This is a genomic window from Spirosoma knui (genome assembly GCF_054780635.1).
This window is the reverse complement of the sequence record NZ_BAAGVY010000004.1, coordinates 1-230,686: the sequence shown is the minus strand read 5'-3', so window position 1 is coordinate 230,686 and position 230,686 is coordinate 1. Positions and strand designations below refer to the sequence as shown.

General features: G+C 50.3%; 193 protein-coding genes (1 of these 193 cut by a window edge). 103 read left to right on the top strand and 90 right to left on the bottom strand.

The genetic code is table 11. The features are described 5' to 3' along the window. A protein-coding gene (locus tag ACYVIY_RS11615; protein WP_460976516.1) for a DUF547 domain-containing protein crosses the window boundary here: on the bottom strand, positions 1-116 show its start. It extends 643 nt beyond the left edge of the window; 116 of the gene's 759 nt are visible here — the first part of the coding sequence; its start codon is at positions 114-116; its stop codon lies beyond the left edge, outside the window. Positions 117-237: 121 nt separating this feature from the next. Here ACYVIY_RS11615 and ACYVIY_RS11610 point away from each other — a divergent pair, with 121 nt between their 5' ends. The 4 genes from ACYVIY_RS11610 to ACYVIY_RS11595 all read left to right on the top strand — a co-directional run bounded on the left by ACYVIY_RS11610 (position 238) and on the right by ACYVIY_RS11595 (position 3,655). After that, complete coding sequence (locus tag ACYVIY_RS11610; RefSeq protein WP_460976515.1) at positions 238-1,344, top strand: BamA/TamA family outer membrane protein; 1,107 nt, start codon at positions 238-240, stop codon at positions 1,342-1,344. 157 nt (positions 1,345-1,501) lie between these two features. After that, positions 1,502-2,194: a TIGR04283 family arsenosugar biosynthesis glycosyltransferase gene (locus ACYVIY_RS11605; protein WP_460976514.1), complete on the top strand. Its 693-nt coding sequence runs from the start codon at positions 1,502-1,504 to the stop codon at positions 2,192-2,194. Next, the gene (locus ACYVIY_RS11600) at positions 2,191-2,742 is read left to right on the top strand and encodes an NAD-dependent epimerase/dehydratase family protein (protein WP_460976513.1); all 552 of its coding nucleotides are present in this window, start codon (positions 2,191-2,193) and stop codon (positions 2,740-2,742) included. The genes ACYVIY_RS11605 and ACYVIY_RS11600 overlap by 4 nt, the downstream gene beginning before the upstream one ends. Continuing rightward, positions 2,726-3,655, top strand: coding sequence for an SDR family oxidoreductase (locus ACYVIY_RS11595; protein WP_460976512.1), 930 nt, complete (start codon positions 2,726-2,728; stop codon positions 3,653-3,655). Before ACYVIY_RS11600 ends, ACYVIY_RS11595 begins: the two co-directional genes overlap by 17 nt. 25 nt (positions 3,656-3,680) lie before the next feature. Here ACYVIY_RS11595 and ACYVIY_RS11590 read toward each other — a convergent pair whose 3' ends face one another. Next, a complete protein-coding gene (locus ACYVIY_RS11590) occupies positions 3,681-4,589 on the bottom strand; it encodes a sterol desaturase family protein (RefSeq protein WP_460976511.1) in 909 nt (302 codons plus the stop codon). 10 nt (positions 4,590-4,599) lie between these two features. Continuing rightward, on the bottom strand, positions 4,600-5,106 hold the full coding sequence (locus ACYVIY_RS11585) for a rhodanese-like domain-containing protein (RefSeq protein ID WP_460976510.1): 507 nt from the start codon (positions 5,104-5,106) through the stop codon (positions 4,600-4,602). Positions 5,107-5,354: 248 nt separating this feature from the next. Between ACYVIY_RS11585 and ACYVIY_RS11580 the strand changes: the two genes are divergently transcribed. The 3 genes from ACYVIY_RS11580 (at position 5,355) to ACYVIY_RS11570 (ending at position 8,312) form a co-directional block, all read left to right on the top strand. After that, the gene (locus tag ACYVIY_RS11580) at positions 5,355-5,957 is read left to right on the top strand and encodes a TIGR04282 family arsenosugar biosynthesis glycosyltransferase (protein ID WP_460976509.1); all 603 of its coding nucleotides are present in this window, start codon (positions 5,355-5,357) and stop codon (positions 5,955-5,957) included. A 40-nt stretch (positions 5,958-5,997) separates the two neighbouring features. Continuing rightward, the gene (locus ACYVIY_RS11575; RefSeq protein ID WP_460976508.1) at positions 5,998-6,690 is read left to right on the top strand and encodes a glycosyltransferase family 2 protein; all 693 of its coding nucleotides are present in this window, start codon (positions 5,998-6,000) and stop codon (positions 6,688-6,690) included. A 260-nt stretch (positions 6,691-6,950) separates the two neighbouring features. After that, positions 6,951-8,312: a hypothetical protein gene (locus ACYVIY_RS11570; RefSeq protein WP_460976507.1), complete on the top strand. Its 1,362-nt coding sequence runs from the start codon at positions 6,951-6,953 to the stop codon at positions 8,310-8,312. A 326-nt stretch (positions 8,313-8,638) separates the two neighbouring features. Here the strand turns inward: ACYVIY_RS11570 and ACYVIY_RS11565 are convergent, their stop codons facing one another. The 5 genes from ACYVIY_RS11565 to ACYVIY_RS11545 form a co-directional block, all read right to left on the bottom strand. After that, positions 8,639-10,303, bottom strand: coding sequence for an FAD-dependent oxidoreductase (locus ACYVIY_RS11565; RefSeq protein WP_460976506.1), 1,665 nt, complete (start codon positions 10,301-10,303; stop codon positions 8,639-8,641). Positions 10,304-10,661: 358 nt separating this feature from the next. Beyond that, positions 10,662-12,131 (bottom strand): RagB/SusD family nutrient uptake outer membrane protein, encoded by a 1,470-nt coding sequence (locus ACYVIY_RS11560; RefSeq protein WP_460976505.1) that lies wholly within the window; start codon positions 12,129-12,131, stop codon positions 10,662-10,664. Positions 12,132-12,217: 86 nt separating this feature from the next. Beyond that, positions 12,218-15,697 (bottom strand): SusC/RagA family TonB-linked outer membrane protein, encoded by a 3,480-nt coding sequence (locus ACYVIY_RS11555; RefSeq protein WP_460976504.1) that lies wholly within the window; start codon positions 15,695-15,697, stop codon positions 12,218-12,220. Beyond that, complete coding sequence (locus ACYVIY_RS11550) at positions 15,694-16,716, bottom strand: FecR family protein (RefSeq protein ID WP_460976503.1); 1,023 nt, start codon at positions 16,714-16,716, stop codon at positions 15,694-15,696. Before ACYVIY_RS11550 ends, ACYVIY_RS11555 begins: the two co-directional genes overlap by 4 nt. A gap of 24 nt (positions 16,717-16,740) precedes the next feature. After that, complete coding sequence (locus tag ACYVIY_RS11545) at positions 16,741-17,403, bottom strand: RNA polymerase sigma-70 factor (RefSeq protein WP_460976502.1); 663 nt, start codon at positions 17,401-17,403, stop codon at positions 16,741-16,743. A 220-nt stretch (positions 17,404-17,623) separates the two neighbouring features. Between ACYVIY_RS11545 and ACYVIY_RS11540 the strand changes: the two genes are divergently transcribed. Beyond that, entirely contained in the window at positions 17,624-18,334 is a 711-nt protein-coding gene (locus ACYVIY_RS11540; RefSeq protein WP_460976501.1) for a hypothetical protein, read from the top strand. A gap of 22 nt (positions 18,335-18,356) precedes the next feature. Here ACYVIY_RS11540 and ACYVIY_RS11535 read toward each other — a convergent pair whose 3' ends face one another. From ACYVIY_RS11535 to ACYVIY_RS11495, 9 genes are all read right to left on the bottom strand, one after another. Next, positions 18,357-19,607, bottom strand: a complete 1,251-nt coding sequence (locus tag ACYVIY_RS11535; RefSeq protein ID WP_460976500.1) for a low temperature requirement protein A — start codon at positions 19,605-19,607, stop codon at positions 18,357-18,359. A gap of 137 nt (positions 19,608-19,744) precedes the next feature. Then, positions 19,745-20,788: an exosortase N gene (gene xrtN, locus ACYVIY_RS11530; protein ID WP_460976499.1), complete on the bottom strand. Its 1,044-nt coding sequence runs from the start codon at positions 20,786-20,788 to the stop codon at positions 19,745-19,747. Next, positions 20,775-23,429 carry an XrtN system VIT domain-containing protein gene (locus ACYVIY_RS11525; protein WP_460976498.1) on the bottom strand — a complete coding sequence of 885 codons (2,655 nt, stop codon included), beginning with the start codon at positions 23,427-23,429 and terminating at the stop codon, positions 20,775-20,777. Before ACYVIY_RS11525 ends, xrtN begins: the two co-directional genes overlap by 14 nt. A 115-nt stretch (positions 23,430-23,544) precedes the next feature. After that, positions 23,545-23,841: a winged helix-turn-helix domain-containing protein gene (locus ACYVIY_RS11520; RefSeq protein WP_460976497.1), complete on the bottom strand. Its 297-nt coding sequence runs from the start codon at positions 23,839-23,841 to the stop codon at positions 23,545-23,547. After that, positions 23,838-24,485, bottom strand: a complete 648-nt coding sequence (locus ACYVIY_RS11515; RefSeq protein ID WP_460976496.1) for a hypothetical protein — start codon at positions 24,483-24,485, stop codon at positions 23,838-23,840. The genes ACYVIY_RS11520 and ACYVIY_RS11515 overlap by 4 nt, the downstream gene beginning before the upstream one ends. Positions 24,486-24,531: 46 nt before the next feature. Beyond that, positions 24,532-24,906, bottom strand: a complete 375-nt coding sequence (locus tag ACYVIY_RS11510; protein ID WP_460976495.1) for a diacylglycerol kinase family protein — start codon at positions 24,904-24,906, stop codon at positions 24,532-24,534. After that, positions 24,899-26,368 carry a B12-binding domain-containing radical SAM protein gene (locus ACYVIY_RS11505; RefSeq protein ID WP_460976494.1) on the bottom strand — a complete coding sequence of 490 codons (1,470 nt, stop codon included), beginning with the start codon at positions 26,366-26,368 and terminating at the stop codon, positions 24,899-24,901. The genes ACYVIY_RS11510 and ACYVIY_RS11505 overlap by 8 nt, the downstream gene beginning before the upstream one ends. 75 nt (positions 26,369-26,443) lie before the next feature. Then, positions 26,444-27,160: a DUF1361 domain-containing protein gene (locus tag ACYVIY_RS11500; RefSeq protein WP_460976493.1), complete on the bottom strand. Its 717-nt coding sequence runs from the start codon at positions 27,158-27,160 to the stop codon at positions 26,444-26,446. Between the two features lie 114 nt (positions 27,161-27,274). Beyond that, positions 27,275-27,865, bottom strand: coding sequence for a hypothetical protein (locus tag ACYVIY_RS11495; protein WP_460976492.1), 591 nt, complete (start codon positions 27,863-27,865; stop codon positions 27,275-27,277). Between the two features lie 349 nt (positions 27,866-28,214). On the opposite strand from ACYVIY_RS11495, the gene mazG reads away from it, so the two are divergent. Both mazG and ACYVIY_RS11485 read left to right on the top strand, forming a co-directional pair. Then, a complete protein-coding gene (mazG, locus tag ACYVIY_RS11490) occupies positions 28,215-29,036 on the top strand; it encodes a nucleoside triphosphate pyrophosphohydrolase (RefSeq protein WP_460976491.1) in 822 nt (273 codons plus the stop codon). Positions 29,037-29,107: 71 nt separating this feature from the next. Further along, the gene (locus tag ACYVIY_RS11485; protein WP_460976490.1) at positions 29,108-29,839 is read left to right on the top strand and encodes a metallophosphoesterase family protein; all 732 of its coding nucleotides are present in this window, start codon (positions 29,108-29,110) and stop codon (positions 29,837-29,839) included. Between the two features lie 125 nt (positions 29,840-29,964). On the opposite strand, the gene guaB is transcribed toward ACYVIY_RS11485, so the two are convergent. After that, positions 29,965-31,437 (bottom strand): IMP dehydrogenase, encoded by a 1,473-nt coding sequence (gene guaB / locus ACYVIY_RS11480; RefSeq protein WP_460976489.1) that lies wholly within the window; start codon positions 31,435-31,437, stop codon positions 29,965-29,967. Between the two features lie 92 nt (positions 31,438-31,529). After that, positions 31,530-31,958, bottom strand: a complete 429-nt coding sequence (locus ACYVIY_RS11475) for a DUF2141 domain-containing protein (RefSeq protein WP_460976488.1) — start codon at positions 31,956-31,958, stop codon at positions 31,530-31,532. A gap of 40 nt (positions 31,959-31,998) precedes the next feature. On the opposite strand from ACYVIY_RS11475, the gene recJ reads away from it, so the two are divergent. Then, a complete protein-coding gene (gene recJ / locus ACYVIY_RS11470) occupies positions 31,999-33,744 on the top strand; it encodes a single-stranded-DNA-specific exonuclease RecJ (protein WP_460976487.1) in 1,746 nt (581 codons plus the stop codon). Between the two features lie 44 nt (positions 33,745-33,788). Continuing rightward, the gene (gene lptB, locus ACYVIY_RS11465) at positions 33,789-34,520 is read left to right on the top strand and encodes an LPS export ABC transporter ATP-binding protein (protein ID WP_460976486.1); all 732 of its coding nucleotides are present in this window, start codon (positions 33,789-33,791) and stop codon (positions 34,518-34,520) included. A 10-nt stretch (positions 34,521-34,530) separates the two neighbouring features. On the opposite strand, the gene ACYVIY_RS11460 is transcribed toward lptB, so the two are convergent. Continuing rightward, a complete protein-coding gene (locus ACYVIY_RS11460; protein ID WP_460976485.1) occupies positions 34,531-35,121 on the bottom strand; it encodes a hypothetical protein in 591 nt (196 codons plus the stop codon). A 33-nt stretch (positions 35,122-35,154) separates the two neighbouring features. Continuing rightward, positions 35,155-35,847, bottom strand: a complete 693-nt coding sequence (gene recO, locus ACYVIY_RS11455; RefSeq protein ID WP_460976484.1) for a DNA repair protein RecO — start codon at positions 35,845-35,847, stop codon at positions 35,155-35,157. Positions 35,848-35,939: 92 nt separating this feature from the next. On the opposite strand from recO, the gene ACYVIY_RS11450 reads away from it, so the two are divergent. Beyond that, entirely contained in the window at positions 35,940-36,776 is an 837-nt protein-coding gene (locus ACYVIY_RS11450) for a fumarylacetoacetate hydrolase family protein (RefSeq protein ID WP_460976483.1), read from the top strand. A gap of 73 nt (positions 36,777-36,849) precedes the next feature. On the opposite strand, the gene ACYVIY_RS11445 is transcribed toward ACYVIY_RS11450, so the two are convergent. Together ACYVIY_RS11445 and ACYVIY_RS11440 are read right to left on the bottom strand one after the other, a co-directional pair. Next, positions 36,850-37,977, bottom strand: coding sequence for a 5-(carboxyamino)imidazole ribonucleotide synthase (locus ACYVIY_RS11445; RefSeq protein ID WP_460976482.1), 1,128 nt, complete (start codon positions 37,975-37,977; stop codon positions 36,850-36,852). Positions 37,978-38,058: 81 nt separating this feature from the next. Further along, positions 38,059-38,760: a head GIN domain-containing protein gene (locus ACYVIY_RS11440; RefSeq protein WP_460976481.1), complete on the bottom strand. Its 702-nt coding sequence runs from the start codon at positions 38,758-38,760 to the stop codon at positions 38,059-38,061. Between the two features lie 217 nt (positions 38,761-38,977). On the opposite strand from ACYVIY_RS11440, the gene ACYVIY_RS11435 reads away from it, so the two are divergent. After that, positions 38,978-39,670 (top strand): ABC transporter ATP-binding protein, encoded by a 693-nt coding sequence (locus tag ACYVIY_RS11435; RefSeq protein ID WP_460976480.1) that lies wholly within the window; start codon positions 38,978-38,980, stop codon positions 39,668-39,670. Here the strand turns inward: ACYVIY_RS11435 and ACYVIY_RS11430 are convergent. Continuing rightward, entirely contained in the window at positions 39,667-40,473 is an 807-nt protein-coding gene (locus tag ACYVIY_RS11430) for an aminotransferase class IV (protein WP_460976479.1), read from the bottom strand. The genes ACYVIY_RS11435 and ACYVIY_RS11430 overlap by 4 nt on opposite strands. Before the next feature lie 81 nt (positions 40,474-40,554). Between ACYVIY_RS11430 and ACYVIY_RS11425 the strand changes: the two genes are divergently transcribed. The 4 genes from ACYVIY_RS11425 (at position 40,555) to ACYVIY_RS11410 (ending at position 45,922) form a co-directional block, all read left to right on the top strand. Then, positions 40,555-42,066 (top strand): TolC family protein, encoded by a 1,512-nt coding sequence (locus ACYVIY_RS11425; RefSeq protein ID WP_460976478.1) that lies wholly within the window; start codon positions 40,555-40,557, stop codon positions 42,064-42,066. Positions 42,067-42,162: 96 nt separating this feature from the next. Next, positions 42,163-43,578: an efflux RND transporter periplasmic adaptor subunit gene (locus tag ACYVIY_RS11420; RefSeq protein ID WP_460976476.1), complete on the top strand. Its 1,416-nt coding sequence runs from the start codon at positions 42,163-42,165 to the stop codon at positions 43,576-43,578. A 163-nt stretch (positions 43,579-43,741) separates the two neighbouring features. Beyond that, a complete protein-coding gene (locus tag ACYVIY_RS11415) occupies positions 43,742-44,767 on the top strand; it encodes a Gfo/Idh/MocA family protein (RefSeq protein WP_460976475.1) in 1,026 nt (341 codons plus the stop codon). 147 nt (positions 44,768-44,914) lie between these two features. After that, on the top strand, positions 44,915-45,922 hold the full coding sequence (locus ACYVIY_RS11410) for an NAD(P)H-dependent glycerol-3-phosphate dehydrogenase (protein WP_460976474.1): 1,008 nt from the start codon (positions 44,915-44,917) through the stop codon (positions 45,920-45,922). Positions 45,923-46,019: 97 nt separating this feature from the next. Here ACYVIY_RS11410 and ACYVIY_RS11405 read toward each other — a convergent pair whose 3' ends face one another. Then, a complete protein-coding gene (locus ACYVIY_RS11405) occupies positions 46,020-46,226 on the bottom strand; it encodes a hypothetical protein (RefSeq protein WP_460976473.1) in 207 nt (68 codons plus the stop codon). Between the two features lie 145 nt (positions 46,227-46,371). Between ACYVIY_RS11405 and ACYVIY_RS11400 the strand changes: the two genes are divergently transcribed. The 5 genes from ACYVIY_RS11400 (at position 46,372) to ACYVIY_RS11380 (ending at position 49,344) form a co-directional block, all read left to right on the top strand. Further along, on the top strand, positions 46,372-46,959 hold the full coding sequence (locus ACYVIY_RS11400; RefSeq protein WP_460976472.1) for an RNA polymerase sigma factor: 588 nt from the start codon (positions 46,372-46,374) through the stop codon (positions 46,957-46,959). A gap of 75 nt (positions 46,960-47,034) precedes the next feature. Next, positions 47,035-48,057 (top strand): S1C family serine protease, encoded by a 1,023-nt coding sequence (locus ACYVIY_RS11395; RefSeq protein ID WP_460976471.1) that lies wholly within the window; start codon positions 47,035-47,037, stop codon positions 48,055-48,057. An 86-nt stretch (positions 48,058-48,143) separates the two neighbouring features. Beyond that, on the top strand, positions 48,144-48,491 hold the full coding sequence (locus ACYVIY_RS11390) for a hypothetical protein (protein ID WP_460976470.1): 348 nt from the start codon (positions 48,144-48,146) through the stop codon (positions 48,489-48,491). Positions 48,492-48,607: 116 nt separating this feature from the next. Next, a complete protein-coding gene (locus ACYVIY_RS11385) occupies positions 48,608-48,853 on the top strand; it encodes a MoaD/ThiS family protein (RefSeq protein WP_460976469.1) in 246 nt (81 codons plus the stop codon). Between the two features lie 80 nt (positions 48,854-48,933). Continuing rightward, a complete protein-coding gene (locus ACYVIY_RS11380) occupies positions 48,934-49,344 on the top strand; it encodes a molybdenum cofactor biosynthesis protein MoaE (protein WP_460976468.1) in 411 nt (136 codons plus the stop codon). Between the two features lie 41 nt (positions 49,345-49,385). On the opposite strand, the gene ACYVIY_RS11375 is transcribed toward ACYVIY_RS11380, so the two are convergent. Next, positions 49,386-50,504 carry an endonuclease/exonuclease/phosphatase family protein gene (locus ACYVIY_RS11375; RefSeq protein ID WP_460976467.1) on the bottom strand — a complete coding sequence of 373 codons (1,119 nt, stop codon included), beginning with the start codon at positions 50,502-50,504 and terminating at the stop codon, positions 49,386-49,388. A 187-nt stretch (positions 50,505-50,691) separates the two neighbouring features. Between ACYVIY_RS11375 and ACYVIY_RS11370 the strand changes: the two genes are divergently transcribed. From ACYVIY_RS11370 to ACYVIY_RS11310, 13 genes are all read left to right on the top strand, one after another. Further along, positions 50,692-51,204, top strand: a complete 513-nt coding sequence (locus ACYVIY_RS11370) for a ribosome maturation factor RimP (RefSeq protein WP_460976466.1) — start codon at positions 50,692-50,694, stop codon at positions 51,202-51,204. Positions 51,205-51,289: 85 nt separating this feature from the next. Next, positions 51,290-52,534, top strand: coding sequence for a transcription termination factor NusA (gene nusA, locus ACYVIY_RS11365; protein ID WP_460976465.1), 1,245 nt, complete (start codon positions 51,290-51,292; stop codon positions 52,532-52,534). A 166-nt stretch (positions 52,535-52,700) separates the two neighbouring features. Beyond that, positions 52,701-56,093 carry a translation initiation factor IF-2 gene (infB, locus tag ACYVIY_RS11360; RefSeq protein ID WP_460976464.1) on the top strand — a complete coding sequence of 1,131 codons (3,393 nt, stop codon included), beginning with the start codon at positions 52,701-52,703 and terminating at the stop codon, positions 56,091-56,093. Between the two features lie 164 nt (positions 56,094-56,257). Beyond that, positions 56,258-56,611, top strand: coding sequence for an S-adenosylmethionine decarboxylase family protein (locus tag ACYVIY_RS11355; RefSeq protein WP_460976463.1), 354 nt, complete (start codon positions 56,258-56,260; stop codon positions 56,609-56,611). Then, the gene (locus tag ACYVIY_RS11350; protein ID WP_460976462.1) at positions 56,608-57,918 is read left to right on the top strand and encodes a DUF4178 domain-containing protein; all 1,311 of its coding nucleotides are present in this window, start codon (positions 56,608-56,610) and stop codon (positions 57,916-57,918) included. Before ACYVIY_RS11355 ends, ACYVIY_RS11350 begins: the two co-directional genes overlap by 4 nt. A gap of 2 nt (positions 57,919-57,920) precedes the next feature. After that, on the top strand, positions 57,921-58,115 hold the full coding sequence (locus ACYVIY_RS11345; protein ID WP_460976461.1) for a hypothetical protein: 195 nt from the start codon (positions 57,921-57,923) through the stop codon (positions 58,113-58,115). Between the two features lie 11 nt (positions 58,116-58,126). Further along, positions 58,127-58,333: a DUF350 domain-containing protein gene (locus tag ACYVIY_RS11340; protein WP_460976460.1), complete on the top strand. Its 207-nt coding sequence runs from the start codon at positions 58,127-58,129 to the stop codon at positions 58,331-58,333. After that, positions 58,326-59,873 (top strand): polyamine aminopropyltransferase, encoded by a 1,548-nt coding sequence (locus tag ACYVIY_RS11335; RefSeq protein WP_460976459.1) that lies wholly within the window; start codon positions 58,326-58,328, stop codon positions 59,871-59,873. Before ACYVIY_RS11340 ends, ACYVIY_RS11335 begins: the two co-directional genes overlap by 8 nt. Next, positions 59,863-61,509 (top strand): FAD-dependent oxidoreductase, encoded by a 1,647-nt coding sequence (locus ACYVIY_RS11330; protein WP_460976458.1) that lies wholly within the window; start codon positions 59,863-59,865, stop codon positions 61,507-61,509. Before ACYVIY_RS11335 ends, ACYVIY_RS11330 begins: the two co-directional genes overlap by 11 nt. A 1-nt stretch (position 61,510) precedes the next feature. Then, a complete protein-coding gene (locus ACYVIY_RS11325; RefSeq protein WP_460976457.1) occupies positions 61,511-62,560 on the top strand; it encodes a hypothetical protein in 1,050 nt (349 codons plus the stop codon). Continuing rightward, complete coding sequence (locus ACYVIY_RS11320) at positions 62,557-63,264, top strand: metallophosphoesterase (protein WP_460976456.1); 708 nt, start codon at positions 62,557-62,559, stop codon at positions 63,262-63,264. Before ACYVIY_RS11325 ends, ACYVIY_RS11320 begins: the two co-directional genes overlap by 4 nt. 152 nt (positions 63,265-63,416) lie before the next feature. Continuing rightward, entirely contained in the window at positions 63,417-65,492 is a 2,076-nt protein-coding gene (locus tag ACYVIY_RS11315) for a BatA domain-containing protein (RefSeq protein ID WP_460976455.1), read from the top strand. 111 nt (positions 65,493-65,603) lie between these two features. Beyond that, the gene (locus ACYVIY_RS11310) at positions 65,604-66,119 is read left to right on the top strand and encodes a PEGA domain-containing protein (protein ID WP_460976454.1); all 516 of its coding nucleotides are present in this window, start codon (positions 65,604-65,606) and stop codon (positions 66,117-66,119) included. Positions 66,120-66,137: 18 nt separating this feature from the next. On the opposite strand, the gene ACYVIY_RS11305 is transcribed toward ACYVIY_RS11310, so the two are convergent. The 3 genes from ACYVIY_RS11305 to fmt form a co-directional block, all read right to left on the bottom strand. Beyond that, a complete protein-coding gene (locus ACYVIY_RS11305) occupies positions 66,138-66,638 on the bottom strand; it encodes a dihydrofolate reductase (RefSeq protein WP_460976453.1) in 501 nt (166 codons plus the stop codon). A 41-nt stretch (positions 66,639-66,679) separates the two neighbouring features. After that, positions 66,680-67,681, bottom strand: coding sequence for a polysaccharide deacetylase family protein (locus ACYVIY_RS11300; RefSeq protein WP_460976452.1), 1,002 nt, complete (start codon positions 67,679-67,681; stop codon positions 66,680-66,682). Between the two features lie 67 nt (positions 67,682-67,748). Further along, positions 67,749-68,672 (bottom strand): methionyl-tRNA formyltransferase, encoded by a 924-nt coding sequence (gene fmt / locus ACYVIY_RS11295; RefSeq protein ID WP_460976451.1) that lies wholly within the window; start codon positions 68,670-68,672, stop codon positions 67,749-67,751. 306 nt (positions 68,673-68,978) lie between these two features. Between fmt and greA the strand changes: the two genes are divergently transcribed. Beyond that, positions 68,979-69,452, top strand: coding sequence for a transcription elongation factor GreA (gene greA, locus ACYVIY_RS11290; RefSeq protein WP_460976450.1), 474 nt, complete (start codon positions 68,979-68,981; stop codon positions 69,450-69,452). Positions 69,453-69,544: 92 nt separating this feature from the next. Continuing rightward, a complete protein-coding gene (locus ACYVIY_RS11285; RefSeq protein WP_460976449.1) occupies positions 69,545-69,934 on the top strand; it encodes an HIT family protein in 390 nt (129 codons plus the stop codon). Positions 69,935-70,041: 107 nt separating this feature from the next. Here the strand turns inward: ACYVIY_RS11285 and ACYVIY_RS11280 are convergent, their stop codons facing one another. Beyond that, on the bottom strand, positions 70,042-70,503 hold the full coding sequence (locus ACYVIY_RS11280; RefSeq protein ID WP_460976448.1) for a DUF1493 family protein: 462 nt from the start codon (positions 70,501-70,503) through the stop codon (positions 70,042-70,044). Positions 70,504-70,515: 12 nt separating this feature from the next. Next, a complete protein-coding gene (gene accC / locus ACYVIY_RS11275; protein ID WP_460976447.1) occupies positions 70,516-72,012 on the bottom strand; it encodes an acetyl-CoA carboxylase biotin carboxylase subunit in 1,497 nt (498 codons plus the stop codon). Positions 72,013-72,235: 223 nt separating this feature from the next. On the opposite strand from accC, the gene ACYVIY_RS11270 reads away from it, so the two are divergent. Together ACYVIY_RS11270 and ACYVIY_RS11265 are read left to right on the top strand one after the other, a co-directional pair. Continuing rightward, positions 72,236-73,540, top strand: coding sequence for an aminotransferase class I/II-fold pyridoxal phosphate-dependent enzyme (locus ACYVIY_RS11270; protein ID WP_460976446.1), 1,305 nt, complete (start codon positions 72,236-72,238; stop codon positions 73,538-73,540). 142 nt (positions 73,541-73,682) lie between these two features. Beyond that, positions 73,683-73,868 (top strand): histone H1, encoded by a 186-nt coding sequence (locus ACYVIY_RS11265; RefSeq protein ID WP_381527880.1) that lies wholly within the window; start codon positions 73,683-73,685, stop codon positions 73,866-73,868. A 183-nt stretch (positions 73,869-74,051) separates the two neighbouring features. On the opposite strand, the gene ACYVIY_RS11260 is transcribed toward ACYVIY_RS11265, so the two are convergent. Next, on the bottom strand, positions 74,052-74,459 hold the full coding sequence (locus ACYVIY_RS11260) for a MaoC family dehydratase (protein ID WP_460976445.1): 408 nt from the start codon (positions 74,457-74,459) through the stop codon (positions 74,052-74,054). Positions 74,460-74,580: 121 nt separating this feature from the next. Here ACYVIY_RS11260 and ACYVIY_RS11255 point away from each other — a divergent pair, with 121 nt between their 5' ends. Further along, a complete protein-coding gene (locus ACYVIY_RS11255; protein WP_460976444.1) occupies positions 74,581-75,804 on the top strand; it encodes an acyltransferase family protein in 1,224 nt (407 codons plus the stop codon). Between the two features lie 61 nt (positions 75,805-75,865). On the opposite strand, the gene ACYVIY_RS11250 is transcribed toward ACYVIY_RS11255, so the two are convergent. After that, positions 75,866-76,297 (bottom strand): YybH family protein, encoded by a 432-nt coding sequence (locus tag ACYVIY_RS11250; protein WP_460976443.1) that lies wholly within the window; start codon positions 76,295-76,297, stop codon positions 75,866-75,868. 123 nt (positions 76,298-76,420) lie between these two features. On the opposite strand from ACYVIY_RS11250, the gene fabG reads away from it, so the two are divergent. Both fabG and ACYVIY_RS11240 read left to right on the top strand, forming a co-directional pair. After that, complete coding sequence (fabG, locus tag ACYVIY_RS11245) at positions 76,421-77,158, top strand: 3-oxoacyl-ACP reductase FabG (RefSeq protein WP_460976442.1); 738 nt, start codon at positions 76,421-76,423, stop codon at positions 77,156-77,158. A 181-nt stretch (positions 77,159-77,339) separates the two neighbouring features. Continuing rightward, on the top strand, positions 77,340-78,218 hold the full coding sequence (locus ACYVIY_RS11240; protein WP_460976441.1) for a diacylglycerol/lipid kinase family protein: 879 nt from the start codon (positions 77,340-77,342) through the stop codon (positions 78,216-78,218). 4 nt (positions 78,219-78,222) lie between these two features. On the opposite strand, the gene ACYVIY_RS11235 is transcribed toward ACYVIY_RS11240, so the two are convergent. The 15 genes from ACYVIY_RS11235 to ACYVIY_RS11165 form a co-directional block, all read right to left on the bottom strand. Beyond that, on the bottom strand, positions 78,223-78,708 hold the full coding sequence (locus tag ACYVIY_RS11235) for a GNAT family N-acetyltransferase (RefSeq protein ID WP_460976440.1): 486 nt from the start codon (positions 78,706-78,708) through the stop codon (positions 78,223-78,225). Positions 78,709-78,792: 84 nt separating this feature from the next. After that, entirely contained in the window at positions 78,793-79,233 is a 441-nt protein-coding gene (locus ACYVIY_RS11230; protein WP_460976439.1) for a DUF5990 family protein, read from the bottom strand. A gap of 125 nt (positions 79,234-79,358) precedes the next feature. Beyond that, entirely contained in the window at positions 79,359-79,940 is a 582-nt protein-coding gene (locus tag ACYVIY_RS11225; RefSeq protein ID WP_460976438.1) for a YdeI/OmpD-associated family protein, read from the bottom strand. A gap of 1 nt (position 79,941) precedes the next feature. Next, the gene (locus ACYVIY_RS11220) at positions 79,942-80,334 is read right to left on the bottom strand and encodes a RidA family protein (protein WP_460976437.1); all 393 of its coding nucleotides are present in this window, start codon (positions 80,332-80,334) and stop codon (positions 79,942-79,944) included. A 71-nt stretch (positions 80,335-80,405) separates the two neighbouring features. After that, a complete protein-coding gene (locus ACYVIY_RS11215) occupies positions 80,406-80,876 on the bottom strand; it encodes a helix-turn-helix transcriptional regulator (protein WP_460976436.1) in 471 nt (156 codons plus the stop codon). A gap of 96 nt (positions 80,877-80,972) precedes the next feature. Next, positions 80,973-81,098 (bottom strand): HTH domain-containing protein, encoded by a 126-nt coding sequence (locus ACYVIY_RS11210; RefSeq protein WP_460976435.1) that lies wholly within the window; start codon positions 81,096-81,098, stop codon positions 80,973-80,975. Between the two features lie 901 nt (positions 81,099-81,999). Further along, the gene (locus ACYVIY_RS11205; protein WP_460976434.1) at positions 82,000-82,515 is read right to left on the bottom strand and encodes a putative immunity protein; all 516 of its coding nucleotides are present in this window, start codon (positions 82,513-82,515) and stop codon (positions 82,000-82,002) included. 269 nt (positions 82,516-82,784) lie between these two features. After that, positions 82,785-83,225 carry an SRPBCC family protein gene (locus tag ACYVIY_RS11200; protein ID WP_460976432.1) on the bottom strand — a complete coding sequence of 147 codons (441 nt, stop codon included), beginning with the start codon at positions 83,223-83,225 and terminating at the stop codon, positions 82,785-82,787. Positions 83,226-83,327: 102 nt separating this feature from the next. Further along, positions 83,328-83,687: a VOC family protein gene (locus tag ACYVIY_RS11195; protein WP_460976431.1), complete on the bottom strand. Its 360-nt coding sequence runs from the start codon at positions 83,685-83,687 to the stop codon at positions 83,328-83,330. An 18-nt stretch (positions 83,688-83,705) separates the two neighbouring features. After that, positions 83,706-85,145 (bottom strand): family 43 glycosylhydrolase, encoded by a 1,440-nt coding sequence (locus ACYVIY_RS11190; RefSeq protein ID WP_460976430.1) that lies wholly within the window; start codon positions 85,143-85,145, stop codon positions 83,706-83,708. Positions 85,146-85,244: 99 nt separating this feature from the next. Next, the gene (locus ACYVIY_RS11185) at positions 85,245-86,003 is read right to left on the bottom strand and encodes an acetylxylan esterase (RefSeq protein ID WP_460976429.1); all 759 of its coding nucleotides are present in this window, start codon (positions 86,001-86,003) and stop codon (positions 85,245-85,247) included. Between the two features lie 185 nt (positions 86,004-86,188). Beyond that, positions 86,189-87,886, bottom strand: coding sequence for a right-handed parallel beta-helix repeat-containing protein (locus tag ACYVIY_RS11180; protein WP_460976428.1), 1,698 nt, complete (start codon positions 87,884-87,886; stop codon positions 86,189-86,191). Between the two features lie 366 nt (positions 87,887-88,252). Beyond that, positions 88,253-88,792 carry an HD domain-containing protein gene (locus ACYVIY_RS11175; protein WP_460976427.1) on the bottom strand — a complete coding sequence of 180 codons (540 nt, stop codon included), beginning with the start codon at positions 88,790-88,792 and terminating at the stop codon, positions 88,253-88,255. A 497-nt stretch (positions 88,793-89,289) separates the two neighbouring features. Continuing rightward, on the bottom strand, positions 89,290-89,919 hold the full coding sequence (locus ACYVIY_RS11170) for a hypothetical protein (protein WP_460976426.1): 630 nt from the start codon (positions 89,917-89,919) through the stop codon (positions 89,290-89,292). Between the two features lie 215 nt (positions 89,920-90,134). Further along, the gene (locus ACYVIY_RS11165) at positions 90,135-90,989 is read right to left on the bottom strand and encodes a hypothetical protein (RefSeq protein ID WP_460976425.1); all 855 of its coding nucleotides are present in this window, start codon (positions 90,987-90,989) and stop codon (positions 90,135-90,137) included. A gap of 605 nt (positions 90,990-91,594) precedes the next feature. Here ACYVIY_RS11165 and ACYVIY_RS11160 point away from each other — a divergent pair. The 3 genes from ACYVIY_RS11160 to argC are packed head-to-tail and all read left to right on the top strand — an operon-like array spanning position 91,595 to position 95,027. After that, positions 91,595-92,806, top strand: coding sequence for an argininosuccinate synthase (locus ACYVIY_RS11160; protein WP_460976424.1), 1,212 nt, complete (start codon positions 91,595-91,597; stop codon positions 92,804-92,806). After that, complete coding sequence (locus tag ACYVIY_RS11155) at positions 92,790-94,046, top strand: glycosyltransferase family 4 protein (protein WP_460976423.1); 1,257 nt, start codon at positions 92,790-92,792, stop codon at positions 94,044-94,046. The genes ACYVIY_RS11160 and ACYVIY_RS11155 overlap by 17 nt, the downstream gene beginning before the upstream one ends. After that, complete coding sequence (argC, locus tag ACYVIY_RS11150; RefSeq protein WP_460976422.1) at positions 94,047-95,027, top strand: N-acetyl-gamma-glutamyl-phosphate reductase; 981 nt, start codon at positions 94,047-94,049, stop codon at positions 95,025-95,027. A 98-nt stretch (positions 95,028-95,125) separates the two neighbouring features. Here the strand turns inward: argC and ACYVIY_RS11145 are convergent, their stop codons facing one another. Then, positions 95,126-96,409 carry an MFS transporter gene (locus ACYVIY_RS11145; RefSeq protein WP_460976421.1) on the bottom strand — a complete coding sequence of 428 codons (1,284 nt, stop codon included), beginning with the start codon at positions 96,407-96,409 and terminating at the stop codon, positions 95,126-95,128. A 192-nt stretch (positions 96,410-96,601) separates the two neighbouring features. Here ACYVIY_RS11145 and ACYVIY_RS11140 point away from each other — a divergent pair, with 192 nt between their 5' ends. Continuing rightward, a complete protein-coding gene (locus ACYVIY_RS11140; protein ID WP_460976420.1) occupies positions 96,602-97,081 on the top strand; it encodes a hypothetical protein in 480 nt (159 codons plus the stop codon). Between the two features lie 62 nt (positions 97,082-97,143). On the opposite strand, the gene ACYVIY_RS11135 is transcribed toward ACYVIY_RS11140, so the two are convergent. The 5 genes from ACYVIY_RS11135 to ACYVIY_RS11115 form a co-directional block, all read right to left on the bottom strand. Then, positions 97,144-98,460, bottom strand: a complete 1,317-nt coding sequence (locus ACYVIY_RS11135; RefSeq protein ID WP_460976419.1) for a DUF4249 domain-containing protein — start codon at positions 98,458-98,460, stop codon at positions 97,144-97,146. Positions 98,461-98,600: 140 nt separating this feature from the next. Then, positions 98,601-99,872: a replication-associated recombination protein A gene (locus tag ACYVIY_RS11130; protein WP_460976418.1), complete on the bottom strand. Its 1,272-nt coding sequence runs from the start codon at positions 99,870-99,872 to the stop codon at positions 98,601-98,603. Positions 99,873-100,002: 130 nt separating this feature from the next. Next, positions 100,003-100,602 (bottom strand): RNA polymerase sigma factor, encoded by a 600-nt coding sequence (locus ACYVIY_RS11125; RefSeq protein WP_460976417.1) that lies wholly within the window; start codon positions 100,600-100,602, stop codon positions 100,003-100,005. Positions 100,603-100,701: 99 nt separating this feature from the next. Further along, positions 100,702-102,405: an adenine deaminase gene (gene ade / locus ACYVIY_RS11120; RefSeq protein ID WP_460976416.1), complete on the bottom strand. Its 1,704-nt coding sequence runs from the start codon at positions 102,403-102,405 to the stop codon at positions 100,702-100,704. Positions 102,406-102,408: 3 nt separating this feature from the next. Then, on the bottom strand, positions 102,409-103,614 hold the full coding sequence (locus tag ACYVIY_RS11115) for an acyltransferase family protein (RefSeq protein WP_460976415.1): 1,206 nt from the start codon (positions 103,612-103,614) through the stop codon (positions 102,409-102,411). 132 nt (positions 103,615-103,746) lie between these two features. Here ACYVIY_RS11115 and ACYVIY_RS11110 point away from each other — a divergent pair, with 132 nt between their 5' ends. Together ACYVIY_RS11110 and ACYVIY_RS11105 are read left to right on the top strand one after the other, a co-directional pair. Next, positions 103,747-105,426, top strand: coding sequence for a UxaA family hydrolase (locus tag ACYVIY_RS11110; RefSeq protein ID WP_460976414.1), 1,680 nt, complete (start codon positions 103,747-103,749; stop codon positions 105,424-105,426). Positions 105,427-105,507: 81 nt separating this feature from the next. Then, complete coding sequence (locus tag ACYVIY_RS11105) at positions 105,508-106,281, top strand: SDR family NAD(P)-dependent oxidoreductase (protein WP_460976413.1); 774 nt, start codon at positions 105,508-105,510, stop codon at positions 106,279-106,281. A 51-nt stretch (positions 106,282-106,332) separates the two neighbouring features. On the opposite strand, the gene ACYVIY_RS11100 is transcribed toward ACYVIY_RS11105, so the two are convergent. After that, positions 106,333-107,505 carry an FG-GAP repeat domain-containing protein gene (locus tag ACYVIY_RS11100; protein WP_460976412.1) on the bottom strand — a complete coding sequence of 391 codons (1,173 nt, stop codon included), beginning with the start codon at positions 107,503-107,505 and terminating at the stop codon, positions 106,333-106,335. 108 nt (positions 107,506-107,613) lie between these two features. Between ACYVIY_RS11100 and ACYVIY_RS11095 the strand changes: the two genes are divergently transcribed. The 4 genes from ACYVIY_RS11095 to ACYVIY_RS11080 all read left to right on the top strand — a co-directional run bounded on the left by ACYVIY_RS11095 (position 107,614) and on the right by ACYVIY_RS11080 (position 111,974). Beyond that, entirely contained in the window at positions 107,614-108,513 is a 900-nt protein-coding gene (locus ACYVIY_RS11095) for a helix-turn-helix transcriptional regulator (RefSeq protein ID WP_460976411.1), read from the top strand. A gap of 108 nt (positions 108,514-108,621) precedes the next feature. After that, positions 108,622-110,013 carry an alpha/beta fold hydrolase gene (locus ACYVIY_RS11090; protein WP_460976410.1) on the top strand — a complete coding sequence of 464 codons (1,392 nt, stop codon included), beginning with the start codon at positions 108,622-108,624 and terminating at the stop codon, positions 110,011-110,013. A 177-nt stretch (positions 110,014-110,190) separates the two neighbouring features. Further along, positions 110,191-111,045: a fumarylacetoacetate hydrolase family protein gene (locus ACYVIY_RS11085; protein ID WP_460976409.1), complete on the top strand. Its 855-nt coding sequence runs from the start codon at positions 110,191-110,193 to the stop codon at positions 111,043-111,045. 98 nt (positions 111,046-111,143) lie between these two features. After that, positions 111,144-111,974, top strand: coding sequence for an amidohydrolase family protein (locus ACYVIY_RS11080; protein ID WP_460976408.1), 831 nt, complete (start codon positions 111,144-111,146; stop codon positions 111,972-111,974). Positions 111,975-112,050: 76 nt separating this feature from the next. Here the strand turns inward: ACYVIY_RS11080 and ACYVIY_RS11075 are convergent, their stop codons facing one another. Next, a complete protein-coding gene (locus ACYVIY_RS11075) occupies positions 112,051-113,607 on the bottom strand; it encodes an FG-GAP repeat domain-containing protein (protein ID WP_460976407.1) in 1,557 nt (518 codons plus the stop codon). 169 nt (positions 113,608-113,776) lie between these two features. Here ACYVIY_RS11075 and ACYVIY_RS11070 point away from each other — a divergent pair, with 169 nt between their 5' ends. Further along, positions 113,777-115,249 carry a gluconokinase gene (locus ACYVIY_RS11070; RefSeq protein WP_460976406.1) on the top strand — a complete coding sequence of 491 codons (1,473 nt, stop codon included), beginning with the start codon at positions 113,777-113,779 and terminating at the stop codon, positions 115,247-115,249. 119 nt (positions 115,250-115,368) lie between these two features. On the opposite strand, the gene ACYVIY_RS11065 is transcribed toward ACYVIY_RS11070, so the two are convergent. From ACYVIY_RS11065 to aat, 3 genes are all read right to left on the bottom strand, one after another. Beyond that, a complete protein-coding gene (locus ACYVIY_RS11065) occupies positions 115,369-116,619 on the bottom strand; it encodes a glutamate-5-semialdehyde dehydrogenase (RefSeq protein ID WP_460976405.1) in 1,251 nt (416 codons plus the stop codon). A 2-nt stretch (positions 116,620-116,621) separates the two neighbouring features. Further along, positions 116,622-117,653, bottom strand: a complete 1,032-nt coding sequence (gene proB / locus ACYVIY_RS11060) for a glutamate 5-kinase (protein ID WP_460976404.1) — start codon at positions 117,651-117,653, stop codon at positions 116,622-116,624. An 86-nt stretch (positions 117,654-117,739) separates the two neighbouring features. Further along, positions 117,740-118,369: a leucyl/phenylalanyl-tRNA--protein transferase gene (gene aat / locus ACYVIY_RS11055; RefSeq protein WP_460976403.1), complete on the bottom strand. Its 630-nt coding sequence runs from the start codon at positions 118,367-118,369 to the stop codon at positions 117,740-117,742. 211 nt (positions 118,370-118,580) lie between these two features. On the opposite strand from aat, the gene ACYVIY_RS11050 reads away from it, so the two are divergent. The 5 genes from ACYVIY_RS11050 (at position 118,581) to ACYVIY_RS11030 (ending at position 126,002) form a co-directional block, all read left to right on the top strand. Further along, positions 118,581-120,605: a transglutaminase domain-containing protein gene (locus tag ACYVIY_RS11050; RefSeq protein ID WP_460976402.1), complete on the top strand. Its 2,025-nt coding sequence runs from the start codon at positions 118,581-118,583 to the stop codon at positions 120,603-120,605. An 18-nt stretch (positions 120,606-120,623) separates the two neighbouring features. After that, a complete protein-coding gene (locus ACYVIY_RS11045; protein ID WP_460976401.1) occupies positions 120,624-122,531 on the top strand; it encodes a DUF3857 domain-containing transglutaminase family protein in 1,908 nt (635 codons plus the stop codon). 55 nt (positions 122,532-122,586) lie between these two features. Beyond that, positions 122,587-123,204 carry a hypothetical protein gene (locus tag ACYVIY_RS11040; RefSeq protein ID WP_460976400.1) on the top strand — a complete coding sequence of 206 codons (618 nt, stop codon included), beginning with the start codon at positions 122,587-122,589 and terminating at the stop codon, positions 123,202-123,204. A 127-nt stretch (positions 123,205-123,331) separates the two neighbouring features. After that, positions 123,332-124,360 (top strand): DUF6807 domain-containing protein, encoded by a 1,029-nt coding sequence (locus ACYVIY_RS11035; RefSeq protein ID WP_460976399.1) that lies wholly within the window; start codon positions 123,332-123,334, stop codon positions 124,358-124,360. Positions 124,361-124,448: 88 nt separating this feature from the next. Next, positions 124,449-126,002, top strand: a complete 1,554-nt coding sequence (locus tag ACYVIY_RS11030) for a hypothetical protein (protein ID WP_460976398.1) — start codon at positions 124,449-124,451, stop codon at positions 126,000-126,002. Between the two features lie 72 nt (positions 126,003-126,074). Here ACYVIY_RS11030 and ACYVIY_RS11025 read toward each other — a convergent pair whose 3' ends face one another. Next, positions 126,075-126,470, bottom strand: a complete 396-nt coding sequence (locus tag ACYVIY_RS11025; protein WP_460976397.1) for a hypothetical protein — start codon at positions 126,468-126,470, stop codon at positions 126,075-126,077. A gap of 355 nt (positions 126,471-126,825) precedes the next feature. Between ACYVIY_RS11025 and ACYVIY_RS11020 the strand changes: the two genes are divergently transcribed. Then, entirely contained in the window at positions 126,826-127,518 is a 693-nt protein-coding gene (locus ACYVIY_RS11020) for a type 1 glutamine amidotransferase domain-containing protein (protein WP_460976396.1), read from the top strand. Positions 127,519-127,549: 31 nt separating this feature from the next. On the opposite strand, the gene rfbC is transcribed toward ACYVIY_RS11020, so the two are convergent. After that, the gene (rfbC, locus tag ACYVIY_RS11015) at positions 127,550-128,095 is read right to left on the bottom strand and encodes a dTDP-4-dehydrorhamnose 3,5-epimerase (RefSeq protein ID WP_460976395.1); all 546 of its coding nucleotides are present in this window, start codon (positions 128,093-128,095) and stop codon (positions 127,550-127,552) included. A 111-nt stretch (positions 128,096-128,206) separates the two neighbouring features. Here rfbC and pyrF point away from each other — a divergent pair, with 111 nt between their 5' ends. Further along, positions 128,207-129,034, top strand: a complete 828-nt coding sequence (gene pyrF, locus ACYVIY_RS11010; RefSeq protein WP_460976394.1) for an orotidine-5'-phosphate decarboxylase — start codon at positions 128,207-128,209, stop codon at positions 129,032-129,034. A 92-nt stretch (positions 129,035-129,126) separates the two neighbouring features. Next, positions 129,127-130,419 (top strand): DUF2851 family protein, encoded by a 1,293-nt coding sequence (locus ACYVIY_RS11005; protein ID WP_460976393.1) that lies wholly within the window; start codon positions 129,127-129,129, stop codon positions 130,417-130,419. Positions 130,420-130,477: 58 nt separating this feature from the next. On the opposite strand, the gene ACYVIY_RS11000 is transcribed toward ACYVIY_RS11005, so the two are convergent. The 6 genes from ACYVIY_RS11000 to ACYVIY_RS10975 all read right to left on the bottom strand — a co-directional run bounded on the left by ACYVIY_RS11000 (position 130,478) and on the right by ACYVIY_RS10975 (position 139,445). Continuing rightward, the gene (locus ACYVIY_RS11000) at positions 130,478-131,803 is read right to left on the bottom strand and encodes a Gfo/Idh/MocA family protein (protein WP_460976392.1); all 1,326 of its coding nucleotides are present in this window, start codon (positions 131,801-131,803) and stop codon (positions 130,478-130,480) included. An 86-nt stretch (positions 131,804-131,889) separates the two neighbouring features. Further along, positions 131,890-132,633, bottom strand: coding sequence for a 3-keto-disaccharide hydrolase (locus ACYVIY_RS10995; protein ID WP_460976391.1), 744 nt, complete (start codon positions 132,631-132,633; stop codon positions 131,890-131,892). Between the two features lie 51 nt (positions 132,634-132,684). Beyond that, positions 132,685-133,611 carry a sugar phosphate isomerase/epimerase family protein gene (locus ACYVIY_RS10990; RefSeq protein ID WP_460976390.1) on the bottom strand — a complete coding sequence of 309 codons (927 nt, stop codon included), beginning with the start codon at positions 133,609-133,611 and terminating at the stop codon, positions 132,685-132,687. Positions 133,612-133,773: 162 nt separating this feature from the next. Continuing rightward, the gene (locus ACYVIY_RS10985) at positions 133,774-135,471 is read right to left on the bottom strand and encodes a RagB/SusD family nutrient uptake outer membrane protein (protein ID WP_460976389.1); all 1,698 of its coding nucleotides are present in this window, start codon (positions 135,469-135,471) and stop codon (positions 133,774-133,776) included. A 43-nt stretch (positions 135,472-135,514) separates the two neighbouring features. Then, entirely contained in the window at positions 135,515-138,625 is a 3,111-nt protein-coding gene (locus ACYVIY_RS10980; RefSeq protein WP_460976388.1) for a SusC/RagA family TonB-linked outer membrane protein, read from the bottom strand. A 28-nt stretch (positions 138,626-138,653) separates the two neighbouring features. Beyond that, on the bottom strand, positions 138,654-139,445 hold the full coding sequence (locus ACYVIY_RS10975; protein ID WP_460976387.1) for a FecR family protein: 792 nt from the start codon (positions 139,443-139,445) through the stop codon (positions 138,654-138,656). Positions 139,446-140,014: 569 nt separating this feature from the next. Here ACYVIY_RS10975 and ACYVIY_RS10970 point away from each other — a divergent pair. Beyond that, the gene (locus tag ACYVIY_RS10970; RefSeq protein ID WP_460976386.1) at positions 140,015-140,755 is read left to right on the top strand and encodes a hypothetical protein; all 741 of its coding nucleotides are present in this window, start codon (positions 140,015-140,017) and stop codon (positions 140,753-140,755) included. A 74-nt stretch (positions 140,756-140,829) separates the two neighbouring features. Here ACYVIY_RS10970 and ACYVIY_RS10965 read toward each other — a convergent pair whose 3' ends face one another. Beyond that, on the bottom strand, positions 140,830-141,192 hold the full coding sequence (locus tag ACYVIY_RS10965) for a hypothetical protein (RefSeq protein WP_460976385.1): 363 nt from the start codon (positions 141,190-141,192) through the stop codon (positions 140,830-140,832). Between the two features lie 222 nt (positions 141,193-141,414). On the opposite strand from ACYVIY_RS10965, the gene ACYVIY_RS10960 reads away from it, so the two are divergent. Next, entirely contained in the window at positions 141,415-142,095 is a 681-nt protein-coding gene (locus tag ACYVIY_RS10960; RefSeq protein ID WP_460976384.1) for a DUF1963 domain-containing protein, read from the top strand. A gap of 38 nt (positions 142,096-142,133) precedes the next feature. Here the strand turns inward: ACYVIY_RS10960 and ACYVIY_RS10955 are convergent, their stop codons facing one another. Then, positions 142,134-142,346 (bottom strand): hypothetical protein, encoded by a 213-nt coding sequence (locus ACYVIY_RS10955; RefSeq protein WP_460976383.1) that lies wholly within the window; start codon positions 142,344-142,346, stop codon positions 142,134-142,136. Between the two features lie 351 nt (positions 142,347-142,697). Between ACYVIY_RS10955 and ACYVIY_RS10950 the strand changes: the two genes are divergently transcribed. Both ACYVIY_RS10950 and ACYVIY_RS10945 read left to right on the top strand, forming a co-directional pair. Beyond that, the gene (locus ACYVIY_RS10950) at positions 142,698-142,940 is read left to right on the top strand and encodes a TraR/DksA family transcriptional regulator (RefSeq protein ID WP_460976382.1); all 243 of its coding nucleotides are present in this window, start codon (positions 142,698-142,700) and stop codon (positions 142,938-142,940) included. Between the two features lie 161 nt (positions 142,941-143,101). Continuing rightward, complete coding sequence (locus ACYVIY_RS10945) at positions 143,102-143,464, top strand: hypothetical protein (protein ID WP_460976381.1); 363 nt, start codon at positions 143,102-143,104, stop codon at positions 143,462-143,464. 34 nt (positions 143,465-143,498) lie between these two features. Here the strand turns inward: ACYVIY_RS10945 and ACYVIY_RS10940 are convergent, their stop codons facing one another. Further along, a complete protein-coding gene (locus tag ACYVIY_RS10940; protein WP_460976380.1) occupies positions 143,499-144,020 on the bottom strand; it encodes a 2'-5' RNA ligase family protein in 522 nt (173 codons plus the stop codon). A gap of 243 nt (positions 144,021-144,263) precedes the next feature. On the opposite strand from ACYVIY_RS10940, the gene ACYVIY_RS10935 reads away from it, so the two are divergent. Then, a complete protein-coding gene (locus ACYVIY_RS10935) occupies positions 144,264-148,439 on the top strand; it encodes an NPCBM/NEW2 domain-containing protein (protein WP_460976379.1) in 4,176 nt (1,391 codons plus the stop codon). A gap of 112 nt (positions 148,440-148,551) precedes the next feature. Here the strand turns inward: ACYVIY_RS10935 and ACYVIY_RS10930 are convergent, their stop codons facing one another. Further along, complete coding sequence (locus ACYVIY_RS10930) at positions 148,552-148,980, bottom strand: OsmC family protein (RefSeq protein ID WP_460976378.1); 429 nt, start codon at positions 148,978-148,980, stop codon at positions 148,552-148,554. 173 nt (positions 148,981-149,153) lie between these two features. On the opposite strand from ACYVIY_RS10930, the gene ACYVIY_RS10925 reads away from it, so the two are divergent. The 3 genes from ACYVIY_RS10925 (at position 149,154) to ACYVIY_RS10915 (ending at position 152,213) form a co-directional block, all read left to right on the top strand. Then, positions 149,154-149,939 (top strand): hypothetical protein, encoded by a 786-nt coding sequence (locus ACYVIY_RS10925; RefSeq protein ID WP_460976377.1) that lies wholly within the window; start codon positions 149,154-149,156, stop codon positions 149,937-149,939. A 153-nt stretch (positions 149,940-150,092) separates the two neighbouring features. After that, positions 150,093-150,971: a lipoyl synthase gene (lipA, locus tag ACYVIY_RS10920; protein WP_460976376.1), complete on the top strand. Its 879-nt coding sequence runs from the start codon at positions 150,093-150,095 to the stop codon at positions 150,969-150,971. 87 nt (positions 150,972-151,058) lie between these two features. Continuing rightward, positions 151,059-152,213 (top strand): lycopene cyclase family protein, encoded by a 1,155-nt coding sequence (locus ACYVIY_RS10915; protein WP_460976375.1) that lies wholly within the window; start codon positions 151,059-151,061, stop codon positions 152,211-152,213. A 15-nt stretch (positions 152,214-152,228) separates the two neighbouring features. On the opposite strand, the gene ACYVIY_RS10910 is transcribed toward ACYVIY_RS10915, so the two are convergent. Beyond that, positions 152,229-153,179: a glycosyltransferase gene (locus ACYVIY_RS10910; RefSeq protein ID WP_460976374.1), complete on the bottom strand. Its 951-nt coding sequence runs from the start codon at positions 153,177-153,179 to the stop codon at positions 152,229-152,231. A gap of 191 nt (positions 153,180-153,370) precedes the next feature. Here ACYVIY_RS10910 and metK point away from each other — a divergent pair, with 191 nt between their 5' ends. Next, complete coding sequence (gene metK, locus ACYVIY_RS10905; protein ID WP_460976373.1) at positions 153,371-154,648, top strand: methionine adenosyltransferase; 1,278 nt, start codon at positions 153,371-153,373, stop codon at positions 154,646-154,648. Positions 154,649-154,717: 69 nt separating this feature from the next. On the opposite strand, the gene ACYVIY_RS10900 is transcribed toward metK, so the two are convergent. From ACYVIY_RS10900 to ACYVIY_RS10885, 4 genes are all read right to left on the bottom strand, one after another. Next, on the bottom strand, positions 154,718-155,092 hold the full coding sequence (locus tag ACYVIY_RS10900) for an HPF/RaiA family ribosome-associated protein (RefSeq protein ID WP_460976372.1): 375 nt from the start codon (positions 155,090-155,092) through the stop codon (positions 154,718-154,720). A gap of 208 nt (positions 155,093-155,300) precedes the next feature. Continuing rightward, positions 155,301-156,656 carry a cytochrome P450 gene (locus ACYVIY_RS10895; RefSeq protein WP_460976371.1) on the bottom strand — a complete coding sequence of 452 codons (1,356 nt, stop codon included), beginning with the start codon at positions 156,654-156,656 and terminating at the stop codon, positions 155,301-155,303. An 82-nt stretch (positions 156,657-156,738) separates the two neighbouring features. Then, positions 156,739-157,605 (bottom strand): SDR family oxidoreductase, encoded by an 867-nt coding sequence (locus ACYVIY_RS10890; protein WP_460976370.1) that lies wholly within the window; start codon positions 157,603-157,605, stop codon positions 156,739-156,741. 87 nt (positions 157,606-157,692) lie between these two features. Further along, positions 157,693-158,547, bottom strand: a complete 855-nt coding sequence (locus ACYVIY_RS10885) for an SDR family oxidoreductase (protein WP_460976369.1) — start codon at positions 158,545-158,547, stop codon at positions 157,693-157,695. Between the two features lie 133 nt (positions 158,548-158,680). On the opposite strand from ACYVIY_RS10885, the gene ACYVIY_RS10880 reads away from it, so the two are divergent. After that, positions 158,681-160,408, top strand: coding sequence for a GMC oxidoreductase (locus tag ACYVIY_RS10880; protein WP_460976368.1), 1,728 nt, complete (start codon positions 158,681-158,683; stop codon positions 160,406-160,408). A 1-nt stretch (position 160,409) separates the two neighbouring features. Beyond that, complete coding sequence (locus tag ACYVIY_RS10875) at positions 160,410-160,874, top strand: GreA/GreB family elongation factor (RefSeq protein ID WP_460976367.1); 465 nt, start codon at positions 160,410-160,412, stop codon at positions 160,872-160,874. A 90-nt stretch (positions 160,875-160,964) separates the two neighbouring features. On the opposite strand, the gene ACYVIY_RS10870 is transcribed toward ACYVIY_RS10875, so the two are convergent. Beyond that, positions 160,965-162,596 carry an amidohydrolase gene (locus ACYVIY_RS10870; protein WP_460976366.1) on the bottom strand — a complete coding sequence of 544 codons (1,632 nt, stop codon included), beginning with the start codon at positions 162,594-162,596 and terminating at the stop codon, positions 160,965-160,967. Positions 162,597-162,703: 107 nt separating this feature from the next. On the opposite strand from ACYVIY_RS10870, the gene ACYVIY_RS10865 reads away from it, so the two are divergent. From ACYVIY_RS10865 to ACYVIY_RS10855, 3 genes are all read left to right on the top strand, one after another. Further along, a complete protein-coding gene (locus tag ACYVIY_RS10865) occupies positions 162,704-164,092 on the top strand; it encodes a TolC family protein (RefSeq protein WP_460976365.1) in 1,389 nt (462 codons plus the stop codon). Between the two features lie 89 nt (positions 164,093-164,181). Further along, the gene (locus ACYVIY_RS10860; protein WP_460976364.1) at positions 164,182-164,391 is read left to right on the top strand and encodes a DUF2188 domain-containing protein; all 210 of its coding nucleotides are present in this window, start codon (positions 164,182-164,184) and stop codon (positions 164,389-164,391) included. Between the two features lie 58 nt (positions 164,392-164,449). Next, complete coding sequence (locus ACYVIY_RS10855) at positions 164,450-165,139, top strand: DUF421 domain-containing protein (RefSeq protein ID WP_460976363.1); 690 nt, start codon at positions 164,450-164,452, stop codon at positions 165,137-165,139. Here ACYVIY_RS10855 and ACYVIY_RS10850 read toward each other — a convergent pair. Beyond that, complete coding sequence (locus ACYVIY_RS10850) at positions 165,136-166,233, bottom strand: DNA topoisomerase IB (RefSeq protein WP_460976362.1); 1,098 nt, start codon at positions 166,231-166,233, stop codon at positions 165,136-165,138. The genes ACYVIY_RS10855 and ACYVIY_RS10850 overlap by 4 nt on opposite strands. A 78-nt stretch (positions 166,234-166,311) precedes the next feature. Continuing rightward, the gene (locus tag ACYVIY_RS10845; protein ID WP_460976361.1) at positions 166,312-166,887 is read right to left on the bottom strand and encodes a DUF6962 family protein; all 576 of its coding nucleotides are present in this window, start codon (positions 166,885-166,887) and stop codon (positions 166,312-166,314) included. 159 nt (positions 166,888-167,046) lie between these two features. Here ACYVIY_RS10845 and sucD point away from each other — a divergent pair, with 159 nt between their 5' ends. The 8 genes from sucD (at position 167,047) to ACYVIY_RS10805 (ending at position 176,328) form a co-directional block, all read left to right on the top strand. Further along, positions 167,047-167,922: a succinate--CoA ligase subunit alpha gene (sucD, locus tag ACYVIY_RS10840; RefSeq protein WP_460976360.1), complete on the top strand. Its 876-nt coding sequence runs from the start codon at positions 167,047-167,049 to the stop codon at positions 167,920-167,922. Positions 167,923-167,961: 39 nt separating this feature from the next. Then, positions 167,962-169,164, top strand: coding sequence for a DUF4271 domain-containing protein (locus ACYVIY_RS10835; protein WP_460976359.1), 1,203 nt, complete (start codon positions 167,962-167,964; stop codon positions 169,162-169,164). Positions 169,165-169,263: 99 nt separating this feature from the next. After that, positions 169,264-170,049: a uroporphyrinogen-III synthase gene (locus ACYVIY_RS10830; RefSeq protein WP_460976358.1), complete on the top strand. Its 786-nt coding sequence runs from the start codon at positions 169,264-169,266 to the stop codon at positions 170,047-170,049. A gap of 182 nt (positions 170,050-170,231) precedes the next feature. Further along, positions 170,232-171,206 carry a PorP/SprF family type IX secretion system membrane protein gene (locus ACYVIY_RS10825; RefSeq protein ID WP_460976357.1) on the top strand — a complete coding sequence of 325 codons (975 nt, stop codon included), beginning with the start codon at positions 170,232-170,234 and terminating at the stop codon, positions 171,204-171,206. 266 nt (positions 171,207-171,472) lie between these two features. Further along, positions 171,473-172,606, top strand: coding sequence for a T9SS ring complex lipoprotein PorK/GldK (gene porK, locus ACYVIY_RS10820; protein WP_460976356.1), 1,134 nt, complete (start codon positions 171,473-171,475; stop codon positions 172,604-172,606). 89 nt (positions 172,607-172,695) lie between these two features. Beyond that, on the top strand, positions 172,696-173,508 hold the full coding sequence (gene porL / locus ACYVIY_RS10815; RefSeq protein ID WP_460976355.1) for a type IX secretion system motor protein PorL/GldL: 813 nt from the start codon (positions 172,696-172,698) through the stop codon (positions 173,506-173,508). 113 nt (positions 173,509-173,621) lie between these two features. Further along, positions 173,622-175,214, top strand: a complete 1,593-nt coding sequence (gene porM, locus ACYVIY_RS10810; RefSeq protein WP_460976354.1) for a type IX secretion system motor protein PorM/GldM — start codon at positions 173,622-173,624, stop codon at positions 175,212-175,214. Positions 175,215-175,275: 61 nt separating this feature from the next. Further along, a complete protein-coding gene (locus tag ACYVIY_RS10805; RefSeq protein ID WP_460976353.1) occupies positions 175,276-176,328 on the top strand; it encodes a gliding motility protein GldN in 1,053 nt (350 codons plus the stop codon). Positions 176,329-176,403: 75 nt separating this feature from the next. Here the strand turns inward: ACYVIY_RS10805 and uvrC are convergent, their stop codons facing one another. From uvrC to porW, 4 genes are all read right to left on the bottom strand, one after another. Next, positions 176,404-178,212: an excinuclease ABC subunit UvrC gene (gene uvrC / locus ACYVIY_RS10800; RefSeq protein WP_460976352.1), complete on the bottom strand. Its 1,809-nt coding sequence runs from the start codon at positions 178,210-178,212 to the stop codon at positions 176,404-176,406. 20 nt (positions 178,213-178,232) lie between these two features. Then, positions 178,233-179,378: a glycerate kinase gene (locus ACYVIY_RS10795; RefSeq protein ID WP_460976351.1), complete on the bottom strand. Its 1,146-nt coding sequence runs from the start codon at positions 179,376-179,378 to the stop codon at positions 178,233-178,235. 50 nt (positions 179,379-179,428) lie between these two features. Next, positions 179,429-181,786 (bottom strand): penicillin-binding protein 1A, encoded by a 2,358-nt coding sequence (locus ACYVIY_RS10790; protein WP_460976350.1) that lies wholly within the window; start codon positions 181,784-181,786, stop codon positions 179,429-179,431. An 87-nt stretch (positions 181,787-181,873) separates the two neighbouring features. After that, positions 181,874-184,126: a type IX secretion system periplasmic lipoprotein PorW/SprE gene (gene porW, locus ACYVIY_RS10785; RefSeq protein ID WP_460976349.1), complete on the bottom strand. Its 2,253-nt coding sequence runs from the start codon at positions 184,124-184,126 to the stop codon at positions 181,874-181,876. A 116-nt stretch (positions 184,127-184,242) separates the two neighbouring features. Between porW and ACYVIY_RS10780 the strand changes: the two genes are divergently transcribed. The 6 genes from ACYVIY_RS10780 to atpH all read left to right on the top strand — a co-directional run bounded on the left by ACYVIY_RS10780 (position 184,243) and on the right by atpH (position 187,658). Then, positions 184,243-184,518, top strand: coding sequence for an AtpZ/AtpI family protein (locus ACYVIY_RS10780; RefSeq protein ID WP_460976348.1), 276 nt, complete (start codon positions 184,243-184,245; stop codon positions 184,516-184,518). 51 nt (positions 184,519-184,569) lie between these two features. Continuing rightward, positions 184,570-184,932 (top strand): hypothetical protein, encoded by a 363-nt coding sequence (locus ACYVIY_RS10775; RefSeq protein WP_460976347.1) that lies wholly within the window; start codon positions 184,570-184,572, stop codon positions 184,930-184,932. 18 nt (positions 184,933-184,950) lie between these two features. After that, positions 184,951-186,045 (top strand): F0F1 ATP synthase subunit A, encoded by a 1,095-nt coding sequence (atpB, locus tag ACYVIY_RS10770; protein ID WP_460976346.1) that lies wholly within the window; start codon positions 184,951-184,953, stop codon positions 186,043-186,045. Between the two features lie 124 nt (positions 186,046-186,169). After that, a complete protein-coding gene (gene atpE / locus ACYVIY_RS10765; protein ID WP_394355941.1) occupies positions 186,170-186,418 on the top strand; it encodes an ATP synthase F0 subunit C in 249 nt (82 codons plus the stop codon). A gap of 199 nt (positions 186,419-186,617) precedes the next feature. Continuing rightward, complete coding sequence (locus ACYVIY_RS10760; RefSeq protein WP_460976345.1) at positions 186,618-187,112, top strand: F0F1 ATP synthase subunit B; 495 nt, start codon at positions 186,618-186,620, stop codon at positions 187,110-187,112. A 6-nt stretch (positions 187,113-187,118) separates the two neighbouring features. Further along, the gene (atpH, locus tag ACYVIY_RS10755; RefSeq protein WP_460976344.1) at positions 187,119-187,658 is read left to right on the top strand and encodes an ATP synthase F1 subunit delta; all 540 of its coding nucleotides are present in this window, start codon (positions 187,119-187,121) and stop codon (positions 187,656-187,658) included. Positions 187,659-187,736: 78 nt separating this feature from the next. Here atpH and ACYVIY_RS10750 read toward each other — a convergent pair whose 3' ends face one another. Continuing rightward, the gene (locus ACYVIY_RS10750; RefSeq protein ID WP_460976343.1) at positions 187,737-188,651 is read right to left on the bottom strand and encodes a serine hydrolase; all 915 of its coding nucleotides are present in this window, start codon (positions 188,649-188,651) and stop codon (positions 187,737-187,739) included. Beyond that, complete coding sequence (locus ACYVIY_RS10745) at positions 188,651-189,109, bottom strand: GNAT family N-acetyltransferase (protein WP_460976342.1); 459 nt, start codon at positions 189,107-189,109, stop codon at positions 188,651-188,653. The genes ACYVIY_RS10750 and ACYVIY_RS10745 overlap by 1 nt, the downstream gene beginning before the upstream one ends. Positions 189,110-189,468: 359 nt before the next feature. On the opposite strand from ACYVIY_RS10745, the gene ACYVIY_RS10740 reads away from it, so the two are divergent. After that, positions 189,469-191,943, top strand: a complete 2,475-nt coding sequence (locus ACYVIY_RS10740) for a glutaminase family protein (RefSeq protein WP_460976341.1) — start codon at positions 189,469-189,471, stop codon at positions 191,941-191,943. Positions 191,944-192,040: 97 nt separating this feature from the next. Here the strand turns inward: ACYVIY_RS10740 and ACYVIY_RS10735 are convergent, their stop codons facing one another. From ACYVIY_RS10735 to ACYVIY_RS10720, 4 genes are all read right to left on the bottom strand, one after another. After that, positions 192,041-192,691, bottom strand: a complete 651-nt coding sequence (locus ACYVIY_RS10735) for an oxidoreductase (RefSeq protein WP_460976340.1) — start codon at positions 192,689-192,691, stop codon at positions 192,041-192,043. A 456-nt stretch (positions 192,692-193,147) separates the two neighbouring features. Next, positions 193,148-195,190, bottom strand: a complete 2,043-nt coding sequence (locus ACYVIY_RS10730) for a beta strand repeat-containing protein (RefSeq protein ID WP_460976339.1) — start codon at positions 195,188-195,190, stop codon at positions 193,148-193,150. 230 nt (positions 195,191-195,420) lie between these two features. Further along, the gene (locus ACYVIY_RS10725) at positions 195,421-199,380 is read right to left on the bottom strand and encodes an immunoglobulin domain-containing protein (protein ID WP_460976338.1); all 3,960 of its coding nucleotides are present in this window, start codon (positions 199,378-199,380) and stop codon (positions 195,421-195,423) included. Between the two features lie 599 nt (positions 199,381-199,979). After that, positions 199,980-203,792 (bottom strand): hypothetical protein, encoded by a 3,813-nt coding sequence (locus ACYVIY_RS10720; protein ID WP_460976337.1) that lies wholly within the window; start codon positions 203,790-203,792, stop codon positions 199,980-199,982. Positions 203,793-204,264: 472 nt separating this feature from the next. Here ACYVIY_RS10720 and ACYVIY_RS10715 point away from each other — a divergent pair, with 472 nt between their 5' ends. From ACYVIY_RS10715 to ACYVIY_RS10700, 4 genes are all read left to right on the top strand, one after another. Further along, on the top strand, positions 204,265-205,290 hold the full coding sequence (locus ACYVIY_RS10715) for an SMP-30/gluconolactonase/LRE family protein (RefSeq protein WP_460976336.1): 1,026 nt from the start codon (positions 204,265-204,267) through the stop codon (positions 205,288-205,290). Positions 205,291-205,433: 143 nt separating this feature from the next. Beyond that, positions 205,434-207,404 carry a penicillin-binding transpeptidase domain-containing protein gene (locus tag ACYVIY_RS10710; RefSeq protein ID WP_460976335.1) on the top strand — a complete coding sequence of 657 codons (1,971 nt, stop codon included), beginning with the start codon at positions 205,434-205,436 and terminating at the stop codon, positions 207,402-207,404. A gap of 76 nt (positions 207,405-207,480) precedes the next feature. Then, a complete protein-coding gene (rodA, locus tag ACYVIY_RS10705; RefSeq protein ID WP_460976334.1) occupies positions 207,481-208,761 on the top strand; it encodes a rod shape-determining protein RodA in 1,281 nt (426 codons plus the stop codon). Positions 208,762-209,039: 278 nt separating this feature from the next. After that, the gene (locus ACYVIY_RS10700) at positions 209,040-209,753 is read left to right on the top strand and encodes an outer membrane beta-barrel protein (RefSeq protein ID WP_460976333.1); all 714 of its coding nucleotides are present in this window, start codon (positions 209,040-209,042) and stop codon (positions 209,751-209,753) included. 74 nt (positions 209,754-209,827) lie between these two features. Here ACYVIY_RS10700 and ACYVIY_RS10695 read toward each other — a convergent pair whose 3' ends face one another. Then, positions 209,828-210,373 (bottom strand): hypothetical protein, encoded by a 546-nt coding sequence (locus tag ACYVIY_RS10695; protein WP_460976332.1) that lies wholly within the window; start codon positions 210,371-210,373, stop codon positions 209,828-209,830. Between the two features lie 243 nt (positions 210,374-210,616). Between ACYVIY_RS10695 and ACYVIY_RS10690 the strand changes: the two genes are divergently transcribed. The 8 genes from ACYVIY_RS10690 (at position 210,617) to ACYVIY_RS10655 (ending at position 230,028) form a co-directional block, all read left to right on the top strand. After that, positions 210,617-213,106: an outer membrane beta-barrel protein gene (locus ACYVIY_RS10690; protein WP_460976331.1), complete on the top strand. Its 2,490-nt coding sequence runs from the start codon at positions 210,617-210,619 to the stop codon at positions 213,104-213,106. Between the two features lie 482 nt (positions 213,107-213,588). Next, positions 213,589-217,731, top strand: a complete 4,143-nt coding sequence (locus tag ACYVIY_RS10685; protein WP_460976330.1) for a hybrid sensor histidine kinase/response regulator transcription factor — start codon at positions 213,589-213,591, stop codon at positions 217,729-217,731. A 171-nt stretch (positions 217,732-217,902) separates the two neighbouring features. Next, positions 217,903-218,490: an RNA polymerase sigma factor gene (locus ACYVIY_RS10680; protein WP_460976329.1), complete on the top strand. Its 588-nt coding sequence runs from the start codon at positions 217,903-217,905 to the stop codon at positions 218,488-218,490. Between the two features lie 83 nt (positions 218,491-218,573). Continuing rightward, on the top strand, positions 218,574-225,041 hold the full coding sequence (locus ACYVIY_RS10675; RefSeq protein ID WP_460976328.1) for a choice-of-anchor Q domain-containing protein: 6,468 nt from the start codon (positions 218,574-218,576) through the stop codon (positions 225,039-225,041). A 414-nt stretch (positions 225,042-225,455) separates the two neighbouring features. Beyond that, positions 225,456-225,626, top strand: a complete 171-nt coding sequence (locus ACYVIY_RS10670; protein ID WP_460976327.1) for a hypothetical protein — start codon at positions 225,456-225,458, stop codon at positions 225,624-225,626. 352 nt (positions 225,627-225,978) lie between these two features. Continuing rightward, the gene (locus tag ACYVIY_RS10665) at positions 225,979-227,487 is read left to right on the top strand and encodes an adenylate/guanylate cyclase domain-containing protein (RefSeq protein WP_460976326.1); all 1,509 of its coding nucleotides are present in this window, start codon (positions 225,979-225,981) and stop codon (positions 227,485-227,487) included. A 12-nt stretch (positions 227,488-227,499) separates the two neighbouring features. After that, positions 227,500-229,449, top strand: coding sequence for a cyclic nucleotide-binding domain-containing protein (locus ACYVIY_RS10660; protein WP_460976325.1), 1,950 nt, complete (start codon positions 227,500-227,502; stop codon positions 229,447-229,449). Between the two features lie 12 nt (positions 229,450-229,461). After that, positions 229,462-230,028 carry an HD domain-containing protein gene (locus ACYVIY_RS10655; RefSeq protein ID WP_460976324.1) on the top strand — a complete coding sequence of 189 codons (567 nt, stop codon included), beginning with the start codon at positions 229,462-229,464 and terminating at the stop codon, positions 230,026-230,028. Positions 230,029-230,686: the final 658 nt, after the last annotated feature.

Below are 230,686 nucleotides of genomic sequence, written 5' to 3'. Positions count from 1 at the left end.
TTCAGCAGGCGGTCAAAGGCACTATGGTCAACGGGGGCGCTACTGGCAAACGTTAACGTAGTTATGAGAAGCAGCAGGCTGAATATAGTCGTTCGGTGAATGGTTAACTTGCTCATTTCATTATAATGTGTTGGTGTGAAGATATACGCCGTAAGGGGTTGAAAGGTTTTAAACCGAACTAATCTCAAACTCTGTCAACCACTTTTTCGTATGGTATAGGAAGCAACTTAATTTCTAATGCTCCTCGTCTCACTGTTTTCGGCTTTACTCATTACCGCTCCGCCCGACAGTGTTCCGAAGGCATTCAGTCTGTTGCCACTTCCGCTCATCTACTACACCCCCGAAACCCGGCTGGCGTATGGTGTGGCCGCTACTGCTACGTTCCGTTTTCGTCGCGACATGGCCATTTTGCGTTCAGATACGTCCAGGCAGGCCAGAGCGACTGTCCGGCCATCGCAGGTTACCCTGGGCTTTGCCTACACGCAGAACAAGCAGATTCTGTTTTATCTGCCCTTTCAGGTCTTTTACGATCAGGACAACTACTACGTTAACGGTGAGGCCGGGTACTATCGCTACAGCTATTTTTTCTTTGGGGTTGGTCGGCAGGAGGTTTCCCGTGAGTTGTACGGCGTGAATTTTCCGCGCATCCGTATCAATGCGTTCCGACGCATAAGTCCGAATTTGAGCCGAGGGAAGCTATTCGCTGGTATTCGGTATCAGTACGAAGATTATCAGGTAACCAGCGTTGAGCCAGGTGGATTGCTGGCTTCGGGCAGGGTGCCGGGTGGTTTAGGGAGTCGATTATCCGGGGCTGGTCTGGGGGTGTTCTATGATTCGCGCAATGTCATTTTCTTTCCGGCCAAAGGTGTCGTAGCCGACATCGCCTATCTCAATCAGAATCAGGTATTAGGCAGCAACGTCCGCTTCGACCGCTATACCGCCGACGTATCATCCTATCATTCGTTGAGCAATCACGCAATCTTAGCAGTTAATTATTTCGTAAGTTTTACAACCGGTACGGCTCCCTTCAATGCCATGTCGTTGCTGGGAGGTACCAAACGAATGCGGGGCTATTACGAAGGTCGGTACCGCGACCAGAACGTAGCGTTGTTACAGACAGAAGTTCGGTTCGACCTGTATAAACGGCTGGGCGGGGTAGTTTTCGGGGCTGCTGGCATCCTGGGCGACGCGCAGTCGGTGCTGCGTCCCAGCGAACCCAAACTGGCATATGGAGCCGGGTTAAGGTTTACCATGAATCGTCGTGACCACCTTAACATCCGACTGGATTATGGGTTGGGACGACAGTCGAGTGGTTTGTACCTGACGATAGGAGAAGCCTTTTAGCATTAAAACCCCTAAATCCCCTAAAGGGGACTTTGGCCAAATGCGAGCTAATTCCCCTTTAGGGCCGGGGTTGCGGGCGACTTTAGGGGTCTTTTTAGCTTGGGGATGGTTGTCTGGTGCCGATAAATGTGGTATGTTGCTTACTTATGCATTGCCGATGACGTTCAGTATTATCATTCCTACGTTTAACGAAGCTGAATCAATTGGCCAATTGGTCGGGAAACTGCTGGCATTTGGTGGCACTTCGTTAGTGGACGTACTGGTCATTGATGCAGGAAGCCCTGACGGTACTGCCGATTTAGCGCAAAAGGCCGGTGCTACGGTTAGGCAATCGCCCAGACCGGGTCGGGCCGCTCAGATGAATTTTGGCGCTACGTTGGCGAAAGGTGATATACTCTATTTTGTCCATGCCGACGTCGGTATTCACCCCGATTTCATAACGGATATTGAGCAGGCGGTGAAGGCTGGTTACGATGCCGGTTGTTACCGGTTTCGCTTCGATTCTGATAAAGTTATGCTGCGATTCAACAGTTACGGAACCCGTTTCCCGGGGCTGATGAGTCGTGGGGGCGACCAGACTCTATTTATGACGCGTGCGCTATTTGACCGTTTAGGCGGCTTTGACGAGTACTACACGATCATGGAAGATTTTGATATGATTGTCAGGATTCGCCGTGTTACGCGGTTTTTCATCATTCCCAAAGATGTGATGGTATCGGCCCGGAAGTATGATACCAATAGTTGGCTACGGGTACAATTGGCCAATCTGACGGCCTTTTCGCTGTTTTTTATGAAGGTATCACCGAACCGGATTGCGCGTACCTATAAAGCGATGCTGCATTATCGATGATGAAACCAACGGTGCTATTAACCGGAGCGAGTGGTTTTTCGGGGGCTCACCCGACCCGCGAATTGTCAGCGCGTGAGTACCGGGTAAGGGCACTGATTCGGAATGGACGTAGCTGCTCAACGCTGGCCGACCTCTCCGTTGAGTATTATGCGGGGGATGTGTTGGATACGAAATCGCTGAAAAAGGCCGTTGTGGGCTGCGATGCCAGTATTCACACAACGGCTTTAGCGCAGGTGAACCCCGCTCGTCGTTCAGTTGTCCGGGCAGTCAATCCGGCCGGAACAGAAAATCTGATTGAGGTTGTCAAGCGTGGTAATATTCAGCGGTTCGTCTACATCAGAACGACCTGCCTATTTGGGTTTGGTACGAAGACCAGCTCGCTAATGGAATGTATCCTTTCGTCGGAAAACAATACGGATCCGATTATATTGATAGTAAACGAGCGGCTACAGAGCGAGGGCCAGACACCCGTTGGGGCCGCCATTGACGAAGCCGTAAACGGGCTCAAACGATATAACTATACTACTCAACGTGGTCAAACTCATTAAGTCAATCGATACAGCGGAATCTACCGAAGCAATATTATCCGGTTCACCTGGCGCCCTTTCGGAATTTCCCGGCAAACGAAAACGTAGTGCGAGCGCGATTGCAGGGCAGTTTGCCGGAAAAGTAGCAATCGTTACCGGTTCCGAATCGGGCATCGGCAAGGCTACGGCACGGGCGCTGGGAATAGCCGGAGCCAAAATAATTTTGAACGGGCGCACACAAGAGCGGTTGACGCAGACGGAGAACGAGTTGTTGTACGAAGGGCTGGACGTAGTGAGCTGCCTGGCCGATGTAACCTGCTTCGAAGACTGCGAACGCCTGGTGGCTACTGCCATTGATACGTTTGGCCAGCTGGATATTCTCATTACGAATGCCAGTATTTCCATGCGCGCTTATTTTGCGGATATGAAGCCCGACGTGTTTCGGCAGATACTAGATAGTAATGTATACGGAACGGTATTCCCCCTAAAAGCGGCCCTGCCTTATCTGACCCAAACTAAAGGCGTTGTTACGTTCATCTCATCAATTTCGGCGCTGAATGGTATGCCCAGCGGCTCGGCCTACTGTGCGGGCAAAGCGGCCATGGCAAATCTGGCCCATACGCTACGTCTCGAACTGGCCCACACGGGCATTCAGATAGGCGTGGTACATATTGGTTTTACGGAGAACGACCCCGACAAACGGGTGCTCGATGCTACCGGGCAACCGGTGCCCATTGCGCATCGGCCTCCCCGCTGGCAGAAAAGTCAGCGGGAAGTCGCTCAAATAATTCTGAACCATATTCGACGACGACGGCAGCGGACAGTGATTTCGGCACTGGGCAGGCTGATTGCACTCGTACATACGCATCTGCCCCGGCTAGGCGACTGGATTGTGCTGACCTCCATTCGGCGGTTCCGGCACTTTTATGAGTGACTAGGGAATCTCGACCCATTAACCATTAAGGATCTGCTTTCTGTATTTCGGGTTGTTTGCGGGCACGACTGCGCCACGGATAAGCCATTTGTCCGAAAAATGAATTGGGCACCTGGTTCGATCCGGGAAATCCCAGCCGAAGGGTACTCTTTTCGTAGGGAACATGAGCCGTACCGAATACGTAGTCCCAAAGGCTGAGTGTTATTCCGAAATTGATGCCTGCGCGGCTGTGCGCCGGTAAGTCTTCAACATGATGCCACAAATGCATCTGCGGACTGTTGAATACGTAGCGAAGCGGACCGATGGGCAGGTATATGTTGGCGTGGTTAAGGTGCCCAATTGCCAGCGTAAACAGGTGAACGATAAAAAATTCCTGCAGGCCAAAGCCAATCATCGCCAGTGGAATGTACTCCAGTGTCCGGTACACGATTGTTTCCATCCAGTGATACCGAAAATGGGCAGCATATCCCATCACTTCCGTCGAATGATGAACTTTATGAAACTGCCATAACCAGGGCGAATGATGCAGCAGTCGGTGAACGTTCCACTGAATGAAATCCCGAACCACAAATAAAAGAAGCAGTTGCGCCCAGCCGGGCAGCGACGCTACGTTGATGGCAACGATGTTCTTAATACCAAAAAGGCCCAGAAAATCACTGAACGCCTTTACTCCTACCTGCGAAATCGCATTGTAGGCAATCAGGGAAAACAGGAAATAGTTGAAAAACAGGTAGAACGTATCGAGCCAGAATCCTTCGCGAAAAATGGGCTGATTTTTTCGCCAGGGAAACAGCAGTTCCAGCACCCAGACCAGTAGTGAAATGCCGACCAGGGTATAAAAGTAATTCGGCCAGCCCGGTTGCGTAATTTCCCGAAACAGGTAGCTGGCATAATCACCATACCCCTGCAAAAAGGTCTGAAAATACTCCATCATGGTTTAAGGCTTATTTATAAACTTTCTGTCCCCGTTGCAGCCACTGGCCCCATAACGGACTATAGGCGTGAACCGAATCGGTATGGCCTTTGGCATTCACCACGGGAAAGCCCCGGTTGACCCACTCAAAAATGCCGCCGTACACGTTTTTAACCTGGGTGAAGCCCTGGTCGGCCAGTTTCTGGGTTATCTTCTGACTACGGTAACCAACCGAACAGTAGACCATAATCGGCTGATTTTTCGGTACGTTGTCGAGGGCGCTCAAGTCCAGTTTTTTATACCCAATCGGAATCGCGCCTTTCAGGTGACTGACTGCGAATTCACCGGGTTCACGGGCGTCGAGTATCAGCGCATTTGCCTGGTACTGATGCAGTTCGTCGGCAGTAACGGCTGGCACCGACTTATTGAGCATACCGTGAAGCAAATCATCGAATTTTTTGTCAGCTACGTATTGCGCCTTAACCGAACCGGCGGGCAGTGCCAGCAGCATGAACAGATGAAACCAGCGTTTTATCATAAATTATTCAACGGGTTAGGTTTAACCCCTAAATCCCCTGAAGGGGATTTAGGGGTTAAAAGACAGTTTCTGTACCATACCAATAACGTTTACTTCTTCCAATACATTCAACACAGGTAAAAGGTGATCGGCGAGGTATCACCCTCTTTAATTTAAGAAATCGGGTAGGGGCGACTTTAAGTATTGAAGACAGGAAGGCAACCGATTGCCCGTCTGTTTGGTTAACATTTCGTTAACTGCATTTATGTATGCCCGCTGAACACCTTATTGTTTTTGTGAAGAATCCGATTGCTGGTCAGGTTAAGACCCGTATCGCACGGACGGTTGGCGACGCGAAAGCCCTCGACGTTTATCTGCACCTCCTCCGTTACACACAGTACGTAGCAGGCGATTTTCCGGGTCGTTGTGCCGTGTATTACGGTGATTTTATCAATCCTGATGATGGCTGGAATGCCTTCGACAAATATCGTCAGTCGGGCGTCGATCTGGGCGAACGGATGAGTCAGGCGTTTGAGGAACAGTTTGCTGCCGGGGCCGGTAAAGTGGTTATCATTGGCAGCGACTGTTTCGACATAACTCCTAACCATATTCGTGATGCGTTTGCCGCACTCGATACCGTTGATGTGGTTATCGGCCCCGCTACCGACGGTGGCTATTATTTGCTCGGTATGAATCAGCTTCAGCCTTTTTTGTTTCAGGACATGCCCTGGAGCCAGCCCGAATTAGGGCAGTTGACGGAACTGGCTCTTTTGCAGCACGGGCTAGCCTACGCCCGGCTCGACGAACTAACCGACATCGACGAGTGGGCTGACTACGAAGCCTATCTGCAGAAAACCAATCTGTCATTGTAAGACGTAATCAACTGTTTTCTCCTTTACTGCCGCACTACGTTTGAACCAGCCTATCATTGTTGCTATCATTCCCGCCTTCAACGAGGAAAATTCAGTTGGGCAGGTTATCCGTGAAATACCTGCTGAACTGGTGCAGGAAATTATTGTCGTTAACAACAACTCCAACGACCAGACTGCCGTGCAGGCTTCCCGCGCTGGTGCTACGGTGCTGGACGAACGTATTCCGGGATACGGTCGGGCGTGTCTGCGGGGCATTGCCTACGCTAAACAACGCCAGCCTAAACCCGACATCGTTGTTTTTCTGGATGCCGACTACTCGGATTTTCCGGCTGAAATGCCCAGCGTTATTGCCCCGATTCTTGACCAGACCGCCGATCTGGTAATTGGGTCACGGGCATTGGGGAACCGGCAGCGTGGTTCCATGACTCCTCAGCAACTCTTCGGAAACTGGCTGGCTACCCGGTTGCTACGTTGGTTGTATGATGTCCAGTTCACCGATTTGGGCCCATTTCGGGCGGTTCGGTTTGATACGTTGCTGGCGCTGAACATGCAGGATAAAACGTATGGGTGGACCGTTGAAATGCAACTAAAAGCCGCCAAGATGCGGTTCAAAACAACCGAAGTACCCGTGAGTTATCGTAAACGGATTGGTCACTCAAAAATTTCGGGCACAATTAAAGGCACGGTACTGGCGGGTTATAAAATCCTGGCTACCATCTTTAAATATTGGTAGAAATGTCACTGCGAATACATTAGATTATTTTTTGTCATGCTGACGCAGGAAGCATCTTCGAGGCAATTCATTTATCTGTTTGCCCAAAATGCTTCCTGCGTCAGCATGACAAAAAATGCTACCAGAGAATACGCTAAACTAATTGTGCTTGTTTTACATAGTCTGCTAGCTATTGGATAGGGCCTGAAAGTTAGCTATACACTTGCCCATAGCTGGGCGTACTGAAACGAACGTAGCACAAAACGTGACCGTTCTAAGCTATGATAACACCGTTTCGGATTGGCTGGTTGTTTCTTTCGCTGACATTGTTCACCCTGATGGGGTATGGCCTTATCAGGCAGCAATTCAATCTGCTGATCCTGTTGTACGGTCTTGCCTTCTGGGGCTATGTTCGGATTACCCGACCGCTGTGGTCCATCGCACAACAACCAGTACGTTCGCCCATCGCACTACCCGAACCTGACCGATTTCTGTTTCTGGCCGCCGTTCTTTTCCGGGTTAGTCTGCTGGCTGTAATCCCTAACTTATCCGATGATTACGCTCGATTCGTTTGGGATGGACATCTGGTCGCCAACGGCTACAATCCGTATCTCTCCCTACCCAGCCAGATTATCCATACGCCTTTAGCAACAGCAGCCGGATTGACCGAATCCCTCTATACATCTTTAAATTCACCTGATTATTTCACGGTTTACCCGCCCGTCAATCAGGCATTATTTGGGCTCGCGGCCTGGCTGTTTCCACATAATCTGCTGGGTAACCTGATTGCGCTACGTTTCCCGATTCTGCTGGCAGAAGTTGGCATAGTAGTGTTGCTGCCGGTACTCCTGCGTCGATTTGGAAAAAACCCAAATCTGGCCCTGCTCTACGTTCTAAATCCACTGGTGATTCTGGAACTGACGGGTAACGTTCATTTTGAGGCCGTGATGATTTTCTTTGTACTATTGGCAGTCTGGCTATTCGTGCAGGAGCGAAGGTTGGCCTCCTCCATGGTACTAGCCCTGGGCATTGCCACCAAACTTTTGCCCCTCCTTTTTTTTCCCTTGCTGATCCGGTATATAGGCTGGAAGCGTGGCCTGGCTTACGGTTCATTGACACTGGTTCTTACAGCCGTTTTGTTCTTCCCATTCATCGACGCCGACCTGATTCGGAACTTGTTTTCAAGTTTACACCTGTATTTTCAGAAGTTTGAGTTTAATGCCGGTATCTACTATCTGATTCGGACAGTCGGCTACGTAGTCACCGGGAACAGCATCATTGTAGAGTCCGGCATCGTCTTGTCTATTCTCATCGTTATTGGTACGTTAATGATCGCCTTCGGAGATCATTCATTCCCGGCGTTGACGAGTGTGGCAACCAGAATGCTGCTGACCATGAGCCTGTACTGGTTGCTGGCTACTACGGTTCATCCCTGGTACTTAACCTCACTGGTAGCCATTACAGTATTTACCCCATTTCGGTATCCGTTAATCTGGTCGGGGCTTGCCATCCTATCATATGGTGCCTACCGAACGTTTCCTTATAATGAAAACCTGCAACTTGTGGGCTTGGAGTACGTGATCCTATTCCTTTACGGATTGTATGAATGGCGACAGGCGAAGAGAGCCATAGTGACTACATAACTCTTCGTTTTGTAAACGAATCGATTTGACGTGCATCTGCTTCTACACCATGCATACATGATTTTACTCTAAAGTATCGTCAAAATAATCCTTTACGCTTGTATACGCTACAGGGCAAACAGGTTCTTGACTTGTCAACAATTTGTAATAAGCAGAGAAACCCTTCAGAAAAAGCAACCTTTTCCTGAAGGGTTTCAGAGACGTGGTAGAGAAGCCCGTCTAATTATCTGCCTGGCAAGCTACCAATATCCTGGCTTCGTTTCAGTGCTCAAACCTAAAGGGTGACCGGGTTCTGTAGACGGGATAACAAAGCCTTCCTGAATAATTTACTCCAGTCGTTGGCCATCTTTTAATAAAACGTCCCGCAGCTTTTGGTAGGGCAGGCGCCGTGGGGACACTTTGTTATCCAGCGATAGGACAGCGGCTGTCGCGGCCGACTGACCCAGGATCATGAACACCGGTTCCATCCGGATTGATCCGAAGGCGATGTGCGAACTCGACACGCAAACCGGCACGAGCAGGTTATTGCATTCCTCTTCTTTGGGAAGAATCGATCCGTACGCGATTGAATACGGTCGGTCGGGGTGAACGCCGATGTCACCTTCGTTTTGCACAAATCCATCGGGTTTAACGTATCGCTGAGCCTGGTGAGCATCAAGCGTATACGAACCCATGCCGATGGGATTCGGAACGGTGGTTTTGCCGAGCGCGTCGGCTTCTTTCATCACGAACACACCCAGCATCCGCCGGGCTTCGCGGATGTACAGCTGGTGGGGCCAGCCGCCATTGTCGACGAATTCATCTTTGGGCAATCCCCACTGCTGCATCTGTTCCCGAACATCGGCCGGAACGCGTGGATCGTTCTGGAGGAAATACATCAATCCCTTTTGATAGAGTTCATGCTCTTTGATGATCTGGCGTCGGCGCTCATAGGTCGCTTCGGGGTAATCGTAGTTCTTACCAATGTAATCGGTGCTGAACGGGCCGTGATTATTCGTATCGGTTTTGCGGTTCGGAATCGGGTCGTACTTGTTGAATGTTTCGCGCCAGCCGGTATCAAACACTCTCCCTAACAATTCATACCGCGCCGGATCGTAACCTGCTGGCTTAGCAAACGGAATGCGGTTGTCGGGATGATTGCTCAGGCACATCCGGAAGCAATACGCCTGAATCTTATTGTCTCCAGCCCCGTATTCACCGGGAGGGTTCGGCGATACTTCGGGAAGCAGGCCACTCTTCGGGTCTCCCGCAACTTTATAAGGACTTACGTTCGATTTGAAATGGTGCCCGTGGTGAAATACATCGGTTTGCACGCCGTTCCACTTCTCGCCGTAAACGCTGTTTGCTTCGCGGCCAACGTGGTAACGAACCCCCGCAACGGCCATCAGATCGCCTTCGTACGTAGCGTCAATGAACATCTTACCTTCGTAGATATTTCCGCTCAGGGTACGGAAGGATTGAATGCTCCCCGATTTCTTCGTAACCCCTTTGGCCGAACGATCGAGCCATTCATCGCGGTAGACCTGAATCTTGTTTTCGCTGATAAAATCCTCGAAAACCTGCTCAGCGGCATGGGGTTCAAAAATCCACATTGTCCGGGCATTGCCATCAATCGCTGGTGTTCCCTGACCTTTGTTGCCGTACTCTTCCCTTTTTTGCCATTTCCAGCCTTCTGGCTTCTGGTAATGTTGGTAGAGACGCTGGTAGAACTGGCGCGAGAGGCCGCCGATTACTTCTTTATTTCCCGTATCGGTAAAGCCGAGTCCGCCCGCTGATAAGCCGCCCAGGTGTTTGTCGGGCGACACAATGATCACCGACTTGCCCATTTTCTTAACCTGAACGGCGGCTGTGACCGCGGCTGATGTGCCGCCGTAAATGATAACGTCGGCCCGACGGGTGACTGTCGGGCGAACGGTACTATGATCGGGGAGAGTGAAACTGGATAGGAGAAAAAAAGTAGTAAGGGTAGTCAGGAACGTATTCCGTTTCATATCGTAAAAAGGTTAATGCTGGCATTAGGGTTAGAATTGCATCCAGTGATTACGTCCATGCGCAAAACCGTTTATAGAACTGCACCAGCGTAGCGTCGGGCGATAAAAAGAAAAGGTGCTGTTCTGCAATAGCCGTCTCGTAGCGACGTAACAACTGGGCCTTGAAGCTATTTCTACGGCTGTTACGTCGCTACGAGACAGATATGGCTTAGATCCTTCTAGCAAATTATGCTGCCGACGTTACGCTGGTGTGAAAAGGACGGTCTTGCAGGCAAGGTAAACCCCCACGCTGACACAATTGCAATCTCTCTTGCATAAAGCGAAAGGAGGTATAAGTATAATTATCCTTTAGTCCGAATCAATACCCTGGATTTTGCGTCAACTGCGGATTCACATCACGCTCCGTCTGGGGAATCGGATACAGAATGTGAGTCGCTGGGACAACAATAGTTGGATTTTGCGCCTTCAGTGCGTCAACGAGCCGACCCGTGCGTGCCAGGTCATACCACCGGTGCCCTTCAAACGCAAGTTCTAGGCGACGTTCGAGCAACACCGCATCACGAAACTCTTCTTTTGTCAAGCCGCTTAGATCGGTTAGTCCGGCCCGTTTGCGAATCCGGTTGATGGCAGCATAGGCATCGGCCGTCGGGCCGTTCTGCTCGTTTAAGGCTTCGGCATACATCAGGAGAACATCCGCGTAACGTAGTATCGGGAAGTTGTTGTTTCCTTCTGCATTGGCCGTTGCGGATGGATCCAGATACTTGTAGACGTAACCGGGGAAGCTAACGCTGGCCGGAGCCGCGGGCGTACCCGTTGCTGAATAGAGTTTCAGCGTTACGTCCCGCCGTTTGTCGGCGGCTGAGTACGTTTTGTACAGATTTTCGGTTGGAGGATCATCGCCGAAGCCAGCTACCCCATTGACTCGGTCGAATGGGGGGCGCATATACCCTTGCATCCAGCTTCCTTCGTTAAAGCCACCACCCAGGGCCTGCATCTCGAAGATGGCTTCTTTGCCATTTTTGTTGGCAATCAGAAAAACTTCCGGATACGTAGCCCATACGTCATACGTTCCCGAGTCGATCACCTGCTTCGCCTTTGCAGCCGCATTAGCCCAATCCTGGCGGGTCAGGTAAACCTTCGCCAGAAATGCCGTTGCTGCGCCTTTGGTGGCGCGGCCAATGTCGGCACCGGTGTATTTCGCGGGTAATACATTCTCGGCTTCGGTGAAATCCTGAATAACCTGCTTGTACACGTCATCAACTGAGGCTCGGCTTACATTCAGGTTATTGAGCGACTTAGTTTCCTGAACAATCAGGGGCACTCCACCAAACAGCCGAACCAGGGTGAAGTAATAAAAGGCCCGCATGAATTTGGCTTCGGCAACGTAACGCGCTTTCAGGGTTTCGTCCATCGAAATGCCGGGAACCCGTTCTATAACTGCATTCGCCCGGTTGATGCCCTGGTAGGCCGTCGACCAGATCGACTGGAAGGTAGAGGTTGCTGGCGTGAACGTATGCTTATCGAGGTCATTTTTCGCCTGGTTCGCCGTCGACCGGCCGCCACCCCATTCCGAATCGTCGGTAGCCTGGTCCTGCAAAATCCACATGACCTGCGCATACATATTCGCGTTGTTCATGGGGTCGTAGACGCTACTGACGGCAGCCCGGGCGTCTTCGGCATTCTTGTAGAAGTTATCGGGCGTAAAGCTCGACGCTGGGATCTGGTCCAGCACCTCGCAGCCGGATACAATGAAGAGTGAAAAAGCGAACGAGACAAAGAGCGAAAGGCTTCGTCGAGTGCTTGTGGTTGCTATTGGTGGTAACTTCATGTCTATTATTCGTTAAGGATAATGGGAGAAAACAGTAGGAACTACTCGACAGAATGAATCGCTCTTTCTCTCATTCACTCTTTACATTAAAAGCCAACGTTAAGGCCAAACATCAGGGTTTTAGCGGCCGGATAGCTTGCGTAATCAAAACCCTGACTGCGGCTGTCCTGACCAAACCGGTTCACTTCCGGATCGTAGCCTGAGTAATTTGTCCAGGTCGCGAAGTTCTGAGCGGTCGCATACAGGCGTAACGACTGTATCTTAAGCGTTTTCAGGACCGGTGCGGGCAGGTTATACGCCAGCTGAATGTTTTTCAGCCGCAGGTAAGAGCCATCTTCGATTTGCCGGGTCGAAATCCGGTTCGCTGGACGAGTGGTCGATGCCCGTGGGATGTCGGTATTGGTGTTCGTGGGCGTCCAGCGATTCAGCATGTCGCGGTCCTGGTTATTGGTGCCGTTCAGGTACTCCAGCTCGAAGCGGTTGGCGTTTAGAATCTGATTCCCGGAAACGCCCTGGAAGAAAACCGTTAGCTCCAGTCCTTTGTAGGAGAACGTATTGTTGAAGCCGCCGATGAACTTTGGTTGCGCACGGCCAATAATGGTCCGGTCGTTATCGTCGATCTTCTTGTCGCCGTTCAGATCGAGGTATTTCCGGTCACCCGGTTTGCGGGCCTGTGCATCGACTAATGCCGCCAGTTCGTCGGTGGTCTGGTATAACCCGTTGGTTACGTAGCCGTAGAATGAACCTAAGGGCTCGCCTACCCGAATAATACCGGAGTTCACATTCTGAGCGATGTTAGCCACTTGTCCGGCAAAAATTTGCGGGGCACCACCGATGTCAAGCACTTTATTGCGATTCAGCGCAAAGTTGATGTCGGTATTCCATTTAAAAGCGCCGTCGATATTGCGGGAGGAGACACTCAGTTCCAAACCCTTGTTCTCAACCCGGCCCAGGTTCTTGATCGCGCTTGAATAACCGGATGTGCTCGGTACCGTTACGTTGAGGAGCAGGTCTTTTGTGCGCTTCACATACGCATCCGCCGTTACGGTAATTCGGTTGTTCAGCAAGCCGAGATCAATGCCAAAGTCGGCCTGGGCCGTTGTTTCCCACGATAGATCAGGATTGGCGATCTGGTTAGGACCTATGCCAGTTGCTACCGTATTGCCTAATACATAGTTCTGGGTGGCCAGCAACGAATACGCCGGATAGTTACCAATACCATCCTGGTTACCCGTCAAGCCGTAGGTGGCGCGAAGTTTTAAGTCGCTCACGGCCCGGACATCCTTCATAAAGCGTTCTTCCGATACCCGCCAGGCCAAAGCCGCCGATGGGAAGTAACCGTATTGCTTGTTAGCACCAAAGCGTGATGATCCATCCGCCCGGAACGAAGCGGTGACCAGGTATTTGTCTTTGTAACCATAATTGACGCGGGCCAGGTACGACTGTAACCCCCAGGTACCAATGCCCGACGAAGGCGTGAGCGGTACTGATCCCGCACCCAGATTACCTGTGTTCAGGTTGTCGTTGACGAAGTTTCTGGCTGCGGCCGTGCTGGTTTCCACTCGATAAGCTTGTTGGGTGAAGCCGAGCAGGGCGCCAATCGTATGAACCGTATTCACCGTCCGGTTGTAGGTCAGCAGATTTTCGTTCAACCAGGTTACCGCCTGGCTATTGAACAGCGAACCGGATCCACCCTGCGACAAGCCACTCGATACGCTCCGGGGTAAGTAACTGTCCTGTTTCTGCAAAATGGCATCTACGCCCAACAAAACCTTCAACGTCAGTCCATCGATGATCTGGTACTCGCCAAATACGTTGCCGAACGTCCGGAAGGCGGTGTTGCGGTTCTTGCTGTCGCGGGCCAGCGCCACCGGATTGTCGGCCGTGAAGTTCAGCGCCGGACTGGTCACCAGATACGTACCGTCAGCATTATAGATCGGGAGGATAGGCGGGAACTGGAGGGCGGCCATGGTCACCAGACCGGCACTACCCAGGTCGCCATCGGTGCGCGATTGGTTCGAGACCGTACGGTTCACCGTCAGGCTATTCCCGATTTTGATTTTATTGGTCAGTTTGCGATCCAGGTTTATCCGAAACGAATACCGGTCAAAATTCGAGTTGACAACAATACCGTCCTGCTTGAAATACCCCCCTCCAATGGCGTATTGCGTACGCTCGTCGCCACCCGATATGGATAGCTGATAGTTCTGAATAGGTGCCGACTGGAAAATCTCATTCTGCCAGTCGGTTCCTTCGCCGAAGGCGTTAACCTGTTCCTGCGTATACACCGGTGCCCGGCCTTCGTTCGTGTTGGCATCATTCACGAACTGAGCGTACTCACGTCCGTTCAGAACCGGATATTTCCGTCGTACCTGCTGTACACCGTAATACGTATCGAAGTTGATAGTTGACTTGCCCGCCTTACCTCGTTTGGTCGTAATGATGACAACGCCATTTGCCCCACGAGAGCCATAAATGGCCGTAGACGAAGCATCTTTCAGGACCGAGATCGACTCAATATCGCTTGGATTGAGAGTACTTAGTACGTTGAAGTTTGAACCGCTAGTGGCGTTATCATTCTTGAACGGAATGCCATCAATAACGTACAGCGGTTCGTTGTCACCTTGAATAGAGTTGCCACCGCGAATTCGGATGGTTGTGGTGCCGCCGGGAGCACCCGAATTTTGCGTGATCTGTACACCCGCTGCCCGTCCCTGGAGCGCCTGATCAAGCGAGGCAACGGCTACCTTCCGTATCTCTTCGACCGGAACGGTCGCTACTGCGCCGGTAAGGTCGCTCTTTTTCTGCGTACCATAACCAATCACTACGACTTCATTCAGCGAACGGGTATCGGCCGCGAGTTGCACATCAATGGTCGTCCGGTTCCCAATGGCAACTTCCTGACTAACGTAGCCGACAAAGCTAAACACCAATACCGCCCTGTTGTCAGGAGCACTCAGCTGGTAGCGTCCGTTGGCATCTGTAGTCGTGCCGCGCGTTGAGCCTTTCACCACCACACTCACGCCAGGAAGTTCTTCGCCATTCTCGGCCGTTACTCGTCCAACGATACGTACATCGGCCAGGGCAGATTCTACCGGTAAGGTAAGTGGGAGCCCAGTTATGGCCGTTGGGGTGGGAACGGGCGTTGCTGCCGACGTTGTGGTGATCGGTTCGGGCGAATTATTGATGGCCTTGATTGGAGTCTTGACCGGTAAAATCAAATAGGCACCTGACTTAAGTTTTTTGAACCGTAGTCCGTGCGGCTTCAGTAACGTATTCAGATTGGTCTCCAGCCGAGCGTTGTAATTAATCGTCTCTGTGAGTTTAGCACCAGTCTCGGCGATGGCTGATTCTTCAAACAAGATATCAGCGCTGTAGTGCTGTTTGAGTTCAAGCAAGGCTTGCCGAAGCGAAAGCTGCTGGGACGTACTGTGTTGGGTGAGTTTACTGGGTTGCCAGTTAACGGTACTGGTTTGTACGGACGCCAGCGTTTGAGCCGTGGTTAAATCGTAACCAGCTACCACGAGCCAGCTGACGGTTAAAGTAAAGGGTAGGAGTTTCCTCATTGGTTCGTTGGTTTATCGGCGTTTTGAAAAAAGACAAGAGTTTGATCGGCATTCGTTACGTGTATATCCAGCAGTTCGGCGAGGGCTTCGGCCAGTTCCTGCGATGAGCCCGCCCGAATTGTGCCGGTTAGCGTTCGATGCGCTAACTCAGGATCAGCACAGTGCACCGTTACGCCAAATACGTTATGCATCTGCTTAAACACTTCCGGTAAGGGCGTATTGTTAAAGACAAAATGGCGGTATCGCCAGCCTGCGAATGCCACCGTATCCGTCTGGTGGCGGAGTTTCAAAGCGCCCAGGCGGTCGAGGGAGACGTAATCGCCGGGTTTCATGATCAGGCTCTGCGGCTCCTGTTTAGCAGATGTATAGGCTAGTTTTACCTTCCCGCGCTTAAGCACAACCTCGGTGTTTGCTTTTCGATCACTTACCGAAAACTCGGTGCCCAAGACTTCAACATCGACGCCGGAGGGAAGCTTAACGATAAACGGCTGGTGGTTTGCCAGATGCCGGACGTTAAACACGGCTTCGCCCGAAAACTGTACCCGGCGCGATACCCAGCCATACCCCCAGCGTGGCACACGTAACGTCGACTGCCCATTCAGCGCAACCGTAGAGCCATCGGGAAGGCTAACGGTCCGCAATTGTTGTTTAGTGGTTACGACCGTGCGGTAATTCCAGACGTCCTGCGTGGCGTATAAACCAGCGAATAAACTGGTCAGGCTAACGATCGCTGCGGCCCATTGCCAACGCCATTTGCTGCCCAGCCGGGGCGCGGGCCGGTGAACGTGCAGGAACGGAGAAGCGGCCTGAGCCGGGTCCGCCATCCGTTGCTGGAGCCGTTCAAAAACGAGGTCTGAATTTGGCTTGTACTGTGGGTAGCTACGTTCCCACTCGTCCAGCCACTGGAAAAACTGCTCCCGGCCGTCAGGGTGAGCCAGCCACTCGCCAATGACTTTTTTCTGGAGCGACGTAGCCTGGCCGGCAAAATAGGTGTACACCAATTCTTTAGTTGGTTGCATGCGTATTCGAGTATCTTGTGGAGATTATCCTAGCGTAATCAGCAGTAGGACCGTTGAGATAAGCAGGTTACTTTGGCGCAGGGCCGTCCGAACGGACGTTAGCGCCCGGTGCAGGTGATTTTCGACTGTTTTTGGGGTCAGCCCAAGTTCATGAGCGATCTGCTTGTACGATTTGCCTTCGAATCGACTCATCAGAAACACCCGCTGCCGCTGGGGAGACAGTTGCTGAACGGCCCGCTCAAGGGTCTGATACAGTTCATCCTGTACTAAAAGATTGTCGGGCTGGCCTGATTCCGCATCCGGTTCGTCGAGGTTGGGCTCTTCAGTACCCCGACGACCTAATTCCCACCGAATGCAGTTGAACGCCCGGTTCCGAACGGCCTGGTAGAGATACGCCCGGTACGAGCTAGTTACACGTTCAAACTGCCGATTGGCGTAAAACGAATAAAACAGGTCTGCCACTAGATCTTCGGCCAGTTGGCGATTATATACGTAACGAACCGCGTGGCTGCAAAGCGGGGCAAAGTAAAGCTTAAACAACAGTTCGCAGCCGTGCCGCGGATCTTGCTCGAACGCTTTGCGCACAAAAAGCTCGTGGTCGATTTCAGTAGGTACCGACTGAGTAGACTCCGGATTCAGAGCGGGCTTATCGTCCGGCGCGGTAACGAAAAATGGATTAACAGACATCTGGGAAAGGGCTCACAGCTATATGACAAGTTTACCCAGCTAAATCCCCCAATGGTAAAGACAAATTTTTGCTGATATAATGCAAACTGTCTGTATATTCACAAAAGAGACGTATCAAATTCCTTTACCTTACCAAAACGCATCAGGGCAGGTTCACTAATTGACCCGCCTTACGTAATCAACATAGTCAAATTAACCTCTTAACCAACCATTCCCATTTATGAAAAAGATAGCCTTAACCTTGTCTTTAGCGCTGACGTTTTGTTTGCCCGCCTTGGCGCAAACTACCCCAACCGCCGACGAAGTAGTCGATAAATACATTGCCGCCATTGGTGGGAAAGATGCGCTGTTAAAAGTGCAGGATCTGACCACGAATATGTCGAGCGAAACCGAACGGGGTGCCATCATCATTACCCGGAAGCAAAAACTTCCCAACAAATTCTCGATGGTGATCAATGCCAATGGCATGGAGGTGATGAAGCAGACCGGTGATGGATCGAAGGTGGCTATGGGCGGTATGCAGGGCAGCCGTACCCTCGACGGCCCCGCTGCGCAGCAGATGACCCTGATGAATGTCATTTTCCCTGAGCTGCATTACGCCGAAAACGGTGTAAAGACTACGTTCGTCGGCCCCGAGAAAGTAGAGGGTAAGGATACGTATAAATTAAGCCACACGACCGCCGATGGAGCCACTACGTGGACGGATAACTTCGACGTAGCAACGGGCTTGAAAGTTCAGTCGGTGACGAGCGGCCGATCGCCACAGGGCCAGATGACCACTACGTCCTTGTATACCGATTACAAAGACGTAAACGGTATAAAGTTTCCTATGACGATCATTCAGCAATCGCCACGTGGACCGATGACCATGTCCGTCGACAATGTGAAAGTGAACAAAGGGATCAAGGATTCGGAGTTCAACGCCAACTGATAGGGCGTACTCACAGGGTTAGCTATACGCCCGTATCTGGTTTTACGTCGTCACCCTCAGTCTGCCCTTCTACGCGCTCGGTACTTGCCGGAGCCGCCGGGCCCAGATTGTCGCTGATAATCATGGCCATCACCAGGGCAGCCGTAATGATCATCAGATTAATTGGACGTAACGACGCAAACGCACCAACCGCGACCAGAACAAGGGCAATCCCAAAGCGGGTAACAATGCCGCGAATGAAGCTGGGATGAGGAGGCCCTGCTTTGAGGGTTGTCAGGCTAATCCCGGCTTCTGTCAACAAATAGGCGGCTACCGAACCCGTTAACAGCCATTGGGTCTGCTGGGGTAAATCGCCCTGGTTAGTGGCCCGCACCGCGTAGGTCAGCCCAATGCCGACCAGGGTTAACGCAATGGTCAGGGGTAAATGGAGGTAGAGCCACAGGGCGTAAAATCGGGCCGTACCGCCTTCGCTCACCTGCCGCACTGCATCGTCGTCGAGCCGGTCGAAATAAGCCCACCACAGACCAATGATGATAATACCACCCAGGATCGTGGCCGGAATCGTTGTTGCATTCAGTCCACTGGCCATCAGGCCCTGCGTTGCCCCGCTTACCGATTGGCCGAGCACAAGCAGCGTAAACAAACCGTACCGTTCGGGTAAATGCCGAACGTCGGGCGGAAACTCGCGGTGGAGCCGTCCGCCTGTCGAGGTTAAGGGCGTCCCTAGCTCAATGAGCAGGGCGAGGCCCCAAACCCCATATTTATACGGAAGTGGAACGAATACAGAGCCAATCCAGAGCAGCGCTGAAAGAATAAAACCAGTGCCCAGATGCTGAATATACGGGCGGGCCTGCGGTACGTAGTACCAGGCCCGCCCGTATTCGACCAGGAGCACAATCCGCACCACTGCGTACGTCAGTGCGTATACGGATGAACTTGCTTCGGCTCCTTTGGGAATCGACGCGGCCAGCACAATCAAACCGAGTAACTGAAGACTCCCCAGAAAGCGGTGCGTTATATCCTGCTCGTTGTCAAAACGGGTGGAGTAATGCGTCTCGCCGTTCCATAACCACCATACGGGTACGTATAACAAGACGAACTGGCCAAATTCTTTTGCGTCAAACGAGGTTTGTAATCGTTGTGCTAACTGCATGATAATGACTGTAAATACCAGGTCATTGAGCAGTTCAGCCCAGGTTGTGCGTCGTGTTCCTTCCTTTTCAAGCGAGCGTAATTGGGGTATGGCTGTTTTGGATGATGACTGGTCAGGCATGTAACGTTGAGTTTAGATTCGCCGATCCGAAATCAAATTGGTGAATGCATGTAATCCTTGAACTGGCAACGATTTGTATACCCTTTTTGCTTTTCCTATGCACTAAATTCGATTGATCGTAAGGCCATGTTTAGCTGTCAGTGACCGGGTAATGGAGTTGTTACATTCACCAAGGCAAAGCCTGAACTACCTCGTAACATTCGGCTGCGGACATCCAACTGACTGATTGTCGTGTATGAGCCATCGCTAAACCACCACATCGTTTGCAACGTTCGGCCGTGTTTGGTTAACTCTCCAACGTAAGCTGGGTGCCCGCCCCAGGTGGTTTCACGAATGTACCGAAGCTCGTACCCGCTACCCCGCCAACAAACGGCGGGGTTATGTTCCAGGCTGTACCAATCAGACAAGGGTTTTAGATAAATCAGGATTCCGGTCTTTGTTAACTGGACGAAGCCATTATCGAGTGATTTGCAGACATAGTCTGAATAGCCGAATCGCTCCTTCAACGCACAAGGTTCTGTTGGCACCTGGGTTGGTCGAGAGGTGTAGGCCATTAAGCCAAAACCAGCCAATAAACCGAGCAGCGACCACTTCATGGAGGCCCATGGACGTTCGACGGGCTTCTGATCACGACCTCTCCATCTTATCAGCAATAGAGATACTCCCCAAGTCGGTAGCCAGGTATACATCGCTACACAGAGTAAGCCGACTATATCATGCCCCAGCGTATCAGGAGGAATGCCGAAAGCAACGAGCAGGATGATGCGGAATAGATTGCAAACGATAGTGAAGCCAAACACGACGATGCCGTAGATGACTACCCAGAGAAAGGGGACTTGTTTGGCTGTCTGTTTCTCATACCAAATCAGTAAGAACATGGCAACCAGTAACGACACACCCGTCATTTGTAAACCCATACACGCCGGATCTACCGACATGGCTTGCCCATTGCGCACCAGTACGTTACCATCGACATCAACATCCAGGCCGGTTAACCGGAGTAAGCGTCCTGCCCAGGCGCTGAGTGTAAGCCGGATCGAAAAGGTGAACAGGGTAGACAGATAACGCAGAGCAGGTGACAGCAGTAGTAACAAGGCAAGCCGACCTGTCCATCGGCTCCGTTGGCCCGCAAACACAAGCAGGCCAACGGTTAAGCAGGTCGTTACATCAACCGATAGCATGAGACTTCCGCCAGTAAAGCCAGCCAATTAATAAAGCGACCATCGCCAAAAGGGCCCACTCGTGTGGTTCAGGTACAGCCCCTTCCGACTTAAGCGTGGCGTTATCCAAACCATTGGTGTCTTTCTTGATGCCGAAGCGGTTGTAGTCATTCTCCGTTTCCAAGACGACTAAGCTCGATAAAGGCGACACAATATGCGCTCGTTGGGCTTCTTCTATCAGATCAGCTGTTTGATAATTTGGAACGAAGTAGTTCCGCCCGATTCGTTGTAGCAAATGATTGTAGAAGAACAAACGAGCCAGATGATCTGGCGCACTTGATTGGCGAACAATCCCCGTTTTCTGTATCTCTTCGGCGGTGCGCACACGAACAGGTGATTCTTGGATTGTAACACCGGCCTCAGGCAAAGCCACGCGATCTGAGTCGTTTAGTTGGGTTGGAAACTGATGCTTAGTAAGCAAACCGGATAGCTCGTTGAGTGAACCCGATGACACGTTCAGAACGTGCAGCTCGGCTAAGGTTTTTAGGTAGGGCGACAAGTCGTTTCCTATGCAAAATGTGCGAATCGGCTGCTCTTGGCGAGCTGCACCATGCATTCGGTTGGCAAACGGGCTGTTCTTTAAATCGCTAAGCGTGGGCGATAAGGGCGTCCCTTTTGTGATTAGTAAAGCTGTGGCTGGGTTGGTGATTCGATAGGTCGGAAACAGGCTAAACTGCTGCGTACTGAACTGCTCATACAAGGCGTTTGCATTTTGTGAAGTCAGTTGCTTTAACCCATCGCTGAAAACCCAGACGCGGCTATTCGACTGCTTTACCAATCGGAGTACTGTATCAAATTCGACCTGGCTCCAGGCAGAATTTAGGTCGAGGAATACGTCGGTTGGCGTAAAAGCAGCTTGTGTAGACTGATACACGCCCAGTTGATAGGCCATTCCGTTCAACTCGAATGATTCGTTCGATACGGCCGGTGCTGGGAAACGTAATGACCAATCGGGTTCGTAATGACCTCGGTGGGTTAAGGTATTTCCTTTGAGCGGGTCAAACAACCAGGGCGATTGCAGTTGATTCGGCGGGGTTGTGAAGTCAACCTGAATGAATTCATTAGCAGAGCTGGTGTTTGGGCCGTCGAAGTAGGGATTTTTATAAACCAGCTGACCGTGGTCAAACGCCAAAGGTGACGTTATGCCTAGTTTGACCCGACGATCTTCCGACGCTCCACACGGAAATACCCGTATCGTTATCCGATTCCCTTCCTGCCAGTACACGACCGATGGGTCGCGGGCGAACACGCGGGATTCAACCCCCACAATTTGGCGATAGGCGGAGTCTGCTTTCGCAACGGTTGTCAAGCGGGCAGGTTCTTCGTGGCCATTCACCCATAGCGACATGGACGAAACGACTGATCCTGCCGGAAGGTGAAATGTAAAGAGGGCTTCTTCAGATCGGCTAGCTTCGTTATGAATCCACATCGTTTTCTCCGTATAGCTCAGCCGGAACTCAGGCCATATACGAACCTGCGACACGATATCCTTCGTCGATAAATGACGACCTGTCCAGAACTTTTCCTCTGTACCATATCGCTCATTTTGTAAAACCTTTAACAGATTGATGCGCTCTGTTTCAGGTAGATCACTGGCCGGAAACAGGTTGGAAGCAATGACCACCAGTGGGTCGTGTTGCTTCACATCGTCGAAAGCCGTCAAGTGGTCCAGTCCCCAGCCGCCATCATTGAAAAAGTGGCCCTCGTCGTAGACGTGCCCAGCGAGTAGCAGACGATTTGTAATCCAGTTAGGCTTGAGTTGCTGAGCAATGAGTACCCAATCGGGTAAGTCGCTGGTGTTTCGGGTAGCGGCTTCCATGCGTACCTGTTCCATCTGGTTACGGTCGCTGATCCAGCTCATCAAGAATAAGATTACAGCAATAATCGGAGCGGCAAGACCAACCCCAATGCCTAACCGCAAATGCTCCGCCTGCTTCGCATCGAACCAGATTCGGCGGCCCAGAACAATAGCGAACGTTATGGGAACAAAGGAATGGATCGACATGCCAAGTCCGATGAGCATAGGGACGCTGATCAGACACATAGGAGCCACGTAAATAGCCATATACGTAAACAGCAAACAACCCATTGCCAGTATGGCATACATCATCTGCTGCATTCGAACCGATACTTGCTCTTTCCAGGCGTAGCCAACCATCGCCACTCCGATTAGGACTAAGGCCCAGCAAAGCCAAGTGGTTGATTGCTGAAAGACTAAGAAATACCGGTTTAGAGCGTACGCGCTGACTAACCAAAGTAGTAAGCCCATCCATCGTGCCGGACGATGCTCGGGGTACCGATTCGCTCGCCAGTAACCATTGGTTAATAGCGCTATAGAGAACGCTACGCTTAAACCGTAGTGAACGATGAACACCGCAAAATCATCACTGCGTCCGGAAGTAGCAGTTCCAAATAACTCGTAAAGCCCAAATAGTCCCACCGAGATACACAACATGAGCAATCCACCGCCAAAGTAGGCGTCTCGGAAAGGCTCAAGTAAAGGAGAGGGGGTAAGCGGCTCATTGGTTAGATCCGCTGATAACTCGAGGGGTTGGGCTTCGTCGAGTTGAGAAGGAGAAGGATGTTTTGTCGTAATTTTCATAAAGTACTTTGTAATTCAAAGTTTATAATGAATAGAACACAATCGCTGGTCGTGAGCCTACCAGCAGGCTACTATACACGAAAATGAGAGAGGTATCGGACGGTAAAGTAACCGTCTACAGGTTCTTGATAAACTCCTCCAGGGCGTTCAAATGATCGGCAAAAGCCTGACGGCCAGCATCGGTGGTTGAATACGTAGTGTTTGGCTTGCGGCCGATAAACTGCTTATGAGCCGCTACGTAACCCAACTCTTCCAGCGACCGTAGGTGGGTCGAGAGGTTACCGTCGGTCAGGCTAAGCAGTTCCTTTAGCCCGTTGAAACTCATGGAATCATTGACCATCAGGACCGACATGATGTTTAGCCGCGCCTTGCTCTCGAATGCTTTGTTAAACTGAGCCAGCAGGTCTTTCATGCGGTATTACGTTCGTATTTGAAGTACATCGCCAGGCCATACGCAATGTGCAGGATACCGAAGCCAATGGCCCATACCAGTAGGTTGTATCCCGGCAAAAATAAGGAGATTAGGCCAAGCACAATTTCGCAATAGCCTAATGATTCGACATCCCGGAGTGTATGCCGACTGCCGTTGACTAAGGCCAGACCGTAAAAGATAAGGGTCGCTGGGAACGCCAGCCAGATGATATTGTAATGCAGAAGCGCCAGACAGAACACTCCGCCCGCTGCCAGCGGTACGGCCATCGCCCATACCAACCGCTGCGAAGACGTGTTCCAGACACTTAATCCCTGCCGACGTGCTTTCCGAACCGTAAAATACGTTCCCAGCAGCAGAGCCGCCACCAGAACGGCCAGAGCCACTAGCACTAAAAATTGTTTGATGGCCGCCTGGTCGGCATCGTCGTAGAGTTCCAACCGGTCATAACCGGGAATGGTAAACCAGCCGGTACGTAGCCGCATATACACGACCGCTGCCCCCGCGAGCGCAACTACACCCGCCGAAACACCCGACAGCCCGCTTAAGGAAAGAAACTTGGAAGAGCGCTCCATCAGACTGCGGATCTCGGTCAGCGTCTGTAGATGTTCACGCGATTCGTGCATAAGTTTGTTCGGTATAATTTGAAAGACAAGATCGTTACAATCACTTTTATAACAGTTCCAGCAGAACCAGCAGTCGTCCGCCTATGACGACGATGCCGATAATAACTGCAATCACCACAACCATTAAAACGGCCCCCGCCGATAAATCTTTAATGGCTCTAATTTGTGGATGGATGCCTGGCGATACAAAATCGCATAGTTTTTCAATAGCGGTATTAAACGCTTCGGCGGCCCAGACAATCCCAACCTGAGTAAGAATAATCGCCCATTCAACTCGGCTTAACTGAACGAGTAAACCCGCTGCAATCACAATAATAGCAACAAGCAGGTGAGCTTTCGCATTGTTTTCATAGCGAAATAAGTCGAAAATACCCTGTCCCGCATACCGAAAGCTGCGGAATACTTTCCGGACGTTAATCATGGAGCAAGCGTGCTGAACGGCCCGAAGGTAATGTATTCAGTTCAGGTAACGTACCAGATAAAACTTCTGCAGACTTGTTTTCTTCCGTAAAGTCCGGCTGGTTTGTTCGTACTTTGGCTAAAATCGACTCCAGAATCGGTAGCATATCGTTCAAACTGCGGGTCTTGATCAACAGATTCCATACGGGCTCAAACTTTTTCCAGCCACCTGCATAGAACAGGTGTTTCAGCCTGTGTTTGAGCGACTCGTGCGCGAAGCTTGATTTGATAATGTTCGGCCAGCTGTAAAACGATTGATAGGCCCAGTCGTACCCTTGTTTCAACTCGTCTGGAGCCAACCGCGCCGTTTGGTAAACGACGTGCCGCGTGTCATACAAATCCCAGTTTTTTGTCAGAATTCGGCCCTGCGCGTCCATGGTTTTGTACAGGTTTGTGCCTGGATAAGGCGTCAGAATATGATATGTGGCCGTGGTGATGGCGTTTTCGACACCCCAGTCTACGGTTCGTTTGAATACGTCCTGATCATCTTCGTCGAGGCCAAACACGAAACTTCCATTGATCAGAATTCCCAGCGAGTGCAGCCGATTAACCGCCTGCCGGTAATCCTTCGCTAAGTTTTGCTTTTTGTTGCTTTGCTTCAAATTGGCCGCTGAAAACGTTTCAAAGCCCAAGAAAACGCTACGTAGCCCGGCCTCAGCCGCTTTCTCGATCAGGGTTCCGCGAAGAATGGAATCAATCGTAGCCGCTCCCTGAAATACCCGGTTCATACCCCGCATACCGTCGAAGAGCGCGCTGGCAAATTTTGCATTACCCAACAGGTGGTCATCAAGAAAATAAAGATGACTGCCTGGGAGTCGTTCGATTTCAGTCAGTGCTTCATCGACCAGTTGCGTATAAAAGGTTTTCCCGCCTTCAAAGAACGCATCCTTGTAGCAAAAGTCACAGTGATGCGGACAGCCGCGCGTAACGACCAGTGAATTAGGCACCAGGTACCGATTCCGCTTAATCAAATCTCTTCGGACAGGCGGTAGGTAGTCGAGGGTTCTGCTGGTTGATCGGTACATTTTCTTAGGTTCCCCCTTCCGGAAGTCGGCCAGAAACTCGGGAAAGGTCTGATCGCCCGGACCCAGAAAAATAGTGTCGGCGTGAGCGGCCGCTTCCTCTGGCAACGACGTTACGTGTAAACCGCCCAGTAAGACGTAAGCACCACGGCTTCGGTAGTGATCAGCAATGGCATAGGCTCTGTACGCATTGGTGATGTAGACCTGAATAAGGACCAGATCGGGGTAATCATTCAGCTGCAGCGTCTCTACGTGTTGATCCTGCAACTCAACCTCGTCGTCGGGCGAAAGGTGAGCGGCCAGCGTTGCCAGACCAAGTGGCGGAAACAGAGAATACTTAATGGGGCGCCAGAAAGGGCTTTCAGCCTCAGCCAGAGCAGGTAAAATCAGCTTTATTTTCACGATTTTGAAGTCTATACGTACTAATGCCTGTGGCCGTCAGATACCCAATTTTTTTAAACGAATACGTATCGGTTCTTAGGCTAATAGCCGCGATTTTGGCTGCTCTTCAGCGTCGATGTACCAGTAAAAAGCGATGTATAAGACGACCAGCACGAAGCCGTACGCTAACGTGAGTTTGATGCTCAGGTGGTCGTGGTACGACTGGGAAATGGCTTGCACGAGCATCGACGGTTTAGTCAGTACGTTCCAGCTATTCCAGCGCCCAAAGCGACCCAGGTAAATGCCGAAGCCGGACAAAACCTGACCCGCCAGCATCAGCATCCACGTTAGCCCGAAGCCAAATAGTGGGCGAAGCATTCGGTGGGCAACGAGCATCGAGTATAGGCCAGCCAGTAAACCCGTCAGCGCGAACAAGAACAGGGTGATCGTATCGAACCAGAGCAACTGCGCCGGTGTGTGTTGAATGTGATACAGGTCGGTGATAATGTAGGGCGCGTTCGGCAGGAAAGCCAACCAGACCGCCAGACCAATAGCCAGCAGCCACGGACTTAAAAAACCAGCCGTTCGCAAATCGCGCAACACCAGTACTACGCCCAGGGGGAAAAATGCGAGAAACAAGTTCCAGGTCAGCATCACGAAAAACCACCAGTTGCCGGTTAACAAGCCACGTGTGGTGACCAGAGCGAGCCCGGCTGCGGTAAGTCCCGCTAAAGCGATGAGACCCCGGCCGAGTACAGGACGGCCAGAATTGCTATTCAACAAAGAATGCAGGAAGTGAGCTGGTTGGTTCATAAATTAAAGTACTTTGTAGTGCAAAGTAAACGAAATAAAAAAATGCCGATCAAGGTGGACCGACATTTTTTATTTCATGGCCTGTATCTGCTGAATTGACAGACCGGTTAATGACTATTCGGCGGTTGCCGGAGCGGATGTGTCGCTGGTGTAAAACAGCCGTATTAGTTGGGATGCCTGTTGAGCTGGGTCGCTACTCAAATTATCTAACTTGTCAAAAGCGGCAACCTTTTCGGGTTGGTCATAAAAGATATCTTTAAGGACATTGGTGGTAATGGCATGAATAGGAGAGTCCGCCTTGCGGCTGAAATAGTACGTTACCAGCGACTTTGCGTTCTGGCCGATACCCGATAGATCTGTCGGGCGGCTGTAAACATAAATGCGGTCGGTGTGTTCAACCCGGTATAGGTCACCATTGAAACGACGGTAGTCTACGCCTGATTTACGTTCTCCCCACACCTGGGCGGCCGGAATTTCGATGTTCTGATTGTCGGGCGTTATAATCTTAACGGCTGACTTAAATAGTTCGTCACGCAGGTGATAACCCGCTTGAGCGTTGTCGAAGCCATCATTTATCAGATGATGCTTAAAATCGGTGGCCGACAGATAAACGCCATTATCGGCGATATGAGCAGGGTTGGACGTTGTCTGAGCGGTACTTAGGAAAGGCAACGTAGTAAACGCTGCCAGCACTAGGGTTTTCATACTATAAAAACGATTAAGTGAAACATGAAAAATGGTTTACGTAATCGTGCTTCATTCTGAATGGTGCTTTCGTGTTCGCTTTATAGAAGCAAAGGTTGGCTGGCGAGATTAGAATCAGTTTAGTTTTGTATTAACAAGTAGTTAAAAGCGGAGAGTTTACGAATAAACGTTGGGCGCAGGTTGCAAGGCCTCTGCTTTGGTAAGGGTATTGATGTTTCTGCCCGGCTTGCTTTACGTACTAGTTGTCCTGGAATGGCCAACGTGAATCACTACCGTAATTGCCATTTGTGGTCACCTATAAAATTTGGCCTCTTGTAAACCAATACTACCCCTTCTGCCTTATTGGAATATGAGCGAAACGAAGAAACAATTTCAAGACTTACCCACCCGCCGTCAGGAACAACTGATGGCCTTTGATCGGCTGCTGACTATCATGGACGAACTGCGCGAGCAGTGCCCCTGGGATCGTAAGCAAACGCTGGATAGCCTGCGTCACCTGACTATTGAGGAAACGTATGAACTCTCAGATGCCATACTCGAAAACGACCTGCCCGAGATTCGGAAAGAACTGGGGGATATTCAGTTGCACCTGATTTTCTACGCCAAGATCGCTTCGGAAACCGGTGCCTTCGACGTAGCAGATGTCCTGAATGGCGTCTGCGAAAAGCTCATTAGCCGTCACCCGCATATTTATGGCGATACAGTAGCCGAAACCGAGGAGCAGGTGAAAGCTAACTGGGAGCAGCTAAAATTAAAAGAAGGTAACAAATCGGTGCTGGGTGGCGTGCCGACTTCGCTGCCCGCGCTGGTAAAGGCGATGCGTATTCAGGAGAAAGCCCGCGGGGCCGGTTTCGACTGGGACGAGAAGCAGCAGGTGTGGGAGAAGGTAGAAGAGGAGATGCAGGAGTTTAAAGCCGAGTTTAACGCGGAAGCAGACGAAGCCATCGACGTGCAACGGGCCGAAGGCGAGTTTGGCGACTTGCTGTTTTCGCTCGTCAACTACGCTCGCTTTATTGACATCAATCCGGAAACTGCGCTCGAACGCACGAACAAGAAGTTCATTAAGCGCTTTCAATACATAGAAGAACAGGCCAGGGCGAATGGGAAGGCGTTGCGAGACATGACCCTCGCCGAAATGGATGTGTACTGGAACGAAGCCAAAACGAACTGATCGCTACGCAGAGGCACTCAGGTCGGTAATTTAGTCTATATTAAGCGTGGAGACAACGTAATGACAACTGTATGAAAATAGCGTTTATCACGGATATACACCTGAGCGCCGAAGGCGAGAAGCCACAGGAGGTTGATGTACGGCAAAATTTTCTGAATGCACTGGCATTTCTTCCGCAGATTAAGCCCAGCTGCCTGGTCATTGGTGGCGACATCTGCTACTCGACGGGCGATCCGGGTATTTACAAATGGGCCCGGGAGCAACTGGATAAATTACCGTATCCGTACTACGTAATTGCGGGTAATCACGATGATTCTACCTTGTTAGCCGAGGAATTTGACCGAACAAACTACTTACATGGCGACGAATTGTATTATGCAATACCGCTTGAAGGTCGGCCAACTCTTTTTCTTGATACCGCCAAAGGTATAATGTCGCCCACTCAATGGGCATGGCTGCGTGAATTTATGTCGGCCTTACGAGACAGCAACGTACTGGTGTTTATGCACCACCCGCCCGTGCCGGCCGACGTTACGTTCATGGACCGCCACTATAGCTTCCGGCAAACCGATCAGTTTCTGGAGTTGATCAAGGACCTGCCCTGCCACGTAACGATTGTCTGTGGTCACTACCACGTCGATAAGATCGTACAACGCGGCAATTTGCTCGTATTGTTGAGTCCGTCTACGTTTATGCAGCTACGACAGGATACGCCCAATATGGTCATTGACAACTACCGCGTGGGCATCCGCGAAATCAACCTGACGAACCACGGCACCAACAGTACGGTCTATTATATCTGAATTGCACAGGCGACCCTGCGGGATTGAGCTGAAAGTAAACTAATTACCTGATTTATTAAATCAAGTCAAATCAGCTAAATCAATGCCTATCAGCTCAATCCCGCAGGGCCGCTGTGCGCTTCAGATTACCTCGCTGAATAGTTTGGCGCTTCTTTCTGGATCTGAATATCGTGGGGATGACTTTCGCGCACACCTGCCGAGGTGATTTTCACAAACTTAGCCTGCTGCAGAGCCGGAATATCGATGGCTCCGCAATAGCCCATACCAGCTTTTAAACCACCGACCATCTGATACACAATCTCAGAAACATGGCCTTTGAAGGGAACCCGCCCCACAATACCCTCGGGAACGAGTTTTTTGATATCGTCTTCTGCATCCTGGAAGTAGCGATCCTTAGAGCCGTCTTCCATCGCTTCAACCGATCCCATACCCCGGTACGTTTTAAACCGTCGACCTTCGTATAAGACGACTTCGCCAGGGGCTTCTTCGGTACCCGCCAGTAGCGAACCGATCATGACCGTACTGGCTCCGCCCGCCAGGGCTTTGGTGATGTCGCCCGAGAAGCGAATACCACCGTCGGCAATAACGGGTACTCCGGTTCCCTGTAGGGCTTTTGCGGCTTCGTAAACCGCCGTTAACTGGGGCATACCAATACCGGCGATGATCCGAGTCGTACAGATCGAGCCTGGGCCAACCCCGACTTTCACGGCATCAGCACCCGCATCAGCCAGTGCTTTAGCACCTTCGCCGGTAGCTACGTTGCCGGCAATGACCTGTAGTTTAGGAAACTGCTGTTTAATGCCACGTACCGCGTCGATTACTCCCTTCGAGTGGCCGTGGGCAGTATCGACACTGATTACGTCGACACCGGCTTTCACGAGCGCTTCAATACGTCGGGTCAGGTCGGGGGTTACGCCAACGGCGGCTCCCACGCGCAAACGGCCTAATTCGTCCTTACAAGCGTTGGGGTGGCTCTTTTTCTTGAGAATATCTTTATACGTAATGAGGCCGACCAGGCGATTCTCTTCATCAACAATCGGAAGCTTCTCAATGCGGTATTCCTGCAGAATGCTCTCGGCTTCATCCAGGGTTAATCCGGTGGTGGCCGTTATGAGCTTCTCGCGGGTCATAATATCGGTAACCGGCTTCGACAAATCACTCTGGAAACGCAGATCGCGGTTGGTAAGGATACCCACCAGCTTGCCGTTTTCGTCAACGACCGGAATACCTCCGATCTTGAACTCACGCATGATTTTGAGTGCGTCGGACAGCGTAGCACTTTCGGCGAGCGTAATAGGATCAATAATCATCCCGCTTTCCGAGCGCTTCACTCGGCGAACCTCATCGGCCTGGGCCTCCACACTCATGTTCTTGTGGATCATCCCGATACCCCCCTCCTGCGCCATGGCAATAGCCAGCGCTGACTCTGTAACGGTATCCATTGCCGCCGAGATAAGCGGAATGTTTAACTGGATTTCGCGGGTAAGTTGGGTGACAGTGCTTGTATCGCGCGGGAGAACCTCTGAGTAGGCAGGCAGCAGCAGTACGTCGTCGTAAGTGAGAGCCTCGTAAAGAAACTTACTGGTATCTAAGCTCATGGCAAATAAACAGGTGGTGTTATTTGCCGGACAAAAGTACGGAAAGTTTCTGAGTATATGCTATTAAAAATGCAGCCAACGCGAGTTCAAACCTAAAATCCGTCTAATTTGATGCTGATGGCCTTACCGTCGGTGCCGACCGTGAACTTACAATCGGTAAACTTGGGGGCCGACATCGTTGGGCGGAAATTATTACTAAACCCGTAGGGTTCCTTAGGAATACCAAACATGCGTTTATCCATCTTACCGTTCCCGTTTTCGTCGTGGTACACGGCAATGGCATAGTCGCCCGGTTCCACGGCGAAAGTGGTCGACACACTATTCGTCTCGGCGTCTAGCTTTCGCCCTTCCGTTGGCTTACCTTGTGGAAAATCAGGGCCGGGGCGAAACAGCGCTACATATACTGCTCCTTTGGCATGACGAACGTTTTGAATGTCGACTTTAAGGTTTGCTTTTTTAGGACCTTCAAAATCTGGATTGTTGACGAAAAATAAGCTGAGAATAGAAAGCAAACTGAACATAAACACAATCTTTTTCTAAAAACGAATTTATTTTGCAAGTATGATAGCCCAACCGACACCTGCCCAGAGACGATGGATCACCAAACCTTTCCCCGAATCGACGGAGCAACGCGTTGCTATCGAGTCTTTAACGCAGTCACTTAACATAAGTCCATTTCTAGCCGCTTTGTTAGTTCAGCGGGGCGTTCATTCGTTTGAGCAAGCTAAAGCGTTTTTCCGGCCTGAAATCGGTCATCTGCATCCGCCATTCCGGATGAAAGACATGGACCGGGCCATCGAGCGCCTGAAACGGGCTATGAAGCCAGGTCAGGAAGAAAAAATTCTTATCTACGGGGATTATGACGTAGACGGAACAACTTCTGTCGCGCTGGTATACGGCTTCCTGAAAAACTATCACGCAAAAATAGATTATTACATACCCGATCGCTACAAAGAAGGGTACGGAATCTCGACACAGGGTATTCAGTGGGCCGCTGAAAATGGCTTTACGTTAATTATTGCTCTCGACTGCGGTATCAAATCCATTGAGCGGGTCGCCGAAGCTAAAGCATTAGGTGTTGATTTTATCATCTGTGATCACCACCGTCCAGGCACGGAGCTTCCTGATGCTGCGGCCGTTCTCGATCCTAAACGCGACGATTGTCAGTATCCGTACAAAGAACTGAGTGGCTGTGGCGTAGGCTTTAAGTTGTTGCAGGCCTTTTGTCACAAGACTAACATTCCGCTGGATAATTTATACCCTTACCTCGATCTGGTTGCGGTCAGCATTGCGTCGGACATTGTGCCGATCACGGGTGAAAACCGGATTATGGCGCATTACGGGTTAAAATACCTGAACACAGCTCCCCGAATCGGTTTAAAGGCGTTAATCAAAGTAGCGGGTTTTAAGAACGAGCTCGATATTACGAACGTAGTATTTGGGCTAGGACCCCGGATCAATGCTGCGGGACGAATTCAGCACGCAAAAGCTGCCGTACAGTTGCTGTTGGCCGAGTCGGAAGAAGATGCCGACAATTTTGCGATGGCGATCAACAAGCACAATAACAGCCGTCGGGAGTTTGACAGCAGCATCACCGAGCAGGCTCTGGCTATGATTCGGCAAAATGAGGCAATGGTCCAGGCAAAAACGACCGTGTTGTACGATGCAACCTGGCATAAAGGCGTAATCGGTATTGTGGCGTCGCGGTGCATTGAGCATTTTCACCGCCCAACCATTATCCTGACTCAGTCGCACGACAAGGCCGCCGGATCAGCTCGGTCGGTACCTGGTTTCGACGTATACGAAGCGATCGAGGAATGCGCTGAGCTGCTGGAGCAGTTTGGCGGTCACACCTTCGCGGCTGGCATGACCATGCCGGTTGATAACATCGACGCGTTTCGCCAGAAATTTGAAGAAGTTGTTGCCCGAAAAATCAAGGAAGAACACCTGACACCACTGGTCGATATTGACCTGCCTCTGGATTTCAGTGAAATCAATGACAAGCTCGTTCGGATTGTGAAGCAGATGGGGCCGTTCGGGCCGCACAATATGCAACCCGTCTTTATGACGGAGGATGTGTATCTGGCAAACGAGCCGATCATTATGAAGGAGAAACACCTGAAAATCAGTGTGCGGCAGCAGAGAACCGGGCATTCGCTAACTGCCGTTGGGTTCGGCATGGCGCATTTTGCTCATCGGCTTCGCGCTGGACAGCCTTTCTCGATTTGCTACCAAATCGAACAGAATTTCTTTAACGGAAATATGTCGCTGCAATTAATGTTAAAAGATATTAAATGCGGCAATTAGTCATCAGCCGGTTGTGTTACACTGATGATTGACTCATAGAACGAATGATTCTCAGAACGGAAAACCTAATCAAAAAATACGGCTCCCGACTCGTCAATAACAACGTATCGTATCAGGTTGCGCAAGGCGAAATTGTGGGGCTGCTAGGGCCAAACGGCGCGGGGAAAACGACCTCGTTTTACATGGCGGTTGGCTTGGTTAAGCCCAATAGCGGTAAAGTATTCATCGACGATATCGACGTAACGGATCTACCGATGTACAAACGGGCGCGGTTAGGCTTAGGGTATCTGGCGCAGGAAGCCTCCGTGTTTCGCGATTTATCCGTGGAAGAGAACGTACTGGCAGTGCTCGAAATGACGGATATGCCGAAGGCGGACCGGAGAGATAAGGTTCAGGAGCTACTGGAGGAATTTAGCCTGACGCACGTCCGCAAGAGCAAGGGTAAAGTGTTGTCGGGTGGTGAACGCCGACGTACTGAAATCGCCCGGGCACTAGCTGTCGATCCGAAATTCATTCTGCTTGATGAACCGTTCGCCGGGGTTGACCCGATTGCTGTTGAGGACATTCAGAGCATTGTCGCCAAGCTGAAGCACAAGAACATTGGTATTCTGATCACCGACCACAACGTAAACGAAACGCTGTCGATTACCGACCGGGCGTATCTGTTGTTCGAAGGCAAGATTCTGAAACAGGGCACTGCCGAAGAACTAGCCAGCGACGAGCAGGTCCGGCGACTGTACTTAGGCCAGCACTTCGAACTGAAACGGAAGATCTAGTATTGCCTGACTACTTTTTAGAAGTTTGTTTCAATGCATTTAAATAAGACGTAGATTGTTCTTCAGGCCCCAAGGCGACCTCAAGCATCATCTGAATCATGATTAATATACCAGGTATTATTTCCTCTTCATTTATTACTTTCCCATCGTAATCAGAATTTGCGGGAATCTCAAAATTAATAATCCACCAAATTTCAATCTTGCGTATGATTCTGACTACTTCTATTAGGAGAGAAAGATAGTTAGGCTCTACCTCACCTGTTACTACTAAAGGCATTTCATGAGCGATGATATTTCTACAGTCTGTTACTAACTTGAACGCTTTAAGGTCATTATCGTCGAATACATCATTATCGTAGAGCCAATTTAATGAGGCAGAAAGAGGTCTTTTCTTCTTGTCCTTTGACAGTACTTCTGACTCATATTCTGTAACCCCATCCTGGTCTGTAATAGGTAAAACATATACCGACTTGACACGTTCAATAATGCTATTTTTCAAAATCTCATAAGCTGTTACATATATCGAAGCCGAAATAAGCCTATTCTTAATTACTGGGGGATTAACGAAATTCTCCCAAATATTTTTTGCGTCTGAGTCCATTATCAGATAGTTATTCTAATTAAGGATCTTTTTTTACCCCAACACTTCACGTAATACGGGCAGCGACTTCACTTCCCCGATCGAATCAATGTGGATCTGGTAATACGCCACCAGCGCGTCAAGCAGTTCGTTGCGGGCCGAACGTGCAAGCTTTATGGGTGTGCCGAATGGTTGCCGGAGCATGATATTTAAGGCTGTTTCCATCTCATTGTCCGGCAAGAAAGGATAGGAGTTCTCGCGAAGCTGATTCTCGAACTCACGGGCGCTCTCCGGCCCAAATCCGAGGAAGAACGACAGCTTCAGGAGAAACGTCAGGTGAAAGTTTTCGTAGTTGGTTTGGGCTTCCTCCAGAAACAAGACCGAGTCGATCAGAAAGCGGTAGAGGATCGGGCTACTGGCTTCTTCTTTCAGCACTTTATTCAGGATATCCGTCACGAAAATGGCGATGGTCGACTTGCTTACGTCGAACGGCAGACTTTGAAACGGATGGTTCGTTTTTACTTCGGAAAGTCGATGCAGGTCCCGGTCGTTTTTGTAGTAAACGACCATTTCCAGTAGGGTCAGGGGCTGAAACAGCGCAATCCGATTGCTTTTGCTCTTGGCGCTCCTGACGCCATTCACGATATAGCTTTGCAGGCCAAACTCTTCGGTGTAAACGCGGGCAATGATGGACGTTTCGCGGTAACGGATATAGCTGAGGGCAATACCCCTGGTTTTTTGCAGCATCGGAACGAGGTAGTGAATTACCTAAGATAACGCTTTTTGTCCAGAAAAGTCGTCGCTTTACTCTATAATTGCCGTCAAATCCTTAGTCATTTATGAAACTCTACAAAACCAGCGCTGGCTTCCTTGTCGAATCAGATAACCAATATTACCCTGTTCAGGCAACCGATTGGGACCAACTCGTCAATCAGGACAATTTACACGAGGTGTTAACACAAGCGATCGCAGCATCCAGTGCATCGGAGGCAAGTGCCAATCCGATTGCTCAGGGGCTGCTGTCTCCCATCGGTCGGCAGGAAGTTTGGGCGTCGGGCGTTACGTACCTGCGCAGCCGCGATGCGCGTATGGAAGAATCAAAAAAATCGGGTGGCGACAACTTCTACGATCGTGTTTACGATGCCGAGCGCCCGGAACTGTTTTTTAAGGCTACGCCCGAACGAGTAGTGGCACCAGGAGCAGCCGTTCGAATTCGTCAGGATTCGACCTGGAACGTACCCGAGCCTGAGTTAACCCTGTTCATTACGTCGTCGGGCAAGATTGTTGGCTACACCTGCGGCAACGATATGAGTTCGCGAAGCATCGAAGGCGAAAATCCTCTGTACCTGCCTCAGGCAAAAACGTACGACGGCAGCGCTGCGCTTGGTCCATGCCTTTACGTTCCCGAATCACCGATTGGTCCAGACACGCAGATACAACTGGAAATCAGTCGTGACGGTGAGGTTGTCTTTACCCAGAGCATTGCCATCAGTCAGATGAAACGGCAGCATACGGAGCTTGTATCGTTCCTGTTCCGCGAATGCTCGTTTCCGAACGGCTGCTATCTGATGACCGGAACGGGCATCGTGCCGCCCGATGATTTTACGCTTCAGTCGGGGGACGTTGTTCGAATTACGATCGACGGAATTGGTACGTTGGAGAATCCGGTGGCTTGAGGAGTCATTTTATAAAACAGGCTGACGTATGGTCCTTAGGGATTGTGCGTCAGCCTGTTTATTTAGTCAGTCGTTACGTCGATATTACCCGAATCCCGGCTTTTACGTCGGCAACTTTTTCGCGCAGGGCGTCCATCGTCGCGTCCATCACCGTTACGTGTCCCATCTTGCGGAAGGGTTTGGTAATCGCTTTGCCGTAGAAAAACGGAAATATGCCCGGCATAGCCAGTACCGTTTCCAATCCTTCGTAGACTGCCGGGCCGGTGTGACCGTCTTCGCCCAGGAGGTTAACCATGGCGGCTGGCTGATAATAGGTTGTATCGCCCAGCGGATAGTTCAGAATGGCTCGCCAGTGCTGCTCAAACTGGGACGTTACGTTAGCCCGCATGGTATGGTGGCCACTATTGTGGGGGCGTGGAGCTACCTCGTTAATCAGTACGTTACCTGATTTATCCAGAAACAATTCCACTGCCAGCAAGCCAACGATACCAAAAGCGTTGGCTGTTTGGCGCGCAATCGCCTGCGCCTGATCGTTGATCTCGTCAGAAATTTCGGCAGGGGCAAACAGGTACTCTACTAGATTGAGTTCGGGATGAAACACCATTTCTACCGTCGGGAAGGTCTGGACTTCACCGCGCTCGTTGCGGGCTACGATAACGGCTAGCTCTTTGTCGAAGTCGACGGCTTTCTCCAGGACGCCCGGTGCGTCGAAGGCTTTATCAATATCTGCCGTTGAAGAAACGCGCTGTACACCGCGACCATCGTAGCCATCGCGGCCAAGCTTGTGAAACGCTGGTAGAAAGTCGGTATGCTGGGCAACATCAGCGCGGTTCTCCGTCAGGATAAAATCGGCCGTGGGCAGGTTATGGTCCCGGTAAAACTGTTTTTGAAGCCGTTTGTCCTGAATCGTACGGATTACGGAGGGCTGCGGAAAGACCCGTTTGCCTTCTCGTTCGAGGGCTTCGAGCGCATCGACGTTAACACGCTCAATTTCAATGGTCAGCACATCAACCGTTTGCCCGAATTGATAAACGGTGTCATAATCGGTGAGTGAACCTTGCGTGAATTGCGTGCAGAGGTGGCGGCAGGGAGCCTGCGCGTCAGCGTCGAGGATGTGAACCCGGAGGTTCCAGTCGATGGCGGCTTGCAGGAGCATGAGGCCAAGCTGCCCGCCACCGAGAATGCCAATTGTGGGTGTCAAAAGAGCGAAAGAGCAAAAGAGTGAATGAATAAGCAAAGTTATCCATTCACGCTGTTGCTCTTTCGCTCTTTTGCTCTTTTTCTAGTTCCGCTTCGAAATATCTGAACCGCCCGATTCGCTTTTGGCAAGCACCTTGGCTGGGCCGTAGTAGTAAATGTCCGAACCGCCCGAGGCTTTCATACTCAACTCTTTGGTCGCGTTTACGTAGACATCTGAACCACCCGACGAGTTCGCGTTGCAAATCTCGGCGGTTAGTTTCCGCGCATCCAGGTCAGCCCCACCTGATCCGCTCGCGTTTAACGTACGGGCCGTTCCCTGTAAAATGGCATCGGCTCCCCCCGAAGCCGACACATTGAGCTCATCGGCCTGTAGGTCTAGCTTTACGTCCGAACCGCCCGATGCTTCAAGGTTCAGATTGTTGAAGGTCAGTTTGTTCTGGCCAAATACGTCGGCTCCACCCGTGGCTTGCAGATTACTTAACTGCTTAAAGGTCAGGTAAGCTTTTACGTACCGGTCTTTACCGAAATTCATTCCCCAATTCGTGCCTTTCCGGTCGATGTACAGGCGCAGGACGCCGTTTTTGACTTCTGATTTAACGTCTTCTTCCTCAACTCCTTTCACCTCCAACGTCAATTTTTCCGAGCTTCCCTGGGTCAGATAAACATCAATACCACTGGTAACACTCAGCCCGGTAAAGCCCGAAACGGCTCTGTCTTTTTTCCAGTCGCGGTCAGCGGTTGTAAAGCCGGTCAGTATAAATAGCGCTAAGGCAATTGCTTTCATAATGGAGAAAGGTTTGTTCTGATGTGAAGATGTGAAAAAACAGCGTTACGTTGCATGAGCCGGAAAAAATTATGTCCGGTTTCGAGTGAGCAACTGTCCAGTATCGGACGTAAATTTACCCAATGGTCAAGTAAGCGTTTCAAAATCAACCAGTTTGAAATCTGGCACGACACTTGAACCACGCAGTAAACATAGAAAAGCCTTAAGACATTAGATTATGATTCAACTTCGCAACGTGTCAAAGTACTATCCTGCCGGGTTTGGCCGGGTTTATGTGTTACGTAACGTCAGCCTCGATATTGCCCAGGGTGAGTTCGTTTCCATTATGGGACCATCCGGCTCCGGGAAGTCTACACTGCTGCATATTCTTGGTCTGCTCGAAGAACCGTCGGAGGGCGAATACCTATTTGACGACGCGCCGGTGCAGAAGCTTTCGGAAAAAAGACGTACCGAGCTTCACCGGACCCAGATCGGGTTTGTGTTTCAGGCGTATCACCTGATCGACGAACTGACGGTTTATGAAAACATCGAAACGCCTTTACTCTACAAAGGCCTGAGCGGGTCGGAGCGGAAAAGCCGCGTGGCCGAATTACTCGATCGCTTCAATATGGTGGCCAAAAAAGACTTATTTCCGGCTCAGCTATCGGGGGGGCAGCAGCAACTTGTAGGCATTGCCCGTGCTCTGGCGGCCGAACCTAAGGTTATTTTCGCCGATGAGCCAACTGGAAACCTGCACTCCGATCAGGCCCGCGACATCATGGAACTGTTCCGCGAGCTAAATCAGAAAGATGGGGTGACTATCGTTCAGGTGACGCACTCCGAGGTTAATGCCGAATACGGGAATCGTGTACTACGCCTGAAAGATGGCTGGCTGGAGTCTGAAGTCCTGGGCACACAGGTGCAAAGCTAGAGCGAGCTGGTTTCGGTAAAAATCTGCCTGATCTGCTTCCCGAACGCATTCGTAAACTCGCCCTGGAATAGCTGAATGCCCATCACATTAGCGGCAAAAACAACGTCAGCTCTGGATAACGTATCGGGCGAAAACAAGCCTTCCCGTGCGTTCGAGGACGTACTAAGTAGTTGACGCCGGGCAATACCGTCGATGCAGCCGCTCTGGAGCGAAGGGGTATATAAAGTGTCGCCAGCAATCCAGAACAGGTTTGATGCGATGCACTCAGCCAGATGGCCTTGCGTATCCAGTAGAATAACGTCGTTAGAGCCTTGTTCCTGCTTATAAAGGCCAGCCAATACGTAGGGCAAGGCATTTATTGTTTTGAACGATGAAATTGGTGAGGGAGATAAGCGAAACGCATGGTAGATAACTACGTTTTTTTGCGTGGAAATAGAAAATGGCTGACCGGGCCTGGCCGAAATAAGGAAATTACCAGCGTGATGAGTTGGTGTATACAACCCCCCTGGCCGTCGCCAGACCTGAATTTTGATTCGGGCTGGCTGATCACTTAGTCCGTTTGCGGCAAGAAGCTCCAGAATTGATTTTTTTAGCGTTGCCATATCGACGCAGGCAGGCAGATTCAGTTGGAGCGCCGACAGTCCCCGGGTCAGCCGATCGTAATGGTCGGGCCAGAACCACAGCTGACCCCGCTCGTACCGAATCGTTTCGAACAGGCCGTCGCCGTACTGAAACGCTCGATCGCTAATGTCAACGATAAATTCTTTCTCGGATAGTATATCCGAATTATAAACCAGATTCATGCTTGTTTTGCGCCGTTTATCCAAAAAAGATAGCTGCGCCGAAGGTAAGTTTGTAACATTGAACCATCAAAAATTATGAGTATGCGAGTTGCGTGGAGACAAAGTCGGCTTGTGCTAGCCCTGTTACTTACGACTGGTTTGTCGGGAACATACGCGCAGAACACCAACACCCCGGGCGTTGTCTCACCGGGTAATCGGCCAGCGGCCACTACGAGTGCCTCATCGCGGTTTAATCTACAACAGTGTATTGATGTCGGTTTGCAAAATAACCTGACGGTACGCCAAAGCCAGGTTCAGCTCGAAAACAGCGAATTGCAGCTGCGCCAGTCGAAATTAAACCGCTTACCCAACGTCGGCGGCTTTGCTTCACAGAACTATAGTTCCGGGTTTAACATCAACCCCGTAACCAACGCGTTCGTGGAGCGCGGTATTTTGTCGAACAACTTTCAGTTGAATACGCAGGTGACCGTTTACAATGGAATGGCGCTGCAAAATACAATCAAGCAAAACGATTATCTCCGGCAGTCAAACCAGCAGGCCCTGCAGGCTACCCAGAATAACGTAGCGCTGACGGTGGTTCAGAACTACCTGAACGTATTGACTAACCAGGAACAGTTGGTAGTAGCCCAGCGGCAGCTCGACGTATCGCGTGCCCAGCTCGACCGCACCCAGCGATTGGTTAACGCAGGGTCGTTGCCCGAAGCTAACCTGTTCGACATCCGGGCGCAGATCGCCAACGATGAACTTGCCATTGTGAATGCGCAGAACAACATTGATCTGGCTAAACTGGCCCTGCTGCAAACCATGAACGTACCGGCGGCCAACGTACCGGGTACGTTTGAAGTTGAAGCCGTCACCGTGCCAGACCCCAGTATCGATCCATATTCAGCCACCAACCAGCAGCTTTATGAAACGGCTGAACAGTTTCTGCCGGACGTAAAAGCCGCCGATCTGCGCGTGAAAAGCGATGCATTTGGTGTGCAGGTAGCGCGGGCTAATTTGCTCCCGACCTTAACACTGAACGCGGGCGTTAGTACCATCTACTCAAATTTTGGGCAGCAACGTCAGATTCCGACCGGATCAACAGTACAGATACCACAGACAATTATTGTGAATGGTGTTCCGCAGCAGATCTTTATCTCCCAAGAAGATTATCGAACAGAGGACTATTCGTTTACTGAGCAGCTCCGGAACAACATGAACCGGTCAGTCGCCCTGAACCTGCAGATTCCAATTTACAACCGTTCGCTGTCTCGCACGCGGATATTGACGGCTACCCTCCAACGGCAAAATTCAGAAATAGCCGCGGCCAACGCTCGTCTACAGTTACGTCAGCAGATTGAAACCGCCTACACAAACATGCGGGCCAGTGCTAACCGGTACCGGGCGACGCAGGCGCAGGTCGCTCAACTGGAACGGTCGTTTCAGGTGGCAGAAAGCCGGTTCAACGCGGGGGCACTTAATTCTACAGAATATAATATTGCCAAATCGAACCTCGACCGGGCCCGGGCCAGCTTAGTGCAGTCTAAGTACGATTACGTATTTCGAACCAAACTCTTAGATTTTTACCAGAACAAACCGCTTACTTTTTAATGAATAATGGCGAGTGTATAATGAATAATGCGTAGTGTTCAAAAATGAGCTGGCTACCGTTTTACATTTTGCATTATTCATTATACATTTCATGCCATGAAAAAGAAATCAAACCGTATTTGGTGGATATTGGGTGGGTTAACCGTCCTGCTCGTTGGTGGATTAGTTGCAGCTAAGCAAACCGGAATGATCGGTAAGCCTAAGTCTACCGAGGTAGATTTTGCCAGCGTTAAACGCATTGACATTATTGAACGCGTCAGCGCGTCGGGGCGGGTGCAGCCCCAGGTTGAAGTTAAAATCAGTCCGGATGTATCGGGTGAAATTATTGGCTTGTACGTAAACGAGGGCGATCCTGTCAAAGCCGGCCAGCTGCTCTGCCGCATACGCCCCGACAACTATGAGTCATTACTGGCGCGGGCGCGGGCAACCGTTAACCAGAGCCGGGCGCAGTTAGAGCAATCGAAAGCGTCTGTATCTCAATCTAATGCGCGCCTGATTCGAGCCAAAGCCGATTACGAACGCACCCGAAAGCTGTTTACGGATAAGGTGGTATCGTCGGCAGATCTCGAAACTAGTGAAGCCAACTTCAACGTAGCGAAGCAGGAAGTAGAAGCCGCTCAGGCTAGTGTTCGGGCCGCTCAGTTTAACATTCAGAGCGCCGAGGCTTCCCTGCGTGATGCCACCGAGAACCTGCGCAAAACCACGATTTATTCTCCCGTAAATGGTACCGTATCGAAGCTAAACATTGAATTAGGAGAGCGCGTCGTTGGTACGTCGCAAATGGCCGGTACGGAAATTATGCGTATTGCCAATCTGCAAAACATGGAAGTTCGCGTCAATGTCAATGAAAACGACATTGTTCGGGTTAATCTGGGCGACACGGCCGACATAGAAGTGGATTCGTATACGACGGCCGGACGTAAATTTAAAGGTGTAGTGTATGAAATTGCCAACACGGCGAACGGACTAACGAGCTCATCCGGAGCCGCTGCGGCTGCGTCACTGTCTTCTGATGCCGTAACGGAGTTCGAAGTGAAAATCAAGATTCTTAACAATTCCTACGCTGATCTGCTGGCTCAGAAGGACAAGAAGGGCTATCCGTTTAAGCCTGGTATGACCGCTTCGGTTGAAGTGCTCACGGATCGAAAAGCTGGCGTAATTGCCGTCCCCATTGCGGCCGTTACTACGCGCGGTGCGGAAGCCGAAGCAACCGCTGAAGTAGAAGACAGACCGAATGGTACGGTCGATGAAAAACCCGCCGGTGTGCCCGAGAAAAAAGAGAAGCCCAAAGAAATTGTTTTTGTCAATCAAGGCGGTAAAGCCGTGCAGCGGGAAGTGAAAACAGGAATCAGTGACTTTGAAAATATTGAAGTGATTTCTGGATTAAAGCCCGGCGAACAGATCGTATCAGGACCGTTTATTGCCGTATCTAAAAAACTTACGAATGGCGATCTGATTGTAAAGCGTGATCCGGCAAAGGCCAAAAAGAAACAAGAAAAAGAGGAGGAGTAAAGAAACGCTGACTTTTGCTAAGTAAAGAACAGGGCTCGGTAGTATACCTACTGAGCCCTGTTTCTATTTGGTATTCTCGTCTGTTTGCGCCTGTTTTGTGCGGGTGCAAATACAGTTATTTGGACGTAGTGGGCCCTAATCCTGTTCATAAACCGCTTTACCCATGTCTCTATTTCGTGCTGCCATTATAGGCAGTGGCAACATTGCCGACGCTAATCATATTCCGGCTCTAAAACAACTAGCCGACCGAGTTGAAGTTGTAGCCGTATGCAGTCGGGATCAGGCAAAGGCGCGTTCATTGGCCGATCGGCATGGTATCCCGGACGCGTTTCAGGATGCCGCCGACATGTACCGCCAGAGTCGACCCGATGTGGTGGTCGTCTGCACGCCTAATAATTTACATTACCCATTTACGATGCAGGCGCTGGAAGAAGGCTGTCATGTTTTCTGCGAAAAGCCACCTGCTATTTCTGCCCATGAAGCCCGCGAAATGGCTAACCTGGCTACCAGTAAGGGCTTAACTTTAGCGTATAACTTTCAACTGCGGCAGGCACCCGAATGGGCGCTGTTCATGCGTTGTCGTGAACAAGAAATGTTGGGGGAGATCTATCACATCAAAGCCAAATTTTTGCGTCGGCGGGGGATTCCAGGTTGGGGTTATTTCACCAACAAATCGATGCAGGGTGGCGGAGCGCTCATGGATTTAGGCGTTCATGTCCTCGACCTGGCCCTTTGCGCGTTGGACTATGCAGTGCCCACTCAGGTGCTAGCCAATACGTATGACTTCATTGGGAAAGCGGGAGGGAAGGGCCTGATGGGTGATTGGAACCCCGCGACCTTTGAGGTAGAGGATGCCTGCACCGCTTACTTGTCGTTCCCTACGAAAGCGTCGATAGAATTGTCGGCTTCGTTTGCCCTCAATCAGCAGGCCGATAAGGATCGAAACCTGGACGTGTTTGGAAGTCGGGCGGGCGTTACGTTGTTCCCGTTCTCATTACATACCGAACTTGCCGGTGAACTTGCCGACGTCCGTTTCCCGTATTTAGCGGACGAGGACATTCAGTTGAAAAATACGTTGGCGTTCCTGGAGGCCTGCGCGGGTCGTCCATCGAACGTTTGTACGGCCGAACAGGGTGCGATCTTAATGGATATCATCGACCAGATTTACCAGTCGGCTTCAACAAGATAGGAAACGTAAAGGTACACGTCAGTACCTATGATTTATGGCAGTAGCGCTTATTTGGTCACCCGTATCCCCGTTATCCCTAGGCTAGTAAAACGGCAGGCTTAACTCCCTAAGAGTAACCACCAATTGAAAGACTAGTATGTTTGCTGTATGAAACACTCGAATCAACCTACTCGGCTTACAATGGTGGGGGGCGGAAGCTGGGCAACAGCCCTAATAAAAATTCTGTCCGAAAACAATGTACTCATCAAATGGTGGCTGCGAAAAGAAGCTGATGCGCAGCACATCAAGGCCTATAATCATAACCCGAGTTACCTCAGTGACGTACAGATAAATCCGCGCAAGGTGAAAGTGTGTACTAAAATTAGGGATGCTTTCCGCGACAGTGATTACATTGTGTTAGCCGTTCCGGCAGCTTTTGTGTCGGATGCCCTAACGGGAATAAAGCCGGAGCATTTCAGGAATAAGTACGTAGTGTCGGCGATTAAAGGCATGATTCCCGACGCGAACCAACTGGTTACGGATTGGGTCAGCCAGCAATATAACGTAGCTGTTGAACGCATGTCGGTTATTGCCGGTCCCTGCCATGCGGAAGAAGTAGCGCTTGAGAAACAATCGTACCTGACCATTGCTTCGCAGGATGCGACATGTGCCGAGGAGGTAGCTGCCTTGTTACGTTGCCGGTTCGTGCAAACAACGCCGGTGGATGATATTTACGGCATTGAATACGCGGCTGTGATGAAAAATATTGTTGCCCTGGCCTGTGGCATTACTCACGGATTAGGCTATGGCGATAATTTCCAGGCTGTACTGGTTTCCAACGCCATGCAGGAAATTCGTCGATTTGTCGACGCACTCTATGCCAAACACCGCGATCTGAGCGGCTCAGCTTATCTGGGCGACCTGCTCGTAACGGCTTATTCGCCCTTCAGTCGCAACCGGACGTTTGGTACCCTGATTGGCCGTGGATACACAATTCAGTCGGCTCAGGCCGAAATGAACATGATTGCAGAAGGATACTACGCCGTAAAAAGTATTTACGAAATCAACCAGCGGTACAAGGTTCCCATGCCGATTATCGATGCTGTTTATGCGATTTTGTATGAACGAGCCGCGCCCATCATTGAGATGAATACACTTAAAGGGCTTTTAAAATAAACAGAGCAAAAGAAAAGGCCCTTTGATTCTCTCAAAGGGCCTTCAAACGTTTATAGCGGTGTCGGTAAAATATACCGGCAGTTGTGCCTTAGCTAAATTACTTCGCGCTATCCGACGACATGGTCGAAGCCGAATCCGTAGCCATCGTAGAATCCGTAGCCATCATCGAAGAAGAATCAGATGACATGGTCGTGGTCGAATCGGTCGTAGTCGTGCTTTCAGTTTCAGTCTTTTTCGAGCTGCAAGAGGTTGCAAGGGCGATCATAGCCATGAAAAAGAAGGCGGATTTCGTGATTGCTTTCATAGTTTTGGAATGTTTTTGTTTACGTGTGATTAATGATTCAATGTCAACGTTAATACTCCATAGGGAGAAAGGTAACCCAACATTTTTTAAATTTTTTTTGGGTTACGTCAATGACGTTTCCGGTATTAAGTAATGACCCAACGCGATGAAGGAAAGTAGGCGGCCCGTATTAACAGATAGCGAGTTGCTGGCGGGTTTAGCTGATGGATCCGACGATGCACTAACCCAACTGTATCGGCGGTATTTCCCGATGGTACTGCATTTTGTTACCAGCAACAGTGGTAACGAAGATGACGCCAAAGACATATACCAGGAAGCTCTGGTCGTTTTATACGAGAAAGTAAAAAGTGGATCGCTTGAGCTGCATTGCCAGTTGAAAACGTATTTGTATTCAGTTGGCAGGCGCTTGTGGTTGAAGCAATTGGCGCAACGAAGCCGGTTTATGGTGCGGGATATTGAGTTCGCTGCGGAGAACGAAGACGCCATCCGGCAAATCGACGACGATCTGATTGATCACGAAGAGCGCAATCGGCAGTTCGAGTTGATGGCCGATTCGCTTGATCGGCTTGGTGAACCCTGCCGAACGCTGTTAGACGATTTTTACATCCAGCATCTGAGCATGCAGGAGATTACAGAAAAGTTTGGGTATACCAACGCTGACAATGCTAAGACGCAGAAATACAAATGTTTAATGCGGTTGAAGCGATTGTTTTTTTCGGAGTACAAACAATAACGATCACCCGGTTTCGGTTGGCTTAAGCAGCCCTTGGGTTTCGACCAAAAACGGACTACCATACCTGGATAAAAAATGGAAACGAACGAGGAAAAAGATATTGAAATGGCGCTCCGAACGTACGGAGAGCGCATTCAATTCAAGCAGCGCCTGGCGGCAGTACATGCCGCGATGGATGCCGACGCGATGCGGCAGGAGGCTGACTTCTATTCGTCGGAAATTAATCGGCCAAGCCAATTGCGTACGTTATGGCATACGTACCGTACGACCCTGGCTGTAGCCGCCACAGCAGCAGTGGTTACTACGTTCAGTACTATTTTTCTGTATCGTACCTACCAGAAAAGCCATCAAGAGCAAGAGCAGCAATATCGACTGTTGAGTAAAGAGATTCAGGCGGTGAGGTCATCACAGCGAAAACTGCTCAGCGATTTTAACGGTCGTGGTCGGGCGTTAACGGTGAATCCGGCGCAGGTAGCTGGATCGGGCTTTCTACTGACTGCCGATGGGTATTTTGTGACGAATAATCACATTGTACGGGACGCTGATTCAGTATACGTACAAAGCGCGAAGGGTGAGGTTTATAAAGCACGCGTGGTTCATACCGATCAGTCGCACGATTTGGCGATCCTTCAACTTTGCGATGATAGTGCGTTTCGCTCATTACCACCTGTTCCATATAGTTTCGAAGTCCGCTCTTCGGACTTAGGCGAACGTGTATACACGCTGGGCTATCCACGCGAGGAAATTGTATACGGTGAAGGGTATCTGAGCTCGGGTACAGGATACCGGGGTGATACCACAGCGTATCAGGTCGCTATCAATGTCAATCCGGGCAATTCAGGTGGTCCGCTTCTCGATGAGCAAGGTAACGTAATTGGTATCATTAGCGGCAAGCAAACCACCTCCGAGGGCGTTAGTTTCGCCGTGAAAACGAACTATCTGTTCGAAACACTTAGCGGTATTCCAACGGATTCCCTCAAGGGGCTGCCTCTGCATCTAAACCGCAAAAATACGCTGGCTCGTTTACCTCGTAAACAGCAGATAAAGCGGATGCAGGATTACGTGTATCAGGTGAAAGTGTTCAAGCACAAAGAATAAACTGAGGTACTGGCTGGCTAACTGGACAAACAATCTATACGGCTGAGGGTTATACGTTGAGTATTGGATAAACAAACTCAACAGATATGAAAAAGCTCATGATACTGGCTGCTGCGCTGGTCTTTTCGGCTGCTGTAGCCACGGCACAGGATACTAAACAGAACGCTAAAGAAACAGCCCGGCAGGCGGGACGTACCGCTGATGCAGCTGGTGATAAAATCGGCCGGGAAACCCGGCAGGCAGGTCATAAAATCGGAAACGCTGCTGAGAATACAGCCGAGGACGTAAAAGATGGCACCAAAAAAGCCGGTCGGAAAGTGTCAAGGGCCGCCAGAAACACTAAAGAAGATGTTAAAGACGGTACGAATAAGGCGCTCGACAAAACCGACCGGAGCCTGAAAAAAGCCGAGCGTAAACTCGATAACTCAAAATAATTCGGCGGACATCCGCCAAACGTAAGAAAGCCACTGCCATACTGACGGTGGCTTTCTTGTTTAGTTTGCTGTCAGATGGAGTTGACTAATCGCTGTCCATCCCTTTATTTTGATCTATGAATACCGTATCTGTGTTGCTTTTTGGCATTACGCGTGACCTGACGGGGCAGTCGATGGTTACTGTGCCACTCCCAAACGGAGCCAGCGTGCATGATTTATTGACCGAAATTCACCAGCAGTATCCGGCTGTGGCTGGTATCCGATCACTATTAGTAGCCGTTAATGGCGAGTATGCTGAAGCGGAGCAGGTGCTTTCGGGCACCGATGAAATTGCCCTCATTCCACCCGTTAGCGGAGGGTAAATAAGTTTACAAGTGGCCATCACTAAGTAGTTCATATACGACTGCTCTAGCCTGTTCATCTCACCAGCCTTACTCAATTTATGATTGCGATTACCACTGATCCCATCGACGTAGCGGCAGCGCTGCAATACCTTCAATCGGCACAGGGAGGAGCTATTGATCTGTTTTTAGGCGTTGTACGTGACAATACGCAGGACCGGGCCGTTGACCGGCTTGAATACGAAGCGTACGACCGCATGGCTATTTCGGAAATGCAGAAAATCGCGGACGAAGCAAACCGGCGCTGGCCCATAATAAGCTACACGATTGTCCACCGGAAGGGAACTTTAGGGATTGGTGAAATTGCCGTTTTAATTGGCGTAACAACCGCGCATCGGGCCGAAGCGTTTGACGCATGTCGCTATATAATCGATACCATCAAACAAACTGTACCGATCTGGAAGAAAGAAGTGTTTACGGACGGTGAGCAATGGGTTAATGCACACCCTTAGTGGGAAAGGAAACAAGATGTCTTCACAAATTCCTTACTGCATCACTTGATCAGATACGTACCTACAATCGGGTAATGATCTGAGTAACTGATATAATTAATCGTCTCGAAGGCCAACACCGGAATCTTAGGGTCATGAAACTGGTGGTCGATTCGAATGAAGCCCGGAAGTTTATTGTAAGAAAAGCCAAAGCCACGCCCGGCATCCTCAAAGCTGTTGGGAAGTATACGGCGCATGCGCTCGTATACGACGCTATAGGGCGTATCGTTATGATCACCAGTTATAATGACAGGGTATTGGCTTTCCCGAATGTGCCGTTGAACCTTCTCGATCTGGTCGCGTCGTTCAATGAACCCGGTACGTAGCGCGCTGAGCACACCGTGCGTTTCGTGCTTAACTCCCTCTAACTCACCCTGCCGGAGCACACGCCCCACCCGAATTCCCATCGAATGCAAATGAATATTGATCACCCGGATGGTATCGTTACCAATCTTGATGTTGGCCCATACGATTCCATTAAACCCGTCGAAACTTTCGCGGCCGGAGTGGATAATAGGATATACCGAAAATATAGCCGCTCCGATCGGACCATCTTCTACCATTGCATAGTCGGGGTGCAGTAAGACCGAGTAGGGGTAACCCGCCTTTTTAAGCCGTTCTACTACGTTATAATCTTCGATAGCCGTTGAGTTATAAAACTCCTGGAAACATTTGATGGGAGCTTCGTACCGTATGGCGTAGTTAATAATGCGCCGGGCCCTGGGCGAACTGTGGTAACGCTCCCAGGGATTGTCCAGGTTAAACGACTGCACATTGTAGCTAAACACTTTTACGGGTTTGCCATTGCCCGCAAACTCGACTGGCTCATGCCAGACAAAGGTTCGGGAGCCGAACAAGATAATACCGACGAGTAAGATTAAGCCAGATAACCAGCTCCGCCAGGGCCGCGAGGTAAGCCAGAAAAGAACAAATCCCAGATTGGCCAGCCAGCTGATCGGTAAGGCAATCATCATCATTCCCGCTAGCCAATGTTCCGTTGGTAGACTATACAGCAACCAGTACGTCAGGCCTGTATATAATGCCAGCAGCAAGTTGAACGACCACAACAACGACCGGAAGAAATAGGTAATGAGCTGGCCAACGCGGGTTTTTACGGTCATACGATCATCAGACGGAGGTGGATGCCTCGTTGGGGCCAAAAATAAAGCATAATGACCGGAATGCCCATAACTCCCCCTCGCCGGGGTCTTGCTATCCAAGCTGAAACGTATTATCTTTGTGGCATAAAAACCATATAGCGTTGATCAAAAAAGGGAGTGCGACTCCCTTTTTTGTTAGCCCTAGCTTATGGACGACAAAGGACGTATCATTGAACTTTTGCAGCCCTACCTGAACGGTGGCGATTTATATATTGTTGATGTTCAGGTTGTTGGTCGGCAGGGCGGCCGTATTAAGGTAACGATCCTGCTCGATAGTGACACCGGCATAACCATCGACGAGTGCGCCGATATTAGTCGACGGTTAGGTGTTGACATGGACGAAGGAAATTTTTTCGGCGAATCCGCGTTTACGCTCGAAGTTTCTTCGCCCGGCGTTGACTACCCACTGACGTTTCCGCGCCAGTTCGTCAGGAATGTCGGGCGTCAGCTGGTTGTTACGTTAACGGATGGCACTACCCGAAAAGGGAAGTTAGAGTCGGTTGCTGACGACCACATTGTGCTGGATGTGGAAGCCGAAAAGAAGTCAAAGAGTAAAAAGAAGAAAGAAGCTGAATTAACGAGCGAAGCCCCGCCAATTGGCCCCACACCGATTGCCTTCGAGCAGATTAAGAAAGCGAACGTAGAAATCTCATTCAAATAGTATACCGTTTCAGTCTTCAGCCGTTTACCAACACAGCGTCTGGATCAGGAAAGAGAAATCGTATACCTGTAAACTACCAATAAAAATGACCAGTGGATTATTAATCGAATCGTTTGCCGATTTCGCCCGGTCGAAAAATATTGATCGGCCCACCATGATCGCCATTCTGGAAGAAGTCTTCCGGACGATGATTCGTAAAAAATACGGTACTGACGAAAATTTTGACGTAATCATCAATGCCGAGAGCGGTGACCTGGAGATGTGGCGTACGCGCGAAATCGTGGACGACGACTCCGAAGATATTTGGGACTACGACAAAATTCCCCTCGCTGAAGCGCGCAGGATACAGGACGACTTCGAAGTAGGCGAGCAGGTTGCCGAAGAAGTAAAACTGGAGGATTTTGGGCGCCGGGTTGTACAAACAGCCCGTCAGACGCTGATCCAGAAGATAAAGGACATGGAGAAAGAACTCCTTTATCAGAAATATAAGGATCAGGTTGGCGATTTGGTCAGTGCCGAAGTTTATCAGCTGTTAAAGCACGAAATCATCCTGGTCGATTCGGAAAACAACGAGTTGAGCTTACCGCGTACCGAGCAGATTTCTAAAGATCGGTACCGCAAGGGCGAAGCCGTAAAAGCCGTAATCAGCCGCGTTGAGATGATCAACGGTACCCCTAAAATTGTGTTGTCCCGTACGTCGCCCGTATTCCTGGAGCGCCTGTTTGAAATTGAAGTCCCCGAAATTTACGATGGTTTAATTTCGATACGGAAGATTGTTCGTGAACCCGGTGAACGGGCTAAAGTTGCCGTTGAATCGTACGACGATCGCATCGACCCGGTAGGGGCCTGCGTTGGGATGAAAGGATCACGTATTCACGGTATCGTTCGCGAGTTAGGCAACGAGAATATCGACGTAATCAACTACACCGAAAACCTTGAACTGCTGATTAGTCGGGCGCTGAGCCCAGCTAAGATCAGTTCGATGCAGATTGATCGCGAAGCCAAACGGGTATCTGTTTTCCTGAAACCTGATCAAGTATCGCTGGCCATTGGGAAAGGCGGTCAAAACATCAAACTGGCCGGGCGGTTAGTCGATATGGAGATTGACGTCTTCCGCGATAACGAAGGTCAGGAGGACGACGAAGACGTTGACCTGATGGAGTTCTCGGATGAAATCGACGAGTGGATGATTGAGGAACTGCGTAAAGTAGGACTCGATACGGCGAAGAGCGTACTTGCTTTAAACAAAGAAGAACTAGTACGTCGAACTGATTTGGAGGAAGATACTGTTGAAGAGATTCTGAGCATCCTGCGCCAGGAGTTTGAATAAGTTTTGATTGACGAGTTTAGCATGAACAAAGAGATATAAAGGGCAGTCTCGTTCTTCATTTATCTTTATTCAAGGCTCAATCTCTAAATTGAGGGATTTTTATTGCACTAACTGTTGTTCATACCATATCAACAACCATTAAATTTGCCGAATATAGACCGAACGTATGGCAGAAGATAAGTCAATGCGCCTAAGCCAAGTGGCAAAAATTCTCAACACGGGGACATCCTCGGTTGTGAGTCGTCTGTCTGCCAAAGGGTTTAAGGTCGATAGTAACCCTAACACCAAACTCAACATGGAACAGTTGGAGGTGTTAGCGAAGGAGTATAAATCTACGGAACTCCTGAACGGAGCTCGCCGGTCCGAACCGTCGGTTGCGGTCGCTGAGCCACCGCGTCGTCAGGAGGAAGATGTTATTTTGTACCGTCGTGATGACGCAGGTCGTCCCCTTGTGGACGCTAAAGCTGATCAGAGCCGATCTGCCGGCCCTGTAGACGCACCGAAACCGGCTCCTGCAAGCGAGCCGCAGCCATCTACACAACATGTTCAAACAGGCCTTCCTGGTTTGAAAGTCATTGGTAAGATTGATTTAAACGCGAAGCCGACGCCTAAACCAGCGCCAGCTCCGGAAGCCAAGGCTCCAACTCCTCAGGAGGTGAAGCCAGCGCCACCAGCAGCTAAGCCGGTTGAAAGTCGCGCTACGACGGGTAGTGCGGAAACAGCCCCTATAGAGGCACCTAAGCCTGTTGCTCCGCAGGTTCCTGTAGAAGCGCCTAAACCAGCGCCTGCCGAACCTGTTGAAGCAAAAGTAGCACCGACACCGTCCGTTACGTCTACACCGCGTCCGGTCGAAGTGCCTGTGCAGCCTAAGGCCGAGGCCCCAGTGGTTGAAACGCCGAAGCCAGCGCAGCCGCAACCGCCGGTTCAGGCTGAACCAGCTAAAGCGGCTACACCAGTGGCAGAAGCGCCGAAACCAGCTGTTGATCCGACGGCTGTGGAAAACAAGCAACCCCGTCAGGAAAATCGTCCTGCCGAGCAGCGGCCGCAGCCTAAAGTAGAAACTCCGCAGGCTAAACCTGCCACTCCGGCACCGGCTGATGAACCCGCTGAACAAACCGAAACCATTCGGGCAGCGGGTAGCCACCAGTTAGGCGGACTGAAAATTTTAGGTAAAATTGAATTGCCCGTTAACAACCCCCGTCAGGGAGGTGGCGGAAGCAATGCCGATAAGAAGAAGCGGAAACGCATTCGTGGAGGTCGCGAAGGTGCCGTAGGTGGCACTGGTCAACCGAACCAGCAGGGTGGACAACCACAAGGTCAGGGCGGAAATAATACGCGCAATGACCGTGGCCCACGCGATGGGCAGGGGGATCGTGGACCCGCTAACCGCGTTCAGGGTGACCGTCCGCAGGGTGATCGGAATCAGGCGGCTGGTCAGCGCGACGGAAACCGTCCGCAGGGTGACCGGAACCAAGCACCGAATAACCGGGCTGGAGGCAATACGCCGAATCAGGGCCAGGGAGGTGGTAACAACGCCAACCGGGGAGGCCAGGGTAATGCGAACAACAGTGGTAATAACCGGAACGGCGGTAACAATCAGAACCGGGGAGGTGGCAACAATGCCAACCGCGGTGGTAATCGTCGCGAAGCGCCAACGCAGGCGGATGTTCGGAAAGCAATTCAGCAGACCAACGCCCGGATGCAGGGTAATCAGCCGAACCGGGGTGCTGACCGTCGACGCGATCGTCGGAACCAACGGGAGGAGGACCGCCGGTTGTTAAACGAACAGGAGGAACTTGAAGCAAAAACACTGAAAGTAACCGAGTTCGTATCGGCCAATGATTTGGCTTCGTTGATGGACGTGTCAATTAATGAAGTTATTTCGGTCTGTCTGAACCTGGGTATGTTCGTATCGATCAACCAGCGGTTAGATGCCGAAGCCATCACGGTCATTGCCGATGAATTTGGCTATGATGTTCAGTTCATTTCGGCTGAAGACGAAACCGAAGCCGGTGTTGTCGTTGAAGCCGATGAGCCGGAGGATCTCCAGCCACGCGCACCGATTGTAACCATCATGGGTCACGTTGACCACGGTAAAACGTCTTTACTTGACTACATCCGTCGGGCCAAAGTAGCCGCTGGTGAAGCCGGGGGGATTACGCAGCACATTGGTGCATATAGCGTGAAAACCAACGACGACCGGATGATTACGTTCCTGGATACACCGGGTCACGAAGCCTTTACGGCCATGCGGGCACGGGGTGCGAAAGTAACGGACGTAGTTATCATTGTGATTGCCGCTGACGATAGCATCATGCCGCAAACGCGGGAGGCTATTAACCACGCTCAGGTAGCGGGTGTGCCTATTGTGTTTGCGTTCTCGAAAGTTGATAAGCCAGGTGCAGACGCTGAAAAGATCCGTACGGAACTGGCAGCGATGAACATGCTTGTTGAAGAATGGGGCGGTAAATACCAGGCTCAGGAAATTTCGTCGAAGTCCGGAATGGGCGTTGACGATCTGCTTGAGAAAGTTTTGCTGGAAGCCGAACTCCTCGAACTCAAAGCAAACCCCGATCGTCGGGCACTGGGTACCGTTATTGAAGCCTCGCTCGACAAAGGCCGTGGATACGTATCAACGGTACTGGTAGAGAACGGTACGCTTCGTCAGGGTGACATTATGCTGGTAGGTGCGCACTACGGTCGCATCCGGGCCATGACCAATGACCGTGGCGAACGTATTAAAGAAGCCGGTCCATCAACACCTGTGCAGATTCTGGGCTTGCCCGGCGCTCCGCAGGCAGGCGATAAGTTCAACGTAATGGAAACCGAACGAGAAGCCCGTGAAATCGCTAACAAGCGTGAGCAGCTTCTTCGTGAGCAAACGTTACGTACCCGCAAGCACATTACGCTCGAAGAGATTGGCCGACGCAAAGCGATTGGTACGTTCAAAGAGCTGAACGTGATTGTGAAAGGTGACGTGGATGGTTCTGTCGAAGCGTTGTCTGACTCGTTGCTACAACTTTCGACGGAAGAGGTTCAGGTGAACATCATCCACAAAGCGGTGGGGCAGATTTCTGAATCGGATGTTCTGCTGGCGTCAGCCTCTGATGCGGTTATCGTCGGCTTCCAGGTTCGTCCATCCTCCAGTGCACGCCGTCTGGCCGAACAGGAGCAGATCGAAATTCGACTCTATTCGATCATCTACGATGCGATCAACGAAGTAAAAGACGCTATGGAAGGGCTGTTGGCACCGACTGTGGAGGAAGCGATCGTTGGTAACGTTGAAGTACGTGAGGTGTTCAAAATTAGTAAGGTAGGTACCGTAGCCGGTTGTTACGTAACTGACGGCCTCCTGAAGCGGAACAACAAAATTCGGATCATCCGCGACTTTATTGTCGTACATACCGGTGAGATCAGCGCGCTGAAACGTTTCAAAGATGACGTGAACGAAGTTCGATCGGGCTACGAGTGTGGCTTGAGTATCAAAAATTTCAATGACATTGAGGTTGGTGACGTTATCGAAAGCTTCGAACTGAAAGAAGTGAAACGTACGCTGTAATTCATACAGATTTCTTGTTCAAAGCCAGACCGAGTTTAACTCGGTCTGGCTTTTTTTTGCCGATTACACAGTACTTATGCCGATACTCCCATTTTTGTCGATTCGGACCTCGCTGCGAATACATTTGCCTTGCTATATTTCATTGTGATTCGCTAGCCTAAACCATGACAGCATACCGCCCGGGTCTGCACCTGTTATCAACCTTTTCCTCGTCAGCCGAGAATCTCAGCGATGTGGCTATTTGTCAGACCGTGTTTGACACACTCATTGATACGCTGGAATTGACCAAGGTTGGTGAAGTTTATCATGCTTTTCCGAATGGAGGATACACGGCAATCGTTTGCTTAACCGAATCGCACGTATCTATTCATACCTGGCCGGAGTTGGGTATTGCCACATTCGATGTATTTCTATCGAATTATATGCGGGACAATACCGCGAAAGCTCGTCAGTTTTACGCGGATGTATTGACTCAATTCTCTGCTACCGAGCTTACTAAACAGGAACTAACGCGATGACTGAACCGGCTCCTTATGGTCAGACGCCTTCATCGGCCACGCTTGCCTGCCCTAACTGTCAGTCAACCATTACGTACTATGACGTATCTGGTAGTTCCTATTACGGTTGTTCAACCTGCCATACCTTTTTCGAGTATGAACATGAGGGACCTCCCAAGATTTTAGCTTCGTTTTTCGAAAAAAGCCCTGCCATTACCCTGCCAATAGGGACGGAAGGATACCTGCATGGACAGTTTGTACGCGTAGTTGGCATCATGCATAAGAAAGAAGCAGAAGCCTCGTACAGCTGGCTAGAATATATCTTGTTAAGGAAAGATGGCCAGTATGTGCAATTAGCCGAGTTTGATGGGCATTGGATGTACATCGAGCCAACAAAGAAGACCTATAAAGAGTATCATGGCAACGGCAACGTGTATTACGTTGATGCGGCAGAGCGCCAATATCGACTCTACAACCGGTATCGCCCCAAGGTGTTATATGCAGTAGGGGAGTTTGATTGGCACATTCTGGAAGACGAAAAGCTGTCTATTTCGGAATACATCAATCCGCCTTATATATTAGTTAGTGAGCAGGCCAATAACCGGGCTGACTGGTACACGGGGCAACATATTTCGCGGGATGAACTAGCTACAGCCTTTGCTATCTCTGTCGATGCATTGCCCCGTCAATATGGCATAGGAGCGGTTCAGCCTGCGGATGAGGAAGGTCGTTTAAGAACCGCATTCTCGGCTATGAGCCTGATAGGTGCTGTCTTAATCCTGCTTCAGCTAGTCATTAGCTTTACCAGGCCATCGAAGCAGCTACTGAGCGCTACGTACCAAACCCAGGCCGACTCAGCTCAGACAGCCTTGGGCAGTGCGAAACCCATTGTTACGTCGTCGTTTGAGGTGGATGGGCCAACCGCATTGCTGTTCGATATGCATTCTGATCTCAACAATCAATGGGTTGAGTTATCTGTAAATCTCATTAATGAGCAGTCGGGAAGAACTTATGAATTCGCGAAGACGCTTGAGTACTACTATGGTGTAGAAAGTGGCGAAAGCTGGTCAGAGGGCAGTCGGGACGATGATGCGGTCCTGGCTCGTATTCCGTCTGGGCGTTATCACCTTAATATCTATCCCGCCACGGAAGCCGGACATTTTGCGTCATTTTCCCTAACCGTTCGGCAGACGTCGCTGATTTGGGGCAATATCCTTTTTATGCTGGCTATCCTGGCTGCTTACCCAATACTTCTTTACTGTCGTCGACTTATGTTCGAATCCCGACGTTGGACAAACAGCGATTTCACGAATAACTCCGATAATTGACGATGTTGAACGAGATACGGAAAGTAAACTATTACCTGTTGGCAGCGGTCGTTGCTCTAGGCGTGTTTACCTGGGCCGGTTTTACCGGAACGCGTCTGCTGGGCGATGACAATGAAAGTAAGGAAAGTTCAAACGGCTACTACGGAAGCTCCGGTCGCTCGGGTGGACATGGCTATTCTAGATTTTATCATAAATAACCTAATCCCGCATGGAACTTAAGTACATTACAGCGTCTATCGTTTACTCCCTACTGGGCGTTATCATTCTGGTTGTTTGCTTCGTAATTATCGAGAAAGTTGCGCCGGAAAATCTTTGGAAAAAGATCGTTGATGAACAGAACGTTGCGCTGGCCATTCTGGCGGCTGCGTTCATGATTGCCGTGTCGATTATCATTAGTTCAGCCATTCATGGTTAGTGAAGAAGAACCGGTAAAAGTCCAGCCGGGGTTAAAGCCCTTGCATTGGCTGCTGCTGGTATCGGTGTTTGTTATTGCAACCTGTGGGCTCATTTACGAACTCGTAGCGGGGACGCTGGCCAGCTACCTATTGGGCGACTCGGTCACGCAGTTTTCGACGATCATTGGCGTCTATCTGTTCTCCATGGGAATAGGGTCGTGGCTGTCAAAATACCTCGATGGTAACCTACTCAAATGGTTTATCCGCATTGAAATACTGGTAGGCATTGTTGGTGGATGCAGCGCTCCGCTATTATTTGTGTTGTTTGAGTACGTAGCCTCATTCCGAATAATTCTCTATACGCTAGTGGGGCTTACCGGAATCCTGGTAGGACTGGAAATTCCGCTTCTCATGAGGATACTAGAAAACCAGCTTACGTTTAAGGACCTTGTCTCACGCGTTTTCACCTTCGACTACATCGGTGCTCTGTTAGCGTCGTTGATCTTTCCGCTCGTTCTGATTCCACAGCTGGGACTTATTCGGACATCGTTGTTTTTTGGGCTGTTGAACATCGGTGTAGCCGGTTTTTTGCTATATCGCTTTAATGAGGCCCGGCCGTTTCGTCGTAGTTTTAGCTTTGTCATGATGGCATCCACTGCTTTACTTATTGCAGGCTTTGTCTATGCCGAACGAATTATGACGTATGCCGAAGGAGTCGCGTTTCAAGACACCGTGATTTATAGTAAAAGCACGCCTTACCAGCGTATCGTGCTCACACGTAACAAACGGGAACTTCGGCTCTACTTAAATGGAAACCTGCAATTCAGCTCCGCCGACGAGTACCGGTACCACGAAGCACTTGTGCATCCGGCTATGCAGGCCCGACCCTCGGCCAAACATATTCTGGTGCTGGGTGGGGGCGATGGACTGGCTGTGCGAGAGCTACTAAAGTACCCACAGGTTGAACGCATACGTCTGGTCGACTTAGACCCTGGCATGACCAAGTTATTCCAGCAAAACTCAACCTTGGTCAAACTCAACAATCGTTCACTGCTATCGCCGAAAGTACAGATTATCAATAACGATGCGTTTACGTGGATACGGCAGGATACGTCCCGCTACGACGTTATCATCGTTGATTTTCCTGACCCATCGAACTACTCCATTGGTAAGTTGTATAGCACGACATTCTATGCCGAACTGCAAAAGCGACTGGCTCCCGATGGACTGACTGTTGTGCAATCGACGTCACCTTATGTCGCGCGGAAATCATTCTGGTGCATCCGTAATACGTTAGCCGCAGTAGGTTTCCAGACTATTCCATACCACACCTATGTTCCATCATTCGGCGAATGGGGTTATGTGCTGGCCTTACGTAATCAACACTGGCGGGTGGGCGGCTCGTTGCCTAAAGGTTTGCGATACGTGAGCCCATCGACGATTCGCGATATGTTATACTTCCCACCTGATATGGCCGAAGTACCAACAGAGGTCAATAAGTTAAACAACCAGGTTCTGGTTCAGTCGTTCGAAGAAGAGTGGGCACCTTATGGACAATAACGCTGATGCACTCGATCGCCGTACCTTCCTGACTCAAGCCAGTGTAGGTATGGCCGCCTTACTGGCAGGAGGGGCAATAGTACCATCCTGTGCATCATCTCGTTCGATCAGCCATATTCGTGGGGGTATGATTGGGGCCAATCACCAGGCAGGACATCGGCTACGCAGACCAGCTGAACTGTTCAAGCTGCCTGTGTCTGACAAACTCTCGACCGATGTCCTCATTGTGGGGGGCGGTGTTGCCGGTTTATCGGCCCGTCGCTGGCTAAATCAGCAGGGAATCAGCGACACATTACTGGTTGAAATGGATGAGCGAACCGGAGGTAACGCAACGTATGGACAGAATAACGTATCAGCGTATCCGTATGGAGCCCATTATCTGCCAATACCTGACCTACGCAACCAGGAACTGCTTCGTTTTCTGGAGGAGATCCAGGTGATTACAGGTAAGAATACGGAAGGGTTTCCTGTCTATAACGAGTACTTCCTGTGCCACGACCCTGAGGAACGACTATTTATCAATGGCTTCTGGCAGGAGGGATTAGTGCCGGAAGCAGGCGTACCCGAAAGCGACAAAGAACAGATCCGACGTTTCTTTCAAGTCGTCGATGAGTTTAAAGTAGCTAAAGGGGCCGATGGTCTTGATGCCTTCACCATTCCGCTCGACTCTTCATCTGCTGATGAACGCTTTCGCCAGCTTGATCAGATCTCGTTCGCCAGCTATTTAGCAGAGGAGAAATTTACGTCGCCCTATCTTCATTGGTACCTGAACTACTGCTGCCGCGATGACTATGGTGCTACCATAGAGACAACGTCCGCCTGGGCAGGTATTCATTACTTTTCGTCCCGCAAGGGACAAGCGGCCAATGCCAACGCGTCGTCGGTGCTAACCTGGCCTCAGGGTAACGGTTTTTTAGCGGATCATCTCCGAAGCCAAAGTAATTCGCCAGTTCGACAGAATTTGTTGATTTATGATTTGCGGTTAAATGACAAAGGTGTGATCGTTCGGGCGTACGATGTGGCGTTAAACAAGAACGTGGTTATTGAAGCGAACAAGGTAATTCTGGCAACACCTCAGTTCATTACCAAACATATCGTGCAAAATCTTGCTCCTGAGCGCAGTAAAATAAATGGCTTTCAGTATGCGCCTTGGGTAGTGGCTAATTTAACCGTCGAAGGGCTTCCGCAGGGGCGGGGCATGCCACTTTGCTGGGATAATGTGTTGTATGATACAGCCTCGGTTGGGTATATCACGGCTAACCACCAGGACATGAAGGATAGCCCACACAAGGTAATAACGTATTACAAGCCACTTAGTGTCGATGAACCCGACGTTGCGCGTAGGAAAGCCTACAGCACTTCGTATGAGCAATGGCTAACGCAAATTCTCGACGAGCTTGAGCAGGCACATCCAACCATTACGTCTTATGTTTCACAAGCTGATATTTGGGTATGGGGGCATGGGATGATTGCGCCAACACCAGGTTTTGTTTGGGGAGCGGAGCGTAAGCAGGCGGCCGAACCGATTGCAAATCGTCTGTTTTTTGCGCACTCCGATCTGAGTGGCCTCTCAATTTTCGAAGAGGCTTTTTACCAGGGAATTCGGGCGGCCAAAGAAGTTCTTTCAATTGTTTGACATGAAACAGCCGTGGATTAAGAACCCGTGGTTCGATGGTCTGTACGTACTGGCGCCACCCTTTGTTGCGCTGCTAGTGGTTCTTGCGTTGCCCGATCGGTTCAAGACGACCGACGAGATGCCCGTTGTTGGGTGGGTGGCGTTGGTCTTACTGGTTGATGTGGCCCATGTGTACAGCACCCTGTTTCGTACGTACTTCGATAACGTCCGCTTCCGACGGCAACAGACAGTATTTATACTCGTGCCAATAGGTTGTTATGTTGCCGGTGTAGCTCTACATAGCTTCAACCACTTATTATTCTGGCGTTGTTTAGCCTACCTCGCCGTTTTCCACTTCGTTCGGCAGCAATATGGCTTTATGCGTATTTACAGCCGCACCGAAAAGGCACCGACCTGGGCTAGTCGGCTCGATATGATTGTCATTTATGCCAGTACAATCTATCCGATCGTGTGGTGGCATTTGACGCCCGGCCGGCACTTTAACTGGTTCGTCGATGGCGATTTCATACAGACAGAATTCGCATTGGTAAAGCTGCTGACGTCAGCTTTATATGGGATTTTACTAGTGCTGTACATGGCCAAAGAGATCTGGCTCTATATTCAGACCCGATGGTTTAACTGGCCACGCAATCTGCTAATTATTGGAACGGTACTATCCTGGTACTTCGGTATCATCTATTTCAACGGTGACTTGGCCTTCACCATGCTCAACGTCGTATCGCACGGAATTCCCTACATGGCGTTGATCTGGATAAGTAGTCAATCCGAAGTGGAAGCACAGAGAAAGGCCAATAATTCAACGCTGTTGGCTATTGCCCGTCGGAGTTGGCTAATTTTTATTGGTATGCTCGTGCTGCTCGCGTATCTTGAAGAAGGTTTGTGGGACGGATTTGTCTGGCGCGAACATGCAACGGTATTCGGTTGGTTTCAGGCTTTACCAACCGTGACAGATAAGCCGTCGTTAGCCTTACTTGTTCCACTGCTCGCACTTCCTCAAATGACTCATTATGTGCTGGATGGGTTTATCTGGCGACGAAACCATACTTCATGAAGCTTGTTACCATTAGTGACATTCACGGACGGGGCGACTGGGTACACGTCAACGTAGCGGACTATGATCGGGTTATTTTCCTGGGCGATTACGTGGATAGTCATTCCATTAACGACGGGATTATTCTCGATAACCTCCAGCGGATTATTCAACTAAAGCAACGGCATCCCGAAAAAGTTGTCCTTTTGATTGGTAATCATGATGCCCAGTACATGCATTATCCAAATTATAGCTGCTCGGGATTCCGGCAGTCTATGCAACGGGCATTGACGGAATTGTTTACAGAGAATCGGTCGCTGTTTCAAATTGCGTATCAGGCAAGAAACTATCTGTTTATCCACGCTGGCGTGACAAACAACTGGTTAATGGCCTGTAAGCGACGCCTTAAGAAATCAACGATTGCATCGGTGCTGGCTGATACAGCTACCCTGGCGGATGGACTGAACCTGATGTATACGACACCGGCTACTCAACCGATTTTGTTTGAGGTAGCGCCGGCTCGGGGCGGATACGATCCATTTAGCGGTCCGGTTTGGGCCGATCGCTCAGAAACTCGCAGGGATTACCTCCGTGAATTTCATCAGGTAGTTGGTCATACGCCCACGCAGGAGTTCATAACCGTCGGCGACGAAACAAGTTCTATTACGTATGCCGATATATTAGAGTACGAACGTGCTTTTTATGAGGTCCAAATACCTGGCTAAATTAACATCGTTAAACCAAAGGCCGCAGCTTAATCGTTTATATTAAAACGTCATAAGTCATTGCCTGTCATTCGTTACAGCGCACATATGATCTGTTCGATGACCATAAAATGACTATCAATGACCCTTAATGACTATTTACAACCCGCTGAATGAGTTTTCTATATCCGTCTTTTTTGTTTGGCCTGCTAGCTGTTTCAGTACCCATTGCCATTCATTTATTTAACTTTCGCCGGACGCGTCGGGTGTTTTTTACCAACGTAGCACTGCTGCGGACCGTACAAACGGAAACAAAGTCGTTTCGGCGGCTAAAGCACTGGTTAATCCTGGCCGCGCGATGTCTGTTTCTGGCTTGCCTAGTCCTGGCGTTTGCGCAACCGTTTCTGCCCAGCAAGAACAAGCTGGGTTTATCCCGGCAAGGAGTGACGAGTTTGTACGTTGATAATTCGTTCAGTATGCAGAACGAACGTAACGAGAAGCGCTATCTCGACATTGCCACGGGCAAACTAGACGAACTGTTGACCTTGTTTCGTAACGCAACCTCCCTGCAATTACTCACCAACGATTTTTCGGCGGCCGAACAACAGGCGGGTACGGCCGAATCAGTACGTGACCGGGTCACGGCCGTGCGTTTTGCGCATACGCCACGAACGCTCGAAACCGTATACCGTCGGCAACGTAATCTGCTGTCGAGCCTGAATCCCGGTGGGCGAAATCAGCTGTTCTGGTTTTCCGATTTTCAGAAGAGCACAGTTGGCGATTTATCCCGATTGCAGATTGATACGACAGATCGGTTGTTTATTGTGCCGCTGGATGCGCAGGCAACAAAAAACGTGTACGTCGATTCGGTTTGGCTGAGCACGCCGTTCATTCGGGAGATGCAGAATAACAGCCTGAACGTTAAACTCAGCAATGCTGGTCGCGAAAACGTAAAGAATCTGCCGATACGGTTGTATCTCGATGATACACAGACATCAACCGCTTCGGCCACATTACCGCCGGGAGGGTCGGCAACGGTTTCGCTGAATTTCAACGTAACGTCGAAAGGTTATCATCGCGGACGGATCGTGTTCGAAGACTATCCCATTACCTTCGACAACCAGTATTTCTTTGTGATCGAAGCTTCGCCCGCCGTGCGCGTACTGCATCTGTTCGAGCAGAAAGCACCCCGAGATTACGTCGATGCGGTTTACTCCAACGATAGTTTATTCGTTCGGCGAAGTTTCAGCGCTCAGAATTTCGATGTTGGTCAATTGAAAGAAACGGATCTGGTGGTGCTGGAGGGCGTAAATCAGGTTAGCGGAACGTTACGTAGTGAACTGGAACGGTTTGTGCGGCAGGGCGGGAGCCTGGCTGTCATTCCGCCTGCTGCCCCTGATGTGGCATCGTACGGGCCGTTCCTGAGCGCCCTGGGTATTGGCAACCTACAGGCTATACCATCAGCAGCAACTACCGGAGCCGCCCAGATACCCGTGGCTGATCCTGACCGACGAAATCCGTTTTTTCAGGATGTGTTCCAGCAGAGCTATCAATCGGAGCCGTTGAATATGCCGAGCGTTTCGCCTGTCTGGCGATGGAACGGGGGGAACCGCCTGCTGACGCTGCGCGACGGAAATCCATTACTCACTCAGCTACGCGTCGGGAACCAGGGTAATGTGTACGTATTGGCGAATCCACTTGCTTCTCAATACGGAAATCTGGCTGAGCATGCGCTGTTTGTTCCCATCATGTACAAGATGGCGGCTCTGAGCGTAAAGGCCCAGCGAACGGCGTATTCATTCGACGAAAACGTAGTAACAGTTCCGGTGAGTAATGCGTCAGAGCGGGCCGTATACAAGTTAAAGCGGGATAAACTCGAAATCATTCCTATCCAGCGAACCGTAGGAAGCCAACTCGTACTGGAAATGCCTAAGAGCAACGAATTAGCGGCTGGGCAGGAGGTTGAAGCAGGGTATTATGCGTTGCAGCTCAATGGGAAGACTGAACGGCTGTTAGCCTTCAACCACGGTAATCAGGAGTCGGCGATGGACTTCTATTCGGCCGACGAGCTACGTCGCGCCTTTGGGAACCAGCCCAACGTCCAAGTATTTGACAGCATTCAGGATGGCGACTTTGTGCAGGTGCTGGAGCAGGAAAACCTGGGTAAGAGCTTATGGAAATATTTCCTGATCGCTGCCTTAGGCTTTCTGTTGCTGGAGGTCGGCTTAGTGCGATTCATGAAGGGGTAATTTTGAAGTGTATATTGTTGAAATTATTAATCTATGTAACCGCTTAGGTCTATTGGATTTCCTAACATTTAACAATATACTTGCTTCCCAGATATATTTATCTAAACCTCTATGAAGCCTTACGAAACTCGCTTACTTCCACTGGCACTGGCAACTATCATACTACTGGAAAGCTGTGCTAGTTCGACCGTGATCCAATCAAATCCGAGCGGTGCAAAAGTGTATTTGAATAGCGCTTATGTTGGCACGACACCCTATACTCACACCGACACAAAAATCGTGGGAAGCACTACCCATGTCCGCTTAGAAAAAGAAGGTTATCAGCAAATGAACACTTCCTTTTCAAGAGATGAAAGAGCTGATGCAGGAGCTATTGTTGGTGGAATTTTTTTATTGTTTCCTTTTCTATGGACAATGAAGTATGATCCTTCTCGAACCTACGAACTTACTCCAGTTACTGGCGCTAATAGTCCAGTAGCAACTTCGATGCCTCTCGCTAATGATCAGCCCGTATCTGGCTCGAAAGCGGTACAATTACGGGATCTTAAGAAGCTGCTAGACGATGGTATTTTGACGAAGGAGGAATTTGAAAAAGAAAAGAAGAAGATTCTTGATTCTGAGAAATAATACGAAGCGGCCAGCAAACTACTGGCCGCTTTTTCGTTCATACTCGACAAAATCGAATGCCGCTTCGTGCCGATCGTCGGCAGCATGAGGCTGTCGGCTAACCTCCTGCCAATCAGTCTTGTCGAACGCTGGGAAAGAGGCATCCCCTTCATACGCTTTATGGATTTCAGTGAGGTAAAGCGTTGTGGCGAAGGGTAAGGCCATGGCGTATATTTCTGAACCACCGATCACAAAAATCTCTTCCTGGTTGACAGCTTTCGCCTGGGAAAGTGCGTCTTCCAGCGTATGTACGACCACTACGTCTTCAGTCGCAAAGTTCTTGTTCCGGGTGATAACAATGTTCGTACGGTTCTTCAAAGGCTTGCCTAAAGCTTCCAGCGACTTCCGGCCCATGATGATTGGATGGTGGCTCGTTTTGCGCTTGAAAAAGGCAAAGTCGTCGGGCAAGTGCCAGGGCAAGTCATTGTTACGACCAATAATGCCGTTTTGAGCAACGGCTGAAATAAGGCTTATCTTCATGATAATTACGTGAACAAGTAAGGAAGCGAAAGACGTAACGTTTATTCACTCTTCCCTATTTTTTTGCGTCGCTCCATCAATTCGCGCCAGGTCGTAATAATAATACCTTCTTTGTCGACGAACGCTTTCAGGGCGGGGTCCATCATCGCAAGCATATCGCCTTTACGGGTAACGCCCGAGCCGCTGATTTGGTCGAAGGTTGGCGTCGGCGCGGTGCAATGCATAATAACGTACGTCAGACCGGGTTGGGCTGATCTTAGCAACTCAATAAATTTTTGTGTTTTGTACGTCTGTAAACTTCCGTCCGTAGTGGCCGTGCCAGCGGGTGGTGTCCAGCCGTAGCTGGTACCGTCGAGGTCATCCAGGACGGGCAACCCCGCATCCCACAGTTGCTGACCAACTTGTTTTAATAACTCCTGCTGACTAGTTGGTATGTTATTGGCTTTCGCAATTAAGGAAGCATGACCGCCGGGAAATAAAATTGGAATTTTCTCTTCGATAGCGAGTTTAACATAGGTCGGCATAAACTTAGGCTGAAAGAGCGTTCCCATGTGCGAGTCCATGTGCGTGGGCTGTAGGCCGAACGCTCGATAGCGAGCCAACTGCGCCCGAATCTCCGCGTCTACGTCAGCGGGCGATGCATGCTGGACAACCTGCTCTACCGAGTGCCAGAAAGCACCCTGCTCATCGTATAGGCCTGGTGCCTTATCCCGACCGACCAGGGGTGACCACCGGTACCCGTTCCATTCAGACGTAAGTGTCAGGTGAACGCCCGCATCCAGATTAGGGTGCTGCTTTACGTACTCAAAAAATTGGGGGACCCAGCCGCAGGGCATCATTACGCTGGTTGAACTGGCAATCCCTTTGTCGAGCGCATTGATCGTGCCGACATTCGATTCGTAGCTCATCCCCGCATCGTCAACGTGAAAGATGACGACTTTTTTGCCTTTGGGAAAACCTAATCTTTCGGCATAGGTTTCGGTTTGCGCTTGTGTGCCTGCCCAGGCGAGGCAGAGCATAATGAGGAGTAAGTACACTTTCATGAGGGTAAGGAAGTATCAGCGTAAAGAGGATAAAGCGAGATTGCGTTGCTAACTCACTCGTCATTTTTTAAAGGCGGTTACCCCGTAAAAACTCCTCGGCGGTCATGCGTCGTTTGCCTTCGGCTTGCAGCTGCTTAACCGCTAGCCAACCATCGGCCGCTTTAATCAGGATCGTCTTTTTGCTATCTGTAAACGCTTCACCTACTTCGGCGGCAAAAGGCGATTCATTGGCTAATGACACACTATAAATCTTGAAAAACTTACCGTTGATCGTGGTCCAGGCGGCTGGGTAAGGTGATAAGCCCCGTACGAAATTACGGATGACATGCGCCGACTGATTCCAGTTGATTTCGGTGGTTTCCCGGCTCAGTTTGGGCGCCGGTTTCAGATCGTCAGTGGCTGGTTGCGGAATACGCGGGTAATCTCCTGCCTCGATAGCGCGGACGGTTTTCAAAACCAGATTGGCTCCCCGTTCCATCAGCCGATCGTGTACCGTACCGGCCGTATCATTGGGGTAAATAGGCTCGTGATCCTGGAATATCATCTGGCCCGTATCGATCTCTTTTTCGATAAAGAACGTAGTGACGCCAGTTTCAGTCTCACCGTTGATGATGGACCAGTTGATGGGGGCTGCTCCCCGGTATTGAGGCAGCAACGAACCGTGCAAATTGAACGTACCAATGGTAGGCATGGCCCAGACAACTTCGGGAAGCATCCGGAAGGCAACCACTACCTGCAGGTCGGCATCGAAGCCGGCGAGTTGCTTCAGAAACGCTGGGTCACGTAATTTTTCGGGTTGAAGGACAGGTAAGTTAGCCGCTTCAGCCGCTTTTTTAACGGGTGAAGGCAACAACTGTAATCCACGCCCTGAAGGTCGGTCGGGAGCCGTTACGACGGCAACAACGTTACAGCCTGCTCCGAGCAGTCGTTGCAGGCTGGCGACGGCAAAATCGGGCGTACCCATGAAGACGATGCGAAGCGGTTGCGACATGAATCGGTAAGTCGGTTTTTTATGAGCAAATCGGCTACGTATTGAAATAGCCGGGAAGTATTTCTATTTTTGTCTCGAAGACGTGTTGCTCCGAACACGTCGTGTCAGCTTATGATCGACCGAAAAATGGCTCTGCCTATGCGACGAGCGAATTATCATATCCCTAAACCGCTCGCTACGGTAATTCGTCGGCGACACTGACGCGGCTGCAAAGAAAACCAATTTGGTTGCAGAACGGTCGGTGTACCGTTTTTTTGTTTTTAAGGAGCACTCAAAACCAATGTGAAAAACGAATTAGTAAGTATTATGGGAAAGATTTCATATTACACCGAAGAAGGACTTAACCGGCTCAAAGCCGAACTAAGTGAGCTCAAAACAAAAGGCCGGGCCGAAATTGCCCGCCAGATTGCCGAAGCTCGTGACAAAGGTGATTTAAGCGAAAATGCCGAGTACGATGCCGCCAAAGATGCCCAGGGGCTTCATGAATTGAAAATATCGAAACTCGAAGAAGTGCTGGCCAACGCCCGTATTCTCGACGAGTCAACGATTGATACGTCGCAGGTGTCGGTCTTGTCGAAGGTGAAGATCAAAAATAAAAAGAACGGTGCCGAAATGAATTATACGCTGGTTTCGGAAGAAGAAGCTGACCTCAAAGCGGGCCGGATCTCAGTAGGTTCTCCCATTGGCAAAGGTCTGCTAGGCAAGAAAGTTGGCGATGTTGCCGAAATCAAAGTGCCAGCTGGCATCATGGAATTTGAAGTAGTAGAAATAGCTCGCTAAACTATAAAACAACAGGAGCGAGGAGTCAGCGGCCGTCAGGCATAGTAGAAGCTAAACATGTACTCACTCCTCACTTCTGACTCCTGAAAGACATGCCTTCTATTTTTTCGCGTATCGTTGCTGGTGAGATTCCGTCGCATAAAATCGCCGAAACGGACGACTATTTCGCGTTTCTGGATATAATGCCTACGACCACGGGGCACACGCTTGTTATTCCTAAGAAAGAAGTAGACTACATCTTTGACCTGGATGATGAGCTGTACGTCGGCTTGATGGCCTTTGCCAAAAAAGTTGGAGAGGCCGTTGAAAAGGCGGTACCCTGCCAACGTATCGGTATCGCCGTTGTGGGTCTGGAGGTTCCTCATGCGCACGTGCACCTGATTCCGCTCAACTCAATGGCCGATATGAATTTCAACAACAAGATGAAACCGAGCCAGGATGAGCTTGCGGCCACCGCCGAGAAGATTCGAAGTTTTCTCTAACTCAGTCAAGACATTAAATAAGACGACAAACGGCGACGCTATTACGTAATGGCGTCGCCGTTTTGGTTATCAGCAGCTTCAAACAACGTTTTGATGAGGCTCCGGAGTTACTGTTTCAGACAAAGACGTACTGAACTACGTAACGTAAACTTACCCACTAAAGCCGATACGATCAGGTCACCGACCGTCAGCTCTTTGCTTTTGCGGAAAGCCCGCATATAGTTGTAATCGTGAAATAACTGGTTTGCTCCATTCAGATCATAAAGCGCCCTGAATGGATAGATCAGATACAGGACAGGATAAACGATTAAATACTGACCCAGAAGAGTGCTAAGATAGTCTCCTTCAGGGACAAAGTAGTCACAAAAGTTGAGGCCTGTTAAATCGGTCTGAAAACGCTCCTCAAACGTTTCTAAAAGTTCAAGAGCATCATCTCCGGTTACCCTCAGCTTCGCTTCGATTGTCGTTGATGCCGATACATTTCGCACCAGGCATTCTGTCTGAATAAATTCTATTACAGCGTGTCTGATCGCTTTAAGAGTTGTGTATTGTGTCTCAACGATTTGCATAACAGCTATGTATCAACTGAATCGTCTTTCTTTCCATTTGCTTTTCTGTTGCGCTACCTGCGTTGTTGTGCCGTTCGTCTTCGGCTTGTTCGTCTCGAACAAATAAGCGGCTAAAACGGCCGCTATCTCCGTTTCGTCTGCATTGGGCTGTGGAGCAAGTTTATCCGGCGTAAAATACTTGCCGACAAAACCGGTATCAAATTGTCCGGATCGGAAGGCTTCGTGTTCCATCACAAAGCGGCAGAAGGGGAGGGTTGTCTGTACGCCTGAAATCTGGTACTCGTCGATCGCGCGTATCATTTTCTGGATGGCCTCTTCCCGGCTGTCTCCATACGTAATGAGCTTGGCAATCATCGGGTCGTAGTAGATCGGTATCGCCATCCCTTGCTCAAATCCATCGTCAACCCGAACGCCGTTGCCTTGGGGACGGATATACGTATCTAACGTACCGACGTCTGGCAGGAAATTATTGGCGGGATCTTCGGCGTACACGCGCACTTCGACAGCATGACCTTTAATGTGTAAGTCCTCCTGCTTGATAGTGAGCGGCTTGCCTTCGGCGATGTAAATCATCTGCTTCACCAGATCAACGCCCGTGATCTGCTCCGTAACGGGATGTTCTACCTGAAGCCGCGTATTCATCTCCAGAAAGTAGAAATCGAGCTTGTCGTTGACGATAAACTCGACTGTACCGGCTCCGTAGTACCCGCAGGCGCGTGCTACGTCCACAGCGGCCTGTCCCATAGCGGCCCGGATTTCAGGGGTGAGAATGGCCGATGGAGCCTCTTCTACTACTTTCTGATGTCGGCGCTGCACCGAACATTCGCGCTCGAAGAGATGGATGATGTTGCCATGCTGATCGCCCAGGACCTGAATTTCAACGTGCCGGGGAGAGGTGACGTACTTTTCAATGAACACCGAACCATCACCAAACGCCGATAGCGCTTCACTAACGGCCCGATCCATCTGCTCGTCGAAATCAGCTTCCTGCTCGACAATACGCATCCCTTTGCCACCACCGCCAGCACTGGCTTTAATCAGAATCGGGTAACCAATTTGCGCCGATATGGCTTTGGCTTCGGTTCGGTCAGTAATGGCCGAAGGCGTACCCGGCACCATCGGAATATTGTAGTTCGCCACGGCCGCTTTGGCTGCCAGCTTACTGCCCATGACCTCAATGGATTCGGGTGAGGGACCGACGAATATCAGGCCAGCCTCACGGACCATGCGAGCGAAATTGGCGTTTTCAGACAAAAACCCGTAGCCAGGATGAATGGCATCGACATGCAGGCGTTTGCAGACGTCGATCAGTACGTCGGCTTTCAGATACGACTCTGACGAGGGGGCTGGACCGACACAGACAGCTTCGTCGGCGTAACGAACGTGTAAGGCGTTCCGGTCAGCTTCCGAGTAGATGGCTACGGTTTTAATGCCCATTTCGCGGGCTGTCCGCATGATCCGCAGCGCAATTTCGCCCCGGTTCGCAATTAATAGCTTGTTGATAGTCATTGAGCAATCAGTAGGCAGTATAGGCATTCCCGTTAGGATTGTTGGCGGAGACATACGCATCAGACAAGCAGGAACACCAAGTAATAACCAATATTACGACTTTGTTGCAAAACGATTATGAAATTGAATTTTACGTGATACGTTTGTCCTACCAAAAGATAAGCGTATTTTTGCACTTACCACGTAAAAAACAAGGGTTTCGCCTGATAAACAATAGCAAAAAGTGGATTTATTTGAGAAACTGCGCACCAACTTAGGTCCTATTGGTTCACCCGCACGGGAGTTTAACGGTCACCACTATTTCGCCTTTCCAAAGCTCGAAGGTGAACTGGGGCCACGTATGCGTTTCCGGGGTAAAGAAGTACTTAACTGGAGCCTCAACAATTATCTTGGATTAGCCAATCACCCCGAGGTTCGCCAGGTCGATGCGGAAGCGGCTAAAGACTGGGGATTAGCGTATCCGATGGGTGCCCGGATGATGTCAGGGAACAGCACACTCCACGAGCAGTTTGAGAAAGAACTGGCCCAGTTCGTTGGCAAGGAAGATGCTTTCCTGCTCAATTATGGGTATCAGGGTGTTATGTCGGCGATTGAAGCTGTAGTCGATCACCGCGACGTGATCGTTTACGATGCCGAATGCCACGCCTGCCTGATCGACGGTATCCGGCTGCACAAAGCCAAAATGGGCGAATACTACAAGTTTAACCATAACGACATGGCAAGCCTGGAGAAAAACCTCCAGCGGGCCACCAAAAAAGCGGCCGAGAAAGGAGGCAGCATTCTGGTGATCACCGAAGGCGTATTTGGCATGTCGGGTAAAGTAGGCAGCCTCGACCAAATTGTTGCGCTTAAAGAGAAATACGAATTTCGTCTGCTGGTCGACGACGCGCACGGATTCGGTACGATGGGTGAAACGGGTGCTGGTGTTGGCGAAATGCTCAAGTGCCAGGAAGGTATCGACCTGTACTTCTCCACCTTCGCGAAGTCGATGGCGGCCATTGGCGCGTTCATTGCGGCCGATCATGACATCATCATGTACCTGAAGTATAACATGCGGTCGCAGACCTATGCCAAAGCACTTCCAATGCCTTACGTAGTGGGCGGGCTGAAGCGGCTGGACATGATCCGTAATTCATCCGAATATCGGGATAAGCTGTGGACGAATGTCCGGGCTTTGCAAAGCGGTCTGCGTGAGCGCGGCTTCGACATCGGTGATACTCAATCGCCCGTTACGCCGGTATTCCTGCATCATATTGATGGTGGTGTGGCTGAGGTAGCGACGTTGACGAAAGATCTGCGCGAGAACATGGGCGTCTTCTGCTCCATTGTTGTGTACCCAGTTGTACCCAAAGGAACGATCATGTTACGTATCATCCCAACGGCCGCTCACTCGCTGGAAGACGTAGAGTATACGCTGAATGCGTTTTCGCAAATGGGGAAAAAGTTGAAAGATGGCGTTTACCGGCAAAATATAGCTCCTATAGCCCCAGAAACGCTGGAAGTATCGGCCGAAGCAGCCAGTGAGTAAGGTTTTTTGAAAAAAATTGCATTTTTCACTTATTTTTTTGTTCGGCCTATTGCGCTGTATGGTAGAATGAGTAAATTTCAGCCGAAAACCGCGTTTTTAGCGGAATTAAGGCTTTTTCACACTTAAACCCATACGTATCGCTATGGCACGCTTCGATGAAGTAAAGAATTTGGTTATGTCGCTGGAAGGCGATTTCGAGAAGTTCTACGAAAAAAATAACCAAGCCGCCGGTACCCGCGTTCGCAAAGGAATGCAGGATTTAAAGACGCTGGCGCAAGCCATTCGCTCGGAAGTTCAGGACACCAAGAACAAAGCCGAGAAAGCGTAACTAAACGGTCTCTCCGGCCGATTACTTATAAGAAGCCCCCGCGCGAGGACAGACCTTGTGCGGGGGCTTTTTTGTCAGATCCCGGATTAATGGCGTTACGTTGTTCTCTACTTGACAAGCATACCGTGGGAAACTTATGCTACGTAGGGGTATGAATGATTGCGCTGGTCAGTCCGGTAAAAATTATATTTTTTCGCGGTGCATAAGCGTAGCAAGGCCTTTTGTGGTGACCTTCTTCGTCTGCACATCACGGATTTCACACAGAATTTCGGCTGAGTGTTTATCGGGATTTACGGCTTTAACGGTAAACGTAGCTTCGTAGTCCGTGTCTACAAACATAGGTCGTAGAAACTCCAGCGTCTGTCCTAGGTAGACGGAACCGTAGCCTGGGAATTCTGTTCCCAGAACTTTTGTGAATACACTGGCTCCTAGCATACCGTGAATAATGGGCCGTTTGAAAGGCGTTTGGGCCGCAAAATCAGCATCAAGGTGCAGCGGATTGTTATCGCCCGTAACGCGGGCAAAGTCAATAACATCGGCCTGCGAAAACCGAAACGAGTAGCGATGAACGGCGTCTAGTCCAAATTCCATGCAGTAAATTAATTATCGTGATAGGATAAGCTTCTCCGGCAAAGTTCGGTATGAACCCGCAAATCATTATCAGGATTGTTCATTATAGATTATCCATTCCGTTATACCTTCGCAGTTGACTATGCTTACTAAGTTATTTTCGCTCGATGCGTCGTCGACAAAGCGAGTGTTTGGGCTGGATGTAATGCGGGCGGCTGCTATACTCATTGTCGTAGACGCGCACGCCACCATTGCCCTGAAAGAGTATTATAGCGGAGGATTCTGGCATCACCTGATGCCCGATGGAGTCGAGTTGTTTTTTGTCCTGAGTGGCTTTCTGATTGGCGGAATCCTGATTCGGTCTTACGAGAAGCGCGGTCAGTTTGATGGAGGGTTGCTGCTTAATTTCTGGACACGTCGCTGGTTCCGTACCCTGCCTAACTACTATCTGGTTCTGATCGGGTTGATTGTATTTTCGTTGGCCAGAGCCTGGCGAAGCGGGCTGCACCATACGTTACCCGAAAAAGGTGTGCTGCTTAAGTACTTCATTTTTCTCCAAAACTTTGCGAGTTACGTCCCTGATTTCTTTCCCGAAACCTGGAGTCTGGCCATTGAAGAGTGGTCATACATTACGTTGCCGTTGCTACTATGGGCGATGCATAGCCTGTTGCCGACCCAGTGGCCGCGCCAACGTATCGTTTTGGCAACCATCCTGTTCGTTATTATCGGGACGAACACTTATCGGCTGATTATGGCCCTTTCTGCCCCAATTTCGGCGGGTGAACTGGGATTTCGAGGCATTGTAACCACTCGTCTGGATGCTATTTCCTACGGCGTACTGGCGGCTTACGGCAAGCAATATTATCCATCGTTGTGGACAAACAACCGATTACGTCGCCGGTTGCTGATTATTGGGTTAATTCTGACGGGGATTGCCGCGTTTACGGCGTCTATTGTCATTCTGAAATTCTACGTCGACGCCGGTATTTACCCGGCTTATGTGTTCTACAAACGGACGATTTATTTTACCGTTATCGGGTTAAGTATGACCTTACTGCTTCCGTACATGGACGGATGGCGTACGGCTAACGGTGGCTGGGCAAAATTTAACATTGCGCAGATCATTACGCACATCAGCCTGATTTCCTACTCGATGTACCTGCTGAACCTAACGCCGATCATGATCAATTTTATTGAGCGCATTCCGACTACTTCGTTGACGGTTGGCTGGCTCAAAGTCGGTATGTTCTGGGCGCTGGTGTTGATTTTATCTACGCTACTGTTCAAATTCTTTGAAAGACCAGTTACCGAGCTTCGTGAGCGCCTTTCAGCCAAAGAGCCGAAGATTACAGAGATGGTGAAATAAAGAGTGAAAGAGCGAATGAGCGAATGAGTGGAAGAGTGATTTGTAGCCGCTCTTTCACTCTTTAACTACTGTGATCGCTGACGATTACCCAGCGTTTTTTGATCTTACGCCAAAGCAGGGTAAAGTGTCCACCCGCATCGCCAACTTTGGGGCGGGTCAAGTGCCAGCGGCCAATGACATACGCAACATCGGAAGCCGGAAAGTCTATTTGCAGAATATCAAACTTAAGCGTTCCCATCGATGCCCGATCGGGGTAGCGCTTTTTGTAATTGGCGAGAGTCGCCTGGTAGCCGTACGTGATACCTACTTTACCGACAAACGTCAGCGAGTCCGACTGCCAGTAGCCGTTCATAAACTTATCGACGCGGCCCGCATTCCAATCTTCAGTCTGACGTTTCAAAATCAACAGAATATCCCGGCGGTCGGTGGCTTGCTGACTCAGCGCGGGCAGGGTGAATAGGCTAAGAAAAGCAACAAGGAAGAACTGGTTCATGCTCGATTAGTCCGTTATCAATTCGTGATCGAATGTACTCATTCGGTAAGAGAAATGGATGTCGCAGACGAATGTTTGTAATTAGCGCGTACTTTGTGAATCGATAAAGTTTGTCATTGACGTATGAGACTACAAAACCGCGTTGCCATCATTACCGGAGCCGCCCGTGGCATTGGGCGGGGAGCCGCTGAGGTATTCTGCCGCGAAGGAGCGACCGTAATCATCTGGGATTTGATCGACGAAGGCGAATCCACCGCGCAGACGTTACGTGATCAGGGGTTTTCCTGCGAGTTTATGTCTGTGAGCACAACCGATGTGCCCGGTATTGAAGCCGCTGCCCGCGACATTCACGAGCGTTATGGCCGGATCGATATTCTCGTCAACAATGCCGGGATTACCCGCGACAAGACGTTGCTGAAAATGTCATTTCTGGAATGGCAGCAGGTGATTGATGTGAATCTGACCGGCGTCTTCAATTGCACGAAGGTCATTGCGCCGTATATGGTTGAACAAAAATACGGACGTATCATCTGTACCTCGTCAATCAACGGCGTTCATGGCGCGTTTGGCCAGACGAACTATGCAGCCGCAAAAGCGGGTATTATCGGCATGGTACGTTCGTGGGCTAAGGAATTAGGGCCCAAAGGCATAACGGCAAATGCCGTAGCGCCCGGATTCATTCAAACGGCCATGACAGACGCTATGCCGGAAGAAGTACGAAACCAGGCCGTAGCCACCATTCCGGCCCGACGTATCGGCAAGCCCGAAGACATCGCCTATGCGTATCTGTATCTGGCTTCGGAAGAAGCTTCGTTTGTGAATGGGCACGTTCTGGCCGTAAATGGGGGGCAGGCCCTGTAAGGGGGCAGATGCTGATACGTCCGGGCGATTTTCGCTACCTTTGCTACGTTATTATCAGCGTGCTTTCATGAGTAAGATCAGAAAGTTTTACAACGAGTACAAGCCATACATCTTTTCGGATGGTTGGTACTATGTCTTTATCGTTGTGTTCATTATTGTACTTTTTATTTTTTTCTCCTGAGTGGCTAATCGTTCGGCCGTTCTGGCCATTATTAACCCTTTGTCGGGGACTATCTCCCTTGAACAGAAAACCGCCTTGCGGGATATGTTCCTGCATCGGGCTGAAGCCATTGGTTTCGACGCCGAAGCGGTTTTTACAACCTACCCCCGACATGCTACCGAACTAGCGACGAAGGCGGTTGAGCGCGGGGTGAGCCGGGTGCTGGCGATTGGTGGAGACGGCACCATCAACGAGAGCGCCCAGGCGTTACGTCGCTCGGCTACCGCCCTGGGTATTGTTCCGATTGGCTCGGGCAATGGTCTGGCTCGTCATCTGGGCATTCCGCTGCATCCGTTAAAGGCTATTGAGAAAGCATTGGCCGGCCGCCCAGTGGTCATTGACAGCGCCGAAATCAATGAATACCCGTTCTTCTGTACGGCTGGGTTAGGCTTCGAAGCCTACGTAGCGCATGCGTTTGCGCAACAACCCGTCCGTGGTTTGCCCACCTACGTTCGAACGGCGTTTCAGGCGTATTGGCGGTACCGACCCGAGCCGTTTCTGCTGGATGGCCAAAAGAAGACGTTGTTTTCCTTAACGTTTGCCAACGCTGGCCAATTTGGCAATAACGCCTGGATGGCCCCAACGGCGAACATTGCCGATGGACGATTGGAGCAATGCGAGATTCGACCGTTTCCGACGCAGGCAGCGGGTATGCTGACCTGGCGACTGTTCAACAAAACGCTTAACCAATCGCCTTACTGGCATGGGCGATCTATTACAAAAGCCACTGTGCAGTCCGAAGGGCCGTTGCTCATTCATGCCGACGGTGAGCCGCTGATTTTATCTACTAATCAGGCTGACGTGCGCATCTTACCGGGTAGCTTATTGGTGCTGCTGTAGTGTGTTACGTATTGCTGTAAACGTGCAGTTTCAGCGTCTCTACGTCGATTTCCTTGGCGAACTGAAAACCCAGTCTTGTTAGCAAACGGATTGAACTGCTGTTTTGGGGAACCACAGTTGCCAGAATAGGCGAGTAGTGCATTTTGGCTGCAGATAATACGCGTTCGGCGGCTTCGTACGCGTAGCCCAATCCCATAAATTCGGGAAGAAGAGCAAAGCCAATATCGAAATGTTCGAGGTAGCTGCGTTTCATGAAAGACACGATACCAATGGACGTATTACGATCCTTTAGCCGGACTACCCAATAATAGAAGTTCGGCGTGTTCTCAATCCGCTTAATGTAGGCAATGGAATCTTCGGTTGAACGGACATTTCTATCGCCAATAAACTGAAGCCACCCTTTGGAGTTGAGCATGGTCAGGACGAACGCATGATCACTTTCGTTTACTAAATCCAATGAGAGCCTTTGTGTAGAATAATGATATTGCATCTAATTTGAATAGAAAATAAAGTGCCTTCGGTCAGCTCACTATTTTCTAGTAGTGTTTTATTACTCACATTGTTCCATACAAGCTTATCCCTGCTCTATTTTCCAACCGGCGAATGGATTGACAGTCCCCATAGTTGGTCGGCCGTCTTTTTCTCTTGTCCCTGAAATCATGGTCAAAAAAAGACTGCCGCCACGAGCTGCCTGAGCCATATCGTTAGTGATCTCCGGGAGTGGGACTTTTAGCCGTCCGCTAACCGGAGCACCTTCTTGACCGGCATAGCTGCCAATGTCGAGATAAACGAACCTTTGCTTGGGTGGTCCCTGAACAAGGGGGCCGTGCAAAACCAGTTGGCCTGCTTTGTCCGTTCTAACTGGTAGCGATAAATCGAACAGCAGATTGCCGGAGCCCGCCATTTGCGGCTGAAGAGTTTCGTAGCTATTTCCATTGCCTTGCTGTAAACCATAGAGGGCGCCAGGCATTGGCTTTTCGATGATGATTCTGAAAGCAAATGTTTGCTCTGACATCGCTATTTAGTTGTTGTAGGCTATGAGTAAACTGCTGACGCCTAATGGTTTTCACTCATTATGTAGCGAAGGGTCATGTTCGGCCAGCCGTTCTTATACAATACGCTGTTAGATGTATGCGCTTTTTATCGTAGATGTCTCGGTTTCAAATATTGCCCGGTCAGTTCAGCAATCTCGTCTACGCGTTTCTGTCGCGTTTCGGGTCGCCTGGCAAGAACAAGTGATTGCAGCATCATTTTTCTAACCGTCTTACTTAAACTCAAAAAATAGGTTTTGAACCCCTCGTGTTTTTTGAACGCTTCTTCTAAGTCGTCAGGAATCACTAATTCTTCAACGTCGTCTAAAATTGTCCACGAACCATTTTGTTTGGCGGTTTCGATCACGTCCAGTCCTACCTGCGTCATTTGGCCGCTCGCAATAAGTTTCAGAACTTTCTCTTTGTTGATTTTCGACCAGGTACTGTTGGGCTTTCGTTTGCTGAAAAACTGGTGTGCGGTTTCTTCGTCGATCTTAATCTTCTTACTGTCTATCCAGCCAAAACACAAAGCGACATCCACGGCTTCGCTCCAGGTTATTGACTTTTTACCGGAACGTCTGTTATAAAAAACAAGCCAGACGGACTGGCTGGAAAGATGGTTTTTCTCTAACCAGTTTCGCCAGTCTGCCGGGCTTGTCGGATAAAATACTTCCACTTCTATTTTCTGCATTTTACCTTACGGCGGTGGCTTCAAGCTCTACGGTTAACGTAGCAAACAGCCCTTTTACTTCAAGTAACGTAGTAGCTTGTTGAATACCGTATTTTTGGATGAAAGGTACGTACACATCCATACAGGTGGTGAAGAACTCTTGCGTTGATGTCGTGTAAACGTTCAGTCTCACAATGTTGCTGCATGCATAACCCGCTTCGCTGATCAGTTGCTCCAGGTTAGCAATTGTCTGGATGAGTTGTGAACGCATATCGGCATGACTCGGCACTCCGTTTGCGTCTATGGCTACTTGTCCTGAACAGTAAAGCGTTCCGGAGGGGTTCTTTACTTCTACGGCTTGTACCGAGTTGGTTTGTTTGCCCCATGCCCAGGGGTCGAACGATTGTTTTTCCATTTTGCTTGAAAGTTTACGATGCAAAGATGGAAGGGTGTTGCGACAGCCTTATGTCAGGGGTCTGAAGGCTTCTAGTGGTATTTGTCGAAATATTCCTGTAACGTCATTTTATGCGGGTGGAATTTCTCAGTGAGGACTTCCATTGTTGTAATTCTGTCTAAACGGAAATACCGAAATTCGTTACGTAAACGACACCAAGCAATCAACAGCCAGTTTTCAGTTGTACTTATGAGCGCGAACGGTTCAATAGTCCGGCTCGTTGTTTGATTCTGTTCGTTCGTATAGTTTATTTTTGTTAGATAAAAATTGGTCAACGCATATTGCATCTGCGATATATTGTTGCTGTTTCGCTCTCTATTGACATTCTGCTCAAATCGGGTCCTATCTGCCAGTAAATTGGCTTTGTCTTTTTCTGACTGCCTCAAAACGGCCTTTATTTTATCGATTGCTTCCGAGTAATCTTTGATGAACGAAGTGTCTTTATTCTTCAATACTAATTGTTGGGCCAGAATCAACGCGTTGGCCTGGCTCTCGGTAAACATTACAGGTGGAATTTTGTAGCCTTCCAGTAATGAGTAACCTTTTCCTTCCTCCGTTAAAATCGGGACTCCTGCCTGTTCCAGCGCTTTGATGTCTCGTTAAATTGTTCGTATACTGACATTGAATTTATCGGCAAGGCTTGTAGCTGTTATGAGTCTTTTGGTTTGGAGTTGTGTGAGAATTGCCGTCAGGCGGGAAAGCCGTTTTGTGTCGTTGTCGTTCATTTTATTGGCTAATGATGCTGTATAAGGTTGCTTTCGCCCTTCTTTGGGGTTCCCTTGTTAGGCACATTTCCTTATTTCGCCATAGTTTTCTTCCAATCAAATTTGTCTTTTGCTGCTGTATTACGTTTCGACAAGTCGTTTAACATGGCTTTCAGCGTTGCTTTGCCCAACCACCGCCCAAGGACAACTATTCCATCAATCTTCCGGCTATTTCTTACATCAGCAGGAGGGTCTGCGTCCAACAAAATCAAGTCGGCATGCTTCCCTGCTTCAATAGTTCCTATTCACTCTCCAGACCAAGCCATTGCGCAGGAAGTATCGTAGCCGAACACAACACTTCTTCTGGTGTCAAGCCGGCCGCTTGTAGAAGCTCCAATTCATCATGCAAGAAAAACACTCCCACAACGCCAGACGTACCTGCATTTGTGCCCGCAACCAACGGTACGCCAACCGCTTTAAACACCTGAATTAGCCGAACATGAAATTTCACCAATTTGTCAAAATAAGCGGCACGGTCCGGCGAGGTGTTTCGATTATAGCTGTTTGCTTAACCACTTACCTTGCAACAGCGGATGCACACATTGAAGTGCAGGCAGGGCCCTGAGACTGTCGAGGGAATGCGACGGATTAGCAATTCAAACCATAGAAATCAGCGTTAGAGATAACCAGGGCCCACTCTCGCCACGCTGCCTGACATGTCGGATAAACGATTTTTGTTTCCTGCATTTTTACTTCACAATTATCACATCAAGTTGTATGGGTAGTGTTGCAAAACGCTTTTTAACCCTTGGCAACGTAGTCACTTGTTTGATTGAAGTAAAGTACATACATGATACGAATGATCCTCGCAAAATGAAGAGGATACACCCTTTACAAGCAAATTCATGGGGCAATAATAAGGTTAGCAATTGAATACAAACCAGCACAGATGATTTCTTAATTTTTGGTCATCCAGAACTAGTTCTCGGATCTCATCCGGAAGTTGGTCTCGCTGCCATTGACATTCGTTTCGTCCCAGTTCAGCGTTCCCATTTTCTTCGGCGGAAGCCATTACCGCTCTGATTGCGTAGGCAGCCGCACCAAGTTCATGTGCCGCTACATGAGCCACGGCCACAGCTTGCCCGGCGGCTAATGCGGCAAACCTGGCAGCATCAGGCATCCCTTTCCCTGCAGCATTTGACGCAAAAGCAGCCTGGTGCGCTTGTTTCATGGTTATCTCTCCGTCTACCCAGGCTCGTGTCAGGGCTATGGCTTGTCTTGGTCGCTTGTCGTTAGAGTTGGCTTGCTCAAACAAGTGCAGTACGTGTTCTGCACAGGTCGCGGCCCATAACGCAAGTAAATGATGAGTTGAATCGGTTAACGTTCCACCACGTCGTATGGTAATAAATCTTGGGTCTCTTTCTTTCGGTAATATCATACTGAAAGCAAAAATTAGGGCTTGATCTGTCTAAATCTATCGATGCAAAACCTTTTTTAGTACGTTAACTATCGCTATTTTAACTGACTACAGCATACTGGTGCTGAGTAGGCTCTCAAAGCTTTAACGTCAAGAAGGTGAACAAATTTGCCGTAGTCAAACGGCTCAATTTCATCTACTATCGTTACGCCTTCTTTAAATTGCACTACAAGCGCTTCCAGGTTTTCAACTTTATAGTTTATTAAAAAGTCTTTTGTTGGTTACTATGCTTATACTAATTGTTTCTCTATTCTTTGCTTGAGCAGCACGACAGTTGTTCTCCAGTAGAATTCGAGGTGGTTACGAATGGTCTCTGTTGGGAAATTTTCGATAGTAAGGGCCAACAACGTGTCCTTGCCAGTAGGTGTCAAGTTGAACTCGAAGATGGAATAGTTTTCGGGCCTGTCAGGAAGATCCGATGCGGAACTTAAATGGCTATAGCTTACCGTCTTTTCTTTGTCATAGTGGAGTACAATTCCCTTGTTCTCAAATGGCCCATGATGAAAACCACGAATTAAAATAGGAGCGCCAATTTCCCAGTTAGTATGCACTTCTATATTCATCTCAGGCTCACCTAGCCATTGAACCATACTGTCAGGGTTCGTTAAAGCAGTCCATACATCAGCAGGTTCAGCCTGTATCGTAACCACCGTTGAAAATCTGTCCTTCATTATGTTTTAGCCAGGAAGTTACTTCCAATACGGCGGGGCTTTAAAGTACCTGCGATAGCATATTGGTGCCATTTCTGCTATCGCGCAACCGATATATAACAATTAACTCAAGTAATACCCGACCTCAATCATAATGTTGTCGAAGGTAAAATAAAAGCCAAAGCTGTCTCTGATCTTTCTTGGCTCCTGTCCAACCGAAATGCCTCCTTCTTTCAATCTGTTAAAGGTATCCGTCACTTTTTGTTCATCGTCAAGCATGAAGCCAATGTGAAACGCACCTGGGTAAACAGGTGGTTCACTTTTACTGGCCATAATTACAAGCGTAAAGTCGTCTTCGCCTTTTAAAACGGCTATACTATTGTGGCCTTTAACTTCCGTACATGTAAAGTTGAAGTACGTTTCAAACAGGCTTATTGCGTCTACAACATCAGACACAACTAGATTCATATGGTTGAGCTTCATTGTTTATCGCGGGATGGTTTACTGGGGCCTAAAATTCCATTTAGAATTGTCGTTGCTAAAATCAAATTCTGCCAGGGTTGGCGTGCTATCTCCGGAGGATACCAGCGCTAACTTCTTTCCTGAATTCGGTACGATCTTCGGCATGATTCGGTAGGTGCCATCCGTCAGTTGGTCGATTCGCCACAACTGTTCGGGAGCACCGGTAAAGGCCGGTACGGTTATAACTTCGGCATCGGCCGTTGCTGCTAATGCCCGATCGGTTCCTGCCAGGACAATTTTATAATAGGGGCCGCCTAAATACCCGGTGCTGTCAGGCGCATCGGTAATCGTCCATTGTTGATGGGGACGGGACATATAGTCGCCTATTCTTAAATTAATAGGGCCTGTTGGCCAGCTTTTCATTACGTCGGCTAATTGCTGAGCTGGAACGGGCTTTATGGGGTCATTGTTGGGTTGACCGAACCCTCGTACAACGGGCATTCTGGTAAAATCAACGGCCAGCTCTAATCCGTATCCTCTGCGTACAGATTCAATTTCATACGTACCTTCTTTAAACTTTTCTCCGGCAACAGGCCATCCATCTTTCCACACCACCGGAAGGATGCCTAATACGCTACGACCACTCTGCTCTAGATCGGCTTCATAATGAATAGACATTTTTTCAACGCCGTTCTCCAGAATGAGGTGTCCAAAATGCCCTGGGCCAATTAATCCGCCACGGGTAGCGACCACTAGTTTACCGCCACCTTCCAACATGCTTCTTCCGACATTATCGAGGTAAGGGCCGGTTATTTTTTTTGAACGACCCACCACAACGTTGTAGGTAGAGTTGGCACCATCGCAGCAACTGCCATGCGTGGTAAGCAGGTAGTACCAGCCGTCCCGATACACTAACGTACTGGCTTCGCATACAATGGCTACGTCGACGGGTTTATTGCCTGCCTTGAGCTTTCCGGTTTTAGGATCTAATTCCACCAGGCGCGTGAAGCCGAAATAGGTGCCGTAGGTGAGCCAAAGGCGTCCGGTGGTAGGATCTAGCATAAGACCGGGGTCAATGGCGTCGTTTTCTTCGTAACCATCCGACGTAGCTACGACAATCGGTTCAGAATACTTAAAATCCGGCGACTTTGGGTCCAGTGTCTTGTTCCACATGGTCAGAATAGCGCCTTTGTGGTTGGGCGATCCACCGGTTGCTCCGTATACAACAAGGTAACGATCGCCTATTTTCAATACGTCAGGAGCTGCTCCGCCACCCGGTCTTACCCCACCACCATACCATGTCCAGCCATCGTCGGAAATCAATCCCCCACCACCTGTGCCGAATGTGTAATACTTGCCGTCGCATTCAGTGACGGTTGAGGGATCATGGATAAAGGGTCTGCCGACCTGTGCTAGTACGGTTTGGGTTATTAGTAAGGCAATTAAGGTTGTTAGGCCGTAGGCTTTCATTAGTTTCATGTACTGTGGTGGTTTAACTAGCTTAAATAGAATTGAGTGATTAGCAGAGTCAGTCTGATTTATTCACTTAATCACTCATTCGCCAATTCGCTTATTCACTTATTCGTGACTAATACTGAGGTTTTTTACGGGCGACCCTTTTTCATCTAAAAAACGAACGCAGAAATTAGCCATACCCGGCCCGTTTATGACGGCCCCACGGATGATATTTCTTCCTTTTTTGAGCGTTAAACGCGCCGAGGTACCATTATCGGCAATCATATCCCTGTCACCGGAAAGCAGTAGGGCTTCCTGACCGTTTAGCCACCACATGCTGCCTGAATTACAGCCAGCGGCCATTCTGACGTTTTTGATTTCTTCGGGGGAGTCGATGACCGTGACCAGCCAGACAAGTATTCCGTATTTTGGTTTGTTCAGGGCGTAGGTGAAATGATACAGATTAAAGTTGAACGCCTTGCTGTCGAGTGCATACCACTTCAGCTCCTGATTGCCTACGTTTACCGTTTCACCATTTTTGGGAACTGTCGTGTAATCAGGGGAGAAATTATCGGTTGAAAACGTTGTCCGGAGGTAGTTGTCCGTGAATATATTATTTCTGACAATATCTTTCTTCACCGGTTCCAGGACCAGCCAGCGTTGAATAAACCCCTTTGCGTCCGGTGATTTTTTGGCGGCAGCGGCTGGCGTGAAATGTTTGGATAGCGTATGGGTTGTATCGCCTTTTAAGGGTATGGGAGGGAGGGGTATTCGTTGTCCCGGACCCGGTCCCTGTGCAAAAGCGGTAAGGCCACCTAGCTGTACTCCTGATAAAATGACCGCCATTAAAACCGGCAGCCAACAATTGCTTTTTCTGTTCATAGAAGATTCCTGGTAAGGGTTAAGTTTTAAAAGTGTGTAGTTTATGTAGACCTAGCCATAGGCTACGGGCTTATTGCCGGTGTTCAGGCCGTTCCTGCTGAGTTTAGCGAAAATATAGCTCAATAAGGGTGTAAAATTGTTTCCTGGTGAATGGGCGGCAGTCCGTCGGCTGCGTATGCATCACATTATTGGACCTTCACCGTTACTTTCTTAAACAGAAACGGATTATCGCTGATGCGCAGGGCCTTGCCGCTGGTGGTTGTCACATTCCGGAGTAACACTTCTTTGGTAATGACATAAGGAAACTTCTCCTGATAAGACTCGTCGGTCATCTGGGGATTGAAATTCGCGAAAATAGCGGGCCCCTGATAATTCTCTGGACGGTTGGAATCATCGATCCGAAGGTTCTCAATGATGATCCGTTCTGGCATATAGGCAACGTAGCCAAAATCATGCTGACCGGAATATGACCCACCAATCAGAGAAGCGGTGGTGGGTCTGCCACCCGCTGGCACAAATAAACAGTTGCGGATCACGAATTCACCCTGCCAGGTGCTGCCATAGTCCGAACGCAGATTGATCAGGTTATTGCCGCGGATGGTACTGTTCTCCACCGTTAAAGTCCCGCTGCCGATGGCGTTAATACCCATGTGGCCCAGCGTCGAGTTGCGGATGGTGGCATTGGCTACTCCCATGTGGGCATCGAACCGCGAAAAGACACAACCATCATACAGCATATTCTTACAATAGTTAGACCCCAGGATTCCCCAATACGTACGGTCATTGATGTCGTTGGTCTGGCTGCAGTTGATGAAGGAAACATTCAGGGCGCGGTTGGCGGAGATGTCGTATGAGCCCATGGAGACAGGTTTCTCGGCCGCACCAATGGTACTATAGGTTTTGTGGCCGGTCAGGATGGTGTTTTTGATGGTGACGTAGGAACAGTCCCCAATATAGAGGAAGCCGCCATAGGGTGCCCCGTGGTCTCCTTCGCCCGTTATGCGGTGTTCGAGCCCGTCGACAACCACATTGGAGCGTTTAATGGCGATGTTACGGCTATAGTACGTGTACTTGGATTCGGCCTGATTGGCGATCGTGGTAAATCGTCCGCCGGTGATCGTCAGGGGCTTTTCGTCAATGGGCAGCGCACTGATCGACGTGATCTGGTCGAAGTCCCAGATGATCGGCGCGTTCATATCCACCTTGCCGGTTTTATCCACCATAAAGATATCCGTCTGCGCGGTTCCGTTGTTCTGGTTGAGGCCAAACCGGATGTAGCGCTTCACGTTGGCATTGGTGACCGTGACCAGACAGGGGCCGGGTAAGGCCGCATCGATTTTCTTCTGATTCCGTTTCAGCGAAGCTATACCCGTTACCGCAAACGGTTGCAGACTGGAACTGACCAGGAAAACGGAGGCATTCCGGTTTAATACGTCGGTATCGTCAATGATAAAGGCCGCCGTTCCAAAATCGGTATTGGTCCGGATCACGGCGGTACGTTCCTTCCCACCGATGTAGTAGGTAACGTCCTGGTCTGCTTTTACCGGTAGCCCCTGCTGATTGGCGAAGGCGTGGGCTCCGGCGATGGCGTTCATGTCATCGGTCTTGCCGTCGCCCAAGGCACCAAAGTCACTGTACCGGACCCATCCACGTTTCTTAAAGGTTTGGGCATCCTTTGGGGAGACATTCACCTGTAGCTGTCCATGTTCAGTAACGCGTACCCCGGTTTTCTGATTCAGGGAGGTAATGACTACCGGATCGGTACCGCTTTCGGTCTGCCCCAGCGCCCTGCTTACCCCGGACAATACGCAGAACCACAAGAGTATGCCGGTTAGTAGGCCGTGTCGTTTTGATGAGGGTATACCGTCAGAAGACCTATGCATAGGGTCAGGTTTTGATAGGTGCGTAGGGAGTATGTATGGATATAAAGAAGAAGCTACCCGAATTCTATCCAACGCCTGACCGTTCTGCAGCAACGTAACGCACTGCTTCCGTCTCATAATCTTCCGATTGATCAGGAAAACAAAACCCTCTATTTAATTGAAATCCTTGATACTGAGAGTAGGCTTGGCCAAGAGTATGCTGAAAAGATGGTTGGACTATTTCAGCGGCTGCACGCAAAAGTAGACAAGCAAGCCTTTATTTCTATTTTTAAACCGGTTGTTAAGGTTCAACTGAAAACGTGCTGTGAACTTTGCACATAAGCCCGCCTGGCGCGAAACCCTTTTATGCAATGTAATTTTTGAATTTTAGCTTTTACCATAAGATTGTATCTGATCTTCTAAGCGTTTTTCTAAATAGTAGTTAGCGCCTTTCAACTGGATATGTATAGCAATTGCTTCCTTTTTGTAATTTTCAACTTTTGATGTATCCCAATGTTGTGGAGGAGTTTGAAGATTTGTAATTCTATCCGCAAGCTTTACTATCCATACTTCTTTGGGGAATTGTTTGATTCTATCTAAACTATCCTGCATTTTTTCTGATTTAGGTAGCATTTTATTTTTTGTCAATGCACTCACTCCATTTGCCACATTTAATCCGAATAGTTGTTCGAGCTCTTCAAACGTAGTATGTGTGTCTTCCAGCGAATCGTGTAATAAGGCTAATTGAATGGCAAAGCTTAAATCAAATTTTTCATCACTATGTTGATAGGCTATCAAAACCTCCATTGCTACGTTACTCAAATGAATTACATAGGGGAGGTTCGTTCCCGGAATAAGTTGATTTACTTCGGCATGTTTTAATCCTGCAAATTTGATTGTTTCTTGATAGATTTTTTGAATATTCATTTTGTGCGTTTTTGCATACGAGTTAACTCATTACTATGCGAAAATTTTTTTGTAATTTTATATTTATCCTATTTGCAGAGTACATAGAACTTTGGTCCTTATCTATAGTATCGTTTAATCGAAGAAAATGGTATTTTAAGATAAACCGAATAGGAGAGAGCAGGTCTAAGTTGAGTTCCGTGTCGAAGTGTTTGTTGATATAATGCCGTATTCCGATTACAGTCTCAAGCTACCCTACGTTTGAGTAGTGCGTCCGCTTAATTCTGTTTATTTCTTTTCGATAGATTCTCATTGACTAACCTGATTGGCATTACCATTAACGTTAACCGGCTTGCTGCTGTGCCGGGATTTTATATTTGTCTGCCATGCACTAAAGCCGAATGAAAACAAAATACAAAATATATTCTGTTGTTCAGCTGCGTTCGATCAGCTGAAGCTGATAAGCGGACAAAAAGCAGATGCTGCGTTACGTCTGCCGGCATAGCAGAAAACCGCTGTTAGCCGCCGTTAGCAACAGTGATTTGAAAATCCTTAAAGTCACTGGTTGTCTCAATACTTTTCAAAAGTTCTTCAACAGAAATGTCTTTGTTATTAGGATGCAGCTTGGATGTCAAAAAGAACACACCAACATTCACAATGTTTCTTGTTTGCTGAATATTGGTTTGTCCCTTTTGTTTCGAAATATTTGTGTCACTAATAATAACAACAATATTAAAAGTGAGTTCGTCAGAAAAAACAATTTCTCTACCACTAAAAGTCGCCGTAGTGCCTTTAATGTTATTTACCAGTTGGCTTTTGTCTTTGCAAAATTGAACGAAGCTATCTCTTCGCCGTCCCAAGTCCATCTTTATGTCCCACATTTGTTTTACAGAGCCATTAGTACGAAGAATGAGGACATCTGGACAAATCATCTTCTTTTTACCGTTAAGTAATACTTGTACTTCTGGCTCAATAAAGATGCCGTTTTTAGTGTCAATGTGATGTGAGATGTAAAAAGCCAAGGTGTCTTCTGCAAAACCCGAAATAGGTCGGTTCTTGCAACGTGTTACATTTTCAACACTGAAGGTTGTCAGACGTGAACTGCGGTATAGGTCAACAATTGCTTTTATGAAATCTTTGTCTGTCATTATATATGGAGGCTAACGTTAAAGCATTGGCGATGTGGCGGTATTCTGTGTTCCGTCTGCTGGCACCGCTGCTGATTAAAGATACAAAAGCTCATTGTTTATTCTGCTGCTTGGCGTTATTCGTCTGCCGAAACCGAAGCTGATTAGCGAACAAAAAGCTGAGAATATATTCGTTGTCCCGCCATATTGCCAATGCAATGTTAGCTGTTGTGCTATTATGCTACCCCAAGACTATTTTTCAATCTGGTTAAAAGTTCCTCAGATAACTGAACATCTCTTACAGAAACATATAAATCAGTCCCATGCACAAGGCTATTTCTAAGTGAAATTAATTCGATTAAATTATTTTTTAGGTCGTTGTCTATTTTTTGTTCATTGAACAATATATAAACTAGTTTTGTCTTTGCAACACGTTTTCTTTTTGCACTTTCGTAATCTGTAATATCTGAATACAACAATGTGGTTCCATACTTTTCAAGAATATAGTCTATTTGGTTGAAATTTTTAAGAAACTCTTCAAGGCTACCGCTTTCGTTTGCTTTGTCTTGGGTCGTGTTCTCTCTAAGCTTATTACTTGCTATTTCTATGCTTTTGGGGTTTAATATTCTTATTACGAAAGACACAATAATGAAAAGAGTTGTCAATATTGTTGCGACAGAAATATTTATCAAATAAGAAAGTAAAGTTCTAAAATCGTGAGTTTCTGCAGCGATAGTAAGGAAACAGAGGGCAATTGATACTATTGTTGTGATGCTGATTCCTATTATTGAGCCAAAGTATTCCGATTTCAATAATAAAATAACTTCCTCAAGTGTTTCGTCTTTGTCTGCTTTCCTATCTAATTCATTTCGTAAAAAAACGTATCCCGTTATTATAAGTCCAAAAATTGCAGCGATTACCTGAGAAGCTGATGAAAATAAATAGAGAATTTGATTTTCGTTAAGGGAGAATAATGGCTCTATCCAGTAAATAATGATATTAATAGTAGAAAGTATCAACCAAACCATTAGATTTTGGCCGGCGTTTTTTGTCACTACGAGCCTTTGAAACTGTCTTAATTTATCTATCATAAAGTTTGTTCTGGTCTGGAAGAATAACAGCTAACTCTTAAATATACGAAAGTTTTGTTGTACTTCTTGTATTTGTTTGTCCTATGTAAAGAATGTATAGGATTTTGACGGTTGAATATATTTAGGCTATTTTCTCTAAAAGAGAGCCTGTAGAAGAGTTACTTTTGTTTTACGTTTAGTGCGTCAAATGGACTTTTGATCTTTTCAAGCCTTTAATTGCTAACATGGGTATAACGTAGCGTAGTTTGATATGGTTGTGACTTAACAGCTCCTGAGTGACTTTGATATCTGTTCCCGCTTCGGGCAGATGCCGATTCGTCGGACCGATAGCGTAGCTATGCGGAAGACTATGCACCGTTATGTCCTATTTAATGTTCACTGCATTTTTGGCTCGGTGAAAGATTTGCTGTAAACTGCGTGTAAAGGCTCCCCACCGCGCATGATATGGGTTATTTGGTTGTAAAGTAGGTCGGTTCCGGCAAAAACAAAAACCGTCGGGCTATTTTACTATGGCTGTATCAAATCGGTTTTAGCAGGAATATCCGATATTTGCAGCGCCAAAACTATACTGATGGCGGGCGGTCTCGTCCGGCGTCCTACGTCTGATGTCTCAAAAAGTAGTTCTTGCCTTTAGCGGAGGTCTGGATACCTCCTTCTGCGTTAAATATTTGTCGGAAGACCGGGGAATGGAAGTTCACTCGGTGCTGGTCGACACAGGTGGCTTCTCGGATGCCGAACTGAAGGCAATCGAAGAACGGGCCTATTCGTTGGGCGTGAAGTCGCACGCAACGATCTCCAAAACGGACGATTATTATCAGCAATGCCTGAAATTTCTGGTGTTTGGTAACGTATTGAAGAACAATACGTACCCACTTTGCGTGAGCGCCGAACGGATTTTCCAGGCGATTGCTGCGGCTGAGTATGCTCGTGAAATTGGCGCGTCGGCGATTGCACACGGTAGCACCGGTGCTGGTAATGACCAGGTTCGTTTTGATATGGCGTTCCGGATCATTGCGCCAGAGGCCGAAATCATTACGCCCATCCGTGATCTTCGCCTGTCACGGGAAGCCGAGATTGAATACCTGAAGTCGAAAGGGGTTGAGCAGGAGTGGCACAAAGCGGCTTACTCGATCAACAAAGGTCTGTGGGGCACGTCGGTTGGTGGCAAAGAAACGCTGACCTCTGACCAGTTCCTACCCGAATCAGCCTGGCCAACGCAGGTCACGAAGTCGGAGCCCGAAACCATCACGCTAACGTTCCAGCACGGCGAAATTAAAGCTATCGCCGGGCCGACGTTCGGAGATGAGACATTCGCGAACCCGGTTGATGCCATCCGCAAGCTAACCGAAATCGCCGGACCTTTCGGTGTTGGTCGCGATATTCACGTGGGCGATACGATTATCGGTATCAAAGGTCGCGTAGGCTTCGAAGCACCCGCGCCGTTGATTCTGATCAAAGCGCACCATACGCTTGAAAAGCACGTCCTGACCAAGTGGCAGCTGTACTGGAAAGAGCAACTGGCTAACTGGTACGGTACCATGCTGCACGAAGGCCAGTTCATGGACCCGGTCATGCGCAATATCGAAATTTTCCTGGCCGATACGCAAAGCCACGTTACCGGTAAAGTGCACGTATTACTAGCTCCGCATCGGTTCCAGGTGTTGGGGATTGAATCTGACCATGACCTCATGGCGTCGGTGTTTGGTTCATACGGCGAAATGAACAACGCCTGGACTGGCGACGATGTACGCGGCTTCTCGAAAGTAGCGTCGAATCAGGTGATGATTTACGAGAAGATTCGTGAACGTAATTCTTGATGTTAATCCGTTAGGCATCGGGTTCTACCACCGGCAGGCGCAAACGGGGGTTAGCCGCGTGGTAGAACAATTGCTGACGGGCTTGCAGCAGCGTACTGGTGTTAATTTGTCGGTAGCAGCTCCTACGCACCTGGCCGAGAACATGCGCTATGTGCAGCATCGCCTAAGCGATGCTGCCCCAGCGTTCGTTAACCGCCCGATGGAGCAGCAGTGGGGGCGTATCGAAAATGCGTTGCTGGCTCCGTTTGCTGTAGGCAGCTTACCCTCGAAAGTAATTCGAGAAGCCTTCTACCGGACTAAAAAACTGCTACATACCGACGAAGCACAGTTTGATCCGACCCAGTGGGCGGCCAACAGTATCTATCACTCGCCGTTTTATCCGATTCCCGAAGCCGTACGCAAGAATAAATCGGTGCGGACGGTCCAGATGATTCACGATCTGATTCCGATCTTTCATCCAGAATGGTTTCCGTCGGGGGATAGCACGGTACGGGATGTGCTAGAAACACTGCCACCCGACGCCCATGTGATTACGGCATCGGAAGCTACCAAGCAGGACTTCTGTAACTACACCAAGGCTGATCCAAGTCGGGTAACACCTATCCATTTGGCAGCATCTCCAGCGCTGTTTCATCCGGTTACTGATGAAGCCCAAAAGCAGTTGATCCGGGCGAAGTATGGTCTAGGCGATGCACCTTATCTGTTGAGTCTGGCTACGTTCGAGCCGCGCAAAAATACCGATCACCTCATTCGCTGCTTTGTTCAGTTAGTACAAAGCGGAGAAATACCGGCCGATGTGAAGCTGGTGCTAGTGGGTACAAAAGGCTGGAAGTTCGACAAGATCATGGATGAGCTGTCCCGAAATCAGGAGTTACGGTCTCGTCTGGTCGTGACGGGTTTCGTGCCGAACGAAGAACTGGCTCCGTTGTATTCGGGGGCGCTGGGCTTCGTTTACCCATCCTTATACGAGGGCTTCGGTCTGCCGCCCTTAGAGGCTTTGCAATGCGGGATGCCGGTTATTACATCGACTATTCCAGCGATTGAAGAGGTCGTTGGCGATGCGGCTATCAAGGTGTCACCGACGGATGTCGACGCGCTTTGTCAGGCCATGCTGACGGTTGTGACCTCATCATCGACGCGAAATAGCCTGTCGGTAAAGGCTGTAGAGCGAGCTTCTTTGTTCTCATGGGACAAATTCATTACCGAACACGTTGCGTTATATAAACGAATACTTTCCTGAATGAAACTGAACATTGGCATCATCGGCGGAGCGGGCTACACAGGTGGCGAACTGCTGCGCATCCTGATTAATCACCCCTTTGTCGACATCGCGTTTGTGCACAGCAATAGCCAGGCAGGGAAACCCGTCTGGGCTACGCATACCGATTTGTTGGGTGATACCGACCTGACTTTTTCGGGCGAAGAACCTGCTACGTTGCTGGCTAAAGAAGGGCTGGATGCAGTTTTCCTCTGTTCTGGTCACGGTGCCTCAGCGACGTTTATGGCTGAACATCAGGTGTCGGACGACGTAACGATCATTGATCTAAGCGCCGACTTCCGCGACGAGCACGATGATTTCGTCTATGGTCTGCCTGAGTTACAGCGGGAGCGTATTCAGGAAGCTACCCGGATTGCGAACCCAGGTTGTTTCGCGACAAGTATTCAGCTGGCTTTATTGCCGTTGGCTAAAGCGGGTAAACTAACCGATGCCATTCAAATCAGTGCGATTACAGGAAGTACCGGCGCGGGGCAGGCCCTTGTGCCAACAACGGGTTTTACGTGGCGAAACAACAACGTATCGATCTACAAAGCGTTTACCCATCAGCACCTTGCCGAAATCCGCCAGAGCTTAACTACGCTTGACCCTGATTTCAATCAGGCCATTAACTTCGTTCCCTACCGGGGCGACTTCACGCGTGGTATCATGGCAAACGTGTACACTCCCTTCGACGGTACGCGCGAAGAAGCCAAAGAGCTCTACCGGGCGTACTACGAAGGTCATCCCTTCACGCACCTGAGCGACGCGCCGATCGATGTGAAGCAGGTTGTGAATACAAACAAATGTTTGCTGCATCTGGAACTGCACGATGGTCAACTGCTGATCACGAGCGTGATCGATAACCTGACAAAAGGCGCATCGGGCCACGCTGTGCAAAATATGAACCTGGTGTTTGGCTTGCCAGAGGATAGTGGGTTACGCCTGAAACCCGTAGCGTTTTAACGCTCATAAGCAATGATTTGCTGCCGCATAGCTCCACCGTGGCAGCAAATCATTGCTTGTTGATCAGATAACCCCTGGCGGCCCATAACTCGCCTTATTTAAGGAACGGTTACACTTTTTGCCGCGGGGGTATAGTCCGAAACAGGCTTTTTGAGGGCAATTAGGGTCAAAACTGCCGAAAGTAGCAACGAACCCGCCATGAATAGATAAGAAGCGCCGAAGCCACCCGTTGTGCCGTTTAAATAACCGACCAGATAGGAGCCCAGAAACGCTCCTAAAGCGCCAAAGCTGTTAATCAACGCCATGGCTCCACCCGCTACGTTGCTGGGAAGTACTTCGGGAATGATGGCAAAAAACGGTCCGTAGGGCGCGTACATTGCTCCTCCCGCAATAATCAACAGGCCGAACGACAACCAGAAATAGTCAGTTCCTAAAGCGTAAGACCCGTAGAAGGCCACCGCACCGATCACCAGGAACGGCCAGACGAACGCTTTGCGGTGCTGAATCTTATCGGAATAATAGGACGCACTCAACATACCAATAATCGCCAGAACATACGGAACCGCCGATAACCAGCCTGTTTTAACGATGGTCATGTTCGGAGCTGCGTTCAGAATGGAGGGAAGCCACATCACAAAGCCATACACGCCGATGCTCCAGAACGCGTATTGCAGGCAAAGGAGGATGACAACGCGGGATCGGAAGGCTTCGCTGTAATTTTTGACTGGTTTAATCCCTTGCTGTTCCCGCTCCAGTTCGTCGGCTAAGGCTTGCTTCTCAGTAGCGGTTAACCAATCTGCATCCTGCGGTTTATCTTCTACCAGTTTCCACCAGAAATAAGCCCAGATGATGGCCGGGATGCCTTCCAGAATAAACATCCAGCGCCAGCCTACGGCCTGGATCAGATACCCCGAAAGTACTGACATCCATAAGATCGTGGCTGGGTTGCCCAGGATCAGGAACGTATTGGCCTGCGACCGTTCGGTTTTGGTAAACCACCGGCTCAGAAACAAAAGCATAGCGGGCATAACCGCACTTTCAACGACGCCCAGCATGAAGCGAATAGCGATTAGAATCGTTACGTTACTGATAAGGCCCGTTGCCGTGGCAAGTCCGCCCCAGAGAATCAATGACCAGAAGATCAGCCGTTTTGCGCTTTGCTTTTGCGCGTAAATAGCGCCTGGCACCTGAAAAAAGAAGTATCCCAAGAAGAATAACGAACTCAACAGGGAAGACATGGCGGGAGTAATGTGCAGATCATTAGCCATGCCGCTAGCGGCTCCAAAGCCAAAATTTGCCCGGTCCAGATAAGCTAAACTATACGTAATGAAAACGACTGGCAGTAGCCGGTACCAGCGTTTTTTCGCCAACGAACGATTCATAAGAGTATACTCCGTAATGTTGTCAGATTCTGTTTCCAGCTATAAGTCGGTTTAGGCCTGTAGGCTACTGTTTACAGGCACGAAACACATTAGTACGTTGCATGGATCACCGGACGGATTAACCCCGAATCGTGCAACTTTAGCGAGTAAAGTCAGTTAGTTGATCGTAGTGTATACAGACTTGGCGAAGCAATGGATGACATGTTAATTGCGGAATGGCGCGAATTAGGCTTCTATTACGACTTTGACGAACGATTAGCCGTTAATCAATGGCGCTTCTACGGTAGTCGGCAAGGACTTCAGCAACTGGCTAAACTACTACTGGACTATGCTAACAATCCGGCCAAAAACCAGCTCACCGAAGATGCGCATTACGGGCCTTACAGTTATTTAAAGCTAACCACCCTGACGCAACCAGTCATTACACGCAATTATCTGGGTGGTGCGCTGGCCGATTTTGCTCGCTTAAGTCAGCTGATCAGCCATAAAGTAAGCCAACACGCGCTAGGTGACGTGTTTTCCATTGATCAGGAATGGGGCGTTGGCAATACGGCTACGGCCAAATGCTTCATCATGGTCGATACATTTGATCCAGCCTCCCTCGACGAACTGATCCGGTTAGATCGGCGGGCGGCCGTTAACGCCCAATGGCAAAGCCGACAGAAAAACTAACGTGACATTCTTAGCTCCTCTCTCTCACCGGGAGAGGGGCTGGGGGTGAGGGGAATACCTGCTTAATCCCGCCACCCTTCCGGTTTGAAAGGAGTCTGGTTGTCGCTTTGTAGACAAGGAACCAGCGGGGGGCGGTCGTTAAATGGCCACAACCTGACTTTGGGTCTATCCCGCTCGCCCAGATACGGTGGAGGAGGCTCAGGGGTAGGCCGACGCCTGTTCAAGACGTAGAACAGATCATCGCCTTCGCTTAGATGAGGGCCCGATGGGTCAGTCGCGCCGAACGCTAAGCCCCCGGTATCGGTTCGGTCGAGCCAGTAATGGACCAACGAACTGGCCGAAGCGGAGAAATAGCCCACTACCCCGATCTCCGGATTATCAACCTGCCGTATGTTGCCGATCAGTACGCTGGCTGGCGTGTCGGCTAAGCCGCCCGTTTTCTGCGTTTGATCCTGGAAAAGTTTATAATACCGATACGCGTCGGGCGTTAGCGAGAGCTGGCGAATGTCAACCAGAGCTGGTTGGGCGTCGTAAAAGGGAACCTGCGCTACCCGCTGCTGGACAATCGGGCTGCCATTGAGGTACTTATCATCCAGCACCGTAATGTCGTAGCCGTAGAAAATGTGCCAGCAGGGCGTCTGGCATTGGTAATCATACAGGAAAAACTCCCTAGGAACTTCCGGCGCTTCTTCACCGGCTTTACCCGCCGGAGGACTGAAGCAGTCATCCAGGCGTTCGGTGCCCGTCACAAAGTAATCCCGGCCTCTGTACATATTTGGCAGCACTTTATAGTAGGAATAGACGCCCTGCAAACAGGTTTTACACCAAAACTGTCGTTCCCAAAGTTTCCACTCCCAGCGGTAGTAGTTGTGCTGGTCGGCGGGGTCCTGCGAATCAACGAAGATGTCGTGCGCGGCTGTATATCCATCAAGCTGTTGCGCCGACAGGCTCTTTGGATTAAACTTGACCGTTACCTTCGCTATTGGCGATACAGGCTGCATTACCTGCTGGGTCGATACGTATCGGGTGCCGTCGGGGAGGGTAAAACGGAGCTGATAGGTATGTCCAACCTTCCCTCTGAAATCGCTGGGGAGCTGATACGTACCGTCGATGGTTTCATGGCAACTGACGACCGTAGCCGAATCAACCACAACCTCTACGGTTGCTTTACTGAGCGGGGTGGTGCTGAACTGACCCGTGAGCCTATCGGCCTCTGAACGATTCAGTTTAATAAGCTGGGGTTCTGCCTGATCAGTAATCAGGCCGTCAACGACCAGAATATCATTGGTGCCCTGCGTCGTAAGGTCAATCTGATCAATGCAGGCGAGGGGAAAGACAAGGGCCAGCAGGTAGATCAGCAGGTTTAATGAAGGGCGCATACCGAACGTTTAGTATCGACAAGGGATTGATGACCAGTGTGCTTGTATGCTGCTAATAACGCGGCAAGGCGTGCAGTCTACTTGCCAGTTCATAAATAACTCATCTTCGTGATTAAATACGGTTACTCATGTCGGTAAAATTAGTATCCGTACCAATCACCCCACCACTTTTGCAGGCTACGTCGAATTTCGGCTTCGCGCGCGTTATGGCCCGGTTCATACAATTTTTGCCCTTTCAATTCATCCGGTAGAAAGTTCTGTTGGGCGAAATTGCCTTCGTGACTGTGAGCGTACTGGTAGTTTTTGCCGTACCCAATCTGTTTCATCAGTTTCGTCGGGGCGTTACGTAGGTGCAGCGGTACGGGTAAATGCGCTGTTTTCTCCGCTAAGGCAATAGCCTCGTCAACAGCAACATAACTCGCGTTACTCTTCGGCGAGGTCGCCAGGTAAACGGCTACCTGCGATAGAATAATCCGGCCTTCAGGCATGCCAATAGCCTTAATGGCCTGTACGGCTTCGGAAGCCATAATCATGGCGGTTGGATTGGCGTTGCCAATATCCTCCGACGCAAGAATGAGCATCCGACGGGCGATAAAAACCGGATCTTCACCCGCAATGATCATGCGTGCCATCCAGTACAAAGCTGCGTTCGGGTCGGAGCCACGTAACGATTTAATGAACGCCGAGATGATATCGTAATGCTGCTCGCCCGACTTGTCGTAACGGGCGATGTTCTGCTGAGCGACCGTAATCACCAGTTCATCGGTAATCGTCAGCGGATCGGCTGATACGTGCGCCGAGGCTACTAACTCCAACAGATTCAGTAATTTGCGGCCGTCACCACCCGACAGGCGCAGCAGCGTATCGTAGGAGTCAACGGTAATGGTTTTCGACCGAAGAAAAGCGTCCTGGGCAATGGCTCGGTCAATGAGTTGAACCAACTCGTCACGGTCGAGGCTCTCCAGAATATATACCTGACAGCGCGACAAAAGGGCGCTGTTCACTTCAAACGATGGATTTTCGGTGGTAGCTCCGATCAGCGTAATCTGCCCCTTCTCAACGGCACCGAGCAGGGCGTCCTGCTGACTTTTATTGAACCGGTGAATCTCGTCGATAAATACGACGGGCGGAAACATACCGCTGGGCCGACTCAGAACATCCCGAATCTCTTTGACGCCCGAATTGATAGCGCTGAGCGCAATAAAGGGACGCTTAACAGCTTCGGCTAACAACAGGGCCAGGGTCGTTTTTCCAACGCCTGGCGGCCCCCACAGAATCATGGATGGCAGGCGACCGGCATCGACAGCCCGGCGCAGCGCCCCACCCGGACCAATTAATTTGCGTTGTCCAATAACCTCGTCGAGCGTGCGTGGGCGAACCCGCTCGGGCAGTGGCGTTGAGTCTGTATTCATCAGGCGAAGTTACCGGAACGACGAGTTGTTCGCAACCCGCTTTGGTAACGTAGCTGATTCACAAAATAAAAACCCGGTAGCCTTCAAGCTACCGGGCAGAGTCAGGTTTAGGAATAAGCAGTATTAGGTATTAAAGAGAAACGTTTTCTGGTGTTACGTAGCGCTTGAGGTTGCTCATCGCGCCGAAAATCAGGTTATAAACCGATTGGATATTGATCTGCATGAGGGCTGAAATTTCTTCGTTGCTCATGTTCTGGAAGTAGCGCAGATGAACAGCCTCACGTTGACGGCGGGGCAGTTTTTCGAGGGCCTGATGCAGGCAGTCGTTCATGTACGAATCTTCCTCATGCGAAATAAGCAGATTCTCGTGCGATTGGTCCGCGCCCGGCAGCATATCGCCCACCCGGCGACCATTGGTGATTTCGTCCTGACTAACCAGCTTCTGTTCGGCGGTCAGGTGACGGACCAGCTTCCGCTTGATAGACGCCATCAGGTAGAACCTAACCGAGGTGGTTGGCCCAATGGTCGTACGGTGTTTCCACAGCTCAACGAACAAGTCGTGAATGCAATCTTTAATCAGTGCCCGATCCGTTGCGAAATGAGCACAGTAATGGTAGAGAGTTTGCACGTAGTTCTGATACAACCGAGCGAACGCGTTTTCATCGCCACCACGAAACTGATTCCATAATGTTTCGTCGTCGGGGCCGGTTTGTGTACGAGAGCGAGCCATGAGAGGGTAGGTAAGGGTTGGGAATAGCCTTGAGGTCTGTAAACATATTCATAAAAAATTGAATTAAAAACGGTAAGCAAATAAAATTTTTTATTGGCCTTATTTGATTATTTGAAGGGGGGCGAACGAAAACCGCTTTCCGTCAAATAAGCCTTTGTTACTCAATTTCAAATCGGGTATAACTAAGAGGGCCATGAACGATAACGTCATGAACGGAGCGGCCAACGTACTGCCCAGTTCCTGCTTCGCGTACCGGTCGAGGGCCGTATACTGCTCCGCGATCTCGTAGCCGTCGCGGTCGGTCATCAACCCGGCAACGGGCAAAGGAAGCAACTGCGTATCGGGCGTGGTTGTCAAGTGCAGAAACTCCCGGCGGCTCATCACTTCCTGATTATTCTGCTCTTGCTGACCAGTAACCGCAGATAATCCGCCGTTCGCTTCGATTACCAAATTAACTGCCCGGCAGATGCTTTCGTCATCGCAGCCAACAGCCGTGATATTATGCGAGTCATGCCCAACCGATGAGGCAATTGCGCCCTGGGTTAAGCCGAAGTTTTTGATGAAGCCAACGGCGGGTGGTTCGTCGTGGTACCGGTTCACGACGACCAGTTTCAGGATGTCGCGTTCGGGGTCCGGTACGATATAATTTTCGGCCACTTTAGGTTCCAAATGCAGTTCATTGGTAACAAGCTGTCCGTCGAGGGCTTCGATAACCCGAATCTGCCCCCCGGATGACCCGTCAAACGTGACGGCAAAGTCGCTCGCCGTTTTCGGTGAACAGGTAAACTGATTGACGTGTGCACTCCGCAAATCAGGAATGGCTGATTGACCATATTCAGCCACAACCTCCCCATTGATGACCGTTTGCTGTACCTGAAAATCGAGCAGGTTGTTAATCACGATGTAATCAGCAGGGTCGCCTTCGCGTAATAAACCGATCGGCAACCGATAATGCAGAACCGGGTTCAGGCAGGCTGCCCGCAGGACGTTCCAGAGCGAGTGCCCCTTGGCAAGGGCACGTAACACCAGTTGGTTGATGTGGCCTTCCGCGAGCGTATCGGGGTGTTTATCGTCGGAGCAGAACATGATCTGTTCCGGAAACTCAGCCAGCAGGGGAATCAGGGCCTCAAAGTTGCGGGCGGCACTGCCTTCTCGAATCAAGATACGCATGCCCCGCCGGGCTTTATCGAGCCCTTCGGCGTAGGTGAAACATTCGTGATCGGTGCTGATTCCAGCGTCGATATAGCGTTGCGCATCGTCACCAATCAGACCGGGCGCATGTCCGTCAATGGGTTTGTTGAACGCCTTGGCCAGCGCAATTTTCAGCATCAGTTCCGGGTCCTGATTCAGCACGCCCGGAAAGTTCATAACCTCCGCCAGATAGCCGATTTCTTTCATGGCCAGAAGCTTACGTACATCCTGGGCGTCGATGGTTGCGCCAGCCGTTTCAAACGTAGTAGCAGGCACGCAGGAAGGCGCGCCGAACATGAATTTGAACGGAACCCGTTTGCCTTCTTCAATCATGTACTCGACACCCCGTACGCCTAATACGTTGCCGATTTCGTGCGGGTCGGAAACGGTACCTACGGTTCCATGAACAACCGCCAGCCGGGCAAACTGGGGTGGAGTAAGCAGCGAGCTTTCGACATGGACATGAGCGTCGACAAAGCCGGGGAGAATATACGGTTCGCCGGGACGCTCCTGCCCCAGGCGGTCTATCTGTACAATACGTCCACTTTCGGTGGTCAACGTGCCGTGAAAGATTGTTTGATCAAAGAGATTGAGAATGTTTGCCGTTGGCATAAGTTATATGCGGATAAAGAGATTACGGCGGTACATCCACCGAAGCATGAGGTAAAAAATAAGTAGCGTGACTGCGCCGATAAGCAGCGGTTCGTAGGCGGGTCCGAACACCTTAAAGGGGCCATGACCGAGGTGCGTATATAATGAATGAACGATGAAGCGATCGATCAGGTGTACCAGGCAGTAAATCGCGATGGAGTTCATGCCCACTACGATCAGCGGAAAGGCCCACTTCCGGTAATTCAGTACGTCGATGAGGTAATAAAAAAGGGCCAGCAGGCCAAAGCACCAGCCTCCGCTGAACAAAACCCAGGCAGGTGTCCAGATGCGTTTAACAACCGGGCAAATACCGGTGATATGCAGCAGAAACCCCGCAACCAGTCCAATGACACCGGCTATCAGGAAGCGTCTCAGTAACTCACGGGGCGTTAGGTTCGACCGCAACCACCAGCCCGCCTGTAGGCCAAGCAGCATTGTGCCGAGCGTTGGAATGAAGCTGAGCGTTGCGTAGCCACCTCCGTTGTATAAAAAGGGTTGTTCTCTGGGGAATAGGTTCAGAAACCACGTATCAAAGGCCCAGGCGAGGTTGCTGTTCTTGTTGAAATGCGCCATTAAACCGGTGTAATGTTCTGGCCAGTCAGGTGGAACGCCCACCGACGCATAATCAAACGTAGCACCCGGCGCAGGGTACAGCACAAACGCCAGCCAGTACCCCATAAGCACGACACCCAACGCAAACCAGGCGGTTCGAGGCCGGGTGTTGCCCAGAAGAAACAGAAAGGGGTAACCCAGGCCGATTTGCGTAAGGGTATCTTCAAAAGTGAAATTCGTTTGATCGGCGTGGGTTGATCGGAGGAAGATACCCAGCAGAATCAGAATCAGAGCTCGCCGAAGGGCACGGCCGAACTGCATACCAAATGACTGCCCCTGCTTGGCCCGGCTGGCCAGTGAGTAGGGCAGCGCAACTCCCACCAGAAACGAGAACGAAGGCTGAATTAAGTCGTGCAGTGAACAGCCTGCCCACTCAACGTGACTTTGATGATACGTTAGAAATGCCCAGAACTGGCTGTCCGGAAACGCTTCCTGCAACTTATGAAACCGTAAAATCTCGGCCGCCATCAATGTCATCACAAAGCCTCGGTAGGCGTCCATCGACATCAAACGGCCAGCCAGGAAGCTGGTGCGCTTTTCGGGTAAAGGGGTAGGCATGTTCGGGTAGGAAAGTAGAGGCCAAAACTTGGGATTGACGGCCACTTTCGCAATAGCGCCCGACAAAGTTTTTGCGGTAGGTGGTATATTTCGGCTGAATACGTCTCTTTACAAGTAAAAACATATTTTCTGATGCTTGCCCGTGTGCTGAAAGTTCATCCTGCCGACAATGTGATCGTGGCCTTGCGCGACTTGTCGGCTGGAGAAAAGATTGCGTTTGAGAACGATCTATACGAGTTGCCGTACGCCGTTGGGGCGAAACATAAATTTGTTACCGAAGATCGCCAGCCGGGTGACCCGATTATCATGTACGGTGTCCTGGTTGGTAAGGCCACAAAGCCCATTCGTCGCGGTGAGCCCATTACGACGTTCAACCTCAAACATGATGCCGACCGGTATAGCCTCGACAAAAAACAACCGTATTCCTGGCAGCCGCCCAACGTGGCGCACTGGCATGAGCGTACGTTTATGGGCTATCACCGGGCCGATGGCAGCGTCGGAACGCGTAATTACTGGCTGGTAGTGCCACTGGTGTTCTGCGAAAATCGGAACGTACTGATCCTGAAAGATGCGTTTGAGCGGGAGCTTGGCTACGCCCAACCCGAAACGTACCGCGAACAGGTACATGAGCTGCTGCATCTGTATCAGGCGGGCGATATTGGCACGATCAAGAAGATGCAGCCGTTCGTCGATGAATCGCAGAATAAAACTCTGACAAGCTTAACTGAGCGTAAAGTGGCCAGTCGTCCGTTCAAACATGTTGACGGCATCAAATTCCTGACGCACGAAATGGGATGTGGCGGCACTCGGCAGGATTCAGCGTATTTAGGTTCGTTGCTAGCGGGATTCATTAACAACCCGAACGTAGCGGGGGCAACGGTGTTAAGTTTGGGTTGTCAGCATCTGCAGGCCGATACCATCGAGAAAGAGATCAAGCGGCAGAATCCCAAATTCAATAAACCGCTGCTGATTTACGAACAGCAGAGCGGTACGGAATACGCCCTGATGGCGCAGGCGGTGAAAGAAACATTTCTGGGGCTGATCGAAATCAACAAGATCGAACGGCAACCGGCTCCGCTGAGCGCCTTAACCATTGGCCTGAAATGCGGTGGCTCCGACGGATTTTCGGGAATTTCGGCGAATCCGGTGCTGGGGCATTTGTCGGACGTATTAGTTGGGCTGGGTGGTAAAACGGTGCTGGCTGAATTCCCGGAACTGAACGGCGTAGAGCAGGAACTGATCAACCGCACGACCGACGTAGCCAAAGCTCAGAAGTTTATTGACCTCATGAGCGGTTACTCAGCCCAGGCCGAAGCGGTGGGCTCCGGCTTTGACATGAATCCATCGCCCGGAAACATCAAAGACGGTCTGATTACCGATGCCATCAAATCAGCCGGGGCCGCCAAAAAAGGCGGTACAGCTCCTGTTGCTGATGTGCTCGACTACGCAGAGCCCGCCAGAACACCGGGTCTGAGTTTGCTTTGCACACCTGGCAATGATGTTGAAGCCACAACCGGAATGGCGGGTTCGGGGACGAACGTCATTTTGTTCACCACCGGATTAGGAACGCCTACAGGCAATCCCGTTTGCCCCGTCGTGAAAGTGTCGACGAATACGACGCTCAAGAACCGGATGCCCGATGTGATTGATTTCGACAGCGGCCCCATTATCGACGGCGAGCAAACGATTGAACAAAACGCCGATGCCTTGCTAGACTACATTATCCGCTTGGCTTCGGGCGAAGAAACTACCCAGGCCGAACGGCTCGGACAAGATGATTTTATCCCCTGGAAACGCGGGGTATCCTTATAATTAATTAGCGAAGGAATGATTGAGTGAATGAGCGATTAAATCTTTCACTCAATCACTCATTCGCTCAATCACTCATTGATCATGTTTTCGCTCTCAAACAAAACAGCTCTTGTTACGGGTGGCGCCAGCGGTATTGGTCTGGCTATCTCTCAAACCTTCGCTCAGGCGGGCGCAACCGTCCATATTCTGGAAGTAAACGCCGATCTGGCGCAGCAGGTTGCCGAACAAATTCAGGCCGATGGCGGGCAAGCTCAGGCGCATGCGGTGGACGTATCGGACCAGGCACAGGTCATTGATACCGTGAACCGCATTGCTGAACAAGGCCCTATTCATATTCTGGTTAACAACGCCGGTGTGGCGCACATCGGCCGGGTAGATACCACGACCGAAGCCGATTTCGACCGCATTTTTCGCATTAATGTGAAAGGCGTATATAACTGCCTGTACGCGGTTATTCCGCACTTCAAAGCGAACGGGGGAGGGGTGATTCTGAATATGGCGTCAGTAGCCGCTACGTTAGGCTTATCGGATCGGTTTGCCTATTCCATGAGCAAAGGTGCGGTGCTGACCATGACGCTCTCGGTGGCCAAAGATTACCTGAACGATAATATCCGATGCAACTGCATATCGCCTGCCCGAGTGCACACGCCTTTTGTGGACGGATTCATCGCGAAGAACTATCCAGGTAAAGAAGCGGAGATGTTCGATAAGCTTTCGAAAACGCAACCCATCGGCCGTATGGCTAAGCCTGCGGAGGTCGGCGCTTTAGCTTTGTATCTGTGCTCCGACGAAGCCGGATTTGTAACTGGCTGCGATTACCCTTTAGATGGTGGATTCACGCGGTTAAATTCCTGATTGATTGTAGATAAAAGCTGATCACTGTCGGGTATGAGTACCCGGCAGTAACTACCTCTTACTCAACAGCAGACCATCCGCATCGCGGAAGACACCGAAATAAACATCGGGTAAGCCATCTTTATTTAAATCGGCAACTTCTACAGCGATTGCTTCTTTGCCAGCCCCTTCGGGCAGGAGTTGTTTTGTCTGTTCGGTAAACCCGCCTTTGCCGTCGTTTAGCAGCGCCTGCGGACCGGCACCAAATACGTTGGCCAGGATGAGATCGAGGTCTTTGTCGTTGTCCAGATCGACAAACTGCGCGTCGGCGGTATTGAGGTTGTTGATAGCCTGGTAACGCTGTGCCGTCTCGTCGGTGAACACGCCTTTGCCGTTGTTAATCAGCAAGCGATTGGCCGGATTCTTCGTTTTTCGGAAGTTGACGTTCGAGAAATGAATATCCAGATCCCCGTCGTTATCAATGTCGGCCAGATCCACTTTTCGCGTTTCTTCGCTCCCGGCCTGAATCGGTAGGCGACCCGCTGTGACGTTGGTGAACACGCCTTTGCCGTTGTTCAGATACAGCTTGTTGTCGTCTTCGTTGCCAAAAATCAGGTCCAGATCGCCGTCTTTGTCGATATCGGCCGCTTCAACGTCCTGCGTTACGTCCTTGTCTTCGGGCATACGGCCAGCGGTTTCGTTCGTAAACTTTCCCTTGCCGTTGTTCGTCAGAAAGAAGTCCTGCCCATCATTCCCCATGATCAGGTCGAGGTCACCGTCTTTATCAAAATCACCAGCCACGACCGCATTGCTGATGCACTGAACCGGAAACTGATCGCTGACATCTTTAAATACGCCCTTCCCGTCGTTGAGGTGATACTCGTGTACTTTATCGTCTTCGCTCACGAAGATGATGTCGGTATCGCCATCGCCGTCGAAATCACCGAGGGCAATGTCTTCGTGATCGTGGTTTTTGGCCGTCAGTCGTCCTGCGGTGCCATTCGTGAATACGCCTTTGCCGTCGTTAATGAGGATTACGTTCGGGCGGAATTCCGAGGCAATGATCAAGTCGAGGTCGCCGTCTTTGTCGATGTCCAGCGGCTCAACATCCATCGAGTTGCTGATGAGGTCGAGCAGGGGCAGGTTGGTTTGGGATACGTCGGCGAACTGAACCGGTTTTGGAGCGGAGCTAGTCAATACAACGCTGAAGGCGGCTAGCGTTAGCCAATGAGCCGAATGTTTCATGCGATTAAATTTTGCAAAGTTTATTGAAAGCCGAAATCGACCTTTTGTCAAAAACTGCTTTTGTTCGGTGGGTCCGCCGGATAGTTTCGTTGCTCACTACGTATAACCATGACTCATTTCAAGCCTTCCGACGACGCGCTCTTCATCAGCAGCGCACGACCTGATGGTAGCAAAGCCGTTTATTCCCGACTGCATACGTTCCAGCGGGTCGATACGGACGCGCCAACGGTATCGATCAAGTACGTCATGCAGGGACTGGAAAACTACCGGGTCAATCAGCATACGCATCAGGTCCGGAGTGGTGAGTTTTTGCTGGTGAACCAGGCACAGTCGCTGGAAATCGATTTTGCGTCACAGCAGGCCGTGCTGGGAATTTGTCTGTACGTGAATGAGCGGATCATGAACGATGTGTACCGCAATATGACCGGCGATGATGGGCGTTTGCTGGATAACCCGTTTTCGACTTCGTGCCGAGCCTTTGATTTTTATGAATCCGTCTGCTCGGTCCATGACGATACGTTAGGCCAGTTTCTGGAACACCTCGCCTGGCAAACAGATTTGAAAACGGGCGAGATCGCCATTGATCCCGACGAACTGTATTACCAGACCGCCGAACGGCTGCTGCGGTCGCAACTACGTATTGCCGGTGTCATTAATCGAATGTCGGCCCAGCAGGTTAGCACACGTACCGAGTTATTTCGACGCGTAAATCTGGCCAAGCGGATGATGGACGCCGACGTGCAGACGAACTGGACCGTAGTCGAACTGGCTTCGCAGGCGGCCTTGTCAGAATTTCACTTTTTCCGCACGTTTAAGCAGGCGTTTGGCGTGTCGCCCCGCCAGTATCTCATCCAGAAGCGACTCCAACGATCGGCGAGTCTGTTAAAAACCAGGCAATACGCCATCGCCGACGTAGCGTTTCTGACGGGCTTCTCCGACGTGTTTGCATTTAGCAAAGCTTTCAAAAAAGTGTACCGAACCACACCAGCGGCTTATCGTATAGAATAGCAGGTTTTGACAAAGGCCACAGAATGATACCTACCTAGTTTTGCCCGGAATGATTTTGGGAGTGGTATAATCCAGAGGAGCGAGAAGTAGATTTGACAAGTAAACATCATGAAACGTATTAATGTAATTGTTCAGTTTGTGCTGCTGATGGGCATCGTTCAACTGGTGACGGGGCAGCACCTTAAAAAGCGCGGAGTCATTGGGGTTGTTCCCGCTCCGGTCAGCGAAACCATCGCTAAATATGTAGGCTTGCCGAAAGCGGAAGGCGTGCTGGTGCAGCAAATTGTTCCAAACACAACAGCGTCTCAGATCGGTATTCAGGAGAAAGACATTATTACTAGTGTAAACGGCGTCCCCATCAAAGGGCCTCAGGAACTGATCGCGCTGTCCCAGAAACTGACTGAGGGTGATGCGGTCAAGGTTACGTTTATCCGCAACAAGCAGGAGCAGATGCTGTCGGGTAATGTGAAAGCGCGAGCCAACGAAGTGGCACCTGATTTAGAAATGGTGTACGACGAATTTCCGTTTCAGAACGGCTACATACGCGCACTGGTGAAGCGCCCTAAAGGTTCGGCGGGCAAGAAAATGCCGGTTGTCTATTTTATCCAGGGAGCGTCCTGCATGACGATGGGCTATCTGCCGCCCGTCGATCCGTATCGGATGGCTACCGATCAACTGGCGCGGAAAGGGTATGCCGTGTATATGGTCGAAAAGCCCGGTATGGGCGATTGCGACGGCACTCAGCCCTGCGCCGAAATTGGTTTCAATACGGAGCTATCGGCGTTCCAGAAAGGGTATGATAAGCTGATGACGTACGACTGGGTCGATAAGAACAACGTATTTCTGTTCGGGCATTCGCTGGGCGGTATTGTAGCTCCGTTGCTGGCTGAGCAGTACAAACCTACGGGTGTCGTTGTCTACGGCACGGTTGTACGTACCTGGCATGATTACATCATTGACATACTACGTGATCAGAAAACACTGGAAGGCGCTGATTTTGCGACCGTAGAGCAGGACTTGCAGGCGTTTCGTGAACCGATGTACCAGTACTTCTACGGGAAAAAGTCACCGCAGGAGCTGGTTAAGGCGAATCCGGCCGTGGCGCAGCAGTTCGACAATATGTTTGGTTACGACGGGAAGAACTCCCTGATCGGACGACACTATACGTTCTGGCAGGAGCTGAACGATAAGAATCTATATGCAGCCTGGAAAAATACGTCGGCTCCGGTCTTAGCCATCTACGGCGAGGCTGACGTAGCGGCTCTGAAACCCGATGATCATATTCAGATTGCCAACATCGTCAATCGGTACCATCCCGGTAACGGGGAGTATTATTTTCTCCCTAAAACCGATCACATCTTTGTTGAATCGGGCACGATGCAGGAGTATTTAAAGGTGAAAGATACCCCCGAATACGAGCAGCTGTTACGTGACAAATTCAATACAAAACTGATTAACAAGCTCGATGAATGGATGAAGCAGAAGCAGACTAAAAGTTAACGGATATCGCTAAAGAGGGTACTGTTCGGCCGTCTGGTCATCAACGTAACGTCTACGCTGATGACCAGACGGCTTTAGTTTAGAGCGAAAGATACGCTAACAAAACTGGTCAAATGTTGGGCTTATGGTTAAAAACAGCCGTACTTGCTCTTTTCTTGAAAACCTGATAGTGAGTACATGAAACTTTTCCGCTTCGGCCAGCCCGGCCATGAACACCCAGGCGTTGTGCTGTCCACTGGTCAATCCGTCGACGTAACGCATTTCGGCGAGGATTACGATGAATCATTCTTTGCTTCCAATGGCCCCGAGCGGCTCGCGCATTGGCTGGAAAGTCACGCGCAGAATTGCCCCGAAGTATCGCCCGACGAGCGTTTTGGCTCATGCGTAAGACGACCCTCTAAAATTGTGTGTGTAGGCCTGAACTATGCCAAACACGCGGCCGAAACGGGTGCTCAACCACCGGCCGAACCCATTTTATTCTTTAAATCAACAACGGCGCTGTGCGGCCCGAACGACGATGTCGTCATTCCGAAGCGGTCGGAGAAAACCGACTGGGAAGTTGAGTTGGCGATTGTTATTGGCAAAAAAGCCAGCTACGTAGAGCTTGATGAGGCTATGGAGTACATCGCCGGCTATGCCGTGCATAACGATTATAGTGAGCGGGCGTTTCAGTTGGAACGCGGTGGACAATGGGTAAAGGGCAAGAGCGCCGATACGTTCGCTCCACTGGGTCCGTACCTCGTGACGAAAGATGAGATTCCTAACCCGAACGCGTTGCGGCTGTGGCTTGATCTGAACGGCGAACATCTGCAGGACTCGAATACGGACGATATGATCTTCGACGTACCGACGCTCGTTAGCTACATCAGTCAGTTCATGACCCTACTGCCCGGTGATGTTATCTCAACGGGTACGCCTGCCGGGGTTGGTATGGGCTTGAATCCGCAACGCTTCCTGAAACCCGGCGACGTGGTTGAGCTCGGTATCGAAGGCTTAGGCGAACAGCGGCAGGTAGCGAAGGCGTATGTCTGAACCGGGATTTATAGGATTTAATGGATTTGTGAGATTTTGTTGTTCAATACCATAAAACGAAATCCTGTTAATCATTTATAATCAAGTTAATCCCGGTTATGACAATTGACGCCCATCAGCATTTCTGGCATTTTGACCCCGCTCGTGACACCTGGATTACGGACGACATGGCCGTGATCCGACGTGATTTTTTGCCCGCCGATTTAGAGCCGGTACTAAACGAGAACGGTGTAGACGGCTGCGTGGCGGTTCAGGCTGCGCAGTCGGAGGCCGAAACGCTGTTTTTAGTGAGCATGGCCCAGAATTACGATATCGTAAAAGGTGTTGTCGGTTGGGTCGATTTGCAGTCGGAGCAGGTTTACGAACGGTTGGAGGTGTTGTCGCAGTTTGAAGAAATTAAAGGTTTCCGGCACGTAGCGCAGGCTGAACCCGACGATTTTCTGATGCGGCCAGCCGTTATAAAAGGAATCCGTCAGTTAGCTGCCTTCGATCTGACGTATGATATTCTGATTTACCCGAGTCAACTCAAAGCCGCCATGCACCTGGTACGTGCCGTACCCGAAGTCAACTTTGTGATCGACCATCTGGCTAAGCCTTACATCAAAAAGAAAGAGATTAGCCGCTGGTCGAACTTCATGTCGGAGATTGCGAAGAATAAAAACGTGTCCTGCAAGCTGTCAGGCATGGTGACTGAAGCCGATTGGCACGACTGGGGCAAGAAAGACTTTTTTCCGTACCTGGACGTAGTGTTCGAGCATTTTGGCCCCGATCGGCTGATGTTTGGCTCAGACTGGCCGGTGTGCCTGGTTGCTGCCAATTATACGCAGGTCAAAACCATTGTCGAAGAGTACGTAAGCACCTGGGGTGATGAAGCTCGTAACAAAGTATTTGGCGCTAATGCCGTGGCATTTTACAATTTAAGCGCTTAAACTAAAAAGCTGACGCATAGACGTGGCGGGGCTATGCGTCAGCAACTATTGATCTCCAATCGACTTGTAGCTCGCCTTACTTCAACTTGTTCTCCAGCAGCATAATCCCTGCGCCGGGTTTGCGCCATTGCACCATCAGGTCCATGTACTTCGGGTTGAGAGCCCGGAAAAACGAGCCTAACAAAATATCCTCATCACCGTCCTGATCAACATCACCAGCCTCCAGTCGCAGCCAGCGCCCACGGTCAGCCATCGGAAACGTGCGAGGGGCGAAGGTTAACTTTCCTTTGTTTTCAAAGTAGATAAAGCTCTCGTTCGGGCGGTGCGCAAAATCCGGGAAGTGAGCAATCGCGGCAATATCGTAATCGCCATCTTGATCAAAGTCGCGAACTACGGTCTGAGTGGCACCGTACATTGGGTAAAACCAGGCTTGTTTAAACCGAAAGCGTCCGTCATTCAAAAAGATACGGATACCGTGGTAAGGCTTCAGTACAATGGAATAATCGGCGTTGTCACCATTGGCGTACACAATATCCTGATCACCATCGTTGTCGATGTCTGTCAGTTCAAAATAACTCGAACCATAAACGGATGGGAAACGGAGTACAGTCTCTTTCCGAAACGAGCCGTTCCGCTGATTATAATAAACCGCAATCTGTTCATCTCCCTGCGTTAAAAGGGCTACCACATCAGGCCACTGATCGTTATTTACATCCCGCACAAGCGCAACGCGTGCCCCTGGAACCGAATCGAGAATGTGCTCGGTATAACCCTGTGGTGTTTTCTCGAACCAGCTTAGCTTACCCAAGTAATTGCCAAACTGACAAATCACTACGTCTTCCTGACCATCGCGATTCAAATCGGCGGGTGTTGCGTTAACGGGGCGCTGCAGCTGCTTGATTTGTGGCGCTGGCGTTTTACTGGCTGGCGTTAGCCGGTCCCAACTCCCGGCCTGCTTGTCGTTCGGATTCAGAACACCCACCGACAATACGTCTATCCGTCCGTCCTGATGCGTGTACAGGTCCGTAGCGGGGCTGTCGAGACTAACAGAATCAATACGTTCGAGCTTCGGGTTCAGGGCGTATAAATGCGCGTTGGCATCACCCGCCCAGATACGCCCAGCCAGCGAATCATACCGCAGCAGCGTAACCATACCGTTGATAGCGCGATTCGACTGCCGGGCCTGAAACAAAGGCAACCCAGTCCGGACGCCTTCGTGTGCTGCCTGAGCGGGTAGTTTGTCAGGGGCTTTTTCGACGTAATAACTGACGATTTTCTGCCAGTCTGAATCATGAAGCGTTGGCCGTTCCGGAAAAATGTTGGCTTCGATAATCCGGGTCATTTCACCCGTATCGGTGAAATTGCCGAGTACGCTCACCTGCTGATTCGACTGCCCCATCCGCAGCGCCATCTGCGGCAAAACACCGTGCTGCCAGGTGGCTTTGTCCAGCAGCGATGGGTCAGGAGCAAGGTGACAGTTCCCGCAGTACGTTTGGCTAAGTTGCTGACCCGTTAATTGGGTGGGTTGAGGTAAGGCAGGAGCCGACGTAGTTTCTGAGGAAGAGGACGACTGACAGGCCGCAAACAGCAATGAACTATACGTAATGAAAAACGCTAACCGAACGAAACGCATACAAGACTCTTTTCACAAATATACCACAAAGCTGACGATGGCTTTCGTGAAACCATACCAAATGTAAGGTTTGCTGGTCGAGCGCCTTTAGGCAGGTTTTTACGACAGTAGTAAAGGAGCTAAACTAAAAAATGCGTTGCTTTGGTGAATAAACTCTTTGCTACACGCTATGGATTGCTTCGTTGGCGTCGATGTCGGCACCACCAACGTGAAGGCGCTCGCTATGCCTTCCGACTTAAGTCAGATCGTGGCTCATGCCTCCGCTCCGGTAACCACGCTGAATCCCGAACCGGGTTATGCCGAACAGGACCCCGATGAAATTTGGTCGGCGTTTGTGCAGGTGATGGCCGAAGTGAGTCGGGAAGTGACCGAAAGCGGTAACGTGATTACCCACATCGCCTTCAGCACAGCTATGCACAGTCTGCTGGCTATGGATGCCAACGGGAAGGCGCTCGGTCATGCCATTCTTTGGTCTGACAATCGTGCCGAAGCCCAGGCTACCGCCTTACGTACCACGCAGGCCGAGCTGGGCAATCAGATTTACGGGCAAACCGGTACGCCTATTCACCCCATGATTCCGCTTTGTAAGCTGGCGTGGATGCGGGAAAATGATCCCCGGCTGTTACGTCGAACGGCGCGCTTTGGGTCTATCAAGGAGTTTCTGTGGCACAAATTAACCGGCGTCTTTGAAGTGGATTACTCCATCGCGACGGCAACGGGTCTTTTCGATGCGAACGTTCGGCAGTGGAGTCCGCTGGCTATGGACTACGCGGGTGTACGACCCGATCAGTTGTCGACACTTGTGCCAACGACTCACCAGCGGGTTTATCAACCCCGACCCGACGCTGCCGGTACCGGCATTAACGCAGGTGTGACCTTGCTCATTGGGGCATCGGATGGCTGTCTGGCTAATCTGGGTGCCGGAGCGATCAAGCCCGGCGTTGCTACGCTGACCATTGGTACCAGCGGTGCCATTCGGCAAACCGTGCGAAAACCACTACGGGATGAACAGGGGCGGCTGTTTTGTTACATAATGGACGATAACCATTACGTAGTTGGTGGCCCGACCAACAATGGCGGAAATGTGCTGGAATGGGTATCCGAAAAGTTGACGAAGCAGGAAGCGCAGGCCGTGCTTGCCGAAGCCGAAACGATTGCACCCGGCTCGGAGGGGTTACTGTTTCTGCCGTATCTACAGGGCGAAAGGGCTCCACTCTGGGATGCTTCGGCCAGGGGCGCTTACCTGAATGTCGATTGGCTGCATACGCAGGCTCACTTTGCCCGAGCCGCGCTTGAAGGCGTTTTGTTTAATTTGTTAAGCATCAATGAGCTCTTAACGAAACATACCGGTCCGGCTCGCGTGATTCATGCAAACGGTGGCTTCGCGCAGTCGACGTTTTGGGTGCAGATGCTGGCTGATATGGCCGGTATACCTGTGAGGCTCAACGCCAGTAATGAAAGCGGGTCGATGGGCGCGATTCTGCTGACGATGAAAGCGACCGGATTAGTTAAGTCGCTCGATGAAGCCGCCGAGCGCGTAACGTTTGGCGAAACCTTTGAACCCGATGCCGCCCGCACCAAAATATATCAGGCTACGTTCAGACGTTGGCAGCAGGCTGTGCAAGCGACAGTACGTTCGTAATAGCTATGTAAAATACAGGCTAGCTAAGCCGTTCGGAAAGAGTTGCTTACAAACGACTAAAAACATATCGCTTCCATGATCAGTAGTCGCATCACCTTTGACAAACGAACGTTACGTTACTACCAGCGTACCTGACCGTCGCCGACAACGATCCACTTTTCAGTAACCAGCTTTTCGAGCGCAAACGGGCCGCGCGCGTGTAGTTTTTGGGTTGAGATACCGATTTCAGCCCCGAGGCCAAACACACCCCCATCCGTAAAGCGCGTTGATGCGTTGGCGTACACAGCCGCGGCATCAACTTCACGGAGGAATTTGTCAATGACTGGTTGGTACTGAGACACAATAGCCTCTGAGTGCCGCGATGAATACGCCTGAATATGCGAAAGGGCTTCGTCCAGGTTTGCGACAACTTTGACCGCACATTTATAATCTAGAAACTCTCGGCCAAAGTCTTCGGCCCGAGCCGCCTGGAGCTTATCGTAACCTGCTTTGTTTAAGATTTCGTATGCTGGTTCGTCGGCGAATACCTCCACGTTCCATTTCGTGAAATCCTCGATCAGTTTTGGTAAAAATTGATCGGCCACCCCCTCGTCGACAAGCACGCAGTCGAGCGAGTTACAAACCGACGGCCGCGATACTTTGGCGTTTACGACAATAGCCGCAGCTTTGTCCAGATCAGCCGATGCTTCTACGTACGTATGGCAAACGCCGGCACCCGTTTCGATGGTGGGAACCAGTGAATTTTTGCGGACAAACTGAATCAGCGACTCTGAACCGCGCGGGATAATAATATCAACGTAGCGGGTGGCCGTCAGCAACTCGTTCACGACGGCACGGTCGGGGGGCAGCAACGTAACGGCTGCTTTCGGTACGTCGAATTCAGCTAAAACATCCTGAATCAGGCCGACTAAGTAACGATTCGAAAAATCCGCTTCTTTGCCGCCCTTCAACACACAGGCATTGCCCGACCGTAAGCAAAGCGAAGCTACGTCTACCGTTACGTTCGGACGCGCTTCGTAAATGACCCCAACGACACCGAGGGGAACGGTAATTTTCCGGAGTTGTAGTCCCTGCTCAATAATACGTTCAACCACAACCTCTCCGGCCGGGTCAGGGAGCACGGCCACATCACGCAAACTCTTTGCCAGATCCGTTACCCGTGCTTCGGTCAACTTCAGCCGATCATATTTCGGATCATCGGTCGGCATACGGTCGAGGTCTTTTTGGTTCTCGGCCACAATCTGGGCGCTTTTAGCCGTCAATACGTCGGCAAGGCGGTTGAGCAGCTCAGTTTTTGTGGCCGGACTAAGACGCCGGACAGCGGCTGCTGCCTGTTGAGTGGCCTGAAGGAGAGGAGTAATGGGTGTCATACCTACAAAAGTACAATATCATTGGCATTGGCTACCTCAATATTCTGCTGATTAAGTTGTTGAGTGAGCGCTTCTGACGAAATGCGGGCGCGGGCTACGGCTACGGCTTCATCGCGCTCATCCCAGATTTCAACCATCTCACCGGCGGCAAAGTCGCCCAGAATGGCGCGGATACCCACCGCCAGTAAACTTCTTCTTTGTTGTAAAGCCCGAACGGCTCCGGCATCGACCTGCACCCGCCCAACAACTAAGCTGCCACTCGCCAGCCAGCGATTTCGGGCTGAGAGCGACGTTTCAGACGGTGTAAAGTTTGTGCCGGTTTCGCCACGTAAGGCCTGCCTGAGGCTATCAGGTTCATTCAATCCAAAAATGACGACCCGAATTCCCATCCGCGTGGCCAGCTTGGCAAACGTAAGTTTGGAAGCCATGCCGCCTAATCCCAACGACGATTTGTCGGTGCGGACTACGCCAAACACTTCTTCGTTGAACTGCACTACCTGCCGGATAATCTGTCCGTTGGCATCTAACAAACCACCTACTGATGTACACAGCATTAGGGCTTCGGCCCCGAAGCCGACCGCAATAAGCGTAGCCAGTTCGTCGTTGTCCGAAAATTTCAGCTCGCGGCTACTGACGACGTCATTTTCGTTCGCAATCGGAATAATGTTATTATCCCAAAGCTCTTCGTAGGTCTGTTTAAGTTGAAGAAACTGGTCGCGGTGGGCAAAGTGATGGCGTTCGCATAAGCTCTGCGCAATGGAAATGCCGTAGATCGAAAAGAAACGGGAATACTGATTCAGTAGAATAAGGTTACCAATCGCGGCTGCGGCCTTACGCTGGGTAATGTCGCCCCGGTAATCCTGAATGAGGGATTTACCCGCACCAACTGCCCCAGATGAAACCAGGACAATGCGGTATTGAGCATGCAAAGCGGCTACCTGACGGGCAATGTCCACCATGACGGGTTCGTTTGGTTCGCCAGTGGGTTTGGTGATGGACGCTGTGCCGAATTTAATGACAAGAACGGGTTTCAAGGCTGTTTGAGTGTTTGACCGTTGATCGGGTTAGTGAATCTGCAACCGCGTCGCAAACATACAAACCAGCCAACAACCAAACCCAATTAATCCCCGGCATGGTTCTTAAACAGGTGCTCCAGTACGTTCTCGGTAAATCGCGCTTTCTGACGGAGGCTTGTTTTCAACTGCCGCAGGTAATCCGCTTTTGGAATTTCGATGGCCCCGTATCGTCGGACATTATCGTTGATAAACTGCGTGTCGAGTAGGGTAAACTGTTGCTCCCGCAGAATTAGGATCAGATAGTGAAAGGCAACTTTCGACGCATTACTGACTTGATGGAACATGGATTCACCGAAGAAAACGGCTCCGAGCGCCACGCCGTATAAACCACCGACTAAACGGTTGTCCATATACGTTTCAACGCTATGTGCAAGGCCCAATCGGTGCAATTCGGTATAAGCTTCAATAATTTCATCTGAAATCCAGACGCTATCGTCTTCCGACCGCGGCAAGGCGCACTGTCTCATCACCTGCTCGAAATCGGTGTTTACCCGGATCTCAAACGCATTGCGATTCAGAACAGGACGAAGTGATTTGGCCGGTTTATACGTATCAATCGGAATAATCGCCCGTGGGTCGGGAGCGTACCAATACAGCGTACCGTCGGCATCGGCCATCGGAAAGATACCGTTGATGTACCCGTAAATCAGGTCGTCGGCGGTCAGCTTGTTCATGAAACGTTGGATGTGTCTACGGGCCAAAGATAAACAAATAGTTGACCGCTGGTAGACCCCCGGTTTTGGAGCTTACCAACTACGTAGTGAACAACTTGTCAACCAGGTCTGAATTTAGAACTAGAGACAGCCTGCTTATTTTTATTTTTAAATATGTTGTGGGTGACATATCTTGCTGGTCTTTTTCATCGCTATAATTTACCCACCACACATGTTAACGTCTCGTCTTGAGAGATGCCTGTTTGCGCAGGTATTCGTGTTTCTACTCGTATGCCAAACGGGCGCATTTGGCCAGAAAAAAGAGGATCCGGCACCATCCGTAAAATTTGGTAAAATCTCCCCCGATCAATTCCTTAATCGACACAAAGATTCCACGGCAGAGGCTGTAGTACTATATGATGTTGGGCAGGTGAGTTTTGAAGAGAGCAGTAACGAATTATGGCAGGTGTTCACCCACCACATCCGAATAAAAATCCTTAAAAAATCGGCCTACGATCGGGCTACTATTCAGTTACCTATACGCCGGGGCGTGTCCGGGCAGCACGAGTACGTTTCCGACTTTGAAGGGTTTACCTACAACCTTAATAGTGGAGACGTATCGATCAACGCATTCGACAAAAAGGGTCATTTTACCGAAAAGGCCTCCGATACGTATTCGATCGAAAAATACACGTTGCCTAATGTTCGGGAAGGGTCGATCATCGAGTACAAATACCAGGTTCATACGCCGTTTAGCATTGGGTACAACCCCCGAACATGGCGGTTCCAGCAAAGCATACCCGTAAACTGGAGTGAGTATCGAATTACGATTCCTGATTATTTTTTCTATAAAATCATGCAGGGTGGCTATCTGAGTCTGGCCATCAACGAGCACAAACCAGCCAATGTACGTTTGATTACGGGGCAGCCCGACGTAGGGGCTGTAGCCTACCGATTTGCGGTGAAAGATGCGCCCGCCTTTCGCGACGAGGCATACATCACGACCGACGACGATTATCTGTCGAAGATTGATTTTGAACTGGCCAGTTATCAGTTGCCGGGCGGTATGATCAAAAACTTTTCGGTTAGCTGGGAGGCCCTGGATAAAACCTTGCTTGATCATCCGGATTTTGGTGGCCAGATCAAACGAACAGGTTTTCTGCGTGAAACTGCCAAAACGCTGCTTAGTCAGCACAGTGATACGTTGGCGCGCATTACGGCCGCTTACGATTTTGTCCGTCAGCGAATTAAATGGAACGATCAATCATCCGTGTGGTCGACCAGCATCAAGAAGGTATTCGATGACCGGAAAGGCGACGCGGCCGACATCAATCTGCTGCTGATCGCGCTGCTGCGTGAAATGGATATTGAAGTGCATCCGGTTATTCTGAGTACGCGGGATCATGGACGTATTTCTGAAGACTACGCCTTGCTCCGGCGATTCAATTATGTTGTCGCCAGCGTACCAGTCGGGGGGAAAGATATGCTGCTCGACGCGACCGATGCCTATATAAAGCCAGGTATGTTGCCGGTGCATTGCCTCAACGGAACCGGTCGGCTGATTCATCCGACTCAGGCGCGGTTCGTGTCCCTAGCTCCCTTTGAGCGCGATATCGAAGCATACACGGCCCAATTTACCCTCGACGCTGAGGGCGAAGTAGCCGGTACAATCACCCATTCGCATGCTGGTTACAGCGCCTGGAACGCCCGCAAAGAGATAGCCGTTGGTGGGAAGGTAAAATATTTGGAAGAAGCGCGTAAAAAGCGCGCAAGCTGGCAGATCGAAAACGCTGATTTTTTTAGTGAAAATGCCCAAAACAATACGTTTACGGCCACCTATACGCTGGCTATTCCAGAAGCCTGTACTCGCGCGGGCGATCGCCTGTACTTCCGGCCGCTACTGACCGAAGCACACGGTAGCAATACGTTCAAAGAAGCGCAGCGACTCTATCCGGTTGATTTCGGAGTGCTGATCGACGAGACGTTTACGGCCGTTTACACCTTACCGGAAGGGTATCAGATCGAAGAGCTCCCCAAGCCCGTCAATATGAGCCTGCCCGACAATGCTGGTCGGTTTATTTACAGCCTGACGCCCATGAATGGCAATCAGGTTCAGATTATCAGCCGCGTATCGCTTCGCAAAACGATGTACTTCGCGGATGAATACCCAGCCCTGCGGGAGTTTTTCAACCAGATCATTGCGAAGCATGCCGAGCAGGTTGTCTTGAAGCGCGGAACCTTAGCCCAGAAGAACTGATTTGTTCCCACCTAATTTATGAGAAAGTTTTGGCTGTTCGCGCTGCTTTTGAATCAGGCAGCGCTGGCACAAATTGATTACAAAGCTTCGACGCTATCGACTGCTTTGAAAGAGAATGCCTATGCCGTCGTCCGGCTGCACGAAACAACCTTTGCCGTAAAATCACTGGGCGAAGCAACTCGTCGGGTTCACAGCATCGTAACCGTGTTGAATGAACAAGGGGATGGCCACGCTACGTTGGTGGAAGGGTACGATAAATTATCGAAGATAACCAACATCGAAGGGGCGCTGTACGATGCCGATGGTAAGCTGATTAAAAAACTGAAAAAAGCCGACATTGAGGATTACAGTACGTATACGGACAACAATCTGTTCGACGACAATCGCTACAAAGCCGCCAGGTTCCCTAAACAACCGACTTATCCGTACACGGTTGAATTTGTGGTAGAATCCACGGAGCGTAATTTAATGTTTTACCCGACCTGGGTACCCCAAAACAAGGAACATCTGGCTATTGAGCAGGCTACGTTCATCGTTACCATGCCACCCCGTCTGGCGTTACGTTATAAAGAAGTAAACCTGCCCGTCGCCGGAACATCGGTAACGGCTGCTGACGGAAGTAAGTCGTACACCTGGCGGCTGACTAATCACGTAGCGGTTGAGTTTGAACCCTTGTCACCACCCGCCCATGAGCAATTGCCTATGGTCTACACAGCCCCGAGCGATTTTGAAGTCCAAAATTACAAAGGCAAACTAACAAGCTGGACGGATCTGGGGCAGTTCTATTTTACCCTAAACGAAGGCCGTGATCAGATTCCCGACGCGTTACGTCAGCAGGTACAGGAACTGACAAAAAACGAAGTGAGCACGGCGGGTAAAGTGCAGAAAATCTATCAATTCCTGCAAAGCCAGACTCGTTACGTTAGCGTTCAGTTGGGTATTGGTGGGTGGCAAACCATTGAAGCCGAGAAAGTAGCCGCCAGCAAATACGGCGATTGTAAGGCCTTGACTAACTATACCAAAGCGCTGCTGAAAGCCGTTGGTGTACCAGCTTATCCCGCCCTGGTTCTAGCCGGTGAAGATGAAGCTGATGCGCTGGTCGATTTCCCAAGCTTCCAGTTTAATCACGTCATTTTGTGCGTACCCGACGGACGAGATACTACGTTTCTGGAGTGTACCAGTGGGCATAGTCCGGCTGGCTACGTCGGGGACTTCACCGGAAGTCGTCATGCGCTCCTTATTTTACCTCAGGGGAGTCGATTAATAAAAACCCCGAGTTACAGTGCCGCCAATAATCTTCAGCAGCGTCGTATTTCGGTTGTCGTTACCGAAGCGGGCGATGCAGCCGCCGATGTGCGGGCGCGTTATACCGGTTTGCAGCACGACAGGTATGCCAGTATGCTTCAGTTAAACCACGATGACCAACGTAGCTGGCTGCTTAAACGGATTGCCATTCCTGCGTTTGAGCTAACGACCTTTGCGCATAACCAGCAGAACACGCTTACACCGGTTGTTAACGAAGCCTTAACGCTATCGGTACGTCGTTGGGCTACCGCCAGTGGTAAGCGCCTATTTTTGCCGTTAAATCTAATGTCGTCTCTTGCTGCTACAACGCCTTCTGTGCAGTCACGAAAGGCACCACTCGTGCTGGGCCCAAATTACGAGTTCGACGACAGCGATACGGTTGTTTATCAGTTGCCTAAAGGGTATTCAGCCGAATATTTGCTGCAACCGCTGCAAATCGATTCGAAGTTTGGCCAATACACCGCTCAGGTAACGGTTGCTGGTGACCGCGTTACGTATATCCGGCGGGTAATCATGCACCAGGGGCGCTTTCCAGCTTCTGCCTATTCAGAGTGGTTTGATTTCCGGAAAAAGGTGGCCAAAGCCGATCGGGCGCAGATGGTGTTTGTGAAGAAGGATTAAACCAAACACTTTGACCCCTGTCGAACGTTTATCATCTAAACGAGTTGAATCAACTATGAAGAAAGGACTTATTTTTATGCTGGTGGCTATGCCATTTTTGTTTAGCCGCTGTAGCGTGAATCAGCAATTATCGCAGGCGAAAGCCCTGGGCGATTGTCGCTATACAATTGCCTCGGCCGATAGCGTGTTTCTGGCCGGTACCGATATCCGCGAGTTTCGCAAAATAGAGGATCTGAATCCGGCGCGGTACCCGCGGATAGCCGCGGGGTTACTGACACGTAACGTACCGCTGGACGCCCGGATCAATCTGGATATTACAAACCCGACCAACAAGCTGGCGGGGATCAACCAGTTGGAATACAAGGTGATATTGGCAGGTCAGGAATTGTTCAATGGATTCCTGAATCAACGCATCGAAGTGCAGCCCGGTGGCGGCCGAACCCGCGTGCCCGTGCGGCTGAGCGCAAATGCGTTTCAATTACTGACCGATCCCAAAACGCGGGATGCCTTTTCGCAGCTCGTACAGAATCTGTCGGGGGCGGCAAATACAAAACCCTCTAAGCTGACGATTCGAATAAAACCGACGCTGGCGTTGGGTAATAAGGCCGTTAATTACCCCGGTTATATCACCATCGACCAGGAAGTGACCAACAAAATCCTGTTAGGCAATTAGCCAACTGCATCTTTTGACTTGGCTAACAGTAGCAAACAGATAGCCCTGACTTTTTTAAGCCGGGGCTTTTTTGTGCCCCAAAACCGAATCGATTGTCATTCAGCTTTTCCGCTAACTCTATACCGCAATGCGTCCACTCGTTTTTTCTCTTCTATTCGCTACGTCGGCTCTATCGGCGCAGGCACAATCTAATCAAGTTCAAGTTACTCATAACCAGGCGCAGAAACGCGTCGACGTAACGGTAGATGGCAAACCGTTTACCGCCTACATTTATCCGGGTCCATCCGTACTCAAGAAGCCGGTGCTGTACCCAATCGTATCGGCGGGGGGGAACTTCATTACGCGGGGCTGGCCAATGGACCCTCGTCCTGGTGAGCGTGTTGACCATCCGCACCACGTTGGCATGTGGTTTAACTATGGTGACGTAAACGGCCACGATTTCTGGAACAACTCAACCGACATTGGCCCTGAGCATAAAGGACCATTTGGAACGATAGTGCATACGGGCGTGAAGTCATTGAAGAGTGGCAAGGACCAGGGCGAACTGATTGTTACCGCCGATTGGCTTGACAAGGATGGCAAGGTGATGGTGCAGGAAACAACCACGTTTCAGTTCAAAGCGACCGCAACCGACCGCACAATCGACCGGGTGACGGTATTGAAAGCAGCCGACAAAGACGTAGTATTCAAAGACAACAAAGAAGGCATGATCGCGCTGCGGCTGGCCCGTCAGCTCGAACAACCCTCTACTAAACCCGAAGTATTCACCGATGCACAGGGCGTAGCTACTAAAGTCCCCGTACTCGACAATGCCGGGGTAACGGGCATGTACCAAAGCAGTGAAGGGGTAAAAGGGGATGCGGTTTGGGGAACGCGTGGTCAGTGGGTGAAGTTAACCGGTACCGTTGGGGGCGAAGCACTGTCGGTTGTCTTGATGGATCATCCGCAGAATGTAGGGTATCCTACGTACTGGCACGCCAGAGGATACGGCTTGTTTGCCGCTAACCCACTCGGCCCGTCCGTCTTCACCAACGGCAAAGCACCGGCTATGAACTACGCACTTCCAGCCGGTAAGTCTGTTACGTTCCGGTACCGATTGCTCGTTCGCTCGGGCGATTTGCCAGATTCTAAAGTTAATGAATTGGCAAGGCAGTAACACGAATTATTGTGATAGGCGATTTCGGTTCATTTGGCATATTATTTGTAACTCGCCCTGACTGGTGCCCAAAATGTACTGGTCTTGTATGCCCTACTTACCGATTTCCTGTTCCCTGCATCGATACGCTGCTCGTGTTGTGGCCTGCCTTCTGCTTGCCCACTCCGCATTTGCTCAACCAAGAGGAGCAGCTCCTCGCCAGCTTTATACGCCTTCAACTACCAGGCAAAGGGTGGCGTTAACTGGTTTACAGACCATTGAAAACGATAAAATTCGCGTAGGGGTCGATACCCGGTATGGGGGTGCCCTGACGTACCTGGCCTTTAAGGATAGTCATAATGGTCAGGTACGTACTGAGAACATGGTCAATAACCCGGACCTTGGCCGTCAGGTACAGATTGCTCTGTATAGTGGACCGACCGATTATTCGAAAAACGGAGCACCCGCCTGGACCGGTCTTGGCTGGAACCCGATCCAGGCGGGCGATACGTATAACAATCCGTCGGAAGTAGTAGCGATACAGAAAGAAAGTAACCTGTTGTACGTTAAAACGATTCCCAAGCAGTTCGGGATCAATAACGAACCCGGTGAAGCAACCATTGAACACTGGTTACGGCTGGAAGGCAACGTAGTGAAAGTGCACGCGAAAGTCGTAATGTTCCGTTCCGACAAAAACCAGTACGAAGCCCGCCAGCAGGAAATGCCGTGCGCATACCTGAACGGTGATTACCACAATATGTGGTATTACAGAGGTGGTCGGCCTTTCACGAACGATAATCTGGATCTGGTACGTCCCCCAACCAGTTTTAGCGATGTTTTGCCCACCGAGCCCTGGATGGCTTCTACCAATGACTACGGGTATGGCGTTGGGATGTATGTGCCCAATAATTACGATTGGAAAAAAGGATATTTTGGTTCCGATCTGGCTGGTAACGAGTTTAGTTTCGATGCATCGTACATAGGTGCAACCAATTACCTGGTACTCGATCATAACCTGGTCCATGAATGGGATTATGAACTCATTGTGGGTAACCTGACCGAGATCAGAAATTACATATACTCGCGGCCCCGTCCATTGCCTGGGCCTAACTACCGATTTGATACGTCAAGAAAGGGGTGGTATTATTACAAAACCCAGGATACGGGCTGGCCAATCAACGGAAAGCTGCATATCATTCTCAACGACAGCAGAAACAATCAGATCAAATCGCCTTTCGCCTTCTGGAAAGGGCGCGAGAACCCCAAAATCTACCTGAGAGCCGCTTTTCAGACGCAGCACAATAGGTTTCGACTGAACTGGCGAAGAGCCGAAGATGTAACCTTATATGGTACCGGTGACCGATACGTTGACTTCCCCATCATAAACGACGGGCAGTTCCATACGTATGAGATCGATTTAAGCAAAAACGAAAACTGGCTGAGCCACAACATCGGCCAGCTTATATTCAGACCTGTTTTTGAAGGCCCCTCAATTAACGGATGGGCTGAGTTCGAATGGATTGCGACAAGCGCGGCAGGCCCTATTGATCAGGTGGTGGAGCCGGGACCCGGCGATCCGGTGGTTGAGGTTCCGTGCGAACCGGGTTGCGCTCCGGTGCGTTCGCAAAGGCTACGCTACGTAGTTGGTAATCGAAAGGGGTAAATAATTATACGGTATCATAAAAAAAGGCTTCGGAAGAGATTTCTGAAGCCTTTTTTGTGAGTGATAGGTTGGTTAGTTCAGGTGAACCAGCGCGGATCGGTACACGCGCCCTTCGAGCGATTCGATCCAGGCCCGAAGCGTACTGTTCTCGTCCGAAGCCCGGTTTAGCTCAGTGTCAATCTGGCGCAGTAGAAAGAAGAGTTGGTGTACGTGCAGCCACTGCTGATGAAGGCGATCAGGATCCTGACTGGTCTGTGCAAGCCGTCGGGCCTCCTGAGTGAGTTGACGCAGGCTCATTTTAAGGTGATACCGAAGCATCATTAACCGGCTGGCCATGGGTAACTCCGTAGGGTTACGTTCCATATGAGAAATACTTTTGGCCAGCATGTTATTACGTTGCTGTAATTGGTCGGATACAATCATCCAGGCATGTTCAGCCCGAAGTGACTCATAGGTGATGGTTTTCATGGCGATCAGTACTGTACGGTTAATGAACAAATATAAAAAAACAGTCAGTAAATTGATTGCTGTTTCCCGATTTGAGGAAATTTTTATCTGCCTTATTGCTCTTAAACCAATTATTAGATAGGAATAGTGCAAACAAGGTTTAATGGACACTTTGAAATAATATTACTGGGTAAAGGGAGTGGTTTTTCGCCTGGCTATGTTCCAATTCACTACTATGTCAGTATCTCAATTAGATTCGTTTCTTTATCAGGCTACAGGTCGTCGACCGCTCACTGATGCGGTGTAGACTGAACGCCGTAGTTTGAAGTTTATCGGTAAACTGCGAACTTCAAACCGCTAATCGCCAAACTGAACTATGGATCCTACCTACCGCGCCCTTATCGTTTGTACGAACCACACCGATTACCCGACTAAATCGCATAAAACCGGATTGTGGTTGAGTGAAGCTACTCACTTCTACGATGAGTTGGCTGATCGTAACTTACCGTACGATATTGCCAGCCCCAAGGGCGGGCCAGTACCCATCGATGAAAAAAGCTTCGACCGACGCGATACGATTAATGAGAAGTGGTATAACGACCCGACGTTCCGTTCCAAACTGGATCATTCGCTCCGTCTGGATGAGGTCAATCCCGCCAATTATCAAATCATTTATTTCACGGGAGGCCACGGTACCATGTGGGACTTTCCGAATAATCCTGTATTGCAAAGCATTACGCGGCACATTTACGAGAACGGCGGCATGGTTGCGGCCGTTTGCCATGGGGTAAGTGGGCTGCTGAACGTAAAGCTTTCGGATGGCTCGCCGTTGATTGATAATCGGCAGGTGACGGGCTTCTCAAACATTGAAGAAAAACTCGTTCGGCTTGATGAAGAGGTGCCTTTTTTGCTTGAAGACGCGCTTAAGCAAAAGAATGCTCTGTACAGCAAAAGCCTGATTCCCTTCCTGCCTTACATTGAAGTCGACGAACGGCTCGTTACGGGCCAGAATCCGCTTTCGGCGCGAAAGGTAGGCCGCAAGGTGATGGAAGAAATGTATGAAAAATGAAAAACGGGCCTGAGCCCGTTTTTAGGTATTGCTAGACGATAACGTGGGGGAATACGTCCCGCAAATACTTAAGTTCCTGATCTTTGTCGGAGACAATTGGATCGCTTACGCCCCAGTTGATATTTAAATCCGGATCATCCCAGCGGATACCGGACTCAGCCGCTTTGTTATATACGTTCGTGCATTTATAGCTAAAGATACTGTCTTCCAAAGCAACAAATCCGTGGGCAAACCCTTCCGGAATGTAAGCCATATTGGCAAGTTTAGCGTCCAGCAGGAACGTTTCGTACTGACCAAACGTAGGCGAGTCGACCCGAAGGTCAACGGCGATGTCTAACACCTGACCGCTGACAACACGCACTAATTTACCCTGCGCAAACGGTTCGTTCTGCATGTGCAAACCACGTAGCACGCCTTTCACCGAAAACGACTGGTTATCCTGGACAAACTCCATTGGCAGGCCGAGTGATGCGAAAAGAGGCTTATTGTACGACTCGAAGAAATAGCCCCGTTCATCTTCAAACACGCGTGGAATCAATTCAATGAGGCCTTCGATGGGCGTTTGCCGAACTTGCATAAGAAGTTTTTTAGGTAAAAATAGTTGGTCTCGTCGGCAAATTTATGAAACTGAAACCGGAGTTCGTACTTTTGACCGGGACCAATTTAGCTTAAGGCTCTGTGCGTTGGCATGAAGTATTCGCAGTTAAGAGATTTAATTTTCCGGAAACAATCCTATCTCTGTGTCGGTCTGGATACCGATCTCCGCAAGTTACCCCGGCATTTACTGAGCGAACCAGACCCAGTTTTTGCTTTTAATAAAGCCATCATTGATGCTACCGCCGAGTTTGCTGTAGCCTATAAACCGAACATTGCGTTTTACGAAGCGCAGGGGCCGCGTGGGTGGGAAAGTCTTCAGAAGACAATGGAATACATTCCTTCCGACTGCTTTACGATTGCGGACGCCAAGCGGGGCGATATCGGTAATACGTCCGGTTTATACGCCCGTACGTTTTTTGACCCGTCGGCGGCCGGACTGAACTTCGATTCGATCACCGTGGCGCCTTACATGGGTCATGATTCGGTAACGCCGTTTCTGGAATACGAGGAAAAATGGGTAATTCTTTTGGCATTGACCTCTAATCCAGGAAGCGCAGACTTTCAGCGCCAGCCGGTAGGAGAACAGGAACTATTCGAGATTGTTATTCAAACGGCTCAGACCTGGGCAGACGCTGATCGATTGATGTTTGTCGTCGGGGCGACGCGGGCCGACGAATTGAGCCGAATCCGGGAGATTGCGCCCGACAATTTTTTGCTGGTTCCGGGAGTAGGAGCGCAGGGCGGTAACCTGGCTGAAGTTTCGCAACGAGGGCTGACGGCAAACGGTGGCCTGCTGGTAAATGCGTCGAGAAGTATTCTGTACGCTTCCAGTGGCGAAGACTTTGCTGAGCGGGCACGGGAAGAAGCGCAGGTACTTCAACAGGAAATGGCCGGTTATTTGAAGGCGTTTACGGCCTAAATCAACATTTTTTGTATATTAGACCGCACCTTTAGTATACTCACGCTTGGAGAACTGGATTGATAGACACCACGTACAAACCGTTCTTCACCGTGCCCGAAGCCTTTCTTTATTTTCTGTGGCAGTACCAGTATTTTGATAAAATCAGCCTGACCACTACCGACGGCGATTCCATACAGGTACTGCATCCTGGTTTTCGCAATCGCGATGCCGGACCCGACTTTACGAATGCCCGCCTGCTGATTGGCGACGTTGACTGGGTCGGCACGGTTGAAATGCACACCAGAACGTCGGATTGGCTGGCGCATCGCCATCAGCACGATCGGGCCTACGACAACGTCATTCTGCACGTCGTTTGGGAAGATGATCGCCCGGTAAATGGTCGTCGTGTGGACCGGGCGAATGGTACGCCCCTGCCAACGCTTGAGCTTCGTCTACGAACGCAGCCTTCCTACATAGATCGCTATCTGGCATTGCAGGAGTCGCCCGATACTATTCCATGCGCGGGTCAGTTTCGATCAGTACAGCCGTTACGTCTTACGTCGATGCTTGATAAGGCTATGCTTCAGCGGATGGAGCGCAAGGCCTCGGCTGTTCAAACTTTATTCGAGCAGACCGGTAGTGATTGGGAAGAAACCGCCTACCGACTGCTGGCCGTAAATATGGGTTTCAAAATTAATGCTGAGCCGATGGCCCAGCTAAGTCGGGCGGTACCCCTAAAAGCCATTCTGAAACATCGGGACGTACTGCTCCAGGCTGAAGCCATGCTGTTTGGGACGGCGGGTTTGTTAAATGTTGAAGAACCCGATACGTACGTAGCGACCCTGCAACGCGAATACCGGTTTCTGGCGGTTAAATACAACCTGGGCGATAAAGAGGTGGCGGGCCATAGCTGGAAGTGGGGGCGGCTTCGACCCGCTAATTTTCCTACGTTGCGCTTAGCACAGTTTGCGCGACTGGTAACGAAGCACGCCAGCTTATTTTCTTTGTTCGTTGGCTCAGCTGATGCAGAGATACTGCTCAAATCCTTGCAGGTAACCCCATCGACGTATTGGGAGTCGCATTACCGCTTTGGGAAAAGCACAGAGAAAGGAGCTCCGGCCCTGGGATTAACTTCTGCCGAAAATATAGTGATTAACACCGTAGTGCCTTTACTGGCTGCTTACGCCCATCATCGTGGTCAGCCTGCCTACGTAGACCGGGCCATCGCGTTATTAGAACAATTGCCCGCTGAGAAAAACCACTTGACTGAAGGTTGGGACAAGCTTGGTTTAGGCATCCATACGGCTTTCGACTCGCAGGCGTCGATCGAATTGTACAACGAGTTTTGTTCGCTTAAAAAGTGCCTGAGCTGTCAAATAGGTGCTGGTCTGCTAAAGGGCTAAGTAAAACGGGTGAGCCAATGCATTGGCTCACCCGTTTTACTTAAACTGGCCAGATCAACTAGCTCATGATGACGTCTTGTTTGGTAGCGTCCCAGGTAACCCGTTTGCCCGTATGCAGCGCCATAGTTGCCATGATGTTAGCTACCGAGTGGTTGAAGCCGACGCGAGCCGGAGCATTTGGCTCTTTACGACTACGTACACACTCCATCCAGTTCAGCATGTGCAGCGAAGTCATGGGGTCGCCACCGGTGTTGGCCGATGTTTCTACTTTGGCCGCCTGACCGAGCGCCATCGCTGGCAGGAGATTAGCCTCCATATTCATTTCTTTGGCATACCGGGCTTCAAGACCACCATCGGGTGAAATCTTGTTGGTATCCAGATTGATCATGCCGCCATTGGAGTAATAATATTCTTTTACGCCACCAGCTTCGTTGTTCATCCGTGATGAATAGAGCACCTGAAAACCTTTGGTTTTATCGTTGTCCGGACCGTAATCAAATACCGCCGTAAAGGTATCCGCATTGGTACGTCCGTCTTTCCAACTGTAGATGCCACCGTTGGCAACAACGCTGCGTGGGTGGTCCAAACCGCTGAACCAGTGGACCGTATCAATCTGGTGCGACATCCACTGACCAGGAATACCCGATGAATAGGGATAGAATAATCGGAACTCAAGGTATTTCCGTGGGTCCCAGGCTACTTTAGGCCGGTTGAGTTGGTACCGATCCCAGTCGGTGTCCTCCTTTCTGATCTCGGATACTAATTTAGCGCGACGCCAGCGACCCGGCTGGTTTACGTTCCAGGTCATTTCAACCATGGTAATGTCGCCGAATTTGCCGGACCGAATAAATTCGTTCGCTGCGTGGTAGTTCGGTGCCGACCGACGCTGCGAACCAATCTGTACGATTTTTTTACTGGCCTCTACCGCCTTCAAGGCTTTACGGGCATCGTCGAGCGATTCGGCAAAGGGTTTTTCGCAGTAAACATCCCGGCCCGACTCAACTGCTGCTGCACAATGCAGGGCGTGCTGGAAGTCGGCAGTTGAAATGATGACCGCATCGACATCTTTGCGGTCGAAGAGTTCGTCGTTATTACGGGCCTTGAAAAACGAACTGTCGATTAGTCCTTTGCCTTTTAGGTACTGCTCCGCTTCTTCGCGACGGCGATTCCAGATGTCGGATACGCCAACGAAGGTAAAGTTCTGGCCTTTGGCATGTTCGGCAAAGGCCGGGACCAGCGATTGCCGGAAGCGGTCTGAGAAGCCAACAACACCAACCCGAACCCGTTCGTTCGAACCGATGATCCGTGCATAGCTACTGGCCGAGAAACTCATACCGAGCCCCGCCAAAGCCGACTTCTTTATAAACTCACGACGATTTTCCATGTGATTCAGGACGTTAAAGGTTGAATGCTAGCTCTTTGATAAAGACAGTGGCCGAGGAAGTTTACCGTTTCTTGCGACGCGTCTTATCAAAGAGTTTTGATTTTAATATTTCGGAACGATACTTTATTGCCGTGATCCTGCAACAGGATGTGGCCTTTAGACGCTTCGCCAAACCGGCCGTTTGCGTTGTACTCCGGCGCTTTGTATTTGCTCATGGCTACCAACTCCCGGAACTGCTCACTGCCCCGCTCATACTCCACGACTTTGCTGCCATTGAGCCAGTGCTCTACGTGCTTTCCCTTTGAGACAACGCGCCCCGTGTTCCACTCTCCGATGGGGTTGGCTTTTTTGTCTTTGGCCGGAATCAAGTCGTAAAGTGAACCGACCGTACGGTTGCCGTTTCGGCCCATTTTAGCGTCCGGATGCTTAGCATCGTCCAGGACCTGAAATTCCAGGCCGAAAGCCGAGCCTTTGGGTTTGGGCGATTGTTCCACCACAAAATACTTAAGGCCGCTATTGGCACCTTCGGTCAGTTTGAAATCGAATACTAAATCGAAATCGCCGTATTCTCCATCGGTAACAATATCGCCGAAACTCTGCGATTCCGACCCGTCGGACTGCTGAATCGTCAGCGCACCCTCGTCGACAGTCCAGCCTTTGTCGGGAAACTTATCTTTGTAAGCCCCGCGCCAGCCGTTGGTGGTTTTGCCATCAAAGAGCAGTTTCCAGCCTTCTTTCTTTTCTTTATCCGTAAGGGTGTTCGGTGTTTGTGGCTTTTCAGCGGCCAGCAATGTCGTCAGAAGCAGACCGGTTAGAATCAGGTATTTCATACGTAATGAGCGAAGAATGAACGAGTGCGTTTTAAACGGCTCATTCACGAGTTATAACGGAAATTTAAGCGTTTGCGTGATGTATTCTTTGTTGATCTGCGCGCATTGAAGGGGCGTTTTATCTTTCTCCGGCACCCCATCTAGTTCAACGATGCCCCAGCCCGAAAATTTAATGTCTTCCAAGGCCTTGAAGACAGCAGGTACGTCTACGTTACCGCGACCAAGCTCTACAAATTTATAAGCTTTCGGATCTTCGGGCTTGTCGGGCCGTGGTGACATCGTATCTTTTAAATGCAGGGCGTGAATAACGTCTTTATACTGCTTGACCGCTTTTTCGGGCTGACCGCCACCTTGCCGATAATGGGCAATGTCCAGCAGTAGTTTGCAGTACTTTGGATTCATAGCCTGCACGATCATATCGACTTCTTCGGGTGTTTCGCCAAGCTGATGCATGTGATTGTGGTACGTAGCCTGAACGCCCATATCAGCCGTTTGCTTCCCAATTTCATTCATCACGGCGGCTAACCGCTTCAATTCCGCCGTGGTTGGGAGTCTATCTTTCTGCCGGAGATTGTTGGTCATCTGAAACGCTGAGCCGCCCAGTGCTTTTACGAAGCTGGCATGCGCTACGTGCATATCAACGGTACTTTGTTCTTTAGCCGGATCAATATCAACGTTGCCACTCGAAAACATAGCCAGCGATAACTTATGCTGATCGAGCAACGCTTTCAGCTCCGATGGTTTGGTCTTAAACGGAGCAAACGTATTGGCGCGAAGCTGTATGCCCCGGTAACCAAGCGAAGCTAAATCCGTGATAGCCTGCGTGTCGTTACCTCCCCACGTAATGGCCGAATAGGCAATTTTCAAGCCTTTAGGGATGGCTGCTCCGGCAAACAGCCGTTGTGTGCCCGCCAGTAGAGACAGGGCCGACAGGCTTGCTGTGGTGAGAAACTGTCGTCTGTTTACAGTCTCCTGCATAGGAAAGTCGAATAAGTGGCAAACGCGACTGCTGCGCTTACCGATGATAAAACAAAGTAATAGAGATACTAACTACGTAAAACAAGCCTCGTTGGCGGGAGTTCTACTTGTATTAAGCAGCAAAAGAGCCAATATTGCTATCAGCTCTTTTGCTGTTCGTATTTAGAATCCAGGATTCTGGGTGAACCCTGATTTCTCAGTTCGGTCAATCTGCGTCTGCGGAATGGGCCGAAGGTTATGCGTCTCTTTTACGTTAACAGCGCCATCCGGGTTGTATTTCTTTACCCGTTCCACCAATATTCCCCAGCGTTTAAGATCCATCCAGCGGGTTTGCTCACCGGCCAATTCGCGCGCGCGTTCTTCGTAGATCGTTTCCATCGTTACGTCGGCTGCTGCGAGTTCCATGGCCGCTTCTTTACCCGGCCAGGCCGCCCGCCGACGTACTGCGTTGAGAGCGGTAGTAGCTTCGGCCGTTTTACCCTGTTTGAGTTGCGCTTCGGCGAGAATCAGGTACGTTTCGGCTAACCGGAAGGCGATAAAATCGCGGCTGCCCTGTTCGTAAGTCAGGTCAGGACGAGTGGGATCCAGGAATTTTTGCAGCGTTGGGAATAAAGCGGCCGTATACGCACTCGGCACTAGAACCTGGTAGGGCTTAGCGGCCCGCTGCGCCACCGTCCATTCGACGCCTGGGATATAAATGGCTGTATCTCCCGCTTTCAAGGTCATCTTCGCCTTACTATTGTCGAACGAGGTGTTCAGATTCGCACCGGGGTTGTTGCTCAGCCATGTATCCTTGAACGTTTTCTTATAACGGGAGTCATTCACCCGATCTTTGAAAACGGTCTCAAGCAGGTACGAGGTTGGACGCAGCCGCTTAAAAGGCCGACCATTGGCGATGTCGCGTTTCATACCCGGCTGCACGTCGTACTGCATTCCAAAGTATAAGTGCAGCTTGTTGCCATCGCCGTTGTTCGTGTTTGCCGTATTAATATTGGTGAGCGGGTCTGTTGTGTACTGCACCGAAAAGACGACCTCGTCGTTGATTTCGCCACCACCCTGAGCAAATACGCTGGCAAAGTCTGGCAGCAGCTTCAGCGTATAGTTGTTGATTACGTTCTGCGCGTAGGTTGCGGCTTTGGCATAATCATCCGTGGCCTTGGCGGAGGACGTAGCTTTGGTCAGGTACACTTTAGCCAGCAGGTGTTCAGCGGCCGCTTTCGTAGCCCGTCCGTAGTCACTAGCACCCTGTGCGGCTGCTTTAACGGCGGGCAGGTCAGGAATAGCTGCTTCCAGGTCAGCCGTGATTTGTTTGTAGATATCGGCTTCGGATGCCCGGCTGGTTACTTTCGTGGGACCCAGCGTTTCTTTTAACCGCAGGTCAACGGGTCCGAACTGCTGCACCAGAATAAAGTAATAGTGTGCCCGCAGAAACTTCATCTCGGCAACCCGTAATTTCCGGATAGCCTCCGAAACGGTAGCCGCCGGAGCGCGTTCAATTACAGCATTGGTAGTGTTTATGCCTTTGTACAACTCTTCCCACATCTGCTGAACAATGTCGACGAAGCTGTTCATCTGGGTATCATAGAAGTGAAACCCTTTATAACTGCCGTCGGCACCAGCCTGGTAGATATCCGTGCCGTATTCGGTCATGGTCAGTCCGCGCTCCGAACCGTAAAAGTTACGTAACGACGAATAAGCCGCTTTACTGGCATCTTCAAAGCCTTTAGGCGTATTGATGTAATCGTTCCCGATCAGGGCGATTACTTTCTCATCCAGTACGTCCTTACAGGCCTGTCCACTCAACAAGAGAGCCGATAACGCCAGGATACGGAATGATTTTGGTGAAAAAAATGAGTTCATAGTTTATATGATTTTAAAACAGGGGACAAGCGTGTGCCCGTGTTTAGAATTTAACGTTTAAACCAAAGGTCGTAACCCGCGTAGCTGGTACAACACCATTGCTGACAACACCATCACTCGCGCTCGTTTCGGGGTCAACGCCGTTGTACTTCGACCGGTAGCTCGAAAAGATGAATGGCTGCTGAATGCTGGCGAACAAACGGAGCGACTGCATACGGAGTTTCGACGTAAAGCTTGCCGGGAACGTGTAACCAAAGTTAATATTCCGGACTTTTACGAACGTACCGTCGAAGTACAGAATAGCACCGTTATAGACGGGGAATTCCTGACTCGAGTTTGGCCGTGGGAACTCATTGGTTGGGTTATTAGGTGTCCAGTAATCGACTTTGATCTGCTGATACCGGCCCGCCAGTTGGTTGTTGTCCCGGTGGAAACCGCTCAGGATGGTTTGACCGACCCGCGCGTAGATAAAGAAGTTCAGGTCAAATCCTTTGTAGCTGAACCGGTTTGTAATCCCGCCACTCCAGGTCGGAATATCAGAGCCAAGGTACACGCGGTCGTCGGCCGTAATTTTGCCGTCGTTATTGGTGTCCTGTACTTTGATCTGGCCCACGGCGCTTTGGTAAGACTTAGCGGCATCGGCTTCATTCGTTTGCCAGATTCCTGCTTTCTTGTAATCGAAGAACGCGGTCAGGGGCTTGCCAATAAAGCGTTTGTTACCTACGTCGTCAACTGCGCCATTGAAGAGCGAGATAATGGCTTCGGTGTTTTTGGTGAACACAATGTCGGACGTCCATTTAAAACCGCTCTTCGTGTTCACGTTCACGGTCGATATACTGGCCTCGATTCCCTTGTTATTAGTTTCGCCGATGTTTTTGGTTACCGCGTTAAAACCAATTGATGTAGGCAGCAAATCTGAGAGCAGCAGGTCCGTCGTCCGGGTATTATACAGTTCAATAGAACCCGCTACCCGGCCCCGCCAGAGGCTAAAGTCAACACCGACGTTGGTCGTGGTCGAGGTTTCCCAACGCAGGTCAGGGTTTCCGATCGTTTCGGGGCGGTATCCATAAGCAGGTGTATTCCCAAATGCATACACGGTACGTCCCAGCAGTCCCTGGGTTTGGTACGGTGCTACGCCCTGGTTACCTACTGATCCATGACTGACCCGAAGTTTTAACAGATCAATCCAGGAAGACCCCTTCAGGAAATCTTCATTACTGATATTCCAGCCCAGCGCAACACCGGGGAAGTTACCGTATTTCGTGTTTTCCCCGAACCGGCTCGATCCATCCCGGCGCAACGTAGCCGTCAATAGGTATTTGTCTTTGTAATCGTAGTTGATCCGACCCATGAACGAGTTGATCGTCCATTGAACCAGCGCACTACCGACACCTAAGACCGAACTCGCGTTGCCTACGTTGTAGAACTGCTGTGATTCGGCCGGAACACCTTGTACTTGGATGGTATTGCCTTCGGAATTATCGCGCTGAATGGATTGCAGGGCTGTAATGCCAAGATTATGATCACCAAACTTCTTGTTATACGTCACGACGTTCTCCAGCGTATAATCGAAGTTGAACGTGCTGGTGTAAGAAGCTTGTGGATCGCCAAATTTCCGGGCATTCGTTTGTGAACCGATAAAGCGGCCAAACCGGTTGATGGTGAAATCTGGCCCGAAATTGACCCGGTATTTCAAGCCGTCGAGAATGTTTACCTCGGCATAAACACTGTTGAAGATCCGGTACTTTTTCCGCTCTTCTATCTGAGCGCCCGGTATAACTTCCGCGAGCGGATTGGTCAGCAACGCGTCATTCGTAGGCGAGAAAATCAGGTTCCCATTGTCGTCGTAAGGCCGTCCAAGCGGGTTTTGCTGAAGGGTGAAGTTATACGGGTTCAGCGACTCGCCATTGCGTAGGCTATACATCATGTAGGAGGAAACCCCTACTTTAAGTACCCGATTGATCTGGTGATCGATATTGGCACGTAGCGAGTAGCGGGTAAAGTCCAGGCCCGGCATGATCCCTTTATCCTGGAAATAACCGGCAGAGATGTAGAACTGGGTTTTCTCGCTGCCACCCTGAACGCCGATTGTGTGGTTCTGCTGGAAACCCTGCTTGAGAAGCAGCGACTGCCAATCCGTATTACGTCCGGCGGCTAAACCAGCCGCTACGTTGGGGTCACCACCCAGCACGGCTACTTTCGAGTCTGCATACGGGTCAGCCACTCCCGTCGGAACCGGATTGCCGTTGGCATCTTTGTAGTTATTTGTCGTCCGATACGCTTCCCGAACGAACTCGGCAAATTCGGAACCGCTGAACAGGTGTACTTTATCCAACGCGTCGGTAACGCCCACGTAGTTGTCGTACGTAATGGTTGTTTTACCGTTTGGATTCCCCCGTTTTGTTGTAACCAGCACAACCCCGTTGGCACCCCGTGCGCCATAAATGGCCGTTGCAGTCGCATCCTTCAGGATTTCCATCGAGGCCACGTCGTTCGGATTGATGTCTTCATACTCCCTCGCCAACGGAATACCATCCACTACGTAGAGCGGGTCGTTACCGGCATTAAACGAGCGACGTCCCCGAATCCGAATCGTTGGCACTGAACCCGGCCGGCTACCCGACTGCGCTACGTCTACCCCCGCTACCCGGCCCTGCATGGCCTGGCCAATGTTAGTAATGGGCTGTTCGGTAATCTGCTTGGGTGTAACGGACGAAATAGCGCCCGTTGTCTGGCTCTTCTTCTGCGAACCATACCCAATCACAACGACCTCGTTCAGCGACCGCGTATCGGTTGTCAGCGTGAGGTTCAGAGTAGACTTGTTACCCACAGTAATCTCCTGAGACACGAATCCCACAGCGGAGAAAACTAACTCGGCGTTGTTGGAAGGGACACTGATCCGATACTCGCCGTTAGCATCGGTAGTGGTGCCACGCGTAGTACCTTTGACGGCTACGCTGACGCCCGGCAGCGGCTGGTTGTCGTCGCCGGAGGATACTTTACCACTTACCAGGCGTTCCTGGGTGGGATTTTCGATGGTTGTCCAGTTCGGTTTAGGAGCGCTGAACACAGGTTGACCAAGCAGGGTTAACGCCGTTAGGCCAAGCAAAGACAGCCACGGTCGAGGTGGCGGTGAGGTAAACAGGTTATTCATTATAGGTACAGGTTTAAGAGATTAGAAATCAAGGCAAAGGTTGTATAGTCCCTGCTTCTACTTCGACAGAGTCGCCGGGCTGAAGCCGAACCGGCTTTTGTTGCTTAACTAATAAATTGATTCGCCCCGACGTCAGCGCTACGTGCGTACATTTTGGCTGCTGGCGAACCCGAAAACTGGTGCCTACTGCTTCTACCGTCAGATCGTTCGTGTGTACGCGGAACAAACGGGCCGACGACGTATCAGTTCGATGCGTAACCGAGAAATCAGCTTCACCCTGCAATAGCCAGACCGCACGTGGTGTTTCGTCGGTCCATTGGCGGGCAAAGCGAATGGCACTGCTTTCGTATAATTTTACCGTTGAGTTATCGGGTAATCGAATCAGTCGAATCTGGCCCGGCTGCGTGGCTACCGTCCGGACGGATTGATTTGGACCATACTGCATCCATAAGGCCCATCCCATCAGCCCCACGACACCACAAACCGCAGCCAGCGTGCGTATGAAATACCACCAGCCTACCACGGCCCGGACATCAGGCTGCAAGGGGCGAACGTCTTCCATCGTTTGAAGCGATTCCCGAATGCGCCCCCACACTGACGAAATTTCATCCGTTGTCAGAGCGGGGAGCGCGGAACGACCTCCTTCCAGAATGATCAAACGCGCCGTTTCGACCGTATCGCCACAGGCCGGGTTTACCGCCAGCCACCCCTGCCAATACGCTGCCACCTCTTCGTCGTCGGGGTGTTGCACCCAACGGACAAATAGGTCGTCGAGGGCGAACTCCTCAGCGGTATAAACAGAGTAGGGCTTACGGGACACGGTTTAGTATGTTGACTTTGACCCAAAAAGAGCAGGGTTTAAGCAGTTCTACTTATAAGGATCTGGGTAAAAAAAGAGTCATTTTTAAAGCGGGTAAAATTTTCGGTTTTCGTTCTTTAGGCAGTTTTTTTATAGTGAAGAATGCTGTTGTAATTTGATAAGTTTAGTATAAATGTCTGATATACAGATGTTTGTTCTTGCCTTATAAAACGATTGTCAATTCGTTTAGAACGTAAGATCACTTCAGCCGATAGAATTAAAAGGAAGCTAGTAGCGGGAGTCGCTCGGTTATTGAGTAAACGGCTGCGATTCGCCGGCTCGCAGCAGGTCTTGAAAGAAGACTATTGCGATAACTAGCCTGGACGTGGTCCGACTCCTGCTCGTCTGTGAGGTCATTGGAACCAGTTAGGATCGAATCTACTGGTCAATTCTAGGGTATAGCGATTTGACCGGTTGATTAAGAGACTTATAACCATTGTTGGCCTACTTCGTTATGTTCTCATCAACGGTATGAACTCATGAGCCTGTGCAGGCATCTTTTACTCATTATCTGGATTAGTATTCCCGGAATGGCTTCAGCGCAAACCAACGCGACTGTTGAAGCACCTACTCATTTAAAGGCAGAGCCGCCAAATTCAGACCGGGCGCCGGGGTCGGCCCAGCCCAAGTCACTTACGTTCACCGCGTCAACTGACCAGCGCTTTTTCTTTTTCAACGACACCCGGGACAACGAAAATCACCGGGTACCCGTTAGCGTGTATGGAATTCGGGCGGGTTTTTTGTTTCCTGCCAGCCATCCGCGCCCGGCGCTCGCCAGTGGTCGGCCTGCAAGTTATAAGGCAGGGGCTGGGTTCTATTTTGTTAATCAGCGCTTAAATCGCCCGGGCCTATTGCCGGGAACGGATGAGACGGTTACGCGGCACCTCCGTATTGTAACGGTTTTTTATGAACGCTATTTGTTACGTCGGAACGCGTTTGAAGTGAGTTTGCCGCTAGAAATCGGGTATGGTCACTCCCGGTACGAAGTCAACAAAAACCAGCCCAACGAATTCGAAGTGGCGCGGGGAGTGTTTATCCCGGCCGGGGTTGGCGTGGCTGCGGCTTATCAATTTCCAGCGTTACGTTGGTTTAAGCCGCTGCATTGGTTTGGCTTCAATGTGCTGACGGGGTACCGATTTATCCTAAAAAAGGACGTCCCCGAGAGCCAGATCAATTATTCGGGCTTTTATATATCCATCGGGCCGTCTTTCTTCCTGGAAAACTTAACCAGCGATGTAAAGACCTGGCGGCAGCGACGAAAGCGGAAATAGATATCGGCGGCTGCCACCCAGTCATGTTTGGGCCGCATTTACGTTAGTCATTACGCTATTGATAACCAATCTTTCTATTTGGATCCTGCGTCGTAATCGGTCAGGACGTAATGCGCAATAGCTCCGCTCAGAAAGCCCAGATGAAACGCAAGCGCTTTTTTGTCATTGCGAATAAAGGGAACCAGAGCCATCAGCGCTTGACCAACTAAAAAACTCGCATCTAATCTCTGGTGCTCTTTGAACGTTAGTGCGGGTTTGATACCGACCGGTGTATCTGTTAAGGCGTTGACCGCCAGAAAGCCAGAGCCCAACGCCTGATACGTTCTGGTCGCTTTCGCATTTAAGCCGATCACCGACGGAACAACCAGCTGAACGCCAGCGAATACGTAATCAATAATGCCGTGTAGTTCCGGCTTTACGGGTTTGTTGTTCATCATCGTCACGAAAAAATAGCTACAGATTAATTTGTGACTGAAACAACTGTCAGAGAGAACAGGTTGTGCGGAGAAACTGGTTAAACTTCACAAACGGGTCAACTGCGATCTGAATACGTTACGTTCTGACCTGTTCGTTAGAATTTTATAATGATGCCCAGTAAATTAACCGGTTCGACAGATTCGCTGAAATTACAGAGTAGAACTTCAAACCTTAAGCAGTGAGTGACCAAAAAACAGTTTATTGAACAGGTGGCCAGACCTGCCATTCAGATGAAGGTTGGAGGTTTCCGACCAACGGATCAACCGTGGTCTTCCTGGGTAGGTAAGGTACTACTGGCTAAAGAAGACAACTGGCCTCACTGGCAAGGGGTAGCCATGTTTCCCTTGTGTCAGCTTTACTTGGAAGAGTTTCCTGTAAAGCCTACTTTGCTGAGCGATATTACGTTGCTGACGGTTTTTGTTGCTGCGCAGTCAATTCCTGATGCTGAAGATGCGAACGGAACAAGCTGGTGTTTAAGAGCGTATACAGCGGACGATGACTTAATCCCGTTGACCCCCGTCAGAACAACATCGCCGATCAAACCTTTTCAGATGTTGCCCGAAGTTATCAACCAGGATTTCCCTCATTACGACGACTGCCCGATTCCAATTCCCGACAAGTTTTCGGACGATTATTCCGATCTGTTTCCAAGTGCTGGCGGCATTAAGCTAGGAGGTTGGCCTACGTTAATACAAGGCGAAATCGACTGGCGTACTTCATCCGAGGGCAATGACATTGAGTTCGCTTTCCAGGTTGATAGTCTGGAAAAGGCGCACTGGCAATGGGGTGACAACGGTGTTGCGTATTTCGGCCGTAGCCGGGCTAATCCCAACCTATGGGCGTTCTCCTGGCAGTGCTATTGATGAGAATTAACCTGCTTCGGCTCAAAACGGTATTGCGCTCAGTCCGTCTGTTCGTTTGTTGATGGCTGGCTTTTGGGATCTAAGGTGTCTTTCAGGGCCTGCTCCCCATACTCGCGCTGGAGCTTGCCTAACTCCTTGTCGGATCGGGCATCGGTATGGTCGGGATTGCGGATGGTGCCCGGTTGTAGGTCATGTTTCTTTTCCAGGTTGCCTACTTGAATATCAGAACGGTCTTTTCTGGTCTTGCTCATGATCGGGTTGAGTTGATTAGCCAATACATACCAGACAAGCCAATCAACTGCTTTGTTTTACGTAGTGAGCCAGGAAGACGTGAATAGAAAACAAAGCAATCATCAGAAAGGCTGAAGAGAGATTTGTAGAGAAGGGTTGCTCTCCTAAATATACCTAGTCGCCTGCTTCCTGTTTATACCGATTTGCCCATTTTTCAGGTGGGTTTTACTGCCAGAATTATCTGGAGGAAATTTGCTCAAAATGCGTTATAAATTGCTGTTTTTGAGGTAGTTAGCCGATAAGATTTTTAGATAAAAGATGCACTATATAGCGCTCATGTATGTTATTTATATGACAAACAAACCAACGTTATGTACTGTATAAAGTGTGGTAATCCGATTCCTGAAGCGCGCTTGAAAGCCCTTCCGACCGCCAAAACTTGTGTGCATTGTTCGTCCGCTCAGCGAGTGGCTGGTTTTCCTTTGATCACGGGTAAGACGGAGTATTCGGCGCTTCAGATTGTGTCGCAGCAGGAGGCATCTCGTTTGCAGAAGATGCAGGCGCGTCGTGGTACTGGCGCTTCGCTGTCTATGACGCGCGAGAAACGTAATTAGCTGCTCAACTTTAGCGCACGGCCGTTCTAACAAGGAGCGGCTTTTTGTTTTTCAGCCCTATGGAGCGAACAGCCGCCGGGCAGGGAGTTTAAAAAGCAGGATGGTTAATTCATTTATTAATCCGCTGGATGTATACTTGCTTTACTCATAAGAATCCTTCTATGAAAGCCATCCTGATCACCTTGATACTTGGTTCACTAGTAACTTATCAGGCGAGTGCGCAAGTGTTCGTCGATGGTGTTAATGTCAATGAGCAAACGATAACGTACTGTCAGTTGATCGGCATAAACCGGACAATCTTTAGCGGTACGCGCATCTGGATTGACTTTGGTCAGCCTAAATTCACGACGGCGAATTCACAGCAGATCAGTGGACAGGACGCTGTTGCCAGGAAGTTCAATTCCGTGATGGACGCGCTGAATTTCATGGTGCAGAACGGCTGGGAACTGGTTAGCTCGAACGTAACGTCGAGTAAAGAAGAGCCCACCACCTACGTGTATTTGCTGCGGAAACGCATCCTGTAAAAGAGCTTGACATTTCCCATGTGAGGGTTTGAGCTTACACACCAAACGGAAACTCCTCCACAATTTCCCATTGCTGCCCACTATGCCTGGGCAGAGTAAGCGCTGAAGCTGTAAACGTGCGCTCGTACGGTTGGGCTGAAAAGTAAGCCCACGCTTCTGGAAACACCGATCGATTTAAATCTTTGAAGGCCACTGTCATGTGCGGATGAAACGGTCGTGAATCGAGCGGTACGTTCAATTGACGGTGACAAAACGAAGCCAACTGTAGCTGACAGTCCAATAGCGCAGGCGCTTCCACGACATGAACAAAAATAACGCGGCTGCCGAACCGACCGAAATTCATCAGTTGAACCGGAAAGGGTAACTGTTGCTCCGCGAAATCCTGCAAAGCTGAAAACGAAGTCCGATCGGTTCGGAATGGAGGAATCAGGGTAACGTGCGGGGGCGACTTCAACGCATGAGCTGAACCAAACCTAGCCTGCGCTTCCCGCTTCAAATGGGTTACTTCATCCTGAATGGCCAGACCAGGCAGTAAGGCTACGAAATACAACTGCATGGCGTTTTCGAGATTTTTCAGCAAAGTTCAGAGCCAATTTGAACTTGTTTGTAACTGAGTTTTGCTCAGTTGCATTGGACTTTGTTCGAACGGCATATACTTTTTCTACTAAATCTAAATATTTAAACGAGTTTATGGATGAGAATACTTATCTAATGGGATAGGGGTAGTAAGTTTGGGTAAAAACACAATTTAGCTTAGTTTCTGTTTAGTGATATATATAACCTACAAGTAACTAAAGCCGTGCTTAATCAAAATAACTCAAACGTATTATCAGCTACGATCCGTCATGTGCTGATTGGGTTACTCCTCTATGGTGGCCTATCGGGAGCATATGCACAAACAACGTATTACGTGGCGTCTTCGGGCAGCGATGCGAACAACGGCCGATCGGCCGACGCGCCATTTCAGTCGATAGCCAAGGTAAACAGCCTTGTCTTGCAGCCGGGTGATAATGTCTTGTTCCGCCGGGGCGATACCTTTCGCGGAACCATACAGATTCGCCAGACAGGCAATGCTGGTAATCCCATCATCATCGATGCGTATGGCTCCGGGAATAAGCCCGTGCTGGCGGGCTCAGTGCCTGTCACGAACTGGACCAGCCTTGGCAATAATACGTGGCAGGCTGACTGTCCGTCCTGCGGTAGTCGGGTAACGGGGCTATACCAGAACAACTCCATTTTGCCGTTGGGCCGGTATCCGAACCTGAACGCGGCCAACAAAGGCTACCTGACCATACAATCGCACGCTGGCAAATCGCAGATTACCAGCCAGCAGGGGCTCCCCACCAATTTTACCGGGGGCGAGGTAGTAATACGTCCCGTGCAGTGGATTCTGAACCGGGCTACGATTACGCAGCAGAGTGGCAACACCTTGTCGATCAGCTATGATTCCGGCTACGAACCCGCTAACAACTGGGGCTACTTTATTCAGAATCACCCAGCTACGCTCGATCAGAACGGCGAGTGGTACTTTAATCCCGGTTCAAAAAAAATTCAGCTGTATAGCGACCAGAATCCCAACGGCCAGTCTATTACGGCGACAGCTTACGACGAAGGTGTAAGTCTATCGAACGTAAACTACGTAACGATTCGTAACGTCCAGATTACGCAGACTCTGAACACGGGACTGGCAGTTACGAACAGCTCGAATCTGGTGTTCTCGGGCGTAGAGATTACCCGTTCGGGTGAAGATGGGGTGGTGATTGCCGGTTCGGGTACTAGCGTGCTGATGGAGAACAGCCTGATTGAAGACGTTAACAATAACGGGTTCACCATTCAAACCTACCAGAATTTTACGTTCCGGGGGAATACCGTACGGCGGGTCGGTCTTGTGCCGGGTCAGGGCAAAAGCGGTGATGGTACCTATACCGGGTTTCAGTCCGCCTGTACAGCCAATACGTTGATCGAAAACAACGTGGTGGATAATATCGGCTATAATGCTGTTAATTTTTCAAACAGCACGGTACTGCAACGTAACGTAATCAGCAATTACTGCTTAACCAAAAGCGATGGGGGCGGTCTGTACATCTGGAATGGCAACAAGCAGCCCATGAACGGCATTCGTATCAGCTCGAACGTCGTGTACAACGGGATCGGATCGCCCGAAGGAACACCCGGTGGAACCTACTCAGGCGCGAACGGAATCTACCTCGACGATTGTACAACGAACATTGAGGTAACTGACAATTCCGTTTTCAACTGCCGAGGGCTGGGCATTTACCTGCACGGCTCGTCAAATGTGCGCGTAACGGGAAACACCGTGTACAACAACGGCGAAGGGCAACTGGCCATTACCGACATACCGGGTGCTTGTTCACCTCGTGACAATATCATTCTGAGCAACGTACTGGTGAGTCGCACGGCCGATCAGTTTGTGAACAAGTACGAGTCGCACCAGAACGACCTGAGCAGCTACGGTCAGTTTGACAACAATGTGTATGCCCGGCCGTTCAACGATGCGCAGAAGATTTTTATCGTATACAACAATGGTTCAGGTATTGTGGGCGAGAGTATTTCGCTGGCGAACTGGCAAAGCCGCTACGGTAAAGACTCCAATTCCAAAAACAGTCCGGTAACCTTCACGGCTTCTCAGAATCCCGATGATAACATCAAGCTGGTGTATAACACCACCGGTAATCCAACCCAAACGTCGGTAAACGGTACGTACCAGGACGTGCGGACGGGTACGGTGTATAGTGGCCAAGTGTCGATCCCCGCGTTTTCATCAATGGTGCTGGTTAAGCAAACCGGTCAAACACCAACGGCCCCGCTACGCGATCCGGAGAATCCGGCGAACACAGTCGCTGGGCTTGACTACGGCTATTACGAAGGGAACTGGAGCACACTTCCTAATTTCGACGCGCTGACGGCGCAAAAATCGGGAAACATCAGTAGCCCGAACTTATCTGTACGAAACCGGGACAGCCAGTACGCGATTCGGTACAAAGGCTACATCAACGTACCAACGGATGGGCAATACACGTTTTACACGACGTCTGACGACGGCAGCAAGCTATTCATTGGCAGCACGGAGGTGGTTAATAACGATGGCCTCCACGGTGAGCAGGAGCGGACAGGAACTATTGGACTCAAAGCGGGTAAGCACGCAATTACGATTTCGTTTCTGCAGGGCGGTGGCGGACAAGCTTTAACGGCCAGCTACAGCGGCCCCGGTCTAACTAAGCAGGCGATTCCGGCGTCTGCCTATGTTCGGGTAGGTACCGAGCCACAAACCCCTACCACGCCTGGAACGGGTTCCGGACTTCGGGCCGAGTATTTCAATAATATCAGCTTGACAGCACCAGTCGTGCTAACGCGCACCGATGCAACCGTAAATTTTGATTATGGCAATAATTCGCCAGCATCAGGTACAGTAAACGCTGATAATTTCTCGGTGCGCTGGAGCGGGCAGGTGCAGGCTCCGGTAACGGGCAATTATACGTTCAGCACCACGTCTGACGATGGTGTTCGGTTGTGGGTGAACGGGAATCAGGTCATTAACAACTGGACGGGTCACGGACCAACAACCGACAATAGCGCATCGATTGCCTTAACGGCTAACCAGAAGTATGACATTCGTATGGACTATTACGAAGGAAGCGGTGGTGCTACCGCCAGGCTGTTGTGGACTTATCCCGGACAGGGGCAGCAGGTAATCCCTCAGGATCGACTGTATCCGGCCACGGCTCCGATCAGTGATACGGGTACAAGCCCTACTGGTAATGCTGTATACGTGTCGGACCTGACCTGGGCAAGCATGACCAACGGATATGGCCCCGCCGAGAACGACCGAAGTAATGGGGAGGCTGGCGGCAGCGACGGGCGGACCATAAAGCTCAATGGCGTTACGTATGCGAAAGGTGTTGGTACCCATGCTGCTTCTGAAATCACGTATAGCCTGGGGGGGCGTTACAGCACATTTATAACCGATATAGGTATTGACGATGAGATTGGCGATGGGTCCTGCGGATCATTGGAGTTTCAGGTATACGTAGACAATGCATTGGTTTACAGTAGTGGTACCATGACGCCGACAACGGCAACTAAATCAATCAGCCTGAACGTATCAGGTAAGCAGACGCTCAAAATGGTGGTTAGTTCGCTGGGTGATGCCTGCGGAGACCACGGCGACTGGGCGGGGGCACGGTTGGTTCCCTCATCGACGGGATCGGGTAGTGGAACCGGTACATACTTATCCGATTTGACTTGGACAAGTATGAACAATGGGTATGGACCTGTTGAAAAAGATCGGAGCAACGGAGAGGCTGGTGCCACGGACGGTCGTCCGTTGAAACTTAACGGCGTCACCTACGCCAAAGGTTTAGGAACGCACGCAAACTCTGAAATCACCTACAATCTGGAAGGTCGGTACAATACGTTCATTACGGACGTAGGAATCGATGATGAAATTGGTGATGGGGCCTGCGGATCGCTGGAGTTTCAGGTATACCTGGATAATGTGCTGGTTTACAGCAGCGGGACCATGACGCCAACCTCGGCCACCAAATCCGTCAACCTCAACGTATCAGGTAAGCAAATGCTTAAACTAGTGGTTAGTGCCCTGGGCGATGCCTGCGGAGACCACGGCGACTGGGCCGGAGCACGGCTAACAAGTGTCAGTGGCGGACGAGTAGGGTCCATCGACGAACCAGGAACCAGCGAATTCTTACAGGTAAACGTTTATCCGATACCGGCCCGTGATGAGGTGCGGATACGGTACCCGGCCAAAGCGGCTGGCGAGGTAAGTGTGCAGTTAATCAATTCGGCAGCGGTTCCGGTTGCCGAAACCATTCATCAGGCCACCGAAGGCGAAAATCTAATCAAGGTGCCGGTTAATACGCTTCCCCGCGGGCTTTACATATTGACATTGACCCAGGGGTATCAGCGCATCAGCCGAAAAGTAATCCTCGCTGACTAAACCTAATTCTAGGCCAAAGCGAACAAAAGCACAGCAAAACCTTCTGTTCAACGTCGTTTCCAGTACTGGATCGACCACTGAACAGAAGGTTTTTGATTGGTGCCTGACTATATCAAGCCGAAACTGGGGCTTCCCACCGCAACGTAACAGCCTGTTCAATGTCTGGGTGCAGGCTAATGGCTACCGGACAAGTATGAGCAATCTTCTCCAGCTGGGCACGGGTCGCTTCATCAGGCATAGGGTCAGCCCGAAGCACCAGACTCACTTCAATGCGGGCGATACGTCGCGGAGGCTGGCTGGTCATAATTTTTGTAACATCCAGCTCACTGCCCTTGAGTTCGATGCCATCGCGTCGGGCAAAAATACCCATGGTTGTAATGATGCAGGTACCTAGTGCATTCGCCACCAGGTCGGTTGGCGAAAAGGCTTCACCACGGCCCTGGTTGTCAGTCGGAGCATCGGTGTTGATCTGGGTTCCGGATTGGAGGTGAACGCAGGCGGTACGTAACTCGCCGAGGTAATCAATGTGAATTGTCGCCATTTTGGTTTTAGGTGGTAGTCCTTACGTCAGGCCATCGAAACGACATGACTCAGAAAATGACCATTTTACTTTTTCGCCTAAACATAAAAATTATGGATTGGTTACGCTAATAGGCCGAGCTGATTTTGTGAGATGGCGATAAATTAGTAGCTTTATTTCAGGAATTTACGAAGATGCGAACATTATACATACTAGTAGGGTGGATGCTGATGAGCCTGTTTGCAACCGCACCGGTTGTTCAGGCACAAAATACCGATGCGGAAGACGATGATTACCAAACCGAAACTACGTTTGGCATCACAACAAACACAAACTCCGGCATTGTTGGCGGCTTTGCGTTTCGGCAATCAAAACAGCTATCGGGTACGTTCTTCGGCCTGCCGCAATACCGCTATCTGAGCGTTGAACTTGTCAATGTGAAGCATCCTAAAGAGATCCAGTCATCGGTCAATTCGGTTGGCTCACGCTATATTAGTGGGAAAGAAAATTACCTGTTTGTGCTTCGTCCGCAATACGGTCGCGAGGTGAAGCTGTTTCGACGGAACTCCGACGAAGGCATTGCGGTAAGCGGTATTCTGGCGGGTGGCCCCTCGCTGGGCATCATCAAGCCCTATTACCTGGAGGTGTCCTACGGCAACTCAACGCGCACTGTTCCAGCCTCCGAGGTGAATGGGTTTCAGACCGCTACGGGTGAAGCTGTTACCGGTGCTGGTGGATTTTTTCAGGGCCTCGGTGAATCGAAACTAACCGTTGGCTTAAACCTGAAAGCCGCCCTGAGCTTTGAATTGAGCGCATTCCGCAACAATACAACCGGCGTGGAGATTGGCTTCTTAACCGAAATTTTTCCCAGCAAGATCGTCATCATTCCGAACACCGACCCAGCCGGAGGCCGCGAGCTAGGCAATCGAAGCTTCTTTACGTCGGGATACATTACGTTGTTTTTCGGCAGCAAGAAATAATAAAAAAGAAAAGCAGGAGGGGGATGAAGCGGGAAAGGGAACGTGGTGACACATCTCCTTTTCCTCCTTACATTCCCCTCCTGCTTTTCCTCCAGCTATTTTGATGAACTTTACATCCGAAAAACGAATTTTGTTGGAAAGGATTGAGGAGCCATGATCGAACTACCCGTAATACCCTCCGAGCAACAACGTAAAAAGAGACCTGACTGGCTGCGCGTGAAGCTGCCAATCGGCCCAGAATATGCTAAAGTCCGTAAGTTGGTGGACGAGCATAAACTCCATACAATCTGCGAGAGCGGCAATTGCCCGAATATGGGCGAGTGCTGGGGGGCAGGCACCGCTACGTTTATGATTCTGGGAAACGTTTGTACCCGGAGTTGTACGTTCTGCGCTGTAGCGACGGGACGCCCTAACGAATACGATACCGACGAGCCCCGGCGCGTAGCCGAAGCCATTGTGCTGATGAAGGTGAAACACGCGGTGATTACGTCCGTTAACCGGGATGAACTCAAAGACCGGGGGGCTGAAATCTGGTATCAGACCGTTCGCCTGATTAAAGAAGCATCGCCCACGACGACCATTGAAACGCTGATTCCTGACACAAAAGGGAACTGGGAAGCCCTCGAACGCATGATTTCGGCGGGGCAGGAAGTCGTTTCGCACAACATGGAAACGGTAGAGCGTCTGTATCGGCGCGTTCGGCCCCAGGCAAAGTACGAACGGAGCCTGGAACAGATTCAGCGCACGAAGGCATACGGACAACGTACTAAATCGGGCATCATGCTCGGCCTGGGCGAAACGCACGATGAGGTCTTTAAGGCCATGGATGATCTGGCCCAGAATGGACTGGATGTGTTGACCTTAGGGCAGTATCTGCAACCCACCAAAATGCACCACGAAGTCATTGAGTGGATTCATCCCGAGACATTTGCCATGTACAAGGAAGAAGGCCTCAAACGCGGCCTGAAATACGTTGAATCAGGACCACTCGTTCGGTCAAGTTACCATGCTGAGAAGCACGTTAATGTGTAAGGTGAGAACCTGATTTGCAAACAATTTCGCATTCCGTTTATTTTACTAGGAGAGTCCGGACAGCCGCCCGGACTTTTTCTTTGCTGAATGAAAAAATACGACTTCATCATCGCTGGAGGTGGAATGGCCGGGTTAAGTCTGGCTTACTACCTTACTCAGTCTCCGCTGCGCGACCGCTCTATCCTGATTCTGGACCGCGAACAGAAAAACCGCAATGATCGAACGTGGTGTTTTTGGGAACGTACCGCCGGCCCCTTTGAAGAGATTCTGTTCAGAACCTGGAATGGGGTTAGCTTTCACGGTCCTACGCATGCCGGGCCGCTCGATATGGGTCAGTACCGCTATAAAATGCTGCGAGGGATTGATTTCTACGAATTTGTGCAGAATGAACTGGTTAAGTGGCCTAATATCGAACAGAGGCAGGCTACGATCAACCGAATCAAAGACACGCCCCAGGGCGGCTTTGTGATCGCGGATGACGAGCCTTACATTGCTGATTACGTGTTCGACAGTACGTTTTCGCTAAAGCTGGATAAGCCCCAGAACCATAACTTGTTACAGCATTTTAAAGGCTGGGTTATTAAAACGGCCAATGCTTGCTTCGACCCGGCCCAGCCGGAGATTATGGACTTTCGCGTTGAGCAGGGGGGAGATTGCCGGTTCGTATATGTCATGCCGTTCGATGCGCAGACGGCGCTGGTTGAGTTTACCCTTTTTAACGACAAACTCATGGCCGATGACGAGTACGAAGCGAATTTACGGGACTATATCGATCGGTTTCTGGATGCAGGAACATATCAGATCTGCGAAACCGAAACGGGTATTATTCCCATGACCGACGAAGAAACCCACGAAAATCCGTCGGAGCACATCGTTCGGATTGGTACGTCCGGTGGACATACGAAACCCTCGACCGGGTATACGTTTCAGCGGACCCAGCGGTTCCTGCGTTCTATTGTGGCGAATCTGGCCCAGACGGGTAAGCCCGACCGACACTTACCCTGGTTTAAGCAGCGCTTCAAATTGTATGACAGTGTTCTGCTGAACGTACTGGAAAACCGACGCCATCCGGCCGACGACGTATTTTCGCGTATGTTCTCAGAAAATCGACCGGCCACCGCGTTTAAATTTCTCGATGAAGACACTCGGTTCTTCGAAGAGATTCGCTTGTTTACAACTATGCCCTGGTGGGCGTTCACCTCTGCTTTCTTTGACGTGATGCGACGGAAATGGGTTGGCTAAATCCGAACCTAGCTCTTAGGCCGTTACTTGCTCGAAAATACGATTCCAGTCGTTGATAAAACGGGGGAGGCTAAAGCGTTCCTCTGCCAGCTTGCGTGCATTCTCGCCCATCCGACGTGCTTCGTCGGGGTTATCGAGCAGAAATTGCATAGCTTGCCATAGCTCGTCGGGGTTATTGGACACAAATCCGTGAACGCCATTTTTAATAACTACCGGAAGTTCCGTAGTCGCCAGGGCTACCACGGGCATGCCAATCGTTAAGGCTTCGATAACGGCCAGTGGCAGGCTGCTGTAGCGCATAAAGCTGTAAAGAAACCGATAGTCCGCTACGTGTTTATGAAGCTGGGTGTAATGGATCTCGCCGATGCCGCCAACGTCGGCCGAGCCCATACCGACGGTCGTGAGCGGTAGCCCATCGGCTCTGAACGACTGATACAAGTCAAAGCCCGCCATGCGCCCCCGTCGTTTCATTTCGTTTACGACAAAGATGCCTTCTGGACGGCTGCCATTGTAACGTAGCGTTGGGTCGATTGCGACGCTGTGTTCCACAACCGCTGTGGGCGTGGTGCCGTTGTCCCACATCAACCGGTTGTACTGCGTTACGTGTACGAGCAACACGTCCGGATCATCGGCGGCCCAGTGCCGCGAATCGGTGGGGTGCGGCTCGGGGCTGTTGTGCTGCAAGTAGATTTTAGGGAGGTTGCGCTGATCGGCGGATAAAATCTTAAATTGATCTTCCTGGTAATTCTGGGGCGTCTGAAAAATGATTAAGTCGAGCTTCAGCTTCTTTACTTCATCGGCTGGGACCTCCCGAACGTAATCCGGCATGGATGAGCCAACGCCCCGACCTATGTAGCCTTCCGAATTGTCTTCTTTTTTGGGTAGATACCAGTTGTGTTCAGTTTGGGTAATGGCAGTCAGATAGGCACCATGAATGTGCCAGATCAGGATATTCAATTTACGCATATAAGCCTTACCTGCTACGAGAAGGGGTTGTTACGCTAATTTAGCCTACGGCCGAATCGTCGTAACAACCCGCAAAACGCTTAGTACGCTTCTTTAGCGATATTAATTCGGGTTTCTTGGCAATTAACCCGTTTGCCCCCAATGAATAAACTCGTAGCTTTGTGGTTCAAACTAAGTCATCCAGAGCAGCAATGCCTTATCTTTTCACTTCCGAGTCCGTCTCTGAAGGACACCCCGACAAAGTCGCCGACCAGATTTCTGACGCCTTAATTGACAACTTTTTGGCTTTCGACCCCGATAGTAAGGTCGCCTGCGAAACACTCGTTACCACAGGGCAGGTTGTATTGGCCGGTGAAATCAAAACCGATACATACCTAGACGTTCAAAAAATTACTCGGGAGGTAATCCGGAAGATCGGCTACACCAAGAGTGAGTACATGTTTGAAGCGAACTCGTGCGGCATTTTTTCGGCCTTACACGATCAGTCAGCCGACATCAATCAGGGTGTTGACCGGGAGGTTGCCAACGATGACTTTGAGACCCGCGCCAATGCGCAGGGAGCCGGTGATCAGGGTATGATGTTTGGCTACGCAACCAACGAAACGGACAACTACATGCCGTTGCCGCTGGACCTGGCCCACGCGATCCTGCGCGAGATGTCGCACATCCGGAATCACGAAAACGATCTGATGCCTTATCTGCGGCCCGATGCGAAGTCGCAGGTAACGATCGAGTACTCCGACGACCATCAGCCGATCCGGATTGATACGATTGTTGTATCGACTCAGCACGATGATTTTGCCGATGATAAAACGATGCTCGACATGATCAAGTCGGACATCATCAACATCGTTATTCCACGGGTGAAAGCCGCTCAAAAAGCGGAGCTGCACAGCCTATTTACCAATGATATTACGTATTACATCAACCCAACGGGCAAGTTCGTGATTGGCGGTCCGCACGGTGATACCGGCCTGACCGGGCGTAAAATCATCGTCGATACGTACGGTGGTAAAGGAGCGCACGGGGGGGGGGCTTTCTCGGGCAAAGACCCCTCGAAAGTTGACCGTTCGGCTGCCTATGCAACCCGTCATATCGCCAAAAACATGGTAGCGGCTGGTCTGTGCGATCAGGTACTTGTGCAGGTATCATACGCCATTGGCGTCGCTCAGCCCTGCGGTCTTTACGTCAATACGTACGGTACGGCTAAGGTAGACGTAAACGATGGTGAGATTGCCCGGATGATCGAGCAGATCTTCGATATGCGTCCTTACGCGATCGAGCAGCGCCTGAAACTCCGCAACCCGATCTACTCAGAAACGGCTGCGTACGGACACATGGGCCGCAAGAACGAGATTGTGAAGAAAACGTTTGGCTCCAATGGCCACTCGAAGGAAGTGGAGGTCGAACTGTTTACCTGGGAGAAACTCGATTTCGTTGATAAAATTAAAGAAGCCTTTGGATTATAGTTTGCAACGTATCACAAACGAAGAAAGCCATCCCGAGCGGGATGGCTTTCTTCGTTTGTGATACGTTGGTTATAACTCATCGGGTTCGAAAACCTCATCTTCTTTCATTCGGGACTTTGCTTCAACAATTTCCGAACTGGAGAAGTCGTTTCGTTTCTGCTTACAGCGGACGAGTTTGTCTTTCAGCACATCGAGCAGACGATCTGTTGCGCTCTCGAAGCTTTTGTCAGACTCTTTAACGAACAACTCCTTGCCAGGAATCATCAGCCGAATCTCAACGATTTTCTCTTTAATTCGGTTAGAATCAGCTCCTTCTAACCTCAGAAACACTTCTCCGCCAATGATTCGGTCGTGGAAGGTGTCTAACTTGTTGAGCTTTGCCTGGATGAAATCTAACAGGCTCTGATCGGCCGTAAAGTGGACGGCATTAATTTTTAGTCTCATTGTGTCGCTTTTTAAGTGAATTGAAACAGAACATCAATGGACTATCTAAGTTTGGCTATCTGGACCACAAAGTCAAGAGGGGCTACGAAAGATGCAACTAGGTTTCACGATTTTTTACGTAATGGCCGACTCAATAGCTGTGAACAGGGCAATTAGAACCTGTCGTGAAACAACGCCAGAGTGAATTCCTTTGTAAAGTGCAATTTGGCTAGTTTACGTACAAATGAATTGGTCGCTTTGGACGTAACGTAATCAAAGGTTGTGTTGCTATACGTTGATTTTTGACGGCTTGTACATCGAACTCCCGGATGAACATAGCTAGCAGAATCTGCATTTCCATCAGCGCAAACTGATTACCAATGCAAAGGCGAGGGCCACCGCCAAACGGCAGATAAGCGTACGAATGGCGGTCTTTGTCGGCACCGGGCGCAAAGCGGTCCGGATCGAATCGATCGGGGTCGGGCCAGGTGGCCGGATCTCGGTGGAGTAAGTAAGGACACACTAGCGCCGTATCGCCTGCTGGTATTACATACGGTCCAATTTGATCGTCGTTATGCGCCAGTCTGCTCATAATCCAGGCGGGTGGATACAGCCGCAACGACTCCTGAATGACCTGCATAGTATACGTCAACGTCCGAAACCGCTCGGCCGGGGGAGCCGGGTCACTGCTCAGGACGCTGGTTACTTCTGTTTTCAACCGGGCGAGTATGTCGGGGTGATTGACTAGTAGCAAAAGCGTCCAGGCCATCGAAACCGCCGTAGTCTCGTGACCAGCGGCAAAGAGCGTTACGCATTCGTCGCGGAGTTGCTGGTCCGACATGCGTTCGCCAGTCTCTTCGTCTTCCGCGTTCAACAACATATCCAAAAGATCGTCGTGCTGCGTAGCCTGGTTCTGCCGACGCTGGCTGATTACGCTATAAATGAACGAGTCGACCAGCGCAGCGGCTTGCCGAAAACGTTGATGGGCGGGCGTTGGCCAACTCATCGGAAACCGAAGTGGCGATAGCATCCGCTGATTGGCGTAGTATTGTAAGGTATCCAGGGCCGAGGACAAACCGTCGAGTTTACCGACTACGTCCGAGCCGAACAGTGTCTTGCAGACAATCCGCATCGTTACGTCCATAAACGCCTGCGATACGTTGATGGGCTGCTGCCGGTTCTGCTGCTTTAGGTCGATAACCCAGTCGACTGTCTCCTGCACCATTGTCTGCGCCAGGGCCGCTAACTTTTGCCGGTGAAAGGCGGGTTGCGCCAAACGCCGTTGCCGACGCCAGAAATCGCCGTCGCTGGTGAGCAGACCATTGCCCAAAAAGATTTTGAGTACGTTAAAGGCGGGGGAGCGACCATAGTTTCGGTGATTCTCCTGCATTACGTGCTTGGCATCTTCCGGGCGAAGCACTAAATATTGATGCCGACTGCCAATGCGAAGGTGCACAACGCGGTCATACCGCTGCAGGACGCGCAGAATCGCCAATGGATCACGCAAAAACGAAAGCGTATTCCCGAGGATAGGTAAGCCAGGATGAAGCGGAACCGGACGCGTGGCTGATGAAATTGTTTCCATAAAAAAGGTTGTTCCGACTGGCTCGGAACAACCTTAAAGTTAACTTACAAACTATATCGAAACGTGGGGGAATAACAACTTTTTATGAGTTAATGATTTCGCCCCCGTTGATGTGCATGACCTGCCCCGTTATGTATGATGCGTCTTCCGAAGCCAGAAACACATAGGCAGGCGCTACTTCCGCCGGTTGACCGGGCCGTTCCATCGGAGTGTTCTTACCGAAGCTGGCAATCTTCTCTTCGTCAAACGAGGATACAATCAAGGGCGTCCAGATTGGACCGGGAGCAACGGCATTCACCCGGATGTTACGTTCGACCAGATGCTGCGAGAGCGATCGGGTAAAGGCCGTGATTGCGCCTTTAGTTGAAGAGTAGTCAAGCAAGGTTTCGCTGCCCCGGTACGACGTAATGGACGTTGTATTGATGATGCAGTCGTATTCAGCCATGTGTGGTAAAGCCGCTTTAGTGAGACGAAACATGGCCAGGATATTCGTTTCGAACGTAGCCAGCATGTCTTCGTCCTTTATATCGGTCAGCTCTTTTTGTGGGAACTGCACAGCCGCGTTGTTCACAAGGATGTTAATCCGATTGAACGTACTAAGCACCTTGCCAACGGCCTCCCGAATAAACGATAATTTCCGTAAGTCACCCGGTATAAGCAGACTCCGACGACCTTCGGCTTCGATTAACTGCTTTGTTTTCTGTGCGTCTTCTTCCTCTCTCGGATGATAGATGATGGCTACGTCGGCCCCTTCACGAGCAAAATGTACGGCCACTGCTCGGCCAATACCACTGTCGCCACCGGTAATCAGGGCAATCTTTTCTTTTAATTTATCGGAGCCCTCATACCCATCGCGGATATAAACTGGTTGAGGGTCCATCTGTGCTTCAATTCCGGGCTGTGCCTCCTGCGTTTGCACCGGAATGTCCATTTCCATCTGTTCGTCCATGACGTTGAATAAGTTGAGCTTTATGTCTCAGTAATAGGAGTCTTGAGAACCCAATACCACTGAGAAACAAAGGTGTGAGGTGTAATTTTATCCGTTTACGACGGTGCCGCCGTTGGGGTGAATAATTTGTCCTGTTACGTACGATGCATCCTGCGAGGCCAGATAGACGTAAGCTGGTGCTACTTCGCTGGGTTGCCCAGGCCGTTTCATAGGCACATCTTTACCAAACATGGCCACCTCCGTTGCCGATACCGAGGCCGGGTTGAGCGGTGTCCAGATTGGTCCCGGCGCTACGCCATTCACCCGGATTTTCTTCTGCGCCAGATTACCAGCCAATGCCCGTGTAAAAGCCATAATTGCCCCTTTCGTCGACGAGTATTCGGGAAGATCAGCCCGCCCCTGATAGGCTGTCACCGACGTAGTGTTGATGATGGAGTCGCCTTCGTGCAGGTGTTTGAGTGCTGCCTTTGTCACTCGAAAGATGGAATAGATGTTCGTCTGGAAAGTGCTGACTAAGTCCTCATCCTGAATTTCTTCGAACTTCTTGTGCTGAAGCTGAAGGGCTGCATTATTGACCAGAATGTTCAGTTTGCCAAAACGCTTAACTGTTTCCTCAACAACTCGCTCACAAAAGTCCAGTTGCTTCAAGTCGCCGGGTAGTAATAGAATTTGTCGACCTTCAGCTTCAACCAGTTCTTTGGTTTTCTGCGCATCAACTTCTTCGCGTTCAGTATATACGATGGCTATATCGGCCCCTTCGCGGGCAAAATGAACGGCCACGGCCTGGCCGATACCACTGTCGCCACCCGTAATGAGCGCTACTTTGTCTTTCAGCTTATTCGTTCCTCGATACGTATATCGAATCACCTTAGGTTGGGGAGTGAGTTCAGCCTGTATCCCCGGTTGCACATCCTGGTGCTGGGGTGGAATTTGGGTTTCCATAACGTTGCTTTTGGTTGTACTTTTTAGGTAATAAGCCAAAAGCAACGGCTGATGTTTTGAAAAATCTACTAACGTAGTGGGTTTTGCGTAACAACAATTAATAGCTATACTAGTAGTTTAAAATACATTAACTATGACTATCAACGGAGATGCTAAGGCTGCTCGAATCGTAACGACGAACCGCTACGACGCTATTGTTATTGGCTCGGGTATCAGTGGAGGCTGGGCAGCGAAAGAACTCTGTGAAAAAGGCTTGCGTACGCTTGTTCTCGAACGGGGACGTGATGTTCGCCATATTGTCGATTACCCGACGGCTACGCTGAACCCCTGGGACTTCCCGCACCGCAACCGGATGCCTGGCGCGTTTGACGAGGAAAACCCAATTGCTACGAAGTGTTACGCGCTCGATGAAGCGACTCAGCAGTTTTTTGTCAAAGACGCTGAGCATCCGTATGTTCAGGAAAAGCCTTTCGACTGGATTCGTGGGTATCAGGTAGGCGGAAAGTCGCTCATCTGGGCGCGTCAGACCCAGCGCTGGAGCCGCTTCGATTTTGAAGCCAATGCCCGCGATGGAGCGGCTGTCGATTGGCCGATTCGTTACGAAGATATTGCCCCTTGGTACAGTCACGTCGAGAAGTTTGTGGGCATAAGCGGCAATAAAGATGGACTCGAAACCTTACCCGATGGCGAGTTCTTAAAACCCTGGGAGCTGAACTGTGTGGAAAAGCACATTCAGAAACGGGTGGCTGAAAGCTACAAAGACCGGCACGTAATTATTGGTCGCTGCGCTCACTTAACTGAGCCTAAGCAAATTCATTACGACCAGGGTCGGGCGCAATGTCAGGCGCGACACCTTTGCTATCGTGGTTGTCCCTATGGCGGTTATTTCAGCAGCAACTCGTCGACTATACCCTGGGCAGCTAAAACGGGTAAACTAACGCTACGTCCCGACTCTGTTGTGCACTCGATTATTTACGACGAGGCCAAAGGCAAGGCTACAGGCGTTCGCGTGATCGATACGCACACGAAGCAGATGACAGAGTACTACGCTCGTATCATTTTCGTCAATGCGGCTTGCCTGAATACAAATCTGATTTTGCTCAACTCTACGTCAAGGCGCTTTCCAAAAGGCTTAGGCAACGACAGTGGCGTATTGGGTCATTACGTAGCATTCCATAATTACAGGGGTAATATCGTCGCCGACTACGAAGGCTTTGAAGATGGGTATTACTACGGTCGTCGGCCAACGACTGCCTTCATGCCTAATTTCCGGAATGTCGATAAGCAGGAAATGGATTTTCAGCGCGGCTATATGGTGGCGTTCAGTGCGTCAAGAGGAGGTTGGCAACGGGGTGCGGGGCAGGAAGGCTTCGGTGCCGAGTTCAAAGATAAGCTGAGTGATCCCGGAGCCTGGCATGTGTTTATGATGATGCAGGCTGAAACGGTACCGCGCTATGAAAACCACGTTCGACTGAGTACCGATCAGAAGGACCCCTGGGGAATCCCGCAATTGGTGACAGCTATCGATTATACGGATAACGACGTGAAAATGATGAAGGACTTCCTGCAGCAAGGAGCCGAAATGCTGGAAAAGTCGGGTTGTAAGAATATTAACCCCTACGACGATCACCGTAATCCAGGCCTCGACATTCACGAAATGGGCGGTGTTCGGATGGGACGTGACCCGAAGACATCGTTGCTTAACGCGCACAGCCAGCTTCACTCGGTCAAAAATGTATTTGTTACGGATGGCGCGGCTATGACGTCAACGGGTAGTCAGAACCCATCCATTACGTTCATGGCCTTAACGGCCCGGGCGGCTAATTACGCGGTAGGAGAAATGAAAAAAGGCCATTTGTAGCGTGACAGATATCGATCATAAAATCAAGGCAAGCCTGTTCGCCTTGTGCGAAAGCTACGTTGAGCAACGTATCAATACGGCGAAAGAAGCCATGGAAGCGGCTCAGGAATCGGCCAATGCGGAAGAAAAAAGCAGCGCTGGCGACAAATACGAAACTGGGCGGGCGATGGCGCAGCTCGAACGGGACCGGCACGCCCAATTGTTGGCTGAGGCCATGAAGTTAGGGCAGGAGCTGGGCCGGATGAACGTTGATAAAGTTTATGAGAGCGTTCAGCCAGGTAGTTTAGTTAGTACAAACCGGGGCACATTCTTCATCAGCATCAGCGCGGGTAAGCTTACGTTGAACAACGTACTGTATTTTGCCATTTCGCCAGCTTCTCCAATTGGAACGGCTCTGGCTGGTAAAAAAGCAGGTGACACCGTAACGTTTAACAACCTTTCCTATCAGATTACGAAGGTGCTGTAGCTTTTCTTAGACAAAAAGCTGACGCGTAGCCCCGCCACGGTGAGGCTACGCGTCAGCAATGATTTACGGCAATTCGAAATTCACGGTAGATCAATAAATCCGTTCACCACCAATCCAGGTCTGCTTGACCTGAGTCTGGCGCAACTGCGTATTGGGGGCTGTCATAATGTCCCGGTCGAGCACGACAAAGTCAGCTTGTTTGCCGGGGGCGATGCTACCCCGAAGCTGATCCTCAAAGTTGGCATAGGCTGCCCAGCGGGTCATCGCCAATAAAGCCGATTTACGGTCAACGGCGTTTTCCATCTGGTAGCCACCTGCTGGGAAGTTCTTCGCGTCCTGACGTGCTACAGCGGCATGAAAACCGAATAAAGGGTTTTCCGCTTCGACGGGGAAGTCGCTGCCAAACGTAATCAGCCCATTCTGCTTCATCAGGTCGTTGAACGCGTAAGCTCCTTTAACCCGAATCGATCCCAGTCGGTCAGCAGCCCAGTACATATCCGACGTAGCGTGCGTAGGTTGTACCGAGGGAATAATCGAATAACGGCCAAACTTGTAAACGTCTTCCGGCGAAACGACCTGAGCGTGTTCAATCCGCCACCGGCGGTCGTTCTGTTTTTTCAATAAGTTGCCATACAGCGTCAACATCAGATGGTTGGCTGAGTCACCAATGCAGTGCGTATTGGCCTGAAAATTTGATGCGTAGAGAAGTTTCGTTACGCGTTCCAGCTCAGCTGGGCTCAACAGCAGGAATCCGCCCGTTTCGGGACGGTCGCTGTACGGCTTCCGCAAACAGGCTCCCCGCGAACCTAAGGCACCATCGGCATATAGCTTAAACGAACGAACGGTTAGCCGGTCCGTCTGGAAGGGGCCGCGTTTCAAAATGTAGTTCAAATTCGGTTCACCCAGGCTAACCATGGCGTAATCCCGAATTTTGAGCTTACCCGCTTTTTGAAGGCTGTCAATTAGGTTGATTTCATCGGGACTAATACCTGCGTCAGATACGGTGGTTAACCCCAGCTTAACGCAGGCGGCTTGGGCGGCCAGCAGCATACGGGTCTTGTCGGCGTTATCGGGTCGAGGTAGTACTCGCCGAATAAACTGCATCGCGTTGTCTACTAAAACACCGGTGGGTTCACCGTTCGCGAGCACCACTTCGCCACCAGACAGTTTTGAGCCGGCTGTGATTTGAGCGAGCCGGAGTGCTTTTGAATTGACCAGCAACGCGTGTCCATCTACCCTTGTGAGGGCAACCGGTACATTAGGAAACGCAGCATCCAGTTTTTCTTTGGTTGGGAACGTTTTCTCTGGCCAGTCGTTCTGATCCCATCCGCGACCCGTGAGCCAGAGCACCTGCGGATTTTTCTGGTAAAATGCTTTCAACCGGTCGATCACCTCATCATACGATTCCGCACCAACCAAATTAGCTTGAGACAAAACCTGTCCCAATCCCAGGAAGTGCGCGTGGGGATCGTAGAATCCGGGGTAAACAGGCTGCCCGTTAAGGTCTGCCGTACTGTCGGCGTTGTATTGTTCAGCGAGTTCTTTTGCTGAGCCAACCGCTAAGAATTTACCGTCTTTTACAACGAATGCTTCCGCTGTCGAAAAGCTTGAGTCGGCTGTGTAGATATGGGCATTGGTGACAAGTAGATCGGCTTTTTTCTTGAATGAGCAGCTCGATAACAGAGCAATAAAAGCCAGTGCTGGCAATGGCAAACGATTCATGGTTGATGATTGGGCGAAACGCAAATTACGCGAAAATTAATAAGCACTTCAGCTAATCGTAGATTCTTGTAATTTTGGCTTTTAATCTTGTTGTTAATACTAAGTCAATGAAGCTCTACGGCTGGATTTTACTTGTTTCCTTACCCGCTACGGTTTTTGCTCAACAACCCCAAAATGCCATCCAACGTGCTCAGCAGCGAAGTTTCACGGTTGCTACCATTCCACAGCCGGGGGAACTGCTCACTTTTCAACAAGCTGTTGCCCAGGCTGTTGAAAAAAACTACCAGGTTCAGATTTATCGACAGCAAGAGCAAATTGCCCGTAATAACTACACAAAGGGCAACGCTGGGTACTTGCCTTCTCTTATTGGTAACCTTAGCTCAAATGGTGGACTACAGAACTTTCGGCAGACGTATCTGGATGGACTCCGGCCTCCGCAGGAAGCGCGTGGCGTCTTCAACCGGACCAGTAACATAGGTTTCAATATAAATTATACCGTATTCAATGGCTATGCCCGAAGTGCGCTATACACACAGCTAAGGCAGTTACTACAAATCAGTAACGTTACTACCCGAGCAAATGTAGAAGCAACCATTGCCAACGTTGCCACCAGTTATTATGATGTCGTTCGGCAGCTTCAGCGATTAATTGCCTTTAGTCAGGCTCTTGATATTTCGCGTGAACGGCTCGAACTGGCTCGCGCTAACTACGAAGTAGGTACCCGTTCTAAGGTTGATTTCTTGAGTGCTCAGGTAGATTATAACACCGATAGTGCCGCTTTACTATCGCAGGAGCAAGCCTTACGAAATGCGAAAATCCTGTTGAATACGCAGTTGATACGGGACCCACAAGCAGAATTCTCCGTTCGGGATACCATCATTGCCCGGACCGACCTGCAGCTAGCCACTTTACAGGAATCATTGACGACAAACAACCCTTTGTTGGCTACAGCGGTTCTTAACCGAACGTTGGCGGACATTAACCTGCGTTTGGCAAATGCCCAACAACTGCCGGTATTAACTGCACAAACTGGATATAACTATCAATTGGTTGATAACCAGGGCGGTTTTGGTATACGCACGGGCCGCACTGGCGCGTTGACCTACAACCTGCAAGCCACGATTCCCATATTCAACGGATTCAACCTGAAGCGTCAGATTCAGAACGCCCGTGTTAATACGTTGATTGCTCAGAACCAGGAGAGTGACCAGCGGTTACAGCTTCAATCGGCATTAGCCCAAACGTATCAGGCCTATCGCAATAGCCTGTCGCTGCTAAACCTGGAGGTTCAGAATAATCAGTTGGCTAATCAGAACGTCGATATTGCTTACGACCGTTACCGAATCGGTAATTCAACATTTGTCGAGTTCCGGGATGTACAGCGTAATGCGATAAACGCGCAGACTCGTTTGATTGAAGCTGAATTTAATGCCAAAGCTGCCGAAATTGAACTGTTGCGATTAAGCAGCACCATCACGCAGGAGCTGGCGCAGTAGAGCTAAGGCCCGTTCGTTGAACAGTCTGTTCGTTAAGCGGTTATCCTAGTAAGCTCATAACGCAGGATACTAACAATCAACAACCGACTATGCCCTATACGAACAAAGAGTACCCTGACTCGTTGAAAAACTTTATGGCGCCGGTTCGTAACAAAGCCATTGCCATTGCGAACGCACTGCTGGCTGAAGGTAGCGACGATCAGAAAGCGCTGGCTATTGCTACGGCGAAAGCCGAAGAGTGGGCACTGAAACGAAGCATTAAAGTGCGGAAGGACAACGCACCTGAGAATAAGAAGTAAGGGGAAGCCTGTCAATTCAGGCTTCCCTTTTTTGTTGATTCACTTCACTACGTAGACAATGAAACAACCGGTTGAGCCCTTTGATTGGGTGCGCGTATTAACGAATGAACTTCCCCTGACGTATTTAGGTGAGGTGGCGTTTCGTACGCTGGTAATGTTCTTGGTGTTATTGATTGCCTTAAAAATCTCGGGTAAACGCCAGATTAAGCAATTGTCTGTGTTCGAGCTGGTTCTTGTTATTGGATTAGGTTCGGCGGCTGGCGATCCAATGTTTTACGAAGATGTACCACTGCTCTCGGTCATAGTCGTGTTCACGGTAATGATGATTTGCTACAAGCTCATTACCAGGCTTTCTGATTCCAACCGAGTCGTTCGGGAGTTTTTAGAGGGTAAACCTGTATACGTAGTAGAAGGAGGCTGTATTTTAATCAAAAACTTCAAGAAGGAGGACCTGACGCAGGACGAGCTTTTTACTGAACTTCGGTTAGCGGGAATAAAGCAGTTGGGCGAAGTACAGGCCGCTATTCTTGAGCCAACCGGCGAAGTAAGCGTGTTTCAATACCCTCAAAATGACGTAAAAGCCGGTTTGCCAGTTATGCCGAAAGCTTTGCAAAACTCTACCGAAACAATTGCCGAAGCTGGGACGTACGCCTGTACAACCTGCGGCAATATTCAAACGTTTGCTGCAAGTAGCCAGCCTATTTGTCCTAATTGTCAACACAATCAGTGGGTCAAGGCTACGCATTAAGCTACTGCCTTTTTAGCCGCAGGGCTTTTCACTACTTTTTTAACCTGATCTTTCAGGAATTTTAAGAGTAGTTTTTCAACACCGTCGAGACCGTGGGGGCTTGTTTGCCGAAAGCGATTTTTATGTTCAATATATGGGTTTAGATCGCGGCACTCGTAGGCTTCCAGAATTTGGGGGTGGACGTAATGCTTGCGGCAAACCGTACGTGTGTTGCCCAGTTGATGGGAGACTTCATCCAGTACGGTATTTACGTTTTTCTTCAGTTCTTTTTCGGTTTCGCAAGGTTCCAGTTCTACCAAAAGCCGAAGCGCGTTTACCGTTCCGGCCCATGTGCGGAAATCTTTGGCCGAAAAATCACTGCCCATCGTTTCGTGTAAGTAGTCGTTAACCATGCCCGAGTCAATCGACCGTCGGTCGCCATTTTCGTCGAAATACTGAAACAGCTCTTTACCGGGTATGTCGCGACACGCTTTGACCAGACGAGACAAGCGCCGGTCGTGCAACGTAATGTCGTGGTAAATGCCTTTTTTGCCTTTAAAGCTGAACCGAACCTCACTACCTTCCAGCTTTACGTGCCGATCTTTCAGCGTGGTTAAGCCGTAAGAACCGTATTCTTTCTCGTATGCCGCATTGCCTACGCGAATCAGCGTTTGCTCCATTACACTCAACGCAACGGCAATAACTTTCTCGCGGGTGAGTTCGCGTTGTTTTAAGTCTTTATCCAAACGAGCCCGTAAAAGCGGCAGCGCTTCCCCAAAAGCCACCATCCGGAAAAACTTAGTTTCACTACGTATCGCGTTCCAGTTGGCGTGGTAGCGGTACTGCTTTCGACTTTTAGTATCAATACCGGTTGCCTGCAGGTGCCCATTGGCCTTGGGGCTAATCCAGACGTTCTCCCAGGCTGGTGGCAACGCCATACTGCGAATACGAGCTAACGTTTCTTCATCATCAACTTCATCGCCATCGGACGTGAGGTAAACAAATCGGTCGCCGTTGCGCTGACGGGTGATGCCAGGCATCGTATCACTCACGTAAAGAAGTTTGGCGGCTTTGGCCGTTTTTTTCGGGTCCTGAGCCAGTTCTAAAAGATCCAACGCTATTGAGTTTATAATTGTACTGTGGTGGATGACCTCTACACCTGTCAAACTATAAACTACCGCTAAAGTTATCGCTCATCGTTCGGCTGCCTTTCCGAAAAACCAGAGTGCTAACGCATTGGCGTAATGAAAGAAATCGGTGGGATGAATAATACCATCGAACGCATCCGCTTTTGTAGCCAGGCCCATCATCATAGCGGCCAGTACCACCCACAAGCCACGTTTGTTACGTTGCAGCAGCGAGAAAACGGCCAGCAGCATCAAGGCCAGAATACCCAGCGACGGTACAATCGGCGTAAACACGCGTACGTCAGGCAGGAGCAGGCTGATGAATAGGAAGAGACCAAACAGGACCGCAGCGACGAAGGTGAGTAAGGTAAGCGTACGGCGATTGAGCAGGGCATATACGGCCGTTACCACACAAACGACGCCTAAGGTATCCGACAACACAATCATCGAGCTATGCAGCGGCTTCAGCGCATCATTACCAGCATACAGGGCCACGCCAATTAGAGCCGCCAGCGAGGTTGTTAAGAGAAAGAAGCCCCAGAGTAACCGGTTGAACAAGGAAATGCGGCCGAAGAAGTGCCAAAACACGCCAAAGCCCGCTCCGGCTAAGACTGAACCCGAGAGAATGTGCGAAAAAATCATCACGTAATTTACGAAGTTTCGGCTACTTTTGCCCAACTTTTATGAGATGAAAAGAGGAAGGAAAGAGGTAAAGACTAAATTAATAGTGATGGGTCTTTATTATTTTTTCTGTCAGGCTAGCTTCTCCTTAACTGCATCGCCAACGATTTACAAACCGTCATGAGTGTTTTAGTTAACAAAGACTCCAAAGTTATCGTCCAGGGCTTTACCGGCTCGGAAGGCAGTTTTCACGCCCAGCAAATGATTGAATATGGGACTAACGTAGTTGGGGGCGTAACGCCGGGTAAAGGCGGACAAACTCACCTCGACCGTCCTGTGTTCAATACGGTTCAGCAGGCGGTAAACGAGGCTGGGGCCGACGTATCGATCATTTTTGTGCCGCCTGCTTTCGCGGCCGATGCCATTATGGAAGCGGCCGATGCGGGTATAAAGGTCATCATCTGCATTACCGAGGGCATTCCGACCGAAGATATGGTAGCGGTGAAAAACTACCTGGCCGATAAAGAAGTACGGTTAATCGGACCAAACTGCCCGGGCGTTATGACGGCCGAAGAATGTAAGGTTGGCATCATGCCGGGCTTCATTTTCAAAAAAGGTACGGTCGGTATCGTTTCCAAATCCGGTACGTTAACCTACGAAGCGGTTGATCAGCTGACAAAAGCCGGTCTGGGCCAGTCAACGGCTATCGGCATTGGGGGCGACCCGATTATTGGCACGACCACCAAGCAGGCGGTTGAACTGCTCATGAACGACCCCGAAACCGAAGCGATCGTAATGATTGGTGAAATCGGTGGTGGTATGGAAGCTGAAGCTGCACGCTGGATCAAGGCCGACGGAAATCGTAAACCCGTTGTTGGATTCATCGCTGGTCAGACAGCCCCCAAAGGTCGTCGGATGGGCCACGCTGGTGCTATTGTCGGCGGAGCTGATGATACGGCCGCGGCAAAAATGGCCATCATGCGGGAATGCGGCATTCACGTGGTTGAATCACCTGCCTTAATTGGCGACACCATGCTGAAAGCACTGGGCAAATAAAGAAGCGAATCGGAACGCCGAATCGGAATGGAAGAGCGAATGAGCGAACGAGTTAAGGTGAAGAGGAGACATATACTGGCTATCTGTATAATAACGCTCTTTCACTCGTTCGCCCTTTCGCTCTTTACATTTGGTCAGCCCCGTACGAGCGGCATTGGCCCCAACGGAAGGTTTTATCCGATCCACAATTTCCGGGAAGATTTTCAGGTGTACGACGAACGTACGAAAGCGTACGTACCGTATATCGTGGAACAACATGCGGACGAAACAGCCCTCAGCGTTTACGTTGACCTGGAGAGTAACCGTCACTATAGTTTGCTGATTTCTACGCAGCAGGACGGCTACCTCTTTATAAATGCCGCTCTGAAACGTAAGCTACGGGCTAATCAATGGCAGGTGCTCAGTATCGACAGCCTGTACCGGGTGTATCGGCAACCCGAGGTATTTCTGACGCTCTACGGAGCCCCTGGACTGGCGGATAAGCAGTTATTTATCGGCTATCCGAAATCGGCTACCCAAAAACCGGTCGTTCTACGCGATGATAACTTAAGTGTACGTCCCCGTCCGCAAGCCGTTTACGACAACTTCCTGAATATCGGGTTGCTGTTTCTGCTGGCTACGCATGCTTTTTTGTACACGGCTTACCCTCGGGCTTTTCAACGATTTTATAGCTTCCGCGATCTTCTGTCACTACGTGCTCAGGAAGAGTCATTTTTGATCAACCGGCCTTTAAGCAGCACGAATATCTGGTTCACGCTGAATTTAAGCTTTGTCGTTGCTTATCTAATCATTTTCGTTCAGAGCCGAAATCTTGAGGTTTTTGAGTCCCGGACCTTGCTGTTGCGTGAGCAGCAATTTGGGTGGCTAGTCGGCGAATTCTTAGTGCTGACAGGGTTGGCGTTTCTGAGCTTAATGGGGAAATACCTTGCGCTGGAAGTGCTGGGCGGACTGTACAAGTTGCAGAGTATCATTAACGTCCATTATTTCAAGATTATACAGTCATCGTTGTTGTTCTTTTCGGGTTCAACGGTTGTGCTAGCCGTTATTTCCTATAACACAGCGGCAACGTCCTGGCCGGAGGGCGCTTTGTTTTTGCCCCTGATCGGTTTTTACATCGCACGTTTGGCCTTACTTTACTTTGTCATACGCACGATGGAGCCTATCAAAAATCTTTATTTATTTTCGTACCTTTGTATCGTTGAATTGATTCCACTCATCATTGGTTTGCGCTTCGCACTATGATGAATGAGTTTTCAGTAAAAGTGAGCGATGAACAGTTGGCAGTTGCGTCGCTGAGGCACTAAGAACTGATAACTGACTATCGAAACGAGTAGAGATTCAATGAACGAGACCAGCATGCAATCCACCGAAGACCGGCTCACGAAAGTTAACCGGCTGTTAGTAACCCAATCCCGCCCCGCCGACGAAAAATCTCCTTATTTTGATTTAGTTAGCAAGTACAACCTTCATATTGATTTTCGGCCGTTTATCCAGATTCAGGGCGAATCGTTTAAAGATTTTCGGCGTCAGAAAATCAATATCCTGGCGCATACTGCCATCATTTTCACCAGTCGGAACGCGATTGACCATTTCTTCCGGATTTGTCAGGAAGGCCGGATCGAAGTGCCTGCCGATATGAAATACTTCTGTATTTCGGAGCAGACAGCTAACTACCTTCAGAAGTATATCGTGATTCGGAAGCGGAAAATTTTCAACGGTACAAAAACCGCTACGGAGCTATTTGATCTGATCAAAAAGCACAAGAACGAGAAATTCCTGTTTCCGTGCTCCAACATCCGCCGGAACGATATTCCGGAGTTTATGGATACCAGCAGCCTGCATTTTACGGAAGCTGTGATGTACGACACCGTACCAACGGACCTGTCGGATCTGGATATTCATAGCTACGACATCATTGCCTTTTTCAGTCCCTCGGGCGTAAGCTCTCTGTTGAGCAACTTCCCGGACTATAAGCAGAACGGAACCCGGATGGCTGCCTTTGGTCCGACAACGGCCAAAGCAATTACTGATGCCGGCTTGCTGCTTGATATTGAAGCTCCTTTACCTAATGCTCCCTCCATGACCGGAGCGCTGGACTTATACATCAAAAAGGCCAACAATCAGTAAAAGGTGTTGTTATACAAACGTCGAATGCCGGAGATTGAGATCACTAGCTCATTTCCGGCATTCAGCCTTTATTCCAGTTCAATAATTTGCCTCGAAAGGCGTTTAGTTGTAAAGGTAATTCGTGTATACTGAACGTTGCTGTAAAGGAAGACTTTAGCTGTTCAACATTTCATTTTGGTTGTATGATTCGCACATTTTACGTTCTTGCTTTGTTGATACTACTTGGGGTTAGTCAGACTGCCAGGGCACAACAAGATCCGCAGTTCAGCATGTATATGTACAATCCGCTTTACTACAATCCGGCAGCCGCAGGCTCGGAAGGTGTATCGCGACTGCAGATTACGCAACGAACGCAGTATCTGGGCTACCAGACCGTCGGCAACAATGATCCGGGTGGCGCTCAGAGTTCCCAATTATTGTCGTTCAACATGCCGTTAGCTAAGATCAAAGGTGGAATAGGCATTTACGCGCTGAACGATAAATTTGGACCTACCATCAACCAGGCCGTGCAAATCGCGTATGCATATCGAATGACACTGAAAAGTGGTACGTTGGCATTAGGCGTACAGACTGGGTTGTTCAACCGGGGCATCGACTTTGGCCAGCTGCGTCCCGGAGAGCCGGGCGATCCACTGATTCCGACCGGCCGAATCAGTCAGTTCAAGCCCGATTTATCGGCTGGGGTGTATTACAATACGACCGATTATTGGGTTGGCTTGAGTATGACTCACCTTAATCGCGCTACATACAATTTTATTACCGACCGATCAATTGAACCTTCTAATAGTAAAGCGTATCTGACAGCTGGCTATCGGTTGGGTATAGGATACGACATCGACGTACAACCCTCGATACTGGTTCAATACAGCACCGTTGAAGGGATCAAAGGATCAGCCGCTACGTTAAATCTGGTCGCTACGTATGACAATCGTATATGGGGCGGGGTAGGGTATCGACTGAAAGATGCAGTGATGGCAACCGCTGGTATCAACCTGATGCGTAACAACGCGCTGCGTGTTGGCTATTCACTGGACATTACCGCTGGAGGAGCGCAAGTAAAAAGCCCGACTTCGCACGAGATTTTGCTGGCTTACGCCTTTCCGGCACCTGATGCCCGTAAGAAGCCAATAGTGCGTACTCCGCGGTTTCGGTATTAATAGAATAGAAGGTTGTACGTTTTCACGATGCTATAGGGCTTAGCCAACATTTTGGCAACATTCTTGTTAGGCAGTTTGCATTCAACAATTTATTTTTGTTGAATTGGCTATCGTGGCGATGTAAGCCGTTACATAAGGTAGAATCGTTTGAGGTGAAGCGTGAACAGAAAATAAATCTGAGCCCTACAGCCTTACATACAATAACCAAACAGATTTTCGTTTTTAGTCTGGTCTCGCACAAGAAGAAGGTAAAATAGCCTACAAAGATGAAGTATAACTGGTTTACAATCAATGCAACCCGGATGGTGATGGTCGCAGCAGTGTTCCTGCTAATGCAAGGTTGCGGATTCGTTAAGTCAAAATTTGGTGGTAAGGGTGGCAAAGGGGGCGATGTAGGCGTCACGAACGGGGAAATTACAGCAACCGGTCGTAAAGGCTACAAGCAAACCACACCCTACGGCATGGTACTGGTTCCATCCGGTTCGTTTATCATGGGTCAGGCTGACGAAGACGTAGCCGCGACGCAAATCAACATGAACCGTCAGGTAACCATCAGCTCATTCTACATGGATGATGCTGAAATCTCGAACCATGAGTACCGTCAATACGTCAATGCATTATTGGCTGACTCCGTATCGACCCTGGGTGAAGAAGAAATTATGTCGAAGTTTTATCCTGACACGACGGTGTGGAAAAACGACTTCACTTACCACAACGGGGATCCGATGTTAGAATATTACTTTGCCCATCCAGCGTTTGATACGTATCCGGTTGTAGGCGTAAGCTGGAAAGCTGCACAGCACTTCAGCCAATGGCGTACAAATGTGTATAATGATTACCGCACGAAAGAAGGCCAGTTCAATTCACCACGGTTCCGGCTTCCATCAGAAGCAGAATGGGAGTGGGCTGCCCGCGGTGGTAAACAGGGGGCTAAATATCCTTGGGGGAACCCCTACGTAGCGAATGGCAAAGGTTGCTATCTGGCAAACTTTAAACCACAGCGGGGCAATTTTGATGCAGATGGGTACCCATATACAGCCCCAGCGACTGCCTACAGCCCAAATGATTACGGTCTTTACAACATGGCTGGAAACGTAGCCGAATGGTGCCGTGATGCGTACGCCGACAACTCCAACGCCATTGTTTGGGACATGAACCCCGATAACCAGAATGCCGACGAGCCTCGGAAAGTTGTGCGGGGCGGTTCCTGGAAAGATATTGCGTACTACCTGGAAACCGGTACACGCTACTACGAATACGAAGATCAGAAACGCTCGTTCATCGGTTTCCGTTGCGTAATGGATAACCTCGAAGGACGTACCGCTTCAGCGCGGGGTGGTCGAGTAGGGGGCAGCAGTAAGCCTAAAAGCAGCAAAAAAGCGTCAAAAGATAAGGTTTAATACACAATAGAGTATTGAGTACGTAACGTTGATCGTTACAATAAAGAAACCCGCACACAGTCAGTTATAATTAACAATAATCGCTCGTCATGGCAGCAGCAAAGTCAGTAAATTTCTTCTGGGATCGTTTAGTACCAACCATTTATAGTGCCGGTGCCGCCGTTGTTGTCTTAGGGGCAATGGCTAAAATTCAACATATTACCTCGCTTAGCTGGTTGCTAACTGTGGGTCTGATTATTGAAGCCGTGATTTTTGCGCTTTACGCAATGCAAAGCTTCCTTTTCCCCGCTACGTCGGGTGATGGCTACGCTTGGGAGCGGGTTTATCCGGAGCTGGCTGATGATTTTAAAGGTGAAGCGCGCAAGCCGATTGCTCAGCCTAACGGCCTTACCGCTAATATGGATCAGATGTTGGCACAGGCAAAAGTAACGCCTGACGTGTTCGAGAAATTAGGAACGGGTTTCCGCAGCCTGAACGACACCGTCTCGAAACTGACGGATCTTACCGATGCAACGGTGGCTACCAATGATTACGCACGTAACGTGAAAACGGCGTCGCAATCATTGTCAGAAATGAATAAGTCGTATAACACGGCTATTACGGCAGTTAGCTCAATGGCCGACGCTACGAATGATACGAAAGAACTTCGCGATCAGACGCAAAAAGTAACGAAGAATATGGGTGCTTTGAATGCAGTTTACGAACTGGAGCTGCAGGACACCAACAAGCATCTGAAAGCGATGAACGCCTTCTATGGTAGCTTAACTTCGGCTATGGAAAATATGACGGATGCGAGCCGTGATACGCAGCAGTTCAAAAATGAACTGGCTAAACTAACGGGCAATCTGGCATCGCTTAACAACGTATACGGCAGCATGCTGACCGCAATGCGCGGCAATTAAAAAAAGTTATAAGGTTAGGTGGTTACAGAGTTTCAAGAACTTGGCAACTCTGTAACTGTATAACTGTACGACTTTGTAACTCTCCAACTTTTTTTCATTACTACCATACATAAATGGCAGGCGCAAAAGAGACACCCCGTCAGAAGATGATCGGGATGATGTATCTGGTTTTGACCGCGTTGCTGGCTTTACAAGTCACCTCGGCGATTCTGGAGAAATTTGTATTATTAAATAATAGCCTTGAGCAGTCTACTATGTCGGCTAGCCGGGTTAACCAATCTACCGTTGATAATATTCGGGCTACTGTTGAAAAATCAGGTAACCGGGCGGCTGATCTTGCGATTGTGAAGCAGGCCGATGAGGTCCGTAAAATGACGGGTGATGTCATCGGTCAGATCGATGCGCTGAAGGAACGGATTATCAGTGAAGCAGGCGGAGGAACCGACGAGGCTGGAAATATCAAAAATCTGAGTGAGGAAGAGAAAGTTGCTCAAATCATGGTTGGCGGTAACCACAATGGTGAAGCGTACAAACTGAAAAAGCAGCTCGATGATTACTTAGAAAGTTTAGGTAAATACAGTACTGCTAAATACACTTCGTTGGCGCTGAATGGTAAAGACGATCCCATTTCGAGCCGTTCGCCAGAGCAGCGTCTTAAAGATTTTGGTGAGCTGAACTTTGCGCAAACGCCGGTTCCTGCTGCTTTAGCTGTACTGACCCAACGCCAGACAGACGTACGTCGGATTGAAGGTGAGGTTTTGAATGTATTGGCCAGCAAAGTAGGCGCACAGGATGTTAAGTTTGATAAGATTCTGGCGATGTTGAGCATGGAATCTAAAGTGGTTGTTGCGGGTACGAAGTTTAAAGGGCAAATGTTTCTGGCTGCATCTTCGTCAGGTATCCAACCACGCATGAGTTTAAATGGTGGTCCGGTACGTATGCAGGACGGACAGGGCATTGTTGAATTCACCGCCCAAGGTGGTGCTTATGATAAGAATGGTTTAGCACGTCGGGTGTTATCAGGAGCTATTTCGTACCAAACGGCCGCCGGCACCAAAACAGTGCCTTTACAGGCTGAATACTTCGTTGCGAAGCCTTCGTACCAGATTGAGACCGGTACAATGCCCCCGCTGTATTTAGGTTGTGCTAACAAACTGAGCATTCAAAGTCCACAGTTAGGGGCTTTGTGGAGTCCAAACTTCTCGGCTGATGGGGCACAGGTTATTCCGTCTGGTGAGAAGGGCAAGATTACCGTAGTACCAAGTTCAGCACAAGTAAGTCTGAATATTAGCAACAGCGGTAGTTTGTTAGGGACCGAGCGCTTCCGAGTAAACAAGGTGCCTCGTCCTACGTTAGAATACTTGATTGGGGGACAAAGAATTACTGACCCTAGAGGTTTGCCAGTATCATCGGCACGTAGCGTTCGGGTATCTGCTGTAGCGGATGAAAGTTTCCGTAACTATTCTCCTGATGATGCTAATTTCCGGGTGACTGGCGTTACAGTTTCGTTAGGACGTGGAACGCGTCGTGTTGGAAGCCCTATAAGCCTTGGCCCCAACGGTGGTTCAATCGGCTCTTTAGCCTCCGAAGCTCAGCCTGGTGACCGATTGGTGATTGAAGTTGATGGTGTACAGCGTCGGAACTTCCAAGGTAATATCAGTGATGTTCCCATGGGCAAACCCATTACTTCGGTTAACTTGTATTAAGTGCACGAATTAAGAACTTACGTCGTTACTAAGTTGCAGTAAGCACAAACTAGGTCAGCAAATGAAACAAGTAAGAACGATGGCAGTAGCTGCTACCCTGTTAGCAGTAGCCAGTAGTGGAGCGATAGCACAGGAGAAAGCGAGCACTGGCACCAATGATCTGTCAGTTCGTGCTATCAATGAGAACGACATCATGATGAAGAAAACCCTTTGGCGTCGGATCGACCTAAGGGAGAAACAGAATCAGTCGATGTTCTCAAAAAACAACGAAATCTCCAAGTATCTGATCGAAGCCGCTAAAGCGGGTTTGATTGATGCTTACGCGAATGATTCGGTAGCGACAAAACTAAATCCGCAAAAATTTCAGGAACGGTTGCTAGTGCCAAACTCTGCTCCTCAACTGTCTGCCGAAGAAATTGCGGCTGGTTTTGGAAATGAAGCCGCAGGAAGCACCTCTTCAGATGGTTGGGGGAATCCAACCAAGCCAGATCCTAAAAAGCCTGCTGCGAAGAAGCCAGCTGATGATGGTTGGGGAGCACCAAAGGCTGCTGCAAAATCTACTGACGACGGCTGGGGGGCACCCGCTAAAAAGAAAGCAACGGCTAAAAATACGAAAGGTAAAAAAGGAGCCAAAGTACCCGTTATTGAAGAGCCGAAAGTAGATACTACAGCTCAGGTGGCTTCGACCGTTCCCGCCGGAGATGAATACTTTGCGAAGGAATTTAACGTGATGGAGATCAAGGAAGACTGGATCTTCGACCGGAAGCGTTCGCGTTTGTATTATGACATTCAAACGGTAACGATTTATCTACCATCGGATAAGAATGCAGCTGGGCTGGAAGTACCACTCGCTACGTTCAAGTATAAAGACTTAGATAAACTGTTCCGGAGCGATCCGAAGAAGTTTATCTGGTATAACCCGCAGAATCAGGCTCAACACAAAAACCTAGCTGATGCGTTTGATCTACGGTTGTTTTACGGTCGCATCACAAAAGTGGCCAATCCAAACGATACCGATTTGATTGGTATGTACGGCGACCGCGAGGGCTTGCTGAAGTCGTATCAAACGGAATATGAGCTGATGGAAACCGAACACAGCCTGTGGGAATACTAAGCCATTCAATTATAACAGAAAAGGAGCCTGATGGCTCCTTTTCTGTTTCTGGAGATGACCAAAGTCACGTTACGTTTATTGCTCGATTGTTTCAAAGTAAACCTTGAGCTTGCTGGCCCGATCTTTACCCACGACTTCGGCTACCTCATCAAAGGACGCTTCTCTGATTTTTTTGACGCCTTTAAAGTGTTTTAACAGTTTCGCGGCCGTTTTCTTTCCTATACCTTCCACGTTTTCCAGCTCACTGATCAGGCTATTACGGCTCCGTTTGTCGCGATGGTACGTAATGGCAAAGCGGTGAGCCTCATCCCGAATACGCTGAATCAACTTCAACGATTCCGACTTCTTATCGATGTATAAGGGTAAGTTATCTTCAGGAAAGTAAATTTCTTCGAGTCGTTTGGCAATGCCGATGATAGGCACTTTACCGTACAGGTCCAATGCCTTCAGAGCATCACAGGCAGCGCTGAGTTGCCCTTTGCCGCCATCAATCACAATTAGGTCCGGCAGGCCCGTTTCTTCTTCCAACACGCGCGTATACCGGCGCGTAACCACTTCATGCATACTGGCGAAATCGTTGGGGCCAACAACCGTCTTTATGGAGAAATGTCGATATTCTTTGTTCGCTGGTTTACCACCTATAAAACAGACCATTGCCGAAACCGGATTCGTGCCTTGAATATTTGAGTTATCGAAACACTCGATTCGGTTGGGGACTGTTTTGAGCTGCAAATCCTGTTTCAACCGAAGCAAAACCCGATCTTTTTTACTAGCATTAGCGGTCGCTTCGGCAGCCGCGCGTTCCTGACGTTCACGCCGAAAATACAGTACGTTCTTCAGCGACATGTCCAGCAGCTTCTTCTTATCGCCAATTTGCGGAACGGTCACTTCGGCATTCAGGTCTACATCCAGCGTTATGTTTGAGATAATTTCCTTAGCCTGACTACCGTACTGGTCGCGGAATTCAATGATCATCATCGCGAGCAGATCGGGGTCAGTTTCATCTAGTTTCTTTTTAACTTCGACGGTATGCGTTTGAACAATAGTGCCATTGACAACCTTCATGAAGTTAATATAGGCGCAGGATTCATCGGAGGCAATCGTGAATACATCAGCATCGGCAATTTTAGGATTCACTACTGTCGACTTGCTTTGAAAACGCTGTAGTACATCCAACTTCTCTTTGTGCTGCTGGGCCTGTTCAAACGCCAGTTCACCAGCCGCCTGGACCATCCGATTCTTAAAATACTCCTGCGCTGGTTTTAAATTACCCTTTAGGATGTGATGAACTTGCTCAATATCTTTATCATAATCCGCTTCGGCCTGTTTGCCTTCGCAGGGGCCTTTGCAATTGCCGATATGATATTCCAGACATACCTTGTACTTACCAGCTTCGATATTTTCCGGGGCAAGATTGTAATTACAGGTGCGGATGGTGAACAGCTGGCTGAACATATCGAGCACTGTATACATAGGCTTTAGATTGGCAAATGGGCCGTAAAAGGTACCCAGTTTGCGATCAATTCGCCGGGTTGTGATCACACGTGGAAAGTGCTCATTGGTTACACAAACGAACGGATACGTTTTGTCATCCCGCAGAAGAATATTGAACTTGGGCTGGTAGCGTTTGATCAGCTGATTTTCTAACAACAGCGCATCAAACTCCGTATTGACGATCGTAAACTCAATCTTACGAATCTGACTGACCAGACGCAACGTCTTACGATCGTGTTGTTTCGAGTTGGTAAAATAGCTGCTAACGCGATTCTTTAAATCTTTCGCCTTTCCTACATAGATTACTTCACCCGACGCGTCAAAATAGCGATAGACCCCCGGCTCATGAGGGACTTTAGCTAACTCCTTTCTGTAATCAAATTCGGGCATACTATCGACGGTTGATTACCTCATTTCTTGTCAGCGCTGAGGTATGAAAGAAACAAGCGGCATACGTTAAAGGTTGCCTGCCGTACGTCACTGTAAGCAGTAAGTACCGCTTCGTCAAGCCGTTCAGGGCGATTCAGTACGGAAAATGCAGCGGTAAGCCCCAACGAACTAATCTCCTCTGGCGTCAGTTCAAGCGTACCGCATAAAGCCACTATTGGAACGCCCGCTGCAACCGAGCGATCTGTGACGCCTTTCAACAGCTTACCCTGCAACGTCTGTTGGTCGAGCTTCCCCTCTCCCGTTAAAATCAGATCGGCATGTGCCGCCCGTTGGTCGAAGTGAACCGCTTCAAGCACTACGTCGACGCCGGGGCGAAGGGTTGCGTTCAGAAAAGACAAGGCACCAGCGCCTAGTCCACCAGCAGCACCCGATCCGGGAATCGTTGCTACGTCGGCCCCGAACTGCTCATTGATTACATGGGCAAACTGCTGGAGCCCTGCATCCAGTTGGTCAACCATCTCCGGCGTCGCTCCTTTTTGCGGACCATATACATAAGCGGCTCCACTAGGGCCGAATAAAGGAGCCGTTACGTCGCAGGCTACCGATACTGAATAAGGCCGTTGAGCGGGGAGAACTGGAGGGGAAATCTGACAAATTCTCGATAACGACGCTCCAGTTGGGGGTAACTCAAGCCCGTTTTCATCTAAAAAAGACCAACCCAGAGCAGCCGCCATACCAATACCAGCATCAGTCGTAGCACTGCCGCCAATACCCAGCACTATATGTTCAGCACCAATCGTCAAGGCATGACGAATAAGTTGGCCTGTTCCATACGTACTGGTCAGCAGCGGATTTCGTTCGGCAGGGTCAAGGAGTTGGAGACCAGAGGCTAAGGCCATTTCAATAAAAGCCGTTTTGCCATCAGCCGAGACACCAAAACCTGCTTCAATCGGTCGCCCAAGTGGATCGTTGACAAGTGTAATATGCCAGTTACCATCAGTCGCCTGCGTTAAAATTTCGGCGGTTCCTTCACCACCGTCGGCTAAGGGAACCAAGGTAACTTCGGCGTTTATATCGGCGAGCCGTACGCCTTCTGCCATCGCCTGAGCTACCGACTGAGCCGTGAGCGAACCACGAAATTTATCGGGAGCAAGCAGAATGCGCATAGTTGGCGTGTTACTGACGGCCCAAGCTGGACACAGGCGTACAGACGAATCTATTGCAGTATTTCCTCTTCATCTTCGGGAACAACCTTAGGCGGAATGTACCGTTGTGAAGAGTCAATATGGTAGCCACCGCAATCGATCTTGAAATTATTGGGCTTCCGGAAGGGTTCAGGCCGGTATTGGGTTAGCGTCGGGTCTTTATAGACTTTCTGCATATACATAGCCCAGGCTGGCATAGCTAAACGGCCACCTTGCCCTAGCTCAATCGTCCGGAAGTGAATCGGCCGGTCATCACCACCTACCCATAAGCCGGATACCAAATGCTGAGTCATCCCCATGAACCAGGCATCCGAATAGTTAGAGGTTGTACCCGTCTTGGCCGCGATTTCATTACCGCCTTCCATGAGTTTGTACTGCGTCCGCAAACGCTGCGCCGTACCATTCGGCTCTTCAACCGCTCCCCGCATCAGGTGTAGCATTTCGTACGCCCGGTTCGCACTGATCACCTGATTCGCATCAGGCGTAAATACTTTCAGTACGTTGCCATTCTTATCGGTAATCCGTAGAATCATCATGGGACGTACCCGAATGCCGCCATTGGCAAAGGCACAGTAAGCCGCTACCATTTCGTACACAGAAACATCACCGGTACCCAGGCATAGCGTTGGGTTTTCTGGCAGATCTTTGCTTTCGATACCCATTTCGTGTGCGTATTTGATCACAGCTGCCGCCCGGGTCTTTTTGATGAGCTGTGCACTGACGGTATTGATCGACTGCCCCAACGCTTCACGTAATGATAAACTTCGACCACTGTAGCGTCCTGTCGAGTTCTTAGGCATCCAAGGCGGACCACCATTGTTATCCTCGCCATGCGCAAAAACAGTAGGACGATCAACCAGATGGCTACAGGGCGTTACAAATCCCTGGTCCATTGCGGTTAGGTACACAAATGGTTTGAAGGTCGATCCTGGCTGGCGTCGACTTTGGCGGACGTGGTCGAACTTCATGTGCTTGAAGCTGACACCACCGACCCAGGCTTTCACGTGTCCATACCGAGGGTCCATTGACATGAAGCCGGTATTAAGCAAGCGTTTATAATACTTGATCGAGTCCAGCGGACTCATGGTTGTATCTTTCTCATTACGTCGGCCACCATACACAAAAACTTTCATTTTGGTAGGTTTTCGCATCTCCTGCCAAATCGTTTTTTCGTCGTCGCCGTAAGCCGCCTTCAGCTGTTTGTAACGAGTGGTCCGACGCGCCACTGTTTCGATAAAGCCGGGGATTTCGACGTACTTTTTCGAGCGGGAGTCTTTTTGAACCCAGGGATTGCGTCCGCGCCAGTGTTCATAAAACTTTTTCTGCTGATCGCGCATGTTGGTCATTACAGCTTCTTCAGCATATGCCTGCATACGCGAATCGATCGTCGTGTAAATCTTCAACCCACTTGTATACAGGTCTAATTCCGCACCGGGGTTTTCTTCATTATACGCTTTAATCCAGCGTTTGATGTCGCCACTGATGACCGACCGGAAATAAGCAGCCATCCCCGTGTTTTGGTTCTCAACGCTGAAATCAAGCTTAAGCGGTTTTAACTTGTAGGTGTAGTACTGTTCATCGGTCAGGAATTTGTATTTCCGCATCTGGCTCAAGACTACGTTCCGACGCTCCCGGGTGCGATTTTCGAATAGGCGGGGATTATACAGGGTGGGATTTTTAAGCATACCCACCAGCATAGCCGCTTCTTCAACGTTCAGATTCCATGGCTCTTTCCCAAAATACGTCTTAGCCGCCGTTTTAATGCCATACGTATTGTTACCGAAAGAAACCGTGTTGAGGTACATCATCATGACCTCCTGTTTGGTGTAATTCCGCTCCAGACGAACCGCCAGAATCCACTCCTTAGTCTTGGCAATGATGAGGCCGATAATAGGGATGTTTCCTAAAACACCACGAAGCTCTTCCTGCCGAGTGTCGAACAGATTTTTGGCCGTCTGTTGAGTCAACGTACTACCTCCTCCCGAACTCGATGCGTCGCGGAACGTAACAAAGCCGCTTACCGCCCGAAAAAGCGAGCGCGGATCGATACCGGAGTGCTTCGCAAAGCGGGCATCTTCTGTCGCTAACAGAGCCGAGATAACATTGGGCGATACCTGTGAGATTTCGATCGGGGTGCGGTTTTCGACGTAATATTTTCCCAGGAGCTGATTATCGGCGGTGTACACTTCCGATGCTTCTTCGCTTTTCGGGTTCTCGAGTGCTTTCAAACTAGGCATTCCGCCGAAGAGCCACAGGAAATTGTAACTAACAGCCAGAATATACAATATCAATAAAATAACGCCTAACAGGGAGTACCGCCAGAGCCTTCGAATAGTAGTCCGGTAGGTACCGGGAGCGAGTTGAAGCATTCTATAGATTTACGTTTTTCAGTCGCAAGTTTTAGAGGTCCGATACGGATAGCCAGTTTGCGCCCGTTCGAACGGCAAACTATGCACTTATTTTCGTTTTGCCGTTTGTTGATCAGCCAAGGCCTGCATTTCTTTTACTCGGGGCAACAACTGACTGGCCGGATAATCGCGCACAAATTCGTTCAGGGCTTGCCGGTAAGGGTCTGCTCCCTGTACTTTGCCCACTAAAATAACCCGTAAAAGCGCTAATTTGTCTTCCAGTTGCGTACCGGCAAGTGTACTCAGTGCCGTTTCCGCCCTGGCCAGTGCTTCGGTCGTGTTATTAGCCTTATAAAGCTCGTAAATTTCCGCATAAAGCTTCTGAGCCTGTGCTTCTGTACTGCTGCTTTGGGTGGCGGTACGGCCGGTTAGCCGGGCATACGACGTATTGGGGTATTCAGTCAGGAGTTTTTCTTTCCAGTTCGACGATTTACCTAACTGTTCGTTCGAGAGGTGCAGGAGGTAATAAACTTCGGGTTTTTGCAGCGTAGCTGGGTATCGGGTCAGGAGCTGCTCAAACGTCGGAATGGCATCGGCTGGCTGGTTTAGCTGAAACTTGTACAGCTTTCCCAACTTGTACAGCGCATTTTCGATACGTTGGTTGGCCCGTGCCTGCTCTTCTTTGGAGAACGGGATTTTAGCCATCAGCGCGTCTCTCTGGGCCTTTCGGGTGTCAGCTGGCCCACTGGTTCCAGGCACAGCGTTTACGGGTCCCTGTGGCTGCAAGGGAGCGTTTGGATTAATGCTATTAGCTGCGGATCCACCATTAAGCGGACTATTTACGTTTGCTACAGCATCGGACGCTTCTTTGTTGCTACGTCGCCAGTTATCCTCCAGCGGCCGATTCCCCCAGCGAACCGTAAATTCCTGGCGTCCCTGACTCAGGGCCGTAGGGTTGTATAACACCCAGCGTTCATTGGGCGGCAGGTTCGAGTTTGTGGCCCCAGCCATGGCGTTGAAATTGCCACCCGATGCCCGTTCGACAATCTGTTGCGCCAAGGCCGCCTGGGCTTTATCTTCTTTTTCGCGTTGTTCGATAACCTTGTCGAGAGCCTTATCAAGCGCAGCAGGGCTCATCTGAGCCAATGTGAGCAGGCTATCGTCGGTGCGAATGGTCGTTTTGTATTGAACAAATTCATCCAGTGTTTTCTTTCGGGTTAGCAGCGACGCGTATTCGGGTGATTGCTGGGGCAGTAAAGCCAGCGCGCTATCGTAATAGACTTTTGCCTTGGCGTAATCGGTTTTCTTCTCGAAATACAGCCGACCAATTTCCAAATACGTATACGGAACCTGGGTTGTATTTGAACCAGCCGCCCGAATCGACTGACTATAGTATTCGATGGCTTTGTCAGTACGTCCGCTGCGGGCTTCGAGCAGACCCATCGTGAAATATACCTTATCTTTTAAGTCAACATTCTTCCGGTCGTTGAGCAGGTTCTCAAAGGTTTCGGCCGATTGTGCGATTCGCTTTTGGTCACCAGTGAGGCCGTTGCTCTGAATGGCAAACAGGTTGGCGTAGAACGTTTGATCGTACGTAGGATTCGATTTCAATACTTGCCGATACTGGTCTACCGCTTTTGTCGGCTGACCAATCAGGTCGTAGAGCTGACCAGCAATAAGGTGAAGCCGGGCCGTGGTTTCGCCTTTTTTCAACAGGGGAAAGGTTGCTTCCAGAATACCGACAGCCACTACGTACTCGCCTTTCCGTTCGTGCAGATACGCTTTTGTCAGGTAATAATCGCGGGTATTCGCTTTGTTGAGCGGCTGGGTACGTAGGTACTCCGCTACGTTCAGGGCATTGGTGTAGTCGCTTGCTTCCACATACGCCCGCATCAAACCCACCAGCGCTGTATGTTTATCATCGTCATCCGTGCCTTTTGTGTTTACGTACTTAAACACTTCAATGGCATTGGGCAGATCCTGCTTCAGCAAACGAGCTTTACCGATCAGATTGTACGCGTTGTCGAGCCATTTACTGTTCTGGTGGCGTTCTGGAATAAGCGATGCTTTTTTTATGGCATCGTCCAGTTGAGGTTTAACCGGCTGGGCGAGCAGGGAATCGACAGGCAACAGTATGGGCAGTAATTGGTTATAATTTTCCTGCCTCGTCGTGAACAGAACCTGCTCGGCCCCTTCAACCTGGTCACGGGCAATGATGTAGGCGTTGAAGTGGGCGGTAAGGTTATGATACCCTTTGCTGATGGGCTTGGTACTGTATTGCGAACACGAAACCAGCCCGCTGGTCAGTGCAGCAAAGACCGCTAAGAAATAAAACGGGCGGTAACGGAAATAACAGGACATTCTAATTGCACACGTGGTCACTCGTATTAAAACGTTCCGGGCCGAGGCAGTTATATAGAACGTTAGGCCAAATTAACGAATTTTGCCTTGTATATTTTACTGACTCTCCTAATTCTATGGAAAACAACCCCGATCCCTCGCCCCGTAACCGCTCGGAAAAACCGACCGAAGACAGCCCGCTGAAACAGGTAACCGAAAAAACAACGTCGTTTGCCCAATACAGCGGTATCGCGTTTCAGATGCTGGGTACAATTGGATTAGGCGTTTACGTCGGCCTGAAACTAGACGAATGGCAGCAGAACCGTCGGCCCATCTGGACGATTATCCTCTCACTCACTGCCATTGGCGCGTCGTTGTATCTCTTCATTCGCCAGCTTACCCGCAAAGGCTGATCGCGAAAAGACACTGTACAAAAAACGAACCAGGCGTTTCGCCTTGCTTTTATGCTTCGAATGATTCTGTTTACCATCGCTCTGGCGATTGTATTTTTTATAGCCGAACGGTATGCGGTCACGCCCTGGTTACATCCGCAATGGAAAGTGCTTTTATTATTTTTTGCCACGATCTCGTTTCTGACGCATCGGTTGATCGAAACTGGTTTACAGGGTAATCGCGAACGTTTTGTGCCTCTGGCGCTGGCAGCGACCATTGCCCGGCTCGTACTGGGTCTAGTCTTTGTCGGCTTCTTTTTATTTCAGGGCATTGAGCAGCGCCGGACTTTCGTTTTGGATTTTCTTGTTCTGTATATATTCTACACGGGCTTTGAGATGTGGGGGCTTACTCGTAAATTGCGCCAAAATTCGTAAAACGATCAGTAACGTCAGATGATGCGTTCGATTATTAATAAACTTTTTTTGGCTTTAGCGCTCGTATTGAGCTCATTGTCATTAGGATTGGCTCAGGAGCACGGGCATGAGGGCGAAGCACCCGAGAAGAAAGAAGGCTTTAATGTCGGGGAGATGATCATGCACCATATTAAAGATGAACACGGATGGGAGTTAGCCCATGGTGTTACTATCCCGCTTCCTGTAATTTTGTATTCGCAGGATCGTGGCCTTGAAGTCTTCTCGTCGTCGCGGCTGGCTCATGAGCAGGTTTACAACGGTTACAAGCAGGAGCACGGCAAAATTCACCGGGTAGACGAAGCTGGTAAGGAGGATCATGAAGCCAAATTCTACAACTTCTCGATCACAAAGAACGTGGCGTCGTTGCTATTGAGCGCCATTATTTTGCTTTCGATATTCCCAGCAGTTAGTCGAAGCTACGCTAAAAACAAAGGCAAAGCTCCTAAAGGACTACAGTCATTCATTGAGCCGATTATTCTGTTTGTGCGTGACGAGATTGCCAAGCCGAGCATCGGACCTAAATACGGTCGGTACCTGCCGTATCTACTTACCTTGTTTTTCTTCATTCTGGTCAACAACCTGCTGGGACTGCTGCCAGGAGCCGCTAACCTGACGGGTAACATTGCCGTTACGCTGGTGCTGGCCGTTATTACGTTCCTTATCGTAACGTTCAGCGGCAATAAGCACTACTGGATGCACATCATTAAGCCAACGGGTGTCCCTTGGTTTGTGTTGCCGATCATGATTCCGGTTGAAATTGTGGGTGTGTTCATGAAGCCGATCTCGCTCATGGTCCGGTTGTTTGCCAACATCACGGCTGGTCACATTATCATCCTGAGCTTGCTGGGGCTGATCTTTATGGCCAATGCCTTAGGAGGTACAACCACAAGTATCGCCATCAGCCCGGTTGTGTTGTTCTTTACGTTGTTCTTAAACCTGATTGAATTGCTGGTCGCTTTCCTTCAGGCGTTCATCTTCACGCTGCTGACGGCCATGTACATTGGCAGTGCAGTTGAAGACCACCATGAGGCTGATCATGGAATCGGCTACGAAACGACCTCTGAACTGGGGTAGTGGAGTAGATCAGCCGATCAGTTTAGGGGGTCAGGTGTTTGACTGGTACCTACCGAAAACTGATTCTTTACGTTGCAATCTTTTGTTGTTTCACTAATAAATCTGTTTGAATCTCATGTTCGCAATGTTGTTTGCTCTGCTGTTGGAGGCTACTGGTAGCGTATCGGTAATGGGTGCTGCTGTTGGCGCTGGTTTAGCCGCTATCGGTGCTGGTTTAGGTATTGGTCGGATTGGTGGCAGTGCTATGGAAGGTATTGCTCGTCAGCCAGAAGCGGCTGGTCGTATCCAAACCGCCATGCTGATCATCGCGGCTCTGATCGAGGCCGTGGCTCTGTTCGCAGCTGTTATTTGTCTGCTGGTTGCAACGGCTTAATTCAGCCGACCAGCAGTGACCGATTTTGAGCAGGCTGGTTCATTAGGAACTGGCACCCCTGCTCAGCTAATTTCTGGTAAGCGTTCGCTTGTTTGGGGTTGCCGACAAGCGAACGTTTCCTAACAAAAGATTGACTCGGTTTATGACAGTTTCATGAACCTCATTTAGAAAATCCGAAATCACAAATCATACATTTACAATGGATCTGCTTACTCCCGATCTTGGTTTATTGTTCTGGCAGGTAGTCGTATTCCTCGGTCTGTTTCTGATTCTCCGCACTTTCGCCTGGAAACCCATCACCGAAAGCTTAAACGAGCGCGAAAACAACATTCAGAGCGCGCTTGACCTTGCCGAAAAGACTCGTGCGGAAATGACGGCGCTGAAAGCCGATAACGAAAAACTGCTGGCCCAGGCCCGTAGCGAGCGAGAAGCGATTTTGCGTGGTGCTAAAGAAACCGCCGATAAGATGGTGGCTGATTCCCGCGAGAAAGCGGCCGCTGAAGGTCAGCGAATGCTGGAGCAGGCGCGTGAATCCATGCAAAACGAACGTCAGGCTCTGATCACGCAGATGAAGAAAGAGGTTGTTACGCTTTCGCTCGATATTGCTGAGAAAGTTCTGCGTAAGGAACTCGCTGATAAAGGTGCTCAAGAGAAGCTGGTAACGGATCTGGTCGCTAACTCACGTTTAAACTAAACCGCTATGGCCGTTGCTACAGTTGCAGCCCGATATGCTAAATCGCTTTTAGATTTAGCCCAGGAGCAGGGCATCACGGAAACGATGTACAAGGACATGCTGTTCTTCAAGAACACAGTGGCGCAGAGTCGGCCGCTGATGTTGATGCTGAAGAACCCCATCGTTCGGGCCGAAAAGAAAAGCGCGGTGATCAAGGCTGCTTTTTCTAATCGGGTCAACCCGGTAACAATGGCGTTTTTTCAAATCATCGCCAAGAAGAACCGTGAGGGCATTATGGATGCCATTGCCGACGAGTTTATCAATCAATATGATCGCTTGAAAGGCGTTGAACGAGCAACTGTAATCACGACCGTTCCGTTGAGTGATACGTTGCGCGAGAAATTCAGAACGATTGTTATGCAGACAACTGGTGGAAAACTAGTTGAGCTGGAAGAAAAAATTGATCAGAAACTGATTGGAGGCTACATCCTCCGGGTCGGTGATCGGCAGATTGACGGGTCTATCCGTAGTCAGTTGAACGAACTTCGCCTGCAGTTTCTTAACTGATCATACTCGATTACAAAGCAAAAGCGCACTAACTTAACGTAGTCAGTGCGCTTTTGCTTTGTATATGGCTCTGGGTGTTTACCACCACTTTTCATAGCCAGCCGCTGGTTTCCAGGTAGATCTTGGCTCAAAATGCTGCCAAAGAATAGCTGCTACGTTACGTAGTAAAGCAAAGCCTTCGTTTGAGCGCTCCCAGCTTTCGTCTTTCTGATTTTTTGTCATTACGCAGTACACGTATTCACCGTGTGGCGCATGAACGAATACCACTTCCGAACGAGCCTGATTGACAGCTCCATTCTTGCAGGCTGTTTTTATGTCGGGCGGTATTTGTGCTAAGCCATCATTATCCCAGTATTGCCGTCCCAGATTACGGTACATTTCCTCGCTGGCGTCCGGACTTACGGCACGACCCCGACGAATGTAGGCTAGTAGTTCGGCCATTTCGCGGGGAGTTGTTTGTCCCCATCCGTATTGCTTGCGATTCGCTTCGCGGCCTGGTGTTCGGGAATTGACGCGGGTCTGGTGAAACCCATTCGCGTCGAGCCATTGATTAATGGCTGTTCCTCCGCCTGCTAGCGCCTGACACCATAAGCTGCCGGTATTATCGCTCACAGTTTCCATCAGCATAACTACCTCGCTAAGCGGGATTTTAGCGCCATCTTTCAACGAGCCGACAATGCCATCGTCGTAATGCAGCGAATCTTTATAGACTAATTCCTGACCGTATTTTAAAGCCCCCTGATGAATCTTGTCGAACAGGCCACATTGGATAGGAATCTTGATCGTGCTTGCGGTTGGAAACAGCGTATCCGCGTTGATAGCGACAGTACGTCCGGTCTTGAGGTTATACACATAAATACCGACATCGCCCTTGAAGCCGGTTATCGCAGCACGCAATTTACGGTCCAGAGCCGCATCCGTTCGGCGGTTCGGCTGGCCAATGGCTAGTCCGTAAGTTGTTAGAATGAAGAGACAGAAGAACGTAAAACGCATCAGTATTGAATGGGCTTGACTAATTTAAAATGAGTTTGACTGAACAACGCCTGTTCATAAAAGCGAACGGTAGCCTGACGCTTCTGATTGGTGGTAACTTCGAGGTTAACGAACCCTTCCTGATGGGCCAGCGCGTCGAGGGCAATTAAAAGTTGCCGCCCTATTTTCTGATTGCGGTATTCTTCTTTAACAAAGCATTCCTGAATTTCGCCTACTTTGCCACAATGATGTAGCAGGTACTGAACGTGGCAACTTACAAAACCGATTACTTCTCCTGCCTGCTCCGCTACTAGGTAATGAATCGATGGGTTTGTCAGGTTATGACGAAAAACAGCTCGAAATCTGGTCAGGTCTAGCGTCATTTCTTCCAGTTCGCACAGAAATTTATATATAACGGATGCGTCCTGCCAGCGTGCAGCTCGGATTGTAAGCGTGTTAGAAGTAGATTGAGTGGCCACGTTAAAGTATAAGCTTACGTTTGAGGTGATTACGAAGTAGCTAAGATCGACATTACTGCGGTTCTATTCTCTTTCTATATGGCTAAAAATCTTTTCATCGTCCGTATATCGCTGTTCAACGCTTGTCATGAACATACATCACGGATTTGATTGATTAAGAGATTATCATAAACTAGTAATCGCAGTGTTCTGAATAGAACACTCGTTTATGCCAGAATGCTCAGCAACATTGGGGAGAAAAAATTAATATGAGATTTTATGTATAAAAATACTTCTAAAATATGTTCTATAGATGCAATTGGTATAAAGGTTGTATTACCTTTATAAGTACGTATTTAACCGTAATTCTTGTTCTTAGCATGAACGCACTCTCCGGATTTGCGCAATCACGTAATGCGAACAAATCCCCTCTCAACCCGCCAGCAATTCCGTTGCTGACAATTGACCCATACACAAGTGTTTGGTCATTCGGAGACCAGCTCAACGGTGGATCTACCCGGCACTGGACCGGGCAGCCCCAGCAGCTTAACGGTCTGATCCGTGTCGATGGAAAAACCTTCCGGTTTATGGGTAATCCCTCCTCCGCAGGCGAAACCATCGTACCTTCTGCCCAGAAACAGGCTTATCAGGCTCGCTACGTAACGGATAAACCTGCTTCAGGCGATTGGGCCAACGCCGACTTCGACGATAGCCAGTGGGCCGTTGGTCAGGGGACGTTTGGCAGTCGGGATACAGACCATACCAAGTGGGTAACCTCAGATATTTATGTTCGTCGAACGGTCATACTCGACAAAGTACCTGACGGGCCGCTTTTGGTCAATGCGATTCAGAATGACAATTATGAGTTGTTTATCAATGGTCAGCGCATTATGAAAGCGAGCGGAGTTACGGCCGAATACCGCTTAATGCCCACGAACCGTAAAGCATCGGAGGTTCTACGTCCGGGTAAAAACGTAATTGCCTTTCATAGTCAGAACTTTGCCGGACCGGGTTTCGTCGATGTAGAACTGCTGGAAGAGCGCCTGCTGAATTATAAAGCCGCTACGCAAACAAGTCGGCGTATGACGGCAACTCAGTCAGAGTTTATTTTTACGGCGGCCGGGGTTGAGCTAACCGTTACGTTCATGGCTCCGCTGCTGATGAACAACCTGGATGTTCTGTCGCGCCCCGTGCAGTACGTAACGTATCGGGTCCGGTCAACAGACGGTAAGACGCATGACGTGCAACTGTATACCGATGCTTCTGCCGAGCTGGCCGTAAATACGCCTAACCAGCTTGTGACCTGGCAACGGGGCCGGGTAAGCCAGTCTAAAGGGCCTAAGCTGGATTATATGCGGGTTGGTACCGTCGAACAGAAAGTGTTAGGTCAAAAAGGGGACGATGTCCGCATTGACTGGGGCCACTTTTACGTTGCTTCCGCCGTTGAACCGGGCACCAGCCGCCGGATTGGAACCTTGGCCAGCTCGTTGAATCAGTTCGAGCGGGAAGGTCGCGTTACCGATATGCATGAGCGAATGCCCCGTCTGGTGAACGACAGTACCCCGGTATTGGCGACGAGTATGACGCTGGGTTCTGTAGACGCGAAAGGGGTTGAGCGGTACCTGTTACTGGGCTATGATGACGTAAAATCCATCGAGTATTTCGGCCAGCCGCTGAACGCCTGGTGGCGTCGGTACAACAACGCAACGATTGAGCAGGCTTTGCTGGATGCGGCCGCTGACTACAATCAGTTAAAAACGCAATGCAATACGTTCGATGAGCAACTGTATTCCGATGCGCTTCGGGCGGGTGGGCCAACGTACGCTAATCTGTGCGTGCTGGCGTATCGGCAGGCTATTGCGGCCCATAAGCTGGTAGCGGGGCCACAGGGTGAAGCGTTCTTTTTCTCGAAAGAGAATTTCTCGAATGGTTCAATTGGTACTGTAGACGTGACGTACCCATCGGCACCTTTGTTTTTGCTTTACAACCCCGTGCTGTTGAAGGGCATGATGGAGCCAATTTTCCAATATTCCGAAAGTGGGCGATGGACTAAGCCCTTTGCCGCGCACGATGTCGGTACGTATCCACTGGCCAACGGGCAAACGTACGGTGAGGATATGCCCGTAGAGGAATGTGGGAATATGCTTATCCTAACGGCGGCCATTGCGGCCGTAGAAGGAAATCCGAATTACGCCCGGAAGCATTGGCAAACTTTAACAACCTGGACTGATTACCTGATCCAGAATGGATTTGATCCAACGAATCAGCTTTGTACGGATGATTTCGCAGGGCACATTGCCCGGAATGCGAATCTGTCCGTGAAAGCCATTATGGGGATTGCCAGTTATGGATACTTGGCTGGTCGAATGGGAGACAAGGCTCGCGAGCAGGAATATACCGATCTGGCCCGTGATCTGGCTCATAAGTGGATGAAACTGGCAAGCGACGGAACGGGCGATCACTATTCGTTGACGTTTGAAAGCCCAGGCACCTGGAGCCAGAAGTATAACCTGGTTTGGGATAAACTACTCGGTTTAAACATTTTCCCAAAAGAGGTTGCGCAGAAAGAGATCGCATATTACCTCACCAAGCAGCAACTATTCGGATTACCTCTGGACAGTCGAAAAACGTATACGAAGTCAGACTGGATCATCTGGACGGCTACGCTAGCTGATCGGCACGAAGATTTCGAAGCTTTGATTGCTCCCGTATTAAAGTTTGTCAACGAAAGTCCCGACCGTGTACCGCTCAACGACTGGCACGAGACGACGGACGGTACAAAAGTTGGTTTTCAGGCTCGGTCAGTAGTTGGTGGCTATTTCATTAAAATGCTTCAGAAAAAACTGCATAAGTAGCCTGGTAAGGCTCCAACAGAAAGGGCGTGTACATTACGTACACGCCCTTTCTGTTGGAGCCTTACCAGGTGTATTTAACGTCGAGACAAAAGTTCAATCAAAAATCCTGTAGTTTGTCGGATTCGAATAAATGTTTGCCAGTCAGATTGTGCTGGGCAGTTTGTAGCATCGCATTAGCCACTTTATCGGCACCAACCCCCTTGTATTTAGCGGGAATTAATGGATTTAATAGCCGCATAGCCCCTTCGGCCAACCGTTCACCCAAGCGCGGTTCGTTACGGTTTCCAAGCAGTAGAGAAGGCCTAAAGATGAGTAGGGTAGGGTAGTTTAAAGCCGCAAGATCTCGCTCAATCTGGCCTTTCACTTGATTATAAAAGAAAGCCGATTTTGTGTCGGCGCCCATAGCCGTTACAATTGAAAATTGTGAAGCACCATTAGCCAACCCCAGCCGGGCCACATCCAGCGGATACTGATAATCTACTTTTTGAAAAGCCGCTTTTGAACCCGCTTTCCGCATGGTGGTTCCCAAGCAACAAAAAATGTCATCAGCTTGTGTTAACAGCCCATTGGGGTGATCAAAATCAAACTGAATTTCCTGTAGGCGCGGGTGTTGCCAATTCAACGACTTGCGAACCAAAACTTTAACCTTTTCATAAATAGGCGAATCGACCAGCCGGTGGGTCAGTATATTGCCAATTAACCCCGTTGCACCAAGTACTAAGGCTGTCTTATAGGGAGGAGTATTCATGCCAAAAAGGGTATTTGCGCTAATTTAGTCGCTTACCCAATAAACTAAACTGCTCAACTGCGAAATATATTCTATTCTTCCCCCTTAGTACGTTTCAGTTCTCTTTTCCTGGCGATCGGTGCTGTTTTGTTAGCTGAACATTGCCTGCGCGTTGACGATGAATTCATCAAACGGCTGAATAATCAATTTAGTTGTTATGACCAGCAGCGACCACTAAAAAGTACCTGCATACAGATCGGAATGTATACGTAATGGGGGATACGGTCTAGAGAGTATGGGGTAAGTGTGAACGCCTATGAATTGATGCAATCGGTAAAGGATGCAAACGGATAGGCATAAACCAAATAGTTATGGCGTACCTAGTACGACTGCTTATAAACGAAGAAGCCGAATGAAGTCCACTTATCATGAACCCATCCGGCTTCTGTACTCCCGACTTTCCAATCAGTAACTTACTTAGTTGGCATTCTGTATCACCACTTGGGTATTGTTGTTGCCATTCTGGGTGTACGAGTACACCAGGTTAGACGACGAGTTGCCGTTCTGGATCAAGGTCAACCGGTTGTTGTAGCCGTTCTGCGAGGCAATGTCGTTGTTGCCACCTTGGCCCTTAACGATGTTGTTGTTACCGTTCTGGGTGATGTCAGCAAAGTTGTTGTTGCCTTGTTGGAGGAACCGCGTTACGTTGTTCGAACCGTTCTGGGTCAAGGTAATGAAGTTGTCGTTCGACGACTGGATATCCGTTGCCCGGCCTTGTTGGAGGAAGGCAATGTTGTTCGAGCCGTTGATCTGGTTAATGATGGCCTGGTTACCAAACGCACTCACCCCATCGGCGTTGGAGCCGGTGAACTGCAGGATGGTCGCCTGGTTACCGCTACCCGTCGAGCTTTGGTTGATCTCGGCCCGAGCTCGGATCGACCCCGAGGACTGGATGATCAACCCAAATGAACCGGAACCGGCTGATTGATTGATCGTACCGGTGTTAAAGCGGCCTTGCTGGGCAACGACTGCATTGTGACCTACGCCCCCTGACTGGGTGATGCTAGCGGTGTTGTCATTGGCTAGCTGACCGATGGTAAAGGCTTGGCCGCCAATGTCCGTGAGGGCAATCAGGTTACCAGCCGCATCGGCAATCTCGGTTTGACCCTGGCTGATGCGTGCGTTCAGATTATCACCAACCGTCTGGTTAATGGTCGCCGTATTGCGATTCGCCTGTAAGATCTGCCCTGTATTCGTGCTGGTGTAGCCCTGATCGATACGAGCGTTGCTATTGGTAACCGTAGTAGCCTGAGTAATAGTAGCCGTGTTGGATCGGCCATTACTCTCTCCATTTAAGCCAACATCTACCGAGTTTTGTAGGATGAAGGCAAAATTATTGGGCCCGCCCTGGGTAATCGTTGCTCGATCTCCGCTTGAGTAAGAACCAACACCAACGCCTTGATTAATGAAGGCTTGTGAAGCCTGACTAGTCGAGATCTGGGTAATGGTAGCTTGCCCTAAGTCACTCGCCCCGTTATAGCCCTGTTGAATAAAAGCCAGGCTACTCTTGCCGGCCTGGTTAACGCTGGCAGCACTTCCATTGTCTGAACCGGTGATGCCATAGGCTTGAGTGATGGTCGCTTGGTTCTCAATGTTAGATTGAGTAATGCTGGCAGCGCTCCCGATCGCTTCGCCCGACGCTACACCTTGACTGATATTAGCCGTGTTGTTGACCGCTGATTGGGTGATGCTGGCTAGAGCTCCATCCGCGCGTCCCACTGACCCGTCTTGCGTCGCTCCCTGGAGTATGGTAGCGTCTACATCACTGGCTAGTTGAGTGATCGTGGCAATGCTATTGACTGATTCGCCGACGGTCGAACCCAGACTGATGTCGCCAGCAGTGGTAGGTCCTTGGGTGATGGTAGCAAAGGCGTTTGTAACGGCAGTGCCTACTACGTTCTGGCCTGAGTAACCCTGAAAGATATACCCCCGGTTGTTGACTGAGCCGTTGCTTTGGCTGAGCGAGGCTTCATTGTCCGTGCCGTTCTGATAAATTTCCGAGCCGTTTCGACGGCTATTGTTGTCCTGAGTTAGCAAAGCGGTATTGGCATTACCTGCTTGTAGGATACCGGCAAAGTTGCCATCAGCGGCCGACGAGCCGATGGTGGCCGAACCCGATACACCACCCCCACTCAAGCCTAGTGAACCACCGGTCTGGCTGATGTTAGCTAGGTTGTCAGGCCCCCCAATCTGGCTGATACCCGCCCGGTTACCTTGCGAACCCCGGTTCTGAGTAATGTTTGCTTCGTTTGGACCGCTGTTGGTTGGCACCCCCTGAAAGGTGATGGCATAGTTGCCGTAGTTCTCTCCACCTTGCTGTTGCTGTCGAATGACACCAGTCTGGTTCTCACCATTGCGGACCTGCTCAGCGTACTGCTGCACGCCGTTCTGGAAAATCTGGGCGTAGGATGCGGCAGCAAAGGCCATCAACGCTGCGCTAGTAAGGATTACTTTTTTCATGAAAGTAAGTTAATTGACTAGGTAAACAAGAAAAGTAAAACGTTACTTAACCTTACTCAGTTAGAGCATTTCAAAGTAAATATTATGTTTCAAGAACACTGCCGACCTGATGCTTACTTAGTAGGTCGGCAGTGCTTCTGCAAGGTTACTCACACTTAAAGAGTTAAGCAACTTAAATTAATTATTAGTTAACAAGTAACCTCATAATTTATTCAGTGGCCTAACCTAAACTATGGTTTAATGAGCTTATGTTGTAGACTGTGCTGGGAGGTCTGGGCTTGCAGCAGATACAGACCCGCTGGCTGCTGACTCAGGTCCCACTCTACCAACTGCTCACCTTCGGCCTGTTGCCATTGCTGACTCCGCACCCTGCGGCCCTGGCTATCCCGCAGGTCAAGCTCCAACCGCTGTCCGGCGGCTCCTTTCACCACGGCCTTCAAACGTCCATCGACTAGGGGGTTGCCCAGCAGGGTTAGGCCTAAGCCTGCTTCTGCCACGGGTTCTACTGCTAGTTCTCGGGCCCGGCAACTAGCATCCACTGTTAGCCGGTAAGGGCCATAAATTTTCACTTGGCCTGAGCGATCAGTTACCTTCAGAAAGAAGTTTCCCTGGGTGTTGGTCTGGGCGTTGATCAGGGTTAAGCTGGATGTAGCGGTACCCCGGAAGAGTTGGGGCGTCTCCATGAGCTTAGGACTGGTCAGGCTGTTCTTGTACCACTCATACTTAACTGGATTGCCATCTACCAGGACGTTGATGACGGCTGTGCCACCCCGGCAGACGGTAGGGTTGTTGCCGCCCAGTACGGTTGTTGAGGCCGTACCTGAGCAGCCGTTAGTAGTAGCAGTAACCGAATAGACGCCAGGGGTGGTGACCGTAGCGTTCGGGCCGTTTCCCTGCTGGTTGGCCCCAGTGCTAAAGCTGTAGCTGGTGCCCCCTGTAGCTGTAAGGGCTACAGGGGTATTGGTGAACGAGAGCGGACCACTGTTGGTCAGGTTGACCGAAGGTAAAGCGCCGACAGTTAATGAGAAACCAGTAGACGTTAAGCTAGTACAGGTGCCTGTTACAGCGGCTCTATAGTTACCAGCGTCGCTCATTTGTACGTTCGTAATGGTTAATGTACCCGTCGTTGCTCCAGTCACATTGCCCCCATCTGTCAATAGCGTATTGTCTTTATACCATTGATACGAAGTGGCATCAGTGGCTGTAACACTAACGGTTACCGTACTACCTGCACAAGCCGATGAAGAAGCTACCGGACCCGTTAGAGTTGGGCTATTCTTTCCTGTTACCGTAACACTACTAACAGCTGTACAGCCAAAGTTATCTGTTGCCGTAACCGAAAATGTGGCAGGCCCGGTTACCGAAATTGTGCCTGAAGTGGCACTGGCGTTTGTCGGTGCTACTGAACTACCCGCTGAGGCCGTCCATGAAAAACTAAAAGGAGAAGCTCCATTGCTTACCTGGGCCGATAAATCAATGGGCTGGCCTACGCAAGCTGTCGTAGCACCGGCCAGTGCGGTTACTGTAAAGGATGCAGGCCCAACCCGGCGTTGAGGGATTGTATTATTGGACGTATTGTTATCCGAAACTGTGCCGCAGGCAGCTACGGAGTTACCCCGATCGAAATAATCATTAACGTCGTATGTGGGCAAATCTCCATCGCTCGGACTGGCTGGATTAGAGCGTGCGCGCTGACCAGCAATAGTTTGCTGTTCCTGAATACCCACGTCATTACCCGATACAGTGTTGCCAGTCACTACGTAGTTGATACCCTCCACGACAATACCAAAGCCATCACCGGTGCCGCCGTTGACAAAGCCCGAAACGGTGTTGTTACGTACCACAGCTCCTTTGGGTGTCTCCTGGTTGTTGATGCTGGAACCTGCCGCCCGACGTGTCACCGAAATACCGGCTACATCCCGGCTGGCAGGTACTACCGTAGCGCCCGAAATAATATTATTCTCAATGACTAAGCTGCCCGGCCCTGACGTTGCTCCGTTCCCAATAGAAGACTTGACCTCCATCCCATAACGACCATTGTTCGTGATGGTGTTACCTGATATCAGGTTAGCGCCCCCATCCGGCTTAGCCCCCAGCACAGATATACCCGCATCGCCATTACCGCTCACTGTGTTATTGGTGATTGTAACGCCACTTACAGTGCCATCGTTAATATCAATTCCCGTCAAGCCATTGTTCTGCACCAGGTTGTTAGAAACGGTAATATTCTGCTTAGCTTGATTAAAAATGATAAACCCGCGTCCCGCACCACCTACTCCATTGTAGCTGAGGGTAGAGTTGGTTACTGACACATTTGTAAGTGGTCCTGATAACTCTTGATAAATACCATGTCCAGCGTTACTAACTGAAACTACATCCGTTATTATCAAGTTATTGTTTACTTGGTTACGCTCACCATAGATACCGTTACCAACCGGGCTATTAGGCGCCCCCTTCTGTTTTTGAATTGTAAGGTTCTTGATAGTGACACCCGATACATTATTAGTTAAAGTAATTCCATTTCCAGCCTCTGAGATAGAACTACCATCAATGATGGTACCGGTTTTGCTAACCCCAGAGAGCGTTAGCGGCCTAGTAATAGTAGCCCGCTCATTGAACGTATACTCGGCCAGTTCAATTACGTCGTTGTCACTAGCCACGTCGATAGCTGCCTGAATCGTGCTATAATAGGTGTTTAATCTTACGTTTCGTACGGGCTGGAAATACGTAATCAATCCCACGTTATTGTCATCTTTTTTATCAAAAAGCCGGGCATCGAGCGTAGTTCGTTCCGAAGCGCTTAGCGCACTAGCCAGCTTCAAACCGGAACCTACATCGAACTTGTTGTTCGTGGCGTCCAAATTTGGCGTCCAATAGCCCATAGTCGTAGAAGGAATAGGGCTAGTAGGGTCGGCTGAGTAATCAGCGAAAGGCGAAGAAAATGTTGAACTCTGACCAATGCTATTGTCCAGCCGCAGAAAGATAGCGATGTTGTTATTGAAGGAGTTCTCGTTGCCTGCAGTCCCTATTGTATACGTACCAATATTAGATCCTTGCGTACGGTGATTAAAGAAAGCTATAGCTGTTCCACCCAGTGTTCCTGATCCATTGAACGTATTATTAATCAGGGTGGCCCCTATTGGAATCATCGAAGCATTAGGAAAACTCGCGCTATTGCTGGTAATCAACTTTGTGTTAAATGAAATGTGCCGAAAATCTGTAGAACCGCTCTTAGGAGTGAAGATGTTGCCCGAAAAAGTTACATTGTTAAAATTCTCAACGCTGACCGCCCACCGGTGATTCTGAAACGAATTGTTAGTAACTGCTACTATTTTGCTGGATGTAACTGAGTTATTTCGTAAACGAAGGAGCGCACTTGTTCCCAAAGGACCACTGGCAGGCTGAACGATAGAACCATCTAAAGTATTGCCCGAAACAGTGATTAGTCCTGCCCCCGAATTAAACTCAGCTATCTGAATACCTCCACCATTACAAATATTATTTTGAACACTTAAATCACCCTGATTTGCAAAGACTGAAATAATATCATGGTTGATGGACAGCAAAGTATTACTCAAGATAGTACCACCACATAAGTCCATATGAATGGCGGCTCGAAAAACGGGAATTCCACCATTTCCATTTACAGTGTTGTTCTGAACTAACACACCTGCAAAACCTGCTCCTACATTACTGTAGCCAGTAACCCCACCAATGGAAGGATTGATGGCAATGGCATTACGCCGAGTGTAAGATCCAGATGCTGTACCAATCGGAGTAATGGTATTCCCCGTCACAGTCAGATTTGCGCAGTTTCCACTCGTGTGAATAGCCGAATGTAGTTTACTCATGTCAACCGTGAAAGCTAAATTACTAATCGTCACATTGGGCGAAGTAATCTTAAATAAAGTACCCGTTGTTCCTGATGGCACATTTCCTGTGTAGGTAACCGTAGCGTTATTCTGCCCATCCAGTGTCAGTGATATAGGAATGGTAACCAGCTCATTAAACGGCCCAGAGAGCACAAGTCTGTCATTCGCAAGAGCTGCATTAACAGCTGCCTGAATAGTAGAATACGTAGCTGACGTTCGTTGATTCGTTACTGTCTGCGCAAAGCTTAGACTAAAAGTACTCAGCCACACCAAGCCGCTAAGCAGTAAGTAATGTGGTATTCGGAAAAAGTGTTTCATAATCAATAGAATATATATAGTTTGGGGATTGGTAATGCATAGTTGACGTCCTGACCTAACTGAAGAGACTTAGTCATCGAATAATCTATGTATGCGACGACACAGACACATAACCGCTGCATTCATACTGAAAAAACAGTATGATCTGGAAAGTCAGCAGAAGCAGATGAGGGTGACCTAGCGGCATTCAGATAGCCGCCAGAAAGGGAAGGGTAAGCAACATTCAAAGTAGAGTTTTTTAAGTGTGGATATAATTTTATTAAGCAAATGTAACAGGCAGAGACGTTAATCTTTAAGCTATACTTAGTAATTAGGATTTATTTTACTTAGGGGCATAAGTCGCTGATGATTAATTATTTATTGAATTTTGTGTGTCTATAGCATACACAAAATAGCAGTAGAATTATACCTATTTAATGAAGGGTTAACTACGTATTCATTATTGACAATTTTTCGTAGCATTAATATCATTATGGAAACATAATTTTCAGGGCATTCATTAGAAGTGAGGTTAATAATAAATACCCCTCTACTAACAGCTCCTGCTTCAGGAGGCTTGTCAATGGAGGGGTATATGCAATGTTCGTCTACGTATATACCTATGGTTTGACGACCTTATGTTGTAGACTGTGCCGGGAGGTCTGGGCTTGCAGCAGATACAGACCCGCTGGCTGCTGACTCAGGTCCCACTCCACCACCTGCTCCCCTTCGGCCTGAGCCCACTGCTGACTCCGCACGGGGCGCCCCTGACTGTCTCGCAGATCAAGCTGCAAGCGTTGTCCGGCGGCTCCCTTCACCACTGCTTTTAAATGTCCATCGACTACGGGATTACCCAGTAGGGTCAGACCTAATCCTGCTTCGGCTAGGGTTTCCACAGCCAGTTCTCGAGCCCGGCAGCTGCCGTCTACTGTCAGCCGGTAAGGACCATAGATGGTGATGGTACCCGATCGCTCAGTCACCTTCAGATAGAAGTTTCCCTGGGTGTTGGTCTGGGCGTTGATCAAGGTCAGGCTGGAGGTAGCTGTACCTTTGAACAACTGAGGTGTCTCCATGATCTTAGGAGTAGTCAGGCTGTTTTTATACCACTCATACTTGACTGGATCACCGCTTACAGCCACACTAATGACGGCCGTGCCACCCCGGCAGACGGTGGGGTTGTTACCTCCGGTAACGGTGGTGGAGGCAGTGCCTGAGCAGCCGTTGAGAGTAGCGGTAACAGAGTAGATGCCGGGGGTAGTGACCGTAGCGATCGGGCCATTGCCCTGCTGGTTAGCCCCAGTGCTGAAGCTGTAGCTAGTGCCGCCGGTAGCCGTGAGAGTCACAGGAGTATTGGTGAACGAGAGCGGACCACTGTTCATGAGAGTAGGAGAAAGTACAGGCTTAATCTCCACGCTCTGCTCGGTGAAGCCTGAGCAGCCGTTGGTGGTGACGGTGTAGCGGACCGTGTGAGTACCCACGCTCAGACTGGCGGGCGTAAAGCTGGTCGCCGTCTGACCATCAACGGTGAAGACTCCGCCCTCGGTGGGCGTGCCCGTTAGGGTGACGCCCTGGGCATCCTTGCAGTAGGCACTGGCCAGGCCGGTGATGGCGGGAGTAGGCACAGCTTTGATTTCCACGCTTTGCTCGGTGAAGCCTGAGCAGCCGTTGGTGGTGACGGTGTAGCGGACCGTGTGAGTACCCACGCTCAGACTGGCGGGCGTAAAGCTGGTCGCCGTCTGACCATCGATGGTGAACACACCGCCTTCCGAAGGGGTACCCGTTAAGGTGACTGCCTGAGCATCCTTACAATAGGCATTGGCTAGGCCAGCGGTGATAGTCGGAGTAGGTAGTGCCTTGATCTCGACCGTCTGCCGGGCGGTGGCCGAACAACCGTTAGTCGTCACCCGGTAACGGACTGTATGGTTACCCACACTTAAACTGACAGGGCTAAACAGCGTAGCCGTCTCTCCGTCAATAGTGAACACCCCGCCTTCGGTGGGCGTGCCCGTCAGGGTGACTGCCTGGGCATCCTTACAGTAAGCACTGGCGAGGTCAGTGATGGCGGGAGTAGGCATAGCTTTGATCTCCACCAACTGCTCGGCAAAGCCCGTACAGCCACTGTTGTTGGTGACGGTGTAGCGCACGGTGTGATTGCCCACGCTTAAGCTGGCGGGGTCAAGCTGGGTGGCTGTCTGGCCATCGATGGTGAAGGTTCCTCCAGTCGGTACCCCTGTCAGGCTAACGGGTTGGGCATCCTGGCAGTATGCAGCGGCCAGCCTCCTGATCTCAGGAGTAGGCAGGTCCTTAATCTCGACCGTCTGCCGGGCGGTGGCCGAACAGCCGTTGGTCGTCACTCGGTAGCGCACGGTGTGGTTACCCACACTTAAGCTGGTGGGACTGAACAGCGTAGCCGTCTCTCCGTCAATAGTGAACACCCCGCCTTCTGAAGGGGTACCAGTCAGGGTTATCGCTTGGGCATCTTGGCAGTAAGCACTGGCCAGCCCCGTGATCTCTGGGGTGGGCACAGCCTTGATCTCCACCACCTGCTCGGCAAAACCTGTACAGCCACTGTTGTTAGTGACGGTGTAGCGCACGGTGTGATTGCCCACGCTTAAGCTGGCGGGGTCAAGCTGGGTGGCTGTCTGGCCATCGATGGTGAAGGTTCCTCCAGTCGGTACCCCTGTCAGGCTAACGGGTTGGGCATCCTGGCAGTATGCAGCGGCCAGCCTCCTGATCTCTGGGGTGGGCAGGACCTTGATCTCTACGCTCTTCTCAGTGTAAGCTGAACAGCCGTTAGTGGTGACGGTGTAACGGACCGTATGGTTGCCCACGCTTAAGCTGGCGGGCGTAAAGCTGGTCGCTGTCTGACCATCAACGGTGAAGACTCCGCCCTCCGAAGGGGTACCCGTCAGGATGACCGCCTGAGCATCCTTACAGTAGGTACTGGCCAAGCCGGTGATGGCGGGAGTGGGCACAGCTTTAATTTCTACGCTCTGCTCGGTGAAGCCTGAACAGCCGTTAGTGGTCACCGTGTAGCGGACTGTGTGAGCACCCACGCTTAAACTGGTGGGGCTAAAGCTGGTCGCTGTTTGGCCATCGATGGTGAAGACTCCGCCCTCAGCGGGCGTACCCGTCAGGGTTACGGCTTGAGCATCCTGGCAGTAGGCTGAGGCCAGGCCGGTGATAGCGGGGGTCGGCAGGGCGTTAACCGTGACTCCTACGGTGCCTGAAGCTGACCCAGCGGTCGTCGCTACAGTCAACGTGAACGTCTGCAACCCTGAGCCGCTAGCGGTCAAACTTTGATTAAAGTTAGCATCTTGCGAACTGCTGATGGTTTGACTCGTGCCTGCTGCGTTAGTAAGTGTATAATTATACGTACCAGTTGTATTGCCCACAGTGGCGGTAAAGGTAATAGACTGACCAGCGCAAATCGGATTCGGGCTGGCAGAGAGGCCACTTAGAGTAGGTGCTGATACCAAAGGCGGAAACCTTTGGACGCGCCAATTATTCTGATCGGCCACGTATACGTTACCTCCTCCATCTACAAATACTGCTCTTGGAAACGATAGCTGATTGGCTGCACTGCCACTCCCATTCCCCCCGGCTACAATAGTACCGCTAGTAGCTGAAGTTGGGTTCGGGCCAAACTTCAGGACTCGGTGATTATCCATGTCGGCTACATAGAGGTAGCCCGATCCGTCTACATACACACCAGTTGGTTGAGCTAGTCGATTGAGTGCGTTGCCACTGCTGTTAGTGGCCCCTGCTACAGTACTACCGCTGGTGGCCGAAGTTGAGTTGGGACCGAACTTTTGAATGCGATGGTTTGCTTGATCAGCCACATAGAGGTTGCCCCCTCCTACATATATTCCCGTTGGAGTAGTTAACTGATTTGCATTTGTACCATAGCCATTCCCCCCAGCTACAGTGGTACCGTTAGTAGCTGAAGTTGAGTTAGGAGGAAACTTCTGAATGCGCCGATTATCTGTATCCGCCACGTATATGTTACCTGAACCATCTACATACACGGCACTCGGGCGAGCTAGCCGATTGGCTGCATTGCCACTCCCATTCCCCCCGGCTACAGTAGTACCGTTAGTAGCTGAAGTTGAGTTAGGAGGAAACTTTTGGATGCGATGATTATTCATTTCCGCCACATAGAGGTAGCCCGATCCGTCTACGTACACGCCCGCAGGCTGAGATAACCGATTAGCTGTACTACCTGGCTGAAATGTGGCTCCTGCTACGGTAGAACCGCTAGTAGCCGAAGTAGAGTTAGGAGGAAACTTTTGAACACGGCTAACATAAATATCGGCTACATATAGGTTTCTTTCTCCATCTACATATACTCCGAAGGCAGTATTTAGTTGATTGGCTGCACCACCAGATCCATTTCCGCCCGCCACCGTTACCCCGTTGGGAGCTTGAGCCATTACATTTATTGATATTCCCATGCATAGCAACCACACAAGGGCTGACTGCCAATGTTTAGAGACAGCCCATAGACTGTCAAGCAGAGTTGAATACGAACCTGATCCCGCCGTTAAATTGAAATCCGACAAATATCGGTCAGAATCATCGTCAGCTATGAGCTGACGACGTAGCAAAGAAAATGGTGCGGAGTAAACGTTTGAATTCATAGAAACAAAAGTTAACGATTGAAACTAAATTGAAGAACAGGTAACAATGAATTAAGTAAATTTTAATAGGTGCTGTAGTTTATAATTATAGTAACCGATTAATAAACAAATAATTAAGACATATGAGTTGAAGCGCAATGTAGGTATAAATAGCTAGGGATTATATGATGTTGCCAAAGTACTTTTATAAATTTTCGCCGAAATTTTTATGGTTTCCTAAGGGTGTTCTATCTTTAGAATACCCGTACATTCTTCTACCAAATCCATGCTTCGTATTCTTCTTACAGTAGGTTGGCTGCTTTATGTTTCCAGCCCGGTTCAGGCTCAGTCTACGCCATATCCAACTATCGGCCAGGTTGTACGGCTTGACCCCCGGCTTGATCAACTTATCCCTAAAGACGCCAAAATTGAGGTACTGGCCAGCGGGTTCGTTTGGTCGGAAGGGCCGATATGGGTTAAGGATGGTCGATACCTGCTGTTTTCGGATGTACCGCAGAATACCATCTATAAATGGACCGAGAAAGAAGGCGTTACGCCTTTTTTAAAACCCTCGGGCTATACCGGTTTGGGTGCTTACGGAGGGGAGCCGGGTTCCAACGGTCTGACCCTCGACCGGCAGGGGCGGCTCATCGCCTGCGAACACGGTGACCGGCGGGTGTCAGCGATGCCTTTAGACGGTAGTGGAGGCAAACGGACCCTGGCCGATCGCTATAACGGCAAGCGCTTCAACAGCCCCAATGACGTAGTGGCTCATTCTGATGGCAGTTTTTTCTTCACCGATCCACCCTACGGGATGCAGAAAGGCGAAAATGATACCAACCGCGAGGTGGAAGCTTACGGCGTGTACCGGATTGCGCCTGAACGGGAGGGCAGACCCGGACAGGTGTCGCTGGTCGTCGGTGATCTGACCCGCCCGAACGGCGTAGCGCTCTCTCCTGACGAACAGACACTGTACGTAGCGCAGTCGGACCCTAAACGGCCCGTCGTGATGGCGTATTCGTTAAAAGCTGACGGATCGGTAGGAGCGGGCCGAGTCGTATTTGGAGCCGACGGGTTGAAGAAGCAGGGGCTCGAAGGAGGCTTCGATGGCATGAAAGTAGACCGGTCTGGCAACTTGTGGGTGACGGGGCCAGGTGGGGTATTGGTATTATCAGCTGCGGGTGAGTTTCTGGGCCATATTAAAACTGGGGTTGCCACGGCGAACTGCGCCTGGGGTGATGATGGATCTACGCTTTATATCACCGCTGACATGTATCTGTGCCGGATCAAAACAACGGCAAAAGGTTGGTGAAAGCCAATCAATAATAGGTATTATACAATGCGCAATAGCGTCTGAATTGACCGATTTATTATTCATCGTGCATTGTTCATTATCCAGCACTAATGCTCTAACTTTGTAGAGAGTACGTAGCTTGCTTATAAGAATTAGGTCGCATGTTGGAGAATCGGAAGTATGTTATTATCGGTGTTTTTTGCCTGGTCGGGTTAGCCTATCTGGCTCGGCTTTTTTATCTACAGGTGCTGGATGATACGTACTCATTAGGGGCTTCTAAAAACTCGATCAAACGGGTCGTCGAGATACCGTATCGCGGTCAGATCTACGACCGGAACAACAAATTAATCGTTTACAATACGCCCGTTTACGATTTATACGTAACGCCCAAACAGGTGCGTATTCCGGATACAACCGCATTTTGCAATATGATGCAGATCACTCGCACCGAGTTCGACAGCATCATGGGGCTGGCTAAAAACTATTCTCCTCTTAAACCATCATTGTTTCTGCGGCAGCTCTCTAAGGAAGAGTTTGCCAGGATTCAGGATGCTTTAGTCGACTACCGGGGGTTTGAGCCGGTGATCAGTTCCATGCGTACGTATCCGGCCCATACAATGGCAAATGCACTGGGATACGTCAGTGAAATCAGCAAAAAACAACTCGAAGAGCAGGAAAATCCGTATTACCGGCAGGGCGATTACATCGGGCACAATGGCCTGGAAGAACAGTACGAAGAGCAGTTGCGCGGTAGGCGAGGGGTTAAATTCATGATGCAGAACGTGCGGGGGGTCAACAAAGGCTCCTGGAAAAATGGGGCCTATGATACGGCGGCTGTAGCCGGGCAGAACCTGATCACGGGCATCGACGTAGAGGTGCAGCGGTATGCCGATAGTCTGATGATGAATAAGGTTGGCGCCGTAGTCGCTGTGGAACCAGCAACGGGTGAAATCCTGGTGTCGGTGTCGGCACCCACGTATGACCCAAACCAGCTATCGAGTCGCTTCTTCTCCAAGAACTACCGGGAACTGGTCAAGAATCCCTATAAGCCGCTCATTAACCGGCCGATTATGGCGAGCTACCGCCCCGGTTCAACGTTCAAACTGATTCAGGCGCTGATTGCCCAGCAACAGGGGTCGCTGTTTCCGAATACGGTATATGGTCATGGCGGGTCGCCTATGCGTTGCCACTGCCGCGGGGGAAACAACCTGCGGGGAGCGGTGCAGTATTCATGCAATCCCTACTTCTACAACGTATTTCGCAAATTCATTTACCATAACGGCATTCCCAATACGTTCCGGGCGTCGGCTGTTGGCTTGCAGCAGTGGCACGACATGGTCGAAAAGTTTGGCATTGGTCAGAAGCTTGGTGTTGATCTGCCGAGTGAATTAAAGGGAAACTTGCCAACGGTGAGCTATTACGACAAAATCTATAAAGGTGAACTGCGCTGGAAATTCTCTAACGTCTATTCGCTGAGTATCGGCGAAGGCGAATTACTGATCAGTCCGCTTAAACTGGTGAATCTGGCGGCTACCATTGCCAACCGGGGCTGGTACATTCCGCCCCACTACATCAAAGGCTTCGGTAAGCCCGGCGTTGGCCTGCCAGCCGAATACCGCGAACGTCATGATACGGGTATTGACTACAAATATTATCTGCCCATCATCGACGGGATGCGGGGAGCGGTGGCCAATGGTACCGTAACGGCTCTGGCGAATATTCCGGGGATTGACCTATGCGGTAAAACTGGTACGTCGCAGAACGCCAAATTTGGTCATAAGTTTGACCACTCGATCTTTATTGGTTTCGCGCCGATGAATAACCCTAAAATTGCCGTGGCCGTGTTTGTCGAAAACGCAGGCTGGGGCGGGGTAGCTGCGGCATCAGTAGCCGCTCTGGTGGCCGAACGCTACCTGAAGCGGAAAACGGAGGCCAAGAAACTGGAAGAAAAAGTGCTGGCGTCGAACTATATGCCACCAATCAGTCAGCTAACAAAACCTAAACCGGCCCCGGCTCCTAAAAAAGATTCGACCCGCAAACCCGCTGCACCGAAGCCGGAAGCCGCCAAACCGCTGATGACGGTAACGAAGCCGAGATCTGTTTCAACAATGTCGAGTGTAAGCGGAAATTAAGGCAGTCAAATTTGCTGATTTCGTATGGTTAGATAAATCCAGGAAATCAGCAAGCCAAAATTATTAATGCAAATCAGTGTCTCACAATAACGATCCTTTCTCGCAAAACATCGACTGGCTAGCGCTGGTGCTTTACTTGGGCTGCGTAACTATGGGCTGGCTCAACGTCTATGCCGCCGTGTACAGTCCCGAAGATCATACCAGTTTGTTTGATCTTTCTTCCAATGCTGGTAAACAGATGATGTGGATTGGTACAACGGTAATTCTAATCATCTGCATTCTGGTTATAAATCATAAGTTTTTCGACTCGTTTGCCTACGTCTTCTACGCGTTTATGATCCTGATGCTCTTATTGGTGCTGGTAGCCGGGAGCAATATAAATGGGTCACGGTCGTGGTTCAAGTTTGGGTCGTTTTCTATACAACCGGCCGAGTTCGCTAAAGTGGCAACTGCGCTGGCCCTGGCTAAGTACCTGGATAACCCCGGTATTAACCTGTCGAAGCAAAAAGACCTGATGTATATCGCGGGCATCATTGTGCTGCCGTGTATTTTGATTCTGGCTTCTAACGAAACCGGTTCTACACTCGTGTTTGCTTCCTTCGTGATCATGCTCTACCGCGAGGGCCTGCCCGGCTGGATTCCCGGCCTGGGAATAACGATGGCGGCTTTGTTCGTGCTGGCTCTGGTATTTGCTAAGATTTACATTTTCGCCGGTATCGTTGTCTTGCTGCTGATCATTATTTTACTGATGCCACGTTACAACCGCAGCCGCAGCAATATCATAGCAATGGGTTTGGTGGGCGTAGGTATGATGGTGTTCGTAACCGGTGTCGACTTTTTTGTGAACAACGTACTCCAGAAACACCAGCGCAACCGGATCAAAGTTCTCGTCGATCCGACCATTGATCCGCTCGGTGTAGGCTGGAACGTAACGCAGGCGAAAATTGCCATCGGGTCGGGGCGATTGGAAGGAAAAGGGTTTTTGGAAGGCACCCAGACCAAGTTCGATTTCGTACCGGAACAAAGTACAGATTTTATTTTCTGCACAATCGGCGAGGAACACGGCTTTATTGGCAGCGCTCTGGTCATTGCCTTATTTATCGGGTTGTTGTCGCGCATTGTAATTCTGGCCGAAAAGCAACGTAGCAAGTTTGCGCGTGTGTACGGCTATTGCGTGGCTGGTATCATCTTCTTCCACGTCATGGTGAACATCGGTATGACCATTGGTCTAATGCCCGTTATTGGCATCCCGTTGCCGTTCTTCAGTTACGGCGGTTCGTCGCTATGGTCGTTCTCCATCTTGTTGTTTATCTTCCTGAAGCTGGATTCCCGGCGTACGGCCCTCATGCGCAGATAGGCAGAGAAACAATAACCTGAGTTGTGGACGAAGAACTACGTGTTCACAAGCCGTTGACACATAGGTATTTGTTTATTACTCACATCGAATAGTAATACATCATCAGCCCTCAAGAATGAGGGCTTTTTTTGTGGCTTCAAAAAATCTTCGGGAATTTTTTAGGTCTCGTGCAACCTCCGCGACTTGTTCATTCATCTACTGGTCAAATAGCGCAACAAAGACTAATTCGAACAGAAAGACAACGCCAGTTTCATAACCATTAAAATTCGACTACAGCCATGAACGCCTTCAAACACATCATCGCCACAGCCCTTTTTGCTACGTCAACCGCTTCGTTTGCTCAAACCACCGTTGTAACGGTCACCACTGACTCGACCTCAACTACTACGCACAAGCGCTGGAGAGCCGCCGAACGCGTAACCAGCGATTTCAGCATTTACATTGGCGTCAATAACTTTAGTGGATCGCTTCCCGCGGGTTATGAGCTTCGACCCATAGGATCACGGTTCATCGCGCTGGGATGGCAGAAACGAATTCCGCTTATCGCAAAAGGCCCAACGAAGCTTCGCTTGGTAGCCGGTCCCGAAATCGCCTGGAACAATTTCATGTTTGAGGGAAACAACACCCTCGTGAAACGTAACGACCAGCTTATCGTTGAGCCGGTTACGACTGAACTGCACAAATCTAAACTGGTAACAACCCAGCTTAACTTACCGGTGATGTTGAGCCTGCGGTTCAAGTCAGGATTAACGTTTGCTGCTGGTGGATACGTCGGTACGCGCCTGGACAGCTATACGAAAGTGAAACCCGTTGGAGGATCATCCGTACGGACGCACGGCTCGTTTAACCTGAATCCGGTTCGCTGGGGATTAACGAGTGAAATCGGCTTCCGCAATGAATTGAAGCTGTTTGGCCGCTACGAGCCGAACAGCCCTTTCAAAACCGGACAAGGTCCAGACGCCAGCGTTTGGGTAGTAGGCTTAAAACTGTAAAGTGTCCCGTCTATGAAGATTAACAACCGACTGACTGCCGAATGCGCTTTTATATTGACAGTCGTATTCGGCAGTCAGTCGGTGCCCTGAAATCTGGGTTCGGTTAACGTAAGGCTGCCTTCGAAGTGCTCAGCCTGTCTGTAGACCGGAAAACCAAGCAGCCGCCACTCAAACACTCCGCTGGTCGAATAGGCGATACGGTCTTTCGATTGAATCGTAGCTGTCGTGTATATCGGAAGCCAGTAAACCCCGGCCACGAAACCGTTTAACCCGACACTGCTGCTAACGTGAACCGAGTCAGACTGTCCTTTGGGCGACATAATAACGGACTGGATTAATGAGAAAGTAGGCAGATCAATCAGCTTTGCGTTTCCGGACCGGTACCCGTTTATTGACGTGTTCGGCAGGCGAACGGTTTGTTGAAACAGGTTCTTAGTCTCCTGATTAGCGGTCGGCTTATTTGAAGATTGGCACATGGAGACTGTTAGCAGAAAAAGTATACCACTGGGCAGATAGCCATATCGATTCGTGAACACAACGAAGTTTCGGTACGAACTATAAAAAAGACCGATTACTAAGGCGATGTTGAGCAAGGACCAGCCTATATGGAGAAACGCCATACTTTTGCGGTTGTCATGACGAAGACAAAGTAGTTAAAAAAGTTGCTACGCTATGCAACGTCCGGCTCCGTTCGCTTGTCTTTTGTCGGAAACTGCCCCTCCGATACACCCATCAACTCTTTAAATCCGCTTATCCCGCCGTTCAGACCGCTTGTGTAAGAACAGGTACTTTGTGATACATACTACCTACCTTTGCCATGTACTTGATGACGAGCACAAGCGACTTTGTAAAAAGTAATCCATATGAAAACGACCTTCTCTTTACTAGTAATCACGCTGATAACGCTGACAACAGCGTTCGGGCAGGCTTTAACGCGGGGGACAGTAAACGGTCAGGTAGGAACAACTGCCGGTAAACCCCTTGAATTTACGACTATGATGCTCCTGAAAGCCAAAGACTCTACGTTGGTAAAAGGAGCGATCAGCGATCCCGATGGTAAATATGCATTCGAGAACGTAGGCGCTGGAGAGTATCTGGTAGCTGCCCAACAGATTGGATATCGCAAAACGTATAGCGCTCCGTTCGCCGTCGACGAAACACATCCGGCCGTTGAATTGCCCGCATTGGCAATGACCGATGAGACGAAAAATCTGACTGAGGTTAAAGTTGTTGCGCAGAAGCCTTTCATCGAACAGCAGGTTGACCGCACGGTCGTAAACGTTGAAAATAGCATTGTCGCTAGTGGCAACACCGCGCTTGAAGTACTGGAAAAAGCGCCTGGCGTAACCATTGATCGCCAGAACGATCAAATCCAGCTGAAAGGAAAGTCGGGCGTAATTGTCTACATCGACGGCAAGCAAACGTACCTGTCTCAGCAGGAAGTGTCGAATCTGCTCAAAAATACGCCTAGTGATAACATCGCGTCAATCGAGATCATCACGAATCCGGGTTCTAAATACGATGCGGCCGGTAACTCGGGAATCATCAATATCAAGATGAAGAAGAACAAGAACTTCGGCACCAACGGTATGTTTATCGTCGGTACTGGCTACGGCTGGGCAAATAACATAAACGGTGCCCGCGAAGATCTGCCGAAGTTCAATACGTCGCTGAATCTGAACCACCGCGACGGCAAGGTTAACCTGTTCGGTAACTATAGCTACACAAACCGGCAAAGCTTTAACTCAAACGAAATCAACCGCGAGATTCCGTACAACGGCCGCGTAACGTATTTCGACCAGTTGTCAGCCCGCCCGAGTCAATTTGTCGGCCATTCGTACAAAGCCGGGTTAGATTACTTCCTGAGCAAAAAGAGCACAATTGGCGTACTGGTCAACGGATTTTCCAACGACTGGCAGTCGGGTGGGGTCAACAATACCATGATTCGCAATGAAAACCGCCAACTGACTAGCATGCCGTCGACCAGGACCGATGCGCAGCGGTTCCTGTCGAACGTAACGGGCAACGTGAATTATAAATATGAATTCGATGGAAAAGGCCGTGAACTGACCGTCGATGCAGATTATGTACACTATGGGGGGGAAAACAACAACAACCTGAGTACGGTATACTACGGCCCTGCCACCAGTGAAATAGTCCGCCCGAATCAGGATGTACGGAATATGATGCCATCGACAATCGATATTATGGCGTTCAAAACGGATTACGTACACCCGATGAAAAACGGTAGTAAACTGGAAGCTGGCTTGAAAAGCAGCTTCGTGAAGGCCGATAACAACACCATATACGATACGTTGCAGCAGGAAACCCGCCAGTGGTTATTTGATGCGAGTCGATCTAATCAGTTCAAATACGAAGAAAACATCAGTGCGGCTTATCTGAACTACGCGGGTAAACTAGGTCGTAAACTGAAAGTACAGGCGGGTTTACGGGCCGAACACACCCACTCGATCGGAACTTCCGTTACGTTGAATCAACAGGTTGATCGGAACTACCTGAACCTGTTTCCAACACTGTTCTTATCGAGGCAACTCGACACCAACAATGTCCTGAATTTCTCGTATAGCCGCCGTATCGACCGGCCAGACTACCAGAATCTGAACCCGTTTGTGTTCTACCTCGATCCGTATACGTACCAGAAGGGTAACCCGTTCCTGCGGCCTCAGTACACGAATTCGGTTGAACTGACGCACGTTTATAAAGGCGCATTCACGACGACGCTGGGCTTTAGCCGCACGAGCGATTTCATTAACCAGGAAACGCCCCGCCAGATTGCCGCCGAAAACATTACGTATGTTACGCCCGAAAACCTGGGAAATCTGGATAACGTAAACCTGAACGTGAGCTTCCCTGTAACCATTGCAAAATGGTGGCGGATGCAGAATAATTTCAGCGTATACTACACACACTACAAGACGTATTATTCAGGAACGCCGTATGAAGTCAAGCTGGCAGCTTACAACCTCTACACCTCGCAGAACTTCACACTGAGCAAATCGGTGACCGCCGAAGTATCGGGTTGGTATAACTCGGCCTCACAGTACGGCTTCTACCGGGCGCAGCCAATGGGCGCTTTCAGCCTCGGCATACAGAAGAAAGTGATGGACGGCAAAGGAAGTCTGAAACTGAACGTAAGTGACCCATTCTGGCTCAACCAGTTCAGAGGACGGGCCGTAGTTCAGGACATTAACTTCCGGGTTGCGTCACGTTGGGAAAGTCGCCGGGCCATGCTCACCTTCAGCTATCGGTTTGGCAATCAGAACGTAAAAAGCGCTCGTCAACGAAATTCAGCTACTTCCGCCGAACAGGAACGGGTGAAAGCAGGAAATTAAAGATTAGTTTAGGTTAAGAAAACGTGAAAGCCAGTCCCACCTTGAGGGCTGGCTTTTTTGTTGCTCCACTATCAGGAATTTATACGATTAGTACGCTGAGTTGGTTATATAATATACAACTCAGAATCATAACTATTAGAAATATTCATAACCAAATCACTGATGGTTGGCAGAACCGGATTGAGCTTATCTTAGCGAGTTTCCGCTGATGACTGTTCACTAACTCATCCGAATATCTTTAGGGCAGGCTACCGTTAATTGCTTGACCAAGTCGGCCTAAATCCTAACCTGGTTATAACTCCTTCACTTATAAAATTTCAGCCAAACTAGTATGGTGCTGATATAGGGTATCAGCATAAGACAGTGTCATCTAAATTCAACTGTGTTTACTATCTGGTCAACCCTTTACCAGATTATTTGTTACTTATTATCAATCGGGAACACTCGTATTTTCGTACTTTGAGTGTCACATATGATAGATAATGTACTTCCTGTTTTTACCATTTGTACTTTTTTCAACTAGCCTGCTGGCACAGCCCAAAGGATGGCGGGAGCTGACGATTTCGGATGGCTTATCGCAGGGGATGATTTATGACCTCAAGCAGGATAAGAAGGGTTTCATCTGGGTAGCAACCAAAGACGGATTAAACCGCTACGATGGGCATAATTTCGCCGTCTTCACCCACGATCCCTATAATGAGTACAGCATTTCGGATGATGCCTGCTCGGCGCTGCTGATTGATCGTCGGGGGCGGTTGTGGGTTGGGACAATGAACCAGGGACTAAATCTGTATGATGCTCAAACACAGCGATTTTACCATATTAATATTAAGGACCGGCGTTCTGCCGACGCGGGTAACTACGAAATAAGGCTACTGGCCGAGGACCCCGAAGGAAACATCTGGGTCAATACCAATCAAAACAAGCTCTTCAAGATTACGTTGCCGGACGAACTGAAAACAGGCTATCCCAGGGTCGTTAACTTCACCAGTCAGGCGACGTTTGGGCAAATCTCCCTGGTCGGTATGTCTGGCAATCCCTCCGCTCACCATATTCAGTTTCGGGCAGATGGTTCTGCCATTGTAGGAACGACGGCCGGTATGTGTAGCTTCAACTGGCGACGGATGGCAGATATGCGGGCCGTCAACCGACCCCTCGGTGTTTTGCCCCGGGATTGGGTAGTGAGTGATGACGCGGGTGCGGGTGAGTACTGGTTCTCGGCGACGAACGACCATATCCATGCCTGGCGCGGAACCACACACAAAACCATTCGTTTGCCCCGCGAGACCGTCAGCGTGATGGTAAAGCTGGTTGATTCCAACACTGTGGCGGTGGCCACACTGGAGTATCTCTGGCTGATGGCACCCGCTCAGCTACTGGCGCAGGAAAGCCTGAGTCCAGCCAATGCCTTTACGATTATGCCGTCGGACCTGTATGGCCTGCGTACCCTGACTAAAGATAAAACCGGGCTGATCTGGATTGGTACAACGGGGTACGGCCTGCGCGTCTTCAACCCGACGGTTAAACGATTCAGAACGTACCTGCCCAAAACTTCCCTGACCTATCTTTTCGAGGATCGGCAGGGACGCTCGTACGTACGCTTTATGGAGCAGTACGGTCAGTTGGACCGCGCCAACAACAGACTCGTTCCGTTCTTACAAAACAAGTTACAACGCGAACACCAACGTTTTTTAACGCAAAGCAGAGCTGGCTTTTTTTGGACGGCCAATACAGACGATGACCTTGGCGTGCATTATCTGCGCAAATACTCCGCCGATTGGCAGTTGTTAAAAACGTACCCCCTACCAGCTCAGGCGGGGCTGGGTATTTATCTGAATCAAACCCTTGAAGATCAAGCCGGTCAACTTTGGATTGGTGCTACTAAGGGCAAGTTACTCCGCTTTAATCCGGCAACAGAAGCGTTTACGGTGTACAGTTATGCTCATCTATTACCCCAAAGCGGAGCCGAAACAGAAACCTATGCTCTTTTCTTCGACGGCCAGGGTACGCTTTGGATTGGAACGCCCCGAGGGCTGGTTCGGGCCGAGCACCCACTCACAAAACCCCACTTCTCGCTCTACAAGAATAGCTCCTCAAACCGACAGAGCCTTAGCAATGATGTGGTGTCGAACATGGTTGACGATCCTTATGAACCGCTACGTTACCTGTGGGTCAGTACCAAAGGCGGGGGGCTGGAGCGACTGGACAAGCAAACGGGTCATTTTCGGCATTTTACCGAAGCACAGGGATTACCCAACAAAGTAGTCTATGATATCCTGGTCGATTCCTTTAAGAATTTGTGGATGAGTACGAACCGGGGATTGGCTCAGCTTAACCCCCGAACCTTCGCCTTTCGTACGTTCACCAAAGCTGATGGGTTACAGGACGACGAGTTCAATACCGGTTCATTTTTCAAAGCGGCTTCGGGTAAACTACTATTTGGGGGCGTGAACGGGTTAACCGAATTCGATCCGCGAGAGATCGTAGGACGTGTTATCCCTGAGGTACACATTGTAGGTCTACGAATTAATAACGAGCCCGTAACAGCTGGTGCCCCTGATGGTATTTTGCCCAAAAGCCTCGAAAGCGCACCGGCCGTCAATTTATCGTATGATCAGAACGGGGTAACGCTGGAGTTCGCGGTGATGGATTTTACTAACCCCGCCAAGAATCGCTACCGCTACCAGATGAGGGGAGTTGACGACGATTGGGTAGAGGGTGGAACAAACCGATTTGCCAACTACGCGCAACTACCCGATGGCAACTACACATTTCAGCTGATCGGCTCCTCCGACGGACAGCACTGGAGCAAACCTGTCGAGCTTCAGATTCGCGTCCATCCACCGTTTTACCGTACCTGGTGGGCTTATTTGTTGTACACGATCTTTCTGGCAGTCGCCGTCTGGCAGTTCTTTCGGGTGCAGACCCAGCGGCTGTTGCTCGAGCAGCAGATTGTTTACGAGCAGAAGGAAGCAACCCGGCTGGCCGAGTTGGACGGGCTGAAAACGCAGTTCTTTACCAATATCAGCCATGAGTTTCGCACGCCCCTGACGCTGATTCTGGGACCGCTTGCCGACCTTCGGCAGCGCTTTCCAGCGGAAGCCGCCCTGGGATTAATGGAACGGAATGGGCAACGGCTACTTAATCTGATCAATCAGCTTCTCGATCTCGGCAAGCTGGAAGCGGGGCAGCTGCGGATCAAAACCGAGTCGGGCGACCTGGCTACGTTCTTCCGCACCATGGCCTACTCGTTTCAGTCGCTGGCCGAAAGCCGACAGATTACGTTTTCTTTTCAGCAACCGGAAACAGAATGGTGGGCCGGCTTTGATCGCGATAAACTGGAAAAGATCGTAACGAATCTGCTGTCGAATGCCATCAAGTTTACTCCGTCGGGAGGAGACGTTAGTATGACGGTTGATTATCCGGTTGATGCCAACAGAGAACATGTACGGTTTACCGTGCAGGACACGGGTATTGGTATCGCCCAGGCCCAGTTGGCGCATATTTTCGAGCGATTTTATCAGGTCGACGGCCAAATCAATCGGTTGTATGAGGGCACTGGTATTGGACTGGCGCTGGTCAACGAACTGGTAAAGGTGATGAACGGAACGATTACTGTAACCAGTGTAGAGGGGCAAGGAACCACCTTCACCGTGTCGCTTCCCGTAACCCCCGTCCAGGCGGAACAGACCATTCCTTCATTCTCCCCCAAAGAGGCCATACCGGTTCAGGAGAAGCAGGCAAAAACGCAGCCAGATAAAACCACCGTACCACCATTACTAGCTGCCAGCGACGATAACCCGGTCTTGCTCATCATTGACGACAATGCTGACATACGGGTTTACATTCGAAGCATCTTTGAGGCCGATTACCAAATCATCGAAGCGACCGACGGTCAGCACGGGTTAGCCATCGCCACGTCGACGCTGCCCGATGTTGTGATCTGTGATCTGATGATGCCCCGGCTCGATGGGTTTGGCTTCTGCCAGGCCCTGAAAACGCAGGAGGCAACCAGTCATATTCCGGTCGTCATGTTAACGGCCAAAGCCACCGTTGAAGACCGGATCGAAGGCTTTGAACTGGGAGCGGACGATTACCTGACCAAGCCCTTTAACCGAACCGAATTACAAACCAGGGTACGGAACCTGATTGAGCAGCGGAAGCGAATCTATAGCTGGTTTAGTCAGCAGCGCCCTGTAACGGATACTGCGGTTGCTGATGGTGTTGACACAAACACCACGGCAGCGGATACAACCCGGCAATTAGCTCCGGCGCTGACGTTGCTGGCGACCGAGCAAGCCTTTATCGACCGGCTGACAACGATTGTTCATCAGCATTTAAGCGAGCCGGCTTTCAGCGTCGAAGCGCTTGCTGACGCCGTCAACCTGAGCCGTTCCCAATTGCATCGAAAGGTAAAGGCATTACTCGATACGTCGCCGACTGGCTTCATTCGAGATATTCGATTGGCCAGAGCGACTGAACTCCTGAGGGAAGGCAACCAGAGCGTAACGCAGGTGGCCTATGCAGTTGGCTTCGACAACCTGTCGTACTTCGCCAAGACCTTTCAGGAACGATATGGGATCTCTCCCTCGCAGTACGGACGATCGGCCCCTTCACCCGCCTAGATCAGCGATTTTTGCTAAAAAGCCCGGAAAATCCGGGCTTTTTTTGCTTCATGCGACGAGGTTGTTAATCAATGCGACGAGCGTGTTAGCAGGTTTTTTCGCTACGTGGCTACTTGCACCACCATCTGGTATACATCCATATCTGGTGGTAACCCAGCCAGCTCAGTGCGTATGAAGACAAACCTACCTGCTGACCAACCTGCCGCTGACGTGGCATTGGATCACCAGTCAGATGATGGCTTTGCCAGGCTATACCGGCAGTACGTCGGTAAAGTATTTCGAACCTGTCTATCCATAACGAAGGATGAGATGGCGGCTCAGGATTACACCCAGGACATTTTCCTCAAAGCCTTCGAAAAACGGAATACCTTTCAAAACCGCTCGTCTTTTTCAACCTGGTTGTACGCCATCTCCTACAATCACTGCCTGACCAAGCTCCAGCAGGACAACCGCCGAAGAATGGCGTCACTGACCGAAGCACACAGCGCCCGACTGGCCAACGACGAAACGGCTGAGGATACCGAATATTTTCTTCAAACGCAGGAAGCGGCCCTGAGCCGGTTGGCAGTTGAGGAGCAAAAGCTGCTACGGCTGAAGTACGAGCAAGGCTTATCGATTCAACAAATCTGCCAGCAAGTCAGCCTGTCGGAAAGCGCCGTCAAGATGCGGCTCAAACGAAGCCGGGAGCGCCTGGTCCGAAGTCTGTTGTCAAGTGTCAACAAACGCGATCGATCGACAACGTCTATGAATACTCTTTAACCCATTTCTTTTTAATCAATCGGAGCTACCCAACTGGTAGGTATCGACCGGCTTAATCAACAGATAAATCTTTGCTCTTTTATATGAAACCAATCCTTTACGTTCTTTTCCTGGTCGTGCTTGGCCTAAGTGGACCCTTAGCCAAAGCGCAAACCACGTTCACGGTTACTAACACGGCCGATGCGGGCACGGGCAGCTTACGCCAGGCCATGCTGGACGTAATGGCCAGTTCCAGCCCCGCTCCCTTCACCATCACCGCCAGCGTGAGCGGCACCATCAATCTGGCCAGTGAACTACCTAATATTAGCAAAGATATTGCCTTTATCGGGCCGGGGGCCAGCAACCTCACCGTGCGCCGAAGCACGGGCGGGGACTACGGTATTTTCACTATCCCCAACAACAACACGGTCAGTTTTACCGGCTTTACGATTGCCGATGGGAATGCCAACACCGGTGGGGGCATTGCCAGCAGGGGGCCACTGAGCTTATTCAACTGTATCCTGCGCAACAACACGGCTTCCGTTGGGGGAGGAGTATATGGCGGAGCGCCCACTTCCCTGACCAACTGTCTGTTTGTGGGCAACTCCGCTGGTAATGCGGGCGGAGGTGTCGGCGCCGAGACAAACCTCAACCTGACCAACTGCACCTTCAGCAACAACTCGGCTGGTCAGGGCGGGGGTATATACATGGATGCGGGCACGGGCCTGTTTGTCAACGCTACCTTCAGCGAGAATAAGAGTAACTCCGGGGGCGGAGTCAACATTTGGCAAAACGCTACGCCTACATTCATCAACTGCCTGATTGCGGGTAACACCAACGCCGACGGCACAGCTCCTAACGACGTTTTTCAATCAGGTAGTGTCAGTTCTTCATCGGCCTACAATGTGATCGGTTCAGTGGTCAACAACACCCAAAACCTGCGCAATGGGATCAATAACAATCAGGTAGGCGTCACTGCCCTGCTGGGTGGGCTGGGCAACTACGGGGGTGGGCTGCCGACCTACGCGCTGTTGCCAGGTAGCCCGGCCATCAATGCCGGTACAGCCAGTGGCGCTCCAACTACCGATGCGCGGGGAGTGGCCCGCGTAGGGGCGACCGACATTGGTTCGTTCGAGTCGCAGGGCTTCAGCCTGGCTCTGACGGCCGGCGACAGCCAGAGTGCCCTTATCGGAGCAACCTTCGAAAGCCCCCTGACGGTTAGCGTGAGTAGTGCCAACGCCGAGCCCGTGGCGGGTGGGGTGGTTACGTTTACGGGGCCGGGATCGGGTGCCAGCATTAACCCCACCTCCGTCACGGCCAGCATTGCTGGCACGACGGCTACCGTCTCGGTGACGGCCAATGCCACGGCGGGTAGTCCTTATTCGGTGACAGCCAGTGCCCGGGGGGGTATCTCCAGCGTGGCCTTTAGCCTGAGCAATACTTTTTCGTCTTTGTTCATCCGTTACGTCAGGCAGGGAGGTACGGGCAGCGGCAGCAGCTGGGCCGATGCCTCAGGGGACCTACAAAGTCAGATCAACTTCAGCGGTGCCCAGCAGGTCTGGGTAGCGGCCGGTATCTATAAGCCCACGACCGGCAGTGATCGCAATGCGAGTTTCTCGCTGAAGAACGGGGTATCGGTCTACGGGGGCTTTGCGGGCACGGAAATCGACCTAAGCCAACGGGGGTCGGTGAACCCGGTAACAGGTAGCCCCTCCAGCAGCACGCTCAGCGGGGACATCGGCCTATTAGGCGACAACACCGACAACAGTTACCGTGTAATCAGCAACAGCGGTCTTGACCGCACGGCGGTGCTGGACGGCTTCCTCATCAGTGGGAGCAACGGCAACTTGTTCGGCTCCGGCGGGGGGATGTATAACTTTAACAGCAGTCCGATTTTAACCAACTGCGCCTTCCAAAACAATTCCTCTAGGGAGGGCGGGGGGATGTATAATTACACAAGCAGTCCGGTTTTAACCAACTGCTCCTTTGCGGGCAATTCCGCTAAGCTTGATGGTGGGGGAATATATAATTTTATTGACAGCAGTCCAATTTTAACCAACTGCTCCATCCTCAATAACTCCGCTACCTCTTCCGGCGGGGGGATGAATAATGTTGGCAACAGTAGTCCGAGTTTAACTAACTGCTCCATCCTCAATAACTCCGCTTCTTCTAGGGGTGGGGGGATGGATAATTACAAAAGCAGTCCGAGTTTAACTAACTGTGTGCTGTTCGGCAACGGGGGCAGCAATACGATTTATAACGACAATTCAAATCTGACCGCTCGCTACTCGCTCTTGGAGGCTTCGGTAACGAACTACACCGATGGGGGCAACAACCTCACCACTACCATCAGCCCCTTCGCTTCTACCAGCTCGGCCCAGCTCAGCCCCTGCTCGCCCGCCATCAACACGGGTGACAATCAGGCTTACGCTACCGCCAACGGCCCGGCTACCGATCTGGCGGGTAACACCCGCTTCTTCAACAACGGCACCATCGACATGGGCGCTTACGAGTATCAGGGTGAGCCTACCCGCATCACCCTCAGCAACCCCGCCACCATCACGGCCAGCCAAGGCGTGGCCTTCAGCCAGTCCTTCACGGTAGTGGGGGGCAGTGGTCCCTACAGCTTCAGCGTGGTGGAGGGCAGTCTGCCTAGTGGGCTGAGCCTGGCCACCACAGGGGAACTGAGTGGCACGCCGACGCAGGCGGGCAGCTACTCCCTCACCGTGCGGGCCACCGACGCCAACGGCTGCGCGGGAACAAGTGCGGTCTATAGCCTGACGGTGACTGATGCCACGCCTGCCATTACGGGTCTGTCGGCTAGTCCAGCCGCGGTCTGTGCAGGTAGTCCGGTGACGTTCACCGCCACCATCAGCAACGTAACGGGCAGCTACAACTACACCCTCACCAACGGTAGCAGTCCCCTATCCGGCACCGCTACGGGCACCGCTTTCAGCCAGAGCCTGACGGCGGCTGGTTCGGGCAGTCAGAGCTTTACCCTGACGGTGGAGCAGAGCGGGCAAAGTACCCAGGCAACAACGGGTGTGACGGTCAACGCGACTCCTACGGCGGAATTAACCAATAATGGTCCCTTGAGCTGCACGCTGAGTAGTGTAACACTGACGGCATCGGGGGGAACGTCGTATCGTTTCAGCACGGGAGCCACCCCGATAGGTACCAGCAATCAGGCCACAGTGAGCACCGCGGGTACGTACTCCGTGACGGTCATCAACGGAGGGAGCGGTTGTTCATCAGTAGCATCGACTACCGTAGACCAGGCCGCCACAACAAGGCTAACCTGGACGGGGCAGACTAGTACCGACTGGAATACGGCCGGTAACTGGTGTATGGCGCGGGTGCCACTCAGCACGGATGATGTGGTCATTCCGGCAACCCCGCCTAATAAGCCTGTTCTGGGTACCAACGCCGTGGCCAACTCGGTGGAAGTGCAGAGTGGGGCATCGCTTGCTATCACAAACGCGGGAATACTAACCCTCAACGGGTCACGATTAATAGGAAACAATACCGTGACCTTGTTCACAAGCGGAACTGTTGTTAACAATGGGCAAGTGGTTGTCGGTAATTTGTCGTCAGCTACCGTAGGGGGGGTAGGGGTGTTGAATCAGGGGGTGTTTCAAAACAACACGGGCGGCAGTATCCGTATTGATCGGACAACCAGCCACGGCTTCCAGAATACAGGTACCGCTACCAACTCCGCTACTATCACCGTCGGTCAGTCGGCGTCTATTGGTGGAAACGGGCTACTCATTAACGGCACGGGCTCGTTCAGCAACATCGCCGGAGGCTATATCCAGGTCGACAACGCGGGAATCAATGGTATTCGATTAGATGGTGGTACGTTCACGAATACAGCCGTCATCCAAATCGGTAGTTATTCGGCTGTAACCAGCTACGGCATCTTTATATTAAAAGGAACAGATACGTTTACCAATGCCGATGGTGGTGCTATTACTATCAACCGGACAGGTAATAATGGCGTGCTAAACAATGGAACATTCACGAATGCCGCAACACTAACCATCGGTAACGTCGCTTTTTCCGCGCAGGATAATATTCAGACCGTTGGTACATTCATTAACACAAGTACGGGGGTAATCTATGCCGCCCGGACAGCCAATAGTAACGGGAACGGTATCTGGAACGTGGCGAACTCCTCCTTTACCAATAGCGGAATGATCAGTATCAGATCCCTTTCTATTACGGGCGGTAACGGTATCCTTAACGCCGGAACCTCCTTCGCTAACCTGGCCGGGGGCCGTATTCAGCTCGACGGCGTGCTTCGGGGAGTAGTCAACCGGACTACCTTTACCAACGGGGGCGAGATACGAATGGGTGACAACGCACCCCTGGGCGAGCGGGGGATTCTAAACACAACCACCAACGCGCTATTTACTAACCTGGCAGGGGGAGTAATCAGTATCGGCCAAGCGGCCTATACCCGGGACGGCATCACCAACGAGGCTGGTAATACCTTTACTAATTCAGGTACGATCAGCATTGGCACCTCGAGCAGCATTGCGGGCAACGGCATCACCAACGCCGGTACACTCAATAACAGTGTCTGCGCCACACTAACTGTTTTCGACAATGTTGCTAACAGCGGCAGCTTTACCAATGCAGGCCTGTTAACGGTCAGTACGACGCAGCCGCACACGAACACGGGGTCGTTCATCAACACCGGCGATATTGAGTATCCGCAGGGAAATCCAATCCCGAACGTGACGAATAATAACCCGTTTGACATGCCTGTCATTGGCTGTGTCAGTGGGATTAGTCCGGCGCTTCAATTGGGCGAAAACAGCAGCCAGCTTACCATTGGTACAACCTGGTATAAAGACCCGGCGCTGACCCAGCCAGCGGGTAGTTATGACCAGGCCAGTAACGCGTTTACGCCCAGCAATCTGGCCGCGGGCAGCACGACAATCCTGTATTTTTCGGTCAACTACGGCGCCAATGCCTGTACCAAAACCGAATCGGTGACGGTGACCCTAACCCCTCAGGTAACGGCCAGCATCAGTCCAGAATCGGCTATACTAACCTGCGCCAGTCCTACCGTAAGCCTAACAGCCAGTGGAGGTACCAGCTACATTTGGGATGATGCTTCAACCAACCCTGTTCGGACGGTAAGTGTGGCTGGTACGTACTCCGTAACGGTACTTTCGGGCAGTACGTGCTCAGCCGTAGCCAGCACCACGATTACCAGCAATACAGCGACTATCGCTGTGAGTAACCCCACTATCACTGCGGCCCCCCAGGGCGTGGCTTTCAGCCAGTCCTTCACCGCCCTGGGGGGCAGTAGTCCCTACAGCTTCAGCGTGGTGGAGGGCAGTCTGCCTAGTGGGCTGAGCCTGGCCACCACAGGGGAACTGAGTGGCACACCGACGCAGGCGGGCAGCTACTCCCTCACCGTGCGAGCTACCGACGCCAACGGCTGCGCGGGAACAAGTGCGGTCTATAGCCTGACGGTGACTAATGCCACACCTACCATCGCGGGCCTGTCGGCCAGTCCAGCCGCGGTCTGTGCAGGTAGTCCGGTGACGTTCACCGCCACCATCAGCAACGTAACGGGCAGCTACAACTACACCCTCACCAACGGTAGCAGTCCCCTATCCGGCACCGCTACGGGCACCGCTTTCAGTCAGAGCCTGACGGCTGCGGGCACGGGCAGTCAGAGCTTTACCCTGACGGTGGAGCAGAGCGGACAACGGGCTGCGGCTCAAACCAGCCTCACCCTGAGCGCGGCACCGGCACTGAGCCTGAGCAACACGGGACCCTTGTCCTTCACCAACGCCAGTGTCAGCCTGGTGGCCAGCCCTGGCTTTGCCCGCTACGTCTTCAGCAGCGGGGCTAGCCAGCCCGGTGGCACTGCCAGCCCCACGGCCCAGGTGAGGGCGGTGGGTGTCTACTCAGTGACGGCCACCACCAGTGAAGGATGCTCGGCCACGGCCAGCACCACCGTAGTAGGGGGCGTCAGTAGTCTGACGGTGTGCCGGGGCGGTACCGCGGTGATCAGCGTGGCGGTGAGCGGTAGTCCGGTCAAGTATGAGTGGTACAAGAACAGTCTGACTACGCCCAAGATCATGGAGACTCCCCAGTTGTTTCGGGGTACGGCTACCAGCAGTCTGACCATCATCAACGCCCAGACCAACACCCAGGGTGACTTCTACCTGAAGGTGACGGATGGGGCAGGCAGCGTAGTGGTCTACGGTCCGTACCGGCTGTATGTAGACGCCAGCTGCCGGGCTCGTGTAGGGGCCGAAACGGTCATAGATGAATCGCCTTTAGCGGTGTTGCTGGCTCCCAACCCTCTTCAGCAAGAGCACTTACGGGCGGTGGTACGAGGAGGTGAATATCGCCCGTTGCAAGTAGAGTTGGTTGACCTTCGTGGTCGTCTGGTCCGCCAGCAGCGCTGGGAGCAGGCTGCTGCTGAGCAGGTCATTGATTGGGATCTACAGGGTGAGGTCAGCGGGGTGTATGTGCTGGATGTCATCAGTCGATCGAGTAGGGATGGAGGTATTGAACGCCGGAGCGTGAAGGTGATCAAGCCATAGAGGAAAGAGACTCTCTGTGCCCAAAGACGCCTGGCTGAAAAGTCGGGCGTCTTTATCGCTTTATGGCTTCGATAGCATCCCTGGAGCATTCTGGTTTTGGGAGATTAATGGGCTTTTGCGGCCAAACAGGCCTAAACACCTAAATGGAGAGGGAGTTCCAATACTTTAAGCAGCAGTACCACTCAGACCAACTGTATGCTGTTTGGTAATGGTGGAGATAGAACTTTCTTCAACCCGGTCAATGGAGCGAGGGTAATGCTGCTATACAGCCAGATTGAGACCTCCCCTCCATAAAGGGTACAGTAATGGGCGAAACACCTCGCCGTTTGCCTCCCTCAATCCAACTCAACGGTTGTACCCCTGCCATCACGACCGTAGTGGGGGCTAGGGGTAACGTGACGGGGCGCAACAGCGGTGATCAGCGTAGCGGCCGGTCAGGGTAGTCCGGCCCAACTACTTGTTGAGGTCGAACTGAACGTAACGCAGATGGCGTATGCGGTGGATTTCGATAACCTGTCGCACTTCGCCAAGGGTATGGCGTCTCTCCCTCGCACTACAGTCGAGCGGCCACTTCATCTCCCTTAAACAGCGACGTTACGCTAAAAAGTCCGGTAATGGAAGCTTTTTTTTGCTTCATGCGACGAGGTTGTTAATCAATGCGACGAGCGCGTTAGCAGATTTTTGCGCCCGGTGGCTACTTGCACCATCATCTGGTATGCACCTGGGCTATAAGCACGTCACCGGCACGGACCGCACGACACTGTGGGTTTCTCGCTGAAGAATGGGGTGTCGGTCTGTGGGATAGTATAGGCAGCAAGAGTAATCTGAACTAGCGGGGCGGTGACCCAGTAGCGTACTGCAGGAGGAGCAGCACGCTGAGCGAGGACTATTGGCGTGCCACCAGTATAATAAATCGTCAACTTTCCACTTTTTAGTTATGCGTACCAATCATTTGCTCCGCTTTATTCTGATTGGCTTACTGTTCAGGTTATCGTCGCCCGGATGGGCGCAGGATAGCGCACTCCCGTCTTCGCATTGGGCTAACGAACTGGCTCAACAAACCGACTCTACCCGCAAAGCCGAGATCCTGCTCTTCATAGCGAAAGACCTCGAACTCAGTAATCCAAACGGTGCGCTTACCTACGCTCAGCGTGCCCTCGACCTCGGTCAAAAGCTTAACGCCACTAAGGTAATTGGACTGGCTTCTCTGCAACTCGCCAGAGTTCACACCACCCTCGGCAACAAAGCCAAAGCCCGGCGATTCCGCAAACGGGCAGAGGAAACGTTACGTTCGGTTGATTTGATGGCCGAATTGAATCGGCTCGAAACTCAGAAAGCACAGGCCGAAGAAACTGCCGCCAACTCCCAGCAGGCCGTGAGTGCGTTGAGTACCGAAACCCAACAAAAACAGACACTGCTAGCTCAGCAGGGGCAAAAACTCTCGCTGCGTACCCAGCAACTTCAACGGCAGGGCAAGCTCATCGGGCAGAAAGACCAGCTCATCGGGCAAAAAGATCGATTGATTGGTCAGAAAGATTCGATACTAACTATGCGAGAGTTGATCCTGCGGTCCCAGCAGGATCAACTCCAGATTCTTGAACAAGAAAAAGCCCTCAAAGCCGCCGAAGTTGAGCATGAACGCACCATTCGGAATGCGCTGCTGGTGGGGGCTGGCCTGCTGATAGCGCTGGCGGCTCTCCTCTGGCGACTCATGACCAATAAGCAACGCGCTAACCGCGAACTGGGTCAGAAAAACGTCCAGCTCGATCTGGCCCGTAAACGCTCCGATGAGTTGTTACTTAACATCCTGCCCGGTGAACTGGTCGATGAACTGAAGGTTCAGGGCATTACTCGCACCCGCCACCACGAGGAGGTGACGATCATGTTTACTGACTTCCGCGACTTTACCAAAATTAGCGAACAGCTCTCGCCTGTTGATCTGGTGCAGGAGATCGACTATTGCTTCCGGCACTTTGACCACATCATCGGTAAATACCCTAGTCTCGAAAAAATCAAGACCATCGGCGATGCCTACCTGTGCGCGGGCGGGTTACCCGCGGCCCACCCCGATCATGCTCACGAGATGGTGGCAGCCGCCCTGGAAATCCGGGACTTCATCAGCGAACTCGAGGTCCAACGCGCCCGCGAGGGCAAAATCGGCTTTCAGATTCGGATTGGGATTCACACCGGACCGGTGATTGCGGGCGTGGTGGGTGCCACCAAGTTTGCCTACGACATATGGGGCGACACAGTCAACACGGCGGCCCGGCTCGAATCAGCCAGTGAGCCGGGGCAGGTTAACATCTCTGGTGCAACCTACGAGCGGGTACAGACAGGATTCAACTGCCGACACCGGGGGGAAATAGCCACTAAGAATAAAGCCAATATGAGTATGTATTTTGTTGATGGTCAGTATGAAAAAGTCTCAAATCCTGTACGTGTTTAACCGCCGTTTTCTATGAGACTTACAATCGAACCTTTAGCTAACGCTCATCAGAAAGAACAGCTACTGACGAACTTGCACAGCATTTTCGGCGAGTTTGACACGACTATGCTCTCCTTGCTCGAACCCATGCTGGAGTGGGTGGAGATCAGCGGGGGTGAGGTTTTGTTTCGGCAATACGAACCCGGCGACTGTCTGTATTTTGTCATCAGCGGTCGGTTGCAGGCATATACAACTGATCAGCAGGGTAACCATCAGGTAATTGGTGAAATCATCCGGGGCGAAACCGTGGGTGAAATGGCCATTTTTACCGGTGACCCACGTAGTGCGACCATTGTGGCACTGCGTGACAGCGTTTTGGTAAAATTAGCTAAAAACGCCTTTGAGCAGATTATTGCCGCCTATCCCGCCGTGTCGATAAACGTAACTAAACTCATTATCAACCGGCTTCGAACCTCGCAGGGACAGCCCAAAACAAACGGGTCAGACGTACCCTCGCGCCCCGCTAAGAAACCCGTTAACATCTGTGTGCTGGCCCTGCACGACGGCCCTGTCGGTCTCGTCAGCCCAGCTGCGTGGCTGGCGGGCGAACTCTCAACCCAGTTACGCCGGAAAGGAACAACCTTCGTAGTTTCGAGCGACGAAGTACAGGAAGTCTTCAACCAGCCTAATTTTGCCCAGGTCGACAAAGATAATCAGGTGGCTTATCGGCAGCTAAGTCAGTGGCTCGATGACCAGGAGTCGCAGCACGAGTTTATGCTATACCTTGCGGACCCGGTTCGGCCCGACCATCCGGGGGGGCTACCGGTTCTCTCGGAGTGGACACGTCGGTGTCTGCGGCAGGCCGACGAAATCCTGCTGCTAGCCGATGCCACCCAGTCCCCCAACCTGACGCTCATCGAAAAGCAATATCTGATGGATGAACTGTGGACGAGCGTTCCGCATACGCTGCTGTTGCTGCATCCGTCCAATACAGCCCATCCACGTGATACAGCTCACTGGCTGGCTTCACGGCCGGCCGTGAAGCGGCACTACCACCTGCGCCCCGGACAAAACCGTGACATAGCCCGGCTAGCCCGCATTTTAAGCGGTACCTCTGTTGGGCTGGTACTAGCCGGGGGCGGGGCCAAAGGCTTCGCCCACATTGGCGTTCTACGGGCGTTGCAGGAGTGGGACATCCCAATCGATTTTGTTGGCGGGACAAGCGTGGGTGGGCTGGTAGCCGCTACGTTCTCTTTTGACGAGTCCATAGAGCCCACTACCCAGCACCTCCGCAAAGCCGCTCGTTTCAACCCTACCAAAGACTACAATGTTCTGCCGTTTATTTCGCTCATCCGGGGCCGGCGCATCGAGCAGATGATTCAGACCTGCATTAGTGATTTCACCGGCAACCCGACTCCCTACATTGAAGATAGCTGGCTAACTTTTTTTGCCCTGTCGAGTAATTACACGCGTGCCCGCGAGGAGATTCACACGCGGGGCCCCATGCTCAAATACCTGCTGGCGACTTCGGCCATTCCGGGGGTATTTCCGCCCGTAATCGACGGAGACGATCTGCTGGTAGACGGGGGATCATTTAATAATTTCCCCGCTGATGTGATGAGCCAGTTCGGAGTCGGTAAGGTCATCGGTGTAGACCTGAGCATTGATAAACCCCGCAAGCTGACTATGGAGCAGATTCCCAGCCCGACGAGCCTGCTCCGGGATCGGTTTCGGTCTAAACGACAACGAAAATACCGACTCCCCTCGCTCTTGTCGCTCATGCTCAATGCCACCCTACTGTACAGCAGCGCCCGGCGTAACGAAAATATTCGTCATACTGATCTGTATTTCAATCCCGACGTGAGCCGCTATGGCATCATGAATTGGGCCTCGTACGACCACATTGTACAAAAAGGCTATGAACATGCTATAGAGGTGCTCAACGGACTGCATCCCGATGAACTTGCCCGGTTACGGGCGTAAGTAACCGCATTCATGCAAACGCAACTTGCCTGCCAGTTTATACTGGACACTCTGAGGGTACACCTGTCCCCCCTGCTTACCTACCACAGCGTTCACCACACTCTGGACGTAATGAAGCAGGCCGACCGGATCGCCCGGGCCGAAGGAATCACCGACCCTGATTTGCTACAGCTGCTCCAAACCGCAGCCTGCTATCACGATGCGGGATTTCTGAACGCTTACGCCGAACACGAGGCTGAGAGCTGCCGACTTGCCACGCTGTACCTGCCAACGTTTGGCTACGCGCCTGCTCAGGTTGCTCATGTTTGCCAGCTCATTCTGTCGACGCGGGTTCCGCAGGCACCGACTACCTTTCCCGAGACCATTCTGTGCGATGCAGACCTAGACTACCTTGGGCGCGATGACTATGCGCAGATCAGTCAGTTGCTCCTGTCCGAGTGGCTGGCCTATGGCTACTTGGCAAATTCTGACGACTGGGTTTCCATTCAACGATCGTTTTTGGGCAGTCACCGGTATTTCACTACAACGAATACGTGCCTTCGCGAAGCTGGCAAACAGCGAACGTTATCTACGCTTTAGGCCTGATTTTTAGCCCATGTACCACCTACTCCGGCTTTGTTCATCCCGAGATTAACTCAAGTTATCAAAATGCAACAAATTCTAACGTCTTCGTTACTCAATCTGCTCTATCAGGTTAACCTACACGCTCCCTTTTACATCCTGCTACCTTTGCCGCATGGGAGTTGCGAAACGGCATAACTACCCATTTTGCCCTATTATCTACGCTTATTTGCAACAGGGTAAGATAGATAGCTTATACAAATCTTATCAACCAACACCTGGTGTACGGCTACCTTGAGCCTGACCTTGATCAACGCCCAGATCAATCTCAGAGTAACTTCTTTTTCAAGATTGTTGACCGTTTGGGTAGCGTAAAGGTCTATGGGCCGAACAGGCTGACGGTGAACGCCGGTTGTCGGACTCAACTAGCGGCAGAACTAGCCAGCGAGTTGCTAATAGAGCTAGTCCCGAACTTATCTGTAAAGAACAGTTCCGCGCTATCATTCGGGGGCAGAAGACCACTCGTCAGAGGTGAATTTAACGGACGTGATATTCGTCAACGGAGATAGACAAAGGCTAAGAGACTGTCTAAAAATGGTGTTGCCAATACAGTAAGGAGCCAGTAAGTTGGTAGAAACAAAGAACCACCAATGTATTCTACCAATCTGACCGACTC

What these genes read in the sequence shown, in the direction of transcription:
- infB (WP_460976464.1), top strand. Translation starts at nt 52,701, where the DNA reads ATGGCAGAAGATAAGTCAATGCGCCTAAGCCAAGTGGCAAAAATTCTC.
- ACYVIY_RS11285 (WP_460976449.1), top strand. Translation starts at nt 69,545, where the DNA reads ATGCCTTCTATTTTTTCGCGTATCGTTGCTGGTGAGATTCCGTCGCAT.
- ACYVIY_RS11555 (WP_460976504.1), bottom strand. Translation starts at nt 15,697, where the DNA reads ATGAGGAAACTCCTACCCTTTACTTTAACCGTCAGCTGGCTCGTGGTA.
- ACYVIY_RS10945 (WP_460976381.1), top strand. Translation starts at nt 143,102, where the DNA reads ATGAAAGCCATCCTGATCACCTTGATACTTGGTTCACTAGTAACTTAT.
- ACYVIY_RS11170 (WP_460976426.1), bottom strand. Translation starts at nt 89,919, where the DNA reads ATGACAGACAAAGATTTCATAAAAGCAATTGTTGACCTATACCGCAGT.
- ACYVIY_RS10895 (WP_460976371.1), bottom strand. Translation starts at nt 156,656, where the DNA reads ATGGAAACAATTTCATCAGCCACGCGTCCGGTTCCGCTTCATCCTGGC.
- atpE (WP_394355941.1), top strand. Translation starts at nt 186,170, where the DNA reads ATGTTGTTTGCTCTGCTGTTGGAGGCTACTGGTAGCGTATCGGTAATG.
- ACYVIY_RS11325 (WP_460976457.1), top strand. Translation starts at nt 61,511, where the DNA reads ATGAAACAGCCGTGGATTAAGAACCCGTGGTTCGATGGTCTGTACGTA.
- ACYVIY_RS10655 (WP_460976324.1), top strand. Translation starts at nt 229,462, where the DNA reads ATGCAAACGCAACTTGCCTGCCAGTTTATACTGGACACTCTGAGGGTA.
- ACYVIY_RS11610 (WP_460976515.1), top strand. Translation starts at nt 238, where the DNA reads ATGCTCCTCGTCTCACTGTTTTCGGCTTTACTCATTACCGCTCCGCCC.
- ACYVIY_RS11560 (WP_460976505.1), bottom strand. Translation starts at nt 12,131, where the DNA reads ATGAAGTTACCACCAATAGCAACCACAAGCACTCGACGAAGCCTTTCG.
- argC (WP_460976422.1), top strand. Translation starts at nt 94,047, where the DNA reads ATGAAACTGAACATTGGCATCATCGGCGGAGCGGGCTACACAGGTGGC.
- ACYVIY_RS11135 (WP_460976419.1), bottom strand. Translation starts at nt 98,460, where the DNA reads ATGCGCCCTTCATTAAACCTGCTGATCTACCTGCTGGCCCTTGTCTTT.
- ACYVIY_RS11030 (WP_460976398.1), top strand. Translation starts at nt 124,449, where the DNA reads ATGCCCTACTTACCGATTTCCTGTTCCCTGCATCGATACGCTGCTCGT.
- lptB (WP_460976486.1), top strand. Translation starts at nt 33,789, where the DNA reads ATGATTCTCAGAACGGAAAACCTAATCAAAAAATACGGCTCCCGACTC.
- ACYVIY_RS10790 (WP_460976350.1), bottom strand. Translation starts at nt 181,786, where the DNA reads ATGCTTCAACTCGCTCCCGGTACCTACCGGACTACTATTCGAAGGCTC.
- porL (WP_460976355.1), top strand. Translation starts at nt 172,696, where the DNA reads ATGGCAGCAGCAAAGTCAGTAAATTTCTTCTGGGATCGTTTAGTACCA.
- ACYVIY_RS10760 (WP_460976345.1), top strand. Translation starts at nt 186,618, where the DNA reads ATGGATCTGCTTACTCCCGATCTTGGTTTATTGTTCTGGCAGGTAGTC.
- ACYVIY_RS11225 (WP_460976438.1), bottom strand. Translation starts at nt 79,940, where the DNA reads ATGCAGAAAATAGAAGTGGAAGTATTTTATCCGACAAGCCCGGCAGAC.
- ACYVIY_RS11175 (WP_460976427.1), bottom strand. Translation starts at nt 88,792, where the DNA reads ATGAATATTCAAAAAATCTATCAAGAAACAATCAAATTTGCAGGATTA.
- ACYVIY_RS11430 (WP_460976479.1), bottom strand. Translation starts at nt 40,473, where the DNA reads ATGAATCTGGTTTATAATTCGGATATACTATCCGAGAAAGAATTTATC.
- ACYVIY_RS11210 (WP_460976435.1), bottom strand. Translation starts at nt 81,098, where the DNA reads ATGAACGACAACGACACAAAACGGCTTTCCCGCCTGACGGCAATTCTC.
- ACYVIY_RS10660 (WP_460976325.1), top strand. Translation starts at nt 227,500, where the DNA reads ATGAGACTTACAATCGAACCTTTAGCTAACGCTCATCAGAAAGAACAG.
- ACYVIY_RS11395 (WP_460976471.1), top strand. Translation starts at nt 47,035, where the DNA reads ATGGAAACGAACGAGGAAAAAGATATTGAAATGGCGCTCCGAACGTAC.
- ACYVIY_RS11260 (WP_460976445.1), bottom strand. Translation starts at nt 74,459, where the DNA reads ATGGAATTTGGACTAGACGCCGTTCATCGCTACTCGTTTCGGTTTTCG.
- uvrC (WP_460976352.1), bottom strand. Translation starts at nt 178,212, where the DNA reads ATGCCCGAATTTGATTACAGAAAGGAGTTAGCTAAAGTCCCTCATGAG.
- aat (WP_460976403.1), bottom strand. Translation starts at nt 118,369, where the DNA reads ATGAACAAGCTGACCGCCGACGACCTGATTTACGGGTACATCAACGGT.
- ACYVIY_RS10740 (WP_460976341.1), top strand. Translation starts at nt 189,469, where the DNA reads ATGAACGCACTCTCCGGATTTGCGCAATCACGTAATGCGAACAAATCC.
- ACYVIY_RS10700 (WP_460976333.1), top strand. Translation starts at nt 209,040, where the DNA reads ATGAACGCCTTCAAACACATCATCGCCACAGCCCTTTTTGCTACGTCA.
- ACYVIY_RS10725 (WP_460976338.1), bottom strand. Translation starts at nt 199,380, where the DNA reads ATGAAACACTTTTTCCGAATACCACATTACTTACTGCTTAGCGGCTTG.
- ACYVIY_RS11495 (WP_460976492.1), bottom strand. Translation starts at nt 27,865, where the DNA reads ATGAAAACCCTAGTGCTGGCAGCGTTTACTACGTTGCCTTTCCTAAGT.
- ACYVIY_RS10915 (WP_460976375.1), top strand. Translation starts at nt 151,059, where the DNA reads ATGAAAAAATACGACTTCATCATCGCTGGAGGTGGAATGGCCGGGTTA.
- ACYVIY_RS10865 (WP_460976365.1), top strand. Translation starts at nt 162,704, where the DNA reads ATGAAGCTCTACGGCTGGATTTTACTTGTTTCCTTACCCGCTACGGTT.
- ACYVIY_RS11255 (WP_460976444.1), top strand. Translation starts at nt 74,581, where the DNA reads ATGCTTACTAAGTTATTTTCGCTCGATGCGTCGTCGACAAAGCGAGTG.
- ACYVIY_RS11580 (WP_460976509.1), top strand. Translation starts at nt 5,355, where the DNA reads ATGCCCGCTGAACACCTTATTGTTTTTGTGAAGAATCCGATTGCTGGT.
- ACYVIY_RS11450 (WP_460976483.1), top strand. Translation starts at nt 35,940, where the DNA reads ATGAAACTCTACAAAACCAGCGCTGGCTTCCTTGTCGAATCAGATAAC.
- ACYVIY_RS11600 (WP_460976513.1), top strand. Translation starts at nt 2,191, where the DNA reads ATGATGAAACCAACGGTGCTATTAACCGGAGCGAGTGGTTTTTCGGGG.
- ACYVIY_RS11090 (WP_460976410.1), top strand. Translation starts at nt 108,622, where the DNA reads ATGAAACGTATTAATGTAATTGTTCAGTTTGTGCTGCTGATGGGCATC.
- ACYVIY_RS10690 (WP_460976331.1), top strand. Translation starts at nt 210,617, where the DNA reads ATGAAAACGACCTTCTCTTTACTAGTAATCACGCTGATAACGCTGACA.
- ACYVIY_RS11350 (WP_460976462.1), top strand. Translation starts at nt 56,608, where the DNA reads ATGACTGAACCGGCTCCTTATGGTCAGACGCCTTCATCGGCCACGCTT.
- ACYVIY_RS10675 (WP_460976328.1), top strand. Translation starts at nt 218,574, where the DNA reads ATGAAACCAATCCTTTACGTTCTTTTCCTGGTCGTGCTTGGCCTAAGT.
- ACYVIY_RS11425 (WP_460976478.1), top strand. Translation starts at nt 40,555, where the DNA reads ATGCGAGTTGCGTGGAGACAAAGTCGGCTTGTGCTAGCCCTGTTACTT.
- ACYVIY_RS11050 (WP_460976402.1), top strand. Translation starts at nt 118,581, where the DNA reads ATGTTAACGTCTCGTCTTGAGAGATGCCTGTTTGCGCAGGTATTCGTG.
- ACYVIY_RS11515 (WP_460976496.1), bottom strand. Translation starts at nt 24,485, where the DNA reads ATGCACGAATCGCGTGAACATCTACAGACGCTGACCGAGATCCGCAGT.
- pyrF (WP_460976394.1), top strand. Translation starts at nt 128,207, where the DNA reads ATGAAGTATTCGCAGTTAAGAGATTTAATTTTCCGGAAACAATCCTAT.
- ACYVIY_RS10780 (WP_460976348.1), top strand. Translation starts at nt 184,243, where the DNA reads ATGGAAAACAACCCCGATCCCTCGCCCCGTAACCGCTCGGAAAAACCG.
- ACYVIY_RS11230 (WP_460976439.1), bottom strand. Translation starts at nt 79,233, where the DNA reads ATGTCAGAGCAAACATTTGCTTTCAGAATCATCATCGAAAAGCCAATG.
- ACYVIY_RS10870 (WP_460976366.1), bottom strand. Translation starts at nt 162,596, where the DNA reads ATGAATCGTTTGCCATTGCCAGCACTGGCTTTTATTGCTCTGTTATCG.
- ACYVIY_RS11355 (WP_460976463.1), top strand. Translation starts at nt 56,258, where the DNA reads ATGACAGCATACCGCCCGGGTCTGCACCTGTTATCAACCTTTTCCTCG.
- ACYVIY_RS10950 (WP_460976382.1), top strand. Translation starts at nt 142,698, where the DNA reads ATGTACTGTATAAAGTGTGGTAATCCGATTCCTGAAGCGCGCTTGAAA.
- ACYVIY_RS11160 (WP_460976424.1), top strand. Translation starts at nt 91,595, where the DNA reads ATGTCTCAAAAAGTAGTTCTTGCCTTTAGCGGAGGTCTGGATACCTCC.
- ACYVIY_RS10925 (WP_460976377.1), top strand. Translation starts at nt 149,154, where the DNA reads ATGCGAACATTATACATACTAGTAGGGTGGATGCTGATGAGCCTGTTT.
- ACYVIY_RS11180 (WP_460976428.1), bottom strand. Translation starts at nt 87,886, where the DNA reads ATGCATAGGTCTTCTGACGGTATACCCTCATCAAAACGACACGGCCTA.
- ACYVIY_RS11025 (WP_460976397.1), bottom strand. Translation starts at nt 126,470, where the DNA reads ATGAAAACCATCACCTATGAGTCACTTCGGGCTGAACATGCCTGGATG.
- ACYVIY_RS11220 (WP_460976437.1), bottom strand. Translation starts at nt 80,334, where the DNA reads ATGGAAAAACAATCGTTCGACCCCTGGGCATGGGGCAAACAAACCAAC.
- mazG (WP_460976491.1), top strand. Translation starts at nt 28,215, where the DNA reads ATGAGCGAAACGAAGAAACAATTTCAAGACTTACCCACCCGCCGTCAG.
- ACYVIY_RS11375 (WP_460976467.1), bottom strand. Translation starts at nt 50,504, where the DNA reads ATGACCGTAAAAACCCGCGTTGGCCAGCTCATTACCTATTTCTTCCGG.
- ACYVIY_RS11095 (WP_460976411.1), top strand. Translation starts at nt 107,614, where the DNA reads ATGACTCATTTCAAGCCTTCCGACGACGCGCTCTTCATCAGCAGCGCA.
- ACYVIY_RS10805 (WP_460976353.1), top strand. Translation starts at nt 175,276, where the DNA reads ATGAAACAAGTAAGAACGATGGCAGTAGCTGCTACCCTGTTAGCAGTA.
- ACYVIY_RS11440 (WP_460976481.1), bottom strand. Translation starts at nt 38,760, where the DNA reads ATGAAAGCAATTGCCTTAGCGCTATTTATACTGACCGGCTTTACAACC.
- ACYVIY_RS11300 (WP_460976452.1), bottom strand. Translation starts at nt 67,681, where the DNA reads ATGAAAGTGTACTTACTCCTCATTATGCTCTGCCTCGCCTGGGCAGGC.
- ACYVIY_RS11475 (WP_460976488.1), bottom strand. Translation starts at nt 31,958, where the DNA reads ATGTTCAGTTTGCTTTCTATTCTCAGCTTATTTTTCGTCAACAATCCA.
- ACYVIY_RS11315 (WP_460976455.1), top strand. Translation starts at nt 63,417, where the DNA reads ATGAGTTTTCTATATCCGTCTTTTTTGTTTGGCCTGCTAGCTGTTTCA.
- ACYVIY_RS11040 (WP_460976400.1), top strand. Translation starts at nt 122,587, where the DNA reads ATGAAGAAAGGACTTATTTTTATGCTGGTGGCTATGCCATTTTTGTTT.
- ACYVIY_RS10835 (WP_460976359.1), top strand. Translation starts at nt 167,962, where the DNA reads ATGAGCGAACGAGTTAAGGTGAAGAGGAGACATATACTGGCTATCTGT.
- porK (WP_460976356.1), top strand. Translation starts at nt 171,473, where the DNA reads ATGAAGTATAACTGGTTTACAATCAATGCAACCCGGATGGTGATGGTC.
- ACYVIY_RS10930 (WP_460976378.1), bottom strand. Translation starts at nt 148,980, where the DNA reads ATGGCGACAATTCACATTGATTACCTCGGCGAGTTACGTACCGCCTGC.
- ACYVIY_RS10980 (WP_460976388.1), bottom strand. Translation starts at nt 138,625, where the DNA reads ATGAATAACCTGTTTACCTCACCGCCACCTCGACCGTGGCTGTCTTTG.
- xrtN (WP_460976499.1), bottom strand. Translation starts at nt 20,788, where the DNA reads ATGCTATCGGTTGATGTAACGACCTGCTTAACCGTTGGCCTGCTTGTG.
- ACYVIY_RS11570 (WP_460976507.1), top strand. Translation starts at nt 6,951, where the DNA reads ATGATAACACCGTTTCGGATTGGCTGGTTGTTTCTTTCGCTGACATTG.
- ACYVIY_RS10845 (WP_460976361.1), bottom strand. Translation starts at nt 166,887, where the DNA reads ATGATTTTTTCGCACATTCTCTCGGGTTCAGTCTTAGCCGGAGCGGGC.
- ACYVIY_RS11250 (WP_460976443.1), bottom strand. Translation starts at nt 76,297, where the DNA reads ATGAACCAGTTCTTCCTTGTTGCTTTTCTTAGCCTATTCACCCTGCCC.
- ACYVIY_RS11420 (WP_460976476.1), top strand. Translation starts at nt 42,163, where the DNA reads ATGAAAAAGAAATCAAACCGTATTTGGTGGATATTGGGTGGGTTAACC.
- lipA (WP_460976376.1), top strand. Translation starts at nt 150,093, where the DNA reads ATGATCGAACTACCCGTAATACCCTCCGAGCAACAACGTAAAAAGAGA.
- ACYVIY_RS11045 (WP_460976401.1), top strand. Translation starts at nt 120,624, where the DNA reads ATGAGAAAGTTTTGGCTGTTCGCGCTGCTTTTGAATCAGGCAGCGCTG.
- ACYVIY_RS11265 (WP_381527880.1), top strand. Translation starts at nt 73,683, where the DNA reads ATGGCACGCTTCGATGAAGTAAAGAATTTGGTTATGTCGCTGGAAGGC.
- ACYVIY_RS10940 (WP_460976380.1), bottom strand. Translation starts at nt 144,020, where the DNA reads ATGCAGTTGTATTTCGTAGCCTTACTGCCTGGTCTGGCCATTCAGGAT.
- ACYVIY_RS10985 (WP_460976389.1), bottom strand. Translation starts at nt 135,471, where the DNA reads ATGAACTCATTTTTTTCACCAAAATCATTCCGTATCCTGGCGTTATCG.
- ACYVIY_RS10855 (WP_460976363.1), top strand. Translation starts at nt 164,450, where the DNA reads ATGAAACAACCGGTTGAGCCCTTTGATTGGGTGCGCGTATTAACGAAT.
- ade (WP_460976416.1), bottom strand. Translation starts at nt 102,405, where the DNA reads ATGCCAACGGCAAACATTCTCAATCTCTTTGATCAAACAATCTTTCAC.
- fabG (WP_460976442.1), top strand. Translation starts at nt 76,421, where the DNA reads ATGAGACTACAAAACCGCGTTGCCATCATTACCGGAGCCGCCCGTGGC.
- ACYVIY_RS11075 (WP_460976407.1), bottom strand. Translation starts at nt 113,607, where the DNA reads ATGCGTTTCGTTCGGTTAGCGTTTTTCATTACGTATAGTTCATTGCTG.
- ACYVIY_RS11590 (WP_460976511.1), bottom strand. Translation starts at nt 4,589, where the DNA reads ATGATGGAGTATTTTCAGACCTTTTTGCAGGGGTATGGTGATTATGCC.
- ACYVIY_RS11370 (WP_460976466.1), top strand. Translation starts at nt 50,692, where the DNA reads ATGGACGACAAAGGACGTATCATTGAACTTTTGCAGCCCTACCTGAAC.
- ACYVIY_RS10685 (WP_460976330.1), top strand. Translation starts at nt 213,589, where the DNA reads ATGTACTTCCTGTTTTTACCATTTGTACTTTTTTCAACTAGCCTGCTG.
- recO (WP_460976484.1), bottom strand. Translation starts at nt 35,847, where the DNA reads ATGCTGCAAAAAACCAGGGGTATTGCCCTCAGCTATATCCGTTACCGC.
- ACYVIY_RS11385 (WP_460976469.1), top strand. Translation starts at nt 48,608, where the DNA reads ATGAATACCGTATCTGTGTTGCTTTTTGGCATTACGCGTGACCTGACG.
- ACYVIY_RS11080 (WP_460976408.1), top strand. Translation starts at nt 111,144, where the DNA reads ATGACAATTGACGCCCATCAGCATTTCTGGCATTTTGACCCCGCTCGT.
- ACYVIY_RS11585 (WP_460976510.1), bottom strand. Translation starts at nt 5,106, where the DNA reads ATGATAAAACGCTGGTTTCATCTGTTCATGCTGCTGGCACTGCCCGCC.
- ACYVIY_RS10795 (WP_460976351.1), bottom strand. Translation starts at nt 179,378, where the DNA reads ATGCGCATTCTGCTTGCTCCCGATAAATTTCGTGGTTCGCTCACGGCT.
- ACYVIY_RS11460 (WP_460976485.1), bottom strand. Translation starts at nt 35,121, where the DNA reads ATGGACTCAGACGCAAAAAATATTTGGGAGAATTTCGTTAATCCCCCA.
- nusA (WP_460976465.1), top strand. Translation starts at nt 51,290, where the DNA reads ATGACCAGTGGATTATTAATCGAATCGTTTGCCGATTTCGCCCGGTCG.
- ACYVIY_RS11140 (WP_460976420.1), top strand. Translation starts at nt 96,602, where the DNA reads ATGGATGACATGTTAATTGCGGAATGGCGCGAATTAGGCTTCTATTAC.
- ACYVIY_RS11335 (WP_460976459.1), top strand. Translation starts at nt 58,326, where the DNA reads ATGGTTAGTGAAGAAGAACCGGTAAAAGTCCAGCCGGGGTTAAAGCCC.
- ACYVIY_RS11605 (WP_460976514.1), top strand. Translation starts at nt 1,502, where the DNA reads ATGACGTTCAGTATTATCATTCCTACGTTTAACGAAGCTGAATCAATT.
- porM (WP_460976354.1), top strand. Translation starts at nt 173,622, where the DNA reads ATGGCAGGCGCAAAAGAGACACCCCGTCAGAAGATGATCGGGATGATG.
- ACYVIY_RS11400 (WP_460976472.1), top strand. Translation starts at nt 46,372, where the DNA reads ATGAAGGAAAGTAGGCGGCCCGTATTAACAGATAGCGAGTTGCTGGCG.
- ACYVIY_RS11520 (WP_460976497.1), bottom strand. Translation starts at nt 23,841, where the DNA reads ATGAAAGACCTGCTGGCTCAGTTTAACAAAGCATTCGAGAGCAAGGCG.
- ACYVIY_RS11145 (WP_460976421.1), bottom strand. Translation starts at nt 96,409, where the DNA reads ATGAATCGTTCGTTGGCGAAAAAACGCTGGTACCGGCTACTGCCAGTC.
- ACYVIY_RS11110 (WP_460976414.1), top strand. Translation starts at nt 103,747, where the DNA reads ATGCTTGCCCGTGTGCTGAAAGTTCATCCTGCCGACAATGTGATCGTG.
- ACYVIY_RS10680 (WP_460976329.1), top strand. Translation starts at nt 217,903, where the DNA reads ATGAAGACAAACCTACCTGCTGACCAACCTGCCGCTGACGTGGCATTG.
- ACYVIY_RS10860 (WP_460976364.1), top strand. Translation starts at nt 164,182, where the DNA reads ATGCCCTATACGAACAAAGAGTACCCTGACTCGTTGAAAAACTTTATG.
- ACYVIY_RS11130 (WP_460976418.1), bottom strand. Translation starts at nt 99,872, where the DNA reads ATGAATACAGACTCAACGCCACTGCCCGAGCGGGTTCGCCCACGCACG.
- ACYVIY_RS11200 (WP_460976432.1), bottom strand. Translation starts at nt 83,225, where the DNA reads ATGAAGGACAGATTTTCAACGGTGGTTACGATACAGGCTGAACCTGCT.
- porW (WP_460976349.1), bottom strand. Translation starts at nt 184,126, where the DNA reads ATGTCCTGTTATTTCCGTTACCGCCCGTTTTATTTCTTAGCGGTCTTT.
- fmt (WP_460976451.1), bottom strand. Translation starts at nt 68,672, where the DNA reads ATGTCGCAACCGCTTCGCATCGTCTTCATGGGTACGCCCGATTTTGCC.
- accC (WP_460976447.1), bottom strand. Translation starts at nt 72,012, where the DNA reads ATGACTATCAACAAGCTATTAATTGCGAACCGGGGCGAAATTGCGCTG.
- ACYVIY_RS10825 (WP_460976357.1), top strand. Translation starts at nt 170,232, where the DNA reads ATGATTCGCACATTTTACGTTCTTGCTTTGTTGATACTACTTGGGGTT.
- ACYVIY_RS10900 (WP_460976372.1), bottom strand. Translation starts at nt 155,092, where the DNA reads ATGAGACTAAAAATTAATGCCGTCCACTTTACGGCCGATCAGAGCCTG.
- ACYVIY_RS10890 (WP_460976370.1), bottom strand. Translation starts at nt 157,605, where the DNA reads ATGGACGAACAGATGGAAATGGACATTCCGGTGCAAACGCAGGAGGCA.
- ACYVIY_RS11435 (WP_460976480.1), top strand. Translation starts at nt 38,978, where the DNA reads ATGATTCAACTTCGCAACGTGTCAAAGTACTATCCTGCCGGGTTTGGC.
- ACYVIY_RS11500 (WP_460976493.1), bottom strand. Translation starts at nt 27,160, where the DNA reads ATGAACCAACCAGCTCACTTCCTGCATTCTTTGTTGAATAGCAATTCT.
- ACYVIY_RS11305 (WP_460976453.1), bottom strand. Translation starts at nt 66,638, where the DNA reads ATGAAGATAAGCCTTATTTCAGCCGTTGCTCAAAACGGCATTATTGGT.
- rfbC (WP_460976395.1), bottom strand. Translation starts at nt 128,095, where the DNA reads ATGCAAGTTCGGCAAACGCCCATCGAAGGCCTCATTGAATTGATTCCA.
- ACYVIY_RS10710 (WP_460976335.1), top strand. Translation starts at nt 205,434, where the DNA reads ATGTTGGAGAATCGGAAGTATGTTATTATCGGTGTTTTTTGCCTGGTC.
- ACYVIY_RS10715 (WP_460976336.1), top strand. Translation starts at nt 204,265, where the DNA reads ATGCTTCGTATTCTTCTTACAGTAGGTTGGCTGCTTTATGTTTCCAGC.
- metK (WP_460976373.1), top strand. Translation starts at nt 153,371, where the DNA reads ATGCCTTATCTTTTCACTTCCGAGTCCGTCTCTGAAGGACACCCCGAC.
- ACYVIY_RS11310 (WP_460976454.1), top strand. Translation starts at nt 65,604, where the DNA reads ATGAAGCCTTACGAAACTCGCTTACTTCCACTGGCACTGGCAACTATC.
- ACYVIY_RS10775 (WP_460976347.1), top strand. Translation starts at nt 184,570, where the DNA reads ATGCTTCGAATGATTCTGTTTACCATCGCTCTGGCGATTGTATTTTTT.
- sucD (WP_460976360.1), top strand. Translation starts at nt 167,047, where the DNA reads ATGAGTGTTTTAGTTAACAAAGACTCCAAAGTTATCGTCCAGGGCTTT.
- ACYVIY_RS11525 (WP_460976498.1), bottom strand. Translation starts at nt 23,429, where the DNA reads ATGAAAATTACGACAAAACATCCTTCTCCTTCTCAACTCGACGAAGCC.
- ACYVIY_RS11550 (WP_460976503.1), bottom strand. Translation starts at nt 16,716, where the DNA reads ATGCAACCAACTAAAGAATTGGTGTACACCTATTTTGCCGGCCAGGCT.
- atpB (WP_460976346.1), top strand. Translation starts at nt 184,951, where the DNA reads ATGATGCGTTCGATTATTAATAAACTTTTTTTGGCTTTAGCGCTCGTA.
- ACYVIY_RS10955 (WP_460976383.1), bottom strand. Translation starts at nt 142,346, where the DNA reads ATGAGCAAGACCAGAAAAGACCGTTCTGATATTCAAGTAGGCAACCTG.
- ACYVIY_RS11405 (WP_460976473.1), bottom strand. Translation starts at nt 46,226, where the DNA reads ATGAAAGCAATCACGAAATCCGCCTTCTTTTTCATGGCTATGATCGCC.
- ACYVIY_RS11115 (WP_460976415.1), bottom strand. Translation starts at nt 103,614, where the DNA reads ATGCCTACCCCTTTACCCGAAAAGCGCACCAGCTTCCTGGCTGGCCGT.
- ACYVIY_RS11320 (WP_460976456.1), top strand. Translation starts at nt 62,557, where the DNA reads ATGAAGCTTGTTACCATTAGTGACATTCACGGACGGGGCGACTGGGTA.
- ACYVIY_RS11380 (WP_460976468.1), top strand. Translation starts at nt 48,934, where the DNA reads ATGATTGCGATTACCACTGATCCCATCGACGTAGCGGCAGCGCTGCAA.
- ACYVIY_RS11100 (WP_460976412.1), bottom strand. Translation starts at nt 107,505, where the DNA reads ATGAAACATTCGGCTCATTGGCTAACGCTAGCCGCCTTCAGCGTTGTA.
- ACYVIY_RS11390 (WP_460976470.1), top strand. Translation starts at nt 48,144, where the DNA reads ATGAAAAAGCTCATGATACTGGCTGCTGCGCTGGTCTTTTCGGCTGCT.
- ACYVIY_RS11185 (WP_460976429.1), bottom strand. Translation starts at nt 86,003, where the DNA reads ATGAACAGAAAAAGCAATTGTTGGCTGCCGGTTTTAATGGCGGTCATT.
- ACYVIY_RS11510 (WP_460976495.1), bottom strand. Translation starts at nt 24,906, where the DNA reads ATGATTAACGTCCGGAAAGTATTCCGCAGCTTTCGGTATGCGGGACAG.
- ACYVIY_RS11415 (WP_460976475.1), top strand. Translation starts at nt 43,742, where the DNA reads ATGTCTCTATTTCGTGCTGCCATTATAGGCAGTGGCAACATTGCCGAC.
- ACYVIY_RS11085 (WP_460976409.1), top strand. Translation starts at nt 110,191, where the DNA reads ATGAAACTTTTCCGCTTCGGCCAGCCCGGCCATGAACACCCAGGCGTT.
- ACYVIY_RS11280 (WP_460976448.1), bottom strand. Translation starts at nt 70,503, where the DNA reads ATGCAAATCGTTGAGACACAATACACAACTCTTAAAGCGATCAGACAC.
- ACYVIY_RS11065 (WP_460976405.1), bottom strand. Translation starts at nt 116,619, where the DNA reads ATGACACCCATTACTCCTCTCCTTCAGGCCACTCAACAGGCAGCAGCC.
- atpH (WP_460976344.1), top strand. Translation starts at nt 187,119, where the DNA reads ATGGCCGTTGCTACAGTTGCAGCCCGATATGCTAAATCGCTTTTAGAT.
- ACYVIY_RS10695 (WP_460976332.1), bottom strand. Translation starts at nt 210,373, where the DNA reads ATGGCGTTTCTCCATATAGGCTGGTCCTTGCTCAACATCGCCTTAGTA.
- ACYVIY_RS10830 (WP_460976358.1), top strand. Translation starts at nt 169,264, where the DNA reads ATGAACGAGACCAGCATGCAATCCACCGAAGACCGGCTCACGAAAGTT.
- ACYVIY_RS11035 (WP_460976399.1), top strand. Translation starts at nt 123,332, where the DNA reads ATGCGTCCACTCGTTTTTTCTCTTCTATTCGCTACGTCGGCTCTATCG.
- ACYVIY_RS11195 (WP_460976431.1), bottom strand. Translation starts at nt 83,687, where the DNA reads ATGAAGCTCAACCATATGAATCTAGTTGTGTCTGATGTTGTAGACGCA.
- ACYVIY_RS11070 (WP_460976406.1), top strand. Translation starts at nt 113,777, where the DNA reads ATGGATTGCTTCGTTGGCGTCGATGTCGGCACCACCAACGTGAAGGCG.
- ACYVIY_RS11000 (WP_460976392.1), bottom strand. Translation starts at nt 131,803, where the DNA reads ATGGAAAATCGTCGTGAGTTTATAAAGAAGTCGGCTTTGGCGGGGCTC.
- ACYVIY_RS11485 (WP_460976490.1), top strand. Translation starts at nt 29,108, where the DNA reads ATGAAAATAGCGTTTATCACGGATATACACCTGAGCGCCGAAGGCGAG.
- ACYVIY_RS11345 (WP_460976461.1), top strand. Translation starts at nt 57,921, where the DNA reads ATGTTGAACGAGATACGGAAAGTAAACTATTACCTGTTGGCAGCGGTC.
- ACYVIY_RS11105 (WP_460976413.1), top strand. Translation starts at nt 105,508, where the DNA reads ATGTTTTCGCTCTCAAACAAAACAGCTCTTGTTACGGGTGGCGCCAGC.
- ACYVIY_RS11235 (WP_460976440.1), bottom strand. Translation starts at nt 78,708, where the DNA reads ATGCAATATCATTATTCTACACAAAGGCTCTCATTGGATTTAGTAAAC.
- ACYVIY_RS10965 (WP_460976385.1), bottom strand. Translation starts at nt 141,192, where the DNA reads ATGATGAACAACAAACCCGTAAAGCCGGAACTACACGGCATTATTGAT.
- ACYVIY_RS10750 (WP_460976343.1), bottom strand. Translation starts at nt 188,651, where the DNA reads ATGCGTTTTACGTTCTTCTGTCTCTTCATTCTAACAACTTACGGACTA.
- ACYVIY_RS11535 (WP_460976500.1), bottom strand. Translation starts at nt 19,607, where the DNA reads ATGCCTGACCAGTCATCATCCAAAACAGCCATACCCCAATTACGCTCG.
- ACYVIY_RS11340 (WP_460976460.1), top strand. Translation starts at nt 58,127, where the DNA reads ATGGAACTTAAGTACATTACAGCGTCTATCGTTTACTCCCTACTGGGC.
- recJ (WP_460976487.1), top strand. Translation starts at nt 31,999, where the DNA reads ATGATAGCCCAACCGACACCTGCCCAGAGACGATGGATCACCAAACCT.
- ACYVIY_RS11215 (WP_460976436.1), bottom strand. Translation starts at nt 80,876, where the DNA reads ATGTTTACCGAGAGCCAGGCCAACGCGTTGATTCTGGCCCAACAATTA.
- ACYVIY_RS11565 (WP_460976506.1), bottom strand. Translation starts at nt 10,303, where the DNA reads ATGAAACGGAATACGTTCCTGACTACCCTTACTACTTTTTTTCTCCTA.
- ACYVIY_RS11205 (WP_460976434.1), bottom strand. Translation starts at nt 82,515, where the DNA reads ATGATATTACCGAAAGAAAGAGACCCAAGATTTATTACCATACGACGT.
- ACYVIY_RS11125 (WP_460976417.1), bottom strand. Translation starts at nt 100,602, where the DNA reads ATGGCTCGCTCTCGTACACAAACCGGCCCCGACGACGAAACATTATGG.
- ACYVIY_RS10730 (WP_460976339.1), bottom strand. Translation starts at nt 195,190, where the DNA reads ATGAAAAAAGTAATCCTTACTAGCGCAGCGTTGATGGCCTTTGCTGCC.
- ACYVIY_RS10995 (WP_460976391.1), bottom strand. Translation starts at nt 132,633, where the DNA reads ATGAAATACCTGATTCTAACCGGTCTGCTTCTGACGACATTGCTGGCC.
- ACYVIY_RS10880 (WP_460976368.1), top strand. Translation starts at nt 158,681, where the DNA reads ATGACTATCAACGGAGATGCTAAGGCTGCTCGAATCGTAACGACGAAC.
- guaB (WP_460976489.1), bottom strand. Translation starts at nt 31,437, where the DNA reads ATGAGCTTAGATACCAGTAAGTTTCTTTACGAGGCTCTCACTTACGAC.
- greA (WP_460976450.1), top strand. Translation starts at nt 68,979, where the DNA reads ATGGGAAAGATTTCATATTACACCGAAGAAGGACTTAACCGGCTCAAA.
- ACYVIY_RS10885 (WP_460976369.1), bottom strand. Translation starts at nt 158,547, where the DNA reads ATGGAAACCCAAATTCCACCCCAGCACCAGGATGTGCAACCGGGGATA.
- ACYVIY_RS11165 (WP_460976425.1), bottom strand. Translation starts at nt 90,989, where the DNA reads ATGATAGATAAATTAAGACAGTTTCAAAGGCTCGTAGTGACAAAAAAC.
- ACYVIY_RS10720 (WP_460976337.1), bottom strand. Translation starts at nt 203,792, where the DNA reads ATGGCTCAAGCTCCCAACGGGGTAACGGTGGCGGGCGGAAATGGATCT.
- ACYVIY_RS11410 (WP_460976474.1), top strand. Translation starts at nt 44,915, where the DNA reads ATGAAACACTCGAATCAACCTACTCGGCTTACAATGGTGGGGGGCGGA.
- ACYVIY_RS11330 (WP_460976458.1), top strand. Translation starts at nt 59,863, where the DNA reads ATGGACAATAACGCTGATGCACTCGATCGCCGTACCTTCCTGACTCAA.
- ACYVIY_RS10970 (WP_460976386.1), top strand. Translation starts at nt 140,015, where the DNA reads ATGGCTTCAGCGCAAACCAACGCGACTGTTGAAGCACCTACTCATTTA.
- ACYVIY_RS11545 (WP_460976502.1), bottom strand. Translation starts at nt 17,403, where the DNA reads ATGTCTGTTAATCCATTTTTCGTTACCGCGCCGGACGATAAGCCCGCT.
- ACYVIY_RS11540 (WP_460976501.1), top strand. Translation starts at nt 17,624, where the DNA reads ATGAAAAAGATAGCCTTAACCTTGTCTTTAGCGCTGACGTTTTGTTTG.
- ACYVIY_RS10735 (WP_460976340.1), bottom strand. Translation starts at nt 192,691, where the DNA reads ATGAATACTCCTCCCTATAAGACAGCCTTAGTACTTGGTGCAACGGGG.
- ACYVIY_RS10910 (WP_460976374.1), bottom strand. Translation starts at nt 153,179, where the DNA reads ATGCGTAAATTGAATATCCTGATCTGGCACATTCATGGTGCCTATCTG.
- ACYVIY_RS11020 (WP_460976396.1), top strand. Translation starts at nt 126,826, where the DNA reads ATGGATCCTACCTACCGCGCCCTTATCGTTTGTACGAACCACACCGAT.
- ACYVIY_RS11190 (WP_460976430.1), bottom strand. Translation starts at nt 85,145, where the DNA reads ATGAAACTAATGAAAGCCTACGGCCTAACAACCTTAATTGCCTTACTA.
- ACYVIY_RS10990 (WP_460976390.1), bottom strand. Translation starts at nt 133,611, where the DNA reads ATGCAGGAGACTGTAAACAGACGACAGTTTCTCACCACAGCAAGCCTG.
- ACYVIY_RS10665 (WP_460976326.1), top strand. Translation starts at nt 225,979, where the DNA reads ATGCGTACCAATCATTTGCTCCGCTTTATTCTGATTGGCTTACTGTTC.